173 protein-coding genes and 1 pseudogene (2 of these 174 running past the window's edge) are annotated in these 230,686 nt (G+C 73.3%); 88 read left to right on the top strand and 86 right to left on the bottom strand.

What is annotated here, in order from left to right; genetic code table 11:
• Positions 1-861 carry the 5' portion of an oxidoreductase gene (locus tag CP982_RS32595; RefSeq protein WP_150513731.1) on the bottom strand. 48 nt of this gene lie to the left of the window's left edge, so 861 of the gene's 909 nt are visible here — the first part of the coding sequence; it begins with the start codon at positions 859-861; its stop codon lies off the left edge, out of view.
• Positions 862-936: 75 nt separating this feature from the next.
• Here CP982_RS32595 and CP982_RS32590 point away from each other — a divergent pair, with 75 nt between their 5' ends.
• On the top strand, positions 937-1,647 hold the full coding sequence (locus tag CP982_RS32590; RefSeq protein ID WP_150513730.1) for a helix-turn-helix domain-containing protein: 711 nt from the start codon (positions 937-939) through the stop codon (positions 1,645-1,647).
• Positions 1,648-2,063: 416 nt separating this feature from the next.
• Positions 2,064-2,486, top strand: a complete 423-nt coding sequence (locus CP982_RS32585; protein ID WP_150513729.1) for a hypothetical protein — start codon at positions 2,064-2,066, stop codon at positions 2,484-2,486.
• Between the two features lie 56 nt (positions 2,487-2,542).
• Here the strand turns inward: CP982_RS32585 and CP982_RS32580 are convergent, their stop codons facing one another.
• Positions 2,543-2,971, bottom strand: a complete 429-nt coding sequence (locus tag CP982_RS32580) for an ATP-binding protein (RefSeq protein ID WP_150513728.1) — start codon at positions 2,969-2,971, stop codon at positions 2,543-2,545.
• 156 nt (positions 2,972-3,127) lie between these two features.
• Here CP982_RS32580 and CP982_RS32575 point away from each other — a divergent pair, with 156 nt between their 5' ends.
• Both CP982_RS32575 and CP982_RS32570 read left to right on the top strand, forming a co-directional pair.
• Positions 3,128-3,958 (top strand): helix-turn-helix domain-containing protein, encoded by an 831-nt coding sequence (locus CP982_RS32575; protein WP_184925322.1) that lies wholly within the window; start codon positions 3,128-3,130, stop codon positions 3,956-3,958.
• Positions 3,958-4,212 (top strand): DUF397 domain-containing protein, encoded by a 255-nt coding sequence (locus CP982_RS32570; protein WP_184925340.1) that lies wholly within the window; start codon positions 3,958-3,960, stop codon positions 4,210-4,212. Before CP982_RS32575 ends, CP982_RS32570 begins: the two co-directional genes overlap by 1 nt.
• Here the strand turns inward: CP982_RS32570 and CP982_RS32565 are convergent.
• The gene (locus CP982_RS32565; RefSeq protein ID WP_150513725.1) at positions 4,181-4,855 is read right to left on the bottom strand and encodes a S1 family peptidase; all 675 of its coding nucleotides are present in this window, start codon (positions 4,853-4,855) and stop codon (positions 4,181-4,183) included. The genes CP982_RS32570 and CP982_RS32565 overlap by 32 nt on opposite strands.
• A gap of 252 nt (positions 4,856-5,107) precedes the next feature.
• Between CP982_RS32565 and CP982_RS32560 the strand changes: the two genes are divergently transcribed.
• The 4 genes from CP982_RS32560 (at position 5,108) to CP982_RS32545 (ending at position 8,684) form a co-directional block, all read left to right on the top strand.
• Positions 5,108-5,935, top strand: coding sequence for an MOSC domain-containing protein (locus tag CP982_RS32560; protein ID WP_150513724.1), 828 nt, complete (start codon positions 5,108-5,110; stop codon positions 5,933-5,935).
• A gap of 133 nt (positions 5,936-6,068) precedes the next feature.
• Complete coding sequence (locus tag CP982_RS32555) at positions 6,069-7,274, top strand: Cmx/CmrA family chloramphenicol efflux MFS transporter (RefSeq protein WP_150513723.1); 1,206 nt, start codon at positions 6,069-6,071, stop codon at positions 7,272-7,274.
• A gap of 10 nt (positions 7,275-7,284) precedes the next feature.
• Positions 7,285-7,863: a TetR/AcrR family transcriptional regulator gene (locus tag CP982_RS32550; RefSeq protein ID WP_150513722.1), complete on the top strand. Its 579-nt coding sequence runs from the start codon at positions 7,285-7,287 to the stop codon at positions 7,861-7,863.
• Positions 7,860-8,684: a GNAT family N-acetyltransferase gene (locus CP982_RS32545; protein WP_150513721.1), complete on the top strand. Its 825-nt coding sequence runs from the start codon at positions 7,860-7,862 to the stop codon at positions 8,682-8,684. The genes CP982_RS32550 and CP982_RS32545 overlap by 4 nt, the downstream gene beginning before the upstream one ends.
• Here the strand turns inward: CP982_RS32545 and CP982_RS32540 are convergent.
• The gene (locus CP982_RS32540; protein WP_150513720.1) at positions 8,653-10,470 is read right to left on the bottom strand and encodes an alpha-L-fucosidase; all 1,818 of its coding nucleotides are present in this window, start codon (positions 10,468-10,470) and stop codon (positions 8,653-8,655) included. The genes CP982_RS32545 and CP982_RS32540 overlap by 32 nt on opposite strands.
• 262 nt (positions 10,471-10,732) lie before the next feature.
• Here CP982_RS32540 and CP982_RS32535 point away from each other — a divergent pair, with 262 nt between their 5' ends.
• A complete protein-coding gene (locus tag CP982_RS32535) occupies positions 10,733-12,931 on the top strand; it encodes an alpha-N-acetylglucosaminidase (RefSeq protein ID WP_150513719.1) in 2,199 nt (732 codons plus the stop codon).
• 99 nt (positions 12,932-13,030) lie between these two features.
• Here CP982_RS32535 and CP982_RS32530 read toward each other — a convergent pair whose 3' ends face one another.
• Positions 13,031-13,675 (bottom strand): DUF4360 domain-containing protein, encoded by a 645-nt coding sequence (locus tag CP982_RS32530; RefSeq protein WP_150513718.1) that lies wholly within the window; start codon positions 13,673-13,675, stop codon positions 13,031-13,033.
• 375 nt (positions 13,676-14,050) lie between these two features.
• Here CP982_RS32530 and CP982_RS32525 point away from each other — a divergent pair, with 375 nt between their 5' ends.
• Positions 14,051-14,899, top strand: a complete 849-nt coding sequence (locus CP982_RS32525; RefSeq protein WP_150513717.1) for a chitosanase — start codon at positions 14,051-14,053, stop codon at positions 14,897-14,899.
• A gap of 94 nt (positions 14,900-14,993) precedes the next feature.
• Here the strand turns inward: CP982_RS32525 and CP982_RS32520 are convergent, their stop codons facing one another.
• From CP982_RS32520 to CP982_RS32485, 8 genes are all read right to left on the bottom strand, one after another.
• Positions 14,994-16,343, bottom strand: a complete 1,350-nt coding sequence (locus tag CP982_RS32520) for a nucleobase:cation symporter-2 family protein (RefSeq protein WP_221515348.1) — start codon at positions 16,341-16,343, stop codon at positions 14,994-14,996.
• Between the two features lie 283 nt (positions 16,344-16,626).
• The gene (locus CP982_RS32515) at positions 16,627-18,015 is read right to left on the bottom strand and encodes an 8-oxoguanine deaminase (RefSeq protein ID WP_150513715.1); all 1,389 of its coding nucleotides are present in this window, start codon (positions 18,013-18,015) and stop codon (positions 16,627-16,629) included.
• 48 nt (positions 18,016-18,063) lie between these two features.
• Entirely contained in the window at positions 18,064-19,461 is a 1,398-nt protein-coding gene (locus CP982_RS32510) for a nucleobase:cation symporter-2 family protein (protein ID WP_150513714.1), read from the bottom strand.
• 64 nt (positions 19,462-19,525) lie between these two features.
• Entirely contained in the window at positions 19,526-20,458 is a 933-nt protein-coding gene (gene pucL, locus CP982_RS32505) for a factor-independent urate hydroxylase (RefSeq protein ID WP_150513713.1), read from the bottom strand.
• A gap of 2 nt (positions 20,459-20,460) precedes the next feature.
• Positions 20,461-20,868: a hydroxyisourate hydrolase gene (gene uraH / locus CP982_RS32500; protein WP_150513712.1), complete on the bottom strand. Its 408-nt coding sequence runs from the start codon at positions 20,866-20,868 to the stop codon at positions 20,461-20,463.
• A gap of 6 nt (positions 20,869-20,874) precedes the next feature.
• A complete protein-coding gene (gene uraD / locus CP982_RS32495) occupies positions 20,875-21,432 on the bottom strand; it encodes a 2-oxo-4-hydroxy-4-carboxy-5-ureidoimidazoline decarboxylase (RefSeq protein ID WP_150513711.1) in 558 nt (185 codons plus the stop codon).
• Positions 21,433-21,556: 124 nt separating this feature from the next.
• Entirely contained in the window at positions 21,557-21,919 is a 363-nt protein-coding gene (locus tag CP982_RS32490) for a helix-turn-helix domain-containing protein (protein ID WP_150513710.1), read from the bottom strand.
• Positions 21,919-22,176, bottom strand: a complete 258-nt coding sequence (locus CP982_RS32485; RefSeq protein WP_150513709.1) for a thiamine-binding protein — start codon at positions 22,174-22,176, stop codon at positions 21,919-21,921. Before CP982_RS32485 ends, CP982_RS32490 begins: the two co-directional genes overlap by 1 nt.
• Before the next feature lie 124 nt (positions 22,177-22,300).
• Here CP982_RS32485 and CP982_RS32480 point away from each other — a divergent pair, with 124 nt between their 5' ends.
• The 4 genes from CP982_RS32480 (at position 22,301) to CP982_RS32465 (ending at position 26,621) form a co-directional block, all read left to right on the top strand.
• Positions 22,301-23,134, top strand: a complete 834-nt coding sequence (locus CP982_RS32480; protein ID WP_150513708.1) for a TIM barrel protein — start codon at positions 22,301-22,303, stop codon at positions 23,132-23,134.
• A gap of 49 nt (positions 23,135-23,183) precedes the next feature.
• A complete protein-coding gene (locus CP982_RS32475; protein WP_150513707.1) occupies positions 23,184-24,077 on the top strand; it encodes a 2-hydroxy-3-oxopropionate reductase in 894 nt (297 codons plus the stop codon).
• 185 nt (positions 24,078-24,262) lie between these two features.
• On the top strand, positions 24,263-25,729 hold the full coding sequence (locus tag CP982_RS32470; protein ID WP_150513706.1) for a catalase: 1,467 nt from the start codon (positions 24,263-24,265) through the stop codon (positions 25,727-25,729).
• A 328-nt stretch (positions 25,730-26,057) separates the two neighbouring features.
• The gene (locus tag CP982_RS32465) at positions 26,058-26,621 is read left to right on the top strand and encodes a hypothetical protein (RefSeq protein WP_150513705.1); all 564 of its coding nucleotides are present in this window, start codon (positions 26,058-26,060) and stop codon (positions 26,619-26,621) included.
• Here CP982_RS32465 and gcl read toward each other — a convergent pair.
• Complete coding sequence (gcl, locus tag CP982_RS32460; protein WP_170316528.1) at positions 26,611-28,389, bottom strand: glyoxylate carboligase; 1,779 nt, start codon at positions 28,387-28,389, stop codon at positions 26,611-26,613. The genes CP982_RS32465 and gcl overlap by 11 nt on opposite strands.
• Positions 28,390-28,698: 309 nt before the next feature.
• Between gcl and CP982_RS32455 the strand changes: the two genes are divergently transcribed.
• Positions 28,699-29,430 carry a hypothetical protein gene (locus tag CP982_RS32455; protein ID WP_308294318.1) on the top strand — a complete coding sequence of 244 codons (732 nt, stop codon included), beginning with the start codon at positions 28,699-28,701 and terminating at the stop codon, positions 29,428-29,430.
• A 90-nt stretch (positions 29,431-29,520) separates the two neighbouring features.
• Here CP982_RS32455 and CP982_RS32450 read toward each other — a convergent pair whose 3' ends face one another.
• The gene (locus tag CP982_RS32450; protein WP_150513703.1) at positions 29,521-31,149 is read right to left on the bottom strand and encodes an AMP-binding protein; all 1,629 of its coding nucleotides are present in this window, start codon (positions 31,147-31,149) and stop codon (positions 29,521-29,523) included.
• Entirely contained in the window at positions 31,146-32,909 is a 1,764-nt protein-coding gene (locus CP982_RS32445; RefSeq protein ID WP_150515828.1) for an AMP-binding protein, read from the bottom strand. The genes CP982_RS32450 and CP982_RS32445 overlap by 4 nt, the downstream gene beginning before the upstream one ends.
• 151 nt (positions 32,910-33,060) lie before the next feature.
• Between CP982_RS32445 and CP982_RS32440 the strand changes: the two genes are divergently transcribed.
• The gene (locus tag CP982_RS32440; protein WP_150513702.1) at positions 33,061-33,909 is read left to right on the top strand and encodes a helix-turn-helix transcriptional regulator; all 849 of its coding nucleotides are present in this window, start codon (positions 33,061-33,063) and stop codon (positions 33,907-33,909) included.
• A 302-nt stretch (positions 33,910-34,211) separates the two neighbouring features.
• On the opposite strand, the gene dmpI is transcribed toward CP982_RS32440, so the two are convergent.
• The 3 genes from dmpI to CP982_RS32425 form a co-directional block, all read right to left on the bottom strand.
• Positions 34,212-34,394, bottom strand: coding sequence for a 4-oxalocrotonate tautomerase DmpI (gene dmpI / locus CP982_RS32435; protein ID WP_150513701.1), 183 nt, complete (start codon positions 34,392-34,394; stop codon positions 34,212-34,214).
• 150 nt (positions 34,395-34,544) lie between these two features.
• A complete protein-coding gene (locus CP982_RS32430) occupies positions 34,545-35,435 on the bottom strand; it encodes a LysR family transcriptional regulator (RefSeq protein WP_150513700.1) in 891 nt (296 codons plus the stop codon).
• 44 nt (positions 35,436-35,479) lie between these two features.
• On the bottom strand, positions 35,480-36,610 hold the full coding sequence (locus tag CP982_RS32425) for a winged helix DNA-binding domain-containing protein (protein ID WP_150513699.1): 1,131 nt from the start codon (positions 36,608-36,610) through the stop codon (positions 35,480-35,482).
• Positions 36,611-37,029: 419 nt separating this feature from the next.
• Here CP982_RS32425 and CP982_RS32420 point away from each other — a divergent pair, with 419 nt between their 5' ends.
• The 6 genes and pseudogenes from CP982_RS32420 (at position 37,030) to CP982_RS32395 (ending at position 45,926) form a co-directional block, all read left to right on the top strand.
• On the top strand, positions 37,030-38,205 hold the full coding sequence (locus CP982_RS32420; RefSeq protein WP_150513698.1) for a magnesium and cobalt transport protein CorA: 1,176 nt from the start codon (positions 37,030-37,032) through the stop codon (positions 38,203-38,205).
• Positions 38,206-38,661: 456 nt separating this feature from the next.
• Entirely contained in the window at positions 38,662-39,297 is a 636-nt protein-coding gene (locus tag CP982_RS32415) for an HAD-IA family hydrolase (RefSeq protein WP_150513697.1), read from the top strand.
• A gap of 282 nt (positions 39,298-39,579) precedes the next feature.
• The gene (locus CP982_RS43275) at positions 39,580-39,798 is read left to right on the top strand and encodes a hypothetical protein (protein WP_229878624.1); all 219 of its coding nucleotides are present in this window, start codon (positions 39,580-39,582) and stop codon (positions 39,796-39,798) included.
• 533 nt (positions 39,799-40,331) lie between these two features.
• On the top strand, positions 40,332-43,217 hold the full coding sequence (locus CP982_RS32405; RefSeq protein WP_150513696.1) for a tetratricopeptide repeat protein: 2,886 nt from the start codon (positions 40,332-40,334) through the stop codon (positions 43,215-43,217).
• A 510-nt stretch (positions 43,218-43,727) separates the two neighbouring features.
• Positions 43,728-43,919, top strand: a pseudogene (locus CP982_RS32400) (CorA family divalent cation transporter); the annotation flags it as partial.
• A gap of 288 nt (positions 43,920-44,207) precedes the next feature.
• Positions 44,208-45,926: a TerD family protein gene (locus CP982_RS32395; protein ID WP_229878626.1), complete on the top strand. Its 1,719-nt coding sequence runs from the start codon at positions 44,208-44,210 to the stop codon at positions 45,924-45,926.
• Between the two features lie 74 nt (positions 45,927-46,000).
• Here CP982_RS32395 and CP982_RS32390 read toward each other — a convergent pair whose 3' ends face one another.
• The 9 genes from CP982_RS32390 to CP982_RS32355 all read right to left on the bottom strand — a co-directional run bounded on the left by CP982_RS32390 (position 46,001) and on the right by CP982_RS32355 (position 82,257).
• The gene (locus CP982_RS32390) at positions 46,001-46,645 is read right to left on the bottom strand and encodes a class I SAM-dependent methyltransferase (protein WP_150513694.1); all 645 of its coding nucleotides are present in this window, start codon (positions 46,643-46,645) and stop codon (positions 46,001-46,003) included.
• 6 nt (positions 46,646-46,651) lie between these two features.
• Positions 46,652-49,198, bottom strand: a complete 2,547-nt coding sequence (locus tag CP982_RS32385; RefSeq protein ID WP_150513693.1) for a RiPP maturation radical SAM C-methyltransferase — start codon at positions 49,196-49,198, stop codon at positions 46,652-46,654.
• Between the two features lie 12 nt (positions 49,199-49,210).
• Positions 49,211-51,157, bottom strand: coding sequence for a B12-binding domain-containing radical SAM protein (locus CP982_RS32380; protein ID WP_170316527.1), 1,947 nt, complete (start codon positions 51,155-51,157; stop codon positions 49,211-49,213).
• Positions 51,158-51,285: 128 nt separating this feature from the next.
• Complete coding sequence (locus CP982_RS41915) at positions 51,286-51,435, bottom strand: hypothetical protein (protein ID WP_170316526.1); 150 nt, start codon at positions 51,433-51,435, stop codon at positions 51,286-51,288.
• An 837-nt stretch (positions 51,436-52,272) separates the two neighbouring features.
• A complete protein-coding gene (locus CP982_RS32375; protein WP_150513691.1) occupies positions 52,273-53,502 on the bottom strand; it encodes a cytochrome P450 in 1,230 nt (409 codons plus the stop codon).
• A gap of 161 nt (positions 53,503-53,663) precedes the next feature.
• On the bottom strand, positions 53,664-71,165 hold the full coding sequence (locus tag CP982_RS32370) for a non-ribosomal peptide synthetase (protein WP_150513690.1): 17,502 nt from the start codon (positions 71,163-71,165) through the stop codon (positions 53,664-53,666).
• A gap of 367 nt (positions 71,166-71,532) precedes the next feature.
• Entirely contained in the window at positions 71,533-75,345 is a 3,813-nt protein-coding gene (locus tag CP982_RS32365; protein WP_150513689.1) for an SDR family NAD(P)-dependent oxidoreductase, read from the bottom strand.
• Positions 75,342-76,121 (bottom strand): thioesterase II family protein, encoded by a 780-nt coding sequence (locus CP982_RS32360; protein ID WP_150513688.1) that lies wholly within the window; start codon positions 76,119-76,121, stop codon positions 75,342-75,344. Before CP982_RS32360 ends, CP982_RS32365 begins: the two co-directional genes overlap by 4 nt.
• A 13-nt stretch (positions 76,122-76,134) precedes the next feature.
• Complete coding sequence (locus CP982_RS32355; RefSeq protein WP_150513687.1) at positions 76,135-82,257, bottom strand: non-ribosomal peptide synthetase; 6,123 nt, start codon at positions 82,255-82,257, stop codon at positions 76,135-76,137.
• Positions 82,258-83,138: 881 nt separating this feature from the next.
• On the opposite strand from CP982_RS32355, the gene CP982_RS32350 reads away from it, so the two are divergent.
• The 3 genes from CP982_RS32350 to CP982_RS32340 all read left to right on the top strand — a co-directional run bounded on the left by CP982_RS32350 (position 83,139) and on the right by CP982_RS32340 (position 85,856).
• On the top strand, positions 83,139-83,873 hold the full coding sequence (locus CP982_RS32350; RefSeq protein ID WP_150513686.1) for an SDR family NAD(P)-dependent oxidoreductase: 735 nt from the start codon (positions 83,139-83,141) through the stop codon (positions 83,871-83,873).
• A gap of 67 nt (positions 83,874-83,940) precedes the next feature.
• On the top strand, positions 83,941-84,753 hold the full coding sequence (locus tag CP982_RS32345; RefSeq protein WP_150513685.1) for a phytanoyl-CoA dioxygenase family protein: 813 nt from the start codon (positions 83,941-83,943) through the stop codon (positions 84,751-84,753).
• On the top strand, positions 84,750-85,856 hold the full coding sequence (locus tag CP982_RS32340) for a zinc-binding dehydrogenase (RefSeq protein WP_150513684.1): 1,107 nt from the start codon (positions 84,750-84,752) through the stop codon (positions 85,854-85,856). Before CP982_RS32345 ends, CP982_RS32340 begins: the two co-directional genes overlap by 4 nt.
• 203 nt (positions 85,857-86,059) lie before the next feature.
• Here CP982_RS32340 and CP982_RS32335 read toward each other — a convergent pair whose 3' ends face one another.
• Complete coding sequence (locus tag CP982_RS32335; protein WP_150513683.1) at positions 86,060-86,257, bottom strand: ferredoxin; 198 nt, start codon at positions 86,255-86,257, stop codon at positions 86,060-86,062.
• A 263-nt stretch (positions 86,258-86,520) separates the two neighbouring features.
• Here CP982_RS32335 and CP982_RS32330 point away from each other — a divergent pair, with 263 nt between their 5' ends.
• On the top strand, positions 86,521-89,670 hold the full coding sequence (locus CP982_RS32330) for a non-ribosomal peptide synthetase (RefSeq protein WP_150513682.1): 3,150 nt from the start codon (positions 86,521-86,523) through the stop codon (positions 89,668-89,670).
• A gap of 90 nt (positions 89,671-89,760) precedes the next feature.
• Here CP982_RS32330 and CP982_RS32325 read toward each other — a convergent pair whose 3' ends face one another.
• The 5 genes from CP982_RS32325 to CP982_RS32305 all read right to left on the bottom strand — a co-directional run bounded on the left by CP982_RS32325 (position 89,761) and on the right by CP982_RS32305 (position 94,596).
• The gene (locus CP982_RS32325; protein WP_212669200.1) at positions 89,761-91,074 is read right to left on the bottom strand and encodes a cation:proton antiporter; all 1,314 of its coding nucleotides are present in this window, start codon (positions 91,072-91,074) and stop codon (positions 89,761-89,763) included.
• Positions 91,075-91,234: 160 nt separating this feature from the next.
• Positions 91,235-91,933, bottom strand: coding sequence for a thioesterase II family protein (locus CP982_RS32320; RefSeq protein ID WP_170316525.1), 699 nt, complete (start codon positions 91,931-91,933; stop codon positions 91,235-91,237).
• A gap of 262 nt (positions 91,934-92,195) precedes the next feature.
• Entirely contained in the window at positions 92,196-93,152 is a 957-nt protein-coding gene (locus CP982_RS32315; protein WP_150513680.1) for a chlorinating enzyme, read from the bottom strand.
• Between the two features lie 14 nt (positions 93,153-93,166).
• Positions 93,167-93,415 carry an acyl carrier protein gene (locus tag CP982_RS32310; RefSeq protein ID WP_150513679.1) on the bottom strand — a complete coding sequence of 83 codons (249 nt, stop codon included), beginning with the start codon at positions 93,413-93,415 and terminating at the stop codon, positions 93,167-93,169.
• Positions 93,416-94,002: 587 nt separating this feature from the next.
• On the bottom strand, positions 94,003-94,596 hold the full coding sequence (locus tag CP982_RS32305; protein WP_150513678.1) for an MBL fold metallo-hydrolase: 594 nt from the start codon (positions 94,594-94,596) through the stop codon (positions 94,003-94,005).
• A gap of 138 nt (positions 94,597-94,734) precedes the next feature.
• Here CP982_RS32305 and CP982_RS32300 point away from each other — a divergent pair, with 138 nt between their 5' ends.
• Positions 94,735-95,643, top strand: coding sequence for a GlxA family transcriptional regulator (locus CP982_RS32300; protein ID WP_150515826.1), 909 nt, complete (start codon positions 94,735-94,737; stop codon positions 95,641-95,643).
• A 12-nt stretch (positions 95,644-95,655) separates the two neighbouring features.
• Here the strand turns inward: CP982_RS32300 and CP982_RS32295 are convergent, their stop codons facing one another.
• Together CP982_RS32295 and CP982_RS32290 are read right to left on the bottom strand one after the other, a co-directional pair.
• Entirely contained in the window at positions 95,656-96,879 is a 1,224-nt protein-coding gene (locus CP982_RS32295) for a serine hydrolase domain-containing protein (RefSeq protein ID WP_229878628.1), read from the bottom strand.
• A 365-nt stretch (positions 96,880-97,244) separates the two neighbouring features.
• Entirely contained in the window at positions 97,245-97,895 is a 651-nt protein-coding gene (locus CP982_RS32290) for a helix-turn-helix domain-containing protein (protein WP_229878630.1), read from the bottom strand.
• A gap of 488 nt (positions 97,896-98,383) precedes the next feature.
• Here CP982_RS32290 and CP982_RS32285 point away from each other — a divergent pair, with 488 nt between their 5' ends.
• Entirely contained in the window at positions 98,384-99,172 is a 789-nt protein-coding gene (locus tag CP982_RS32285) for a polysaccharide deacetylase family protein (protein ID WP_150515825.1), read from the top strand.
• 9 nt (positions 99,173-99,181) lie between these two features.
• On the opposite strand, the gene CP982_RS32280 is transcribed toward CP982_RS32285, so the two are convergent.
• The 6 genes from CP982_RS32280 to CP982_RS32255 all read right to left on the bottom strand — a co-directional run bounded on the left by CP982_RS32280 (position 99,182) and on the right by CP982_RS32255 (position 107,271).
• A complete protein-coding gene (locus CP982_RS32280; protein WP_150513675.1) occupies positions 99,182-100,438 on the bottom strand; it encodes a cytochrome P450 in 1,257 nt (418 codons plus the stop codon).
• An 82-nt stretch (positions 100,439-100,520) separates the two neighbouring features.
• Complete coding sequence (locus CP982_RS32275) at positions 100,521-101,675, bottom strand: XdhC family protein (RefSeq protein ID WP_150513674.1); 1,155 nt, start codon at positions 101,673-101,675, stop codon at positions 100,521-100,523.
• A 40-nt stretch (positions 101,676-101,715) separates the two neighbouring features.
• On the bottom strand, positions 101,716-103,173 hold the full coding sequence (locus CP982_RS32270; protein ID WP_150513673.1) for an NCS2 family permease: 1,458 nt from the start codon (positions 103,171-103,173) through the stop codon (positions 101,716-101,718).
• Between the two features lie 219 nt (positions 103,174-103,392).
• Positions 103,393-105,783: a xanthine dehydrogenase family protein molybdopterin-binding subunit gene (locus CP982_RS32265; protein ID WP_150513672.1), complete on the bottom strand. Its 2,391-nt coding sequence runs from the start codon at positions 105,781-105,783 to the stop codon at positions 103,393-103,395.
• 4 nt (positions 105,784-105,787) lie between these two features.
• Entirely contained in the window at positions 105,788-106,381 is a 594-nt protein-coding gene (locus CP982_RS32260) for a (2Fe-2S)-binding protein (protein WP_150513671.1), read from the bottom strand.
• Complete coding sequence (locus CP982_RS32255) at positions 106,381-107,271, bottom strand: FAD binding domain-containing protein (RefSeq protein WP_150513670.1); 891 nt, start codon at positions 107,269-107,271, stop codon at positions 106,381-106,383. Before CP982_RS32255 ends, CP982_RS32260 begins: the two co-directional genes overlap by 1 nt.
• Before the next feature lie 455 nt (positions 107,272-107,726).
• Between CP982_RS32255 and CP982_RS32245 the strand changes: the two genes are divergently transcribed.
• Positions 107,727-109,445, top strand: a complete 1,719-nt coding sequence (locus tag CP982_RS32245; protein WP_150513669.1) for a PucR family transcriptional regulator — start codon at positions 107,727-107,729, stop codon at positions 109,443-109,445.
• A 163-nt stretch (positions 109,446-109,608) separates the two neighbouring features.
• Positions 109,609-110,385 carry a hypothetical protein gene (locus CP982_RS32240; protein WP_144321604.1) on the top strand — a complete coding sequence of 259 codons (777 nt, stop codon included), beginning with the start codon at positions 109,609-109,611 and terminating at the stop codon, positions 110,383-110,385.
• A gap of 141 nt (positions 110,386-110,526) precedes the next feature.
• Here the strand turns inward: CP982_RS32240 and CP982_RS32235 are convergent, their stop codons facing one another.
• Positions 110,527-113,589 (bottom strand): alpha-mannosidase, encoded by a 3,063-nt coding sequence (locus CP982_RS32235; RefSeq protein ID WP_150513668.1) that lies wholly within the window; start codon positions 113,587-113,589, stop codon positions 110,527-110,529.
• Positions 113,590-113,753: 164 nt separating this feature from the next.
• Here CP982_RS32235 and CP982_RS32230 point away from each other — a divergent pair, with 164 nt between their 5' ends.
• On the top strand, positions 113,754-114,233 hold the full coding sequence (locus CP982_RS32230) for an ATP-binding protein (protein WP_150515823.1): 480 nt from the start codon (positions 113,754-113,756) through the stop codon (positions 114,231-114,233).
• A gap of 86 nt (positions 114,234-114,319) precedes the next feature.
• Here CP982_RS32230 and CP982_RS32225 read toward each other — a convergent pair whose 3' ends face one another.
• Together CP982_RS32225 and CP982_RS32220 are read right to left on the bottom strand one after the other, a co-directional pair.
• Positions 114,320-115,372, bottom strand: a complete 1,053-nt coding sequence (locus CP982_RS32225) for a DUF2637 domain-containing protein (protein WP_150513667.1) — start codon at positions 115,370-115,372, stop codon at positions 114,320-114,322.
• 226 nt (positions 115,373-115,598) lie between these two features.
• Entirely contained in the window at positions 115,599-116,468 is an 870-nt protein-coding gene (locus CP982_RS32220) for a (2Fe-2S)-binding protein (RefSeq protein ID WP_150513666.1), read from the bottom strand.
• Between the two features lie 203 nt (positions 116,469-116,671).
• On the opposite strand from CP982_RS32220, the gene CP982_RS32215 reads away from it, so the two are divergent.
• A complete protein-coding gene (locus CP982_RS32215; RefSeq protein ID WP_372503450.1) occupies positions 116,672-117,358 on the top strand; it encodes a GntR family transcriptional regulator in 687 nt (228 codons plus the stop codon).
• Between the two features lie 159 nt (positions 117,359-117,517).
• Here CP982_RS32215 and CP982_RS32210 read toward each other — a convergent pair whose 3' ends face one another.
• On the bottom strand, positions 117,518-119,260 hold the full coding sequence (locus CP982_RS32210) for a pyruvate dehydrogenase (RefSeq protein WP_150513664.1): 1,743 nt from the start codon (positions 119,258-119,260) through the stop codon (positions 117,518-117,520).
• 54 nt (positions 119,261-119,314) lie between these two features.
• On the bottom strand, positions 119,315-120,301 hold the full coding sequence (locus CP982_RS43270) for a protein phosphatase 2C domain-containing protein (protein WP_425329811.1): 987 nt from the start codon (positions 120,299-120,301) through the stop codon (positions 119,315-119,317).
• A 577-nt stretch (positions 120,302-120,878) separates the two neighbouring features.
• Between CP982_RS43270 and CP982_RS43265 the strand changes: the two genes are divergently transcribed.
• The 6 genes from CP982_RS43265 to CP982_RS41905 all read left to right on the top strand — a co-directional run bounded on the left by CP982_RS43265 (position 120,879) and on the right by CP982_RS41905 (position 126,253).
• A complete protein-coding gene (locus tag CP982_RS43265) occupies positions 120,879-121,130 on the top strand; it encodes a hypothetical protein (protein ID WP_150513663.1) in 252 nt (83 codons plus the stop codon).
• Positions 121,131-121,403: 273 nt separating this feature from the next.
• Entirely contained in the window at positions 121,404-122,411 is a 1,008-nt protein-coding gene (locus tag CP982_RS32195) for a helix-turn-helix transcriptional regulator (protein WP_150513662.1), read from the top strand.
• A gap of 75 nt (positions 122,412-122,486) precedes the next feature.
• Positions 122,487-122,972 (top strand): DUF456 domain-containing protein, encoded by a 486-nt coding sequence (locus CP982_RS32190; RefSeq protein WP_150513661.1) that lies wholly within the window; start codon positions 122,487-122,489, stop codon positions 122,970-122,972.
• 106 nt (positions 122,973-123,078) lie between these two features.
• Positions 123,079-123,456 carry a PPOX class F420-dependent oxidoreductase gene (locus CP982_RS32185; RefSeq protein ID WP_150513660.1) on the top strand — a complete coding sequence of 126 codons (378 nt, stop codon included), beginning with the start codon at positions 123,079-123,081 and terminating at the stop codon, positions 123,454-123,456.
• A gap of 152 nt (positions 123,457-123,608) precedes the next feature.
• Entirely contained in the window at positions 123,609-124,142 is a 534-nt protein-coding gene (locus tag CP982_RS32180) for a hypothetical protein (RefSeq protein ID WP_150513659.1), read from the top strand.
• A 17-nt stretch (positions 124,143-124,159) separates the two neighbouring features.
• On the top strand, positions 124,160-126,253 hold the full coding sequence (locus CP982_RS41905) for an immunoglobulin domain-containing protein (RefSeq protein ID WP_170316298.1): 2,094 nt from the start codon (positions 124,160-124,162) through the stop codon (positions 126,251-126,253).
• Here the strand turns inward: CP982_RS41905 and CP982_RS32175 are convergent.
• Together CP982_RS32175 and rsgA are read right to left on the bottom strand one after the other, a co-directional pair.
• A complete protein-coding gene (locus CP982_RS32175) occupies positions 126,243-127,634 on the bottom strand; it encodes a bifunctional transcriptional activator/DNA repair enzyme AdaA (protein ID WP_150513658.1) in 1,392 nt (463 codons plus the stop codon). The genes CP982_RS41905 and CP982_RS32175 overlap by 11 nt on opposite strands.
• A 179-nt stretch (positions 127,635-127,813) precedes the next feature.
• A complete protein-coding gene (gene rsgA / locus CP982_RS32170; protein WP_150513657.1) occupies positions 127,814-128,953 on the bottom strand; it encodes a ribosome small subunit-dependent GTPase A in 1,140 nt (379 codons plus the stop codon).
• Between the two features lie 469 nt (positions 128,954-129,422).
• Here rsgA and CP982_RS32165 point away from each other — a divergent pair, with 469 nt between their 5' ends.
• Positions 129,423-132,320, top strand: a complete 2,898-nt coding sequence (locus tag CP982_RS32165; RefSeq protein WP_150513656.1) for a glycoside hydrolase family 2 TIM barrel-domain containing protein — start codon at positions 129,423-129,425, stop codon at positions 132,318-132,320.
• Positions 132,321-132,396: 76 nt separating this feature from the next.
• On the top strand, positions 132,397-132,807 hold the full coding sequence (locus tag CP982_RS32160; protein WP_150513655.1) for a VOC family protein: 411 nt from the start codon (positions 132,397-132,399) through the stop codon (positions 132,805-132,807).
• 42 nt (positions 132,808-132,849) lie between these two features.
• On the opposite strand, the gene CP982_RS32155 is transcribed toward CP982_RS32160, so the two are convergent.
• Both CP982_RS32155 and CP982_RS32150 read right to left on the bottom strand, forming a co-directional pair.
• Positions 132,850-133,584 carry a helix-turn-helix domain-containing protein gene (locus CP982_RS32155; RefSeq protein WP_150513654.1) on the bottom strand — a complete coding sequence of 245 codons (735 nt, stop codon included), beginning with the start codon at positions 133,582-133,584 and terminating at the stop codon, positions 132,850-132,852.
• A 10-nt stretch (positions 133,585-133,594) separates the two neighbouring features.
• Entirely contained in the window at positions 133,595-134,536 is a 942-nt protein-coding gene (locus CP982_RS32150) for an AraC family transcriptional regulator (protein ID WP_150513653.1), read from the bottom strand.
• A gap of 81 nt (positions 134,537-134,617) precedes the next feature.
• Between CP982_RS32150 and CP982_RS32145 the strand changes: the two genes are divergently transcribed.
• The gene (locus CP982_RS32145) at positions 134,618-135,490 is read left to right on the top strand and encodes an NmrA family NAD(P)-binding protein (RefSeq protein WP_150513652.1); all 873 of its coding nucleotides are present in this window, start codon (positions 134,618-134,620) and stop codon (positions 135,488-135,490) included.
• Positions 135,491-135,528: 38 nt separating this feature from the next.
• On the opposite strand, the gene CP982_RS32140 is transcribed toward CP982_RS32145, so the two are convergent.
• Positions 135,529-136,659 (bottom strand): YihY/virulence factor BrkB family protein, encoded by a 1,131-nt coding sequence (locus tag CP982_RS32140; RefSeq protein ID WP_150513651.1) that lies wholly within the window; start codon positions 136,657-136,659, stop codon positions 135,529-135,531.
• 17 nt (positions 136,660-136,676) lie between these two features.
• Between CP982_RS32140 and CP982_RS32135 the strand changes: the two genes are divergently transcribed.
• The 15 genes from CP982_RS32135 (at position 136,677) to CP982_RS32070 (ending at position 151,383) form a co-directional block, all read left to right on the top strand.
• Positions 136,677-138,311, top strand: coding sequence for an acyl-CoA dehydrogenase family protein (locus CP982_RS32135; RefSeq protein WP_150513650.1), 1,635 nt, complete (start codon positions 136,677-136,679; stop codon positions 138,309-138,311).
• A gap of 302 nt (positions 138,312-138,613) precedes the next feature.
• Positions 138,614-139,915 carry a GAF domain-containing protein gene (locus CP982_RS32130; protein WP_150513649.1) on the top strand — a complete coding sequence of 434 codons (1,302 nt, stop codon included), beginning with the start codon at positions 138,614-138,616 and terminating at the stop codon, positions 139,913-139,915.
• Between the two features lie 115 nt (positions 139,916-140,030).
• Complete coding sequence (locus CP982_RS32125; RefSeq protein WP_150513648.1) at positions 140,031-140,591, top strand: GNAT family N-acetyltransferase; 561 nt, start codon at positions 140,031-140,033, stop codon at positions 140,589-140,591.
• Positions 140,592-140,779: 188 nt separating this feature from the next.
• Complete coding sequence (locus CP982_RS43145; RefSeq protein ID WP_311775233.1) at positions 140,780-140,863, top strand: putative leader peptide; 84 nt, start codon at positions 140,780-140,782, stop codon at positions 140,861-140,863.
• 112 nt (positions 140,864-140,975) lie between these two features.
• Positions 140,976-142,673 (top strand): nitrite/sulfite reductase, encoded by a 1,698-nt coding sequence (locus CP982_RS32120; RefSeq protein WP_150513647.1) that lies wholly within the window; start codon positions 140,976-140,978, stop codon positions 142,671-142,673.
• 28 nt (positions 142,674-142,701) lie between these two features.
• The gene (locus tag CP982_RS32115; protein ID WP_150513646.1) at positions 142,702-142,881 is read left to right on the top strand and encodes a hypothetical protein; all 180 of its coding nucleotides are present in this window, start codon (positions 142,702-142,704) and stop codon (positions 142,879-142,881) included.
• Complete coding sequence (locus CP982_RS32110; protein WP_150513645.1) at positions 142,878-143,597, top strand: phosphoadenylyl-sulfate reductase; 720 nt, start codon at positions 142,878-142,880, stop codon at positions 143,595-143,597. The genes CP982_RS32115 and CP982_RS32110 overlap by 4 nt, the downstream gene beginning before the upstream one ends.
• Entirely contained in the window at positions 143,594-144,160 is a 567-nt protein-coding gene (cysC, locus tag CP982_RS32105; protein ID WP_150513644.1) for an adenylyl-sulfate kinase, read from the top strand. Before CP982_RS32110 ends, cysC begins: the two co-directional genes overlap by 4 nt.
• Complete coding sequence (gene cysD, locus CP982_RS32100) at positions 144,157-145,125, top strand: sulfate adenylyltransferase subunit CysD (RefSeq protein ID WP_221515279.1); 969 nt, start codon at positions 144,157-144,159, stop codon at positions 145,123-145,125. The genes cysC and cysD overlap by 4 nt, the downstream gene beginning before the upstream one ends.
• 2 nt (positions 145,126-145,127) lie before the next feature.
• Positions 145,128-146,477: a sulfate adenylyltransferase subunit 1 gene (locus tag CP982_RS32095; RefSeq protein ID WP_150513643.1), complete on the top strand. Its 1,350-nt coding sequence runs from the start codon at positions 145,128-145,130 to the stop codon at positions 146,475-146,477.
• A gap of 308 nt (positions 146,478-146,785) precedes the next feature.
• On the top strand, positions 146,786-147,871 hold the full coding sequence (locus tag CP982_RS32090; protein WP_221515340.1) for an aliphatic sulfonate ABC transporter substrate-binding protein: 1,086 nt from the start codon (positions 146,786-146,788) through the stop codon (positions 147,869-147,871).
• 42 nt (positions 147,872-147,913) lie between these two features.
• Positions 147,914-148,723, top strand: a complete 810-nt coding sequence (locus CP982_RS32085; protein WP_221515278.1) for an ABC transporter ATP-binding protein — start codon at positions 147,914-147,916, stop codon at positions 148,721-148,723.
• The gene (locus CP982_RS32080; protein WP_150513642.1) at positions 148,710-149,618 is read left to right on the top strand and encodes an ABC transporter permease; all 909 of its coding nucleotides are present in this window, start codon (positions 148,710-148,712) and stop codon (positions 149,616-149,618) included. The genes CP982_RS32085 and CP982_RS32080 overlap by 14 nt, the downstream gene beginning before the upstream one ends.
• Positions 149,618-150,430 (top strand): sirohydrochlorin chelatase, encoded by an 813-nt coding sequence (locus tag CP982_RS32075; protein WP_150513641.1) that lies wholly within the window; start codon positions 149,618-149,620, stop codon positions 150,428-150,430. The genes CP982_RS32080 and CP982_RS32075 overlap by 1 nt, the downstream gene beginning before the upstream one ends.
• Before the next feature lie 44 nt (positions 150,431-150,474).
• Entirely contained in the window at positions 150,475-151,383 is a 909-nt protein-coding gene (locus CP982_RS32070) for a transglutaminase-like domain-containing protein (RefSeq protein ID WP_150513640.1), read from the top strand.
• Between the two features lie 4 nt (positions 151,384-151,387).
• Here the strand turns inward: CP982_RS32070 and CP982_RS32065 are convergent, their stop codons facing one another.
• The 6 genes from CP982_RS32065 to CP982_RS32040 form a co-directional block, all read right to left on the bottom strand.
• Complete coding sequence (locus CP982_RS32065; RefSeq protein ID WP_150513639.1) at positions 151,388-151,774, bottom strand: nuclear transport factor 2 family protein; 387 nt, start codon at positions 151,772-151,774, stop codon at positions 151,388-151,390.
• Entirely contained in the window at positions 151,771-152,337 is a 567-nt protein-coding gene (locus CP982_RS32060) for a DUF1697 domain-containing protein (protein ID WP_150513638.1), read from the bottom strand. Before CP982_RS32060 ends, CP982_RS32065 begins: the two co-directional genes overlap by 4 nt.
• Before the next feature lie 109 nt (positions 152,338-152,446).
• Positions 152,447-153,655 (bottom strand): S8 family peptidase, encoded by a 1,209-nt coding sequence (locus tag CP982_RS32055; RefSeq protein ID WP_150513637.1) that lies wholly within the window; start codon positions 153,653-153,655, stop codon positions 152,447-152,449.
• A gap of 286 nt (positions 153,656-153,941) precedes the next feature.
• Complete coding sequence (locus CP982_RS32050) at positions 153,942-155,006, bottom strand: CDP-alcohol phosphatidyltransferase family protein (RefSeq protein ID WP_150513636.1); 1,065 nt, start codon at positions 155,004-155,006, stop codon at positions 153,942-153,944.
• 277 nt (positions 155,007-155,283) lie between these two features.
• The gene (gene mgt, locus CP982_RS32045; protein ID WP_150513635.1) at positions 155,284-156,525 is read right to left on the bottom strand and encodes a macrolide-inactivating glycosyltransferase; all 1,242 of its coding nucleotides are present in this window, start codon (positions 156,523-156,525) and stop codon (positions 155,284-155,286) included.
• A gap of 93 nt (positions 156,526-156,618) precedes the next feature.
• Positions 156,619-157,029 (bottom strand): MarR family winged helix-turn-helix transcriptional regulator, encoded by a 411-nt coding sequence (locus tag CP982_RS32040; protein ID WP_229878766.1) that lies wholly within the window; start codon positions 157,027-157,029, stop codon positions 156,619-156,621.
• A gap of 182 nt (positions 157,030-157,211) precedes the next feature.
• Between CP982_RS32040 and CP982_RS32035 the strand changes: the two genes are divergently transcribed.
• Entirely contained in the window at positions 157,212-158,276 is a 1,065-nt protein-coding gene (locus tag CP982_RS32035; protein ID WP_150513633.1) for a hypothetical protein, read from the top strand.
• 6 nt (positions 158,277-158,282) lie between these two features.
• Here the strand turns inward: CP982_RS32035 and CP982_RS32030 are convergent, their stop codons facing one another.
• The 3 genes from CP982_RS32030 to CP982_RS32020 are packed head-to-tail and all read right to left on the bottom strand — an operon-like array spanning position 158,283 to position 161,313.
• Positions 158,283-159,572: an ABC transporter substrate-binding protein gene (locus CP982_RS32030; protein WP_150513632.1), complete on the bottom strand. Its 1,290-nt coding sequence runs from the start codon at positions 159,570-159,572 to the stop codon at positions 158,283-158,285.
• Positions 159,572-160,411 (bottom strand): carbohydrate ABC transporter permease, encoded by an 840-nt coding sequence (locus CP982_RS32025; protein WP_150513631.1) that lies wholly within the window; start codon positions 160,409-160,411, stop codon positions 159,572-159,574. The genes CP982_RS32030 and CP982_RS32025 overlap by 1 nt, the downstream gene beginning before the upstream one ends.
• Positions 160,408-161,313 (bottom strand): carbohydrate ABC transporter permease, encoded by a 906-nt coding sequence (locus CP982_RS32020; protein WP_229878634.1) that lies wholly within the window; start codon positions 161,311-161,313, stop codon positions 160,408-160,410. Before CP982_RS32020 ends, CP982_RS32025 begins: the two co-directional genes overlap by 4 nt.
• Before the next feature lie 202 nt (positions 161,314-161,515).
• On the opposite strand from CP982_RS32020, the gene CP982_RS32015 reads away from it, so the two are divergent.
• A complete protein-coding gene (locus CP982_RS32015; RefSeq protein WP_150513630.1) occupies positions 161,516-162,382 on the top strand; it encodes a phosphotransferase in 867 nt (288 codons plus the stop codon).
• Between the two features lie 258 nt (positions 162,383-162,640).
• On the opposite strand, the gene CP982_RS32010 is transcribed toward CP982_RS32015, so the two are convergent.
• From CP982_RS32010 to CP982_RS31995, 4 genes are all read right to left on the bottom strand, one after another.
• Positions 162,641-163,357 (bottom strand): 3'-5' exonuclease, encoded by a 717-nt coding sequence (locus CP982_RS32010; protein ID WP_150513629.1) that lies wholly within the window; start codon positions 163,355-163,357, stop codon positions 162,641-162,643.
• A gap of 103 nt (positions 163,358-163,460) precedes the next feature.
• Positions 163,461-164,702: an SAV2148 family HEPN domain-containing protein gene (locus CP982_RS32005; RefSeq protein ID WP_150513628.1), complete on the bottom strand. Its 1,242-nt coding sequence runs from the start codon at positions 164,700-164,702 to the stop codon at positions 163,461-163,463.
• A 109-nt stretch (positions 164,703-164,811) separates the two neighbouring features.
• Complete coding sequence (locus CP982_RS32000; RefSeq protein WP_150513627.1) at positions 164,812-166,128, bottom strand: copper amine oxidase; 1,317 nt, start codon at positions 166,126-166,128, stop codon at positions 164,812-164,814.
• A 55-nt stretch (positions 166,129-166,183) separates the two neighbouring features.
• A complete protein-coding gene (locus CP982_RS31995) occupies positions 166,184-166,942 on the bottom strand; it encodes a Tat pathway signal sequence domain protein (RefSeq protein ID WP_150513626.1) in 759 nt (252 codons plus the stop codon).
• A gap of 196 nt (positions 166,943-167,138) precedes the next feature.
• Here CP982_RS31995 and glgX point away from each other — a divergent pair, with 196 nt between their 5' ends.
• A complete protein-coding gene (gene glgX / locus CP982_RS31990) occupies positions 167,139-169,250 on the top strand; it encodes a glycogen debranching protein GlgX (RefSeq protein ID WP_150513625.1) in 2,112 nt (703 codons plus the stop codon).
• Here the strand turns inward: glgX and CP982_RS31985 are convergent.
• The gene (locus CP982_RS31985) at positions 169,225-170,499 is read right to left on the bottom strand and encodes an MFS transporter (RefSeq protein ID WP_150513624.1); all 1,275 of its coding nucleotides are present in this window, start codon (positions 170,497-170,499) and stop codon (positions 169,225-169,227) included. The two genes, glgX and CP982_RS31985, sit on opposite strands and share 26 nt — an antisense overlap.
• Positions 170,500-170,580: 81 nt before the next feature.
• Between CP982_RS31985 and treY the strand changes: the two genes are divergently transcribed.
• A complete protein-coding gene (treY, locus tag CP982_RS31980) occupies positions 170,581-173,010 on the top strand; it encodes a malto-oligosyltrehalose synthase (RefSeq protein ID WP_150513623.1) in 2,430 nt (809 codons plus the stop codon).
• A gap of 179 nt (positions 173,011-173,189) precedes the next feature.
• Positions 173,190-174,440, top strand: coding sequence for a M14 family zinc carboxypeptidase (locus CP982_RS31975; protein WP_372503448.1), 1,251 nt, complete (start codon positions 173,190-173,192; stop codon positions 174,438-174,440).
• 30 nt (positions 174,441-174,470) lie between these two features.
• Here CP982_RS31975 and CP982_RS31970 read toward each other — a convergent pair whose 3' ends face one another.
• Positions 174,471-175,031 carry an FHA domain-containing protein gene (locus tag CP982_RS31970; protein WP_150513622.1) on the bottom strand — a complete coding sequence of 187 codons (561 nt, stop codon included), beginning with the start codon at positions 175,029-175,031 and terminating at the stop codon, positions 174,471-174,473.
• A gap of 120 nt (positions 175,032-175,151) precedes the next feature.
• Here CP982_RS31970 and treZ point away from each other — a divergent pair, with 120 nt between their 5' ends.
• Together treZ and CP982_RS31960 are read left to right on the top strand one after the other, a co-directional pair.
• Positions 175,152-176,942 carry a malto-oligosyltrehalose trehalohydrolase gene (treZ, locus tag CP982_RS31965; protein WP_150513621.1) on the top strand — a complete coding sequence of 597 codons (1,791 nt, stop codon included), beginning with the start codon at positions 175,152-175,154 and terminating at the stop codon, positions 176,940-176,942.
• 55 nt (positions 176,943-176,997) lie between these two features.
• On the top strand, positions 176,998-177,978 hold the full coding sequence (locus CP982_RS31960; protein ID WP_150513620.1) for an aldo/keto reductase: 981 nt from the start codon (positions 176,998-177,000) through the stop codon (positions 177,976-177,978).
• An 18-nt stretch (positions 177,979-177,996) separates the two neighbouring features.
• Here the strand turns inward: CP982_RS31960 and CP982_RS31955 are convergent, their stop codons facing one another.
• Positions 177,997-179,124, bottom strand: a complete 1,128-nt coding sequence (locus tag CP982_RS31955; RefSeq protein WP_150513619.1) for an aminopeptidase P family protein — start codon at positions 179,122-179,124, stop codon at positions 177,997-177,999.
• Between the two features lie 299 nt (positions 179,125-179,423).
• Here CP982_RS31955 and CP982_RS31950 point away from each other — a divergent pair, with 299 nt between their 5' ends.
• On the top strand, positions 179,424-180,179 hold the full coding sequence (locus CP982_RS31950) for a metallophosphoesterase (RefSeq protein ID WP_150513618.1): 756 nt from the start codon (positions 179,424-179,426) through the stop codon (positions 180,177-180,179).
• A 47-nt stretch (positions 180,180-180,226) separates the two neighbouring features.
• Here the strand turns inward: CP982_RS31950 and CP982_RS31945 are convergent, their stop codons facing one another.
• Positions 180,227-180,880, bottom strand: coding sequence for a PDZ domain-containing protein (locus tag CP982_RS31945; RefSeq protein ID WP_150513617.1), 654 nt, complete (start codon positions 180,878-180,880; stop codon positions 180,227-180,229).
• Between the two features lie 48 nt (positions 180,881-180,928).
• Positions 180,929-181,876 carry a LysR family transcriptional regulator gene (locus CP982_RS31940; RefSeq protein ID WP_150513616.1) on the bottom strand — a complete coding sequence of 316 codons (948 nt, stop codon included), beginning with the start codon at positions 181,874-181,876 and terminating at the stop codon, positions 180,929-180,931.
• A 137-nt stretch (positions 181,877-182,013) separates the two neighbouring features.
• Between CP982_RS31940 and CP982_RS31935 the strand changes: the two genes are divergently transcribed.
• Positions 182,014-182,736 (top strand): CTP synthase C-terminal region-related (seleno)protein, encoded by a 723-nt coding sequence (locus tag CP982_RS31935; RefSeq protein WP_425329816.1) that lies wholly within the window; start codon positions 182,014-182,016, stop codon positions 182,734-182,736.
• A 43-nt stretch (positions 182,737-182,779) separates the two neighbouring features.
• On the opposite strand, the gene phsA is transcribed toward CP982_RS31935, so the two are convergent.
• On the bottom strand, positions 182,780-184,729 hold the full coding sequence (phsA, locus tag CP982_RS31930; protein WP_221515275.1) for an O-aminophenol oxidase PhsA: 1,950 nt from the start codon (positions 184,727-184,729) through the stop codon (positions 182,780-182,782).
• Positions 184,730-184,963: 234 nt separating this feature from the next.
• Here phsA and CP982_RS31925 point away from each other — a divergent pair, with 234 nt between their 5' ends.
• The 10 genes from CP982_RS31925 to CP982_RS41900 all read left to right on the top strand — a co-directional run bounded on the left by CP982_RS31925 (position 184,964) and on the right by CP982_RS41900 (position 202,061).
• Positions 184,964-185,482, top strand: coding sequence for a hypothetical protein (locus CP982_RS31925; protein WP_150513614.1), 519 nt, complete (start codon positions 184,964-184,966; stop codon positions 185,480-185,482).
• A 35-nt stretch (positions 185,483-185,517) separates the two neighbouring features.
• Positions 185,518-187,515 carry a tetratricopeptide repeat protein gene (locus tag CP982_RS31920; RefSeq protein ID WP_150513613.1) on the top strand — a complete coding sequence of 666 codons (1,998 nt, stop codon included), beginning with the start codon at positions 185,518-185,520 and terminating at the stop codon, positions 187,513-187,515.
• A gap of 9 nt (positions 187,516-187,524) precedes the next feature.
• On the top strand, positions 187,525-193,026 hold the full coding sequence (locus CP982_RS31915; RefSeq protein ID WP_150513612.1) for a CHAT domain-containing protein: 5,502 nt from the start codon (positions 187,525-187,527) through the stop codon (positions 193,024-193,026).
• Entirely contained in the window at positions 193,023-193,370 is a 348-nt protein-coding gene (locus CP982_RS31910) for a hypothetical protein (RefSeq protein WP_150513611.1), read from the top strand. The genes CP982_RS31915 and CP982_RS31910 overlap by 4 nt, the downstream gene beginning before the upstream one ends.
• Positions 193,371-193,412: 42 nt before the next feature.
• Positions 193,413-193,868 carry a nucleotide exchange factor GrpE gene (locus CP982_RS31905; RefSeq protein ID WP_150513610.1) on the top strand — a complete coding sequence of 152 codons (456 nt, stop codon included), beginning with the start codon at positions 193,413-193,415 and terminating at the stop codon, positions 193,866-193,868.
• Positions 193,865-196,006, top strand: a complete 2,142-nt coding sequence (locus CP982_RS31900) for an Hsp70 family protein (protein WP_150513609.1) — start codon at positions 193,865-193,867, stop codon at positions 196,004-196,006. The genes CP982_RS31905 and CP982_RS31900 overlap by 4 nt, the downstream gene beginning before the upstream one ends.
• The gene (locus tag CP982_RS43005; RefSeq protein WP_150513608.1) at positions 196,003-197,907 is read left to right on the top strand and encodes an Hsp70 family protein; all 1,905 of its coding nucleotides are present in this window, start codon (positions 196,003-196,005) and stop codon (positions 197,905-197,907) included. The genes CP982_RS31900 and CP982_RS43005 overlap by 4 nt, the downstream gene beginning before the upstream one ends.
• A gap of 63 nt (positions 197,908-197,970) precedes the next feature.
• Complete coding sequence (locus CP982_RS31890; RefSeq protein WP_150513607.1) at positions 197,971-199,491, top strand: hypothetical protein; 1,521 nt, start codon at positions 197,971-197,973, stop codon at positions 199,489-199,491.
• Entirely contained in the window at positions 199,488-199,970 is a 483-nt protein-coding gene (locus CP982_RS31885) for a hypothetical protein (protein WP_229878637.1), read from the top strand. Before CP982_RS31890 ends, CP982_RS31885 begins: the two co-directional genes overlap by 4 nt.
• Positions 199,971-199,973: 3 nt before the next feature.
• Positions 199,974-202,061, top strand: coding sequence for a hypothetical protein (locus tag CP982_RS41900; RefSeq protein ID WP_170316522.1), 2,088 nt, complete (start codon positions 199,974-199,976; stop codon positions 202,059-202,061).
• Here CP982_RS41900 and CP982_RS31875 read toward each other — a convergent pair.
• From CP982_RS31875 to CP982_RS31860, 4 genes are all read right to left on the bottom strand, one after another.
• The gene (locus CP982_RS31875; protein WP_150513606.1) at positions 202,051-203,403 is read right to left on the bottom strand and encodes a protein kinase domain-containing protein; all 1,353 of its coding nucleotides are present in this window, start codon (positions 203,401-203,403) and stop codon (positions 202,051-202,053) included. The genes CP982_RS41900 and CP982_RS31875 overlap by 11 nt on opposite strands.
• An 18-nt stretch (positions 203,404-203,421) precedes the next feature.
• Positions 203,422-204,330, bottom strand: a complete 909-nt coding sequence (locus tag CP982_RS31870; RefSeq protein ID WP_170316521.1) for a protein phosphatase 2C domain-containing protein — start codon at positions 204,328-204,330, stop codon at positions 203,422-203,424.
• Positions 204,327-204,986, bottom strand: a complete 660-nt coding sequence (locus CP982_RS31865; protein WP_150515814.1) for a vWA domain-containing protein — start codon at positions 204,984-204,986, stop codon at positions 204,327-204,329. Before CP982_RS31865 ends, CP982_RS31870 begins: the two co-directional genes overlap by 4 nt.
• 145 nt (positions 204,987-205,131) lie before the next feature.
• The gene (locus tag CP982_RS31860) at positions 205,132-207,531 is read right to left on the bottom strand and encodes a GTPase-associated protein 1-related protein (RefSeq protein ID WP_150513604.1); all 2,400 of its coding nucleotides are present in this window, start codon (positions 207,529-207,531) and stop codon (positions 205,132-205,134) included.
• A gap of 157 nt (positions 207,532-207,688) precedes the next feature.
• Between CP982_RS31860 and CP982_RS31855 the strand changes: the two genes are divergently transcribed.
• Positions 207,689-208,498 (top strand): alpha/beta fold hydrolase, encoded by an 810-nt coding sequence (locus tag CP982_RS31855; RefSeq protein ID WP_150513603.1) that lies wholly within the window; start codon positions 207,689-207,691, stop codon positions 208,496-208,498.
• A gap of 71 nt (positions 208,499-208,569) precedes the next feature.
• Complete coding sequence (locus tag CP982_RS31850) at positions 208,570-209,823, top strand: cytochrome P450 (RefSeq protein ID WP_150515813.1); 1,254 nt, start codon at positions 208,570-208,572, stop codon at positions 209,821-209,823.
• 59 nt (positions 209,824-209,882) lie between these two features.
• Here the strand turns inward: CP982_RS31850 and CP982_RS31845 are convergent, their stop codons facing one another.
• The 5 genes from CP982_RS31845 to CP982_RS31825 all read right to left on the bottom strand — a co-directional run bounded on the left by CP982_RS31845 (position 209,883) and on the right by CP982_RS31825 (position 213,805).
• Positions 209,883-210,425, bottom strand: a complete 543-nt coding sequence (locus CP982_RS31845) for a hypothetical protein (RefSeq protein WP_229878639.1) — start codon at positions 210,423-210,425, stop codon at positions 209,883-209,885.
• Between the two features lie 24 nt (positions 210,426-210,449).
• A complete protein-coding gene (msrB, locus tag CP982_RS31840) occupies positions 210,450-210,857 on the bottom strand; it encodes a peptide-methionine (R)-S-oxide reductase MsrB (RefSeq protein WP_150513602.1) in 408 nt (135 codons plus the stop codon).
• A gap of 50 nt (positions 210,858-210,907) precedes the next feature.
• Positions 210,908-212,305 (bottom strand): UDP-N-acetylmuramate--L-alanine ligase, encoded by a 1,398-nt coding sequence (gene murC / locus CP982_RS31835; protein ID WP_150513601.1) that lies wholly within the window; start codon positions 212,303-212,305, stop codon positions 210,908-210,910.
• A 107-nt stretch (positions 212,306-212,412) separates the two neighbouring features.
• Complete coding sequence (locus tag CP982_RS31830) at positions 212,413-212,886, bottom strand: indole-3-glycerol phosphate synthase (protein WP_150513600.1); 474 nt, start codon at positions 212,884-212,886, stop codon at positions 212,413-212,415.
• A 133-nt stretch (positions 212,887-213,019) separates the two neighbouring features.
• Positions 213,020-213,805: a pyrimidine reductase family protein gene (locus tag CP982_RS31825; RefSeq protein WP_372503445.1), complete on the bottom strand. Its 786-nt coding sequence runs from the start codon at positions 213,803-213,805 to the stop codon at positions 213,020-213,022.
• Between the two features lie 46 nt (positions 213,806-213,851).
• Here CP982_RS31825 and zapE point away from each other — a divergent pair, with 46 nt between their 5' ends.
• Positions 213,852-214,946, top strand: a complete 1,095-nt coding sequence (zapE, locus tag CP982_RS31820; RefSeq protein WP_184925316.1) for a cell division protein ZapE — start codon at positions 213,852-213,854, stop codon at positions 214,944-214,946.
• Between the two features lie 56 nt (positions 214,947-215,002).
• Entirely contained in the window at positions 215,003-216,385 is a 1,383-nt protein-coding gene (locus tag CP982_RS31815; protein WP_150513597.1) for an alkaline phosphatase PhoX, read from the top strand.
• Between the two features lie 28 nt (positions 216,386-216,413).
• On the opposite strand, the gene CP982_RS31810 is transcribed toward CP982_RS31815, so the two are convergent.
• Entirely contained in the window at positions 216,414-217,556 is a 1,143-nt protein-coding gene (locus CP982_RS31810) for a methyltransferase (protein ID WP_372503528.1), read from the bottom strand.
• A 165-nt stretch (positions 217,557-217,721) separates the two neighbouring features.
• Between CP982_RS31810 and CP982_RS31805 the strand changes: the two genes are divergently transcribed.
• Entirely contained in the window at positions 217,722-218,582 is an 861-nt protein-coding gene (locus CP982_RS31805; protein ID WP_229878648.1) for a polysaccharide deacetylase family protein, read from the top strand.
• Between the two features lie 10 nt (positions 218,583-218,592).
• Positions 218,593-218,805 (top strand): hypothetical protein, encoded by a 213-nt coding sequence (locus CP982_RS31800; protein WP_150513596.1) that lies wholly within the window; start codon positions 218,593-218,595, stop codon positions 218,803-218,805.
• An 11-nt stretch (positions 218,806-218,816) separates the two neighbouring features.
• On the opposite strand, the gene CP982_RS42710 is transcribed toward CP982_RS31800, so the two are convergent.
• Together CP982_RS42710 and CP982_RS42705 are read right to left on the bottom strand one after the other, a co-directional pair.
• Positions 218,817-219,488, bottom strand: coding sequence for an ABC transporter (locus CP982_RS42710; protein WP_229878650.1), 672 nt, complete (start codon positions 219,486-219,488; stop codon positions 218,817-218,819).
• On the bottom strand, positions 219,485-220,375 hold the full coding sequence (locus CP982_RS42705; protein ID WP_229878658.1) for an ABC transporter ATP-binding protein: 891 nt from the start codon (positions 220,373-220,375) through the stop codon (positions 219,485-219,487). The genes CP982_RS42710 and CP982_RS42705 overlap by 4 nt, the downstream gene beginning before the upstream one ends.
• Before the next feature lie 60 nt (positions 220,376-220,435).
• On the opposite strand from CP982_RS42705, the gene CP982_RS31790 reads away from it, so the two are divergent.
• On the top strand, positions 220,436-221,155 hold the full coding sequence (locus CP982_RS31790; RefSeq protein WP_150513595.1) for a peptidyl-tRNA hydrolase: 720 nt from the start codon (positions 220,436-220,438) through the stop codon (positions 221,153-221,155).
• 279 nt (positions 221,156-221,434) lie between these two features.
• On the opposite strand, the gene CP982_RS31785 is transcribed toward CP982_RS31790, so the two are convergent.
• Entirely contained in the window at positions 221,435-221,905 is a 471-nt protein-coding gene (locus CP982_RS31785; protein ID WP_229878659.1) for a hypothetical protein, read from the bottom strand.
• A 254-nt stretch (positions 221,906-222,159) separates the two neighbouring features.
• On the opposite strand from CP982_RS31785, the gene CP982_RS31780 reads away from it, so the two are divergent.
• From CP982_RS31780 to CP982_RS31755, 6 genes are all read left to right on the top strand, one after another.
• A complete protein-coding gene (locus CP982_RS31780; protein WP_184925328.1) occupies positions 222,160-222,924 on the top strand; it encodes a DUF4142 domain-containing protein in 765 nt (254 codons plus the stop codon).
• Between the two features lie 115 nt (positions 222,925-223,039).
• Positions 223,040-224,374 carry an MbnB/TglH/ChrH family RiPP precursor modification enzyme gene (locus tag CP982_RS31775; RefSeq protein WP_184925298.1) on the top strand — a complete coding sequence of 445 codons (1,335 nt, stop codon included), beginning with the start codon at positions 223,040-223,042 and terminating at the stop codon, positions 224,372-224,374.
• A 49-nt stretch (positions 224,375-224,423) separates the two neighbouring features.
• Positions 224,424-225,479: a TIGR04222 domain-containing membrane protein gene (locus CP982_RS31770; protein ID WP_150513593.1), complete on the top strand. Its 1,056-nt coding sequence runs from the start codon at positions 224,424-224,426 to the stop codon at positions 225,477-225,479.
• A 182-nt stretch (positions 225,480-225,661) separates the two neighbouring features.
• Complete coding sequence (locus CP982_RS31765; RefSeq protein ID WP_150513592.1) at positions 225,662-226,486, top strand: DUF4142 domain-containing protein; 825 nt, start codon at positions 225,662-225,664, stop codon at positions 226,484-226,486.
• Between the two features lie 72 nt (positions 226,487-226,558).
• On the top strand, positions 226,559-227,356 hold the full coding sequence (locus CP982_RS31760; RefSeq protein ID WP_150513591.1) for a TIGR04222 domain-containing membrane protein: 798 nt from the start codon (positions 226,559-226,561) through the stop codon (positions 227,354-227,356).
• 102 nt (positions 227,357-227,458) lie between these two features.
• Positions 227,459-229,072, top strand: a complete 1,614-nt coding sequence (locus CP982_RS31755) for an alpha/beta hydrolase (protein ID WP_150513590.1) — start codon at positions 227,459-227,461, stop codon at positions 229,070-229,072.
• 9 nt (positions 229,073-229,081) lie between these two features.
• Here the strand turns inward: CP982_RS31755 and hemQ are convergent, their stop codons facing one another.
• Together hemQ and hemG are read right to left on the bottom strand one after the other, a co-directional pair.
• A complete protein-coding gene (gene hemQ, locus CP982_RS31750; RefSeq protein ID WP_138962332.1) occupies positions 229,082-229,801 on the bottom strand; it encodes a hydrogen peroxide-dependent heme synthase in 720 nt (239 codons plus the stop codon).
• A 4-nt stretch (positions 229,802-229,805) separates the two neighbouring features.
• Positions 229,806-230,686, bottom strand: partial view of a protoporphyrinogen oxidase gene (hemG, locus tag CP982_RS31745; RefSeq protein WP_150513589.1) — the 3' portion only. Its footprint extends 610 nt past the window's final position; only the last 881 of its 1,491 coding nucleotides appear in the window; its start codon lies beyond the right edge, outside the window; the stop codon is at positions 229,806-229,808.

Here is a 230,686-nt window from a genome sequence, read left to right as displayed (position 1 = left end):
GGCCGCCGCCACGTTCTCCTCCAGGTGCGCGAGCGAGGACGTGCCGGGGATGGCGAGGACGGCGGGCGACACGGACAGCGACCAGGCGAGCCCGACCTGCGCGGCGCTCGCCCCGTGCCGTGCGGCGACCTCGCGCAGCGCCGCGATGTGCGGGGCGCCCGCGCCGCCGAGCGGGAAGAAGGGCACGAAGGCGATGCCCTGGCGTGCGCACAGCTCGACCAGGGCGTCGGCCTCGGCGTCGCGGGACACCGGGCTGTAGCGGTTCTGCACGGCGGCGACGGGGGCGATCCGCTGGGCCTCGGCGAGTTGCGCGGCGGTGGCGTTGCTGACGCCCAGGTGTCGGATGAGGCCTTCCTCGCGCAGCTCGGCGAGGGCCTCGAAGCGGCCGTCGCCGGGGCCGTCCTTGCTGAGGAAGCGCAGGTAGACGAGGTCGAGGCGGTCGACGCCGAGCTGGCGCAGGTTCCGGTGCACGTCGGCCTTGAGCTTGGCCGGTCCTGCGGCGTCGAGCCAGTCGTGGTCCGGGGAGCGGTCCGGCCCGACCTTCGTGGCGATCACCAGGTCGTCGGGGTACGGGTGCAGGGCCCGGCGGATGAACGCGTTGGCGGACAGGTCCTTGTAGAAGTAGAACGCGGCCGTGTCGATGTGGTCGACGCCGAGTTCGACGGCGCGGCGCAGCACGGCGACGGCCGCCTCGGGGTCGCCCGCCGGGCCCTCCCAGGTGCGGCCCGGCAGCCGCATCGCGCCGAAGCCCATGCGGCGCACGGGCAGGTCGCCCCCCAGCGGCCACCGCCCGGCCGCGGCGGCGGGCAGGCTGTTCGCGTCGTGGGGCTGGTGGGGTGCGGTCGTGTTCTCATGCGGCATGCGGACATCCTGGCCCGGCACGGGGCCGGGCCGACGAAGGTGGCAAGTTGTTGCCATCTCCAGGGAGGTGGGCGGGTGAGTGGAGCAAGTGGGGCGGACCGCACCGGGAGCCGGGGGCGGGTGGAGCGGGAGGGTGTCGTCACGTTGCGTGGGGAGCGGGAGCTCGTGCTGCGGGCCGGGGACCTGTTCGCCGCCGCCCGCGAGGAGTTCCTGTGCGGCGCCGCCGACCTGGTCACCTGGTCCGGCGGCGTGAACGCCGTCTTCGCCGACGGCAAGCGGCCGCCCCTGCGGAAACCCGCGCCCCGCGACGGCCTCGCCATGCGCAAGGTGTACACGCGCCAGGCGCTCGGCGACCCCTACTCGGAGCGGCGGCTCGCGGCCATCGCCGCGTCCGGCGCGGACGTGCGCATCTCGTCGACCCCCCTCGCCCGCGAGGCCGTCGTCATCGACCGGCGGATCGCCGTCCTCGCCGGTGCCGAGTCCCGGGGCCCGCGTACGTACACGGTGGTGCGGGTCCCCGAGGTCGTCGACGGCGTGCGGTCGCTGCTGTACGCCACGTGGGAGGCGGCCCAGCCGCTCGCCGACGCCCTGCGGGCCTCGGTGCCCGCCCTCGACGACGAGGCGCGGCTCGTACTGCGGGCGCTCAGTGACGGGCTCACCGACGAGGCCGGGGCCCGGCGGCTCGGCATGTCGCTGCGGACGTACCGGCGGCGGGTCGCGGAGCTGATGGCGGAGGTGGGCGCCACGTCTCGCTTCCAGGCGGGGGTGCGGGTGCGGGGGGCTTAGCCCTCGCGGGGCGCCCCGCTGTGCCCATCAGCGCGCTCCGCGCGCGGGCGCCCCTTCCCGCTCCGGGGGCTCCGCCCCCGCGCCCCCGTTCTATCGGCGCTTCGCGCCTCGTCCTCAAACGCCGGACGGGCTGGATGGGGTTGGTCGGGGCGGCTGTTCCGGTCGTTGTCGGGGCGGGGGGCGTGGTCGGCGCGGTCGGGTGGCGCGCCGGTGTCGGGCCCCGCGCGCCCCCTCGTCCTCCCCTTGCACGGCAGAAGTTGGCGATATCCGCCCCTCTAGCGGGCATTTAGGGCCACTGACCCTCATGGCCGCATTTCGCCTGCCTCCCGGGGCCGGTGCGCCGTGAGAGTGAGCCGGTGTACAGGCCGGTGGCCTCCGTCACCTGCCGGGCCCCGACGACGACCGAAGGGACAGACATGTCCGATCTCCAGCTGGCGAGCGGGATCTACATCATCGGCGCTCACATCGGATTCCGTACGGTCCTCACCGCCACGCCCCACGCCGTCCAGCACGGCCGCCCCGTCATCGCGGCGCCCGAGCTGATACCCCCGATCACCCAGGAGTGGCTCATCGAGCGGGCCACCGAGGACCTGCCGGGCCAGTACCATCTCCGCCCGGCCTACGGCCCGGCCAACCAGTACCTGAACTACACCGACGAGAACGCCTACGTCAGGGAGGGCAACCAGGTCGCCTGGCGGATCCAGCCCACCCCGTTCGGCATCCAGATCGTGTCGGACAAGGACCTCGTCCTGCGCGCCGAGCACGTGGGCGGTCACATCCTGCTCGCCCCCGAGGACGACACGCCCAACGAGGCCTGGACGCTGCACCGCATCCGGTAGACAGCCCTCGACGGCCCCGGTCGCGCCCCCTGTGCGTGGCCGGGGCCCGCCCGTGCTCAGCCGAGCGACAGCCGCGCCCACACCGTCTTGCCGATCTCCCGGCTCTCCACGCCCCACTCCTCCGCCAACGCCGCTACGAGGACGAGGCCTCGGCCCGACTCCGCCTCGTCCGGCGGCAACCGGGCCTCCCGGGGCGGCGCGCACTCCGCGCGCGTGTCCGCCAGTTCGATCCGCAGCGTCCCCGCGAGCAGCAGCAGCCTCAGCTCGAAGCTGCGCCCGGGGACGCGCCCGTGCGTCGCCGCGTTCGCCGCCAGCTCCGCGACGATCTGGGCCGCCGCGTCGGAGAGTTCGCTGTCGTAAGGGATGCCCCAGCCGTTCAGCTGGTCGCGCGCGAGCGTTCTGGCCTGACGGGCCCCGCGCGGGCTGGCGTTGATACGCCGCGTGAACACATGTGCTGGTGTGGGGGTTTGCACCTGGGGTGGCATGCGACCCACGGTGACCGTGTGAACGAGCGGTTCGGGAGGCACCAAACTCGTACGCTCCGTAAGTGTACGAGTGCGAAACGTAGACAGTAGGGGTAACTGCCCGTAAGCATGGGCGCGTTGGCGGGGACGGTAAGCGAGCGTCAGGGGATACCCGTGATGTCGTCAAGCACGCAGGGCTCTCAGGAGCCCGAACCGACCGATGGGCTCAAGGCGTTCGGCGCCGCGCTCAAGAGCTTCCGCAAGCGGGCCGGGTACACACAGGAGTCCCTGGCCCCCGAGATCGGCTACTCGACCCATTTCATCGCCTCCATCGAGCAGGGCAGGCGCTTTCCGCCACCGCGCTTCGTGGACCAGGCGGAGGCCACGCTGGACGCCTTCGGGACGCTGCGGCTCGTGGTGAATCAGCTTTCTCGTCAGAGGGGTTTGGCCGCGTGGTTCCGCCAATGGGCGCGCCTTGAGCAGGAGGCCGTCACCCTCTACACGTACGAGTGCCGCCTGATTCCGGGCCTGTTGCAGACACCCGCGTACGCGGAGAGGCTGTTCGCCAACCAGCTCCCACCGCTGGGCGACGAGCAGATCCAGGCCCAGCTCGTGGCGCGCGGCGAGCGCCAGAAGCTCCTCACGGACCGACCGAACACCGCGTACAGCTTCATCCTCGAAGAGCACCTGTTCCTGCGGAACATGGGTGGGGACGAAGTCACCCAGGGGCTCATCGAGCACATCCTCCAGCTCGCCGAGCGCCGCAACATCGAGGTTCAGATCATGCCGCTGGTGAGGGAGAGCCATTCCGGGCTGGATGGGCCAATCCGACTCCTTGAAAGCCCCGAGAACCGCTGGTTCGCCTACTGCGAGGGCCAGCGAGGCGGCATGTTCATCTCTGACCCGAGAGAGATCAGCGTGCTCCAGATGCGGTATGCCAGGATGCGCTCACAGGCTCTCTCCTTCGAAGACTCGGTGAGCCTGCTGGAGCGGATGCGAGGAGCATGATGAGCACCCCCAAACTGGCCTGGTTCAAAAGCAGTTACAGCGGCGGTGACGGTGATGACTGCGTCGAAGTCGCCCTCTCCTGGCACAAGTCCAGCTACAGCAGCGGGTCTGGCGACGACTGCGTAGAGGTAGCCACCTGCCCCACCACCATCCACATCCGCGACTCCAAGCACCCGGCCGGGCCCCGGCTGACGGTTGCCCCGGGGGCGTGGGCCGACTTCGTCAGTAGCCCACCCGCAGCCCGTGCGCGCTGAGCACCGGCGCCAGGGGCTGGTAGTACGTCGTCCCGCCGGTGGTGCAGTTGCCGCTGCCGCCGACGAGGAAGCCGAGCGCGCCGTCACCGGCGAAGGCGGGGCCGCTTGAGTCGCCGGGCTCGGCACAGATGTTGGTGCGGAAGAGGCCGTTGACCGTGCCCTGCGGGTAGGTGATGGACACGTTCACGCCCTGGACCGTGCCGCAGCGCGCTCCTGTCGTGGGTCCGACGCGGCACGCGGACTGGCCCACGACGGGGTTCGCGGCGCGGTTGATGCGGATGGCCCGCGCACCGATGGCCACCTCGCTCGGATAGGAGTAGTCGGGGTTGGTGAAGTGCACCAGGGCGTAGTCCTTGCCGGGGAAGACGGCCGTCTCGGTGACGCCCACCTCGGTGGTGAGGCCCGGGTCGGCGTACCACTTGGTGCCGACGGCGCCGCACTGGCCCGCCATGATCCCGTAGTAGCGGGTGCCAGTGGTGGCGTTGAAGGAGACGACGCACCGCCCGGAAGGGCTGAAGAGCAGGGTGCCGCCGCGCAGCGGCGTCTGCGCCGGGGCGGCGGTGGCGGCGGGGGCCGCGATCAGGGCGAGGGCGCCCAGAAGTGCGGCGCATAAGAGCTGGGCGACGGCGGTACGGAGCCTCATGGCGCCTCCAGTGAGGAGATAGGGTGAGGGCGGCGCCGCCATTGTGGCGGGAGCGGGCGCACGCGGGCGATCGGGCGGACGCCGACCGTTACAGAGACGGGCCGCCCGGCACGCACGGTGATCCTTTTCGTTGGGCAAAAGGCATTGATGCCGCGCCGGTCGGCGAACGATGCTGAGGCGGACGGGGAAGATCGACCTCCAGACCGACCGAAGGGCAGCTCCCATGGACGACGTCGCCGCGATCGGAGCGGCATGGCAGCGGTAGTCACGGACCTCATCACGTATCCGGTCAAGGGGTGCGCCGGGGTGGCGCTCACGGAGAGCGCCCTGACACCGGCGGGCCTCGCGCACGACCGCGCGTTCATGGTGGTCGACGACGCGGGCGTGTACCGCACGCAGCGCAAGGACACCCGGCTCGCCGTGATCCGTCCCGAGGTGAGCTGGGACGGCGGACGGCTCACCCTGCGCGCCCCGGACGCGGAGCCGCTGGAGATCGAGGTCGACGTCGAGTCGCCGCGCTGCGACGTGGACCTGTTCGGGGCGCCGTTCAAGGCCGTCGACCAGGGCGCGGAGGCGGCGCGGTGGCTCTCGGACGTGCTCGGCACGGACTGCCGTCTGGTGCGGGTGCCGCCGGAGCACGAGCGGGTCACCGACGGGCTCCACCCGGGTACGTCCGGCTTCGCCGACAGCGGCGCGCTGCATCTGCTGTCGCGGTCGTCGTACGACGACCTCAACGCCCGCATCACGGCGGCCGGTCGAAGCCCCATCGCCCTCAGCCGGCTGCGGCCCAACATCGTCGTGGACGGGTGGGACGCGCCGCACACGGAGGACGCGGTCAGGACCGTGGGCGTCGGCAACGCCGAGCTGGGCTTCGCCAAGCCGGCGATTCGCTGTGCGGTCACGCTTGTCGACCAGGCCTCGGGCCAGCGGGCCGGGCCCGAGCCTCTGCGTACGTTGGCCGGGTATCGGCGGCAGGCGGGCGGGGGTGTCGCGCTGGGGGTCAAGTTCTCCGTGCTGCGCAGCGGGAAGCTGGCCGTCGGCGACGAGCTGGCCGTGACGGCCTGGGAGACCACCGACTAATTCCGTCTGCGGCGGCGTGGGGGCTGGTCGCGCAGTTCCCCGCGCCCCTTTGGGGCGCCCCCGTGCTAACGTCCACCCTGGTTTTGGAGCGAGTGCTTCAAAACTACGTACGCGCATCTAGGGAGGGACACCCATGCCGCTCGCGGTCTATGTGTTGGCGCTCGGGATCTTCACGCAAGGGACGTCGGAGTTCATGCTGTCCGGGCTGCTGCCGGGCATGGCGGCGGACTTGGGGGTGTCCGTGCCCGACGCGGGGCTGCTGATCTCGGCGTTCGCGATCGGCATGGTCGTCGGGGCGCCGCTGCTCGCGGTGGCGACGCTGCGGTGGCCGCGCCGGACGGCCCTGGTGATCCTGCAAGCCGTGTTCGTGGCGGGCCATGTGGTGGGCGCGGTGGCGCCGGGCTACGGGCTCCTCTTCGCGACGCGGATCGTCAGCGCGCTCGCGTACGCGGGCTTCTGGGGCGTGGCCGTGGCGACGGCGGTCGCGCTCGTGCCGAGCGAGGCGAAGAGCAAGGCGGTGGCCCTGGTCGCGGGCGGTCTGACCCTGGCGACGATCGTCGGCGTACCGGCGGGCACCGTGCTGGGCCAGTCGGCGGGGTGGCGGGCCGCGTTCTGGGCGGTCGCGGCGGCGACGGTGGTGAGCCTGGTGTGCACGGTGGCGGCGGTGCCGGGCGGCGAGCGGGGCGCGGCGCCCTCCGTGCGGACGGAGCTGCGCGGCATGGCGCGGCCCCAGCTGTGGCTGTCGTACGCCGTCACGGCCTTCGCCTTCGGCGCGGTGATCGTGACCTTCAGCTATCTGGCCGCGCTGCTCACGGACGAGACGGGCCTGAGCGAGGGGTGGGTGCCCGCGGTGCTCGCGCTGTTCGGCGCGGGCGGCATGCTCGGCCTGGTCGTCGGCGGCCGGACGGCGCGGGCGCACGCGGTGGCCACGCTCGCGTGGGGGCTCGGCGGGCTCGCGGCGGTCTCGGCGGTGCTCGCGCTGACCGCGGGCTCGGCGGCGGCCGTCGTGGTGGCGCTCGTCTTCCTGCTCGGCGCGGCGGGGTACGTCACCAACCCCGCCCTCCAGTCACGGGTGTTCACGCTCGCGCCGGACGCGCCCACGCTCGTCGGCGCGACCAACACGGCCGCGTTCAACGTCGGCAACACGGTCGCGCCGATGCTCGGCGGCCTGGTCATCGACGCGGGCCACGGGTACGCGGCCGTCGCGTGGGTCGGCGCCGGGCTCGCGGCGCTCGGCTGCGCGGCGGCGGTGGGCGCCGGGATCCTGGAACGGCGGACGCCCGCGGCACCCCCCGCTTCGGCGTCCCCAAGTTTTGAAAAGGTGTTCCAAAACGGGTAGGGTCCGGCGCATGGCCAGGCCACGACAGTTCGACGAGGACCGCGTCATCACCGCGGCCATGGAGACCTTCTGGCGCCACGGGTACGAGGGCACGTCGACGCGCGACCTGTGCGACTCGACGGGCCTCGGCCCGTCGAGCCTCTACAACACCTTCGGCGGCAAGCGCGAGCTGTATCTGCGCGCCCTCGACCGCTACTACGACACGGTCACCGCCGCGCAGATCGAGCGCCTCCAGGGCCCCGGCACCGCCAAGGAGCGGCTGCGGGCGATGATCCTGCACTCGGTCGAGAGCGACCTGGACGCGGACGACGGCCGCGGCTGCTTCGCCATCAACGCGGCCATCGAGCTGGCCGGTCTCGACGGCGACGTACGCCGGGCCGTGCGGCGCGGCTTCGACCGCGTCGAGGACGAGGTGTGCGCGGTGACCAGGGCCGGGCAGGCCAGTGGCGAGATCCCGGCCGACCGCGACCCGCGCGAGGTGGCGCGCCTGGTGCAGAGCACGTACTACGGGCTGCGGGTCCTGGCCCGCGTGCGGGACGACCGGAAGGCCCTGGTGACCACCGTCGACACCGTCCTGGAGGGGCTGTGACAGGGCCGGACGGGCCGGACGCGCTCGCCGCCGCCGAGCGGAACCTCGCCGCCCACGCCGGGCACCTGCACCGGCACCTGCCGGGAGCGCGCGTCACCGACCACGGGGACCTGGTCGTCGCGGACAGCGGCATCGACGACGACACCTTCAACATCGTCGCCGCGGCGCGGTTCACCGAGGAGAGCGCGGACGCCCGGATCGCGGCCACCGTGAAGGAGCTGACCGGCACCGGGCGCACCTTCTCCTGGTGGGTGGGTGACACCTCCACACCGGGTGACCTCGGCGCGCGGCTCGCCGCCGCCGGGCTCCCCGCGTCCGAGGCCGAGACGGGCATGTGGCTCGACCTGGGCGCGGCGCCGCCGCCCGCGCACGCGGACGGCCTGGAGATCCGGCCGGTGACCACGGCCGCCGAACTCGACGCGTACGCCACGGTCCTGGCCGCCAACTGGGATCCCCCGGCGGCGACGGTCCGGCAGTTCTACGCGGCGGTCGCCGAGGGGGCGCTCGCCGCCGACTCCCCCGCCCGCTACCTGATCGGGTACGCCGACGGGCAGCCGGTGTGCACCGCCGAGGCCTTCCTGCACGCGGGTGTCGCCGGGATCTACAACATCTCGACGCTCGCCGCCCACCGGCGCCGCGGCTACGGCGGCGCCCTCACGCTCGCCGCGCTGCACGCGGGGCGCGACGCGGGGCTGCGGACGGCGGTCCTCCAGGCGTCACCGGACGGCGAGCCCGTCTACCGCGCGCTCGGCTTCGCGGCCTGCGGCACGTTCACCGAGTACGCCCTGGTCAGCGTGTCCGCAGCTGCGTCGAGGGAATGACCTCCTGCGGCTGGTTCGGGCTGGACCACAGGAGCTTCATATGGGCCTCCCCCGTCTGCTCCGCGTAGTCGACGCGGATCGCGTGCCGCCTGCCCGCCTCCAGCCGCACCCGTGCCTTGTCGACCCTGGGCTCGTGCGGGTTCCAGGAGTCGATGACCAACTCGCCGTCGATCCAGACGCGCACGGTGTCGTCGGAGACCGTGGTGAGCGTGTACGTCTCCGAGCGGCGCGGCTCGACCGAGCCCGTCCAGCGCACGCCGAACCGGTCCGCGGCTACGGACGGGTGCGGTGAACCCGTGTACTTCCAGGAGTGGTTGACCGCGGGGTCGGTGCGGGTGACCTTCGGGGCGCCGGACAGCTCCGCGTTGTCGAAGACCTCCTGCTTCAGGCCCTTGCCGTCGCCGGGGCGGGCCGCGCGGCCGGGGTCGACCTTCAGGGCGATCACGGTGGCCGTGGGGTTGGTCGCGGCGCCGGACGGTGTGAGGTCGTAGCCGTCGCCGGACGCGGTGACGGTGACCCGCTGCGAACTGCCGAGCACCCGGGCCGACTTGACCGCGAAGTCCGTACGCGCCCTCAGGTGCAGGGGCTGCCCCGCGCCCGGCCAGCGCGTGACCGCCGCGTACAGGGTGTCGCCCTTGCGGCTGACCGTGCCCCAGTCCGGCTCCTCGACGAGACCGCCGTAGCGGGCGCCGAAGACCGCGTCGCCCTGGCCCGCCGTGCGCAGCCAGGTGCCCATCTCCTTCAGCCGGTCCACGGACGGCTGCGGGACCCGGCCGCGCGCGTCGGGGCCGACGTTCAGGAGGTAGTTGCCGCTGCGCGAGGTGGTGGCGAGGAGGTTGCGCACCAGGGCCTGGCCCGACTTCCAGTTCCGGTCGTACCGGGCGAAGCCCCAGTGGTCGTTCAGGGTCATGCAGGACTCCCAGAGCTGGCCGTCGACCGGGGCGTCGGGGATCTCCTGCTCGGGCGTGCCGTAGTCGCCGTCGACCACGCGGCGCTTGCCGACGCGGTTGTTGATGACGAGGTCGGGGTTCAGGCCGCGCAGATACGCCTCCAGGCGCTCGCCGTCGCGGGCGGTCCACGGGTTGTGCGGGTCCTCGGTGTCCCACTCGCCGTCGAACCAGAGCAGCGCCGGGTCATAGGTGTCGACCAGCTCCTTGAGCTGCGCGTACATCCGCTTCTCGTACTTCGGGAAGGTCGCCGGGTCCGGGAAGTCCGGGTCGTGCCAGTCCCAGATGGAGTAGTAGAAGCCGAGCTTGACGCCCGCCGCGTCGGCGGCCCGCTTCAGCTCGGCGAGGATGTCGCGGTTCTTGTCGAAGGACGAATGGTCGCGCAGGTTCCAGGAGTTGACCTTCGTCGGCCACATGGCGTAGCCCTCGTGGTGCTTGGACGTGATCACGATGTACTTCATCCCGGCGTCCTTCGCCGCCTTCACGACGGCCCCGGCGTCGAAGTCGGCGGGGTCGAACGACCGCGCGCGGCGCTCGTACTCGGCCGTCGGGATCTTGCACTGGCGCTTGATCCACTCGGCGTTGCGGCAGACGGTGCCGTCCGGGCGCGGATACTCGCCCTCCAGGTTCGAGTAGGCGCCGAAGTGGATGAACATGCCGAAGCGGTCCTGGCGGAACCAGTTGGTGCGGTCGGCGGTGAAGGGGTCGTCGGCGGCGTGGTCCGTGCCGGGGCCCGCGGCCCGCTGGGGGCCGGGCGCCGACTGCGCGGGCCCGACGGCGGAGAGCGGCAGGGCGGTGGCGGTGAGGAGCAGGGCGAGTGCGGTCACTCTTCGTCGCATGAGCGGCTCCTGTTCGTCTACGGGACGCTCGGGAACGTAGGAGCGGATACATCGGATGTCAATGGGCCAAACACGGCCCCGGTGGCAGCAATCGCGCCACGAACCGCGCTTCGCTCCGATGATTGGCCCGCTCCGCACCTCCCGTCGCAGCGGCACAGTTCCTGCGGTCCGGCCAGTGGCTGACGATGGGTTAGGGAGCGGGGGTGGGCGGGGCAGGAGTCATCTCGGTGTGCGAAACGCCCGTCCGACCTCGGGAGCCCCGATGTCCCAGCTGCCCCGTCGCGCTCTGCTCACCGCCCTCGCCGGTACGGCCGGGACGGCAGTGGCCTGCTCCGGGGGGCGTGCGGCCGACGGCGCCGCGGTGCCGCCCGGGGAGCCAGGGAGCGCCGCGGCGGCGGCCCGGCGGCTGCTGCCCCGGCACGCGGAGCAGCTCGCGTTCGAGACGTCCGGGGCCCCGGACTCCTACCGCGTGACCGGGGCGCGCGGCCGCGTCACCGTGGCGGGGCCGACCCCGGCCGTCCACCTCAGGGGCCTGTACCACTACCTGAAGCAGGTCTGCCGCGCGAACATCACCTGGGCGGGCCACCAGCTCGACCTGCCGAAGCTGCTGCCCGCGCCCGGTGCGCCGCTCACCGGGCGGGCCAACACCCCGCACCGGTTCGCCCTCAACGACACCAACGACGGCTACACGAACGCGTACCACGACTGGTCGTACTGGGAGCGCGAGATCGACGTGCTCGCCCTGCACGGCTACAACGAGGTCCTGGTGTACGCGGGCGCCGACGCCGTCCACCACCGGGTGTTCCAGGAGTTCGGGTACGGGGACGAGGAGCTGCGGGCCTGGGTGCCGGGGCCGGCGCACCAGCCGTGGTGGCTGCTCCAGAACATGGCGGCCTTCCCGCACCCGGTGTCGGGGCAGCTCCTCCAGCGGCGTGCCCGGCTCGGGCGGCGCATCGCGGACCGGCTGCGCGCGCTCGGCATGACACCCGTGTTCCCGGGGTACTTCGGCACCGTCCCGCCGGACTTCGCCGAGCGGAACCCGGGCGCGCGGACCGTGCCGCAGGGCGACTGGGTGGGTTTCGCGCGCCCCGACTGGCTGGATCCGCGCACCGACGCCTTCGCGCACGTCGCCGCCGCCTACTACCGCGTCCAAGACGAGCTGCTCGGACCGTCCACGATGTACAAGATGGACCTGCTCCACGAGGGCGGGAAGCCGGGTGACGTGCCGGTGGGCGAGGCCGCCCGCGCCGTCGAGCGGGCGCTGCGGGCCGCGCACCCGGACGCCCTGTGGGTGATCCTCGGCTGGCAGCACAACCCGCCCAAGGCCCTCGTGGACGCCGTCGACAAGGACCGCATGCTCGTCGTCGACGGCCTGTCCGACCGCTTCCCGCACGTCACCGACCGCGAGGCCGACTGGGGCGGCACGCCGTACGCCTTCGGCTCGATCTGGAACTTCGGCGGACACACCGCGCTCGGCGCGAACACGCCCGACTGGGCGGACCTCTACGAGCGGTGGCGCACCAGGGACGGCAGCGCCCTGCGCGGCATCGCGCTGCTGCCGGAGGCCGCCGACAACAACCCGGCCGCCTTCGAGCTGTTCTCCGAACTCGCCTGGCGGAAAGGCGACTTGGACCTGAAGGAGTGGTTCGCGCAGTGGGCCGTCAGCCGGTACGGCGGCGCCGACCCGCATGCCGCGCGCGCCTGGGACGTGCTGCGGCGCACCTGCTACGGCACCACCCGCGCCGACTCGTGGGCCGAGGGCGCCGACGGCCTCTTCGGCGCGCGCCCCGGTCTCACGGTGCGCTCCGCCGCCTCGTGGTCACCGAAGGAGCTCCGCTACCCGGCCGCCGACTTCGAGCCCGCGCTCGACGAACTCCTGCGGGTGCGGCGGGACTTGCGCGGCTCGGCCGCGTACCGGCGCGACCTGCTCGACGTGGCGCGGCAGGCCCTGTCGAACCGGAGCCGGGTGCTGCTGCCCCGCGTCAAGGCGGCGTACGACGCGCGGGACACCGCCCGCTTCGAGCGGCTCACCCGCACCTGGCTGCGCCTGCTCGACCTGCTCGACCGGCTTGCCGCGACCGACGGCCGCCAGCTGCTCGGGCGGTGGGTTGCGGACGCCCGCGCCTGGGGCGCCGACGACCGCGAGCGCGAGCAACTCGCCTACGACCAGCTGTCGTTGGTGACCGTGTGGGGCCCGCGCGCCGGGGCCGACGCGGGCCTGAAGGACTATGCCAACCGCGAGTGGGCGGGCCTCGTCGGCGGCCTGTACCGGTTGCGCTGGACGACGTACTTCGACGAGCTGCGCGACGCGCTCGACGAGGGCCGCGAGCCGCGGTCCGTCGACTGGTTCGCCCTGGAGGACCAGTGGCTCCGCGAGCCGGGGCGCCTCGCCGTGACCCCCGCGGGAGACACGTACGCGATCGCGAAGAAGGTGCGCGACGTACTCGACGGGACCCGCTGACGCGGGACCCGTCGCCGTGCCTCCGGACGGCGGTCGTCCCCGCCGGAGGCACGGCCCCCTCACCAGCTGTCAGCTGGTCAGCACCTCAGCCGGGCTCGGTCAGCGCGGGCACTCCTTCCACTTCACGCGGTAGATCGTGCTGATGGCCCCGTCGGTGGAGTCCATCGTCATGAAGCTGGTCTTGGTGCGGTCCGAGGTGCCGATGTCCACGCGCAGCTCGGTGTTGATGTTGAAGTTGCGCTTCTTGCCGCAGGGCGCCCAGACCAGCTGGGTGACCTCGGTCTCGTCGGTGGCCTGCCAGTTGTCGGCGACCGGGCCGGAGAAGGAGTGGGACTTGGCGCCGGTGTCCGGCGAGCCCTGGAAGTAGTACGACGCCTTCTCGGTGCCCTTGGCGCCGCGCTCCAGGGAGGCGAAGCCGCGGTAGTCGGCGCTCGCTATCGCGTAGGTGAAGCCCTGCGGGACGTGCACGATCAGGCTGAGCTGGCAGTTCTTGCGGAACGCCGTGGGGGCGGAGCTGCCGCCCGCCTGGGCGAGGTAGTCGCTGTAGGTGACGGTGAAGGCGGTGTTGTCCTCGGACACGGCGACGGCGGCCGTGCCTCTGGGGCAACCGGAGCCGTTCACGGTCGCGACCTCGATCACGATCTTGTCGGGCGGCGGTTCGCTGAAGTCGGTCGGGTCGTGAGCGGGCAGACCGGCGGCGAGCAGGGTGGCGAGGGCGCCACCCGCGAGGAGTGCAGCGGACATGTTCGTGGTTCTCCCATCGAGTGCTTCGGCCCGTGGCGGCACGCACGCAGGGCGTGCCGCCGCGAGGTGGGGGATGGAGCGTGTGCTGGGAGGAACTGACTCAGCCATCGCACGGGTCCGCTCACGGGTCGGCGACCGGTCGGCGTGCGATGAGCGGAGGCTGAGGGTGCTGGGATCGTACGGACCAGCGTGAGCAGCGACTAGGGCGATGACCGGCCATGTACGAGCGCGCTCCTGGGCCCTCTGAGGCGCGCACCCCGTCCCGCACCCGGTCGTGCTTGACGGGTATACGTCATCTCCGATTTCTGGTAGGAAACCTTCCTAACAAAACGCGACCCGCACACGGCACCAAGAACTCCCCCTCTGGAGGTTCCGTTGCACTCCCACCCCACCCCCCACCGCACCAGCACCAGCACCCGCCGGGCCGTCGTCGGTCTGATAGGCGCGGCCCTGATAGCGGGGCCCCTGACAGCCACCGAGGCCGCGGGCGCGGCCCCCGCGCCGCGCGCCGCCGTGGGCCTGGACGACCCGGCGAAGAAGGAGATCGCCATGAAGCTGGTGGCGAGCGCGGAGAACTCCTCGCTCGACTGGAAGGCGCAGTACAAGTACATCGAGGACATCGGTGACAAGCGCGGCTACACCGCCGGGATCATCGGCTTCTGTTCCGGCACCGGCGACATGCTCGACCTCGTCGAGCTGTACGCCGCGCGCAAGCCCGGCAACGTCCTGGAGAAGTACCTGCCCGCGCTGCGCCGTGTGAACGGCTCCGACTCGCACGCGGGCCTCGACCCCCACTACACCAAGGACTGGGAGAAGGCCGCCAAGGACCCGGCCTTCCAGCAGGCCCAGAACGACGAGCGCGACCGCGTCTACTTCAACCCGGCCGTCAAGCGGGGCAAGGCCGACGGCATCGGCGCGCTGGGGCAGTTCGCGTACTACGACGCGATCGTCATGCACGGCGACGGCGGCGACAGCACCAGCTTCAGCAACATCCGCAAGCGCGCCCTGCGCACCGCGAAGCCCCCGGCGCAGGGCGGCGACGAGGTGAAGTACCTGCACGCCTTCCTCGACGCCCGGGTCTGGGCCATGAAGCAGGAGGAGGCCCACGAGGACACCAGCCGGGTGGACACCGCCCAGCGCGTCTTCCTCACCAAGAAGAACCTGAACCTGGACCCGCCGCTGGCCTGGAAGGTGTACGGCGAGTCGTACCGCATCGACCGCTGAGCACCGCCCCACCGCCGGGGCGCGGGGTGCGCAGGGCCCGTGGGGGGCCGTGCGCGCCCCGCGCCGTGCCCGCGCTCCTCGCGGCGCCTCGTCCTCAGGCGCCGGACGGGCTGGAGACGGCCCGCGTCTCCGCGATGTCACCGCCGGATTCCATCGGTGCCGTCACCTCGTCCGCGTCCCTGCCTCCACCGATGTGGTTGAAGAGCAGGTTCAGGACCACGGCCGCGACGCAGCCGGTGGAGATGCCGGAGTCCAGGACGATCCTCGCGGTCTCCGGGAACGCGTGGTAGAACTCCGGCGCCGAGATCGGTATCAGGCCGACGGCGAGGGACACCGCGACGATCAGGACGTTGTTGTCCTTGTCGAGGCCCGCCTTGACGAGGGTCTGGATGCCGCTGGCGGCGACGGAGCCGAAGAGGACGACGCCCGCGCCGCCGAGCACGGGCCGGGGCACGACCGCGATCAGCGAGGCCGCCATCGGACACAGGCCCATCAGGACGAGGAAGCCGCCGCCGGTCGCCACGACGTAGCGGCTGCGGATCTTCGTCATCGCCACGAGGCCGATGTTCTGCGCGAAGGCGCTGCACATGAAGCCGTTGAACAGCGGGCTGACCGCCGAGCCGAGGGTGTCGGCGCGCAGGCCGGCCGCGATGGTCTTCTCGTCGGCGGGGCGGTCGACGATCTCCCCCAGCGCGAGCATGTCGGCCGTGGACTCCGTCATGGAGACGACCATGACGACGCACAGGGAGAGGATCGCGGCCGCCGTGAACTGCGGGGCGCCGAAGTGGAACGGCGTCGGGAAGCCGACCACGTCCGCCTGCTTGACCGGGTCGAAGTCCGTCACGCCGAACGGGATCGCCACAAGGGTGCCGAGGACCAGGCCGAGCAGGACCGCGATCTGCTTCACGAAGCCGCGGGTGAACCGGCGCAGGAGCAGCACGATGACCAGCGTGATGCCCGCGAGGGCCAGGAACTTCTGCGAGCCGTAGTCGTCGGCCGCCGGATTCGGGCCCTGGGCCCAGCCGAAGGCCACCGGCATCAGGGAGATGCCGATGAGGGTGATGACCGTGCCCGTGACCACGGGCGGGAAGAAGCGGACCGCCTTGGAGAAGAACGGGGCCGCGACGAAGCCGAGTATCCCGGCGACGATCACCGCGCCGAAGATGACGGGCAGCGCGTCGTCCTTGTCCTTGGTGGAGTCCACGACCGCGAGCATCGGCGCGACGCCCGCGAAGGTGACGCCGTTGACGAACGGAAGGCGGGCGCCGATGTTCCAGACCCCGAGGGTCTGCAGGAACGTGGCCAGGCCCGCGGTGAACAGACAGGCCCCGGTGAGGAAGGTCAGTTCGGTGGCGGACAGGCCCACCGCCGCGCCGACGATCAGGGGCGGCGCCACGACGCCCGCGTACATGGCGGCGACGTGCTGGAGGCCGGTGGTGGCCATCTTGAGCGCCGGGAGGCGCTCGTCGACTGGGTGCTGCGCAGCGACGGGCGCTGCGTCCTTGCGAAGGCTTGGCTTGGCCACGGCGGACCCTCCGGTCGGTTACGCGTCACCGCGTGACGCGGGTGTCAGGGAGGTGGTGCAGTGGAGCAGGTGGGAGGTGAGGGTCCGGGGGCGCGCACCGTGTGCGCGCCCCCGGCCACTGTGACCGCGGACCCCGCTCGGGTCCACGGGCGCCGGCTGAGGGCCGTCCCCCTCAGCCGGACATCTGCGCTCGCCCGCGCGGTCAGTGCTCCGCGGCGATGCGCGCGAGTCGCCGGGCCTCGTCCCGCGCGGCGCGGGCGACGGCGTCCTCGTCGACCTTCAGCAGGCGGCCGTGCTCGACCACCGGCTCGCCGTCGACGAGGGAGAGGGTCACCGGCGCGGCGGCGCCGAAGACGATCGCGGTGACCGGGTCGGCGATCGAGGAGTGTCCGATGCCGTCGATCTTCCACAGGACCAGGTCGGCGAGCTTGCCGGCCTCCAGGGAGCCGATCTGGCTCGCGCGGCCGAGGACCTGGGCGCCTCCGTAGGTGCCGAGACGCAGTGCCTGACGGGCATTCAGGGCGGCTTCCTTGTGGGCGCCCAGACGGTTGATGAGCAGCGCGTTGCGCAGCTCGGTGTGGAGTTCGCCGGACTCGTTGGACGCGGTGCCGTCCACGCCGAGCCCGACGGGCACCCCGGCGGCGAGCATGTCGGGGACGCGGGCGATGCCCGCCGCGAGCCGGGCGTTGGACGACGGGCAGTGGGCGACGCCCGTGCCGGTCCTGGCGAAGGCGGCGATGTCGGAGTCGTTCATGTGGACGCAGTGCGCCATCCACACGTCGTCGCCCAGCCAGCCCGTGGACTCGAAGTAGTCGGTCGGACCCTTGCCGAACAGCTCGTGGCAGAACTTCTCCTCCTCGACCGTCTCGCTGCCGTGCGTGTGCAGTCGCACACCGAGACGGCGGGCCAGCTCGGCACCCCGCGTCATGAGTTCGGTGGAGACGGAGAACGGCGAGCAGGGCGCGACGGCGACCTGCGTCATGGCGTCGAAGGACGCGTCGTGGTGCTCCTCGACCGTCTCCTCGGTGGCCGCGAGCGCGCCCTCCAGGCTCTCCACGGCGAAGTCCGGCGGAAGCCCGCCGTCCTTCTCGCTGCGGTCCATCGAGCCGCGGGCGAGGGTGAAGCGCACGCCCATGTCGCGGGCCGCCCCGATGATGGCGCCGGACAGGTCGCCGGAGCCCTTCGGGTACACGTAGTGGTGGTCCATGGCGGTGGTGACGCCGCCGCGGGCCATCATCCCGAGGGAGCCGCGCGCGGCGGCGCGCACCATGTCCTCGTCGATGCGCGCCCACGTCGGGTACAGCGCGACCAGCCAGTCGAACAGGTTGTGGTCGGTGGCGAGGCCGCGGGTGATCCACTGGTAGAAGTGGTGGTGCGTGTTGACGAGGCCGGGCGTGGCGAGGTGGCCGGTGCCGTCGACACGGCGTACGACGTGCTCCAGGCCCTGGGGGGCCGGTCCCGCGCCGATGGACTCGATGCGGTTCCCGGCGACGACGATGTGACCGGAGGCGTACTCGGTGTCCTCCGCGTCGACGGTTGCGATCGCGACGTTCTCGATGACGGTGCGCTGCGGGGCTGCCGAAGGTGCCATGGTGCGTCCTTCTCGGGTGGATGGCGGTGAATCGGGCACGGCAGGACCCTAGGGAGATTTGAGTGCCGCGACCTCGCTGCGCGCGCTGTCACGGGTGCCGAGATGGTGGAAGAACAGGTTCAGCGAGACGGCGACCAGCGCGCCCGCGCTGATGCCGGAGCCGAGCACGGTCTGCGCCCAGGCGGGGAAGTCGGCGTAGAAGGTGGGCGCGGCGAGCGGGATGATGCCCGCGCCGAGCGCCACGGCGACCAGGACGATGTTGGAGCTGTCGTCGAGGCCCGCCTCGGACAGCGTGCGGATGCCGCTGACCGCGATGGAGCCGAAGAGCACGATGCCCGCGCCGCCGAGCACCGGCATCGGTACGAGGCTGACGACCGCGCCGAGCACGGGGAAGGCGCCGAGCACGATCAGGGCGCCACCCGCGACGGCGACGACGTACCGGCTGCGCACCCGGGTCAGGGAGACCACGCCGACGTTCTGCGCGAAGGCCGAGGTCGGGAAGCCACCGAAGACGGGACCCACCAGGGTGGCGATGCCGTCGGTGCGCAGGCCGCGGGTGATGGTGGCGCCGTCGGTCCTGCGCTCGCAGATCTCGCCGAGCGCGAGCATGCCCGCGCTGGACTCGGTCATCAGGACGAGCATCACGATGCACAGCGAGAGGATCGCGGCCGCGTCGAACTCGGGCGCCCCGGCGGCGAAGGGCGTGGGCAGGGCCGCGACCGGCGCCGACCTCAGCGACGAGAAGTCGGCGAGCCCGAACGGGACGGCCGCGAGCGTGCCGATCAACAGGCCCATCAGCAGGGCGACTTGCTTGAAGAAGCCCCGTGCGAACCGCTGGAAGAGCAGGATCACGACGAGCGTGAACGCGGCGAGCGCGAGGAAGCGCATGTCGCCGAAGTCGGCGGCCTCCTTGTCCCCGCCCTGCGCCCAGCTCACGGGCACGGGCATCAGCGTGACGCCGATGAGCGTGATGACGACGCCGGTGACCAGCGGCGGGAAGAACCGCAGGAGCCGCCCGAAGAACGGCCCGACGACGAGGCAGAAGAGCCCGGCAACCATCACCGCGCCGTAGATCGCGGGGAGTTGGTGGCCCGTGGAGCTGTTCTCGGCGATGGCGAGCATCGGCGCGATGCCCGCGGAGGAGGCGGCGTTGACGAACGGCAGCCGGTTGCCGACGACGTTCTTGACGCCGAGCGTCTGCAGGAGCGTGGCGAGTCCGGCGATGAGCAGGCTCGCCGCGATCAGCCGGGTCTGGGCGGCGGCGTCGAGCCCGACGGCCTGGCCGATGATGAGCGGAGGGGTGACGACACCCGCGTACATGGCGGCGATGTGCTGGAGCGCGGCGGGGACGAGCCGCGAGGCGTGGAGCTTCTCATCCACCGGGTGGCATGCGTCCGGCGGGGTGGAACACGGGCCGTCGGTCGGCCCTTCGGCAGGCTGTGCCATAGCTGTCGTTCCCTCCGGTGTGGCGCGCCCCGCCCCTGCGGGCGGGCGGGGCGCGCGTCCCGCGTCAGAGGTTGGTCATGTCGACCGGGATCTTGGCCTCGGCACCGTCGCGCAGGATGGTGGCCTCGATGAGGCCGTAGGGACGGTCCGCGGCGTAGTAGACCGCGCCGTCCTTGGCCGCGTTGTCGAGGCCGCAGAAGGAGAGGTCCTGACGGAAGTGGTGCTTGTTGGGCGCGGAGAAGCGGATCTCGTCGATCTCGCTGCGGTTGTTGATGACCCGCGAGCCCATTTGGTACAGCGTCTGCTGGAGCGAGAGGGAGTACGTCTCCACGAAGGCGTGCAGGATGTGCTTCTTCGCCTGCTCGTAGGACTTGTTCCAGCTCGGCGCGCGCTGCTCGTCACCGGTCCAGTTGTGCCGCCACCACGTCGAGAGGGACGTGGCGAGGATGCGGTCGTAGTCCTCCTGGAGCGTCGTGTACTTGTCCTTGATGTAGCCCCAGAACTCCGAGTTCGTGGTGTTCATGACGGTCAGGTCCTTCAGACCGCTGAGCACCTCGAACTGCGCGCCGTCGTAGGTGATCTGAGCGAGCCGGGTCTCCCGGCCGTTGCGCACGAAGGAGTGCTTGACCTCGTCGGCTCCGATGAACTGCGAGTTGCTGTCGGAGGCGGCGATGCGCTCCCAGGAGTACTCCTCGATGCGGATGCGCGCCCGGTGGATGGAGGGCTGGCTGTCCACGAAGTGCCGGGCGAGGTGGATGCCGTACTGCTCGGCGGACTCGATGCCGTGTTCCTTGGCGAAGGCGAAGCAGGTGTTCTTCGTGGTGTCCGTCGGCAGGCAGTTGGCGTTCGAGCCGTTGTAGTGGACGTCGTCCAGGTCGCCGGAGAGGGCGACGGAGACGTTCAGGTCCTTGATGTGGTGGGTGTCGCCGTCCCGCGTGATCTTTACGACCCGGTTCTCGGCCTTGCCGTACTGGTTCTGTCCCAGGATCGTCGGCATCGCTAGCTCCCTCTGTATACGGAGTAGCCGAACGGGTTGAGCAGCAGCGGTACGTGGTAGTGCTCGCCGGGGTTGACGGCGAACGTAATCAGTACTTCTGGAAAGAACGTTCTATCCGCACCGCTGTCCCGATTCGCGGGGGCGTCCTGCTGCGCCTCGGCTTGCTTGGCTTGCTTGCTCAGGAAGTACGGCTCGACGGCGAAGTCGAGGCGCACGTGGGTGGTGCCTTCCGGCAGGGCCGGGAGGTCCTTGCAGCGCCCGTCCGCGTCGGTGCGCGAACCGCCGAGCTCCTGCCAGTCCGCGGCTCCCCCGCCGCGGGCGGAGAGCCGCACGGCGACGGCCGCGGCGGGGCGGCCGACCGAGGTGTCCAGGATGTGGGTGGACACCGAGGCCGTGGTGCTTGTGCTCATGCTGCGTCAGTCCTCTTCAACGACGTCGACGAGTCGGGCAAGGCGGATCCGGTTGATCTTGCCCAGTTCGGCGCGGACGATCTCGCGTTCGCGCTCGGGCGTGTTGTCGATCCGGTCCTTGACCGCGTCCCGCATCTGCTCCCCGGTCCTGCCGGTGGCGCAGATCAAGAAGACATGGCCGAACTTGTCCTGGTAGGCCAGGTTGAGTTCGAGCATCTCGGCCTTGAGCTCCGCGGAGGCTCCGGCCATGCCCCGCTGCTCGCGGGACGAGGTCGGATCGCCCGGCTTCGGGCGGCCGATCGGGGGGTGCCCCGCCATCGCCTCGGCCAGGTCGGCCGCGGTCAGCTCGGCCGTGGCGGCGTCGCTCGCGGCGTACAGGGCGTCGGCGGTGGTGAAGGGGCGCCCGGCGAGGAGCGCGTCGCCCCAGGCGGTCGAGGCGCAGGCCTCGTGGAGTGCGGTGCGGGCCGCGGCCTCGTCGAGGGCGTTGAACCGGGCCAGGCCCGGCGTCTTGGTGCTCGAAGTCACGGGGGCCTCCGGGGCCTTTGTGCTGGACGGGCTGCGCATAGCTAACGCCGTCCGAAACTAGACGTCAACACTTTGTTGAAAACTTCGATGAACAAAGGCCGCCGCCCGGTGAACGGACGGCGGCCTGCTGTTACTGCCGAGGATTCGCTGGTGACCTGGGGCTTCAGGTGGAGCGGTTCAAGTAGTTGTAGACGGTGAAACGAGAGACCCCGAGCGCGGTGGCCACGGTCTCGACGCCATGGCGGACGGAGAACGCGCCACGCGCCTCGAGTATCCGCACGACCTCCTGCTTGGCCTTGCGGTCCAGCTCCGCGAGGGGCTTGCCGTGCTTGCGCTCCAGGGCGAGCAGGATGTGGTCGAGCGACTCCGCGAGCTGCGGCAGGCGCACGGCGACCACGTCGACGCCCTCCCACGCGAGCACCACGTCGTCGGGGCCCGCGTCACCCGGCGGCAGCATCCGCCCGCCCATGGCGTCGACCAGCGGCTTGACGGCCGTGACGAAGGGATCGTCGCCCGCTCCGGGCATCAGCCCTCCCCCTCTCCGGCACCCAGGACGTTCACCTGGAGCGAGACACGGGTGGCGCCCGCCTTCAGGGACCGGCGCAGCATCGCGTCGACCGCCGCGAGCACGGCGTCCGCGTCACCCTCGGCGGTGTTGCCGAACGGGCCGACGTCCACGGCGTCGAGGTCGGCCCCCTGCACCACCTCGCGGGCGACCACCGCGTGCGGGGGTGCCTCGTCCAGGTCGAAGGGCTCGGTCGTGAACTCCACTCTCAATCGCACGGCCTCAACCTACTTCGGACTCCGGAATCTGCGGCAGCCCCTCTTGACAGCTTCCGCGGACCGGAGGCAGTCTTCCATCAAGCAGAAACAAACTTCCGCTATACGGAAGGAGCGCGGAAGCCCCATGGGATACTCCGACCAGCGCTTCGATGTGAACCTGTCGATCCTCTTCACCGAGCTCCCGCTCCTGGAGCGCCCCGCGGCCGCCGCCGCGGCGGGGTTCAAGGCCGTCGAGCTGTGGTGGCCCTGGGTCGAGACCCCCACTCCCGAGCGGTCCGAGCTCGACGCCCTGAAGCAGGCGATCGAGGACGCGGGCGTTCAGCTGGTGGGCCTGAACTTCTACGCCGGGCAGCTCCCGGGACCCGACCGGGGCGCCCTGTCGATCCCCGGCGAGGAGAGCGAGAGGTTCCGCGCGAACGTGGACGTCGCCGCGGACTTCGCCCGGTCCCTGGGCTGCACGGCGCTCAACGCCCTGTACGGCAACCGCGTCGACGGCGTGGACCCGGCGGCCCAGGACGAACTCGCCCTGGAGAACCTGGTGCTGGCCGCCCGCGCCGCCCACCGCGTGGGCGCGGTGCTGCTCGTCGAGGCGCTGAACGCCCCGGAGTCGCCGCACTGCCCGATCGTCAGCGCCCCCAAGGCCGTCGAGATCGTGGACAAGGTCAACGAGGCGACCGGACTCGGCAACGCGAAGTTCCTCATGGACCTGTACCACCTCTCCATGAACGGGGAGGACCTGCCGCGGGCGATCGCCGCGTACGCCGACAAGACGGGGCACGTGCAGATCGCCGACAACCCGGGGCGCGGCGCCCCCGGCTCCGGGTCCCTGCCCCTGGAAGACCTGCTCGACCAGGTGCGGAAGGCCGGGTACGAGGGCTGGATCGGCCTGGAGTACAAGCCCGGCGACCGCCCGAGCCACGAGTCCTTCGACTGGCTGCCCGCCGGGGCCCGCGGCTGACGCCGGGCCCGCCCCACCGCCGTACCGACGCAAGCAGAGAGGTTCCCTCATGAGCACGCTCCCCAAGGTCGCGTGGATCGGACTCGGGATCATGGGCTCGCCCATGTCCGAGAACCTGATCAAGGCCGGCTACTCCGTCACCGGCTACACCCTGGAGCAGGACAAGCTGGACCGGCTCGCCGCCGCGGGCGGCACCGCGGCCGCCTCGATCGCCGAAGCGGTCCGCGACGCCGACGTCGTCGTGACGATGGTGCCCGCCTCGCCGCACGTCGAGGCCATCGCCTACGGCCCCGACGGCATCCTGGAGAACGCCAGGTCCGGCGCGCTGCTCATCGACATGTCGTCGATCACCCCGCAGACCTCCGTCGACCTCGCGAAGGCCGCCGCGGCCAAGGGGATCCGGGTGCTCGACGCCCCGGTCTCCGGCGGCGAGGCCGGTGCCGTCGAGGCCGTCCTGTCCATCATGGTCGGCGGCGAGCGGGCGGACTTCGACGCGGCCAAGCCGCTGTTCGACGCCCTCGGCAAGACCATCGTGCTGTGCGGCCCGCACGGCTCGGGCCAGACCGTGAAGGCCGCCAACCAGCTCATCGTCGCGGTCAACATCCAGGCCTGCGCCGAGGCCGTGGTCTTCCTGGAGAAGTCCGGCGTGGACCTGGCCGCGGCCCTCGACGTCCTGAACGGCGGGCTCGCCGGCTCCACCGTCCTGACCCGCAAGAAGGACAACTTCCTGAACCGGGACTTCAAGCCGGGCTTCCGCATCGACCTGCACCACAAGGACATGGGCATCGTCACGGACGCCGCCCGCAACGTCGGTGCCGCGCTGCCCGTCGGCGCCGTGGTGGCCCAGCTGGTCGCCAGCCTGCGCGCCCAGGGCGACGGCGGGCTCGACCACTCCGCGCTGCTCCGCTCCGTCGAGCGCCTCTCCGGCGGCCGGGCCGCGTAGCACCCCAGACTTCCGGGCCGCGGCGGCGCTGACACCTGTCCTGTCGCGCCCAAGCTCCGCCGCGGCCCGGAACCCAGCCCCACCTCCGACTTCAACAAACTGTTGACGTGACGGATCCGGCGTCCTTACGCTCGCGTCACCTCAAGCAGCTCCAGCATTTCTGCACGGAAGGCCGACCTACCACCATGCCGAAGCGCGTGCTCACGACCGAGTCCGGCGCCCCTGTCGCCGACAACCAGAATTCCGCCACCGCAGGTGTCGGCGGCCCGCTCCTCCTCCAGGACCAGCACCTCCTGGAGAAGCTCGCCCGCTTCAACCGCGAGCGCATCCCGGAGCGCGTGGTGCACGCCCGCGGCTCGGGCGCGTACGGCTACTTCGAGGTGACCGACGACGTCACCGGCTTCACCCACGCGGACTTCCTCGCCGAGGTCGGCAAGCGCACCGAGGTCTTCCTGCGCTTCTCGACCGTGGCCGACAACCTCGGCGGCGCCGACGCCGTCCGCGACCCGCGCGGCTTCGCGCTGAAGTTCTACACCGAGGAGGGCAACTACGACCTCGTCGGCAACAACACGCCGGTGTTCTTCATCAAGGACCCGCTGAAATTCCCCGACTTCATCCACTCGCAGAAGCGCGACCCGTTCACGGGCAAGCAGGAGCCGGACAACGTCTGGGACTTCTGGGCGCACGCCCCCGAGGCCACGCACCAGGTGACCTGGCTGATGGGCGATCGCGGCATACCGGCCTCATACCGGCACATGAACGGCTACGGCTCGCACACCTACCAGTGGACCAACGCGCAGGGCGAGGCCTTCTTCGTCAAGTACCACTTCAAGACGAACCAGGGCATCCGCTCGCTCTCCACCGAGCAGGCCCAGGAGCTCGCGGGCAAGGACCCCAACTCCCACCAGACGGACCTGCTCCAGGCCATCGAGCGCGGCGTGAACCCGTCCTGGACGCTGCACGTGCAGCTCATGCCGGCGGCGGACGCGGCGGACTACCGCTTCAACCCGTTCGACCTGACCAAGGTGTGGCCGCACAGCGACTACCCGCTGCGCCGGGTGGGCCGCCTGGTCCTGGACCGCAACCCCGACAATGTCTTCGCCGAGGTCGAGCAGGCCGCGTTCTCGCCGAACAACTTCGTGCCGGGCATCGGCCCTTCGCCCGACAAGATGCTCCAGGGCCGGCTGTTCGCGTACGCCGACGCGCACCGCTACCGCCTGGGCGTGAACCACACCCAGCTCGCGGTGAACGCGCCGAGGGCTGTTCCCGGTGGCACCGCGGACAACTACGGCCGCGACGGCTTCATGGCCGCCAACGCCTACGGCCGCGAGCGCAAGAACTACGAGCCCAACTCGTACGACGGCCCCGCCGAGACCGGCAGGCCGCTGTCCGCGCCGCTGGCCGTGACCGGCCACACCGGCACGCACGAGGCGCCCGCCCACACCAAGGACGACGACTTCTTCCAGGCCGGTGAGCTGTACCGGCTGATGTCGGACGAGGAGAAGTCCCGCCTGGTCGCGAACATCGCGGGCGGCTTGTCCCAGGTGTCCCGCGAGGACGTCGTCGAGAAGAACCTGGCCCACTTCCACGCCGCCGACGCCGACTACGGCAAGCGCGTGGAGGACGCGGTGCGCGCCCTGCGCGAGGACTGAGACACCATCACTTCACAGACTGCGCCGGGGACTTGACGGGAGGTCGGTCCCCCAGCGCGGATCCCGCGGCGCCGTGGGCCCGGATGAGGGGTGGCACACGGCACGCGGGGGGACGAGGACCGCGGCGGCTCGAGGCGAGCCAGTGCGGTGGTGAAGGTCCCGCTCGCCCCTTCGACCAGAGGAGGAGCGACCGGGAACCGTCGCCCGGCCGCCGCGGTCCCAGCCGTTCGGGTACACCCTGGTCCCAGCACCGCCTCCGCCGTACGGCGGAGGCGGTTCGTCGTGTGTGGTGACGATCTCCGTGCGGCCGCGCGGAAGGCTCGACGGCATGACGACGACCGCCTTCCCCGTACCCCGCTGGGCCGAGCGCGTGGCCCACCTCATCCCGCTCGTGCTGCTCCCCCAGTGCCTCTGGCGGCTGCCGTTCGCCTTCGGCTTCGACATGGGCAGCGGAACCGGCTCCATCGGGAGCCTGTGGATCTCCGTCCCCTACGTCTTCGGCCTGAGCCTGCTCACCGAGGCGTTCGCGCTGCTGTCCTTCGGCCTGATCCGCGGCTGGGGCGAAGTGGCGCCGAACTGGGTGCCGCTGGTCGGCGGACGGCGGCTGCACCCCGCGGTGGCCCTGGTCCCGGCGACGCTCGGCGGCCTCGGCGCGACCCTGCTCTTCGGGCCCTTCACCCTGGGCGCCCTCGGCATCGGCTTCGCCTTCGACCCGGCCGACAACGCGGCCTGGGACCTGCTGTTCCGGATCTGCGTCCTGCCGGTCGGCCTGTGGGGTCCGCTGGTCCTGGCGCTCACCGTCCACTACTGCGTACGCCGCCGCGCGTCGGGGAACGCCGAAGGGGCGGCCCCGGAGGGCCGCCCCACGGTGCGCGGAGCCGTCAGGCCTTGAACGCCTTGATCGCGCTCGGGGCGTGCCACGGTTCGGTGGCGATGTCCTCGAACTCGGTCACGTCGCTGATGTCGGCCGTGCGGCTCATCGAGATGTTCGTGACGCGCTCCAGGATCGCCTCGACGACCACCGGGACGCGGAACTCCTGGGCCAGCTTCTTGGCCTGCTCGAAGGCCGCGCCCAGCTCGTTCGGGTCGGTCACGCGGATCGCCTTGCAGCCGAGGCCCTCGGCGACCTTGACGTGGTCGACGCCGTAGACGCCGAGCTCCGGGGAGTTGACGTTCTCGAACTCCAGGTTGACCTGGAAGTTGATGTCCAGACCCAGCTGGGCCTGGCGGATCAGGCCCAGATAGGAGTTGTTCACGAGGACGTGGACGTACGGGATGCGGTGCTGGGCGCCGACCGCCAGCTCCTCGATGAGGAACTGGAAGTCGTAGTCGCCGGAGAGCGCGACGACCTGGCCCTCCGGGTCCGCCTTCGCGACGCCGAGCGCGGCCGGGATGGTCCAGCCGAGCGGGCCCGCCTGACCGCAGTTGATCCAGTGCCGCGGCTTGTAGACGTGCAGCATCTGGGCGCCCGCGATCTGCGAGAGGCCGATCGTGGAGACGTACCGCGTCTCGGGGCCGAAGGCCTTGTTCATCTCCTCGTACACGCGCTGCGGCTTGATCGGGATGTCGTCGAAGTGGGTGCGGCGCAGGAGCGTGGCCTTGCGCTCCTGCCCGGCGGCGATCCACGCGGTGCGGTCGGGCAGCTTCCCGGCCGCCTTCAGCTCGCGCGCGACCTCGACGAAGAGCGCGAGGGCGGCCTTGGCGTCGGACGCGATGCCGTAGTCGGGGGCGAAGATCTTGCCGATCTGAGTGGGCTCGATGTCGACGTGCACGAACGTGCGGCCCTCGCGGTACACGTCCAGCTTGTAGCCGGTGTGGCGGTTGGCCCAGCGGTTGCCGATGCCGAGGACGAAGTCCGACTCCAGGAACGTCGCGTTGCCGTAGCGGTGGGAGGTCTGCAGGCCCACCATGCCCGCGTTCAGCTCGTGGTCGTCCGGGATGGTGCCCCAGCCCATGAGGGTGGGGATCACCGGAGTGCCCGTCAGCTCGGCGAACTCCACGAGCAGCGCGGAGGCGTCGGCGTTGATGACGCCGCCGCCCGCGACGATCAGCGGCCGCTCCGAGGCGAGGAGGAAGCCGATGGCCTTCTCGATCTGCGCACGGGACGCGGCGGGCTTGTAGACCGGCAGCGGCTCGTACGTCTCCGGGTCGAACTCGATCTCGGTGAGCTGGACGTCGATGGGCAGGTCGATCAGGACGGGCCCCGGCCGGCCGGAGCGCATCAGGTGGAACGCCTGCTGGAAGACGCCGGGGACCTGGGCGGCCTCCAGGACCGTCACGGCCATCTTCGTCACCGGCTTGGCGATCGAGGCGATGTCGACGGCCTGGAAGTCCTCTTTGTGGATCACGTGCGTGGGCGCCTGGCCCGTGATGCACAGGATCGGGATCGAGTCACCGATGGCCGAGTACAGGCCGGTGATCATGTCGGTGCCCGCCGGGCCCGACGTACCGATGCAGACGCCGATGTTGCCCGGCTTCGTGCGGGTGTAGCCCTCAGCCATGTGCGAGGCGCCCTCCACGTGGCGGGCGAGCGTGTGGTCGATGCCACCGCCCTCCTTCAGCGCCCTGTAGAAGGGGTTGATCGCGGCACCCGGCACACCGAACGCGGCGGTGACGCCCTCGCGCTTGAGGATCTCGACTGCCGCGCGGGCAGCGGTCATACGAGCCATTGGGTTCTCCTGCTCCAGCTGGCGAATTCGGGCTCCCGTCGCGCCCCGCGGTGAGCTGTGAATTCCGGTCCTGCGGTGGGCTGGCCTCGCGGCCGTGAGCTGTACTTTCACATTGCGGAATTAAGTTTCTGTTATGTGGAAGCAATGTAGGACGGGGCGGCGGGGTCGTCAAGGGAGTGCCGGTCCTGGAGCGGGCCGAAGCTCAAAATCGCGTATCGGGGTAGTTGCGTTCCGTAAGACCATGGGCCCAGGCTTGTCCGGCCATGCGTCACGGGTGACGAGCACGGGTGACGGCCACGGGTGACGGGCACGGGTGACCAGCGGGAGGCGGTGCGGGAGATGACGACGGACGGGGTTCCGGTGCGCTGCCCGGTGTGCCGTCACGAGCAGGCCTACGCTCCCCCCGCGTTCCCCTGTTCCTGCGGCGCGCCCGTCGTCCCGCCGGTCGCGTACGACGCCGCCGCGACGCCCGTGACCGAGCGGAGCTGGGCGGACGACTGGGTGACCGTGCGGTGCGGGGCCTGCGGGCGCGAGGCGGACTGGCCCCGGCCGGAGGTCGGCTGTACGTGCGGGACGGTGCTGCGGATCCCGGTCCGCACGGAGGCCGCCTCGCCGCCGGGGCCCGGCCCCGCCCCGCCGCGGCCCGCTTTCCGGCCCGTCCCGGTGCGCAGCGCGCGCGACGCCGTGACCACGGCCGCGCGGTATCTGCGCTGGCTGGGCTACGCGGACGTGCGGGACGCCGTGGCCGGGCCCGAGGGTCGCGCGCCGTCGGGCGCGCGGCTCACCGCCCGGGGCGTCCTCGCCCATGTCGAGCCGTCGGCGCGGCCCGCGTCCCTGCGCGACCTGGAGTGCGCGTGGCTCACCGCGCTCACCCACGAGGTCACGTGCGTGTGCTTCGCCCTGTCCGACTTCACGCCCGAGGCGTGCGAGCGCGCCGCGGAGCTGGGGGTGCCGCTGTTCCGCATCGAGCTGGACGGGGTGCCTGCGGCGCTGAACGGGGCTGCGGAGGCGTTGGCCGCCCGCGGAACGTAGGCCTCTCCCGGGCAGGGGGTGCGGGGTTATCGCCCTGCGGGCTCGTCCTCAAACGCCGGACGGGCTGAGAGCTTCGCCGGCGTCCGTTCGTCAGTTTCCGAAGCGCTCCCTGAGCTCCACCTTTCTTACCTTTCCGGAGACCGTCATCGGGAAGGTGTCCAGGACCTGGAGGGCCGCGGGGACCTTGTAGTGGGCCAGGCGGCCCGCGCAGAAGGTGTGGAGCTCGTCGAGGGTCAGGCCTTCCACTCCCTCGTGGAGGATCACGCAGGCCAGCGGCACCTCGCCGTACCGCTCGTCGGGCACGCCCACCACCTGGACGTCCGCGATCTTCGGGTGGGCGTACAGGAACTCCTCGATCTCGCGCGGGTAGATGTTCTCGCCACCGCGGATGATCATGTCCTTGATGCGGCCCACGATCCGGACGTACCCGTCGTCCCGCATGACCGCGAGGTCGCCCGTGTGCATCCAGCGCCCGGAGTCGATGACGTCGGCGGTGCGCTCGGGCTCGCGCCAGTAGCCGAGCATCACGCTGTAGCCGCGGGTGCACAGCTCGCCCGAGCTTCCGCGCGGCAGCGTGACGCCGGTGGCGGGGTCGACGACCTTGACCTCGATGTGCGGCAGGACGCGGCCGACGGTGGCGGTGCGGCGCTCCAGGTCGTCGTCCCTGCGGGTCTGCGTGGACACCGGCGAGGTCTCGGTCATGCCGTAGCAGATGGAGACCTGCTCCATGTGCATCTCGGCGACGACCCGCTTCATGACCTCGACGGGGCACGGCGACCCGGCCATGATCCCGGTCCTGAGCGAGGACAGGTCGTACGTGGCGAAGTCGGCGAGGTTCAGCTCCGCGATGAACATCGTCGGCACGCCGTACAGGGACGTGCACCGCTCGCGCTCGACGGCGTGCAGGGTGGCGACGGGGTCGAAGGACGGCGCGGGGATGACGACGCACGCCCCGTGCGAGGTGGCCGCGAGGTTGCCCATGACCATGCCGAAGCAGTGGTAGAAGGGCACCGGCACGCAGATGCGGTCCTGCTCGCTGTAGCCGATGGTGCGGCCCACCCAGTAGCCGTTGTTGAGGATGTTGTGGTGGGAGAGGGTGGCTCCCTTGGGGAAGCCGGTGGTGCCCGACGTGTACTGGATGTTCACCGGGTCGTCGCAGGTCAACCCGGCTTCCCGGGCGGCCAGTTGGGCAGGGGTGACGGAGTCGGCCGCGGCGAGCAGCTCGTCCCACGAGCCGTCCGCGACGTAGACGACCCGGCGCAGGTCGGGGCAGTCCTGGCGGACCTGCTCGACCATCGCGCGGTAGTCGCTGCTCTTGTGCGTCTGCGTGGCGACCAGCAGACCGATGCCCGCCTGCTTCAGGACGTACGACAGCTCGTGCGAGCGGTAGGCCGGGTTGATGTTCACCATGATGGCGCCGACGCGCGCGCTGGCGTACTGGACGAGGACCCACTCGGCACAGTTCACGGCCCAGATCCCGACCCGGTCGCCCCGCTCGACACCGGCTCCCATCAGGGCGCGCGCGAGCCGCTCGACGGCCGCGCCGAACTCGGCGTACGTCCAGCGCGCCCCGGACGGCACGTCGACGAGGGCCTCCCGGTCGGGCCAGGCGGCGACCGCCCGGTCGAGGTTCTGCCCGATGGTGTCGCCGAGCAGCGGGACGGAGCCGGTGCCGTGCGCGTACGACGGCTCGGCGCCGCGCGAAGGGGCCGTGCTCATCGGAAGTCCTCCTCGCGGTACTCGGCGTCGGACCCCTGTGCCGTGGCCTCGCGCAGCTCGATGCGGCGGATCTTGCCGGACACCGTCTTCGGCAGCGCGCCGAACTCCAGGCGGCGCAGCCGCTTGTAGGGCGCGAGGACCGCGCGCGAGTGCTCGAAGAGCGCCTTGGCGGTGGCGGGGCCCGGCTCGTGGCCCTCGGCGAGCACCACGTACGCCTTCGGCACGGCGAGGCGCACCGGGTCGGGCGCGGGCACGACCGCCGCCTCCGCGACCGCCTCGTGTTCGAGCAGCGCGCTCTCCAGCTCGAAGGGCGAGATCTTGTAGTCCGACGCCTTGAACACGTCGTCGGAGCGGCCCACGTACGTCAGATAGCCGTCGGCGTCGCGCGCGCCGATGTCGCCCGTGCGGTAGAAGCCGCCCGCCATCGCCTCTGCGGTGCGCTCCGGATCGCCGTGGTAGCCCGTCATCAGGCCCACAGGGGCGGTGGACAGGTCGAGCGCGACCTCGCCCTCGTCGGCCCCCGGCTCGCCGGTCACCGCGTCGAGCAGCACGACGCGGAAGCCGGGCGTGGGCCGCCCCATGGAGCCGGGCTTGAGCCGCTGGCCGGGCGTGTTGGCGACCTGCACGGCGGTCTCCGTCTGGCCGAAGCCGTCGCGGATGATCACCCCCCAGTCGCTGCGCACCCGCTCGATGACCTCGGGGTTCAGCGGCTCGCCCGCGGCGACCACCTCGCGCGGCGGGGTCTTCAGCTGGGTCAGGTCGGCCTGGATGAGCATCCGCCACACGGTGGGCGGGGCGCAGAAGCTGGTGACGCCCGCGCGGTCCATCTCGCGCATCAGACGACCGGCGTCGAAGCGCGTGTAGTTGTGGATGAAGACGGTCGCCTCCGCGTTCCACGGCGCGAACAGGTTCGACCAGGCGTGCTTGGCCCAGCCGGGCGACGAGATGTTCAGATGGACGTCGCCGGGCTTGAGCCCGATCCAGTACATCGTCGCCAAGTGCCCCACGGGGTACGACACATGGGTGTGCTCGACCAGCTTGGGCCGGGCGGTGGTGCCGGAGGTGAAGTAGAGCATCAGCGGATCGGTGGCGAGGGTGGGGCCGTCGGGCACGTAGGCATCCGGGGCGGTGTCGACGCCGTCGTACGAGATCCAGCCGGGCGCGGTGGGCGCGGTGGGTCCGGCTGCCTCGGCGGACGCGGTGGCTCCGGCTCCGGCTCCGGCTCCGACTCCGACTCCGACTCCGACTCCGACCACGATCCGGGTGTAGTCCCCGGGCACGTCCGCGAACTTGGCGGTGTCCTCGGCGCGCACCACCACGTGCCGGGCCCGGCCGCGCTCGATCCGGTCGCGCAGGTCCGCCGCGCCGAGCAACGGCGTCGCCGGGATGACCACGGCGCGCAGCTTCATCGCGGCGAGCGCGACCTCCCACAGCTCGACCTGGTTGCCGAGCATGACGACGAGGCGGTCCCCGGCCGTGACGCCGAGCCCGCGCAGCCAGTTGGCGGCCCGCGCGGAGCGCCGCGCGAGCTCGGCGAAGGTCAGCCGGGCCTCGGAGCCGTCCTCCTCGACGATGTGCAGGGCCGTGCGGTCGTTGCCCTCGGCGATGACGTCGAACCAGTCGAGGGCCCAGTTGAACCGCTCCGGGCGCGGCCACGCGAAGCCCTCGTAGGCGGCCGCGTAGTCCTCGCGGTGGCGCAGCAGAAAGTCCCGGGCGGCCCGGAACGCCTCCGTCCCGCCTCCCGTCTCCGTCACCGTCATCGGCATGCCCCGCTCTCCCTAGGTTCCGCTGTCCACACGGCCGGCTGCGCGGCCGTTCCCCGGCCGACTCCGCATCCGTACCATCGTGGAGTTCGTGATGTGGGTCTCACTACCCCCGGACGGGGGTGCTGTGCGGTGAAAGGGCGGGCGCGTGACGGCTGCGGGCGCGGGTGAGGCGGGGGACGTACGGGCCGCGCTGGTGCGGCTGCGGCGCACCACGGGTCTTCCGGTGGCGTTCGGCGGGCTCACCGACGCGCAGCCCCACGCCGCCCCGCAGCTGCGGATCGCCGAGCTCACCGGCACCGGCACGCACGTCCTGCGCGGCCTCGGCATCCGCCTGGGCAACGGCCTCGGCGGCAAGGCCCTGGCCCTGGCCCGGCCGTGCGCCGTCACCGACTACAGCTCCTCGCGGCACATCAGCCACGAGTACGACGCCGCCGTGGAGGCGGAGGGCCTGCGTTCGGTGCTCGCGGTGCCGGTCGTGGTGCGCCGCCGGGTGCGCGGACTGCTGTACGGCGCCCTGCGCACCGCGCAGCCGCTGGGGGACCGCACGCTCGCTGCGGCCGTCGCCGCCGCGCGCGACGTCGAGCAGGCCCTCGTGGTGCGCGAGGAGGCCCGCGCCCTGGTGGCGGCGGCGCGGGACACGGCGCCTGCCGGGCCCTGGCCCGGGCCCGCCGCTTGGGAGCGCGTACGGGAGGCGCACGGCGCCCTGCGCGCGCTCGCGGCGCGCACGTCCGATGCCGCCCTGCGCCGCGAACTCCTCGCCGTCTGCACCACGCTGACCGCCGTGGGCGACTCCCCCGCCGTCGCCCTGACCCCGCGCGAACTCGACGTCCTGACCTGCGTCGCCCTGGGCACCACGAACGCCGCGGCCGGGGAGCGCCTCGGCCTGCGCCCCGAGACGGTGAAGGCCTATCTGCGCTCGGCGATGCGCAAGCTGGGCGTCCACACGCGGTGGGAGGCGGTGGTGGCGGCGCGGCGAGCGGGGTTGCTGCCGTAGCCACCGGTCGGGCGTACTGGCAACGCCACGGCGAAGGGTACTCAGCCCGTCCGGCGTTTGAGGACGAGCGCGCAGCGCGACAACCACCCACGGCACGCCACCGGACGCACGGCACCGCGCCACACGGGGGCGAAGGGGCGAAGCCCCGGGCCTACTTGTCGGGCGTACTGGCAACGCCACGGCGAAGGGTACTCAGCCCGTCCGGCGTTTGAGGACGAGCGCGCAGCGCGACAACCACCCACGGCGCGGCACCGGACGCACAGCGCCGCGCCACACGGGGGCGAAGGGGCGAAGCCCCGGGCCTACTTGTCGGCGGTCAACGAGCCCGCGGCACCCCAGCTTTCGGCCGCGTACTCCTCGATCCACACCGTGACGGTCTCCGCCGGAATCGCGTACGCGTCCACGAACGCGTCCGTGATCCGCCGCACCAGCTCCCGCTTGAGGGCGACGTCCCGGGGACCCTGCTGAACGGTGACGGTGGGCATGCTGAACTCCCTTGGCTACGGCCGGAATTACCGACGCGGGCGATGGTCCGAAGCACCGGCTGGAGCCGGCTCCTCGGTGTCCCCTGCGGGACGACACCAGTTCAGCCCACCCGCGTACCGCGACCAAGAAGCAGACCGCGATCGCGGCGATCACGAACCGAGATCGTCAGCGGCGGCCGCGCACGCCGCGAGGAACGCGTCGAGCGGAGCGGCGGCGTCCGGCGCGCCGTCCCGGACCGCGAGCCCCGTCTCCAGGGCGAGCTCCGCCGCGAAGGGCACGAACGCCACCCGAGGGCTGCGCAGCAGCCGCGCGTGCGACGCGTACACGACGGTCCACAGCGGCGCGGCCCCCGCGCCGATCGTCGCGAGGGTGTCCTGGAGCGAGCCGCCGACCGGCCCGCGCACCGGCGTGAACCCGGCCGCGTGGCAGGCGCCGACGACGAGGTCGACCAGGGCGGGGTTGGTGCGGCGCGCGGTGAGGGCCAGGGGCGCCTCCGCGAGGTCGGCCAGGGACGCCTCCGCGCGGGTGGCTACCGGGTGCCCCGCCGGTACGACCGCCACCAGGGGGTCCCGCCACAACGGCACGACCCGCACCCGGGACACGGGCTCGGCGGCCCGGACGAAGGCCGCGTCGAGGCGCCCGTCCGCGACCCGCGCGAACCGCTCCCCAGCGTGCACCGACACGAGCTCGACCGGCACCCCCGGCGCCTGCTCGGCGAAGCGGGCGAGGACGCGGTCGAGGTGCTCCCCGAGCCCCGTACAGGTTCCGAGCCGCAGGCCGCGCGGGCGGGCGCCGACCGCGGAGCGGGCCCGCTCCGCGGCGGCGAGGACGGCCCGCGCCTCGGGCAGCAGCCGCTCCCCCGCGGGCGTGAGCCGCACCTGGCGCGGCGAGCGGTCGAAGAGCTCGGCGCCGAGCTCCCGCTCCAGGCGCCGCACTTGCTGGCTCACCGCCGACTGCACGATGTGCAGCCGCTCCGCGGCCCGCCCGAAGTGGAGTTCCTCGGCGACCGTCACGAAATAGCCGAGCTGCCGCAGTTCCATGCCGGAAACCCTACGCAGCGGGTGCGCCCGCCCGGAGCGCGGGATCAGCCGTCGATGACGGCCCCGAACCGCACGTCGTACGAGGACGCGCCCGCGGCCAGCACGCGCGCCGTGCGGACAGCCTCGTCCTCGACGTCCGCGCGCTGCGCCTTGGTCAGGGTCCCGAACGCCTCGACGACGACCGTGGCCGCTCCGCCGCCCCCGCCGCCTGTCTCGTCGAGGCGCCACACCCCCGCGAGGAGGCCGTCCACCAGAAAGGTGCAGAAGGACTGGTTGGACTTCCAGTTGCGGGCCTTGTACGCGGCCGGGACGACGCGGGTGCGGTCGGCGTGGGACAGCAGGAGGTTGTCGAACTCGGGCAGGAAGCGCGGGGGCGCCGGTGTCTCCGGGTCGGGCCGGGGCGCGTCCGGCAGGTCGAAGAGCTCGACGCCGTCCTCGTCGCGGAACGTACGCAGCCGGGGCCGCAGCCGCTCGAAGGCGTCCCGGAGCCCCGTCAGACCGGCCCAGGCCTGCATGTCCCGCACGGAGGCGGGCCCGAAGGCGGCGAGGTAGCGCTCCACGACGGCGTCGGGCTCGGGCCGGTCCACGAGCGGGCGCCCCAGCCAGTGCTCGGCCGTGGTGAGCGCGACCCGGCCGCTGCGCCGCCACAGGCCGCGCGGGGTGACCTGGACCAGCGGGAGGCGGGCGCGGGCGGCGATGCCGAGCGAGGCCGGGTCGGCGTCCGGCCAGTGGCCCGCCAGCTCGTCGCGGAGCTGGGCGGGGGTGCGGGGCTCCTCCTCGACGTACGCGCGGGCGACGGCGGCGAGCCGGTCCAGGTCCACGCCGCCCAGGCCCTTGCGGAACGCCCGCAGCTCGCGGTCGACGGCGGCCTGGGTCAGCGGGCGCAGCGTGAGCAGGTCGTCGGCGGTGAGGGTGTGCACGGTGGAGCGCATGGTGACGGCCCGCACGGCCGCGCGGGCGCCCATCAGGTCCGAGAGCTCCTCGGGGGCGAAGCCGTCGAGGCGGGCGGCGAGCGCGTAGTACGGCGGCTTCACGTTCTGCGCCTGGAGGCCCACGAGGTGGGTGAGGGCGTCCGCGGCGGACATCCGCGCCCGGCGCAGCAGGAGCTGCCGGTCGAGGGTGGCACGGTTCAGCGCGCGGCGGCTCAGCACCGGGACCGACGGGTTCTTCGTCATGCCCGCACGCTAACGCGCCTTGCGGACAGCTACCGTCCGCAAGCCCGCCCGGGGTGGCGGCACACCGGGGTCACGCCCGCGTCATCTGCCGCATATATCCTGCTCAGGGCCGTCAGGCCCTGAGCAGGCAGTCGGCCCCGGCAACCGAAAGCCCGCCACCCCGACAAACGACGGGACCGACCGCCAACGAGACGACCGACCCGACAAGCGACGGAACCAACCAGCAAACGACAGACAACCGGCCCGGCGACCGAACAGACCGACCGGCGAGCGAGCAGGCAGACGGACCGGCGACCGAACGGTCCGCACGGACCGCAACGGACCGCACGGACCGCACGGACCGCACGGACCGACCGGACCGAACGAACCGACCGGACCGAACGAACCGACCGGACCGACGGCGACAGGAAGGGCCCCCGGTGACCCCGGAGCGACGAGCACACAGCCCCCGCCCACAGTCGGCGCGCAAGCACTCCTGGCGGCGCGCGGCGGAGCGCCGCACGCCCGAGGGGCCCAAGACCCCGCCGGCCGCCGAACCACCCCGCCGCCGCCCCGAGCGCACCGCGCCGCAGGCGCCGAGTGTGGTGCAGGCGGCCCTCTACCGGGACGGCATCCGCGTGTCCTCCCCCACGACGCTCGCCGAGACGTACCGCGAGCTGCGCGCCCGCCCCGACGGCATGGCGTGGATCGGCCTCGCCCGCCCCACGGAGGCGGAACTCCTCTCCCTGGCCGCCGAGTTCGACCTGCACGAACTGGCCGTCGAGGACGCGATGGAGGCCCATCAGCGCCCCAAGCTGGAACGGTACGGCGACACGCTCTTCGTCGTCCTGCGCGCCGCCCGCTACCTCGACGCGCCCGAGGAGGTCGACTTCGGCGAGCTGCACGTCTTCGTCGGCCCCGACTTCGTGATCACCGTCCGGCACGGCGCGGCCCCCGACCTGTCGGCGGTGCGCCACCGCATGGAGGACGACCCCGAACTCCTGCGCCTGGGCCCGGAGGCCGTCCTGTACGCCATCCTGGACGCGGTGGTGGACGGCTACGCACCGGTCGTGTCGGGCGTCCAGAACGACATCGACGAAATCGAGACCGAGGTGTTCAGCGGCGCCCCCGAGGTCTCCCGCCGCATCTACGAACTCGCCCGCGAAATGGTCGAGTTCCAACGCGCGACCCGCCCCCTGGTCGGCATGCTGCACGCCCTCATGGCAGGTTTCGCGAAGTACGGCACCGACGAGGAACTCCAGCGCTACCTCCGCGACGTAGCCGACCACGTCACCCACACCAGCGAACGAGTCGACGGCTTCCGCCAGGCCCTGGCAGACATCCTCACGGTCAACGCGACCCTGGTCACCCAACAACAGAACGCAGAGATGCGGGCCTTGGCCGAGGCAGGCTTCGAACAGAACGAGGAGATCAAGAAGATCTCCTCCTGGGCCGCCATCCTCTTCGCCCCCACCCTGGTCGGCACCATCTACGGCATGAACTTCGACACCATGCCGGAGCTGAGCTGGACCTTCGGGTACCCGTTCGCGATCGGGCTGATGGGTGTGGTGTGCGTGAGCCTGTACTTCATCTTCAAGCGGCGGGATTGGCTGTAGCGGGGCGCCGACGATCCTTCATCGACTTCGCGTGGGCGAAGGACCCGGCGGGTCCTGCTGCCCCCCTGGGGAGAATCTGGGGAGAATGAGCCGCGCTGAGGAACGGGGCACCATCCGCATCGCCAGCCATTCCGCAAGTTTCGGCCAACCAACTGCCGCCGGATCCCCGCGTACGCCGTCACGGTGAGTGTTGACTGAACGGCCACACGCGACCTGGACGAGTACGCGAAGGCGCACGGCATCAAGCACCACGAGGAGCGAGCCGGGCCTCAGGGAGCACGTCCACGACGCCCGGTGGGAGCCAGCCTCCCGCGCAAACGACAGCTCTCGCAGTCTCCAGTACAACGGTGTTGCTCACATCCCCGCGAAGGCGCGAGGCCAGGGTCTTCACACCATCCTGCTCCCCAGGCACGCGGTAACGTCCCTCATGAGGCCAACGGAGAGGGAGTACGCAGCATGCCGCAGGCCACGGCCACCACCGATCGCAACGCCCCACGCGGACTCATCCTGGACTTCGCCGGGGTACTGACCGCCGACCCGCGCCCCGTGCACCGCGCGTGGTGCGAAGCGGAAGGGCTCCACCCCGAGGCATGGCGTTCCGCTCTCAATGACAACCCCGAAGGCCGAAGGCTGTACACGGCGTTGGAGGTCGGGCAGATCGGCCAGGCCAAGTGGAACGAGGGCACCGCCAGCTTGCTCGGTGCGCATGTCGAACCGTCGAACCTGATGGGGCGCGCCTGGACCGGAGTGCCCGCAGCACGGCAGATGGCCGCTCTCGCACGGGCCGCCAAGGAAGCGGGCTACCGGCTCGCGCTCTTGTCGAACAGCTTCGGCCTGGACCCCTTCAACCCGTACGAACACGTGGGCATCTGGAGCCTGTTCGACGTACACGTCATCTCGGAGGCGGTCGGCATGGCGAAGCCGGACCCGGCGATCTATCGGCTGACGCTGGAGCGTCTGGGTCTGCCCGGCTCGGCCTGTGTGTTCGTCGACGACCATCCGGTGAACCTCCCGCCCGCCGAGGCCCTGGGCATCACCACCGTGCTCGCGACGCACGAAGCGGACACGGTCGCCGAACTGCAGGCACTCTAGGAGTGCGCGCCGACCTGGCCGCGTAGGAGCTGGATTCGGCCTTCGCACCAACTTCTCTCCAGCCGCAGAGTGTCGGCGAATACGCGCCACGGGTGCGTTTCACGACCAACCGGTCAGGATGGGAAGTGGCTGTCGTGCAATGGTCGGAGTACACCACCGCTGAGCGGCTCAAGGCCCTCCGCAGCGGCATGACGCAGGAACAACTGGCCGAATCCGCCGCTATGTCGGTCGGCGTCGTCCGAAAGCTGGAACGCGGCGGCACCGCCTCCCTCCCCTCCCTTGTTGTCCATCGCCTCCGCCCTCAGCACCGACATCGCCGTGCTCCTCGGCCAGCAGGCTCCCCGCCGGTCCATGGACCGCGACGAGCGGGCCGCCTTGCGCACCGTCTCCGCCGCCACCCACGACGCCGCCATCGGCATCCCAACCGACACCGAACCGGGCACCATCGATGAATTGCGAGCCGTCGTCGAGCGTGCCGACGCCGCCGACCGCAACCGCTGACCGATCCTGCTGCTTGCTCGGGGCGAGCAAAGCTGAGGCGGGGCGGCCTGGTGACGTCGTGGGCCCAACGGTAGAAGCCCGGCACATCGATCAACCTGGCCAATTTCAGGACCAGTTGAGACCGCGGAGTCGCCCAGTGTCGCTGGACATGCCGGGCAGACGAGCGGGGAAGCCGGCTGCCGCCCTCGCCCGCTCGCTTAGCGATCTCGCCGTCGGGCATCGTGAAGGACTCGGCTCATGACCCCCACCACGAGGACAGACCACGGCTGACGAGTTCGCGGACAAGACCCGAGACCACCCATCCTCCCGCTGTCTTCAGCGCTTCGAACCGCCAAGCCCGGTGCCGCCACTTCGCTGCGAATTCCTTCACCGCACGTCCTCTCTCCAGGTCCTGCCTCTCCGGCCGGTCGTCGGCCATTAGCCCGGATCTGTGCGGGGTTCAACGGGTCGGTTTCCCGCTGAACCCCGCATCGCCGCAAGCCAGACCTGATGGAATAGGCGTTCAACGGAAGTTCGGATTGAACAGGTGACGGATGGACGACCAGTCCGCGGCCGAGCGGCTCGCGACGGAGCTGAGGCAGCTGCGCACGAACGCCGGCTCCCCTACGTACGCCCAGATCGCGCAGTGGGGAAGCAGACAACGTCCCCCGGTCAGTCTCGGCAAGGGCAAGCTCAGCCTGTGGTTCAGTGGGAAGAGTGTTCCCGAGGACGACCGCCCCTTTGCCATCCTCGTGGAACTGCTCGAAGCCAGGGCCCAGCAGCAGTCCAGCACACCCCGGCGCGGCCTGGCCGCGTGGCAGACGAGACGAACGGCGGCGGACCAGGAACGACGCCGTCAGACCGGGGGGATTCCCCGGCGGACGGCGAGGGACGACCCGGCCGATTCCGGACCGAATCCGGGCACCTACTCGGTGCGTCCTCCGTACGGAGAGCTGCCCACCCGTCTCCATGGCCGGGACAGCCTGTTGGCCGATCTGAGAAGGGCACTGGCCGAGGGGTGCGAGCAAGTGCAGGTCCTGCACGGGCTCGGCGGATGCGGAAAGACAACAGCGGCGCTGCGGCTTGCCCGGCACGCCCGGGACCTTGGACACCAAGTGTTCTGGGTGTCTGGGACGACGAACGAGCGGTTGCTGACGGGTATGTCTCAGGTGGCCCGTGAACTGGGCGTGGCCGAAGAGGACCTCAGTCGCGCCTGGGCAGGGCAGTCAAGCGCGCTGGATCTCGTCTGGCGTTGCCTGGACCGTGCGGGCGAGCGTTGGCTGCTCGTCGTCGACGCCGTGGACGACCTATCGGTCGTTGCTTCGGAGCACGGCTTGCCAGGGGACGGCACGGGGTGGATCCGACCGAGTCGCTCCGGCCTCACCGTGGTGACGAGTCGCGTCGGAAACCCCCTGCTGTGGGGAACGGAAGCAGTGTGCCGAGCGGTGGACATGCTGTCCGCCGAGGACGGGGCGAAGGTCCTCACTGATCTGGCGGGAGACGCCGGGCCGACGGAGGACGCTCGTGCGCTCGCTACGAGGCTGGGTGGACTGCCCCTGGGACTGCACTTGGCAGGCTCATTTCTGGCAAAGGCACGAAGGAGCCTGGGCCTAGCGCGCGGCGTCGTGGACATCCGGCCCGTGGGGGACTTCGCGGGGTACAAGGCGGAACTCGACCGGCTGGGCGCCCCGCTGCTCGACGCGGGTGAATCACTCAGGTCGCCCATGAACGAGCAGCGGCTGCGCCGTTTGGTGAGCCACACCTGGGAGATCAGCCTCGACTTGCTCACCCGACAAGGGCTGCCGGAAGCCAGATTGCTCATGCGGGTCCTGTCGTGCTTCGCCACCACCCCGTTCCCCACCGCGCTGCTCGCCTACGGTCTCGTCACTCTGGAGGGCGGGTTCCCGGAAGGATTCGAAGAGGGCGAGGCAGCCGTCGACGCACTCGTCGACGTGGGCTTGCTGAACCTGGTCGACGTGGACGTCTCGATCGGCGGAAGCGGAAGCGGCACGGCGAACGCGGCAAACTTGTGTCTCACAGCTCACCCACTGGTACTGGAGACCAACGCGGCACAGGTGCGCGACGGAGATGAAACCGCTGAAGTGTGGCAGGCCAGCGCCCGCCTGGCGCGATGGATGGGAGGGGGCACGGATACGCCTGATCAATGGCGAAGGCGGCAGGTCCTGGTCCCCCATGTTCTGGCTGCCTTGCGCTCCGCTCCCGCGAACGACGTGGAGTCGCTGGCCTGGTTCGTCGAAGCCGGATGGGTCTCTTACGGCTACTGCCTGGCCTCCAACCATCGGGATCAGGCCGATGAACTACTCAGGTTGATGATGGAACGAGCCGCCGTTCTACCGGAAACCCGTCCCGTGGTCGGCGCGATTCGTGGCCAGTACTACGAGGCCATCGGCGATGTGGACGAGGCACGCCTGCTCTTCGAAGAGAGCCGTGCCGACCGGGGGCCACAAGACTTGGAGACACTGCAATTCCAGTTCCGATGGGCACGTGCCTTGCAGTCGACCCGCCGGCTACCTGCCGCGGAAGAACAGCTGCGCGCGGTTCTGGACGGGCTGCGCTCGAACGGCTCCTTGCACAACAGTTTGCTGGCGCACTCGGCCCTTGTACTGGTGCTCGCGGAACAGGGCAAGGAGGAGAGGGCGACCGCGGAGGCGCAGGCGCTGATGTCCGCCATCGAGACGGAACCGTCCGAACTGGACATCAGTCTGCTTCACCACGTGGGTCACGCACTCATGCAAACGCGTTATACGGAACAAGCAGAGAGCATGTACGGCGCGCTCCTTTCCCGACTCGACGAATCGGACGCACAGCTCTCCCCTCTCTATTACCACATTTCCCAGATCCTGCTCGGTCTGCTTCTGCACGGGGAAGGTGAACGCCCGGCCATCGCGTTGATCAGCCGTCTCCTCGGTCTCTACATGCCGGCCGGGAGCGACTCTCCGGTAGACCCCGCGAGCCTCGCCGACCTCATCCAAACCCGGCTCGACCTTCAGTTGGAACTGACGGAGTCCAGCGGCGCCGAGGACGAGCTGCAGAGGTTGCTGCGCGATCAGCTGAGCGTGAGCGGGAACATCGGCTTGCTCATCGTCGAGTTGCGCATCGCGCTCGCCCGCCTGTTCATCGCGCAGGAGGACTTCACACAGGCCGAGGAGCAGCTAGAGCTGGCCGAGAAAGCCGCAACCGCAGCCGACGGCGGCACGGTGCCCCTGTGGACGGTCTCCCTCTGGAATGCCCGGTGCCTGTGCGCTCAAGGCCGCTGCGTAGAGGCCCTGGGCTGCTACGAACAGGCGGTCGCGCTGCTCGCCGATGACCCCGACGGTACGGCGTGCATCATGGAGGAAGCCGCTCACTGCCTCGCCATGGCCTCGGGTGGCAATGCCCCACCCAGACAGCGGGAGCCCAGTGGAGGGGCAATGAATTAAGCACCACGAGCGACACGCCTACCACGCACCTGCACACCCTCTGCGGCCCCGAACACCACAGGCATCGGACACCGCCCAGCGTCATGAAACGGCACAACCGAGAGGCGAATGGGCAGAGAAGCCAACAGTGGGGTCAGTGCCCCAGCACCACTTCAAGGCGCCCACCGACGTACAGCCAAGGGCTCCGCACAACGGTCACCAATCACACCTGCCGACCCCATGTCGTTCGGACCAGGTTGAGGCGCTTCCGCCCTGGGAAGCTGGCCGGACACGAACATCGGCGCTCAGCAGATGCGGAAAGTGACAAAGCAATCGGGCCCCGAACTCTCTTGAGCCGCCTCCATCGAGCAAGCTCCATGGGGAGCATCTGGGGAGAATTGAGCCGCATGGGGAGCGTCTGGAGAGAACCGGCAACACAAGGCTGAACGAGCGTGAAAGAGTCTGAAAGAAGCATTCCCCCAGGTCAGGCCACCTCAGCAGCTCAAATGACCTGGTCAACGGGGTGAGGTAGAGGATTCCAAGAAGATCTCCTCCTGGGCCGCCATCCTCTTCGCCCCCACCCTGGTCGGCACCATCTACGGCATGAACTTCGACACCATGCCGGAGCTGAGCTGGACCTTCGGGTATCCGTTCGCGATCGGGCTGATGGGTGTGGTGTGCGTGAGCCTGTACTTCATCTTCAAGCGGCGGGACTGGCTGTAGCGGCGAGCACGACGAGGAGCTCACCGGTCTCAAGGAGCAGGTCCACGACGTGCGACGGGAGCCGAGGCCCTACGGGAAGAGCAGCCCTCCAACGCATCGGGTGCGCGTCGGGCCCCCGGTGGTGAAAGACTTTCCGTAGCGGCTAGGGGAGGCTCCATGGGTTTCGGTTTCCGTGTTGGTGTGCCCGGACTGAGTGTGCGTGTTTCGACCAGGGGCGTGCGGACGTCCGTCGGGCCGCGTATGGCACGGGTGAACGTGGGCGGCGGACGAACGACGCTGTCGTCCGGGATGGGGCCCTTCTACGCCTCCACCGCACTGGGCGGTGGGCGCCGCCGGACCAGTACGAGTCGCTCGCGGCCACGGGCCGCCCCCGCGCCCTCGGGCGCACAGCTGGAACGGGCCCGTCGGCAGGCCGAGCGGGCGCAGCAGGAGGCGGAACGGGACGCGGCCATCGCGCACTTGCGCGCACTGCGGCAGCAGATGACCAGCGTGCACCTGCAGTCGTTCGCCCCCGCACACCCGCCGGCCGTACCCGGGCCGCCGCAGTTGGGGCTGCCCTGGGCCCTGGCCGAGGCCAAGGCGTTCCACCTGGCGGGGCTCGGCGTGTTCGCCCGCTCCGGGCGTGCGGAGGCGAAGCTGCGGGCCGAGCAGGACGCGCCGGGGTACCTGGCCGCTGAGCAGGCGCGGTTGCAGGGCGTCCACGGGGAGCTGGCCGCCGAGGCGCACCAGTGGTGGCAGGCCCTCGTCGCGAACGACGAGGCGACCGTGTGCGAGACGGTCAACTACGCCTTCTCCGACAACCCCGCCGCAGGCTGCGCCGTCGGGGTCGACGGCTCCGTGATGTCCGTGGTGATGCGCCAGCAGGACATCGACACGCTGCCGGACCAGACCCCCGGAGTCACCTCCGCCGGGCGCCCCACTCTGAAGACGCTGACCAAGCGGGACCGGGTCCTGTGGTGGCTCACGGCCATGGGGTCCAACGTCATCGCCACCCTCAAGGAGGGCTTCGCCGTCGCGCCGGGGATCACCGCGATCGACCTCGCGGTGATCACGCGCATGCCGGACACCCAGCGGCTGGGATTCGCGGCGTACGGCCGGTGGTCCCGCCAGGCCGTCGAGGCGGGCCCCTGGAGGGAGCCGGAGGACGCGCTGCGGTTCCTCGACGTCGGCGATGACGTGGCCTGCGCCGTCACCACGACCGCCTCCGGGAACCTGTCGAGCGCCATCAAGCCCCTGGACACCAGTCGGCTGCCCGGTCTGCAGAGCCTGCTCGACCACGCCCAGGACGACGCCGCCTCGGTCGACGCCACGCTGGCCGACCTGGATGGCGATCTCCGTGCCACCGTCCCGGCCACCCCCGACGCACCGGCCCCGGACCACTATCGGATCCGCACCTTCGCCGAGTGGAGGACGCAGACCCCGTCCGTGGCCCCGCCGCCCGCCATCGGCGAGCCCGCTCCCGCCGCCCCGACGGCGCTCGTGCCGGGGCAGAACCTCACGTTGCCCGACGAGGCGTGGGACGGGCTGCACATCGCGTTCAGCTTCGGCGGCGCGGACGCCGACCTCACGCTCTTCCTCACCGACGCGCAGAGCCGGGTCGCCTCCGACGAGGACTTCGTCTTCTACAACCAGCCGTCCGCCGCCGAGGGAGCCGTGCGTCTCCTGGGGAAGCTGAACGACGGCACGCACACCGTGGAGCGCGCCGCCGTCCACCTCGCGGCCCTGCCCGAGCACGTCCAGCGCATGACGATCGCGATCAACATGGACGTCGACACCGGACTGACGTGCGGCTCCCTCACCCACGCGGAACTGTCCGTGGGGTGCGCCACCGCCGTCTGGGCCTTCCAGCCACCCGCCGACCCGGCCATCCGCGCGATGGTCGTAGCGGAGCTGTACCGGCACAGGTCCGCCGACGGCCGGCCGGTGTGGAAGCTCCGAGCAGTCGGACAGGGCTGGGCCGACGGACTCGACGACTTGGCCAGAGCGCACGGTGTCGACGTGGGGTAGCCCGTCGTGTCGGCGCCCACCGCAGTCGAAGCCATCCCCGACCTCGGCCCGTAGCAGCAAGCGGGCACCTGCGTTCAGGTCGCCCTGCGCCGGAGCACCGCGTACCGGGCCGGCCAGTCCGTCACCCCCGGTCGGCGGCCGAAGTCGGCGGTGTGGAGGGCGAGCACCGTGAACCACGGCGACACCGCGTCGAGGAAGGTCTTCTCCGTGGTCCAGGACGGTCCGCGTGACTGGTTCAGGGCATCCTCCTCGCTGAGCGCGGCGGCGCCGACGTGGAACCACAGTCCGCCGGGCCCGCACATCCGGGACATCGCCGCGGCGAACGTCCGGCGCTCGCCGTCGGTGGGGCAGGTGTGCAGGACGCCGCGGTCGAGGACCACCGGGAACGCGTGCAGGGGTGACGCGGGGTCGGTGGCGTCCAGGAGCTCGTAGCGCACCGCCGCGGTGGCCGGTGTGCGGCGTCGGGCCTCTTCGATCGCCCGGGTCGAGAAGTCGCAGGCCGTCACGGTGTAGCCGCGGTCGGCGAGCCAGCGCGCGGTGGTGCCGAGGCCGCAGCCGACGTCCATGATGCGGGCCGGGGGCGGAGCGTACGCGGCGAGGAGTACGCCGAGCACGGGTGGCGGCTCCTCGTCCCATCCGGCGACCGTGCGGTCGTACGTGTGGTCCCATTCGGCCGCGTTGAGGGAGCGCGGCGGCGCGGCGGATTCGTCGTGAAGCACCTTCCGTCACCCCACGACCGGCCAGCGGGTGATGCGCGAGGGCAACCACCACAGGAGGGAGCCGACCCGGTGCACGAGACCCGACTTCAGGAACGCCTCTATTTCTTGGGGCCGGAAGTCCGTGGCAGGGGCGCCGTCCAGGAGTGACGCCAGCTTCTCCTTGTTCACCTTGCGCATGATGACGCGCCGTTGCGTCCCGTGGCGCAGGTCGGTGACCTCCAGGAAGCCCCTGCCGCGCCGGTAGCCGCACTTGTTCAGGTGGAACGAGGTGCGCCACTGGTCGAGCACGGCGTCGCCGTCGGGGCCCGCCACCGAACGCGGGGGGTACAGGTGGCTGAACAGCCGCCATCGTCCGATCTCGGCTCCGAGGTCCAGATCCCAGTCGACGGAGAGGCCTCGTCCTGTCAACTCCCGTACGTGGGTGAGTCGTCGGACCGCCCCCCGGTCGCTTGCGTGAGGTCCAAGGGTCACGGGCTCGGGGAGGGCGACGTGCTGAGTGCCCCGGGCTGCCAGTTCCGCGACCGTTCGTACCGCGGTCTTCGCGGTGTCCTCGTACTGCTCCTCCCCCAGGTACATGCCGGGCCTCTCGCGCGCCTCTTCGTCGCGTTCCCGCCAGCATTGGAGTGTCGTCGCGGCGCTCGCTCGCCGGGTGCGGCTCCCCGCGTCGTGGAGCAGTGCGGGCACCAGCGCCGGACTGGCGTCCTGGGTGGTCCAGCGCAAGAGGTCCTGGTTGGCGGCGTGCGGTACGACGTGCACGCTCTGGCCGCCGTCTTCGAAGAGCAGTCCCAGCGTGCGCCAGCGGGCGAGCAGGGCCGACACGTCCGCCGCGGCGATGTCGTGCCGGTCCGCCCGGAGCTTGGTCAGCAGGACGTCGCTCGTGCTGGGCTGTTCGAGGAGGCGGAACGCGGCCGTCTCCCAGGGTTCCTCGATGGTCAGCGTCCGCCACGCGAAGCCGGGGCGGGTGTTGGTGAGCACGATCGAGTCCGCCAGGTCGCACTGGGTCAGCCGGCCCCGGGGGAACTCGTGGCGCCAGGTCTCGACGGCCTTGTCAAGGCGCTCCGCCTGCGTGCTGGAGATGCCTCGGTGCGCCGCGTCGAAGACATAGGCCATGTCGCGGAGTTCGGATTCCGGGAGGTCGTAGATGACCGCGTAGTGAGCGGCGGGGCTCAGGTCGCCGAAGCCGAGTTCCGGGCGGTTGAAGTAGGGGCTGAAGCGTTCGATGGCGATGCGGGTGACCCCGTTCGGCGGGGCGAGGTGGTGGATGGCCGGGAACTGGTCGATGACCGGTTCGTAGTCCTCCTCGGTCTCGCCCGGGAAGCCGTAGAGGTAGTTCCACACGACGCCGAGGCTCACCGACTCCGCGTCCCGCAGCATGCGGACGTTCTGGCAGCCGGTCACGCCCTTGTCCATCAGCTTCAGCACCCTGCCGTTGAGGCTTTCGATGCCGGGCTGCACATAGTGGATGCCCGCGGCGACGAGGGAGGCGAGCTGCTCGCGGCGCATGTTGGACTTGATCTCGTAGCTGATGCGCAGGTCGCACTCCGATTCCGCGAGCCTCGGGACCACGGAGCGCAGATAGGCCATATCAAGGATGTTGTCGGCGACGGCGACGTTGAGCACCCGGTGGCGCTCCGTCATCGCGAGCAGCTCGTCCACGAAGCGGTCCGGGCTCTTGCTGCGGAACTCCATGAACGAGCCGTTGAGCCCGCAGAAGGTGCAGTGGTGCTTCTGGCCCCACCAGCAGCCGCGAGAGCTCTCCACCACGAGGTGGGGCTCGGCCATGGCCCCGGCACGGGAGGCCGCGTGCTGCTCGAAGTAGTCCGTGTAGTCCGGTGTGACCAGGGCCGAAGCCGGCAGCGGGGCCGCGCTCATGGCATTGGCGTGCGAGGTGCCGTCCGCGTCGCGCCAGCAGAGTCCGGGAACGTCCGCGGGGCTCGACCCGTCGCGGAGGCAGGCGAGGAGCCGCGTGAACGACATCTCGCCCTCACCGCGATTGACGTAGTCGACGAACGGGAAGCCGCGGTGGAGCGCGGCGCCCATGGGGCCGTCGCAGTTACCGCCACCGAGGACCACAGGCACCTCGGGCGCCAGCTTCTTGATGAGTCTGGCCGCGGCGAGCACCGCGCTGTTCTGGGCGAAGGTCGTCGAGAAGCCGACGACGTCGGGCCGGTCGGCGAGGATACGGCGGACGAGGGACGCGATGTACTCGGGGGCGAGCGCGTGGAGTTGACGCCCCTTGTTGAGCATGTCCCCCGGCACGGCGTCCGCGACGAGATCCGCGAACTCGGAGTCGCGCCAGTGCGGATCGTCGTACAGCGCCGAGGAGAAGATCCACTCGCTGTAGCCGGTGAAGTAGGAGTCCCAGCAGAAGGTGTACTCCTCGCGCGTCAGGCCCGTTCGTTCGGTGATCCAGTCGAGGTAGTCCAGATTGGCGTTGACGACGTCGACGCGGCTGTCCGGGAACTCGTCCGCGACGCGACGCTTGAGGATCCCGAGGGCCAGGGAAGGGAAGTCGATCGAGGCCCAGGGCATGTTGACCAGGGTGATGTGCACCGTGTGACTCCTTCAGCGTGACGGACGGACGGCCGGTGGCGGTGCGTCGCACATGAGACCGGCATCCGCGGCGGCGAGCCTGCCGAGCAGGGACCGGCCCCGCTCACTGGTCGCGGTCAAGGGCCCGTCGGGCGCGGCGCTTCGGGTCACGTGGTTCTTCGGCAGTGCATACACCTGTTCCCGTACCGGATCGGCCAGCAGGAAGGAGCCGCCGTCCGGGCCGGGCGGGGAGAGCCTCTCCGGAGCGCACCGGATCCACGGGTGCGGGCGCAGCGCGCTGTGCCGCGCCGGGGGCCGCGCCACGGTCGCGACGGGTCCGGCCGCGGCCGCCGAGATCCGGCGCATGCCGTGCTTCAGCCGCTTCAGCGTGTCGGGGCGCCCGGGTCCGCCGACGACGGTGTGCCGCCTGCCCACCCTGCCGCCCAGGTAGTTGAGTTCGCGGTTGTCGGCGAACGCGTCCGAGCGGTCGAGGACCACGCCGAAGCGCTGCGGATCGGCCACCAGGAGGGTTCCCGGCTCCGCCACCATGAGTTCGAACGCGTCGACGGCGAATTTGTCGCGGTTGCGTTCGAGGAAGCGGAGCGACTCCTCGGCCTCCTCATCGGTCTCGTCCAGGAGGCCGCCCATGACCGAGAGGTTGACCTGGATGCCCGCTGCCGCGAGGTTGTCGAGGACGGTCTGGAAGTCCTCGGCACGGACGCCCTTGTCCAGCTTGTCGAGCAGCCGCTGTGAGACGCCTTCGTAGCCGACGGCCATTCCCTCGCAGCCGAGTGCGGCCAGTTCCTCGCAGAAGGCCGGGTCGAGCAGGATCGGTTCCAGTCGGTTGCGCGTGTTGAAACGGACACGGAGGCCGCTCTCGCGCACCAGGCGCATAGCCCGGGCGAGCAGGCGCAGGTTGGTGTTCTCGTCGACGACGGTGACGAAGTCGATTCCGGTGCTCTCCACGATCCGGCCTACGGTGTCCGCGAGTTGCGCCGGTGAGGCCTGCTGATAGGCCCCGCGTTCGAGCGACCGGTTGCCGTAGGAACAGAAGACGCAGCGCCCCCAGTAGCAGCCCACACAGGACACCATGGAGAGGACGACGGTGTCATTGAGATAGGAGTGCACCTTCAATCCGTCGTAATCAGGTGCGCCTACGTCCTTGAAGCGCAGCGTGGGCAGCCGGCCGGGGCCTTTCACGCCTTCGGGGCTCAGCCATCTCATCCCCGGCACGTCGGAGAGCGGCGCGTTTCCGGCGAGGTGGGCCAGCCAGCGCTCCAGGGGCTCTTCGCCCGCCGTGACGCAGAGCGCGTCCACCGCCGTACGTACGGAGGTCAGCGCGGCCAATTCGTCGTGCCGCAGCATGACTTGCTGTCCGCCGAGGCAGACGGGAATGCCGGGGTGGCGCCGCCGGATCCACTGGGCGATGAGCAGAGCCGGTGCCAACTGACTGAAGAAGGCGACGGATATGCCGACCGCCCGCGGCGCGGACGCGTCGAGAGCCTCCGTCAGCAGGCCGTGCAGATTCCGGGTCGCGACGTCGAGGGAACCGATCGGCGACCGGGACAGCCGGAGCACCGCCTTGTCGAGCGAGTCGTAGTCGTCCCACACGCGGGACAGCGGCGATGCGCGCAGCGTCAGTCGGGCGGCCTGGCGGGCCAGTCGCACCGCTCGTACGGGACCGAGGCGGGGCGCCGGGTTCTTCGTCAGGACGAAGTCGCGCATCTCGCCCAGGTGCCGCAGGGAGGCGTCGGCCACCGCCGCCCGGTACCAGGTGGGCAGATCCTGCGCGTCGTCCAGGGCCCGGGCCTCGTGGGCGAGCGTCGGGCCGTCCAGAAGCCGATGGACCAATTCGATGCTCAGATCGACCTGGTGGGCGCTGTAGCCGGACCGGCGGACGTGACCGGCGAGATAGGGAAGGCTCAGATACGGAAAGAGAGTCGCCTCCGTCAGCGGCGGAAAGAGCAGCAGCAGATCCATGCCATCCGTCCTGGTCCGGACGGTGGAGCCGGCCGGGTGCGCGAAGTCCTGGAATTCACCGAAGGGGCCCACAAGCGGCGGAAGATCTTGTGAGCCCCTCATTCGGCGATGCGTCGTCAGCCCGCGGGTCAGCCCGCCGGTGCGTCCGAGGAACGGTCCGCATTCCTGGCGATGTAGTTGTAGGCCGTGGACGAACCGCTGACTTGCAGTTCGTCCATCTCGAGTACCTCTAGCTCGCCCAGGTCGCTGCTGGCCTCGGTGCTCAACTGGATGTCCATGGAACCTCCATACGCAAGTGGCACATGAAACTGGAGTGCGTTTCTGGGGATTCGGCCCTCGAACAGGCTCGCTGTGACGTTTCATCATGGTCAAGGTCACTATCGAGACACGGTCATTCGACTGGCGACCATGGTTGATAACGGACGCCGGAACCGGATCCGGTCCCGCCTTCGGCCTGCCGGGACACGCCCGTCGCTGGGCCAGCGGTCGGCCCGGCGGAGCGGAGACGAGTGGCTGTTCAGGTGAATGTGGCCCTTGGCCTCTCGGTGGAGAAGAGCGAACTCCACGCCGATCCGTCGATCCCCTGTCCGGATACCGTCCGTGGCGGCCCTCGCAGCTGTCCAGCTGCCGTGACGCCGACGATCCCTTGCGTCCGGCTCCTGACGTTGCACACCCTGCACGAGGTCGAACAGTTTCGGCCTAAATCCCTTCGATGTGTACGAACGCGCCGACAGCCGAGGTCAGTTCGGGACGCTCCTGGCCCCCGCCACGACGTGGCCGGTGGGGCGGGCGCGGGCGCCTTGTCACGGGTGGCGCTCGGGCCTGGTTCCGTCCAGGCCGGATAGGGGTCTGTTTCAGCCGTTCAACATACCACCCCACAGTTCGTGGTGTCGGCATCTACCGCCAACGTGTACGGTTTCCATACGGCCCTTCGGGATGAGGGAGAGGCATTTCATGCAATAACCGGCACCGTTGCGGTAGTTGGAGGCCTTCCCTCCGCGGCATCCCCTCGGCCCTTGACATCGCGCGGTGAAAAGGGTGAGGCCGCCCGGGCCCCTCGGGGGTTGGGCCGGACGGCCTCTGTACGGGTGGTGCTGGGGGACGTAAGTAGGGATTCAGAAGCGGACCGGCAGGGCGCCGAGCGCAGTGCCCTTGCCAGGGACGTCGAAGTACTGGAGTTCCTCGGGCTTGACCGCGAGTTCCATGGTCTGGTTCTGGATCAGGAACGTGTTGATGACGATCTCCGTCTCCAGCTGCGCGAGCGCCGCACCGGTGCAGTAGTGCGAGCCGCTGCCGAAGGAGAGGTGGCCGACGCCGGGGCCCATGTCACGGGCGACGTCCAGCTTGAGCGCGTCGGAGAACTGCCGCGGGTCGTGGTTGACGCCCAGCAGAGACGGGATGACGGCGTCCCCAGTCTTCACCGGGCAGCCGCGGAACTCGAAGTCCTCGGCCGCGTACAGCGGTCCACCGGTCGGCACGGACGTGGCGAAGCGGATCAGCTCCGGCACGGTCCTGCGGGCGAGCAGCTTCGGCTCGGCGCGCAGCTTCGCCAGCTCCTCGGGGTGCTGGAGCAGGGCGAGTATCGCCTGGCCGAGGAAGTGCGCGGGCGGCGCGATGCCCGTGCTGGTGAGCAGCAGGAAGATCGCGATGATGACGTCGTCGGTCAGCAGGTCCTGGTCGGGACCGCCCGGCTTCGTCAGCTCGGAGATGAGGTCGTCGGTGGGCTCGGCGCGGCGGCGCGCGATGAGGTCCTTGTAGTAGTCGATGATGTTGCCGATGGCCGCGACGAGACGCTCGGTGTCGTACGAGACGTACTCCATGATCCAGCCCATGAGCTTCGGCCGGTCGGCCTCGTCCACACCCATGAGCTCACAGATGGCGGCGGCCGTGAACGGGTAGCCGAGCTCCCCGATCAGGTCGCCCTCCCCCTTCGCGGCCAGGGCCGCGTAGGTGTCCGCGGCGCTCTTCTCCAGGCCCGCGCGCAGCGCGTTGACGCGGCGGGCCGTGAAGGCGCGCGCGACCACGTTGCGCATCCGGGTGTGCTCCTCGCCGTCGGACAGACCGAGGAGACCGAAGTACTTGAAGTACTCCCGCGGCATGCCGACCTGCTCGAGCATCTCGTCCGTCAGGCTCGGGCCCTCCGCCCCGGGCAGCTTCGACTGGTCACGGATGAAACGGGAGTCGTGCAGGATCTCCTTGCAGTCGTCGAAGCCGGCGACGAACCAGACCGGGGACTCAAGGCCCTCGATGGCCGCCCGGAAGAGGGGACCGTGGTCACGCAGCGGCCCGTACTCCGCTGGGTCGCTCACGGTCTTGTTGCTCAGGGTGATGATCTGCTCCGACACGCTGGTGTCTCTCTTCTCTTGATGGCCGCATGGGCCCCTCACCTGGCCGGCGAGGGGGGACAGAGGTGATGCCGGTCCCCCTCACCCGGCTGGTGAGGGGGACACAGGGGTGGTGCCGGGCCCGGCCGCGTAGGCCGGGCCCGGCACCACGTGCTGCTCCGTCAGCCCGCGAGGTGGCGGTTGATGACGGTGCAGATCTCGGCCGCGACCTTGGGTGCGGTCAGGCCGAAGTGCGTGGCGTGGATGTCGCTGACGCGCACATCCCCTTCGACGTACGGGTCCCAGAACGAGGCCTGGGCCTCCGGGCTCAGCGTCGCGTTGAAGTACAGCGCCGTGCCGCGGTACACGGGCTGGGTGAACTCCCGTGCGATCCGTACGTGTTCGGACATGATCAGGGCGCCGTTCTCGATGAGCGTCTGGCGCTCGGCGTCCTCCTCCTCGCCCGGGAGGTAACCGGCGAGGAACTCCCGGCCCACGGACCGGTCGAGCACCACGTCACCCGAGACGAAGGCACTCGTCGGCGCGGCGTCGAGGAGCGCGATGAAGGGCACCTCGTGGCCACGGCGCTGGAGTTCGGCGGCGACGGCGTGGGACAGGGTACCGCCCATCGAGTGGCCGACGAAGTGGTACGGCCCCTCTTCCTGGACGGCCAGGATCTGCTCCACGTAGTCCAGGACCATCGCCTCGAAGCTCTCCGGGATCGGCGAGCCGTCGAAGCCGCGGGCCTGGATGCCATACACCGGCCGGTCACCGAGCTGCATGGCCATGCCCAGGTACGACCAGGAGAGGCCCATACCGGGGTGGATGAACCACACGGGGGTGCCGGTGCCGCCGCTCTTCAGCGGCAGGACGACCCCGTAAGGGTCGGTGCTCTCGGCCTCGGCGCCCTCGCCGCCCGCCGTGAGGCGCGCGGCCAGCTGGGCGACCGTGGGCGCCTGGAACACCGTCCGCATCGGCACCTCGATCATGAGGACGGCCGCGATCCGGCTCACCAGGCGCGTGGCGCGCAGGGAGTGCCCGCCGAGGTCGAAGAAGTTGTCGTCGATGCCGACCTTCTCCACCCCGAGGACCTGCGCGAACAGGCCGGCCAGGACCTCCTCTTGGGGCGTGCGCGGCGACCGGTAGGCCGCCGTCCCCGTGAGGTCGGGCGCCGGGAGCGCCCGGTGGTCGAGCTTGCCGTTCGGCGACAGCGGCAGGCGCTCCAGGGCGACGAACGCCGCGGGCACCATGTACTCGGGCAGCCGCTCGGCCACGAAGGAGCGCAGTTCCGCGCCTTCGAGCTCCGCGCCGGCCTCGGGCACCGCGTAGGCGACCAGCTGCTTGCTGCCCCCGGTGGCGCGAGCGACCACCGCGGCCTGGGCGACCCGCGGGTGCGCCGCCACCGCCGCCTCGACCTCGCCGGGCTCGATGCGGAAGCCGCGGATCTTCACCTGGGAGTCGGCACGGCCGAGGTACTCCAAGTGCCCGTCCGCACTCCAGCGGGCGAGGTCACCGGTGCGGTACATGCGCCCGCCCGCCGGGCCGAACGGGTCGGCCAGGTAGCGCTCGGCGGTCTGTGCCGTGCGCTCGTGGTAGCCGCGGCCGACACCGGCGCCCGCGAGGTAGAGCTCGCCGACGGCACCCTGGGCGACCGGGGTCAGGGACGGCGTCAGGACGTAGCCGCGCAGGTTGTTCAGCGGGCGCCCGATGGGCACCCCCGCGGCGTACGAGGCGTCCTTGTCCAGGACGTGCGAGGTGACGTAGAACGCCTCGCTCGGCCCGTAGCAGTTGACGATCCGCACGTCCGGCCACTGGGCGCGGATGCGGTCCACCAGGGCCGGGGTGAGCGCCTCGCCGCCGAAGAGCAGCGCCTTGGGCGTGACGCGCTCGCCGAGCTGGTCGACGAGTTCCGCGAAGGCCGAGGGCACCGAGCTGACGACGTCCAGGTCCCAGCTGTCGCGCTCGGCGAGCGCCAGGACGTCCCGGACCAGTTCGACGCTGCCACCGTTGGTGAGGGTGAACAGCAGCTCGAAGCTGGCCACGTCGAAGCCGATCGAGGTGCTCGCCAGCATCCGCAGACCCGACCCGAGACCGACCTCGTCCACCATGCCGTGCAGGGCGTTGACCATGTTGGCGTGGGTCAGGCCCACGCCCTTGGGCAGGCCCGTCGAGCCGGAGGTGTAGATCTGGTACAGCAGGTGGTCGGGGAGCAGCGCACCGGTCCGCTCGCCGTCGGACACATCGGTGTCGGCGTACGCCGACACGTCCGTCTCGTCGAGCAGCAGCAGCTCGGTGTCCACCCCCTCGGGCAGGACGTCGGCCACCGTGGTGTCGGTGACGATCAGTCGCGGCCCGGCCGTGTCGAGGATGTGCCGCAGGCGGGTGCCCGGGTAGCCGGGGTCGATCGGGACGTAGGCGGCGCCGGACTTGAGGACCGCCAGGATCGCCACCACGAGCTCCGGGGTGCGCGGCAGGACCACGGCCACCTGGGTGTCCGGGCCGATGCCCCGCCCGGTGAGGTGCCGCGCGAGCCGGTTGGCCCGCGTGTTCAGCTCCTCGTAGGTGAGCCGCTGGTCCTCGTGCACGACCGCGGTGGCCTGCGGGGTGCGGGCGACCTGCTCCTCGATCAGACGGATGGCCGTCTTCTCGGGGACCTCCGCGGCGGTGTCGTTGAACTGGCGCAGGACCACGTCCTGTTCGGCCTCGTCCACGAGGTCGAGCTGCGCCAGCGGGGCGTGCGGGTCCGCGGCGAGCCGGTCGAGGACCTTGCCGAGGCGGGCGGCGATCCGCTCGATCTCGGCGCGCTCGAACAGGTCCTTGCGGTACTCGATGACCGCCATGCTCAGGTTCGGGTCGGAGCCGAGGGTGATCGGGTAGTGGGTGCTGCTGTGGATGCGCATGCCCGTGATCGCGACGCCGGCCTCGCCGTGCGCCTCGGACATCCCGTCCCGGTCGATCGGGAACGACTCGAAGATGATCATGCTGTCGAACAGCGTGCCCACGGCCGCGGCCTTGTGGATCTCGGTGAGGCCGAGGTTCTGGTGGTCCATGAGGACCGCCTGGCGCTCACGGAGCCCGGTCAGCAGGTCCGCGAGGCTGTCCCGGGGCGTGAACTCCACGCGCACCGGAAGGGCGTTGATGAACAGACCCACCATCTCGTCCACGCCCGGCACCTGCGGCGGACGGCCGGAGACCGTCGTACCGAAGACGACGTCCTGACGCCCGGTCAGGTGGCCGAGGACCACGCCCCACGCGCCCTGGAGCAGCATGTTGAGCGTGATGCCCAACTCACCGGCGCGGCGCTGGAGTTCCTGGCCGAGCCCGGCGGACAGCGGCAGGTCCACGTGTTCCGTGGCGTCCTGGCCGTCGGGGACGGCCGTGGTGGCCGCGGCGGGGGCGAGCAGCGTCGGCTCCTCGACTCCGTCCAGCTCCCGCGCCCAGGCCTCGTAGGCCGCCTCCTGGTCCTGCTTGCCGAGCCAGGCCAGGAAGTCGCGGTAGGGCCGCACCCGCGGAAGCGCTGAGATGTCCCCGTGCGCCGCGTAGGCGCGGATGAGGTCCTGGAGCATCAGCGGGAAGGACCAGCCGTCGAACAGCACGTGGTTGACGGTGAACACCAGCTCCGAGAGCTCGTCGCTCCGCAGCACCAGGGTCATGCGCATCATCGGCGGGACCGCCGGGTCGAAGTGCGCCGTCTGGTCCTCGGCGAGGAGCTTCTCGAAGGCCTCCTCCTGCGCCTGCTCACCGAGGTCCCGCAGGTCCACGACCTGCCAGGGCAGGTCGACGTGGTCGAGGACCAGCTGGACCTGCTGCCCGGAGGCGCTGGAGACGAAGGCGGTGCGGAAGTTGGCGTACCGGTCGAGCAGGGTCTGACCGGCGGCGCGCATCCGCTCCGGGTCCACCGCGCCGGACAGGTGCATCGCGAACTGCACGTGGTAGGCGTCGAAGGAGGTGTCGGCGAGCTGGCTCTGGAAGAGCAGACCGGACTGCGCGTCCGTCATCGGCCACACGTCCTGGACGCCCGGGTACTGCTCCTCCCACTGCTCGAGGTCGCGCTGGCGCACCCGCACCAGGGAGACGTCCGAGGGCGTCAGACCGCCCGCGTCCGGCGTGCGGGCGTGCCGGGCGACGCCTTCGAGGGCGTTCTGCCACAGGTCGGCGATCTCCTGCGCCTCCTCGCGGGCGAGCAGCCCGGCGGGGTAGCTGACGGAGGCGCTGAACTGCGGGCCCTGCGCGGTGTCCACCACGTAGGAGTTGATCTCCGCCGTCGACAGGGCGGGCATGTCCGCGTCCAGCTCGGCCGCGATGCCCTCCATGTCGGAGGCGATGGCCCAGCCACCGCCGCCGCCCGGCTGGTCGCCGTCGGCGAACCGGCCCAGGTAGTTGAAGGTGACCTGACCCGCCTGGCGCGCTTCGAGGACCTCGGCGGTCTCCGGGTTGAGATAGCGCAGCAGGCCGTAGCCGATGCCCTTGTCCGGGATCGCGTTGAGCTGCTCCTTGACGGCCTTGATGGCGTGGCCCGCGGAGCGTCCGCCCGCGACGGCCTCGTCGATGTCGAAGCCCTCGACGTTCAGGCGGACGGGGAACATGGTGGTGAACCAGCCGACCGTGCGCGACAGGTCCACACCCGGCGCCGCCGCCTCCTCGCGGCCGTGCCCCTCCAGGCGCAGGAGCAGCGAGGACTCGTCCACGCCGCGCTTCTTGCGCCACTGCGTCAGGGCCAGGGCGAGGGCGGTGAGCAGACCGTCGTTGGGCCCGCCGTGGAAGGCCGCGGGCAGCGCCGTCAGGAGCGCCTCGGTGGCCTCGGTGCCCAGCCGCAGCTCCACGGACTCCATGGTGCCGCGCGTGTCCACCGCCGGGTCGATCGGCCGGGAGCCGAGCAGCGGGTCCGGGCCCTCCACGATGTTCTGCCACAGCGCGAGTTCGGCCGTCCGCCCGGGCGAGGCGGCCTCCTCGGTGAGGGCGTGGGCCCAGTGGCGCATCGAGGTGGGCACCGGGGCGAGCTCGGGGGTGCGGCCCTCGCGGACCTGCTCCCACGCCTCGGCGAAGTCCGGGACGAGGATCCGCCAGGACACGCCGTCGACCACCAGGTGGTGCAGTACGACGATCAGGCGGCCCGCGGTCTCGGGACCGGCGTCGAACCACACGAAGCGGGCCATGTCGCCGGCCGCGGGGTTGAGCTCCCGTACGGCGGCGTCGAGCGCGGCCTTCGCCTCGTCCCGCCAGGCCTCGTCCTGCCAGTCGCCCGTGCTGGGCGTGCGGCGGATCAGCGAGGCCACGTCGACGGTGCCGGGCTCGGCCACCTCAAGGGCGGTCTCGTCCGTGGTGACGAGGCGGGCGCGGAGCATGTCGTGGTGGTCGACGACCGCGGACAGGGTGGCGATCAGACCGCTCTCGTCGATGCCGCGCGGCAGGTTCAGCGCCATGGACATCACGAACCGGTCGTAGCCGCCGCCCAGTTCGGTGATGTAGCGGGCGATCGGCAGGAGCGGCATGTGGCCGATGCCACCGCCCTCCAGCTCCTCGCGGACCGGTACGGCCGGTCCGCCGGTCGCGGCTGCCACGGCGAGGGCGGCCACCGTACGGCACTCGAAGACCTGCCGCGGCGTGATCTCGATGCCGTGGACCCGGGCCTTGGAGACGACCTGGATGGAGCGGATGGAGTCACCGCCGACGGCGAAGAAGTCGTCGTCGATGCCGACCCGCTCCAGGCCGAGGACCTCCGCGTAGGCGGCGGCAAGGGCCTGCTCCTCGGGCGTGCGCGGCGCCTGGTAGGCACCGCCGGGCACCTCGGGCTCGGGCAGCGCGGCCTTGTCGAGCTTGCCGTTGGGGGTCAGCGGCAGCTCGTCGAGCAGGACGAAGGACGACGGCACCATGAACTCCGGCAGGCGGCCCGCCGCGAAGCGGCGCAGCTCCTTGGCGGAGACACCCGCGGTGATGTCGAAGTCGTCCGAGGACTCGCGGGCGCCGACCGGTACGACGTAGCCGACCAGCTGCTTGCTGCCGCGTACCTCGCGGACGAGGACGACGACCTGGGCCACGTTGTGGTGCTCGGCCAGGGCCGCCTCGATCTCACCGGGCTCGATGCGCAGGCCGCGGAGCTTGACCTGGTCGTCGCTGCGGCCCAGGTACTCCAGCTGGCCGTCGGCGCCCCGGCGCACCACGTCGCCCGTGCGGTACATCCGCGAACCCGCGGGACCGTAGGGGTCGGTGACGAAGCGCTCGGCGGTCAGCGCCGGGCGGCCCAGGTAGCCGCGGGCCAGGCTGGGACCGGCCACGTACAGCTCGCCGGGGGTGCCCGTGGGCACCGGCGCCAGCTGCTCGTCGAGCACGCGCACCCGGTTGTCGGCCACGGCGGTGCCGATGGGGGTGTGGTCGCTGGTCAGCGGGGTGGAGATGGAACCGCAGACCGTGGTCTCGGTGGGGCCGTAGGCGTTGACGAAGCGACGCCCCTGCGACCAGGCCGAGGCCAGACCGGGCGGGCAGGCCTCGCCGCCGACGGTCACCGTCCGCAGCTCGGTCAGGGTCCGCGGGGTGTCCGCGGGCAGCGCGGCGAGCACGCTCGGCGGCAGCATCACGTGCGTGACGCGGCGCTGGGTGAGGGTGCGCACCAGGTCGTCGCCGACCAGGCGCCGCTCGGTCGGCACGATCAGCGCCGCGCCGGTGGTCAGGGACTGCACCAGCTCCCAGAACGCGGCGTCGAAGCTGGGCGCGGCGACCTGCAGGATGCGGGCGTCCGCGGTGATGGCGAGCCGCTCCTGGGTGGAGTGGCTGAGCGCGGCGATGCCCCTGTGCGGCACGGTGACGCCCTTGGGGCGGCCCGTGGAGCCCGAGGTGTAGATGACGTACGCCGGGTGGTCCAGGGTCAGACCGGTGGCGGGCGTGCTGTCCGGGGCCGTCTGCCAGGCCGCCTGGACCTCCTCGGCGTCCACGGCCACGACCTCGGTGGCCAGGCCCTCGGGCAGGTCCTCAACCGCGGCCCGCGTCACCAGGAGGGCGGCCGGGGCGGCGTCGTCGACCATGTACGTGATGCGGTCGGCCGGGTAGTCCAGGTCGACGGGCATGTAGGCGGCGCCCGCCTTCAGGATGCCCAGGGCCACCGCGACCTGCTCCGCCGAGCGCGGCATGGCCACGGCCACCTGCTGCTCCAGACCGATGCCGCGGGCGATCAGCCAGTGCGCGATGCGGTTCGCCCGCGCGTCCAGCTCCGCGTACGACCACGTCACGTCGGCCGACTCCACCGCCAGGGCGTCCGGCGCGGCCTGCAGCCGGGCCGCGAACAGCTCCGGGAAGGTCGCCGGGGCGGCCACCCGCTCGCCCTGCTCCTGCTCCGCCGCGAGCAGCTGACGCCGCTCCTCGGGGGTGAGCAGGTCCGCGTAGCTGATGCGGTGCGAGGGGTTGGTGACCGCGGTGGTCAGCAGCCGCTGCCAGCGCGTGAGCAGCGTCTCGATCGTCGAGGCGTCGAACAGCTCGTCGGAGTACTCGGCGGCGACCGAGATGCCCGCGGGCCTGGTCCGGTCCTCGAAGGTCTCGTCCAGGCTGAGCAGCAGGTCGTAGCGGGCGGTTCCGGTGCCGGAACCGTCGGCCTGCACGCGCAGTCCGGGCAGCTCGAACTGGGCCGCCTCGTTGTTCTGGAGCGCCAGGGCGATCTGGAACAGCGGGTGGACGGACGGCTGGCGCTCGGGGTTGAGCTTCTCCACCAGGGACTCGAAGGGGATGTCCTGGTGCGAGTACGCGGACAGGCTGGTCTTGCGCACCTGGGCCAGAAGTTCGGCGAAGGTGGGGTCGCCGGAGGTGTCCGTGCGCAGCACGAGCAGGTTCACGAAGAGACCGACCAGGTCCTTCAGGTTCTCGTCGGTGCGCCCGGCGATGCCACTGCCGACGGAGATGTCGGTGCCCGCGCCGAGGCGGGTCAGCAGGGCCGCCATGGTGCTCTGCAGCACCATGAAGGGCGTCGTGCCGGTGGCCTTGGCGAGGTCCGCGATGCCCTGGTGCAGCTCGGCGTCCAGGGTGAAGCGCAGCAGGTCACCGGTGCCCTTGAGCACGGCGGGACGCGGCCGGTCGGTCGGGATGGTGACCTTCTCCGGCAGCCCGGCGAGCTGCTCCGCCCAGTAGGCGTACTGCTTGTTGAACAGGCTGTCCGGGTCGCTCTCGTCGCCGAGCAGCTCGTGCTGCCACAGGGTGTAGTCGGCGTACTGGACCGGAAGCTCGGTCCACTCGGGGGCGGCGCCGCCGACGCGCGCGGTGTAGGCGGCGGCCAGGTCCTGGGCCAGCGGGGCGTAGGACCAGCCGTCGGCCGCGATGTGGTGGACCACCAGGGACAGGACGGACTCCTGCGGGCCACTGCGGAACAGCTGGGCGCGCAGGGGCAGTTCGCTCTCCAGGGCGAAGGCGTACCGGGCGGCCTCGGTGAGGGCCGCGGCCACCTCGTCCTCGCTGTCGAAGTCGCGCACGGCCAGGGTGACCCGCGCGTCCTCGACGGAGTGGATCTGCTGCTCGGGCTTGCCGTTGACCGCGGGGAAGACCGTGCGCAGGGTCTCGTGGCGGGCCACGACATCGTTGAGCGCCGTCTCCAGGGACGGGATGTCGAGCTCACCGCTGAGACGGAGCACGATCGGCATGTTGTACGTCGCCGACGGACCCTCGAACTGGTCGACGAACCACAGGCGCTGCTGGGCGAAGGAGAGCGGCAGGTGCTCGGGCCGCTCGGCCACGCGGACCAGGGGCGCCTGGGTGCGGACGCTGCCGTCCAGGTGCGGCACGATCCCCGCCACCGTGGGGTGGGAGAAGAAGGTGCGCAGCTCGACCTCGGCGCCGAGGGTGGCGCGGATGCGGCTGATGAGCTTGGTGGCGAGCAGCGAGTGGCCGCCCAGGTCGAAGAAGTTGTCGTCGACGCTGACCCGCTCCAGGTCGAGGACCTCGGCGAACAGGTCGCAGAGCAGCTCTTCCTGGAGGGTGCGCGGGGGCCTGCCGCCGGCCTGCCCCGACAGCTCGGGGGCGGGCAGCGCCCTGCGGTCCAGCTTGCCGTTGGCGGCCAGCGGCACCGAGGCGATGGCCACCACCGACGCGGGCACCAGGTGGGCGGGCAGCCGCTCCTGGAGGTAGCCGCGCAGCGAACCGACCAGGACACCGATCTGAGTGGCCGCGGCCGGGTCGCTGGACAGGTACAGGTCGGCGCGGCGCGACGGGACGAAGCCGCCCCGCACCGGCCGCGAGGTGGCGTCGGCGTCGGTCAGGACGATCGCGTCGAAGCTCTCGCCGGCCGCCGACGACCAGGTCATCAGGACGCTCCAGCCGTGCGCGGCGGCCCACTCGTGCAGGGCCTCCGGGTCCACGGCGGACTCGGCCGCGGGGGGCGCATCGACGATCTTGACCTCGGCGGCCCAGTCGGCCTCCTCGATCATCCGGGCGTTGAGGATGCCGGTGACGCGAAGCGCCGGACCGTCCTGGGCGCGGACCAGCTCCTCCAGGGCGGCGAGGTCGCCGACCTGACGGCCCCAGTCCACGGCGGGCGCGTCGCTGACGTCGACCGCGTCCACCGGGTCCTTGTGCACGAAGATCTCGTAGCGGTGCCGCGTCAGCTCGTTGTGGGCCTGGCCCGGCTTGAGGCGGATGTCCACCGCGGCCGCGCCGTGCTTCTCGCCGAACTGGTGGAACCACTCGGGGTCCAGGACCAGTTCGGGCTCGGTGAGGATGGAGCGGGCGATGGCCGCGTGGGCCGCCGCCGGTGCCTCGTTCGGGTACTGGGTGCGCTGCACGCCGGTGCGCATCAGGTGCAGCGTGCCCGCGTTGCGGACGTCACCGACCACGATGCGGCCGCCGGGCGCGAGCAGGTCGAGCGCCTTGGCGAGGACGTCGTCCAGGTAGGCGGCGTGCGGGAAGTACTGGATCACCGAGTTCAGGACGACGGTGTCGAAGTGCCCCCGGGGCAGATCGGTGGTGTCGTCGGCGGTCTGGTGGCGCAGGGTGACCTTGTCGGCGAACCCGGCCTGCTCGACCTCCTGGGTGAGTCGGCCGATGACCTGCGAGGACAGGTCGGTCGCCCAGTACTCCTCGATGCTCTCGTCGTTCAGCAGATGGCCCATCAGAAGGCCGGAGCCGACGCCCAGTTCGAGGATGCGGCGCGGGCCCGTGCGCAGGATCTGCGCCACCGCCGCGTCGCGCCAGTCGCGCATCTCGTCGAGCGGGATCTCCTCACCGGTGTAGCTGGAGTTCCAGCCGGTGAAGTCCTCGCCCCACTCGGTGCCGGTGGCGGAGTAGACCTCGTCGTAGATCTGCTCCCACTCGTCGACCTGCTTGGCGGACTCCTCGATGTACTCGGTGCCGTCCAGGTCCGGGACCACGTAGGCGACGAGCTGCTTGTCGCCCGCGCCCTCGTGCGGGACCACGACGGCCTGGCCGACGGCCGGGTGCGTGGCCAGGGCGGCCTCGATCTCGGCGGGCTCGACGCGCACGCCGCGGATCTTGATCTGGTCGTCCTCGCGGCCGACGTACTCGATCTGCCCGTCGGCGTTCCAGCGGGCCAGGTCACCGGTGCGGTACATGCGCGCGCCGGCCGGGCCGTACGGGTCGGCGACGAACCGCTCGGCGGTCAGCTCGGCCTGTCCGAAGTAGCCGCGGGCGATGTTGCCCGCGACGTACAGCTCGCCCACGACGCCCGGCGGCAGGGGCGCGAGGCCCGCACCGAGGATGTAGGTGCGCATGTTGCCCAGCGGCGTGCCGATGGGGGTGTTGTCGGCGGCCTGCCATTCGGCGCCCGCCGGGATGGCGAACGCGGAGGCGTAGAAGGACTCGGTCTGGCCGTAGGCGTTGACGACCCGGACGTCGGGCAGGGACTCGCGGATGCGGTGCACGAGCGTCGCGGGCAGCGCCTCACCGGCGAAGACGACCGTCTCCAGGCCGGTCATGGCGGGCAGGCGCTCGCCCAGCTCGGCGAAGACGGACGGCACGGTGTGGATCACGCTCGCCGTCACTTCCTGGCGCTCGGCCAGGACCAGGGCGTCGCGGACCACCTCGATGGTGCCGCCCTGGGCGAGCGTGGTGACGACCTCGAAGACCGAGACGTCGAAGTTGACCGACGTGTTGGCGAGCATCCGGGTGTCCGCGGTGACGCCGACCCGGTCGGCGAGCCGCAGGACGCCGTTGACCACGTTCGCGTGGCTGACCACGACGCCCTTGGGGGTGCCGGTGGAGCCGGAGGTGTACATCACGTACGCGGCGTTGTGCGGACGCACCTCGGCCCGCTCGCCGTCCGCGGTGCCTTCGAGGTCGAGGTCGCCGAGGAACAGGGACGGGACGTCCGTCTCCGGCAGCACCCCGACGGTGTCGGCGTCGGTGAGGACGAGCTGCGGGCGCGCGGTGGACAGGATGTGGTCCAGGCGCGTGCTCGGGTACTTCGGGTCGATCGGCAGATACGCGCCGCCCGCCTTGAGGATGCCGAGCATGCCGGTGACCAGGTCGGCGGAGCGCGGCAGGGCGAGGCCCACCACGGTCTCCGGGCCGACGCCGCGGCCGGCCAGCTCCTGGGCGAGGCGGTTCGCGCGGGCGTCGAGCTCGGCGTAGGTGTACGCCACGTCGCCGTAGGTCACCGCGACCTTCTCCGGCACCGCGGCGACCTGCCGCTCGAACAGGCCGGGGATGGTCAGCTCGGGCGTCTCGGCGGCCGTGTCGTTGACCGCGACGACCAGCTGCTCGCGCTCGGCGGGCTCAAGGAGGTCGATGGAGCCGAACGGGGCCCGCGGGTCCTCCGCGAGCTGGGCGAGGACCCGGCCCAGGCGCACGGAGATGTCCCGCGCGCGCTCGGTGTCGAGGAGGTGGTGCTGGTGCTGGAGGGTCACCTTCAGGTGCGGCTCGGCGACGGCGATGACCGTCAGCGGGTAGTGGGTGCCGCTGAGCGGGCTGATCCCGGTCACGGAGATCCCGGCGGCGGAGTACGCCTCGCTGAGCGCGGCACTGTCGATCGGGTACGACTCGAAGACCACCATCGTGTCGAACAGCGCCCGCAGACCGGTGCTCTGGTGCAGGTCGAGGAGGCTGTGGTGGTGGTGGTCGAGGAGCGCGCCCTGGCGGTCCTGCAGCGTGCTCAGGACGCTGCCGAGCGTCGCGCCGGGGGCGCAGTCCACCCGCACCGGAAGGGTGTTGATGAACAGGCCCACCATCTCGTCGACGCCCGCGACCTGCGGCGGACGGCCGGAGACCGTGGCGCCGAACACCACGTCCTGACGGCCCGTCAGTCCCGCGAGGAGCATCGCCCAGGCGCCCTGGACCACGGTGTTGAGGGTCACGCCCAGCTCGCTGGCGCGGCGCGAGAGCGCACGGGACTGCTCCGCCGTGAGCGGCACGTCGATCTGGCCGGCGCCCGAGGACTCGCCCGGCTCGTCGGAGCCGACGGGCAGCAGCAGCGTGGGCTCGTCGACCCCGTCCAGCTCCTTCGCCCAGGCCTGGGCGGTGGCCTCCTTGTCCTGGCGGGAGAGCCACGTGAGGAAGTCCCGGTAGTTGCCGGGCCTGCCCAGCTCGGAGGCGTCGCCCGCCGAGCCGTACAGCCGCATCAGGTCCTGCATGAGCAGCGGGATGGACCAGCCGTCGAACAGGGCGTGGTGGGCGGTGAAGACCAGCTCCCACGCGTCGGCGGACAGCTTGACGAGGGACATCCGCAGCAGCGGCGCCGTGGCCACGGCGAAGCGGGTGCCGTGCTCGGCGGCCAGGAACTGCTTGAGCCGCTCCGCGCGCTCCTCGCCCTCGAAGGCGCTCAGGTCCTCCTCGTGCCAGGGCAGTTCCACGTGGCTCTGGATGATCTGGACGCGGTCACCGGCGCTGTCGGTGGTGAACGCGGCGCGCAGGTTGGGGAAGCGGTCCAGGAGAGCCTGTCCGGCCGCCCGCATCCGCTCCGGCTCGACCGCGCCGGACAGGTGGAAGTCGAACTGCATCTGGTAGGTGTCGAAGGACGCGCCGGCCAGCTCGGTGTGGAACAGCAGACCGCTCTGCATCGCGGTCAGCGGCAGCACGTCGGCCAGGCCCGCGTACGTCTCCTGCCAGGTGTCCAGGTCGCCCTGGCCCACCTCGACCAGCGGCACGTCGGACGGGGTGAGGCCGCCGGCGGTCGGCTGCGCGGCGTGGCGCGCGAGGCCTTCGAGCGCGGTGCGCCACAGCGCGGCGAGGTCGGCGACCTCGGCCTGCGTGAAGAGGCCGGAGGGGTAGTCGAGCCGGGCGGTCAGACGCGGCCCCTGCTCGCTGTCGGCGACGTACGCGGTGACGTTGAGCGCGGCGAGGGCGGGCATGGCGGCGTCGAGCTCCGCCACCAGCTCGGTGGTGCCCTCGACCTGGGTGAAGCCCAGGCCCCGCAGGTTCTCCGGCATGTTCGCCGAACCCGCGTAGTGGCCGAGGTAGTTGAAGGAGATCTGGCCGGTGGCGTACCGCTTGAGGACCTCGGCGGTCTCCGGGTTGAGGTAGCGCAGCAGGCCGTAGCCGATGCCCTTGTCCGGGACGGCGAGGAGCTGCTCCTTGACCGCCTTGACGGCGGTGCCCGCGGCGGTGCCGCCGGCGAGCGCCTCGTCCACGTCGACGCCCGCGACGTCCAGGCGTACGGGGTACATGCTGGTGAACCAGCCCACCGTGCGGGAGAGGTCGGCGCCGGGCGCGGCGGCCTCCTCGCGGCCGTGGCCCTCCATGCGCACGAGCAGGGACGACGCGGCGGAGTCGTCGATGCCGCGCTGCTTGCGCCACTTGGCCACCGCGAGCGCGAGCGCCGCGAGCAGACCGTCGTTGACGCCGCCGCGGTAGGCCGCGGGGAGGCTCGTGAGGAGCGCGTCCGTGGCCTCGGCGGACAGGTCCTGGTGGACGTACTCGATGGTCGCGATGGTGTCGACGGCCGGGTCGAGCGGACGGCTGCCGAGGACCGGGTCGGGCCCGGAGACGATGGAGCGCCAGAGCGCCAGCTCGGCGCCGCGCTCGGTGGACGCGGCCTCGTCGGCCAGGGCGTGCGCCCAGCGCCGGGCGGAGGTGCCCACCGGGGCGAGGTCCGGGGTGCGGCCCTCGCGGACGTCCTGCCAGGCGGCCGCCAGGTCGGGCAGCAGGATGCTCCAGGACACGCCGTCGACGACGAGGTGGTGCAGGACGAGGATGAGGCGGCCGGGCTGCTCGGTGCCCGCGTCGAACCACACGAAGCGCGCCATGACCCCGGCCTCGGCGGCCAGCAGGTTCGCGGCGGCGTCGAGTTCGGCGGCGGCCTGCTCGTGCCAGCCCTTCGCCCAGGTGCCGTCGCAGGCGACCCGGTGCACGAGGGATGCGACGTCGACGGTGCCGGGTGCGGACACCTCGAGGCCGGGCGTCGCGCCCGTGACCAGGCGCGAGCGCAGGGCGTCGTGGTGGTCGAGGACCGCGGAGAGCGTTGCGACGAGGGCGGTCTCGTCCATGCCGACGGGCAGGTCGACGGTCATCGACATGGTGAACCGGTCGACGCCGGTGCCGAGTTCGTCCAGCCAGTGGCCGACCGGCAGGTGCGGCACGAAGCCGGTGCCACCGCCGTCCAGCTCCTCCAGGACCGGACCGGCCTCGACGCCGCTGGCGGCCGTCTCGGCCAGCTCGGCGACGGTGCGCGACTCGAAGATCTGCCGCGGCGTGACCTCCACGCCCCGGGTGCGGGCCCGCGCCACCACCTGGATGGAGCGGATGCTGTCACCGCCGACGGCGAAGAAGTCGTCGTCGATGCCGACCCGCTCCAGGCCGAGCACGTCGGCGTAGACCCCGGCGAGGACCTCCTCCACCGCGTTGCGCGGCGCCCGGTAGTCGCTGCCGGTGAACTCCGGCTCCGGCAGGGCCCTGCGGTCCAGCTTGCCGTTGGGGTCCAGGGGCAGCCGGTCGAGCATCACGAACACCGACGGCACCATGAACTCCGGCAGCCGGTCGGAGACGAACCTGCGCAGCTCGCGCGAGGAGACGGCGGCCGTCAGGTCGACGTCGACGTCGCCCACGTTCGCCACGTCGCCGGACTCCCAGAGCTGGGTGGCGACCACGTAGCCGACGAGCTGGGTGCTGCCCTGGTGCTGGCGCGTCACCACGGCGGCCTTCGCCACGCCGGGGTGGGCGGTGAGGGCCGCCTCCACCTCGCCGGGCTCGATGCGGAAGCCGCGCACCTTGACCTGGGCGTCGTCACGGCCCGCGTACTCCAGCTGGCCGCTCGCGTTCCAGCGCGCGAGGTCGCCGGTGCGGTACATGCGGTGGCCGACCGGACCGTAGGGGTCGGCGACGAAGCGCTCGGCGGTGAGCCCGGCCTGGCCGAAGTAGCCGCGCGCCACCTCGCCCGCCACGTACAGCTCGCCCACGACGCCCGGCGGCACCGGCTTCAGGCCCGCGCCCAGGACGTAGGTGCGCATGTTGCCAAGGGGGACGCCGATGGGCGCGCCCGCCGTGCCGGTCCAGCCCTCCTCGGCCTGGAAGGCGGTCGCGTAGAACGACTCGGTCTGGCCGTAGGGGTTGATGACGCGCACGCCCGGGATCGCTTCCCTGGCCCGCTCCACGAGGGAGGCGGACAGGGCCTCGCCGCCGAAGACGACCGCGTCGGCCTGGATCTTCCCGCCCACCTGGTCCAGGAGTTCGGCGAAGACCGACGGGACCGAGCTGATGACGCTGCCGTTCCAGCCGCCGCGCTCGGCGACGACCAGGGCGTCGCGGACCACCTCGACGGTGCCGCCGACGGACAGGGTGGTGATGATCTCGAAGACCGAGACGTCGAAGTTCACGGAGGTGCCGGCGAGGGTCCGCGAGCCGGGCTCGATGCCGACCACGGCGGCGAGACGCGTGACGCCGTTGACCACGCCGATGTGGGTGACCGCCACGCCCTTGGGCCTGCCGGTGGAACCGGAGGTGTACATCACGAAGGCGGTGTTGTGCGGGCGCAGACCGGCCGCGGGGGTGTCCGCCGCGCCGCTCTCCAGGTCGAGCTCGTCGAGCCGGAGCCGGGGGGCCTCGTGGTCGGGCAGCACCGACTCGGTGTCGGAGTCGGTCAGGATGAACTGCGGGCGGGCCTCGGAGAGGATGTGGCCGAGACGGGCGCTGGGGTAGCGCGGGTCGATCGGCACATAGGCCGCGCCGGACTTGAGGATGCCGAGCAGGGAGGTCACCAGGTCCGCGGTGCGCGGCACCGCGAGGCCGATGAGCGTCTCCGGGCCCGCGCCGCGGCGGATCAGCTCGTGCGCCAGGCGGTTGGCCCGCTCGTCGAGCTCCCGGTACGTCAGGTCCTGGGTGTCGGTGGTGACCGCGATCGCGTCCGGGGTCAGCGCGGCGCGCCGCTCGAAGAGCTGGGCGACGGTCCCCTCGGGGGTCGGCTCTGCGGTCTCGTTGCGCCCGGCGAGGACGTGCTGCTCGGTGGCGGACAGCACGTCCACCGAGCCGACGCGGGTGGTGGGGTCGGCCGCGAGCGCGCGCAGGATGCGCAGGAAGCGGTCGCCCATCGCCTCGACGGTGGCCCGGTCGAAGAGGTCGGTGGCGTACTCCAGGGTGCAGTGCACGCGGCCCTGCTCGTCGGAGGCGAAGTTGAACTCCAGGTCGAACTTCGACGTCTCGTTGGCGACGGCCTTGAGCGCGACGGTCAGACCGGGCAGCTCCAGCTCGACCAGAGCGGTGCTCTGCCAGCTGAACATCACCTGGAAGAAGGGGTGGTAGGCGGTGGAGCGCTCCGGGTTCAGCGCCTCGACGAGCCGCTCGAAGGGCACGTCCTGGTTCTCGTAGGCGCCGAGCGCCTTGTCCTGGACGCGGTCGAGCACCTGCTCGAAGGTGGGGTTGCCCGACAGGTCGGTGCGCAGCACCCAGGTGTTGACGAAGAAGCCGACCAGGTCGTTGAGCGCACTGTCGGTGCGGCCCGCGACGGTCGAGCCGATGGAGACGTCCTCACCGGCGCCGAGGTGGTGCAGCAGCATGGCGAGGGTCGACTGCATCATCATCGCGCGCGTCAGACCGCGCTGGTTGCCCACCGCGTCGACGGCGGCCGCGAGGTCGGCGTCGACCGTGAAGACGACGACGTCGCCCTCGTGGCTGGCCTTCGAGGGCCGCGGGCGGTCCGTGGGCAGGCGCAGCTGCTGCGGCGCGCCGTCGAGCTCGCGGCGCCAGTAGTCGAGCTGGGTGTGCAGCACGGTGCCGGGGGTGTCGCCGTCACCGAGGTACTCACGCTGCCACAGCGTGTAGTCCTTGTACTGGACCGGCAGTTCCTCCCACTGGGGCGCCTCGGACCGCACCCGGGCGGTGTAGGCGGTGGCCAGGTCGCGGCTCAGCGGCGCGATCGACTCGCCGTCGGCGGCGGCGTGGTGCACGACGAGGACCAGGACGTGCGCGTCGGGGGCGGTGCGCAGCAGCCGTGCCCGCACCGGTATCTCGTGGGAGAGGTCGAAACGGTAGGACGCGGCCTCGGCCGTCGCGGCGTCGAGGCCTTCGGGCGTCACGTCGAGGACGGGCAGGTCCGTCAGGAGGTCGTCGGCAGGCTCGATCTGCTGCACGGGCCTGCCCTCGTCGTCCTCGACGAACAGCGTGCGCAGGCTCTCGTGCCGGGTCACGACGTCGCGCAGCGCCAGGCGCAGGGCGTCCACGTCCAGCGCTCCGTCCAGCTGCAGCACGAACGGAACGTTGTATGTGGCCGACGGGCCCTCGAGCCGGTCGATGAACCACAGCCGGCGCTGCGCAAAGGACAGAGGGATCATTTCGCGTTTACTCCTCGGTGGGTCTTCCTGCACAGACGAGCCAATTGCATACGCAAATACGGGCGCCGATGGCGCGCGAACTCGACGTCCGTGGATGTCATCAATCTCGAATGGGCGAGCCGGTCCTACGAGCCCTTTCGTGCCTGCCGCGCAATACGCATCGGGCGGGCGGCGGGCGGGCACTTCGGGCTGACGGCGGAGCGACACTAACTTTTCCCGCAGCGCCCCCTGGGGTCAAGCGAATTCAAGGCGGAGCAGCACTCGGCCGGTGCCCCTTTTATCCTGGCGACAGGACAACGGGGCACCGGCCGGGGCCGTGGCGGCCGGACGCGCCGGCGGCGCGCCGCCGGCGGCGGCGCGCGACCGCTCAGTCCGTCGTGCGGCGCCTGACGAACTCCGCCATCGCCTCGACGGTGGGGCGCTCGTAGAGCTCCTGCGTCGGCACCCGGACCGCGAACGTCTCGTCGACGAGGGCGAGCAGGCGCGTGGCCCGGATCGAGTTGCCGCCGAGGTCGAAGAACGAGTCGTCCCGGCCGATCTCCGGCTGGTTGAGGGCGTCCGACCAGAGCCCCGCGATCTGCCGCTCCAGCTCGTTCGCGGGCGCGGTGAAGGTGCGCTTGGGCCGGTCGGCGGCCGTGTCGGCGAGCAGTTGGGCGACGTCGACACCGCCCGCCGCGTCCCTCGGGACGCGGTCCACGCGCACCAGGCGCACCGGGACCGGGCAGTCCCGCACGCTGGGCGCCACGGCCGCGTGCACGGCCTCCGGCTCGACGCCGTCGGCGGTGTAGGCGACGAGCAGTTCACCGATCCGCAGCTGCTCGGGCACCAGCTCGTCCACGATGGCCGGATTCCCGAGGTCGAGGCCGACGATCAGGTAGTGGTGCGGCGTCACGATGCCTTCGGTGAACAGCCGCAGACCGTCGGAAGCGTTAATGGAACGGAAACCTCGGCTGCGCGCGGGCGCGTCCGACTGATTCTCGTTCATGCCGATGCCCGACCACATGCTCCAGGCCAGGCAATGCACCGTACGGCGCCGCTCATGATGCCAGTGATCTGCAAATCCGGCCAGGAATCCATTGGCCGCGGAATACGCGCCGAAGGAATGTCCGCCGAATTCGCCGTTGACGGAGCCGAAGAGCACGAGCGAGGCGTCGGGGCGCGAGTTGAGGACCTGTGCCACCGCGAGCGTGCCCGCGACCTTCGCCCCGTACTGGGCGGCGAACGTCTCCGCGGACTCGGCGGCCACGGTGTGCCGTTCGAGGTCGGCCCACTGCCCCGTGGGGTTGGCCCCCGCCAGGTGCAGGGCGCCGTCCAGGGGGCGTCCCCAGCGTGCCTCGGCCGCGGCCACCGCCGCTTCCAGGGCGGCCGCGTCGGTGATGTCGAGCTGCTCGTACACGACGCTGCCGAGCGCGGACAGCTCGGCGAGCCGGGCCGCCTTCTCGCCCTCGGCGGGCGACCTGCCGACGAGCAGCAGGCGCGCTCCGTAGGCCGCGGCGAGATAGCCGGTGATCTCGTGCGCGATGCCGCCGAGGCCGCCGGTGACCAGGTAGAGCCCGCCCGGGACCAGCGGCGCGGGGGCCGGTGCTACGTCGTCGGCGACCGGGGCCACCTGCGGCTTGAAGCGCCGGTCCGCGCGCACGGCGACGATGCCCGTGCCCGTGGAGTCGGCGAGTTCGGTGCGCACGGCCGCGGGCCAGGCGCCGGGGTCGGCCGGCAGGTCGAGCTGGCGGATCACGGCGCCGGGGTTCTCGGCGACGGCGGTCCGCACCAGGGCGGGCAGCGCGCAGGTGCCGAGGTCGACGGCGTCCCCGTCCCGTACGTACACCGCGCCGGAGGTGACGAGGAGCAGCGCCGGGCGGCCGGACGTACCGTCGGCGAGCGCCCCGACGAGGGCGGACAGCTCCGCCGTCGCCGCGGTGAGGCGGGCGTGCGGATCGCCGCCGCCGGACAGCGGCGGGGCAAGGACGACGGCGGCGACCGGGCCGTGGGCCTCGGTCACGGCCGCGAGCAGTCGCCGCAGGTCCTCACGGTCGTCGGTGCGCGCCTCGAACCGCAGGGGCGCGTGCTCGGTGAGCCGCTCCCCCCTGCGGACGGTGACGACCGGGCCCTCGACGCCCAGGCGCGCCGTGTCGGCGTCGTCGCCGATGACGATCCGGACGCCGGTCCCGGCCCCGTCCGCCGCCGCGGCGGGGGCGGGCAGCTCGCTCCACTGCCGCCGGAACAGCCAGGTGTCCGGCGGCTCCTCGGCGGTGTCGCCGCCGATGACGCGGTCGGCGAACGTACCGGCGCGGAACGCGCTCGCGATCGCGGCGCGTTGGACCTTGCCGCTGCCGGTCTTCGGGAACTCCGCCTCGGTGACGGGAACGAGGAGGTCGGGCGCGATGCCGACCTCGCGGGGCAGCAGGGCGCGCAGCTCCTCGCTGACCCCGGCCAGCGTGTCGGCGTCCCAGCGCACCGGCACGAAGAAGACCACGAGCTGGTCGGAGTCGGCGCCGGGCTCCCGCACCCCGACGGCGGCCGAGAAGGTGACCTTCACGCCCGCGGCCCGCTCCACGACGCTCTCGATCTCGTGCGCCATGTAGTTGATGCCGCGGACGATGATCTGGTCCTTCTTGCGTCCGGCGATCACGATCTCGCCGTCGTGGACGAACGCGAGGTCGCCGGTGCGGAACCAGCCGTCCTCGTCGAACGCCTCGCGGTTGGCCTCCTCGTTGGCGAAGTAGCCGTTCATGATCGTCACGCCGCGGATGCGCAGCTCGCCGAGGCGGTCCTCGGGCAGCTCGCGGCCGGAGTCGTCCACGATGCGCAGCTGCACGCCCGGGATGGGGCTGCCGACCGTCGAGAGCACGACCGCTTCCTTGTCGCCGGGGGCGACGTGGCGGACGGTCCCGGTCAGCGACGCGGGGTCGATGGCGACGGTGCCCGCGGCGCGGTCGTCGCGGTGCTGCTGGGTGTACGTCACTCCGGAGCAGGTCTCGGACATGCCCCACGCCGGGCGCATGGCGTCGGCGGCGAGGCCGTGCGGCGCGAGCAGGTCCAGGAACTGGTGGCTGGTCGAGGCGATCACCGGCTCGCCGCCGTTGACGATCTCGCGCAGGCACGACAGGTCCCAGGAGCGGTTGTTCCTGACCTCCTCGGCGTGCTCGTTGACCAGCGCGTAGACGAAGTTCGGCGCCCAGGTGTTGGTCACCCGGTAGCGGTCGACCCAGCCGAGCCAGAGCAGCGGGTCGCCGAGCGCGTGCTCGGTCGTGGCGTTGATGTGCAGGCACCGCGCGAAGACGTCACGGACGTTGTAGAAGGCGACCGTGACGTGGTCGAACGGCATGTAGATGAGGCTGATGTCGTCGCCGGAGAGCCCGGAGTGCTGGATCACGGCGTGGGACCGGGCCACCAGGCTCGCGTGGGTGTGGTGCACGCACTTGGGCATTCCGGTGCTGCCCGAGGTGAGGAGGTTGAGCGCCGGTGACCCGGGGGTGGCGGGGAACCAGTCGCTGTCGGGCGCGAAGGCCACGAGCTCGGTGACGGTCCGGATGCGCACCTCGGGCTCGCCCCACAGCTCGCGCACCCCGGCGAGCGCCTCAGCGGTGGCGTCGTCGGTGAGCAGCACGGGCCGGTCGAGCAGCTTCCAGGCGTTGTGGAGCTTGCGGTTGGTCTCGTTCTCCGCCCGGTACGTCGTGGCCACGCCGACCGGGGTCGGTACGAAGCCACCGAGGACACAGGCCCAGAACGCGGTCAGGAAGGCCTTGTTGTCGTCGAACTGGAACAGCGCCGCGTCCCCGGGGCGCAGCCCCGCGGCGCGGAGTCCGGCGAGGACCCGCTCGGCGTCGGCGAGGAGTTCCGCGTAGCTCTGGAACACGTCGTCGTGTCCCTTGGTGAGGTAGATCGTGCCCTTGTCCGGCGCGAGGAGGGCCGCCTGCCGCAGGGCCTCCTGGAGCGTGGTCGGCGCGCCGTCCGGGACGTGCACGGGGCCGCCGTCCAGGACGGCGGGCACGGCGTCCTGGAGGTCCTGCTCGTCCGGCGCGGGCGGCGCGGCCGCGGGGAGCGGGGCGGCGGCGGCCGCCGTCCGCACCCCCTTGCGGGCCACGGCGACGGCGTCGCCGACCCCGGGCACCGTCCGGGCGGCCGCGGTGATCCGGCCGGTGATCTCGTCGAGTGCGCCGATGGCGTCCGGGCTCGTCATGCGGTCCTCCCCGCCACCGCGCCGAGCACCTTCTCGGCGATGGCCGAGACGACGATGCCGGGCGAGTCGAGGAAGTAGAAGTGCCCGCCGGAGTAGAAGCGCAGGGTGAACTCGGCGTTGGTCTGGTCGCGCCAGCCGTCAAGGGAGTCCTTCGGCGCCTGCGGGTCCTCCTCCCCCGCCAGGACGGTGATGGGGCAGTCGAGCGGCGCCTCGGGAGCCGTGCGGTGGCGCTCCCAGAGGCTGAAGTCCGCGCGCAGGACGGGCACCAGGGAGTCCATGACGAACTCGTCGTTCGCGATCTCCTCGTCGATGCCGCCGAGGGTCAGCATCGCGTCGCGGAACTCGTCGTCGGACAGGTCGTGCAGCTGGCGGATCCCGGTCGCGCCGGGGGCCGCCTGGGCGGAGAGGAACAGGTGCTCGGGGCCTGTCTGCCCCTTCGCGCGCAGGGCCTTGGCGAGCTCGAAGGCGAGCGCGGCGCCGCAGGAGTGGCCGAAGAAGGAGTACGAACCGCCGAGCACGGGCCGCAGCGCGTGCGTCAACACGCTGACCAGCGGGCCGACCTCGCTGAACGGCTCCTCCGCGATGCGGTCCTGGCGTCCGGGCAGCTGCACGGCGACCAGCTCGATCTCCGGCGGCAGGAGGGCGGCCCACTCGGCGTAGGCCGTGGCGCCCGCACCCGCGTGCGGGAAGCAGATAAGCCGGTGCCTGCTCTGCGGCTGCCGGGCGCGCCAGATGTAGGGGGTCTCACCGGCAAGTTCGGGGCTCACTATGGACATGCTGGGTTTCTCCCTAGCTCATCTTGCGCAGTCGGGGGCCGCTCGCTGTGACGATCTCGTCCCAGTGGGCCGCAAGTTCGGCGATGGTCTTGTACTGGAATATCGAGCGAATGGTGAGCTCCACGCCCAGCTCGTTGCGCACCCGGCCGATCAGGCGGGTGGCAAGCAGTGAATTGCCGCCCATGGCGAAGAAGTTGTCGTCGACGCCGACGCTCTCCCGCCCCAGTACGTCGCTGAAGATCCGGGTCAGGAACTCCTCGCGCTCGCTGCCCGCGGTCCTGGCCTGCCGCGGCGCTTCGGCGGCTTCGGGCAGCCGCTTGGCGTCGAGCCGTCCGGTGGCGGTCCTGGGCAGCTCGTCCAGGACCACGACGGCCCGGGGGACGAGCCGGTGCGGCAGGCGCTGGGCGGCGGCTTCCCGCAGCTCGTCGGGGACGATCCGGGCGCCGTCCGCGGCGACGACGTAGGCGACCGGTCCGGTGCCCGAGGTGACCACGGTGACGCCCGCCACCTCGGCGCGGCCCGACAGGACGCCTTCCAGCGCCCGGTGGCCCACGGCCTGGTCGGCGGTGATGCCGAGCGGCTCGACTCCCCCGTCGGCGGTGACGCGGGCCCGCAGTCCGGTGCGGTGGAGGCGGGCTCCGGCCGGGCCGTAGGGGTCGGCGACGAAGCGCTCGGCCGTGCGGGCGCCGCTCCTCGGGTAACCGCGTCCGTACTCGCCCGTGACGTACAGCTCGCCGGTGCCGCCCGGCGGGGTGGGGGCGAGCGAGGGGCTGAGGACACGGGCCCTGGCGGGGTCGGTGTCGAGCGGGCGGACCTCCGGCGCGCCGTCGCGGATCTCGACGGTGCGGCCCGCGCAGAGGGCGAGCAGGAGGTCGGCGGCGGGCGCGGCGGGCCCCGCCTCCAGCGGTGCCGGGGCCTCGGCGGCGAAGCCGCCGACGCCGCGTGCCAGTGCGGCGTGGGTGACGGCGAGCGCCTGCGGCCTGGCCGTCGCGTCCGGGGCGTAGGCCAGCACGGCGAGGCGGCCGGGCAGCGGACGGACCTGCGGGGCGGCGGGAGCCGCGTCGAGGGCGCTGAGGGGGACCGTGATCCGGGGCAGGGCGCCCCAGCCGCGGTCGTCGGTCGCCTTGTCGACGATGACGGCGCTCACGGCGGCGTCGCGGACGACGGAGCCGCTCCACTCCGGGGAGTCCTCGGCGTCCAGGGGCAGGGCGCAGGCGCCCGCCTTCAGGACGGCGAGCAGCGCGGCCGTCCGGTCCACCGGGTCCGTGCAGCTGATGGCCACGACGGAGTCCGGCTCCACGGCGTGCCGCAGGAGCTCGCCGGCGAGGCGGTCGGCCCGCTCGTCCAGTTCGCGCCTGGTCGTCGCCCCGTCGGCGACGAGGGCCACGGTGTCCGGGCCCTCGGCCACCAGGCGGGCGAACAGCTGCGGCACCAGGTCGTCAAAGACGGCCGGGGCCGCCGCCGGGCGCGCCGCGGACGCGAGCGCGTCGGCCTCGGTGGTGCCCACCGCGCCGACCCGGCTGTGCGGGTCGCTGAGGAACGCCCGCAGCACGCGCAGCAGCCGCTCCCCGACGCCGGACGCGCCGGCCCGGTCGAAGGCGCCGAGCTGGTACTGGAGCTTCAGGCGGAGCAACGGGTCCAGCTCGGCCATCACCATGAGCGGGTAGTTGCCGCCCGCGATGTTGCGGAAGGTGGGCACGGGCAGCCCGGCGGCCTCGCTGGCCTCGGAGATGGCAGCGTTGTCGAACGGGTGGGACTGGACCAGGACGAGCGTGTCGAAGAGCGCGTCCAGGCCCGCGGCCTCGTGGATGTCGGCCAGGCCGCAGTCGTCGTGGTCGAGCAGGGCGGCCTGCGAGGCCTGGAGCTCGGTCGCCACCTGGGCGAGGGTCTTGCCCGGCGCGCAGCGCGCGCGGACCGGCACGGTGTTGATGAACAGGCCGACCGTGTCGGCCACGCCCGCGAGCGTGGGCGGGCGGCCCGAGACCGTGGCTCCGAACAGCACGTCGGTGCGCCCGGTGAGTTCCCCGAGGACCACGGCCCAGGCGGCCTGGACGACGTTGCTGGGCGTGCTGCCCGTCTCCGCGGCCCGCCGGACCAGCGCGCGGGCCTCGTCGGGCGTGAGCGCGAGGTCGAGCTCGCCGAAGCCGCTCCCGCCGTCCTCCGCCTGCTCCGGCACGAGCAGCGTCGGCTCGTCGACGCCCGCGAGGGCCTCGGTGTGGGCGCGTACCGACAGCTCCCGCTGCTTGTCGTCGCGGCGCTGGAGGTGGCCGAGGAACTCCTTGAAGGACGGCGCCTTGCCCAGGGCGGAGGCGTCGGCGTACAGCCACAGCAGCTCGCGCAGCAGGATCGGCTCGGACCAGCCGTCGAAGAGCACGTGCTGGGCGGTGAGGACCAGCTCGGTGCGCCCGTCGTCGACGTGCGCCAGGGTCATGCGCAGCAGCGGCGGCTCGGTGGTGTCGAAGGTGGTGGTGCGCTCCTCGGTGAGGAAGGACTCGAACGCGTCCTTCGTCACGTCCACCTCGCGCCACGGCAGCGTCACGCCCGAGACGACGAGCTGGACCATGTCCCCGGAGACGTCGGGCACATAGGCGGTGCGCAGGCTCGCGTGCCGGTCGAGCAGGGCCTGCCCGGCCGCCCGCATCCGCGCGGCGTCCACCGGCCCGTCGAAGCCGAAGAGGAGCTGCACCTGGTACATGTCCACGCCGGTGCCCGCCAGCTTGGAGTGGTGCAGCAGACCGGCCTGGAGATCGGTCAGCGGCCAGACGTCGGCCAGGCCCGGGTACTGCTTCTCCCAGGTCTCCAGCTCTCCCTGGGAGACGTTGACCAGCGGTACGTCCGACGGCGTCAGGCCGCCCGCGCCGGGGGCGGAGGCGTGCCGCACCAGCGCTTCCAGGGCGGACTGCCACAGCTCGGCCAGTTCGCCGACCTCGGCCGCGGTGAGGACCCCGGCCGGGGCGCCGAAGACCGCGCCCAGGCGCGGGCCCGCCGCGGTGTCGGTGACCATCGCGTTGATGTCGACCTCGCACAGCGCGGGCATGGCCGGGTCGTGCCCGGCGTCCAGCTCGGCCAGCTCGGTGAAGTCCGCGGCGTCCGAGGTCTGGGTGAAGCCGAGGGCGCGCACGTCCTCGGGCACGTCACCGGTGGCGAAGCGGCCCAGGTAGTTGAAGCCGATCTGGCCGAGGCCGCGCGGGCGCAGCGCCTTCGCGGTCTCCGGGTTGAGGTAGCGCAGGAGGCCGTAGCCCAGGCCCTTGTCGGGCAGGGCGAGCAGCTGCTCCTTGACCGCCTTGATGACGGCGCCCGCGGCGGGACCCGAGGCGAAGGCGTCCTCTACGTCGATCCCGGAGAGGTTGAGGCGGACCGGGAAGAAGCTGGTGAACCAGCCCACGGTGCGCGAGAGGTCGGCGCCGGGCACCGACTCCTCCTCGCGCCCGTGGCCTTCGAGGCGCAGCAGCGTCGAGGGCTCCTCGACGCCGCGCGTGCGGCGCCAGCGGGCCACGGCCATCGCCAGGGCGGCGAGCAGCACGTCGTTGACGCCGCCGCGGAAGGCCGCGGGGACGGAGGTGAGGACGGCCTCGGAGGCCGCGCCCGGCAGCACCACGCGCACCTTCTCGACGGTGGACTGCACGTCCACCGCCGGGTCGAGGCGCCGGGTGCCGAGGACCGGGTCGGGGCCGTCGAGGATCGAGGTCCACCGGGCGAGCTCGGCCACCCGCTCGGGCCTGCTCGCCTCGTCCACCAGGGCGTGGGCCCACCGTCGTACGGATGTGGCGGGCGCGGTGAGCTGCGGGGTCGCGCCGTCGCGCACCTGTGCCCAGGCGGCGGCGAGGTCGGGCATGAGGATCCGCCAGGACACGCCGTCGACGACCATGTGGTGCAGGCCGACCAGGAGGCGGCTCGGTCCGGTGGGCGGCTTGAACCAGACGAACTGCGCGAGGGTCCCGGACACCGGGTCGAGGCGTCCCGCCAGGTCCTGGAGCTCGGTGACGAGCAGGGTCCGCCAGGACTCGCCCGCGAACCGCCCGTCGCAGGACACCGTGCGGATCAGCGGGTCCACGTCCACGGATCCGGGCGGGGTGACGAGCAGCCCGTCGGGGAGCAGCCGCGCGCGCAGCAGGTCGTGCCGGTCGAGGACCGCCGTCAGGGTCGCGGCAAGGCCGTCCCGGTCGATGTCCCGCGGCAGCTCCAGGACGACGGCCTGGAGCAGGGAGTCGAAGCCGGGGCCGTTCTCCAGGATCCAGTGCGCCACCGGCATGAGCGGCATGTGGCCCACGCCGCCGCCGTCGAGCTCGGCCAGGACGGGGCCGCTGTCCCCGGTGTCGGCGGCGGCGACGGCGGCCAGTTCGGCCACGGTCCGGTGCTCGAACACCTGCCGCGAGGTGACGAGGACGCCCTGGGCCTTGGCGCGCGACACGACCTGGATGGACTGGATGCTGTCGCCGCCGAGGGCGAAGAAGTCGTCGTCGACGCCGACGCGGGGCTGGCCGAGCACCTCGGCGAAGACGCCCGCGAGGACCTCCTCGGCCTCGGTGCGCGGCGCCCGGTAGGCGGTGCTGGTGAAGCGCGGCTCCGGCAGGGCGGCCCGGTCCAGCTTCTCGTTCGGGGTCAGCGGGAACCGGTCGAGCACCATCAGTGCGACCGGAACCATGAACTCCGGAAGTCGCTGCCCGATGAACTCCCGCAGTTCGGCCGGGAAGTCCGCCGCGTCCGGCGCGGGCGCGCCGTCCTGGGTGAGGACCACGTAGCCGAAGAGCTGCTTGGCCGCGTCGCTCGTACCGACCTGACGGGCGATCACGGCGGCGTGGGCGACCGCCGGGTGGGCGAGGAGGGCCGCCTCGATCTCGCCGAGCTCGATGCGGTAGCCGCGCACCTTGACCTGGTGGTCGGCGCGGCCCTGGTACACGAGCAGGCCGTCGTCGTTGCGGATCACCAAGTCGCCGGTGCGGTACATCCGTTCACCGGCGGGGCCGAAGGGGCTGGCCACGAACCGCTCGGAGGTCAGCGGGCCGCGGCGCAGATAGCCGCGGGCGATGCCGGCGCCCGCGACGTACATCTCGCCGATGACGCCCGGCTCCACGGGCCGCAGGCGCTCGTCGAGGACGTAGCCGTCGAGGGTGTCGAAGAGCTGCCCGATGGGCACCTCCTCGTCCGGCCTGCTCGCCGGGTCGACCTGGTGGGCGGTGGTGAAGACCGTGGTCTCGGTCGGCCCGTAGCCGTTCACGACGACCGTGTCGGGGCAGGCCGCCTGGGCCCGCGCGACGGACTGCGGGGAGACCCGGTCGCCGCCCACCCACACCTCGTGCAGGCCCCGCAGACAGGTCGCGTCCTCCTCCACCAGGAGGTTGAAGAGCGCGCTGGTGAGCCAGACGATCGTGACGCCGTGCCGGGCTATCTGGTCGGCGAGGACGGCGGGGGTGAGGTCGGGGGACGGCTCGACGACGACGGTGCCGCCGTTGAGCAGGGGCACCCAGATCTCCAGGACGGAGGCGTCGAAGGCCATCGGCGAGTGCAGCAGCATCCGCATGCCGTGGTGCCAGCGGTGGTCCTGGACCAGGGCCGCCACATCGCGGTGGGTGACGCCGATGCCCTTGGGCCTGCCGGTCGACCCGGAGGTGTAGATGACGTACGAGAGCGTCAGCGGGTGCACGACGACGTCGGCGACGGCCTCGGCCCCTGCCCCGGCGCCTTCGGCCAGCTCCGCCACGTCCACGGTGGGGTAGGAGCTGCTCAGGCGCCGGACGTCGGCCCCGGTGCTCAGCAGGAGGACGGGCTGCGCGTCGCCCAGCATCAACTCGACGCGCTCGACCGGGTAGTCGGGGTCGAGCGGCAGATAGGCGGCGCCCGCCTTCAGCACCGCGAGGACGGCCGCGACCGCCTCCGTGGACCGCGGCAGCGCGACCGCGACGAGCGACTCCGGCGCCACGCCGCGCGCCGCGAGGCCAGCGGCCAACACGTCGGACCTGGCGTCGAGTTGCCCGAAGGTCAAGGTCTCGGTTCCGCAGACTACGGCGATCGCGTCGGGAGTCCGCCGGGCCTGCTGGGCGAACAGCTCGAGCACCGTCGTGTCGAGGATCCGTCCGGCCGCACCATCCTCAGTCGTCAGCGGACGGTTTCGCTCCAGCGGAGCATGCACATCCATCACCCCACACAGACAAATGGATCGAAGAAGTGGTTCAGATCAAGCCGCCGCCCGCGGTGACCGGGGCGGGGAATATCCCCGGGCGCATCGACGCCGGTGAATTCCTGACGCGTCGCCCAAGCCTCCCGGCCTGCGCACACACCCTCACGCCTGCGCCCTGCCGGGGTCAAGCAAAGAAGAGTCCCTGGCAGGGCGTTGCGCGGCGGCCCCGGTGTCCCGTCTACAGGACATCCGAATGACCTCCGGCGACACGGCGAGGGAGCAGGGCGGACACGGACTCGAACAGGGTTCACGGAAAGCCGCGGAAGAGCAATCGCGGGGCATGTACCGGGCGTTTGCGCCGCGTTGCGCGGCGGCGTCGTGCGGGCATCGTCGAAGTGCCGCCGGGGGCCCGCGGATCGATGACCTGCGGCCCCGCGTCGGGGTGTTCCGCACCACACGGCGGAGGCCCGACTTTCCCGTTGCGTGGCGTACGAAACCTGTACCGTACGCGCACCGTCAATTCCCCGCGCCCACCCGCACGTCATTCACCGGCGCGGCACCCGTGTGACGTCCCCGTGTCCTGTGGACAGGACATCCGAGATGCCGCGAAGCGGTCTTGTCAGGCACTCTTTGTCTGCTTGACCACGACAGGCCGCAGGCATGAGGGTGTGTTCGCAGGCCGGGAGGCTTGGGCGACGCGTCTGGAAATTCACCGGCGGCGGTACGCCCGGGGATATTCCCCGCCCAACTCACCGCGGGCGGCGGCCTGATCCGAACCACTTCTTCCGATCCATTCGTCTGTACGGGGTGATGGACGTGCGCGATCTGCCCGGCCTTCCCGGCGCCGGGGCCTCGCGCCCTGCCGACCGCCCCGCAGCACGCACCTCTGTGGAGTTCTCATGGCGACGGCAGTGATCAGCGGCGGCACCCGGGGCATCGGACTGACGCTGAGCCTGCGCCTTTGCGCCCTGGGCCACCGGGTGCTCGCCCTCTACCGGAGCGACGAGACCGCGGCCAAGGAGGCGGCGGAGGCGGGCGAAGGACAGATCGTGCCAGTCCGCGTCGACGTCGGCAGGCCCGCCGAGATCCGCGACGCCTGCGCGCGGATCCTCGACGAGCACGGCGCCCCCCGGATCCTGGTGAACAACGCCGGGGTCAACCGCGACCGGTCCTTCCTCTCCCTGACCGAGGAGGACTGGGACCAGGTCGTCGCGACCAATCTGTCCGGTCCTTTCCATCTCAGCCAGGCACTGGCGCCCGCCATGATCGAGGCCGGCGGCGGCTCCATCGTCAATATCGGTGCCACCACGGCGATCCGCCCGCGGGCGAACGGCGCCAACTACTGCGCCAGCAAGGCGGGGCTGCTCCAGCTCACCAAGTGCATGGCCCTTGAACTGGCTCCGCATATCCAGGTCAACGCCCTGCTCCCCGGTTTTACCGACACCCCAGAAGTCACCGAGCGCTACCGGCTCGACGTGCCGGAACGGCGCGCGGCCATCCTCGACTCCATTCCCCAGAAGCGCATCGGCACCCCGCAGGACATCGCCGACGCGCTCGAATTCCTGGTGACGTCGCGGTCGGCCTACATCACGGGGCAGCAGCTCATCGTGGACGGCGGACATTTCATGGGGTGAACCCCCGGCGCGAACCCAGGTGCGCGCCCCCTACGTGAACTCCCTCGCATAAGGAGCGAAAAGAACCATGCGTCTGACCCAGGAGCAGTTGGAGCAGTACCGGGACAACGGTTTCCTACTCCTCGATTCCCTGCTGGACGAGAACGAGGTGGACCGGCTGCGCACGGCGTTCCAGCGCGACTGCAACACGCCGGGTCCGCACCGGATCATCGAGGACGGCGGCGAGGAAGTGCGCGCCGTGTACTCCTCGCACCAGCGGCAGGCCGAATACGCCCGCCTCATGCGTGACCCGCGCATCCTGGTCCCCGCCCAGCAGCTGCTCACCGACGACGTGTACGTCTACCAGTTCAAGATCAACGCCAAGCCCGCCTTCGGCGGCGACAAGTGGGCGTGGCACCAGGACTTCCTCGCCTGGCAGATCTCCGACAACCTGCCCGCCCCGGTCCAGGTCAACGTGGGCGTCTTCCTCGACGACGTCACCGAGTTCAACGGCCCGGTCATCTTCCTGCCCGGCTCGCACCGCGACGGGCTCGTGCACGAGGGCCGCAAGGAGGAGCGCAAGTCCAGCCAGCACCTGGACCCGGACGACATCTCGCTCTCCCCCGAGCAGCTGGCCGACCTCGTCGACCGGCACGGCATGGTCAGCCCGAAGGGCCCGGCCGGTTCCGTGGTGCTCTTCTCCTCGGAGATCGTGCACGGTTCGGCCCCGAACATGTCGCCCTTCGCCCGTCGCCTGCTCATCGCGACGTACAACGAGGTCAGCAATCTGCCGAGCTGGCCCGGCGAGGCCCGTCCCGACTACGTGGTGTGCCGCGACTCCGCGCCGCTCGCCCCGCTCGACGGCACCTTCCTCGACGACCTCGAGGAGGCGACCGTATGACCGCCCGCACCGGCCGCGCCGTCGTCCTGGAGGAGTTCGGCAAGCCCCTCGCGCTGCGCGAGTACCCGCTTCCCGCCGCACCGGAGCGCGGCATGATCGTCGCCTGCGGCTACGGCGGCATCTGCGGCACCGACCTGCATCTGCACCAGGGCCACCTGCCGATCCCCACCCCGCTCGTCCTGGGCCACGAAGGCCTGGGCGTGATACGGGAGTTGGGCGAGGGCCTCACGCACGACGCCCTCGGCACCGAGCTCAAGCCCGGCGACTCCGTCATGTGGGCCTCGTCCATCGCCTGCGGGACCTGTCCCCCGTGCCGGATCCACCGCGAGCCGACGCTCTGCGAGAACCGCCGTACGTACGGGGTCAACCGCTCGACCGTGGACGGTCCCGAGCTGTCCGGCTCGTGGGCCGACCACATCGTCCTGCAGGAGGGCACCACCGTCGTCAAGGCGGCCGACGGCGTCGACCCGCTCGCCGCGATGTCACTGGCCTGCGCGGGCCCCACCGTCGTGCACGCCCTGTACGAGCGCCGCCCGGTGCGGCTCGGTGAGGTCGTCGTCGTCCAGGGCAGCGGCCCGGTCGGCCTCGCGGCCGCGGCCTTCGCCCAGCTCTCCGGGGCCGCCAAGGTCATCGTCATCGGCGGCCCGGCCGAGCGTCTGGAGGCCGCGGCGCGCGCGGGCATCGGCGACGTCCACCTGAACATCGCCGACGCCACCGACCCGGACCACATCCTGAACGAGGTGCACGCGGCCACCGGCGGCCAGGGCGCCGACCTCGTCATCGAGTGCGCCGGTGTCCCCCAGGCCGTCGCCCAGGGCCTCTACCTGGCCCGCAGGGGCGGCACGTACCTGGTCATCGGCCAGTACACGGACGCCGGTGACACGCTGGTCAACCCGCACCAGATCGTCTACCGCCAGCTCGACGTCATCGGCTCCTGGGCCTTCACCGGGGCGCACCTCGTCGAGTACGTGCGGCTGCTGCCGACGCTCGCCGCCCGGTTCGACCTGGCGAGTCTGGTGACGGCGTTCCCGCTGGACCGGCACGCGGACGCCCTGGCCGCGGTCGCCGACGGATCGGTCATGAAGGCGGTCCTCACGAGCTGACCCGCCCGCACGAGGGCAGCGCCGCCCCCGCTCGCCCCGTGTGCGCAAGGCGCCGGACCCCCGCTCCACCGCGGCCGGTCCGGCGCCCCTTCCCCCCACAGAGCCGTATCCCCCGGCCGCCCGCAGGCGACCGGGGGATACGGCTCGTACGGCCCGGAGAATCAGGCTCGGAGAATCGAGCCCGGAGAATCGAGCCCGGAGAATCAGTCGTCCGTCACGGTGATCGCCTGGGCCGGGCAGGCCCGGGTGGCCTCGACCACGTCGTCCTCCAGGTCCGCGGGCGGACGCCCCTGGAGGAGGACGACACGGCCGGTCATCTCGTCCTGGTCGAAGACGTCGGGGACGGACAGGACACACTGGCCCGCCCCGACGCAGGACTGTTCATCGACGGTGATGTGCACGATTTCTCCGTTCGGCTCCGGTCGGTTCCGGCTCGTCCGTGAGTGGGGTCCCGATCGCCATGTCATTCGTCTCCCCCGGTCCCGTTGACGGGACAGGGGGAACGCGACCGGGTTTTGTCGAAATGACGCGTCGAGAATCGCGCATCGAGGTCGGCCACGGCAATGCGCACGCACTGTTCCGGGCGAACACCTCGGAACTATGGCACGGCGCGGACGGTCCCGACAGACTCGGACCACGCCGGACGAATAAGGAGTAGGCACGCATGAATCCGTTGTCACTTGCGCAGCGCCGACTGTGGCTCATCCACCGAATTCAGGGCCCGTCGGCCATGCACAACATTCCGTTGGTGCTGCGGATGACCGGGGCCCTCGAAACGACCGCGCTGATGGGCGCCGTCAGGGACGTCGTGGCCCGCCACGAAGGTTTGCGCACGATATGCGCCGAGGACGCGGAGGGAGTTCCCGCCCGGCGCGTACTGCCCGAGTCCGAAATCGACCTCGCCGTATCCCTGGTCGAGGTGGCGCCCGAGCGGCTTTCCGACGCCGTCTCCGCGCGGGTGTCCCACCGTTTCGATCTCACCACCGACATTCCGGTACGCGCCACGGTCCTGCGGTGCGCTCCCGAGGAACACGTGCTCGTCCTGGTGACGCACCGCATCGCCGCGGACGAGGCATCGCTGCGGCCGCTGGCCGACGACCTGGCGGCCGCCTACGCCGCGCGCCGGGACGGGGTCGCGCCCGTCTGGCCGGACACGCTGGTTCCCCATGCGGATTTCGCCCTGTGGGAGCAGAAGTTCCTGGAGGAGGAGAGCGGACCGCACGGCGCCTTCGCGCGCGACACCGCCTTCTGGCGCACCGAACTGGCGGGCGTGCCGGCGCCGCTGCCGCTGCCCGCCGACCGGCCCCGGCCGCCGGAGGCGAGCCACCGCGCGGGCCGGGTCCCCCTGGTCGTGGACGAGGACCTCACCGCGGCGGTGACCGGCCTCGCCGCACAGCGCGGGGTGCCCGCCGGCACGGTGCTGCGCGCCGCCCTCGCGGTGGTGCTCCACCAGCTGGGCAGCGGCGCGGACATCCCCATCGGCTCGTCGGACGCGCGGCGCCCCGACGCGTCCTGGGCCCGCTGCGTGGGCCCCTTCGACGACACCTGGGTGCTCAGGGCGGACCTGAGCGGCAACCCGGCCTTCACGGACCTCCTGGACCAGGTGCGCCGCAGGACGGCGGCGGCCGAAGCCCACCGGGACCTGCCGTTCGCCCTCCTCGTGGACGCGCTCGACCCGCAGCGCTCCCTGGCCCACCACCCGCTGTTCCAGGTGGAGTTCGACCTGAGCGAGGGCCCGGAGCCCACCCCCGCGCTGCCCGGCCTGACGGTCACCGCGTGGCCGGCGCCGCTGGACAGCACCCCCTACGACCTGTCGCTGCGCCTTCGCGCCGCGGCGGGCGGCGCGGAGCTGCGCGGCACGGTCGAGTACGCCGCCGACCTGTTCGACGCCGCGGGCGCGGAGTACCTGGCGGCCTGCTATCTGCGCGCGCTGCGGCACGTGACCGCCGATCCCGCGGTGCGGGTGGGCGCGGTCGACGTCCTCGACGACGCCGAACGGCAGCGGCTGCTCGTGGACTTCGTGAACACCGCGGCCCCCACCCCGCCGGTGACGATCCCGGAGCTGGTGGCGCCGCAGTTCGCCGCGGCCCCGGACGCCGTGGCGGTGGTCTGCGGCGACGTGTCGCTGACGTACCGCGAACTGGACGAGCGCACCGACCGGCTCGCCCGCACGCTCCTTGCCGCCGGGGTCGGCCCGGAGTCGGTGGTGGGCCTCGCCCTGCCGCGCTCCGCCGACCTGGTGGTGGCGCTCCTCGGCATCCTGAAGTCCGGCGCCGGCTATCTGCCGATCGACCCCCGCTACCCCAGCCGCCGCCTCGGCCATCTCCTCCAGGACGCCGCGCCCGGCCTGATCCTCACGGACGCCGACACCGCGGGGACGCTGCCGGAGCACGACATCACGTGCTGCCTGATCGAAGAGCTCGGCCTCGACGATGACGATCCCGCCGGGGACGGCTCCGGAGTCACCCCCGCACAGCCGCCGCGGCCCGACAACCTCGCCTACTTGATGTACACCTCCGGCTCGACGGGCACGCCGAAGGGCGTGGCCCTCTCGCACGCCAACATCGTCAACGGCGTGATCCGCCTGGCCTCCATCGTGCGCATGCGGCCCGGCGCGCGGATGCTGGCGAGCAGCTCCATCAACTTCGACGTGTCGGTGTTCGAGGTGTTCACCGCGCTGAGCACCGGCGCCACCGTCGAGGTCGTCCGCGACGTGCTTGAGCTCGGTGAGCGCGGGCAGTGGTCGGGCACCGTCCTGCACACGGTCCCGTCGGTGTTCGCCGAGGTACTGGAGCGGATCCAGGGGCGTTTGACCGTGGACACAGCGGTGTTCGCCGGGGAGAAGCTCACGGCGGCCCTGGCCGACCAGGTGCGGGCGGCCCTCCCGGACACGACCCTGATCAACGCCTATGGCCAGACGGAGAGTTTCTACGCCACCACGTTCACCGTCCCCGACGGCTGGCACGGCGAGGGCGGCGTGCCCATCGGGACGCCGCTGGGCAACATGCGCACGTACGTGCTCGGCCCCGGTCTGGTGCCGGTCCCGCAGGGCGTGGCGGGCGAGCTGTTCGTGGCGGGCGCGGTGGGCCGCGGCTACCACGCGCGGCCGGGCCAGACCGCGGAGCGCTTCCTGGCCGACCCGTTCGGTCCCGCGGGCGAGCGGATGTACCGCACCGGCGACCTGGCCCGGTGGAACGCCGACGGGCAGCTGGAGCTCCTCGGGCGCGACGACGGCCAGATGAAGCTGCGCGGCATCCGCATCGAGCCGGCCGAGATCGAGGCGGCCCTGGTCGCCCACCCCGACATCGTCCAGGCCGTGGTCGCGCTCCGCCCCGCGGCGGGCTCGGGCAGCGGTGCCCTCGTCGCCTACGTCGTACCGGCCGAGCCGGGCGGCACGGCGGCGGCCGGTCTTACCCCGCGGGTGCTGCGGCGCTATGTGGTGGACCGGCTGCCCACCTTCATGATCCCGTCCGCGTTCGTGGTCCTCGACCGGCTGCCGCTGGCCCCGAACGGGAAGCTGGACCGGGCCGCGCTGCCCGCCCCGCGCCGTGGCGCGGGCAGTGCGGCCGACCCGGGCGCGGGCCGGACGCCGCGCACCGGGCGGGAGGGCGCCCTGGCCGCCCTGTTCGCGGAGCTGCTCCAGCGCGATGAGGTCGGCGTCGACGACGACTTCTTCGACCTCGGCGGGACGTCGCAGCTCGCGGTCCGGCTGAGCGGCCGTGCGGGCGCGGAGCTCGGCCTGCGGGTGCCGGTGCGGGCGGTCTTCCAGGCGCCGACCCCGGCGCTGCTCGCCGAGCACCTCGGCTCCGTGTAGGGCGCGGATCCGGTAACGCCAGGGCCCCGCCCCCGAATCTCGGGGGCGGGGCCCTGGCGTTACCGGATCCCGCGGGGTCTGGGGCCGCGGTCAGGAGGCCTGTCCGGCCAGCTCCCGCTGCCGTTCGTGCTCGGCGGTGGTGGTCGGCATGGACCGGGTGGCGTGGCGCAGGAACGGCGGCGCCATCATCGAGGTGATCACGGCGATAAGGACCACGATCGTGTACGTGGCGGTGGTCAGGACGCCGAGGTTGAGCCCGACGGTGGCGATGACGATCTCCACCACGCCGCGGGCGTTGAGACCGGCGCCGATGGCGAGGCCCTCGCCGTGCTGGAGTCCGCCCATCCGGGCGCCGAGGTAGCCGCCCGCGAACTTGGCCAGGGTGGCGATGAGCAGCGTGACCACCGCCGCCAGGAGCACCGTGGGCCGGGTCAGCGCGGACAGGTCGACCTGGAGCCCGGCGGTGGCGAAGTACAGCGGGGCGAGCGTCGACATCACGAAGGTGCGCATGGAGTCCAGGGACCGGCGGGCGGAGGTGCCGAGGGAGCAGATCACCATGCCGCACAGGAAGGCGCCCAGGATCGGCTCCATGTCCAGGGCGAGCGTGCCGGCCGAGAAGAGCAGGATCATCGCGGCGATCGTGGCGGCGCTGACGTCCTTCTGCGGCGAGCGGTCGGTGAACTCCAGGACCTTGCGGGCCACCGGCCGGGCCACCAGGACCGTGGCGACGAGGACCGCGATCAGATAGCCGACGGACTCCAGGACCAGGCCCGTGGTCAGCCCGCGCGTGGCCATCGCGGCGACGACGGACAGGAGCATCCAGCCGACGATGTCGCTGATCGCGGCCGCACCGATGATGAGCTGACCGACGTTGCGGTGCAGCAGGTTCATGTCGAGCAGGGTCTTGGCGATCACCGGGAGCGCGCTGACGGCGATCGCGACGCCGACGAACAGGGCGAAGGTGCCGCGCTCGGCGCCGGGGGCCATCAGCGACTGCGGCATGAGGAAGCCGAGGCCCACCCCCAGGGCCAGCGGCAGGAGCACGCTGGCCGCGCTGACGTAGCCGATCACCTTGCGCTTGCTGCGGATCAGGCCGAAGTCGATGTGCGCGCCCGTGATGCCGACGAGGAGCAGCACGCCGAGCTGCGCCACCGCGGCCAGCAGGTGCATCTGCGCGGTGTCGTGCGGGAGCAGCCAGTCGCGCAGGTCGGGCAGCAGGTTGCCGAACACCGAAGGGCCGAGGAGCACGCCCGCGGACAGCTCGCCGACCACGCGGGGCAGCCGGAACCAGGTGGCCAGCCTGCCGAGCAGCACCGCGACCACGAGGAGCAGGCCGACCTGGAGCAGGAAGACCAGCATCTGATGGTGGCCGATCGCGGGAAGAGGCGCTTGGGACAGCACCATCGTGATTCCTTCCGGGTAAAGGACCGAACGGTCGCCGCCGCGCGGTCCGCGCGGCGGGAGGGGAGGAACGAAGGGAGCGGGCGCCAGGGGGAGGAACAGGGGACGGGCGCCCGGGAAGTGAGGGGACGGCGCCCGGCGGAGGCGGGCGGCCCGGCCGGTCTCAGCCGCGGGCCAGCGCTTCCAGGACGCGCTCGGCGACGCCCGCGGGGTTCGTGGCGGAGAGCAGGTGACCGCCGGGCAGCGGCGTCACGTCGCAGCGGCCCCGGGTGTGCGCGGCCCACGACTCCAGGCGGGTCAGGGCGGTGTCGTCGGCCCCGGCGAACACGGTCAGGTTCCCGGCCGCGGCGCTCCCGCGGACGAGGTCGATGCACGACTGGCCCAGGTGCAGGTCCGCGCGCATCAACGGGTAGGCGCCCGCGGCGAGTTCGGGGTCGCTGAGCACCTCCGGGGGGATCTCGCCCCCCATCGCGCGCAGCGCGGCGACCGCGGACTCGATGGAGTCGAGGCCCTCCAGGTCGATCCGGTCGCGCACCGAGGGCGGGGAGTTGGACGCGGCGAGCAGCAGCGGCGGCCGCTCCTGCTTCAGGACGTCCGCCACGCCCAGCGCGAGATAGGCGCCCAGGCTCTCGCCGTACAGGGCGTCGAGCGGGGTGTCGATGCGCGCGGCGAGGTCCGCGACGGCAGCGGTGGCGTCGGTGAGCGGGGTCTCCTGGTAGCGGCGGCCGTGGCCGGGAAGCTCCAGGGCGTGGAAGGTGACCCGGTCGCCGAGCTCCCGGCGCAGCCGGCGGAAGTAGCCCGCTCCGCAGCAGGACGGCGGGATGAAGGCGACCGCGGGTCTGGGTGTGCTCGGTGTGGTCACGGTGTCGCTGTCCCCCGGGTGGCGTCGCACGGGCCGTTCGCGGGCACGAAGCTCCTGCGGACGGCCCGGCTGTGATCGGTAGATGGTGGTGCTGTGCCCCGAAGCTGTGCCTTTGACTGTGCCTGTTGCCGCGCCCGTTGCCGTGCCCTTCGCCCATACCTGACACGGCGTCAAGTGACGACCCGCGGCCGGGGCGGGGCCGCGGGTCGTCACCTCTCCGTCACGCCGCCGGGCTGCGGCGTGGGGCTTGTCGCCGTACGGGTTACGCGGGCAGGTACTTCGTGCCGCGCAGCGTCTCCGTGGCGATCTTGTTGTGGCCGAACTCGTCACGGCCACGGGCCAGTACGGCCGACCACTTGTCCAGCGAGATGTTCCCGCCGTACTCCTCGATGTGGTCGGTGCCGGGGTAGATCTGCACCGCGGTGGGCACGTAGCGGGTGGCGAAGCCCATGCGGTAGTTCTTGCCGGTGGAGATGTTCGGCAGCGAGGCGTGCATCAGCGTGGACCAGAAGATGATGCACTGGCCCTTCTCCATCTCGAAGGCGACCGCGTCCTCCTCGTTGGGCTTCCAGTTCGGGTCCTTCTGGAGCTGGCGGTAGTCGTAGCCGAAGAAGCCGCGCGGGACGCCGTCCTTGACCTCGGAGTTGATGCGCCCCTCGTTGTAGTCCATCTGCTTGGTCTCGTCGTAGTTCATCTGGTGCTGCGTGCCGGGGATGACCTGCAGACACCCGTTCTCGCGGGTGGACTCGGTGAACGCGGTCCACACGGTGAGCGTGCCGGCGCCGAACGACTCCTCGGACTCACCGGGCCACAGCAGCTGCGGCTTGCCGCTGGCGTTGGCGAAGGTGTCCGCCTGGTGCCAGTCGGTGCCCTCGTCACCGGGGTACTTCGGGAAGAACTCCGAACGCCAGCACAGCAGGTCCGGGCCGAGGATCGAGGCCACGCGGTCGGTGATCCGCTGGTTCATGACGTGCCGGGCCAGCAGGTCGACGTCCAGGTGCCGGTCGTAGTTGAAGATGTTCGGGGCACCGACGCCCTTGTCCACCTCCGGGTACGCGGCGTGCGACCGGTCCAGCGTCTCGCGCTGGATGGTCTTCCACATCTGGTCCATCTCTTCGGGCGTGTAGATGGTGATCGGACCGATGTAGCCGTTCTTGCGGAAGAACGCGAGCTCGTCCTCCGACAGCGAGAACTCCGTACGCACGGGGCTGCTGGTCATGTCTGGTGACTCCCTTACTTACTGGTCGGCGCGGTGTTGTCGATCGGCTGCGCGGCAGTGAGCGCCGCGGCCAGGGTCCCGTCGTACGTCGTCTTCATGTCGAGGACGATGCCGAACGAGTCCCCGAGGAAGGCGTTCAGCTTCGAGAAGGTCAGCGAGTGGCCGCCGATGTCGAGGAAGTTGTCGGAGCCGCTGATCTCCGGGTCGTCCAACTCGGTGCGCAGCCACGTCACAGCCGCCTGCTCCACATCCGCTGCACTCACTGCGCGAGCTTCCTTTTCGTTTGTTGCCGAACCCTGCATGGGAGTGCCCTTCTCTTGGTCTCTCTGTGCGGTGTGAGCGGTCCTGTCGGAATGACAGCCGAACGGCGTGCGTCAGGAACCAGCGGGTACCCGTGTTTGCGAAATGAGAAGTTCCGCAAACGGACCCACGGATTCAAGGAAAGCGTGTACCATAAAACCTTCTGGTTCCTTTGCCGGGCCGAGCGTAATGCCATCCCCCCATGGGCCTCCAGGGTCCGGAACTCGGCAGGCGCAGACGGCGCTCCACAAGAGCGCATTGCTGCCTCCGGCCGGACGTTGCCCGAAAGGGAAAATGATGTTCATCGACCACGGTTGCCCGTCACGTTAGACCGGTGGCCGGAATCCCTTCAAGACTTTTTGAGCGATATCGCGCCACTGCCGAGTCGTCGTTTTTCGCCGTCGATAAATGTCCCGCCGACGGGACGGACGGGATGTGCGGCCCTGGCCCGCTTCCACTACCGCGCCATTCAAACCCCGTACCGCGCGGCCCTCGAAACATTGACGGTTCCTTATCGCCCCGGCGGCGTTTACGGGTGAGGTTCCACCGGTTAAAGCGGAGTTGTTGCGTCCGGCACGAAAGGGGCGCCGTGTCCGGGCACGATCAGGTCCGCCACGGCCATGACCCGGCGCCGGGAGGCACGCAGGACGTCGCGGTCGGGGGCGACGGGGTCGTCCGCCGGGCCCGCCGCGTGCCACCACAGGTCACCGGCGAAGGCCACCACGCCGTCGGCCGTGCCCGCGAGGAGCGTGATGTCCTCGCGGCTGTGCCCGGGGGTGCGGATCAGCCGCAGTGACGGGGTGAGTTCGTAGCCCTCGGCGTCGCGATTGCGCCACTGGTCGCCGAGGTACTCCACCTGGTGGTCGTGGACCCGGGCCCGGCGGAACAGGCCCGCGTTCAGGACGTTGTCCGGGTGGTGGTGGCTGAGCACCACGTCGGTGATGTCGTCGGGGCCGAGCCCCCGTTCGGCGAGCGGGCCGAGGATGTCGTCGGTGCTCGCGACCATGCCGGGGTCGAAGACGAAGTGGCGGCCCGCGTCGGCGACGTAGGAGACGGTCGCGGCGACACCGGGGCCGGTGGAGCCCACGTAGCCGGTGGTCAGGATCGTGTAGTCGGCGCTGCGGCCGAGCGGTGCGGCTGTCATGCCCTTCATCCTTCCGAGCAGGTCAGCGCCCCACGAGTGGCATCAATGCCTACGATCGCGGGATTCGTGCCACATGGCACACTGCCCCCCGTGCCGCCCTTCACCAACGTCGCCGCCTACGCTCCGCCCGGGGTCGGCATGCTCGCCGTCGGCGTCGTCGCCGAGGTGTTCGCCCCGCACGGCGAGGGCCTGCCCGCCTTCGACTTCGCGCTCTGCGCCGACCGTCCAGGCCCGGTCACCACCGACGTCGGAGTACCGGTCACCGTCGCGCACGGCCTGGACCGGCTCGCCCGCGCCGACCTCCTCATCGCCCTGCCCTCGGCGGGATTCCGGACACCGCCCGGCCCGGCCGTGCTCGACGCGCTGACGGCCGCCCACGAGCGCGGCGCCCTTGTCGCGGCCCACTGCGTCGGCGCGTTCGCGCTCGCGGCGGCCGGTCTGCTCGACGGGCGGCGGGCCACCACGCACTGGCGGTTCGCCGAACTCCTCGCCCGCCGCCACCCGGACGTCAGCGTCGAGTCCGACTCCCTCTACGTCGACGAGGGGCACATCGTCACGGGCGCGGGAGCGGCCGCGGGCTTCGACATGTGCCTCCACCTGCTGCGCCGCGAGCACGGCGCGGCGACGGCCAACGCCGTCGCCCGTGACATGGTGCTGCCCTCGCACCGCGACGGCGGGCAGGCCCAGTACCTCGCCGCGCCCGTCCCCGAGGACGCCCGGGACGAGCGGCTCGCCGACGTCCTCGCCTGGGCCCGCGCCCATCTCCACGAGCCGCTCCCCGTCGCGGAGTTGGCCCGGCGCGCCACGATGAGCAAGCGCTCCTTCGCCCGGCGCTTCACCGCCGCCACCGGCACGACGCCGCACGCCTGGCTGCGGAACCTGCGTCTGAGCGCCGCCGAGGAGCTCCTGGAGACCACGGACCTGCCCATCGAGGAGATCGCCCGCCGCGTCGGGTACGGCAGCGCCGCCGTGCTGCGCGAGCAGTTCGTACGCCGCCGGGGCGTGCCGCCCCGCTCCTACCGCCGCTCGTTCACCGGCGCGCCGTAGGAGCGGCCGCGCTCACTTCCGGCACAGCGCGGCGTCCACGACCGCGTCGGCCTTGGCGAAGGCGTCCAGGGTGGGTTCCCTGTTGGCGGTGACGGCGATCGTGGCGGCGCGGCCGCCCTCGGTGACACCGGGGTAGGTGTAGGAGCCGGGGATGCTCCCTCCGTGCCCCCACATCGCGCCGCCGCAGCTCAGCGGGGTGCGGATCAGGCCGAGGCCGTAGCGCGCGCCCTTCGCGTAGCCCAAGTCGTCGGGCACCTTGACGGTGGTGCGCATCTGGGCGAGCTGCGCGGGCTCGAGCAGCTTGCCGCCCAGCAGTGCGGAGAAGAAGCGGTTCAGGTCGCCGGGCGTGGAGATCAGCTGCCCGGCGGCCCAGCCCCAGGAGGGGTCGAGCTTCGTGACGTCCTTGAGCGGCGCCCCGGGCTCGGCGGCGTCGTAGCCGCGGGGGTGCGGCCCCTTGATGCCCTCGTCGCCGACGCCGGGGAAGTAGGTGCGGCGCAGGCCGACGCGGTCGATGACCCGCTCGGTGAGCTGCTCGGCCAGCGGCCGCCCGGTGACCTTCTCGATGAGGAGCCCGGCGACGACGTAGTTGGTGTTGCTGTACGCCCAGCCCTTGCCGGGGGCGAAGTCCGCCTTGTGCTTCAGCGCGATGTCGAGCAGGTCGCGGGGCTGGTAGTAGGTGTGGCGGTTCTTGCCGAAGACGTCCTTGAGTATGTGAGCGGTGTACTCGGGCAGCCCGCTGGTGTGCTGGAGCAGTTGGCGGACCTTGATGGCGCGGCCGTCGACGCCGTCGCCGCGCAGCAGGTTCGGCAGGTACTTCTCGACGGGGGCGTCCAGGTCGACCTTGCCCTCGCCGACCAGCTGGAGGACCACCGTGGCGGTGAACGTCTTGGTGTTGCTGCCCGCCCGCACCCGCCCGTCGACCGGCACCTTCCCCTTCGTCCGCAGGTCCGCGACACCGGCCGTGTAGTGGCGCGCCCGCCCGGCGCCGTCGGCCGTGGCGACCAGGGCCGCGGGGAACCCGGCGTCGGTCACCAGGCGCTCGATGTCCTTGCGTACGGCGTCACGCGGGCCGTGGGACGGCGCCGCGGAGGCGGGCAGCGTGCCCGCCGCACCGAGGGCGGCGGCGAGGACCGCCACCGCCGCGACGGCCCGCCGCCGGGGCGAAGAGCCGGTGCGCGCACGCACGGCGGAGCGGTCGGAGCGGTCGGAGCGTACGGACGCGGAACGGTCGATCACGGTGAACTCCCCTGGTGGGACAGGATGGTTGGGCCGAAGCCCCAGCCCCTTCATCCTGTGCGCCCGAGATCGGCACCACCATCCGGACAGCCCCCGCCCCCCTTGTGGGACCCCGCTCCCGGCCTCTGGGAGGCCGCTCCCCCGCCGTGGGATCCCGCTCCCGCCCGCGGCCCGCGCGGAGCCGGAGTCGAGCGGCCGCGGCCAGGGCGTCACCGCCGGCCGCTCGACCCGTTCCTCCCGATTCCGGCCGGCATCTCCCCGGCCCCCGGGTGACCTCACCCTGGCGAACGCGGCGGGGGCCGCGCTACGGGAGTTCCGTTCACCGGAACGGACACCCGCGCGGCCCCCGCCACGGAAGCGGACGTTCAGTAACGGAGCACCGCCGAGCGCACCGCCACCTCGCGCGGCGGCATCCGGGTCAGCCGGCTCTCGATGGCCGCGGACGCGGCGGCCGTCGCGTCCGCGACCTGGGGAAGCCGCTGCCGCGCGGGCACCACGGCGGCGAGGGCCGCGACGGTGAGCCCGTCCGGCGCCCGCACGGGCATGGCGACGCAGGCCACGCCCTCCTGGATCTCCTCCCGGTCCAGGACCGGGCCGCGCGGCCCCTCGGTGAGCACCCGCCCGGCGGCCGTGACCAGCGGGAAGCTCATGCCGTTGCGCACCGGCACCACGCCCTCGACCCGGCCGGGCACCGAGGCCACGGTCAGGGCGAGCTCGTCGCGCAGCACGGTGAGCACGACACTGGCGCCGGTCGAGGCGCGCAGGCGGTGCAGCGGAACGCGGGCGGCGGCGCGCAGCCCCGGATAGGGCTGCCAGGCCTGGCCGAGCCGGAAGAGCTGCGAGCCGACGGCGTAGCGGTTGCCTCTGCGCTCCACGGCGCCGAGCAGGCCGAGCTGGTCGAGGAGGCGGTGCGCGCTGCCCTTGGGCAGCGCGCAGGCGAGGGCGAGTTCGGTGAGTCCCGCCTCGCCGCCGCGGCGGCGCAAGGCCTCCAGCAGGGCAAAGGCTCCGACGAGCACCCCCCTGCCCTGCGTCAGGGATGCTCCCTGATCTTCCGGTGGTGTCTCCCCGTCGGGCCGCGGCTCCTTGCCGGTGTCCCGACGGAGTTCCTGGCGGGGCACCCCCCGTTTCGACGTGCCACGGCCGCGTGCGGGCATGGCTGATGACAGTCCTGTCCCTGGCATGGTCGTTCCCCCGTTTCGCACACCCGTGACCCCCTGGCGAAGTCGCGGGCAACTGGCCATGGTGCGGTGCGACGCGGCCGGCCCGCCAGATCAGATTGCGCCGACTACCGGCCACTCACACCAGGCGCCTGCGACTCTGTCGTCCCACACGTCACAGGAGCGACCGCGCAAAGGGTGGTGGCGTGTCCGCGCGGCGCTCGGCGCCTACGGAGGGCATGCCGTGCGAACGTCCCGCTCATCGGGCTCCCGAGGCGCTATGAACGGGACGTATACACGGCATGTATAGTGCGCGCATGCGTCCGATAGCCACTCCGCACAGCAAGATGACGAACATGGGCAAGCGGTTGCTCCCGCGTACCGGATTCACCGGTGCCGCGCTCGCCGCGAGCGTGGCCGCAGCCCTCGCCCTCACCGGCTGCACCAAGCTCGACACCGTCTCCCCGAGCTCCGTCCGCAAGGACGCTGCGGACGCGAAGGGCAAGGACCGGGCCGCCTTCGGCACCGTCGACTGCCGCAAGGCCAAGTGCATCGCGCTGACCTTCGACGCGGGCCCCAGCGAGAACACCCCGCGCCTGCTGAAGATCCTCAAGAAGGAGAAGGTGCCCGCGACCTTCTTCACCCTCGGCAAGAACCACATCGAGAAGTACCCCGAGCTGGTCAAGCAGATGGACCGCGAGGGGCACGAGGTCGCGAGCCACACCTGGTCCCACAAGATCCTCACCAAGATCAAGCCCGCGGAGGCGCGCGCGGAGCTGGAGCGCCCGAACAAGGCGATCGAGAAGCTCATCGGCAAGAAGCCGACGCTGATGCGGCCCCCGCAGGGCCGCACGAACGACACCGTCAACAAGATCTCCCGCGACCTCGGACTGGCCGAGATCCTCTGGACGGTGACGGCGAAGGACTACACCACCGAGGACTCCGCGCTGATCGAGAAGCGGGTGCTCGAACAGGCGGGCCGTGACGGCATCATCCTGCTGCACGACATCTACAAGGGCACCGTGCCCGCCGTGCCCGGCGTCATCGCCGAGCTGAAGAAGCGCGGCTACGTCTTCGTCACCGTGCCCCAGCTCCTCGCGCCGGGCAAGGCGGAGCCGGGCAAGGTCTACCGCTGACCGGCCGCCTCACCAGGTGAGGTGCAGGGCCTCCGGGGCGCGGTGGATGAGTGTGGGCCGCATCGCGACCGGAGGCCCGTCCTCGGCGATCCGCAGGCCGGGGAACCGGCGTATGAACAGCTCAAGGGTCAACCGCACCTGCTCCCTGGCCAGTTGGGCCCCGGGGCAGGCGTGCGCGCCGAGGCCGAAGGCGAGGTGCCGGGCGGCCGCGGGACGGGTGATGTCGAAGACGTCGGGCCGCGGATAGCGCGCGCCGTCGCGCCCGGCCGCGCCGAACGCGACCAGGAGCTCGGCACCCGCGGGCAGTTCGGTGCCCGCGAGCGTCGCGGGCCGCGTGGTGACGCGCCGGAACGCCTGCAGGGCGGTGTCGAAACGGGCCGTCTCCTCGATGGCGGCCGGGATCATCCGCTCCGGGTCCGCGCACACCATCCGCCACTGGTCGGGATGGCTCAGCAGATGCAGGAACGCCGTGCCGATCAGGGCGGTCGTGGTCAGATGCCCGGCCAGCAGGAAGTTGTTCAGATGGGCGACCAGCTCGGTGCGCTGGGCGAGCGTGAGCAGACCCGCCTCGCCCTCCTCCGCGTCGTCCGGCTGCACGAGTGAGGTGACCAGCTCGCTGCACAGGTCGTCGCGCGGCGCGGCGTACCGGTCGCGGACGTAGCCGTCCAGGAGCCGCTTCAGGGCGACCATGTCGTGCGCCGCCGCCACCTGCTCCTCCTCGCTGAGGTGCCGGGAGAGCAGCGCCTCGGTGCGGTGCCCGGCGCGCACGACGAGCGGCACGTCCGCCGGGTCGAAGCCGAGGACGTGCCCGACGACCTGGCCCGGCAGGCGCATGGCGTACGCCTCCATCAGCTCCACGCGGCCGTCGTCGGCGAACGCCTCGACGAGCGCCTCGGCGCGCTCGGCCGCGTACGGCAGCGCGGCGGCCACCCGGGCGGGGCCGAGGCCGCGCACGAGCGGCGCGCGCAGCCGCTGGTGGGCGAGGCCGTCCGAGGTGACCACCACGCGGCCGCGGGGGCTGCCGCCGTCGCCGTCGGCGAGGACCGCGAGCGCCGCGGCGGACGGCCGGACGCCGCCGCGGACCGCGTTCGCCGACGAGAACACGTCGGGCCGCCGCAGCACTTCGCGCACGTCGGCGTCCCTGGCCACCAGCCAGGCGCCGAACTCGGGCACGTAGGTGAGCCCCTTCGCACGCCGGGCACGCGCGTACAGCGGATACGGATCGCGCGTCAACTCATCCACTCTGGCGTGCTGTTGGGGATCCATACCTCCATGGTGACGCTCCGCACCGGCTCCCGAAACCCGCCGGAGCGGCACGGGCGCGCCGAAGGGCGCGCGAAGGCGTGGCTCACGCCACCGAGGTGATGCCGCGGGGCGCGGGGGCGTCGTGGTGGATGGGCGTGTGGGCGCCGGTCAGGGAGCGGCCGCCGCCGCCCCTGCGGTGCGCGACGACCTCCGCCGCGATGGAGAGCGCGGTCTCCTCGGGCGTACGCGCCCCGAGGTCGAGGCCGATCGGGGAGCGCAGCCGGGCCAGCTCCAGGTCCGTGACGCCGACCTCGCGCAGCCGCGCCGCGCGGTCCAGATGGGTGCGGCGCGAGCCCATCGCGCCGACGTACGCGACCGGCAGGCGCAGCGCGAGGCGCAGCAGGGGCACGTCGAACTTGGCGTCGTGGGTGAGGACGCACAGCACGGTGCGGCCGTCGACCTCGGTGTCCGCGAGGTACTCGTGCGGCCAGCGCACCACGACCTCGTCGGCGTCGGGGAAGCGGACGCGGGTCGCGAAGACGGGCCGCGCGTCGCACACGGTCACGTGGTAGCCGAGGAACTTGCCGACCCTGACGAGCGCCGAGGCGAAGTCGATCGCGCCGAAGACGATCATCCGGGGCGGCGGTACGGAGGATTCGACGAGGACGGTGAGCGGGCGGCCGCAGCGGGAGCCGTCGGCGCCGATCTCCACGGCGCCCGTGCGGCCCGCGTCGAGCAGGGCGCGGGCCTCGGCCGCCACCGTCCGGTCGAGCTCGGGGTGTCCCCCGAGCCCGCCCTCGTGGTCCCCGGCCTGCGCGTCGCCGCGCACCAGGAGCGCGCGGCCGAGCAGCTCGCCGGGTCCCGCGGTGATCCGCGCGACCGCCGCCGCCTCGCCCCGGGCGGCGGCGGCGAGCGCGGCGCTGAACACCGGCCGCGCGGGACCGTCCGCGCGGACCGGTGTGATCAGGATGTCGAGGACGCCTCCGCAGGTCAGGCCCACGGCGAAGGCGTCCTCGTCGCTGTAGCCGAAGCGCTCGACGACGGTCTCGCCGTCCTCCAGGGCCTGCCGGCACAGCTCGTAGACGGCGCCCTCGACACAGCCGCCGGAGACCGAGCCGATCGCCGTGCCGTCACGGTCGACGGCGAGCGCGGCGCCGGGCTGCCGGGGCGCGCTGCCGCTGACGGTCACCACGGTGGCGACCGCGAAGTCACGCCCCTGCTCGACCCACCGGTGCAGCTCTTCGGCGATGTCCAGCATGTCGGCCTCCTTGGGGGTACGGAACGTCGGGCGGGCGCGCCTAGTGGACGCCCAGCCAGCTCTCTATGGGGTTGAGGGCGAAGTACACGAGGAAGATCACGGTCAGGCCCCACATGAAGGCCCCGATCTCCCGCGCCTTGCCCTGGGCGATCTTGATGGCGACCCAGCTGATCACACCCGCGGCCACACCGGTGGTGATGGTGTAGGTGAAGGGCATCAGGACCACGGTCAGGAAGACCGGGATCGCGGTGGCTCGGTCGGCCCAGTCGACGTGCCGGGCGTTCATCATCATCATCGCTCCGATGACGACCAGCGCGGCGGACGCGACCTCCTGCGGGACGATCGCGGTCACCGGGGTGAAGAACAGGCACGCGGCGAAGAACAGACCGGTGACGACCGAGGCCAGCCCCGTACGGGCACCCTCTCCCACGCCCGTCGCGGACTCCACGAAGACGGTCTGGCCCGAGCCGCCGGCGACGCCGCCGATCGCGCCGCCCGCGCCGTCGATGAACAGGGCCTTCGACAGACCGGGCATGCGGCCCTTGTCGTCGGCGAGGTTGGCCTCGGTGCCGACGCCGATGATCGTGGCCATCGCGTCGAAGAAGCCCGCGAGGACCAGGGTGAAGACGATCATGCCGACCGTCATCGCGCCGACCTCGCCCCAGCCGCCGAACTCCACGTCGCCGAAGAGCGAGAAATCGGGCGACGACACCGCGCTGCCGTGCAGCTCGGGGGCGCCGTTGGCCCACTGCTTGGGGTCGATGACGTCCATCGCGTTCAGGGCGACCGCGACGACCGTGCCGGTCACGATGCCGATGAGGATCGCTCCGGGCGTCTCGCGGGCCTGGAGCATGAAGATCAGCAGCAGGGTGCCCGCGAACAGCAGGACGGGCCACCCGGCCAGCTCACCGGCGGGGCCCAGGGTGAGCGGGGTCGCCTTGCCCTGGTGCACGAAGCCGCTCTTGACCAGGCCGATGATGGCGATGAACAGGCCGATGCCCATGGTGATGCCGTGCTTGAGGGCGAGCGGGATCGCGTTCATGATCAGCTCGCGGAGGCCGGTGACCACCAGGAGCATGATCACGGCGCCGTACATCACGCACATGCCCATGGCCTGCGGCCACGTCATCTCGGGCGCCACCTGGGACGCGATCACGCCGGACACCGAGAGCCCGGCCGCCAGGGCCAGCGGCACCTTGCCGACGAAGCCCATGAGCAGCGTGGTGACCGCCGCGGCGAAGGCCGTCGCGGTGATCAGGGCCTTCTGCCCCATCGTGTCGCCCGCGGCGTCCTTGCCGGACAGGATCAGCGGGTTGAGCAGGACGATGTACGCCATCGCCATGAAGGTCGTGATGCCGCCGCGCACCTCACGCGCGAGAGTCGATCCCCGGTGGGATATGTGGAAGTACCGGTCGAGCCAAGACCGCCCGGCGGGGACGCGCGAGCCGCGGCCCGCGTCCTCCGCGGTGGTCTTGGGCTCCAGGGACTGCTGGGTCATGGTGCCTACTCCCAAGGTTCACAGGGGCACCCGCGTCAGCCGCGGGATTTGGGATGGTGACTGGCTGCACGACCCGGGGGACGGCCCGAGACGAACGGGGGCTCACGAGGAGCGTGACGACCGCGAGCGGCGCGGTGCTCGGCGGCTCCGGGCGGTGTGGGCTGGCGGAAGTGTGACGTTCCTGGGAGGCACACACCGCCCGGAGGGCGGGGGGGGCGGTCAGGTTCCGGTGAGGTGCTCCGGGCGGACCGGCGTCCTGTTCAGTTCGAGGCCCGTCGCGTTCCTGATGGCGGCGAGCACCGCCGGGGTCGACGACAGGGTCGGGGCCTCGCCGATGCCGCGAAGCCCGTACGGGGCGTGCTCGTCGGCGAGTTCGAGGACGTCGACCGGGATGGTCGGCGTGTCGAGGATGGTCGGGAGCAGATAGTCCGTGAAGGACGGGTTCCTGACCTTCGCGGTCTTGGGGTCGACGACGATCTCCTCCATCACCGCGATGCCCATGCCCTGGATGGTGCCGCCCTGGATCTGGCCGAGCACGGAGAGCGGGTTGAGCGCCTTGCCGACGTCCTGCGCGCAGGCCAGCTCGATCACCTTGACCAGGCCGAGCCCGGTGTCGACCTCGACGACGGCACGGTGCGCGGCGAAGGAGTACTGGACGTGGCCGTTGCCCTGCCCGGTGCGCAGGTCGAAGGGCTCGGTGGGCCGGTGGCGCCACTCCAGCTCGATGTCGACGGCCTCGCCCTCCAGGACGTCCACGAGGTCGGCCAGGACCTCGCCGCCGTCGGTGACGACCTTGCCGCCCTCCAGGAGGAGTTCGGCGGTGGCCCACGCCGGGTGGTACGTGCCGAACTTCGCCCGGCCGATCTCCAGGACCTTCTCGCGGACGGCCTCGCAGGAGTTCTTGACCGCGCCGCCGGTGACGTACGTCTGGCGCGACGCGGACGTCGACCCCGCGCTGCCGACCTGGGTGTCGGCCGGGTGGATGGTCACCCGCGTGACGCCGAGTTCCGTACGGGCGATCTGCGCGTGCACGGTGACGCCGCCCTGGCCGACCTCGGCCATCGCGGTGTGCACGGTGACGACCGGCTCGCCCGCGACGACCTCCATGCGGACCCGGGCGGTCGAGTAGTCGTCGAAGCCCTCGGAGAAGCCGACGTTCTTGATGCCGACCGCGTAGCCGACGCCCCGGACGACGTCCTCGCCGTGCGTGGTGTTGGACAGGCCGCCGGGAAGCTGGCGCACGTCCGAGCCCTCGGTGGTCTCCCACTGGCGCTCGGGCGGCAGCGGCATCGCCTTGACCCGGCGCAGGAGTTCGGCGACCGGGGCCGGGGAGTCGACCGGCTGCCCCGTCGGCATGATCGTGCCCTGCTCCATGGCGTTGAGCTGCCGGAACTCGACGGGGTCCATTCCGAGCTTCGCGGCCAGTTTGTCCATCTGCGCCTCGTACGCGAAGCACGCCTGGACCGCGCCGAAGCCGCGCATGGCGCCGCAGGGCGGGTTGTTGGTGTACAGCGCGACGGCCTCGATCTCCACGTCGTCGACGACGTACGGGCCGACGCTCAGCGAGGAGGCGTTGCCGACCACGGCCGGGGACGCGGAGGCGTACGCGCCGCCGTCCAGGACGATCCGGCACTTCATGTGCGTGAGCTTGCCGTCCTTGGTGGCCCCGTGCTCGTAGTGGAGCTTGGCGGGGTGGCGGTGGACGTGCCCGAAGAAGGACTCGAAGCGGTTGTAGACGATCTTGACGGGCTTGCCGGTGCGCAGCGCCAGGAGGCAGGCGTGGATCTGCATCGACAGGTCCTCGCGGCCGCCGAACGCGCCGCCGACCCCGGCGAGCGTCATCCGGACCTTGTCCTCGGGCAGGCCGAGCACCGGGGCGATCTGCTTGAGGTCCGAGTGCAGCCACTGGGTGGCCACGTACAGGTCGACGCCGCCGTCCTCGCCCGGTACGGCGAGGCCGGACTCGGGGCCGAGGAAGGCCTGGTCCTGCATGCCGAAGGTGTAGTCGCCCGTGACGATCACATCGGCCCGCTCGGCGGCCGCGGCCGCGTCGCCGCGGACGATCGGCTGGCGGTGCACGATGTTCGGGTGCGGGACGTGGCCCGCGTGGTGGTCGTCGCGGCCCTCGTGGACGAGGACCGCGCCCGGCGCCGTCGCGCTGGCCTCGTCGGTGATGACGGGCAGCTCGCGGTACTCGACCTTGATCTTGGCGGCGGCGCGGCGCGCGGTCTCCGGGTGGTCGGCGGCCACCAGGGCCACCGGCTCGCCGTGGTGGCGGACCTTGCCGTGCGCGAGGACCGGGGTGTCCTGGATCTCCAGGCCGTAGTTCTTCACGTCGGTCGGCAGGTCGTCGTACGTGAGGACCGCGTAGACCCCGGAGGTCGCCAGGGCCTCGCCGGTGTCGATGGAGACGATCTCGGCGTGCGCGACCGGGGAGCGCAGGATCTGGCCCCACAGCATGTCCTCGTGCCACATGTCGGACGAGTACGCGAACTCGCCGGTGACCTTGAGGGTGCCGTCCGGGCGCAGCGTGGACTCGCCGATGCCGCCCTTGGTCTGCGACCCCTGGGTGACGTTGGCGGGAATGCCCGTGGTGCGGGTGTCGGCCATGTCCTCAGACCTCCTCGGTCTGGCGCGCGGCGGCGAGGCGGACCGCGTCCAGGATCTTCTCGTAGCCCGTGCAGCGGCACAGGTTGCCGGAGAGGGCCTCGCGGATGTCGGCGTCCGAGGGGTCCGGGTTGCGCTCCAGCATCTCGTCGGCGGCGACGAGCAGGCCCGGCGTGCAGAAGCCGCACTGGACGGCGCCCGCGTCGATGAACGCCTGCTGGACGGGCGAGAGTTCGGTGCCCTCGCCGGTGTGGGAGTCGGCGGGCCCCGCCTGCCAGCGCTTGGCCTGATCCAGGGACACCCCACAGGCGCCCGAGGCCTCAGGGGCGCACCCGGCGTGCTCCGCCCGCTGCTTGGCGAAGTCGGCGAGGCCCTCGACGGTGACGACCTCGCGGCCCTCGACCTGCCCGGCCGCGACCAGACAGGCGCACACCGGCACGCCGTCGAGGCGGACCGTGCAGGAGCCGCACTCGCCCTGCTCGCAGGCGTTCTTCGAGCCCGGCAGGCCCATGCGCTCGCGCAGCACGTACAGCAGGGACTCGCCCTCCCACACGTCGTCGGCTTCCTGCGGCCGGCCGTTGACCGTGAAGTTGACACGCATTACGCGACTCCCTCCGTGCTGCGGCCGTCGCCGCGGTAGGACTCCCAGGCCCAGCCGAGCGTGCGGCGGGCCATGATGCCGACGGCGTGGCGGCGGTAGCTCGCGGTGCCGCGGACGTCGTCGATGGGGTTGGCGGCACCGGCGGCGAGCTCCGCGAACTGCTTGGCGACCGACGGGGTGATGATCTTCTTGCTGTCCCAGAAGCCGCCCTCTTCCAGGGCCGCGTCCAGGAACTCCTCGGCGGCCTTCGCGCGGATCGGGGTGGGGGCCGCGGAGCCGATGCCGGTGCGCACGGTGCGGGTGCCGGGGTGCAGCGCGATGCCGAATGCGCACACGGCGATGACCATGGCGTTGCGCGTACCCACCTTGGAGTACTGCTGCGGTCCTTCGGCCTTCTTGATGTGCACGGCCCTGATCAGCTCGTCCGGGGCGAGCGCGTTGCGCTTCACCCCGGTGTAGAAGTCGTCGATCGGGATCCGCCGGGTGCCGCGCACGGACTCCGCCTCGACCTCGGCGCCCGCGGCGAGGAGCGCCGGATGGGCGTCACCGGCCGGGGACGCGGTGCCCAGGTTGCCGCCGACGCCGCCGCGGTTGCGGATCTGCGGCGATGCCACGGTGTGCGAGGCGAGCGCGAGGCCGGGCAGCTCGGCGCGCAGGTTCTCCATGATGTCGGTGTACGGAACGGAGGCGCCGAGCCGGACGGTGTCCTCGCCGACCTCCCACTCCCGCAGCTCACCGATGCGGTTGAGGTCCAGGAGGTACTCCGGACGCCGGTGGTCGAAGTTGATCTCGACCATGACGTCGGTGCCACCCGCGATCGGCACAGCCGTGGGGTGCTCGGCCTTCGCGGCGAGCGCCTCCTCCCAGCTGGCGGGGCGAAGGAAGTCCATGAGTGGCTCTCTCTTCGTAATCGTGCGTCGTCATCGTGCTCGGTGTTCGTACGCGGTGCGCGCGACCGGGGGCGATGTTGCTGATCGTGAACGCCTGTCGCGGTCTTCCGGGGGAAGCGGCTGTCCGCCTTCCGGGTGGCGGCGGGGGCGCGGCTTCCGAGTGGAGGCGATCGATCCGGCCATGTGGGCCGTACGCCTCTCGACTGCTCGTTCATGTCCTGTTAACGCGGAGTGGGGCAAGTACACCGCCCGCTCCTCCGATGGGGTCAGTCACCGAAACCATGAAGGAGTTGGCAGGCCAAGCCGCGAGTCTTGTAGATTCATATGAAGAACAGGCCCCAGTAACCTCTTCGGATTCCCCCGGAAACCGCCAGGACGCCGGGGCCCACGGCCCCCGGACCCCCCGGCGCGGCCGGGCGCACACGAAATCGAGACAGATCGGCGGCGACGACACCATGCGGCTGCGCGCACTCCTTGACACCGACGCGCTGGGCCTCAGGCTGCTCGGCGGCGAGGACGAGCTCGACCGCACCGTGCGGGGCGTGATGACCACGGACCTGCGCGACCCCAGCCGCTATCTGGGCGGCGGCGAGCTGGTGCTCACCGGCCTCGCCTGGCGCCGGGACGCCGCCGACACGGAGCCCTTCGTCCGCATCCTCGCGACCGCCGGGGTCGCGGCGCTCGCCGCGGGCGAGGCCGAGCTGGGCGACATCCCCGAGGACCTGGTCGAGGCCTGTGCCCGGCACCGGCTCCCGCTCTTCGCCGTCAACGAGTCGGTGGCCTTCGCGACGATCACCGAGCACGTGGTGCGCCAGGTCTCCGGCGAGCGCGCGGGCGACCTCGCGGCCGTCGTGGACCGGCACCGCCGCCTGATGACGTCGGGCCCCGCGGGCGGCGGCCCGGACGTGGTCCTCGACCTGCTCGGCTCGGACCTGGACCTGCGCGCCTGGGTGCTCTCCCCCGCCGGGCGCGCCATCGCCGGGGCGGCCGCGGGCGCGCCCGGCCTCTCGGCCCCGATCCGCGCGCGGCTCGCCGGGGAGCACCTGGCCGCCGCCCGCACCGGGCGGCGCGGCCCGCACCGGGTGGCCGTGGACGGCCTCACCTACTCACTGTTCCCCATCCGCTCCAGCGGCCGGGGCAGCGCGGGCGCCTCCCGGGACGTGCGCGAGACCGTGCTCTCCGACTGGCTGCTCGCCGTCGAGGCCGACGCGGGCGACTGGCCCGAGGAGCGGCTCGACCTGCTCCAGGGCGTGACCCAGCTGATCGCCGTCGAGCGGGACCGCAGGGACGCGGCGCGCACGGTGCGCCGCCGCCTGGCCCAGGAGGTCCTCGAACTGGTCCAGACGGGTGCCGCCCCCGCCGAGATCGCCGCGCGGCTGCGGGTCGCGGCCCCTGTGCTGCTTCCCGGGCTCGGCGCGGCCCCGCACTGGCAGGTCGTGGTGGCCCGCGTGGAGTGGGACGACGTACAGGGCGGGCCGTCGGCCGACGCCGCCGGCGGGCGCCGCGCGGGGATCGAGAGCGGTCCCGTCGCCCAGGCGCTCCTGGAGGAGATCCTCGTCGACCCGGCGACCGCGGGCCCCGACCCGTCCGACCGGATCGCCGTCGCGCACACCGGCGACGAGGCCATCGCCCTGGTGCCGCTCCCGGCGATGTCCCCGGAGGCCGAGGGCGGCGACGCGGGCCTGCTCGCCGACGCGCTCCTGGCCGCCGTGCGCGAACCCCTCGCGGCGGGCCTCGCCGACGACGGCCGCCTCACCCTCGGCGTCAGCGCGGCCGTGCACTCGGCGGAGGGCCTGCGCGGCGCCCTGGAGGAGGCCCGGCACGCCCGCCGGGTCGCGGCCGCACGCCCCGGCCGGGTCTGTGCCGCGGGCCACCAGGAGCTGGCCTCCCACGTGCTGCTGCTGCCGTTCGTGCCCGACGACGTGCGCCGCGCCTTCACGGCCCGGCTCCTGGACCCGCTGCGCGAGTACGACCGGCGCCACCGGGCGGAGCTCATCCCCACCCTGGAGGCGTTCCTCGACTGCGACGGCTCGTGGACGCGCTGCGCGACCCGGCTGCACCTCCACGTCAACACACTGCGCTACCGCGTGGGCCGAATCGAGCAGTTGACGGGCCGTGACCTCGCGCGCCTGGAGGACAAGCTGGATTTCTTCTTGGCATTGCGCATGAGCTGAGCCACGCGCGCGGGCGTGAACCGGTCGGCGTAGCCCAAAACGACACCATCCGCCTCCCCCAACTTTGTGAAATCCTTCACCCACCCCCTTGGCCAGGCGCGCCGATCCGTGCTGAGATTCGCCCACGACTCAACAGCTCAATGGTGCGCTAGGGGAGGGCAACGTGGCGCATACCGCCATGTCTGGTACGGGAAATGGCTCAGGGCACGATCCACTCCAGACCGCGGTATGGCGGCTGCGCTCGCGCGGCTGCTGGACCGACGCCGCAGCACTGCTCGCGCCCCGGGAGGGCGCGGCCGCCGCGCTCCAGAGAACCTCCCTGCTCGTCGAGCGCTGTCTGTTCACCGGGGAGGGGTGGGGCGAGGCCGAGGACAGCCTGCGGACGGCGGAGGCCGTCGCCGACGATGACGACGCGCGCGGGGCCGCGGCCTGCGAGCGCGGTCAACTCGCCTACGCCGCCACCGTGTTGGGGGTACGCGACCGGGCCGACGAGGCCCGTACCGCGCTCGGCCGGGCGGCCGCGCTGCTCGCCCCCGGGGCGATCGGGCGGGCCCTGCTCGACTTCCGCCGCGGCCTGGTCGCGGAGCACCTCGCCGACTCGCCGCAGGCCGCGCGCGCCGCGTACCGGCGCGCCCACGCCGGGGCCACCGCGCACGAGGACTCCCTCCTGCTCTCCTTCACCTGGCGGCACCTCGCCGGACTCGCCCTGCGCGAGGGGGAGTTGGCGGAGGCCCGGCACGGCTTCGCCGAATCCCTGCGGCTGCGGGAGGAGTTGGGCTTCCTCGTCGGCACGGCCCCCGCGCTCGCCGCCCTCGCCGACGCCGAGCCCGAACCCGAGTCCTCCCGCCTGCGCGCCGAGGCCACCCGCCTCTTCCGCCTCCTCGGCGGCGTCCCCTCCTGGCTGGCCCCCCAACTGACCCCACCGGCCCCGGCCGCGTAGCCCTCGCGGAGTGCCCCAGACCCGCCCCTCGTCCTCAAACGCCGGACGGGCTGAAACTGTCCGCTGGGCCGCAGTCGAGATCATTTAGCCCGTCCGGCGTTTGAGGACGAGGCCGAAGGCCGACGCGCCGCGAGGGGACCCCTACGCCGGCCGGAGCCTCAGTGTCAGGATCTGGAAGGGCCGCAAGGAGAGGGTGAGGCCCGCGCCGGTGGTGGTGGCGGGGTGGAGGGGGCGTTCGAGCAGATCCGTGACCTCGGCGTGGGCGACGGCGAACGCCGAGGTCAGCACAGCCCGAGCCCGCCCGCCCCGGGACTCGTAGAGGCGCACCACCACATCCCCGCTCCGGTCCTCCGCCAGCTTCACCGACTCCACCGTCACCCCGGGATGGTCGACCCGCACGAGCGGCGCGACGTCGCCCGCCTCCGCCACCCGCACCGGCAGGTTCAGCGCGAGCCCCTCGGCCACGGCGTCCCCCACCTCGGCCCCGGGAAGCAGCGCGTACGTGAACCGGTGCGGCCCCAGGTCCGTCTCCGGGTCCGGGCTGTGCGGCGCCCGGAGGAGCGTGAGGCGCACGGTGGTGCCGAGCCCGTCGGTGTGCTCGGCGCGCGTCACGTCGTGCCCGTACGTCGAGTCGTTGAGGACCGCGACCCCGTACCCGTCCTCGCCCACCCGCAGCCATCGGTGCGCGCAGATCTCGAACCGGGCAGCGTCCCAGCCGGTGTTGGCGTGCGTCGGCCGGTGGACGTGCCCGAACTGGATCTCCGCCGCGGACCGTTCGGCGTGCACGTCCAGCGGGAAGGCGGCCTTGAGCACCTTCTCCGACTCGCGCCAGTCCACGTCCGTGACCACGTCGATGCGGCGGGCGCCCGCCGCGAGCCGCAGCTCCTGCGTGATCCGCGAACCGATCCCGAAGGCGCGTACGACCCGTACGGAGGCGCGCAGCGGCCCGTCCTCGACCAGCTCCACGGACTCCGCGGCCGTCAGGTCGGTGTGCCGGTGGCGGTAGTGCTTGTCCAGGTCCCAGGCGTCGTAGCGGGTGGGGTGGTCCGGATGGAGCTGGAGGAGGTTGCCGCGGGTCCCGGGCGCGAGGACCTCGCGGTCGTGGTCCAGGTCCCGCACGGAGGCGAGCAGCCCGTCGGCGTCGACGGTCACGCGCAGGTGCTCGTTCGTCAGGATGATCTCGGTGCCGGTCCGCGTCGCCGACGTCACCGCCTCCGGTGCCCGCTCGTGATCTGCGGCGACGGCGAGAGCGCGGGTGCCGAAGGGGCCCACGTGCACATGCGTGAGCGCGCCGTCGTGCTCGACGACCTCGCTGCGCGCGTACGGCGACGCGTTCAGGACACTGACCTCGCCCGCGCCGAGGTGACGTACCGCGTCCGCGGTGATGCCGTCCAGCTCGGCGAGCACGCGTGCGTAGGTGTCCCGCGCCTCCCGGTGCACCCACGCGATGGACGAGCCCGGCAGGATGTCGTGGAACTGATGCAGCAGGACCGTCTTCCACAGCCGGTCGAGGGCATCGTACGGATAGGCGTACCCGGGGTCCTTGAGCGCGGCCGTGGCGCACCACAACTCGGCTTCCCTGAGGGCGTGTTCGCTGCGCCGGTTGCCGCGCTTGGTGGCCGCCTGGGTGGTGTACGTCGCCCGGTGCAGCTCCAGATAGAGCTCGCCGGACCACACCGGCGCCCGCTCGCCGTACTCCTCCTCGGCCGCGGCGAAGAACGCCGACGGCTTCTCGATCTCGACCCGCGGCGAGCCCTCCAGGGACCGCAGTCTGCGGGCCCGCTCCAGCATCTCGCGGGTCGGCCCGCCCCCGCCGTCACCCCAGCCGAACGGCACCAGGGAGCGGGTCGCGCGCCCCTTCTCCGCGAAGTTCCGCTCGGCGTGGGCCAGTTCGGAGCCGAGGAACTGGGAGTTGTAGGTGTCCACGGGCGGGAAGTGCGTGAAGACGCGCGTGCCGTCGATGCCCTCCCACCAGAAGGTGTGGTGCGGCATCTTGTTGGACTGGTTCCAGCTCAGTTTCTGGGTGAGGAACCAGCGCACGCCCGCGAGCCGCGCGAGCTGCGGGAAGGCGGCCGTGTACCCGAAGGAGTCGGGCAGCCAGATCTCCTCGGTCTCGACCCCGAACTCCTCCTGGAAGAAGCGCTTGCCGTGCACGATCTGCCGGGCCAGGGCCTCCCCGCCCGGCATGTTCGCGTCCGACTCCACCCACATCGAGCCGACGGGCGCCCAGTTCCCCTCGGTCACCGCCTTCTTGATCCGCTCCCAGATGTGCGGCTGGTGCTCCTTGACCCACGCGTACTGCTGCGCCTGCGAGCAGGCGAAGACCAGCTCCGGATAGTCACGCGCGAGCGCGGTCACGTTCGCGAACGTCCTGGACGCCTTGCGCACCGTCTCGCGCAGCGGCCACAGCCACGCCGAGTCGATGTGCGCGTGCCCGGCGGCCGACACGCGGTGGGAGCTGGCGTGCGCGGGCCGCGCGAGCACCTCGGCCAGCTCCGCGCGGGCCGCGGCGGCGGTGCCCCGCACATCGTGCAGATCGAGCGCGTCGAGCATGTCCTCCAGGGCCCGGAGGATCTCGTGGCGCCGCGGACGCGCCGCGTCCAACTCGCCCATCAGCTCCGACAGGACCTCGATGTCCAGGAGCAGATGCCAGACGGCCTCGTCGAGTACGGCCACGTCGGCAGCGGCGAATCGGTACATCGGCCGATCGCCCGCGGTCAGGACGTCGCCGAGCGGGGTCGGTACGAAGTCGTGCAGGACCGCCGGGTTGGCCGCCGCCTCAAGCAACAGGCGCACCGGCTCGCCGCCCTGGGCGCGGGCCACGACGGGGACGTGCCGGTTGCGCGGGTGAATGCCCTTCAGCGGGACCCCCGCGGCGTCGTGGACGAGGCCCTCGACCTGGAACCCGGGCCCCTCGCCGGTGAACCCCGGGTCGAGGACCACCTCAACGCGCCGCCCGCGCCACGCCTGCGGCACCTGCCCCTCGATGCGGAACCAGCTCGTCGACCAGGGCCTTCCCCAGGCGGTGCCGGTGCCGAAGGGTTCGTACGCCGCCGCGAGCGCCTCGGTGACGGGCACCGGTTCGCCCGGCGCGTGCCACACCGACAGCGTGAGCGGCACGCGGTCGGCGTACTGGGCGGGCCGGAGGAACTGCCGCACCGCGCGTTCCAGGCGCTCCTCCACCAGCAGTCGGTCGTCGTGCACGGCGGCTCCTCCACATGGTCGATCCCGAGTGGTACTCGGCTTCACTTCCCCTCAACCCATCGGCGCATCCGCTTCGTTGGTTGACGAATGGACATGAGTGGCGCCAAGTGGGGCGGGCATGCATCCCGTGAGCATGTTCGATGACGGACTTGTGGGCGGGGGTCATGGCCAGGTACGCGCAAGGAGGTGCCGCCATCGGTTGGGGGGCGGCCTCAGTGAGACGAGAGGACCATCAAGTCGACGGTGTGACGGGTGAGAGCGGGCTCCAGCTGCGGCGCAGACTGGGGCGCTCCGACCTCAGGGCGGTGTCCGAGGCCCGGGCGGCGCTGCGGGACCTGCTGCGGCGCTGGGGGCGCGCCGACTCGTCCGACGTGGCCGAGCTGCTCACCAGCGAGCTGGTGACGAACGCCCTGGTGCACACGGACCGGGACGCCGTCCTGACGGCGACGGTGGGGCCGCGGCGGCTGCGGGTCGAGGTCCGGGATTTCGTGGGCCGGCGGCCACGGGTGCGGACGCCCGCGGCGGGCGACGCCACGCACGGCCGCGGCCTCATGCTCGTCCAGTCCCTGGCGGACGCGTGGGGCGTACGGGCGCACGGCGTGGGCAAGGCGGTCTGGTTCGAGCTGGACGCGGACCGCCTCTAGCCCGCCGCTCCTTGAACGCCGGACCGGCTGAATGCCCACGGCCCGAGCCGGAGACTTCCAGCCCGTCCGGCGTTGCCCCATGAGGGTCAGCCGAACTGCTGCTCCAGGTCCTTCAGCTTGCGCTCCAGGGAGTCGAGGCGGGGGATCGTCTGCGTGTCGTCCTCGGCCGTGAGATCGACCGTCACGGTCTCAGGGCCGCCCTTGACGGCCTGGAGGGAGGGACGGGACCGCACGGGCAACTGCTCCTGCTGCGGCGGCGCCGCTATGGCAGGGTCCGCGCCGACCTGCGCGGACCCCATCGACTGCGGCACGGCCGGGACGTCGGCCTGCCGACCCCCGCGCCCGTGGTAGCCACGGCCCCTGCTGATGGCCTTCAGCTGTGCCCGCGACAGCTTCTCCTGGTCGCGGCGGCGCGTCCTGGCCTGCTCCTTCTCGCGCCGGTCCTCGCGGACCTCCTCGACGGCCTCGTCGAGCGTGCGCACGCCCTCCAGGAGCATCAGCGACCACGCGCCGAAGGTCTCCCGGGGCGCCCGCAGCCACCGTACGATCCGGATCTGCGGCAGCGGCCGCGGTACGAGGCCCTGCTCGCGCAGGGCGGCGCGGCGGGTCTGCTTGAGCGCCCGGTCGAAGAGGACGGCGGCGGACAGGGACATCCCGGCGAAGAACTGGGGCGCGCCCGCGTGGCCGAGCCCGCGCGGCGCGTGCACCCAGTTGAACCAGGCGGCGGCCCCCGCGAACGTCCACACCAGGAGCCGCGAGCCGAGCGCCGCGTCCCCGTGGCTGGCCTCGCGCACCGCGAGCACGGAGCAGAACATGGCGGCCCCGTCGAGCCCGAACGGCACCAGGTACTCCCAGCCGCCCGACAGGTTCAGGTTCTGCCGGCCGAAGCCGACCAGGCCGTGGAAGGAGAGGGCCGCGGCGACGGCCGCGCAGCAGAAGAGGAGGACGTAGGAGGCGGTGCCGTAGACGACTTCCTTGCGCCTGCGGCGCTCCTCGTTGCGTTCCCACGAGTCGTCAGCGGCGGCCGCCTTCGTCTGGGCTTTCTTGCCCCGTGCGAGCACCGCCACCGCCACTGCCATGCCCAAGAGCAGGACGCCGCCGGGCAGCAGCCAGTCCAGCGATATGTCGGTCAGTCTCATCTGGGGTCCCTTGCGTCGCGGTAGGGCGTTTCGGGCGCCATAGTGACCCACGCCCGACGGCGCTCAAGGGGTTTTCCGGCAAGAGGACGCCAAGTGGGTGGCAAGGACCGCGCCACGCCGGGAATCGTTCGAACTACTGCCAGGAATATGCGAGTTGAGTTCGATTAGACGGGCGCGCGGGGACGACGGGACGGGCCGGGGCCCGGGCGGAGCGGACCTGAGCGGGTCAGGCGGCGGCCTCGGCGGCCAGCTTGGCGACGCGGTCCGCGTCGCACATCCGCGGGCAGGTGACGCAGGTCTCCTCGGGCCGCAGCGTGTAGAACATGCAGCAGCTCGCGCGGTCGCGGGTGGGCAGCTTCTCGCCGTTCGGCCCGGTCAGCTCGCGGAAGGCGGCCGTGCCGACGTACGGCTTGGTGGCGCCGGGAAGCAGCCGCTCCAGCTCGGCGGTGGCGCGCTCCTCCTCGCCGAGGAGGTGGGCGACGTACCAGATGCCCTCGACGATCTCGTCCGTCGCCATGGCCCACAGCGCGCGCCCGCGGCGCCGCATGCGCGGCCCGAAGCCGTCGAGCAGCGGACCCAGGTGCTCGGCCACGGCGGCCCGCACCTCGGCGCGCAGCGCCTCCTCGTCCGGTACGACGGTGGCGCCGGGCAGCGCGGCCGCCGGGTCGCCCGGCAGACAGGCGAAGGCGGTGGGGCGCACGGCCAGCTTGCCGAGCGCGCGCTGGAAGGAGACGTGCTCCACGGGGTAGCGCGGGACGCGGCGGTGCAGGAACCACGGCACGGTGATCAGCAGGACGGCGGGCCAGGCGTAGCGGTGCAGCGCGAAGCTGGCCACGACGTCGGGGCGGGCGCGCCGGCCGTAGTCCTTGAGGACCTGGGCCTCGTCCCAGGCGAGGAACTCCTCGAACTCCGGGCCCGCCTCGGCCAGCCGCGCCACGGAGACCCAGCCGTCGCCCCGGGGCGCCTGTTCGTCCTCGGCCAGCTCCTGGATCCGCAGCCCGGGGTACACCTCGGTGAGGCGGGCGTAGGCGCCCGTGACGGGGCTGTGGCGGGGCGCCGTGTGCCGGGCGCCGGGCTCCAGGGTGGGAACGGACATGCGGGACCGCCGAATCACGATCGATTGCAGGTAAGCCTAACCTTACCCAACATGATCGAGGTTTCAACTGGAGTGCGGTCCGCCTAAGGTGCTTCTCGGGTGATTCGGGTCGTACGTTTCGACCCCGGTGCGATCCCATACGTGACGGGTGGGCCGCGGGGACGCGGGAGCGGGAGGTAACAGTGGAGCGGGCCGGAGCGCGTGTGACGGAGGCCGCCGCCCGCCGCGCCCCCACGAGGGCCCCGGAGCAGGACCCGGGGGCGCGCGGCGGCGTGCGGCGCAGCTCCGTGCGCGGGCAGGTCCTCGACGCGCTGCGGGCCGCGCTCGTCGACGGCGACCTCGCCCCCGGCGAGGTGTACTCGGCCCCCGCCCTCGGGGAGCGCTTCGGCGTCTCCGCGACGCCCGTGCGCGAGGCCATGCAGCAGCTCGCCCTCGAAGGCGCGGTCGAAGTCGTGCCGAACCGGGGGTTCCGGGTCGCGCGGCGCGGTGCGCGGGAACTCGGCGAGCTGGCCGAGGTGCGGGCCCTGATAGAGGTACCGGTGATGCTGCGGCTCGCCCGGAGCGTGCCCGCCGGGCGGTGGGAGGCGCTGCGCCCGCTCGCGGAGGCGACCGTGGCGGCCGCCGCGGCCGGCGACCGGGCCCGCTACGCGGACGCGGACCGGGCCTTTCACCGGGCGCTGCTCGGGCTCTCCGGCAACGGGCAGCTCGTCCAGGTCGCGGACGACCTCCACCGGCGCTCGCAGTGGCCCCTGGTCACCGGCCCCGTGCACGCCCGCCGCGCGGACCTGGTCGCGGACGCGGCCGAACACACGGCCCTCCTCGACGCGTTGGTCGTGGGCGACCTGGGCGTGGTGCAGTCCCTGGTGCGGGAGCACTTCGCGGGCAGCTGAGCCACGCCTTGCCGTCACCGGGGGGCTGCGCCCCCGGGCCCCCGCTCTTTCGGCGCTCCGCGCCTCGTCCTCAAACGCCGGACGGGCTGAAAGTCTCCGGTGCGGGCCGGAGGCCCCCCTGGTTCGGGGAGGGGCGGGTCTGGGGCGCGCCCGCGAGGGCTACGGCCTCGGGATGTTGCGCAGGTTGGAGCGGGCCAGTTGGACCATGCGGCCCACTCCGCCGTCCAGGACGATCTTGCTGGCGGAGAGGGCGAAGCCGGTGACCATGTCGGAGCTGATCTTCGGGGGGATGGACAGGGCGTTGGGGTCGGTGACGATGTCGACGAGGGCGGGGCCCTTGTGGGCGAGGGCGTCCTTGAGGGTGCCCGCGAGCTGCTTGGGCTTCTCCACGCGCACGCCGTAGGCGCCGGCCGCCCGGGCCACGGCCGCGAAGTCGGGGTTGTGGTTGGCGGTGCCGTACGAGGGGAGGCCCGCGACGAGCATCTCCAGCTCCACCATCCCCAGGGACGAGTTGTTGAAGAGGACCACCTTCACCGGCAGGTCGTACTGCACGAGCGTGAGGAAGTCGCCCATCAGCATGGTGAAGCCGCCGTCGCCGGACATGGAGATCACCTGCCGCCCGCGGTCGACGAACTGGGCGCCGATCGCCTGGGGCAGGGCGTTGGCCATGGAGCCGTGGCTGAAGGAGCCGATGATGCGGCGCCTGCCGTTCGGGGTGAGGTAGCGGGCGGCCCAGACGTTGCACATCCCGGTGTCGACGGTGAAGATCGCGGAGTCGTCGGCCAGGTCGTCGAGGACCGACGCCACGTACTCGGGGTGGATCGGGACGTGCTTCTCGACCTTGCGGGTGTAGGCCTTGATCACGCCTTCGAGCGCGTCGGCGTGTTTCTTCAGCATCTTGTCGAGGAACTTGCGGTTCGACTTCGGCGAGACGCGCGGGGTGAGACAGCGCAGGGTCTCGCGCACGTCGCCCCAGACCGCGAGGTCCAGCTTCGAGCGGCGCCCCAGGTTCTCCGGCCGCACGTCGACCTGGGCGATCTTCACGTCGTCGGGCAGGAACGCGTTGTACGGGAAGTCGGTGCCGAGCAGGATCAGCAGGTCGCACTCGTGGGTGGCCTCGTACGCGGCGCCGTAGCCGAGCAGCCCGCTCATGCCCACGTCGTACGGGTTGTCGTACTGGATCCACTCCTTGCCGCGCAGGGCGTGCCCGACGGGGGCCTTGAGCTTCTCGGCGAAGGCCATGACCTCGGCGTGCGCCCCCGCGGTGCCGCTGCCGCAGAAGAGCGTGACCCTGTCCGCCTCGTCGATCATCGCGGCGAGCCTGTCGATCTCGGCGTCGCCGGGGCGCACGGAGGGGCGCGAGGTGACGAGGGCGGTCTCGGCGGCCTTGTCCGGCGCGGGCTCGGAGGCGATGTCGCCGGGCAGCGAGACGACGCTGACGCCGGACCGGCCCACGGCGTGCTGGATGGCGGTCTGGAGCAGGCGCGGCATCTGCTTCGGGTTGGAGATCAGCTCGCTGTAGTGGCTGCACTCGCGGAAGAGCTGGTCGGGGTGGGTCTCCTGGAAGTAGCCGAGGCCGATCTCCGAGGACGGGATGTGGGAGGCCAGGGCGAGCACCGGGGCCATGGAGCGGTGGGCGTCGTAGAGGCCGTTGATGAGGTGGAGGTTGCCGGGGCCGCAGGAGCCCGCACAGGCGGCCAGGGTGCCCGTGATCTGGGCCTCCGCGCCGGCCGCGAAGGCGGCGGTCTCCTCGTGCCGGACCTGGATCCAGTCGATCGCCTCGGTTCTGCGGATGGCGTCCACGACCGGGTTGAGGCTGTCGCCGACGACCCCGTACAGGCGCTTGACCCCGGCGCGGACGAGGATGTCGACGAACTGCTCGGCGACGTTCTGCTTGGCCATGTCTTCATGCACCCCTTCGGTCGCTATGGGTCCATGAATTCACACGGGGCGCGCTCACGCCTCCCAAACGGCGGCGGCCGTCCGGTCGTCGGCGTACCCCTTGACCCGTACTTGGGTGTCGGCGAGGAACGCGGCGAGGCCGGGCGGCCCGCCCTCGGCCCACCGGCGGGTGAGGTGCCGGGACAGCTCGGGCTCGCCGCGCAGCGGTTCGGCGAGGCCGCCCGTGCACAGCAGCAGCGCGTCCCCCGGGCGGGCGACGGAGGCGCGGAAGCGGAAGGGGTCGCGGGGCGGGGCGGGCGCGGGCTCGTACGGGCTCGGGGGCGAGGTGATGCCCAGGTCCATGGTGAGCCGGTCGCCCTCGGGGGTCTCGGTGGGCGGCGAACCGAAGCCGACGACGGCGGCGCCCGACGTGGTGGCGACGCGCGGCTCGATGTCCTGCCACTCGCCGCCGCGCAGCCGGAACAGGCCGCCGGAGCCGACGCCGAAGAACACCCGGGTGCGGCAGCGCGGGTCGGCGGGCAGCAGCAGGCAGCGCAGCGATGCCGTGTACTCGTCCGGCTGGAGGCCGAGGTCCGCGGCGCGGGCGCGCAGCTTGCCGAGGCTGCGGTCGGTGAGCCGGTGAAGCCCTGACTTCAGGTCGCCGCGCCGCGCGGCCCTGATGTCCTGCGCGAGCCGGGCGTGGCTGCGGCCCACGGCGCGGCCGATCCACGCGCAGGCGTCGGCCGCCGCGCGGTGGGCGCCCGCCGTGGCCCGGGCGCCGGTGGCCATGGCGACCAGGACGAGGGCATCGTCGCCCGCGCCGAAGCGGGCCGTGAGCAGCGCGTCCCGGCGCGGCTCGGCGCGGTACCGGGCCGAGTCCCCGCGTACGGAGACCGCGCGCAGCGTGCTGGAGCCGTACCGGGCGCCGTCGAGCACGGTGTCGGCGACGAGGCTGCCGAGGTCGTCCGGGTCGGCCGCGGGCAGGCCCGTCGGTTCGGCCTCGTACGTCGGGGGTCCGTCGCCCACGTACGCCCTCGCGGGAAGTTCCAGGGCCTCGACCACGGGCCCCTGGGCATCCGGCTCCGCCGAGCTCTCCGGGGTGCGCGAGGCCGGAACGGTGGCATCGCTGCTCTCCGTGGAGGAACGGACGGGAGGCGCGGCGGGCCGCTCGGGCGCGGAGGGGAAGGTGACGGGGCCGGCGGGGGTGGCGGGCGTCCAGGGAGCGGGGGCGCGGTAGGTGGGGGGATCCGTGCGCGGGGGTACGGCCGGGGCCGGGCCGGGTGGTGCGGGGGGTGCCGCCGGGGGTGCCGCGGGGCTGCGGGGCGGTTCGACGCCGGGGGGCCGTGCGGGGGCCGGGGGCTGGGCCTTCTCCGACCAGGGCCTGCCGCTCGGGGGCGGGGGCCCGGCACTTGGAGGTTCCGCACCGCCTGCGGAAGGCGAGGGCCTGGCACCCGGCGCCGGGGGTTCGTCCGCCTCTGGCCAAGGCCCGGCGCTCGGGGGTCCCGCGCTGCCTGCCGAAGGCGAAGCCTTGGCGTCCGGCGTACGGGCCGGGGGCTCGGGGGGCCAGGGCCTGCGGGGTGGAGGCGGGGGCTCGGCTCGCCCCGCCGGGGGTTTCGGGCGGAACTCGTCGGGCGGCCTCGTGGGGGCGGGCGGACCGTCGTCGGCGGGCCCGACCCGCGCGCTGCCCGCGGCGTACGTGGTGGCGTCCCGCGGGGCGGACCGGCCGCCCCGGGAATCAGCGGTGGAGGCGGGACCCGGCGGGGCGCCCGCCTCCGGGCCCACCGTGCCCGCGGCCGACGCGAACCGGTCGTCCAGGGAATCGCCCGCGGCCGCGGGCCCCGTGTCGTCCCTCGCCTCGTCGTACAACTGCGCCCACCAGTCGGCCTCCTGACCGGTGGGCCTCTCCCCCTGCTGGCTCATGCCCCTATTGTCCACCGCACAGGCCGTACGAAAACGGTGCATCCGGAAATTCCAGCCGGGGGTGGCGCGAGGTGCCGGGCGGGCCCACCCCCCACGGGAGGACCGCCCGGCGAGGAGGCCACCCTGGCAGACCGGCAGGTGGTGCGGTGATGATGTTCGCGGCGGGTTTACGCCGTGGCCGGTTTCCGCCAGCCAGGGCGGAACAGCAGGAACGCGCCGGAGTGATCGGGGAGGGAGCCGCCGCATGCTGGCCGCTATTGGTCTGGACGAGACGCACGAGGCGGCGTACCGCGCCCTGGTGTCGGTCGGGGCAGCCGACGTGCCGGACCTGGCGCGCCGCCTCACGCTCGCCGAGCCGGACACGGAGCGGGCGCTGCGCCGGCTCGAACGGCACGGCCTCGCCGCGCAGGCGTCGGGCCGGGCCGGGCGCTGGGTGGCGGCGCCGCCCGGCGTGGCCCTGGGCGCGCTGCTCACCCAGCGGCGGCACGAGCTGGAGCAGGCGGAGCTGGCGGCGACGCTGCTCGCCGAGGAGTTCCGGGGCGGGGCGGCCGAGCCCACCGTGCACGACCTGGTCGAGGTGGTGACGGGCGCGGCCGCCGTATCCCAGCGCTTCCTCCAGCTCCAGCTCGGCGCGAGCCGCGAGGTGTGCGCCCTGGTGACGGGCAGGCCGGTCGCGGTGACCGGCATGGAGAACGACGCGGAGGAGCAGGCGGCGAGCCGGGGCGTCGCCTACCGCGTGGTGGTGGAGCGCTCGGTGCTGGCCGCGCCGACGGGCCTGACCGAGATAGCGGAGGCGATGGGCCGGGCGGAGCGGGTGCGGGTCGTGGACCGCGTACCGACGAAGCTGGTGATCGCGGACGGCTCGCTCGCGATGGTGCCGCTGACCTCGCGGACGGCGGAGCCCGCGGCGCTCGTGGTGCACGCGAGCGGGCTCCTGGAGTCCCTCACGGGCCTGTTCGAGGCGGTGTGGCGGGGCGCGCTGCCGCTGCGGCTCGGCGAGGGCGGCGCGGTGCGCGAGGCCGCGGACGGGCCCGACGGCACGGACCTGGAGGTCCTGTCGCTGCTGCTCGCCGGGATGACGGACGCGAGCGTGGCGAAACAGCTCGACCTCGGCCTGCGCACGGTGCAGCGCCGGGTCAAGCGGCTGATGGAGCTGACAGGCGTGACGACCCGGCTCCAGCTGGGCTGGCACGCGTACGAACGGGGCTGGGTGGCCCGCGAGGCGGGCGCCCCGCGACCGGCCCGCGGCTAGCCGACCGGCCCGGGCGCGGAGGCGCGGGGACTAACGCGACCTGCGGTTTCGCACCCGCTCCTGCACCCTGGGCAGATGGGAGCGTGGGAACTCGCACTGGTCGGGGTGGTGATGCTGCTCGGCCTCTGCGGAGTCCTTGTGCCCGGCGTACCCGGCTCGTGGCTGGTGTGGGCCGGGGTGCTGTGGTGGGCGCTCCAGGACCCGCACGGCCTGGCCTGGGGGGTCCTGGTGGGCGCGACCCTGGTGCTCCTGCTGTCCCGGGCGGTGCGCTGGCAGCTGCCGCCCCGGCGCCTTCGGGAGTCGGGGGCGAGCCACCGCCTGGCCGCGTACGCGGGGGCCGGGGCGCTGCTCGGGTTCTGCCTCCTCCCGGTGCTCGGCGCGGCGCCCGGGTTCGTGGGCGGGATGTATCTGGCGGAGCGGCTGCGGCTCGGTGGGCGCGGCGAGGCCGTGACGGCGGTGCGGTCGGCCCTGCGGGCGGGCGGCTGGAGCGTGTTCGTGGAGCTGTACGCGTGTCTGCTGATCGTGGGCGCGTGGGTGGGCGCGGTGCTCGCCAGGGGATGAGCGCCCGGCCGCCTCCGGAGGGCCCCGGGCCCATGACGCCTATGCCGCCCGTGACGTGGGACCGCGCACCGGTGCGCGCACGAGGTCCGCGTGCCAGCCTCACCCCATGACCGAATTCAGCGCGGCCGAGCGCGCGTATCTGAAGTCCCGGCGTCTGGGCAGGCTCGCCACCGTCGACCCGAACGGGCAGCCGCAGGCCAACCCCGTCGGCTTCTTCCCACAGGACGACGGCACGATCCTCATCGGCGGCTACGCGATGGGCACGACCAAGAAGTGGCGCAACCTCCAGGCGAATCCGAAAGTGGCGCTGGTCGTGGACGACATCGTGAGCGAGCGGCCGTGGAAGGTGCGGGGCGTGGACGTCCGCGGCGACGCGGAGCTGCTCACCGGGCCGCACGAGCTGGGCCCGCACCTGAGCGAGGAGCTGATCCGCATCCATCCGCGGCGCATCCACAGCTGGGGCCTGGAGGAGGACGCGGGGTGACGGCGGGCCAGCGGGCGTAAGGCGCGGCGCAGTTGGGGCACGAGGGAGCGCGGGGGCGGCGTTGACACCGGAGAGCGAGCAAGCTTAGGTATGCCTTACCTAACTAGCGAGCCCTCCGGGGTGTCGCTCGGCCCAGAAAGGTGCCCGCACCCATGCGTACGCGTACCCGTGCCCTCCTGCCCGCCGCCCCGCTCATGGCGGCCGCGCTCACCGTCGCCCTCGCGAGTTCGGCGTCCGCCGCCGACGTCACCGCGAAAAGAACGATCACCGACGGCGGCAAGACATACCAGCTCGCCCTGACGGGACCGAACTCGGCGGCGGCCGGGGGCGCCAACGTCACCGTGTCCGGCACCGGTTACAACACCGGGCAGGGCGTCTACGTCGGCCTGTGCGCCGTCGACGGCGCGCCCGGCGCCAACAAGCCGACCCCGTGCCTCGGCGGCCAGGACCAGTCCGGCACCACCGGCGCCTCGCACTGGGTGTCCAACACCGGCGGCGGCACCGTGCCCAACAGCTCCCGCTTCGGCGCGAACGGCAGCTTCTCGGTGAAGATCCACGTGAAGGCCGACCTCGGCGGCGGCAAAGTCTGCGGCGAGACGGTGGAGTGCGCCATCGTGACGCGCGCCGACCACTTCGACTCCGGCGACCGCAAGTACGACGTACACATCCCGGTCACCTTCCAGTAGGCGGGACCGCCGCCGCCATGAGACGCCACCTTCCCCTGACCGCGGCGGCGGCGACCCTCGCCGCGCTCGCGGTGCCCTTCGCGGGGTTCGCGCCGGCCGCCGACGGAGCGAACTCCCCGGCGGGCGGGCTCGGTTACCACCGCGCCGCCGACTTCGCCACGGCGGGCAGACCCCTCGACGTCCTGGTCCACCCCGAGTCCGGCAAGCTCTACGTCGGCTCCGACGACGACGCGGGCACAGCGGACGTCAACGAGATGGGCCTGTACGTCCTGGACCGCGCCGACGGCACCGTACGCGGCCACACCGCCAAGGCGCCCGGCTCCACGGGCGCGCCCCGCGAGGCGGCCGTGCGCCGCATCGCGGGGCCGCTGCCCGGCGACGGCGTCGTCTTCCACTACCCGCTCAAGGGCCTCGGCACGGCCAGGGGCGGCGACCCGGAGGCGAAGGGCGTCTGGCTGCCGGGCGCCAAGGTGACGGACGTCGGACCGGGCGTCGCCGCCGGTACGACGCTGGTCGCCCAGGGCACGGACCTCGCGGAGGTCGACACGGCCACCGGCGCGGCCGCGCGGACGGTGACCCTCGCGGGCGGCGGGCAGTTCGCCGTCGACGCGCGCCGCGAGGCGGTGTGGTCGGCCGACCTCGCGAACAACCGCCTGTACCGCGTCGACACCGACTCCTTCACGGTGACCAGGACCGTCGAACTCCCCGTCGCCGAGGGGGCGGAGGGCTTCACCGCTGTCGATCCGGACACGGGCGCGGTGTGGGTGGGCCGCCAGGACAAGATCATGGTGTTCGGCGCGGACGGCACCGCGCGCACCACCCTCACCGGCACCGACCTCGCCCGGGACGTGGCCTTCGACGGCGGCCGCGCGTACGTCGCCTGGCAGGACGTCGGCGACCCGGACGCGCCCGGGTACGACGGGCAAGGCGCCCTGACGGTCCTCGACACCGGCACCCTGAAGCCCGCCGCGAAGCCGGTGCCGCTGCACGGCAACGTCGCCCAACTGGGCGCCGCAGCCGTCGCGGTGGCGCCGGGCGGCGCCGAGGTCTTCGTCACCAGCCCCGCCCAGGGCCGCGTCACCCGGATCGTCCGCGCGACGCCACCGCGCGTCACCGAGTCGCCCGAGGACGTCACGGCGAAGGACGGCGCCGAGGTCACGCTAGAGGCCCGCGCCGAGGGCTCCCCCGAGCCGGTCGCGCGCTGGCAGCGCAGCACGGACGGCGGCCGCTCCTGGCGCGCCGTCGAGGGCGCGACCACCGCCTCGTACACCTTCACGGCCCGCACCGCCCAGGACGGTCACCTCTTCCGCGCCGAGTTCGGCAACGACGCGGGCACCGCGCACACCGAGCCCGCGACCCTGACGGTCGAGGGCGCGCGACCGGGCGACGAGGGCTCCGCCACCGGCCCCGACGGCCAGAGGCTCACGGTCACCCCGGTGCGCGGCCTCGCGCCGCACGACCAGAAGGTGACGGTCACCGGCACCGGCTACGACCGCAAGAAGGGCATCTACGTCGCCCTCTGCGTCGACAACGGCCCCGGCAGGACGCCGACGCCCTGCGTGGGCGGGGCGGCCACCACCGGCGGCGCCAAGTCCTCGGCGTGGATCTCCGACGACCCGCCGCCGCACGGCGGCGACCTCGCCACGCCCTACGGCGAGAACGGCTCCTTCGAGGTCGGCCTGACCCTCGACGCGAAGGACGCGTACACCGACTGCCTCACGACGCGGTGCGTGCTCGCCACCCGCGCCGACCACACGCGTCCGGGCGACCGGTCGCAGGACGTACGGGTACCGGTGACGTTCGCGGACGACGGAGGCGACGGGGACGACGGAGGCGAAGGAGGCGACACCGGCGGCGGGGGCGACGACCCCGGCGACGGCTCGGCGGGCGGATCCGGCTCCGGGACCACCGGCGGGTCCGGGGGCGGCAGTGGCGGCGGGCCCGGCGGCGGCTCGGTGGGCGGCGGGTCCGACACCACCTCCCCCACCGGCGGCAGCCTCGCCTCCACCGGCGTGACGGTGGCATCGGCCGCGGCCCTCGCGGCGGCCCTCGTCGCGTCGGGCTGGTACGCGCTGCGCCGCGCCCGGCGTCCCGCGGGACTCAGCCGGTGACCGACGGCCCTGACGGCTCCGTACGCGCCTGCGCGCGCAAGTGCCGCACCGCGTACGACCGCCAGGGCCGCCACGCGTCGTCCACCCGCTCCCCCGGCAGGGCCACGTCCGGGTCACCCAGCGCCCGCATGCGGATGACGGCGGCCGCCGTCGCGTCCACGCCGTCCACGGCGAGCAGCCGCCGCTCGGCGTCGTCGCGGTCCACGCCCGCGTCCAGGCGTACGACGCCCTCGGCGAGCGCGGCCGCGAGCGGAAGGCGGTCGGCCAGGGCCGCGGGCTCGGGGAAGACGTGCGTGAGCGCGCCGCACGGGGACGCCAGCGGCGTGCCGTGCTCCGCGACGATCCGCGCGGCGGCCTCCGGGCCCACGGCCGCGCGGATCGCGAACTCCTCGGGGTCCGCTGCGCCCGGCGACCGCAGCCCCGGCCGGGCCCGCACCAACGGCGCGAGGCGGGCGTGCGCGCCGAGCCGGTCGTCGACGGCGTACGGGTCGGCGTCCAGGTCGAACAGACCGCGCAGCCGCTGCACGGCCGTGGTCAGGTCCCGCAGGTCCGTCAGGTGCAGCCGGGCTTCGAGCCAGCCGCCCTGCCCGGCGTCGCCGCGCCTGCGCGGGTCGCGCTCCTCGACGGCCACGATGCCCGAGGCGTGCGGGAGGCGCAGCGTGCGCCGGTAGGTGCGGGTGCCGCGCTCGCCGCGCATGTCCTCCACGCCGGGCAGCGCCTCGTCGGCCAGCAGGTCGAAGGCGGCGACGGTCTGGTAGGGCCCGCGGTAGGCGAGCCGCAGCGGGATGCCCGCGGCGGGCGTGGCCCGGCCGCCGCCCCGCTTGGGCGCGGCGGCGCGCAGGGCGGTCGGCGTCAGCGCGTACACGGCGCGGATGGTGTCGTTGAACTGCCGCACGCTCGCGAAGCCCGCCGCGAACGCGATCTCCGTGACCGGCAGGTCGGTGGTCTGGAGCAGCACGCGCGCGGTGTGCGCGCGCTGTGCCCGGGCGAGCGCGACGGGGCCCGCGCCCACCTCGGCGGTGAGCTGGCGCTGCACCTGCCGGGCGCTGTACCCGAGCCGCACCGCGAGCCCGCCCACGCCCTCGCGGTCCACGACCCCGTCGCCGATCATCCGCATGGCGCGGCCCACGACGTCCGCGCGTACGTTCCACTCCGCGGACCCCGGCACGGCGTCCGGGCGGCACCGCCGACAGGCCCGGAAACCCTGGCTCTGCGCGGCGGCGGCCGTCGGATAGAACTTCACGTTCTGCCGCTTGGGCGTCACGGCGGGACAGCTCGGCCGACAGTAGATCCCGGTCGTGGACACGGCGAAGAAGAACTCCCCGTCGAACCGGGCATCGCGACTGCGGACGGCTTCGTACCTGGTGTCGAGATCGTTCACACGTCCAGTGTGAGCGGCGCCCCGGACACCGGCTAGCGGAAATCGGACACGTAGTCCGCTGTGGGCAATCGTCCCGCAGGGCGGAACGGGTGGGCACAGCCCCGGGCGCCGAGCCACCGCACGACCGGGGCCGGTCCCGGGGCAGCCGGGGGGGTACCCCCGAGCCCGAAACGGAGGCGCTACCGGAGCCGCCCCCGCTTGGCCTCCATCGCGGCCTTGCCCTCGGCCCCCCGCCGCCGCCACTCGCGCCGCATCTCCGCCCGCACCCGCGCGTCCGTCTTCGCGACGATCCGCTGGTTCTCGCGCAGCAGCTTCCGGTAGCTGTCGAGGCGCCGCTCGTGCAGCGTGCCGTCCTCCAGGGCGGCGAGCACCGCGCAACCGGGCTCCGCGACGTGTGCGCAGTCCTGGAAGCGGCAGCCCCCGGCCAGTTCCTCGATCTCGGCGAAGACCTGCCCGACGCCGCTCCCGGCGTCCCACAGGCCGACGCCGCGCAGCCCCGGCGTGTCGATGAGGACACCGCCGCCGGGCAGCGGGATGAGGTTGCGGGTGGTGGTGGTGTGCCGTCCCTTGCCGTCGACATCGCGGACGGCCCGCACGTCCATGACGTCGGCGCCCGCGAGCGCGTTGGCGAGGGTGGACTTGCCCGCGCCCGACTGCCCGAGCAGGACGGAGGTGCCGCCGGAGACCACGGCGGCGAGCACGTCGACGCCGTCCCCCCGCGCCGCGCTGACGGGCAGCACCGGCACGCCGGGCGCGGCGGTCTCCACGTCCTGCACGAGGTGGCCGAGCGACGCGGCGTCGGGCACGAGGTCGGCCTTGGTGAGCACGACGACGGGCTGCGCCCCTGACTCCCAGCCGAGCGCGAGGAACCGCTCGACGCGCCCGAGGTCGAGCTCGGCCGCCAGGGACACGGCGATGACCGCGTGGTCGACGTTGGCGGCGAGGATCTGCCCCTCGGACCGCTTGGAGGAGGTGGACCGCACGAACGAGGTGCGCCGCGGCAGATAGTCGCGCACGTACCGCGGGTCGCCGCCGGGCGCGTCCACGGCCGCCCAGTCCCCGGTGCAGATGACCCGCAGCGGGTCGTGCGGCGTGACGTAGGTGGTGTCGGCCCGGATGACACCTTCCTCGGTGACGACCAGGTCGCAGCTGCCCCGGTCGACCCGGATCACCCGGCCGGGCAGCAGCCCGCGCTCCGCGTACGGGGCGAAGGCGGCCTCCCAGTCCTCGTCCCAGCCGTACGCGGCGAGCGCGTGGGCGCCGACGGCCGACGGGGCGGAAGAGGACGAGGAGGAGAAGTCGGAAGAAGACGAAGACAAGGGGAGAACCCTTCACAAGGGTGGCCCCGGCCCGCGCACGACGGCGCGGCGAAAGACGCGGAGAGAGGTCAGCCGGAGACCACGGAGGTGGATGTGATGACGAACGTCCGAACGCGGGCAACACCCATCGCAACGACAGCCATTGATCACACCTCCACTCACGACTCGACCTGCGGCGGCGACACACGCCACCGGGGAACGGACAGGACTCTAGACCCGCCCGCCGACGCCACGCCACTCCTTTTCCGACGGCTTCCAATGGCTTCCGACGGCTTCCGACGGCTTCTGTCGACTTCCGACGGCACGGCCGCACACCGCCCCCGCGCCGCCCGCCGGTCACCCGCCCGCCGTCGGCCCGCCACCCGGCCGCCACCCCGGCGGCACCCCGTCCAAGCCCCCCGGCAGAAATCCAACAACGCCCGCCCCGAAATGATTGAGCGGCGGTGCCCCCGCACGTTCTGATGGAGGCATGGAGCTCTCCTACCACGAGGACGTGTCCCCCGGTACCGGCGGTCTGCCGCCGCGTGCGTGGTACGCGGGGTCGGACGCCGCCGTGCTCTCGCTGAACGGCAGCTGGCGGTTCCGGCTCTCGCCCGGGGCCGCGGTCGAGGACGAGTCGTTCGCCGCCGACGGGTTCGACGCGACGGCCTGGCACGAGGTCGTGGTGCCCGGGCACTGGGTGCTGCAGGGCCACGGCGCGCCGGTCTACACGAACCAGATGTATCCGTTTCCCGTGGATCCGCCGCGGGTGCCGACCGAGAATCCGACGGGTGACCACCTGCGCGGCTTCGACCTGCCCGACGACTGGCCCGCGGGCGGCGACGCCACGCTGCGGTTCGACGGCGTCGAGTCGTGTGCGCGGGTGTGGCTCAACGGCTCGCTCCTGGGCGAGTTCAAGGGGTCGCGCCTGCCCCACGAGTTCGCGGTGGGCGCGCTGCTCAGGCCCCGCGACAACGTGCTCGCGGTGCGGGTGCACCAGTGGTCGTCGGGGTCGTACCTGGAGGACCAGGACCAGTGGTGGCTGCCGGGCGTCTTCCGCGACGTCACGCTGACGCACCGGCCCGAGGGCGCCGTGCGCGACCACTTCACGCACGCGTCGTACGACCACCGCGACGGCACCGGCACGCTCCGCGTGGAGTCGGACGTCGCGGGGCGCGTGACCGTGCCGGAGCTGGGCATCGACATCGCCACCGGCGAGAGCGCGACGGTGGCGGTGGAGCCGTGGTCGGCGGAGCGGCCGCGCCTGTACGACGGGGTCCTCGCCACGCCGGGCGAGCGGGTGCCGCTGCGCATCGGGTTCCGTACGGTCGCCCTGAAGGACGGCCTGATCACCGTGAACGGGCGGCCGATCCTGTTCCGCGGCGTGAACCGGCACGAGTTCCACCCGGAGACCGGACGCGCGGTCGACATCGACACCATGCGCACCGACGTCCGGCTGATGAAGATGCACAACATCAACGCCGTCCGCACCGCCCACTACCCGCCGCACCCCGCCTTCCTCGACCTGTGCGACGAGCTCGGCCTGTGGGTCATCGACGAGTGCGACCTGGAGACGCACGGCTTCACGATGCGGCAGTGGCGCGGCAATCCGGTCGACGACGAGCGCTGGACCCCGGCGCTCCTCGACCGCGCGGCCCGCACCGTCGAGCGCGACAAGAACCACCCGTCGGTCGTCATCTGGTCGCTCGGCAACGAGTGCGGCACCGGGCGCGGCCTGACCGCCATGGCCGAGTGGATCCGCGCCCGCGACCCGGGGCGGCTGCTGCACTACGAGGGCGACCCGTCGTGCGCGGACACCGACATGTACTCGCGCATGTACGCCGACCACGCCGAGGTCGAGCGGATCGGCCGCCGCGAGGACGGCGGCCCGCAGGCGCGCGGCGCGCTGCCCTTCATCCTGTGCGAGTACGCGCACGCGATGGGCAACGGCCCCGGCGGACTGAGCGACTACCAGCGCCTGTTCGAGACGTACGAGCGCCTGCAGGGCGGGTTCGTGTGGGAGTGGACCGACCACGGCCTCACCCACCCCACGCTCGGCTACGCCTACGGCGGTGACTTCGGCGAGGAGCTGCACGACGGGAACTTCGTCTGCGACGGCCTGTGCTTCCCCGACCGCAGACCCTCGCCGGGCCTGACCGAGTACAAGCGGGTGATCCAGCCGGTGCGGTTCGCCTACGACGCGGACACCGGCACGGTCCGGGTGACCAACCTGTACGACTTCGCCGACCTGTCGGACCTCTCCTTCGAGTGGACGTACCACTCCGACGCGGCGGCCGGCACCGGCGGCGACGTCCCTTCGGTCTCCGGGCCCCTGGACGTGCCGCCGGACCTCGGGCCCGGGCAGAGCGTCGAGCTGAAGCTGCCGGAGCCGCCCGCCACCGCGCGGGACGCCGAGACCTGGCTGCACCTGGCGGCGCTCGTCTGCGAGGAGACCAACTGGGCGGCCCTCGACCACTCGGTGGCGTTCGCCGACTTCCCCGTCACCGCGCGCCCGCCCGTGCCGGTCGCCACGGGTGCGCGGCCGCGCCGCCGCGGCTACGACCTGACGCTCGGGCCCGGCCGCTTCGACGTCCGCACCGGCGAGCTGCGCGCCCTCGGCGACATCACGCTGCGCTCCGCGCCGCGCCTGGACGTGTGGCGGGCGCCCACCGACAACGACGACGGCGCGCCGTGGCAGCCCGACACCCGCTACGGCCCGCTGTGGCGCGCGCTCGGCCTGCACCGGATGCACCACCGGATCGACGGCCTGGAGGTGGAGGAGGACGCGCTGACGGTGCGCACCCGCGTGGCGCCCGCCGCCCGCGACCTCGCGCTTCGCACCGTCTACCGCTGGACGTCCGACGGCACGGCGCTGCGCCTGGCCGTGTCGGTGACGCCGGAGGGCGACTGGGAGGCACCGCTGCCCCGGCTCGGCGTGCGGCTCGGCCTGCCCGCGGTCCACCGGCTCGCGCACTGGTTCGGCAGCGCGGGCGAGGCGTACCCGGACACCCGGGCGGCCGCCCGGATGGGGTGGTGGTCGTCGTGGGTGGAGCAGTTGCAGACGCCCTACCTGCGGCCGCAGGAGAACGGGGCCCGCGCGGACGTGCGCTGGGCGGAGCTGCGCACGGGCTTCGACGGGCCGGGGGTGCGGATCGTGGGCGATCCCGCGTTCTGGTTCACGGCGCGCCCGTGGTCCACCGAGGAACTGGACGCCGCCACGCACCGCACCGACCTCGTGCCGGGCGACACGCTGTGGGTGCACCTGGACCACGGGCAGCGCGGCATCGGCTCCCAGTCGTGCGGGCCCGGCGTCCTTCCGCAGTACGAACTGCGCGCCTCCTTCGCGGAGTTCGCCCTCACCTTCTCGGTGGCCGAACCGGGCCGGTGAGGGAGCCAGGTGCGCCTGCCCGGTGGTGTCCGTTTCCTTCAAGACCACGGGTGGGCGCCCCGCCTACGCTCCCGGCATGAACAGCGAAAGCAGCACACCCCACGTCACGCCCCGGCTCGATCTGATCGGCATCGTCACCTCCGACATGGCGGCATCGCTGGCCTTCTACCGCCGGCTCGGCCTCGTGTTCGAGGCCGGCTCCGAGGAGGCTCCGCATGTGGAGACCACCCTGCCGGGCGGTCTGCGGGTGGCCTTCGACACCGAGGACACCCTCCGGTCCTTCATGCCCGGCTGGCAGCCCCCCGCCGACTCCGGGCGGCTCGGGCTCGCCTTCCACTGCGGCACGTCCGCGGGCGTGGACGCGGTGTACGAGGAGCTGGTGGCGGCCGGATACCGCTCGGAGCTGAAGCCGTTCGACGCGCCGTGGGGGCAGCGGTACGCGGTGGTGCTCGACCCGGACGGCAACGGGGCCGATCTGTTCGCTTGATCTGCGGGTTCGTCGTGGCTGGTCGCGCATTTCCCCGCGCTCCTACGGGGCGCCGCCCAACAGCAGCCCCAGCGGCATGCCCGTCAACTCCTTGACGTCCCGGGCCAGATGGGCCTGGTCGGCGAAGCCCGCGGCGGCTGCCGTCTCGGCCTGGCCAAGGCCGTCGCGGGCCAGTGCGAGCGCCCGCTGGAGGCGCAGCACGCGGGCCAGCGTCTTGGGGCCGTAGCCGAAGGCGGGCAGCGCGCGGCGGTGCAGTTGGCGCGCGCCGAGCCCCACGGCGGCGGCCGTCTCGGCGACGCCGCGGCCCGCGTTCAGATGCGCCACGACGCGGGCGAGCAGCGGGTCGGGGGCCGGGGCGCGGTCCGTGCGCTCGTACGCGAGGCGCTCCAGGGCGGCCAAGGGGTCGGCGGCCGCGTCCACGCGCGCGGTCAGACGGCGGACCTCGGCGGCGCTCCACAGGTCCGCGAGGTCGACGCGCCGGTCCCGCAGTTCGTGCGCGGGGACGCCGAGGACGGCCGGGGCCGTGCCGGGGGCGAAGCGGATGCCGGCGTAGCGGCCCGGGGGCGCCGCGGTGCCGGGCGCGTGGGCGCGGGTGTCCGGGCCCGCGACGAACAGCCTGCCCTCGGTCCACAGCAGGTCCATGCACCCGTCGGGCAGGACGGCGGAGCCGCCGCCCGAGGGGTGCGCGGTCTTGGTCCACACGACGGCGCCGGGCAGCAGCGGCGAGGGCCGCTCGGCGTACCCGGCGGTCTTCTCGCCCCGCTCCCCCGCGGCCATGGTCCCCAGGCTACGCCGCGCCCGTGCGGTGCTCCTGCGGGCTGACGCCGTACACCCGTTTGAAGGCGCTGGACAGCGCGAACGCGCTGCCGTAGCCGACCTTGCGGGCGATCGCGGCGATCGTCTGCTCGCTGTCGCGCAGCAGGTCCGCGGCGAGCGCGAGCCGCCAGCCCGTCAGATACGTCATCGGGGGCTCGCCCACGAGCTCGGTGAAGCGGCGGGCGAGCGAGGCCCGCGACACGCCCGCCTTCGCGGCGAGCGAGGCCACCGTCCAGGCGTGCGCGGGGTCGTCCTGGAGGAGCCGCAGGACCGGGCCGACCACCGGGTCGCCGAGCGCCCGGTACCAGGCGGGGGCGGCCGCCTCCGGGCGGGAGAACCACGCGCGCAGGGCCGCGATGAGCAGCAGGTCGAGCAGCCGGTCGAGGACCACCTCCTGGCCCGGCTCGTCCTTGCCGATCTCCTCGGCGAGGAACGGCGTCAGGGGGCAGTCCCACACCTCGGTGGGCAGCACGAGCAGCGGCGGTAGCGCGTCCAGGAGCCGCGCGGTGATCTCGCCCCGCATCTGGTACGTCCCGATCAGCATCTGGACCGGGCCGCCGGGCTGGCCCCACGCGCGCATCCCGAAGCGCGCGTAGTGGTCGTCCGCGGCGCCGTTCAGGGGCACGCAGGCCTGGCCGGGCCGGATCTCCGCGAAGGGCCGGGTGTCCCGCTCGCCCGCGACGAGGTAGTGGTCGGGGCCGCGGGCGATGGCCACGTCGCCGGGGCGGACGAGCTGGGGCACCGGCCCTGCGGGGCCTTCGGGGACGATCCAGGCGTCGCCCCGCACCATGATCATGACCGAGACCGGAGCCTCGTCCGCGATGCGCACGGCCCACGGCGGCTCGAAGCACGCCTTGATCATGAAGGCCCCCCGTGCGCGCGGGCCCTCCAACAAGCCGGCGAGTACGTCCATGGGGGCAGCGTAGACGCACGCGTATGGGGGCGAGTTCCTGACGGATGGCCGCGGGGCCCTGGCGGCAGTTGACTTCAGGGCATGACGACGAACGCGCAGCACACGACGGACGACCCGGCCACCGGCACCGCTCTCACGGTCCTCGTGACCGGGGCCACCGGGCGCACCGGCAGCCGGGTCGCGCAGGCCGCCCGCGCGGCGGGGCACACCGTGCGGGCCGCCTCCCGCTCCGGCGAGGTCCGCTTCGACTGGAACGAACGCTCTACCTGGGACCACGCGCTGCACGGCGCCGACGCGGCCTCCCTCGCCTACCTCCCCGACGTCGGCGCGCCCGGCGCGGCGGACGCCGTGGGCGCACTCGCCCGGCGGGCCGCGGAGCTGGGCGTGCGGCACCTCGTGCTGCTCTCCGCGCGCGGCGAGGACCAGGCGCACGCCACGGAGCGTGCCCTCGCGGACTCCGGGGTCGCCCGGTGGACGGTCGTCCGCGCCAGTTGGTTCATGCAGAACTTCAGTGAGGGCCCGCTCGTCGAAGGACTGCGGGCCGGGGAGCTCGTCTTCCCCGCCGGCGAGGTCCTCGAACCGTTCGTCGACGTACGGGACATCGCGGACGTGGTGGTCGCGGTGCTGGCCGCCGGGGAGCGGTACGCCGGGCGGATCATCGAGGTGAGCGGGGCGCGGCCGCTCTCCTTCCGGGACGCGGTGGCGGAGCTGGCGGCGGCGAGCGGGCGCCCTCTCGCATACGTACCCGTGGGGGCGCGGGAATACGGTGCCTCACTCACCGAATTCGGCGTTCCGGAAAGCGAAGTGGAATTTCTGATCGAGCTTTTCGAGACGAATCTGGACGGGCGCAACGCACATGTCTCGGACGGCGTTCGGGAGGTGCTCGGACGGGAGCCCCGGGAATTCTCCGATTTCGTGCGCGAGGCGGTGGAGGCGGGCGCCTGGAAGGACTGAACCCCGCCTCGGCCCGCCCGTAAAGGGAGGGCGGGCCGCTACAGGTCCGGGGAGTCGTCCCGTTTGGCGTGGTGGGCGCGGAGGCGGCCCGAGACGTCGTCCGGGGGCAGGAAGCGGGACCAGCGCTCGGGGAACTCCGCGGGCATGTCGGGGTCGTCGGGATCGTCGTCGGCCCGCGCCGCCGCGGCCCTGGCGATGAGCTCGGCCGCCCTGGCCTCCTTGACCCGGTCCTGCGCGGCCCGCGCCGCGGCCGTCTGGAGAGACGGCCAGACCCGGTCGATCGCCGCGTTGACGGCGGCGCCGACGAGGACGGCGAAAGCGGACACACCGATCCACAACAGGACGGCGACGGGCGCCGCGAGGGAGCCGTAGATGGTGGGCCCCTCCACCGTGCTCGTCAGATAGATGCGCAGCAGGAAGCTGCCGAGGACCCACATGCCGAGGGCGATGAGCGCGCCCGGCATGTCCTCCACCCACGGCGACCGCACCGGAACCGACACGTGGTAGAGCGTGGTCAGGAAGACGACGGAGAGCAGGATCACCACGGGCCAGTACAGGATCTGCACGACCGTCGTCGAGCCCGGGACCAGCTTCACCACCGCGTCCGGGCCCGCCACCATCAGCGGCAGCGCCACCGAGCCGATGACCAGGGCAACGAGGAAGAGCCCGAAGGCGAGCAGCCGGGTCTTGACGATGCCGCGGGCCCCGTCGAGTCCGTACATGACGGTGATGGTGTCGATGAAGACGTTGACGGCGCGGGAGCCGGACCACAGGGCGAACAGGAACCCTATGGAGACGACGTCCGGACGGCCGACCTTCATGACGTCTTCGAGGATCGGCTGAGCGATCTCGCGCACGCCTTTTTCGGACAGGATCGTGCGGGCCGCTTCCAGGATGTTGTTCTCCACGCTCTCGATCGTGCGGGCGCCGGTCCACCGGTCCACGTAGGCGAGGAGTCCGATGAGGCTGAGGAGCAGCGGCGGCACGGAAAGGAGCGTGAAGAACGCCGCTTCCGCAGCGAGTCCCAGGATGCGGTACTCGATGCAGGAGTTGACGGTGTCCTTCAGCAGCAGCCAGGCGGTCCTGCGCTTGGAGACGTTGCGGTAAAGAGCGCGGGCCCGGTTCCAGCGGCCCGGTGGGCGCCCGGGTGTTTCTTTTGCCTGGTGCACCTCCTTACCGTAGCGGCATGGCAGCCACCACCCACACAGTGACCAACCAGGCTCCGCCCCTGGTGGGATACGACGTCTTCACGTGCGACCGGGCTCTCGTCGAGGGCGTCGAACGTCATCTCGACGGGTCGCTCCTCGACGACGCGCGCGCGGAACTCTCCTTGCTCGGCCGCACCGCGGGCTCCGCGCAGGCGCAGGAGTGGGGGGCGCTCGCCAACGAGAATCCACCCGTTCTGCACACACACGACCGTTATGGGAACCGTGTCGACGAAGTCGCCTTCCACCCGGCGTGGCACCGGCTACTCGGCAAGGCCGTCGCGGCGGGCCTGACCTCCGCCTGGAACAGGCCGGGCGGGCACGTGCGGCGCGCGGCCGGGTTCCTGGTGTGGACGCAGGCCGAGGCGGGACACGGGTGCCCGGTGTCGATGACGCACGCGGCGGTTCCGGCGCTGCGCACCGACCCGGCCCTTGCCGCCGAGTGGGAGCCGCTCCTGACGTCGACCGTGTACGACGACGGGCTGCGGCCCGCCGCGCAGAAGGCGGGCGCGCTCTTCGGCATGGGAATGACGGAGAAGCAGGGCGGAAGCGACGTACGCGCGAATACGACGCGTGCCACCGCGCTTTCCGAGGAGGGCACGTATGAACTCGTCGGGCACAAGTGGTTCTGTTCCGCTCCCATGTCCGACGGATTCCTGGTGCTCGCGCAAGCGGAGGCCGGACTCACCTGTTTTCTGGTGCCCCGGGTCCTGGCCGACGGGACGCGGAACGCGTTCGCGATCCAGCGGTTGAAGAACAAACTCGGAAACCGCTCCAACGCCTCCAGCGAGGTCGAGTTCGACGGGACGTGGGCGCGGCGGGTCGGGGACGAGGGGCGCGGGGTGCGCACCATCATCGAGATGGTGGCGGCGACCCGGCTCGACTGTGTGATCGGCTCGGCGGCGCTGATGCGGCAGGCCGTCGCGCAGGCCGTGCACCACGCCACGTACCGGGAGGCGTTCGGCGGCAAGCTCGTCGACAAGCCGCTGATGCGCAACGTCCTCGCGGACCTGGCCCTGGAGTCGGAGGCGGCGACGACGCTCGCGCTGCGCCTCGCCGCCGCGTACGACGACGGGAGCGAGCGCGAGCGGGCGTTCCTGCGGCTCGCGGTGCCCGCGGCCAAGTACTGGGTGACCAAGCGGAGCACGCCCCTCGCCGCGGAGGCCCTGGAGTGCCTGGGCGGCAACGGCTACGTGGAGGACTCGGGCATGCCGCGGCTGCTGCGCGAGTCGCCGCTGAACTCGATCTGGGAGGGCTCAGGGAACGTCCAGGCCCTCGACGTGCTGCGCGCGCTCCAGCGGGAGCCGCTGGCCCTGAACGCGTTCCTGGAGGAGGTGGGCGCGGCGCGCGGCGCCGACCACCGCCTCGACGCGGCGATCAAGGACCTGCTCACGGAGCTCGCCGATCTCCAGGGCGTGGAGGCGCGGGCGCGGCGGCTGGTCGAGCGGATGGCCCTGGTGCTCCAGGGCTCGCTCCTCGTGCGCCACGCGCCGCCCGCCGTCGCGGACGCGTTCTGTGCCTCGCGGCTCGGCGGGGACTGGGGCGCGGCGTTCGGCACGCTGCCGCACAGCCTGGATCTGCGGGCGGTCGTGGACCGGGCGGCCGTGCACCTCTGACGGGCGGCCGGACCCCGCCGTCCGGGGCGCTCGGCACGGGCTGCCGAGCGGCCCTGTCACGGGGGTGGTGCTGCGCCGACACGGCACCACCCCCGGTCTTCAGGTCCCCGTCGGGACGGGCGCCGCGCGGGGCGGCGTGCTGCCAAGTTTTGGACACCGCACGACTGTTCGCCAGAGTTGCAGGGGGTTGCAACTCCGGCCTTCAACAACACGGCCGAAGCATGTCCTTCGACCTGCCCCAGCGGGCACGATGAGTAGGTGTCCGCGCTGTGGGCCTGCTCGGAGAGCGGGAGGAAACCGGTATGAACACGCATGCCACGTTCGACCTGGAGCGGCTCGCCGCCGCGAACGCCGGCCAGGCCACACGGGTGCTCATGGAGATGCGGGACGCCCGGATCGCGGGGCAGCGCGCCAGGTTCGGGCCGCGGCCCGTCATCGGCGCGTCGTGGGACCGGATGCTGGCGAACGGCGTCGACCCCGAGCGGGACCACCGCACGGGCGTGCTGAGCACGGACGAGGTGGAGCGGCGGCGGCAGACCTCGCCCCTGAAGACCATCCTGCCGGTGCTGCGCGAAGGGCTGCTGTCCGTCGCGGACGTGGCCCAGCACATCATGGTGATCGCGGACGCCGACGGGCGGCTGCTGTGGCGCGAGGGCAACAAGTCCGTGCTCAAGATGGCCGACGGGCACGGCTTCGACGTCGGCGCCGACTGGCGCGAGACCGTCGTGGGCACGAACGGCGTGGGCACGTCGATCGTCACCCGGCGGCCCGTCCAGGTCTTCGCCGCCGAGCACTTCGTGCGCTCGCACCACCCGTGGACGTGCACGGGCGCGCCCATCACCGACCCGCGCGACGGGCGGCTGATCGGCGTCGTCGACATCAGCGGCCCGCTCGACACCATGCATCCGGCGACCCTCGCCCTGGTCTGCTCGGTCGCCAAGCTCGCCGAGGCCCGGCTGCGCGAGGGGCATCTGACGGCCCTGGACCGGCTGCGCTCGGTGGCGGCGCCACTCCTCGCCCGCCTCGACGGGCGCGCCGTGGCGGTGGACGCGCACGGCTGGACCGCGGCGGTCACCGGCATGCCGCCGGTGGACCGGATCACGCTGCCCAAGTCCCTGACCGACGGCCGGGCGTGGCTGCCGTCGCTCGGCCGGTGCGCGGTGGCGCCGCTGCCCGGCGGCTGGCTGCTGCGCGTGGAGGACGACGAGGCCGCCGTGGCCGCCACCTCGGCCATGACCCGGGTGGTGGTGGACGTCAGCGGGGAGCGCCGCTGGTCGGTGACCGTCAGCGGCAGCGCGGGCTGCTGGACGCACGAACTCTCCCCGCGCCACGCCGAGTTGCTCTACCTCCTCGGCACGCAGCGCGCGGGGCGCAGCGCGGCGGGGCTCGCCGCCGACCTGTTCGGCGACCCCGGCCGCACGGTGACGGTCCGCGCCGAGCTGTCGCGCGTCCGGCGCTATCTGGGCGGCCTGGTCGCGCACCGCCCGTACCGCTTCCACGAGGAGGCCGACGTCGATCTGGTGCTGCCGGACGACGCGGCGCGACTCCTTCCGCACTCCATGGCCCCGGCGGTGATACGGGCCCGGGCGGGCGCGGGGCCCTGAGGCCGGGGGCGCGCCCGCAGCCGCACCCCCGCCGCGGTGACACGAGTCAGGCCCGTGCCGGGCGGGCCCCGCCCCTCGTGGCGGCCCCGGTCCGCCCCGTGATTCCCTGGCCGCCATGAGCATCACTGTCACCACCTGGTCCCTGGAGCAGACCGCTCCCACCGATCTGCGGCCCGCCGCCGAGCCGGAAGGCGACGTGCGGATCGTGCGGGCCGAGGTGCCCTCGCCCGAGTTCAGCCGGTTCCTCTACTCCGCCGTCGGCGGCGACATCCAGTGGATCGACCGTCTCTCGCTCAGCTACGAGCAGTGGCGGGAGCAGCTGACGCGGCCGGGCGTGGAGACGTGGGTCGCGTACGAGAAGGGCACGCCCGCCGGGTACGTGGAGCTGGACGCGCAGGACGACGGGGTCGTGGAGATCGTCTACTTCGGCCTGATCCCCGCCTTCCGGGGGCGCCGCATCGGCGGCCACCTCCTGTCCTACGGCACCGCCCGGGCCTGGGACCTGGCCGACCGCTGGCCGGAGCGGACGCCCACCGAGCGGGTGTGGCTCCACACGTGCAGCCTGGACGGCGAGCACGCCATGGACAACTACACGCGGCGCGGCTTCAAGCTCTTCAAGACGGAGACGTCCGAGCAGCCCGAGCAGCCGACGCCGGGCCCGTGGCCGGGGGCCTGAGCCACGAAATCCGGCGCTCCGCGCCTCGTCCGTGAACGCCGGACGGGCTGGAGGATCCAGCCCGTCCGGCGTTTGAGGACGAGGCGCGGAGCGCCCATACAACTACCCGAGTCCACTATCCGAGACAACTTCGTCCACAGGATGGACAGTGGTGGACGGTGCCGAAAGGCGCATGCCACGCTTTCGCCATGTCCCGCACTGGAATCGCCTTGGTGAGTCGACGTCACGTCGACCTCGTTCGCGTGTCCAGCGCCATGTGTCCGGCGAGCTGAGAGACCCAGCACCGCCGCTTTCCCTGAACTGACCCCTCCCCGCGCACCGCCGCGCCTTCTGCGCGAGTGCGCAGGTCAGAGCCGCTCTCAGTCTGCCGTGAAGGACACACCCATGGCCACCGTCCCGGATCGATCCACGCCTGCCGCACCCCGCCGCAAGACGGGCCGCCACCGTGGCGAGGGCCAGTGGGCCGCCGGTCACTTCACTCCGCTGAACGGCAACGAGCAGTTCAAGAAGGACGACGACGGTCTCAATGTGCGGACACGCATTGAGACGATCTACTCCAAGCGCGGCTTCGACTCCATCGACCCCAACGACCTGCGCGGCCGGATGCGCTGGTGGGGCCTCTACACCCAGCGCAAGCCCGGGATCGACGGCGGCAAGACCGCGATCCTGGAGCCCGAGGAGCTGGACGACGAGTACTTCATGCTGCGGGTGCGGATCGACGGCGGGCGGCTGACCACCGAGCAGCTGCGCGTCATCGGCGAGATCTCGCAGGAGTTCGCGCGCGGCACCGCCGACATCACCGACCGGCAGAACATCCAGTACCACTGGATCCGCATCGAGGACATGCCGGAGATCTGGCGCCGCCTGGAGGGCGTGGGCCTGTCCACGACCGAGGCCTGCGGCGACACCCCGCGCGTCATCCTGGGCTCGCCCGTCGCCGGGATCGCCGAGGACGAGATCATCGACGGCACGCCCGCGATCGACGAGATCCACCGCCGCATCGTCGGCAACCCGGCGTTCTCGAACCTGCCGCGCAAGTTCAAGTCCGCGATCTCCGGCTCGCCGCTGCTCGACGTGGCGCACGAGATCAACGACATCGCGTTCGTCGGCGTGCGCCACCCCGAGCACGGGCCCGGCTTCGACCTGTGGGTCGGCGGCGGTCTCTCCACCAACCCCAAGATCGGCCAGCGGCTCGGCGCCTGGGTGCCCCTCGACGAGGTGGCGGACGTCTACGAGGGCGTCATCTCGATCTTCCGCGACTACGGCTACCGCCGCCTTCGCACCCGCGCCCGGCTGAAGTTCCTGCTCGCCGACTGGGGAGCCGAGAAGTTCCGCCGGGTCCTGGAGGACGAGTACCTGCTGCGCAAGCTCGTCGACGGGCCCGCGCCCGAGCAGCCCCTCCAGCGCTGGCGCGACCACGTGGGCGTGCACCGGCAGCAGGACGGCAACTACTACGTCGGCTTCGCCCCGCGCGTCGGCCGCGTCGACGGCACCACGCTCACGAAGATCGCCGACCTCGCCGCCGGGCACGGCTCGGGCCGTCTGCGGACCACCGCCGAGCAGAAGATGCTGGTCCTCGACGTGGCCGAGGACCAGGTCGCCTCCCTGGTGGCGGGCCTGGAGTCGCTCGACCTTGCGGTGCGCCCCTCCCCCTTCCGGCGCGGCACCATGGCCTGCACCGGCATCGAGTTCTGCAAGCTCGCCATCGTCGAGACGAAGGCGCGCGGCGCCTCGCTCATCGACGAACTGGAGCGCCGCGTCCCGGACTTCGACGAGCCGATCACCATCAACATCAACGGCTGCCCGAACGCCTGCGCGCGCATCCAGGTCGCCGACATCGGCCTCAAGGGCCAGCTCGTCCTGGACGAGAACGGCGACCAGGTCGAGGGCTTCCAGGTGCACCTGGGCGGCGCCCTCGGCCTGGAGGCCGGGTTCGGCCGCAAGGTGCGCGGCCTGAAGGTGACGTCCGCCGAGCTGCCGGACTACGTGGAGCGGGTCCTTGGACGCTTCCAGGCCGAGCGCGCGGACGGCGAGCGGTTCGCCGCCTGGGTCGCGCGGGCCGACGAGAGCGCCCTTTCGTGAGCGCCGCGAGCGAGACGAGGACCACATCATGAGCGAGCGGGCCGCCCCCTTCTACTGCCCCTACTGCGGCGACGAGGACCTGCGTCCGGGCGAGCAGGGCCACGGCGCGTGGGAATGCGCGGCGTGCAACCGTGCCTTCCAGTTGAAGTTCCTCGGGTTGCTCACCCGTGGACTTCAGCGCAACGACGGTGGAGAGGCAGCGATATGACGACCATTCAGCAGGTGTCGGCCGACACCCCGGCCGACGAGTTGAAGACGCTCGCCGAGCGGGCCGGGCGCGACCTGGAGGACGCCTCCGCCCTGGAGATCCTCACCTGGGCGGCCGGCACCTTCGGCGCGCGCTTCTGCGTCACCTCCTCGATGGAGGACGCGGTGGTCGCCCACCTCGCGTCCCGCGCGCGCCCCGGCGTGGACGTGGTGTTCCTCGACACCGGCTACCACTTCCCGGAGACCATCGGCACCCGTGACGCCGTCGAGGCCGTGATGGACGTCAACGTCCTCACCCTGACGCCGGTGCAGTCCGTGGCCGAGCAGGACGCCGAGCACGGCCCGCGCCTGCACGACCGCGACCCCGACCTGTGCTGCGCCCTGCGCAAGGTCAAGCCACTGGAGGACGGTCTGACGCCGTACCTCGCGTGGGCCACGGGGCTGCGCCGCGACGAGTCGCCGACGCGCGCGCACACGCCCGTCGTCGGCTGGGACGACCGGCGCCGCAAGGTGAAGGTCTCCCCCATCGCCCGCTGGACGCAGGACGACGTGGACGCCTACGTCGCCGAGCACGGCGTGCTCACCAATCCGCTGCTCATGGACGGCTACGGTTCCGTGGGCTGCGCCCCGTGCACCCGACGCCTCCTCGACGGCGAGGACGCGCGCGCCGGCCGCTGGGCCGGACGCGCCAAGACCGAATGCGGGCTGCACGGATGAGCGCCCCCCGACCCGTCCAGGAGACCGACGTGACCGGAGCCACCGTCTGGCTCACCGGCCTGCCGAGCGCGGGCAAGACCACCATCGCGTACGAGCTCGCGCGCACCCTGCGCGAGCGGGGCCGCGCGGTCGAGGTGCTCGACGGCGACGAGATCCGCGAGTTCCTCTCGGCGGGCCTCGGCTTCGGCCGCGCGGACCGGGACACCAACGTGCAGCGCGTCGGCTTCGTCGCCGAGCTGCTCGCCCGCAACGGCGTGCTCGCGCTCGTCCCCGTGATCGCCCCGTTCGCGGACAGCCGCGAGGCGGTGCGCAAGCGCCACCAGGCGGGCGGCACGCCGTACTTGGAGGTGCACGTCGCCACGCCCGTGGAGGTGTGCTCGGTGCGCGATGTGAAGGGCCTGTACGCCAAGCAGGCCGCGGGCGAGCTGTCCGGGCTCACCGGCGTCGACGACCCGTACGAGGAGCCCGAGTCGCCGGACCTGCGGATCGAGTCGCAGGACCAGACCGTGCAGGAGTCCGCCGCAGCCGTGCACGCGCTGCTCACCGAGAGGGGTCTGGCATGACGACCGCCGCAAGCGTGGAGGCCGCCGGGGAGGCCGGGGACGCCGCGGGGAACCGCGCGGGGAGCAGCCCGTACGCGCTCAGCCACCTGGACGCCCTGGAGTCCGAGGCCGTCCACATCTTCCGCGAGGTGGCGGGCGAGTTCGAGCGGCCGGTGATCCTGTTCTCCGGCGGCAAGGACTCCATCGTCATGCTGCACCTGGCGCTGAAGGCCTTCGCCCCGGCCGCGGTCCCCTTCTCGCTCCTGCACGTCGACACCGGGCACAACTTCCCCGAGGTCATCGAGTACCGCGACCGCGTGGTCGCGGAGCACCGGCTCCGGCTGCACGTGGCCTCCGTGCAGGACTACATCGACCGCGGCGCGCTCAAGGAGCGCCCCGACGGCACCCGCAACCCGCTCCAGACGCTGCCGCTGACGGAGAAGATCGCCGCCGAGCGCTTCGACGCGGTCTTCGGCGGCGGGCGCCGCGACGAGGAGAAGGCGCGCGCCAAGGAGCGGGTGTTCTCGCTGCGGGACGAGTTCTCGCAGTGGGACCCGCGCCGCCAGCGGCCCGAGCTGTGGCAGCTGTACAACGGCCGGCACGCCCCGGGCGAGCACGTGCGCGTGTTCCCGCTGTCCAACTGGACCGAGCTGGACGTGTGGCAGTACATCGCCCGGGAGCGGATCGCGCTGCCCGACATCTACTTCGCCCACGAGCGCCCCGTCTTCCGGCGCAGCGGCATGTGGCTGACCGCCGGGGACTGGGGCGGCCCCAAGGACGGCGAGGACGTCGAGACGCGCCTGGTGCGCTACCGCACCGTCGGCGACATGTCCTGCACCGGAGCCGTCGACTCCGACGCGACCACGCTTGAGGCCGTCATCGCCGAGATCGCCGCCTCCCGGCTCACCGAGCGCGGCGCGACCCGGGCCGACGACAAGCTCTCCGAGGCCGCGATGGAAGACCGCAAGCGCGAGGGGTACTTCTAACCATGACCAGCACCACCGCCGCCGCACAGCTGGCCGGGCTCTCGGCCACCACCCTGCTGCGCTTCGCCACCGCGGGCTCCGTCGACGACGGCAAGTCCACCCTCGTGGGCCGCCTCCTGCACGACTCCAAGTCGGTCCTCACCGACCAGCTGGAGGCCGTCGAGCACGCCTCGCGCGCACGCGGCGCCGAGGGACCCGACCTCGCGCTGCTCACCGACGGCCTGCGCGCCGAGCGCGAGCAGGGCATCACCATCGACGTCGCCTACCGCTACTTCGCGACCCCGCGCCGCCGCTTCATCCTCGCCGACACCCCCGGCCATGTGCAGTACACCCGCAACATGGTCACCGGCGCCTCCACCGCCGACCTCGCCGTGGTCCTGGTCGACGCCCGCAACGGCGTGATCGAGCAGACCCGCAGGCACGCCGCGGTGGCCGCGCTCCTGCGCGTGCCGCACGTGGTGCTCGCGGTGAACAAGATGGACCTGGTCGCCTACGCGGAGCCGGTCTTCGCGAAGATCGCCGAGGAGTTCACCGCGTACGCCACCGAGCTGGGCGTCCCGGAGGTCACCGCCATCCCGATCTCCGCGCTCGCCGGGGACAACGTGGTGGAGCCGTCGTCGAACATGGACTGGTACGGCGGCCCGACCGTCCTGGAGCACCTGGAGACCGTGCCGGTCAGCCACGACCTGACCAGCTGCCACGCGCGCCTGCCCGTGCAGTACGTGATCCGGCCGCAGACCCCCGAGCACCCCGACTACCGCGGCTACGCGGGGCAGATCGCCGCGGGCACGTTCCGCGTCGGCGACGAGGTGACGGTGCTGCCGTCGGGGCGCACCACCAAGGTCGCGGGCATCGACCTGCTCGGCAGGCCCGTGGACGTGGCGTGGACGCCGCAGTCGGTGACCGTGCTCCTGGAGGACGACCTCGACATCTCGCGGGGTGACATGCTCGTCCCGAGCAGTGATACGCCGACGAGCACCCAGGACATCGCCGCCACCGTCTGCCACGTCGCCGACACGCCCTTGCGCGTGGGCCAGCGGGTGCTGCTCAAGCACACCACCCGCACGGTCAAGGCCATCGTCAAGCAGATCCCGTCCCGGCTCACCCTGGACGACCTGTCGCAGCACCCGAACCCGGGGATCCTCGCCGCCAACGACATCGGCCGGGTCCTGGTGCGCACCGCGGAGCCGCTCGCGCTCGACGCGTACGCGGACTCGCGCCGCACCGGGTCCTTCCTCCTGATCGACCCGGCGGACGGCACGACCCTCGCCGCCGGGATGGCGGGCGAGGCCTTCGCCAGGGCCGAGGCGCCCGCGTCGGCGGCGGACGACGAGGACGGGTGGGACTTCTGACCATGTCCTCCCCCGATGTCTACTCGACCTTCGCCAAGGAGGGCGGCCGCGTCGGCAGCGGCGCCCTCGGCGCGGGCTCCGGCGGCGTGACGCGATGTGTGCGGTGACGTACGCGCACCGCTCGCGCGCCCTCACCCCCCGCCGTCCCTTCGTACGCAGACGAAGATCCGCCGACATCCACCCGGCCGCACCCTGACCGTGCTCCCGCCGGGCGAACGAGAGGAACCCCTCCCGTGCCAGCCATCCGCACCCCTGGCTCCCCTTCTCCCCGCGCTCCCCGCTCCGCCCGCGCGCGCCGCACCGGCCGTCTGACCGCCGTCGCCGCGCTCCCCCTGCTCGCGCTCACCCTCTCCGCCTGCGGATACGGCTCGGACTCGGACAAGGACGACAACGGCAAGGCGAAGATCGCCGCCGATGCGAAGAAGATCGACGGTCTGGACGAGGTGAAGATCGGCTACTTTCCGAACCTCACCCACGGCACGGCGCTCGTCGGCGACCACGAGGGCCTGTTCCAGAAGGAGCTGGGCGCCACCAAGGCGTCGTACGCGCAGTTCAACGCGGGCCCCTCGGAGATCGAGGCGCTGAACTCGAAGTCCATCGACATCGGCTGGATCGGCCCGTCGCCCGCCATCAACGGCTACACCAAGTCCGACGGCGAGAACCTGCGCATCATCGGCGGCTCGGCCTCCGGCGGCGTGAAGCTCGTGGTGAACCCCAAGAAGATCAAGTCCCTCGACGACGTCAAGGGCAAGAAGATCGCCACACCGCAGCTCGGCAACACCCAGGACGTGGCCTTCCTCAACTGGATCAAGGAGAAGGGCTGGAAGGTCGACGCCCAGAGCGGCAAGGGCGACGTCTCCGTGGTCCGCACCGACAACAAGATCACCCCGGACGCCTACAAGTCCGGCTCGATCGACGGCGCCTGGGTGCCGGAGCCCACCGCGTCCAAGCTGGTCGCCGAGGGCGCGAAGGTGCTGCTCGACGAGGCGGACCTGTGGCCCGGCAAGAAGTTCGTGATCACGAACATCATCGTGCGGCAGCAGTTCCTGAAGGACCACCCCAAGGTCGTCGAGGCCGTGCTGCGGGGCGCGGTGAAGGCGAACCAGTTCATCCAGGACAACCCGGAGAAGGCCAAGGCCGCCGCCAACGCCAAGCTGAAGCAGCACTCCGGCAAGGCGCTGCCCGCCGAGGTCATCGACCCGGCCTGGAAGTCGATCCAGTTCACCAACGACCCGCTGGCGGCGACGCTCGACACCGAGGCCGAGCACGCCGTGAAGGCGGGCCTCCTGGAGCAGCCCGACCTCAAGGGCATCTACGACCTGGGGCCGCTCAACCAGGTCCTGAAGGCGGCAGGCGAGCCCGCGGTCGACGACGCCGGTCTCGGCGTCAAGTAACCAGCCCACGCCAACAGTTCAGGTTCTCAGGAGGTGACGACCATGGGCACGACGCTCACCAAGGCACCGCGGGGCGCCGCAGCGGCCGCGCACACCACGGACGCGGGCGGGGTCGCCGCGCGCATCGAGCACGTCTCGAAGTCCTTCGCCACACCGGCGGGGCAGCAGCTCGTCCTGGACGACATCACCCTGGACGTCGGCCAGGGTGAGTTCGTCACCCTCCTGGGGGCCTCGGGCTGCGGCAAGTCGACCCTGCTCAACCTCGTGGCCGGGCTCGACCGGCCGAGCGCGGGCAGCATCGCCACCGACGGCCGCCCGGCCCTGATGTTCCAGGAGCACGCGCTCTTCCCGTGGCTGACCGCGGGCAAGAACATCGAGCTGGCCCTGAAGCTGCGCGGCCTCGCCAAGGCCGAACGCCGTCCCAGGGCCGAGGAGTTGCTTGCGCTCGTCCGGCTCGACGGCGCGTACGGCAAGCGCGTGCACGAGCTGTCCGGCGGCATGCGCCAGCGGGTCGCGCTCGCCCGCGCCCTCGCCCAGGACAGCAAGCTGCTGCTCATGGACGAGCCGTTCGCGGCGCTCGACGCGATCACGCGGGACGTGCTGCACGACGAGCTGACCCGGATCTGGCGCGAGACCGGCGTGTCGGTCCTGTTCGTCACGCACAACGTCCGCGAGGCGGTACGGCTCGCCCAGCGCGTGGTCCTGCTGTCCTCGCGGCCCGGCCGGGTGGCGCGCGAGTGGACCGTCGGCATCGAGCAGCCGCGCCGCATCGAGGACGCGGCCGTGGCGGAGCTCTCCGTCGAGATCACCGAAGAACTGCGTGGGGAGATCCGCCGCCATGGGCAGCACTGAGACGACGACCCCCGCTCCACGCGAGGGCGCCGAGCGGGACACCCACGACCTGGCCGGTCTGGAGGCCGGCCTGGACGCCCTGGACACCGTGCAGACACGGCGCACCCCGCTGCGCGAGACGCTTCTCCAGAAGGTCCTGCCGCCGCTGACGGCGGTCCTGCTCGTCCTCCTCGTCTGGCAGATCCTCGTCTGGGCGAAGGTGACCGACAGCTACAAGCTGCCCGCCCCCGACGCGGTCTGGCACGAGATCGAGATCGCCTGGCGGCAGGGCACGCTGCTCGACTACATCTGGACGTCCGTCTCGCGCGGCATGCTCGGCTTCCTGATGGCCCTGGCCATCGGCACGCCGCTCGGTCTGCTCGTGGCCCGCGTCCGCTTCGTGCGGGCGGCCATCGGCCCGGTCCTCTCGGGCCTGCAGTCCCTGCCGTCGGTGGCGTGGGTGCCCCCGGCGGTGATCTGGCTCGGCCTCAACGACAAGATGATGTACGCGGTGATCCTGCTCGGCGCGGTGCCGTCGATCGCCAACGGCCTGGTCGCGGGCGTGGACCAGGTGCCGCCGCTGTTCCTGCGGGCGGGCCGCACGCTCGGCGCCACCGGGCTCCGCGGCACCTGGCACATCGTCATGCCCGCCGCCCTGCCCGGGTATCTGGCGGGACTGAAGCAGGGCTGGGCGTTCTCCTGGCGGTCGCTGATGGCCGCCGAGATCATCGCGCAGTCGCCGGACCTCGGGATGGGACTCGGCCAGCTCCTGGAGGCGGGCCGCACCAACAGCAGCATGTCGCAGGTCTTCCTCGCCATCCTGCTGATCCTGATCGTCGGCATCGCCATCGACCTGCTGATCTTCAGCCCCCTCGAGCGCTGGGTGCTGCGCAGCCGCGGCCTGTTGGTGAAGTGATGACGACGCGCCCGCCCGCCTCCCCCGCCCTGCTGGTCATCGCCCACGGCAGCCGCGACCCGCGGCACGCCGCGACGGTGCGCGCCCTGGTGCGCCGCGTGCGGACGCTGCGCCCCGGACTGCGGGTGGAGGTCGGCTTCCTGGACTTCGACGCCCCGGCCGCGGGGGACGCGCTGCGGTCCCTGGCCGCCGACGGCGTACGGGACGTGGTCGCGCTGCCCCTCCTGCTGACCCGCGCCTTCCACGCGAAGGCCGACGTCCCCGCCGTGCTCCGCGAGGCCCCGGCCGGGATGCGGGTGCGGCAGGCAGGGGTGCTCGGCCCCTCGCCGCTGCTGCTCACCGCGCTCGAACAGCGGCTGTACGAGGCGGGGCTCGACCCCGCCGACAAGGCCACGACCGGGGTGGTCCTCGCCTCGGCCGGCTCCACAGACCCGGAGGCGATCGCAGTGATCGCTGACATCGCGCGGGAGTGGCGGCGTACCGGTTGGTGCGCCGTGCGGCCTGCGTTCGCCTCCGCGGGACTGCCCCCTACCGAGGGGGCAGTCCACTCGTTGCGGGGTGTGCCCGGGGTGCGGCGGGTGGCCGTCGCTCCCTACGTACTGGCTCCCGGGTTCCTGCCCGACCGGATCGCTCGGGGGGCCGCCGACGCCGATGTGCTCGGCGGCGTGCTGGGGGATTCGCCGCTGGTGGCCCGGGTGCTGCTCGAACGGTTCGATTCGTGCCGCCGCTTCGCGGCGGATTTCACCTACCCGCCCGCCCGTGCGGGGCACTTCCCGGCAGGGGTCGGGGGTGCCCTGCCCGCCGCCGGGTAGCACCGCTGGACCTTGCCCCTGGGGCAGACCCCAGGCTTGCGGCCATGGACAGCGACTACCTGACCCACAGCCCGTACAGCACGCCCGGCCCCCTCCTGGACGCCCTGCTCGGCCCGGACCCGCTGCCCCGCGCGCCCGAGGCGCTCGCCGCCCTCGTGCGCGGGGTCCTGCTGCACCGCGAGGAGCGGGAGACCTTCGCCTACGCGGTGCCCGTGGAGCGGCTGCGCGAGGACGCCGAGTCCCGGTACGTCACGGAGATCCTGCGCATCCTCGCCGAGCGCGGGGACACGCCGCTCACCGAGGAGCGCGCGCCCGCGGAGCGGTTCGTGGCCACCTGCCGGGACTTCGCCCTGCTGCTGTGCTCGCTCCTGCGCGAGACCGGCACCCCGGCACGGCTCAGGGGCGGCTACGGGACGTACTTCCAGGCGGGGTTCCACGACAACCACTGGGTGACGGAGTACTGGAGCGAGGGGCGCGGCTGGGTCCTCGCCGACGCGCAGGTGTACGGCGACCTGCACGACACCCCGTTCGACCCGCTGGACGTGCCGCGCGACGCGTTCCTGGTCGCCGGGGACGCCTGGCGGGCGTGCCGCGAGGGGCGCGCGGACCCGGAGACCTTCGGCGTGTTCACCGTGCCCGAGATCAAGGGCCTCGGGCTCGTCCGCGCCGACGTGGTGGCCGACCTCGCCGCGCTCGGCGGCGTGGAGCCGCTGCCGTGGGACGGCTGGGGCCTGATGGAGAAGGACGAGGCGGAGGTCACCGAGGAGGACCTCGCCCTGCTCGACTCCGTCGCCGCCGTCACCTCCGCGGCCGGGCACGCGCCGGACGCCGCCCGGCCCGAAGGCGCCCGGCGGCTCCTCGCCGATCCGCGGCTCGCGGTGCCCGCCGAGGTCGTCTCGCACACGACCTACTGCGGCGTCCGCACCGTCACGCTGCCGCGGGTGGCGGCGTGAGGCGTCACACCCCGGTTCCGTCGTCGGGGGGCGTGAACGGCGTGCCCTGATGGAACCAGAGGCGCCAGCCGTGCCCCGTGCGCCGCCACAGCGAACTGCGGTGCACCAGGCGGCCGTTGCTGTCGGTGTCGAACGTCAGGTGCACCAGGTCGGCGGCCAGCTCCACGCCCCGCATGCGCGACGTCGTGACGGGGCGGCCGCCGGGCTCGGGGCTCGCGGTGAGGACCCGTACGATCGACGCCCGGTCCCAGCGCGCGCCCGAGGCGCCGAACTCGGTGAACTCGGGGTGGAGCAGCTCGCCGAACAGCTCGGGCGAGGCCCGCACCTCGGGGTCGAGGAGCCGCAGCTCGTTCTCGATGGCCGCCTCCACGGCGGGCGAGCGGTCGGTCATCGGCCGGCTCCGGGGGTCTCGGTCAGCTCCACGAGCTTGCTGACGGTGTTCCAGTTGCGGCTGGTGGCGATGAGGCCCTTGGTGAGGGCGGGGCGCCCCAGGGCCTCCCCGAGCCTGGAGCGGCCGAGCCCGTCGGGCGCGTACAGATACAGGACGCGGTCGCCGAGCCGGAACTCCTCCGGCAGGAAGCCCGCTTGGTCGAGCGCGGCGAAGCGGGCGGCGTCCACGGGGCCCGAGAAGTACGTGACGTGCAGCTGCCTGCCTTCGAGTGCGGCGGCCGGGAAGGGGCAGGCCTCGGCCACCGCCCGCAGATACGCGTGGTCGCGCACGAGGAGGTCCACGCCGAAGCCGAACTCCTGCTCCAGGGCCGTCGCGAGCTCGGCCGCGAGGGAGTCCTCGTCGCCGCGGTCCGCTCCGAACACGACGTTCCCGCTCTGCAGGTACGTCGTCACGCCGGTGAGCCCGAGCCCTTCGAGGAGCGCGCGCAGCCGGGCCATCGGCACTTTCCTGCTGCCGCCCACGTTCACGCCGCGAAGGAGCGCCGCGTAGATCTTCGTCGCCATGCGCACACGATAAGGCGGCCGTCGCGCCCCGTGGGGGTGGGCACGACGGCCGCCGGTCCGAAGAGGGCCGCCGCGCCGCCCCCGCGGGCGGCGCGGCGGCCTCGGGGAACTACTCGACGATCTTCAGGAGCTTGTTGGGCGTGCCCTCGCTCGGGTTGGAGATCTTGTCCGGGGTCGCGCCGTCGGTCAGCGCCTTGGCGACGTCCGCGGGCTCGGCGTCCGGGTGCGCGGCCACGTACAGGGCGGCGGCGCCGACCACGTGCGGGGTCGCCATGGACGTACCGGAGATCGTCTTGGTGGCGTCGTCACCGGTGTTCCAGGCGGACGTGATGTCCGAGCCCGGGGCGTAGATGTCCACGACGGAGCCGAAGTTGGAGAAGTCCGACTGCTGGTCGTCCTTCGTGGAGGAGGCGACCGTGATGGCCTCCTTGACGCGGGACGGGGAGCCCTGGCCCGCGTCGCTCGACTCGTTGCCCGCGGCCACCGCGAAGGTGACGCCGGAGGCGATGGACTTGCGGACGGCCTCGTCCAGGGCCTCGTCGGCGCCGCCGCCGAGGCTCATGTTGGCGACCGAGGGGCCCTTGTGGTTCTTGGTGACCCAGTCGATGCCCGCGACGACCTGCTCGGTGGTGCCGGAGCCCTGGTCGTCCAGGACGCGCACCGCGACGATCTTCGCCTTCTTGGCGATGCCGTGCGCCTCGCCCGCGATGGTGCCCGCGACGTGGGTGCCGTGGCCGTTGCCGTCGTCCGCGTTGTCGTCGTTGTCGACCGCGTCGAAGCCGGAGACGGCGCGGCCGCCGAAGTCCTTGTGGCTGACGCGGACGCCGGTGTCGATGACGTAGGCGGTCGCGCCCTCACCGGCCTTGTCCGGGTACGTGTACTTCTTGTCGCCCGCCGTGTCGGCCTGGTCGACCCGGTCCAGGCCCCACGACGGCGGGTTGTCCTGGGTGCCCTTGATGGAGAACTTCTTGTTCTGGACGACCTTGCCGACGGCCGGGTCGGCCGCGAGGCGCTTGGCCTCGGTCTCGGTCAGGCCCTTGGCGGAGAAACCGTTGACGGCCGAGGAGTAGGTGCGGCTGAGGTCGCCGCCGTACTCCTCGGCGAGGTCGGCCTTGGCGTCGTTGCTGGCCTTCTCGTCGAGCAGCACGATGTAGCTGCCGGCCACGGCGCCCTTGGCGTCGGTGCCGTAGACCTTGCCCTCGGTGGGGGTCGAGGCGCCGGCGAACGTACCGGCGAAGACGGTCACGCCCACCGCGGTGGCGGCGGTGGCTATCCCTGCGGTGAGCTTCATCGTGCGAGCGCGCTTGTGAGCTGCCATGAAGAGGCGTCTCCTCGTGGGGTGTTGTGGGGGGATGTGGGGTTGTCAAACATTCACTGCGGCGCCCGGGGCGCTCCGAAAGAACTGAAGATCTCCGGGCGTTGGGACGAAACCCTGTCTGAATGACGCGCGCAGATCAATAGCTTCATACAGCTGTGACTTGTTCAACAAGGTTCTGTAATAACAAAACGCCCCGCCCATGACACTTCGGGCACCGCTGCCCCTATCCCCCTCCGTCTCCCCTCCTCCACCCCCCGTTCCGAGTGGAGGAGGGGAGGCGGAGACGCTAGGCCGCCGCGGTGGTGGTGACCGGCTGCTCGAAGGAGTCGATCGTGCGCGTGAAGTCCCGCGTCGAGAGGAGCAGCTTGTAGATGATGGCGAGTTCGAAGACGAGCAGCAGCGCGCCGGAGACGATGGTCGCCGGGATCACGGCGTCGAAGAGCGGGCCGAGGATGAAGACGCCCATCTGGAACTCGACGCCGCTCACGAGGTGCGTACGGATGCGGTGCCGCAGCAGGAAGGACCGCGCCCGCAGATAGGCGGGGAACCGGCCCCGGAACTCCTGGTGGAGGTCGATGACCTGCCGGGAGCGCGGAACGCCCGCGGGCGCGCCGGGGCCCGCGGACGCGTCCGGCTCCACCGCCGCGGCCGCCCGGCCCACCGGCGCGTCCGGCTCCCCGGGCGCCGCGGAGGCGGCGGCCTGGTCCCGCTCGATGTCCGCCTCGGGGTTCTCCCGCAGCAGGTCCTCCATGAACGCGAGCTCGGCCTGGTTCTCGGCCCGCCGCGCGGCCCGCACCCGCGCCTTGATCTGCTTGCGCATGGTGTAGCGGACCTTGAAGATCTCAAGGGAGTTGATGTACCGCAGCGTGTCGAGCCCGACCACCGCGAGCGCGAGCCACACATAGGTGACGTCCCCGGTGCGCTCGTACTGGCCGCCCATCAGGGCGACCCCGCACACCATCACGCGGATCCGGTCGAAGACGAAGTCGAGCCACGCGCCGAAGACCGAGCCCTGGCCGGTCAGCCGCGCGACCTTGCCGTCCATGCAGTCCATGATGAAGCTCAGGTGGTAGATCACGGCGCCGAGACACAGCCACCGCCAGTCGCCGAAGGCGAAACACACCGCGGAGCCGAGCCCGAGCAGGAACGCGCCCCAGGTGATCTGGTTCGGCGTGATCCGGGTGCGCAGCGCGGTCTGGCGGACGAGCGGCGTGGCGACGGGGTCGACGAGCAGCACGGTCCACCAGGCGTCGCGCTTCTTCTCGGTGATGCGGCGCACCTCGGCGAGGGGCGGTATCTCCCGTGGCTCCCGTCGCGCGGCCGTGTCTCGTCGCAGGGACTGTTGTGACATGGGTCAACTTCCTGGCGTTCGAATGAAGTTCACCTCACGCTAGGAAGCCGTTGCCCCAAGGAACAAGAAGTGGCCCATGCAACCTTTGGCCGGGGGTATGGGTCGAACCAGTGGGTCGGGTCCATGGACTTCTCAGGACGCACGCACGTTATCCGAGCGTTACCGAATGACCCGACCGTTACCCAATGGCCTGACAGAGCGTTATGTCACGCCGTGTCGGACCATCCCGCACCAAGTCCCAATCCCGGCCAACCGGCCCTGAAGCACCACCAAACGGTCACGCGCCCGTACCTCGCCTCTTCACGCCGCCGTCACGCCGACCGCGCACGATCTCCTCCTCGATGAGGTCGGCCGCCCTCTTCGTGCCGCCCTCCCCCGCCATCCCGGCGCGCACCTCGCTCAGCCTGCGCGCCACCTCCGGGTCGTCGACGAGCGCGAGCACCGCCTCGCGCAGCGTCCGCGCGTCGGCCTCCTCCCTCGGCACGTGGCGGGCGACGCCGAGGGCCTGGAGCATGTCGGCGTTGCCGAACTGGTCGACGGCCTGCGGCACGGCGACCATCGGCGTGCCGGTCGCGAGGCCCTCCTGGCTGCCGCCCGCACCCGCGTGCGTGATGAACGCGTCGGCCTTCCGCAGGACCGCGAGCTGCGGCACCCAGGAGCGCACCTCGATGTTCCCCGGTAGGTCACCGAGTTCGCCCGCCTCGACGTGCCGGCCCACCTGGAGCACCACGTGCCACCCCGGCAGGTCGCCGAAGGCCTTGACGCACTCGCGGTAGAAGTCCGGCTGCTTGGTGAAGGACGAGCCGAGCGAGACGAGGAGCACCTTCTCCGCGTACGCCGGGCGCTCCCAGTCGCCCTGCGCCGCCCGGTCGCCCTGACAGGCGCCGACGAAGGTGTGCACGCCCTCGTCGACCCGGTCGGCGTGCGGCTGGAGCGCCTTGGGGATCAGGACGAGCGAGCGGGGCGGGCGGCCGACGAAGGGGTCGGGGTGCTCGGTGACCCCGTTCTCCGTCAGCCAGTTCTCGAACCGCTCGTAGTACGCACGGCCGCGCTCGGTCCGCCTGGGCTCCGCCCACATGGGCTCGGCGACCTCCTCCTCGTACCCCTCCCAGGCCACCAGGTTCGGCGAGAGCGAGACCTCGGGCACGCCCCAGCGGCGGGCGAGGACCCGGGCCGGGTACGAGGTGATGTCGTGCAGGACCAGGTCCGGCTCGTCGCCCTCGTACGCCGCCGCGAGCTGCGGCAGGGCGTGGACGGCGTCGGCCAGGAACGGCTCCACGTTGTCGAGCAGGGTGTCGCCCCAGGCCGACGGGTCGTCGTCGGGGCCGGGCAGCGTGGTGCGGTAGAGCACGGGCTCGGCGCCGGTCTCGGCGACCTTCTCCTCGAAGGCGTGCGGGATCGCGTACGTGACGCGGTGGCCGCGGGCGACGAGCTCCCGGATCACTTCGAGACTCGGGTTCACGTGCCCATGGGCGGCGATGGAGAACATGGCGATGTGGGCACGCTTGCGTGTGGTCATGCGCCGACCATAAGCGAGACGAGACGTCTCGTGCAAGAGTTTCCGGCCCCGCCCTTCCGCGCGGGCACCGACGGCGGACCGTCCCGCCCGGGGCTACCCGGCGCCCCCTTCGCCGGGACCGCCCTCCGCGCCCGCGTTGTACCGCAGCAGATACTCCGCGAAGCGCTCCAGGTCCGGACCGCTCCAGCCCGCGAGCCGCTCATGGAAGGCGATCCGGCGACTGTCCGTGACCTGCGCGAGCACCCCCACCCCCCGCTCGGTCAGATGCAGGACCTGTACGCGGTGGTCGGCCGGATCCTGGCGGCGCTCCACCAGGCCCGCCTTCTCCAGGGCCGCCACCTGTCTGCTGATCGTCGACTTGTCCAGGGTGTAGTGCGCGGCGAGATCCGTGGCGCGACAGCCCCCCTGGTCCTCAAGATGACTGAGGAGCGTGAAGGAGACGAGCGAGAGCTCGGGATGCATCCGGGCGGCGGTGGCGCGCGCACGCCGCGCGAACACCGTCATCTCCCGCTGGATGATCTCGATCGCGTCACCCCGGTCGGCCACGGCCTCCGCCTCCTCGCGTCCACGCCGCCCGGCCCGGGTCGCACCCCTCGGCACGTCCCGCGTTTCCCTCCCGGCAGCAATGGTTGTACAGTACAACATGACGTAAGAGTTGTATATGCCAACTATCTGGAGAGGTCGGTATGCCGGTGTCCGCCCGTGGCCCCCTGCGCCACGTCCTGGTCCATCTCTTGACCCCGCTGCTGATGTGCCTGGGCATGGGCCTGGCCTATATGAGCGCGTTCGTCACGCCCGAGCCGCACGAGATGCCCGTCGCCGTCGTCGGCACGGACGCCCGCGCCCACGCCTTCGCCGCCTCCGTAGCGGACGAGGCGGGCGACGCCCTCGACGTACGGACGCTTGCCTCCCGCGCCCAGGCCGTCGACGCGCTGAAGTCGCTCGACATATCCGGCGCCTACGTCCCGGACGCCAGGGCTCCTGAGCTGCTCGTCGCCTCCGCCGGGTCCGACATGAGCGCGCTGGCCGCCGAGAAGGTCTTCACTCCGGTCGCCGCCGCCCAGGGCAGCCCCCTGAAGGTCACCAACGTGGCGCCCCCGGTCTCCGACGACCCGACGGGCCAGGGCCTGTTCTTCCTGCTCGTCGCGGTGAGCATCGGCTCGTACGCCTCCGTGGCCGCGCTCGGCGCCGCCGGCGGAGCCTTGCGGATGCGGGTGCGCGCGGGGCTCGCCGTCGGCGTCGCGTTCGCCGTGAGCCTGATCGGCACCGCGCTCGCCGGGCCGGTCTTCCACCTCGCGCACCACGGCCTGTGGGGCGTGTGGGCCATGTCCTGGCTGTACTCGGCGGGCATCCTGCTCATCGGCGTCGGCCTGCACACGTTCCTCAGGCGCTGGACGACGCTCGCGATGATGGTCCTCTTCGTGATGCTCAACTTCACCAGCTCCGGCGGGCTCTTCCGGCCCGAGCTGCAGAACGGCTTCTTCGGCTCCCTGCACGCCTTCTGGAACGGCGCGGGCTTCGTCGAGGGCGTCCGGGCCCAGCAGTACTTCGGCGGGCACGGGCTCGGCGGACACGTGGGCACGCTGGTGGCCTGGCTCGTGGTGGGCGCGCTGCTCACGGCGGTGGCGGGGCTCGTCGAGCGGCGGCGGGGCGCGGTGGCCGCCGCCCCGGTGGAGCCGACGGCCGCCGAGGCAGCCAAGGCCTCCGCGACCTCCGAGGAGGAGGAGTTGGAGGAGTCGGTCGGCGTGTGACGGGGCTCAGCGCTGATAGCGGCGCAGGACCAGGTTCCCGTCCTCGACCAGGCGCTTCCTCAGCTCGTCCAGACCGATCGCGCCGCTGTAGTACTCCTGGAGCGCGGGGGTGGCGACCTTGTCCGACCACTCGGGGTAGCCGCGCACCGACTGCGCGGGGGCGGGGCGGAGGTGGCGGGCGAGCGCCGTGCCCGTGGCCCAGTCGTGCTTGTCCGTGTGCAGCGCCGGGTCCTTGAGGGCCTCCTTTCCGGTGGGCAGCATCCAGTCGCCGCGCGCGAGCCGCACCATGTTGGCGGGGCGCAGGAAGAAGTCGATGAACGCCGCCGCCTCCTTCTTGTGCGGGCTGTCCTCGGCGACCGACAGGGTCTGCGGACTCACGCCCTGCGCGAGCCCGTCCGCCCCCGCGGGCGCGGGCAGGACCTGCCAGTCGAAGCCCTTCGGCGCCTGCTGGACGATCTGCTGGCGGTACGAGAAGCCGAGCGGGACCATCGCGTACTTGCCGCCGAAGAAGCCGGGCAGCGTGTCCGAGCCGCCCATGCCGAGGGTCGCCCCGGACGCGCTCCCGTCCACGTTGACCTGGTCGTGGACGGTGCGCGGCACCACCGCGTCGGCGTCCTCGAAGCGGATCTCGGCCTTGCCGTCCGGGCGCCGGTGGAACAGCTCGCCGCCCGCGGAGAGCGACAGGTTGAGCGTGGCCGACACCGGCTCCTTCAGCGGCCAGGCCACCCCGAACCTGCCCTTCCCGCTGCCGAGCCGCCGCGTGACCGAGCGGAACTCCTGCCAGCTCCACGGCTCGTCGAGGGTCGGGATCCGGACGCCGGACTCCTTCAGCCGGGCGGCGTTGGCGATGAGCACGCGCGGCTCCTGGAGGAACGGCACGCCGTAGACCTTCCCGCCGAAGGTCGTGGTGTCCCAGCTCGCCCGCGGGATGTCGTCCCGCAGCCGGCGCGGCAGCAGCTTCCCGAGGTCCGCGAGGTAGCCGCCGTACGCGAAGTCCGCGAGGTCGTCGGACGCGTCGTGGATGACGTCCGGGGCCTCGCCGCCCTCGAAGGAGGTGAGGAGCTGGTCGTGGACGCTCGTCCAACTGCCCTGGACGTACTCGACCTGGACGTCGGGGTGGCGCGCGTTCCACTCCGCCACCAGCTGCTTGTTCGCCTCGACGGACTCCTGCTGCCAGGCGAGGGACTGGAAGCGCAGGGTGATCCGGCCTCCGGAGTCCCCGCCGTCGCCGGAGCAGCCCGCCAGCAGCAGGACGAGCGCGGCGGCCGCGGCGCCCAGGGCGCGTGCGCGCCGCATCAGCTCTTCACCGCCCCGGCCAGCATGCCGCCCGTGATCCGCTTCTGGATGAGCGCGAAGACGACGAGCGAGGGCAGCGTCGCGAGGAACGCGGCGGCGGCGAGCGGGCCGAGGTCGGCCACGCCCTCCGCGCCGATGAAGTGCGTGAGGACGACCGGCAACGTCTGTTTCTCCGGGGTCTTGAGCAGGACGAGCGCGAAGAAGAACTCGTTCCACGCCGTGATGAAGGCGAAGAGCGCCGTCGCCCCGATGCCCGGCGCGAGCAGCGGCGCGGTGACCGAGACGAGCGTGCGCAGGCGCCCCGCCCCGTCGACCGCCGCGGCTTCCTCCAGCTCCACCGGCACGGCGCGGACGTACCCGACGAGCATCCACAGCGCGAACGGCAGCGCCCACACCACATAGACCATGATCAGGCCGGGCAGCGAGTTGATCAGGCGCAGGTTCTTCAGGACGAGGAACAGCGGGATGATCACCAGGACGAAGGGAAAGGCCTGGCTGACCACGACCCAGCCGGTCGCCGCGCGGGCGAGCAGCGTGCGGTGGCGCGCCATCACGTACGCCATCGGGGTGGCGATGACGACGGCGATCACGGCGGCGCTGAGGGCGGCGACCAGCGAGTTGCCCGCGGCGCGCAGGAGCGGCTGCTCGTCGAAGGCCTGGCGGTAGTTGGCGAGGGTCGGGTCCTCGGGGATCCAGGTGGGGTGCAGACTGCCCAGCTCCGTGGCCGGTTTGAAGGACGTGGAGAGCAGCCAGAGGAACGGGAACACCAGGAAGACGAGGTAGGCGAGGAGCGCGAGGTACTGTCCGGCCCGCGCGGCCCCCTTCGTGCGCGAGGTCATCGCTCGTCGGCTCCTCTCAGCCGGGCCACGAGGTACACGGCGAGCAGCACCGAGATCACCGCGACCATCACACAGCCCATCGCCGCCGCGTAGCCGAACTGGCCGTAGCGGAAGGCCTCCTCGTACGCGAACAGCATCGGGAGCCGGGTGCGGCCGCCGGGGCCGCCGTTGGTGAGCACGTAGACCAGGGCGAAGGAGTTGAAGTTCCAGATGAAATTGAGCGCGGTGATGGCGAGCGCGATCGGTCTGAGGGCGGGCCAGGTGACGGTGGTGAAGCGGCGCCAGGCGCCCGCGCCGTCCATCGCGGCGGCCTCGTGCAGCTCGCGGGGCACGTTCTGGAGCCCGGCGAGCAGGGCCACCGTGGTCTGCGGCATGCCCGCCCAGACGCCGACGACGATGACGGCGGGCAGCGCGGTGCCGAGGCCCGTCAGCCAGTCCCGGCCTTCGCCGAACCCGAGGTCGCGCAGCGTCTCGTTGAGGATGCCCGCGTCCGGGTGGTAGACGAGCCGCCACATGATGCCGACGACGACCTCGGGCATCGCCCAGGGGACGATCGCGAGCGAGCGGGCCAGCCAGCGGAAGCGCAGGTTCTGGCTGAGCAGGAGCGCGAGGCCGAGCGCGAGCAGGAACTGCGGCACCGTCACCCCGACCGCCCAGAGGAGGCCGATGCGGAACGAGTCCCAGAACAGGGTGTCGTGCCGCAGGTCCTGGAAGTTGAGGAGCCCGATCCACTCGGTGGGCTCGGTGCGGCCCGACTGGGAGTCGGTGAAGGCGAGCGCGATGCCGTAGAGCAGCGGGCCGACGCTCAGCACCAGGATCGGGAGCAGCGCGGGCAGGACCAGGAACCAGGCGCCGTGGTCCACGGCCTTGCCGGACCGCGCCCGCGCGGTCGCCAATGTCACGGAATCGGCTCCTTTGAGCGGATGATGACGGTTTGGCCGACCTGACGGCCTCCGTCATCGTGCTGACGCGGCCGGGATACGTCAAGCGACCGCGCACGCGGGAAATCCGGCTGGCCTGTACGAATGCGACACTTGCGCGGCGGTGGGTCCGGTTGCGGCCCGCCGGAGCACGGTGAGGCACAGGGCTGCGGGAGGCAGACGGATGGACGAGGCACGGGCACGGCAGATCCTGGGCGCCGCGGGGCTCGCGGCGCGGCCCGACGCGGGCGCCGAGCTCCTCGCCCTCGGCGAGAACGCGGTGTTCGCCGTGGGCGACCTGGTGGTCAAGGTCGGCCGGGACGCGCCGGAGCTGCTCGACCGGGCGCGGCGCGAACTCGCCGTCGCCGCGTGGCTGCGGGACGCCGGGGTGCCCGCCGTGCGGGCCGCCGAGGACGAGCCGCGGCTCGTCGGGGGCCACCCGGTGACGGTCTGGCACCGCCTTCCCGCGGCGGCGCGGCCCGCGCGCCCCGGTGACCTGGCCGGACTCCTGCGGCTCGTGCACGCCCTGCCCGCGCCCCCGTTCGAGCTGCCGCGCCGTGAGCTGCTCGGGGGTGTGGAGCGGTGGCTGCGGCTCGCCGGGGACGCGATCGACCCCGCCGACGCGGACTACCTCCGCGAGCGCCGGGACGGCTTCGCTGCGGCCGCCGCCGCGCTCGTGCCCCGGCTCGCGCCGGGGCCGATCCACGGGGACGCGCTGCCGCGCAACGTCCTGGCGGGCCCGGACGGGCCCGTCCTGGTGGACCTGGAGACCTTCGCCGCGGACTTCCGTGAGCACGACCTGGTCGTCATGGCGCTGTCCCGTGACCGGTACGGGCTCGGGGACGACGCCTACGACGAGTTCACCCGGGAGTACGGGTGGGACGTGCGGGAGTGGGAGGGGTGCGGGGTGCTGCGCGGGGCGCGGGAGACCGCGAGCTGCGCCTGGGTCGCCCAGCACGCGCCCGCCAACGAGCGGGCCTTGGCCGAATTCCGCCGCCGCGTGGCTTCCCTCCGCGAGGGCGACACCGAGGTCCGCTGGCACCCGTTCTAGACCCTCGCGCGCAGCGCCCCAGACCCGCCCCTTCCCGAACCAGGGGCTGCCGCCCCTGGGACCCCGCTTTTTGTCGCGCTGGCGCGCTCGTCCTCAAGCGCCGGACGGGCTGGATGGCTCCCGGTGCGGATCGGATCCCGTCTGCGACTCGGCACGGGTCCGCGGTCCGCAGACAGGACCCGGCCCGCACCGGAGACTTTCAGCCCGTCCGGCGTTTGAGGACGAGGCGCGGAGCGCCGATGACGACGGTACTGCCCGCTAGGGCACGCGCACCGGTTCCCGGAGGGGCCACGTGCCGTCGACCACCGCCGTGGGGTCGCCCTTGCGCCGCAGGAAGGACTGGAAGTCCGCGGCCCACTCCGCGTACCACTCCACCTGGCGCCGGTGCAGCTCCGCCGGGCCGAGGTCGGCGACCTTGGCGTGGCGGTCGGCTATCGCGCGGGCGAGCCGCGCCGCGGCGAGGGCGTCGGAGGAGGCGTCGTGGGCGGACTCCAGGACCACGCCGTACTCCCGGCAGACCGCTTCGAGATTGCGCTTGCCGCGGCGGTAGCGGTCCACCGAGCGGTCGATGGTGTACGGGTCGATCACGGGCGCGGGCTCGGCCCCGAGCCGGTCCCGCAGCGGGGCGAGCCCGTGCCGGCGCAGCTCGGCGGCGAGCAGCGTCAGGTCGAACGCCGCGTTGTACGCCACGACCGGGACGCCCGAGCGCCAGGCGGAGACGAGGACCTCGGCGATCGCGTCGGCGACCTCCGCGCCGGGCCGCCCCTCGGCGGCCGCCCGCTCGTCGGTGATGCCGTGCACGGCCACCGCGTCCGGCGGGATCGGCACGCCGGGATCGGCGAGCCACTCGCGGCGGCCCAGCTCCTGCCCGGCCCTGACCTCGACCACCGCCCCCGTGACGATCCGCGCCTCCTGCGGATCCGTGCCCGTCGTCTCCAGGTCGAAGCCGATCAGCAGCTCCCGGTGCCAGCCCATGGCCGCCCCCTTCGTCGTGGTGCCTTCCCCCAATGGCCTCCACGATCCCATGCGCCACTGACAACCAGATGGCTGGATTCCGCTACCTCGCCGGGAGGCCGCCCTACGACACCGGGCGCGAGTCCGCCCAGGCCGTCTCGAACTCCTCCCGGTATGTCGGGAAAAGACCGTACTCGCCGAGGTCGTCCGCCTTGACCACCCGGCCGCCGCCGCGCAGCACCAGGACGGGTGCCTCCATGCCGCGCGTGCGCCGCAGATAGGACTGGACGACGGCGATGCCGTCCGAGCCGTCGCCGTCGACCAGGTAGGCCGTGAAGCGCGGGGTCTCGTCGAAGACCTGGATCTCGAAGGCGCCGGGGTCCTTCAAGCGCGACCGCACGCGCCGCATGTGGAGGATGTTGGACTCGACGGACCGGCCCAGCTCGCCGCGCTTCAGGCCCAGTTCTCGCTCCCGGCGCTTGACCGCGCTGCTCGCGGGGTTCAGGAAGAGCAGCCGGACCCGGCAGCCGGACTCGGCGAGCCGCACCAGGCGGCGCCCTGAGAAGTTCTGCACGAGCAGGTTGAGGCCTATGCCGATCGCGTCGACGCGCCGGGCGCCGCCGAAGAGGTCCTCCGCGGGGAACTGCCGGAGCAGCCGCACCCGGTCCGCGTGCACGCCCACGACGTCCGCGTACCGGTCGCCGACGAGCTGCTCCACGGCGTCGACCGGAAGCCGCCGCGCCGAGGGCACGTCCGAGCCCGCGCCGAGTATCTCGAGCAGCCGCGCGGAGGCGCGCTCGGCCTGGGCGAGGACCGTCGGGGACAGGGCGCGGTTGCGCGAGACCACGTTGCGGGTGACCTCCAGCTCGTCCAGGGCCAGTTCGACCTCGCGCCGGTCGTCGAGGTAGGGCTCGAAGCACGGCCAGTGCTGGACGACCAGCTCGCGCAGCTGCGGCAGCGTCAGGAAGCTCAGGACGTTGTCGTCCGCCGGGTCCAGGAGGTAGCCCTTGCGGCGGCTCACCTCGCGCACGGCGACGGCCCGCTGCACCCACTCCTGTCCGGCCGGGCCCGCCGCGGCGACCACCCAGTCGTCCGCGTGGACGGGTTCGTAGACGGGACGCAGAACAGCGGCCACGACCGCGCGCAGCCGCTGTTCCACGAGGTTCAGCCAGATGTAGGCCCGCCCGGCCCGCTGAGCGCGCGTACGCACCTCGCGCCAGGCGTCGGCGTCCCAGTCCAGTTCGGGTCCGATCTGGGACACCGGTTCCATCGGCCGTGCCAGCGACACCGCCGACGACGGGACGTCCGCGGAGCTCCCCTCGTGACCCTCGTCACCAGGGGGCAGCTCGCGCCCCTCCGAGCTCACCCGCGCACCGCCTTCCGCTCCCCCGGGCTCTCCCCCAGTCAACGATCAAGGAAGGGTACTCCGGGACCGGCGGACGGTGCAGCCGGATGGGCAGGGTCGTGGCGCAACTTCAGGTTCGCGGCCGTCCGTTCACACCGGAGAGGTCCTGCGGGGTGAGCGGGTTCATGGCCGTCACGTCGCGCGGGGCCAGCGAGAAGCCCTGCCAGTGGACCGGCATGGGCTGCTGGTCCTCGTCCCGGGCGATGTGGTGGAAGCCGATGTTGACCCAGCTGATGGGGTGCTTCAGGGTCTCGCCGTTCGACCACTTGTCGACGCTGGACGGGTAGCCGTTGGGGCAGCCGATGTTGTTGCTCGCGTACTGCTCGCACTTCTTGTAGTCGGTGAAGAACACGTCGTGCCGGGTGAACGGCCGTCCCGCGTGCTTCTGGCTGGCCCCGGGCACGAACTCGTAGCTGCGCGGGTGGCCGTCCTTGTTCTTGCCCGCCGTGCTGACCACGCGCCACCAGCGCATGTCCTGGCGGTCGCCCGCGAGCTCCTTGGTGACGGGCGTGCGGGTCGTCTTCGTGGTGGGGCTGCCCCGCCCGGCCGGCGGGGTGACCTTGGAGTCGTACTGCTCGACCTTGGACTTGGGCGAGCCGTCCAGGCCGAAGTTGAGCCGCCAGAAGACGTTGTGCGAGTGGCTCTCGGCCTTGGCCTGGTCGCCCTTGCCGATGGGCCAGCCGCGGTCGTCGCCGCCGTCGAAGTCGTACGGCGACAGGCTGCCGGTGGCGCCCACGTTGGACGTGATGGTGCCGTCCGACGAGAACCGCCACTCGGTGATGTACTCGTACCAGGAGGCCTTGTTGACGGTGTAGACGAGCAGGTCCTTGCCCTGGGCCGCGTAGACCTTGCCGCTGCCGCCGGTGCTCGCGTCGTTGTTGAGACGGTAGGCGTGCCCCCGCGCGCGGGTGGTGGTGCACAGGCCCGGGACGTTCCCCCCGTCCGGGACCTTCACCGTCTTGATGGTGCCGCCGGGGCATTCGCTCGTCTTGAGCTTCTGCAGCTTCCGGCCGAAGTCCGTGCCCGTGACGTCGTCGAACTCGGCGTCGCCGTCGTCGTAGGGCACGTGGATCTGGGCGAGGCGGGCGCTGGTGAGCACCGGGATGGGCTTGGGCTCGCTCTTGGGCTGGTAGCTGATCTTGTCGAGGATGAGCCCGGAGTACGTGTTGTAGTGCCAGCACATGCGCCAGGTCGTGCCGCCGTCGAGGGTCTGCTCGATGCGGTACGCGGCGCTGCAGTCGGCGGCGGGCGCCTGCGGTGCGGCCTTGGGCGACGCGGTGGCGGGGCCCGCGGTGGTTATCGCGGCCCCCAGGAGCGCGGAGACCGCAAGGGCCGTACCGGCCGCCTTGCGGGCGCGCGGAAGTCTGTTGCCGTGCGAGACGTGCATGCGGAAGAGGCTCCTTCAGTGAGGAGGGAGACGTGTGGATGCCCTGCGCGGGCGGTCAGCGGAGCCGGCCCACGTGGCGGTCGCTGAGGTCGACGATGAAGGCCCGGGTGTCGATCCACGGCCCGTTCTTGACCTTGGCCACGACCTGGATGCAGCGGTGCTTGCCGCAGTCCTGGAGGTCGGAGGGGACGCCGGCGAGGGTCTCCTTGCGGAAGACGAAGCCGCTCAGGTCCAGGTCCCCGGGGCCGTCGAGCTTCTTGCCCGTGGCCTTCTTGTAGTCGTCCCGCAGGCCCTTGCCGTGGTCGTCGGCGATCAGCAGCTGCGCGGCCTCGGTCAGCTCCTCCTCGCTGGGCGGCGGCTGGACGTTCTGGGCCGTGTTGGTCGACTCGACCTTGCCGGTCTTCAGGTTCACCGTCTTCGCGACGACGGCGTCCTTCTTGTAGTCGTAGTAGACGATCTCGGCGCGGCGCTCGGCGTCGTCCCCGGTCGCCCCCGGCTCGTTCTCCGCGAGGTTCGTGGACAGGCGCTGCGGCCCCCGGTCGCCCTCCACGTCCCGTGCGCTGGAGCGCAGGCCGTTGCTGTCCAGGGCTATCTTCTGGGCCCGCTCGGTCTCCGCGTCGGTCAGCGGGTCGCTGCCGACCCCCTCGGAGCCCTCGTCGGGCGCGGCCTGCACCCGGCCGTCGGGTGCTACGGCGTCCTGGCGCGAGGAGCCCGCCGCCGTGCTGCGGTCGGACTCCCCCGCCCCCGCCTGGTCGGGCAGTGTGACGGCCACCAGCGCCGCGCTGGCCGCCACGGCGAGGGCACCCCCCGCCACGACCTTCCCGAGATGGCGTCTGACTAGCTTGCGCACATCCTCCCCCAATCTCCCCTGATGGGCCCAATTCATGGGCATGTCGAGTATGTGGTCAGTCGGTTAGACGGACTCAACTCCTTTGTGGTTGCCCCACTTTCGAGCACACTCTGGCCAAGGCAGCCCCCACGGGAGTGACGAGCGTGGAAGAGTCGACGACATGCAGGTCTGGCCTGGGCAGGCGTATCCCCTCGGCGCCGCGTACGACGGTGCCGGTACGAACTTCGCGGTCTTCTCGGAGGCCGCAGATCGCGTCGAACTGTGCTTGCTGCACGACGACGGATCGGAAACGGCGGTGGAGCTCCGCGAGTCCGACGGCTTCGTGCGGCACGCGTACCTGCCCGGCGTCATGCCGGGCCAGCGGTACGGCTTCCGCGTGCACGGCCCCTACGAGCCCGCGCGCGGGCAGCGCTGCAATTCGGCGAAGCTCCTCCTTGACCCGTACGCGCTCGCGGTGGGCGGCGCGGTGGACTGGGGCGAGGAGGTGTACGGCTACCGCTTCGGCGCCCCGGACAAGCGCAACGACCTGGACTCCGCGCCGCACATGATGGCCTCGGTGGTGGTCAACCCGTACTTCGACTGGGGCGACGACCGCCCGCCGCGCACGCCGTACAACGAGACCGTGATCTACGAGGCCCATGTGAAGGGCCTGACGATGCTGCACCCGGAGCTGCCGGACGAGCTGCGCGGCACCTACGCGGCCCTCGCGCACCCGGCGGTCATCGAGCACCTGACGCGGCTCGGCGTGACCACCCTGGAGCTGATGCCGGTCCACCAGTTCGTGAACGACCACCGCCTCGTCGACATGGACCTGAACAACTACTGGGGCTACAACACGATCGGCTTCTTCGCCCCGCACAACGCGTACGCCTCCTGGGGCGACCGGGGCGAGCAGGTCCTGGAGTTCAAGTCGGCGGTCCGCGCGCTGCACGAGGCGGGCATCGAGGTCATCCTGGACGTGGTCTACAACCACACGGCGGAAGGCAACCACCTGGGCCCGACGCTGTCCTTCCGGGGCCTCGACAACGCCTCGTACTACCGCCTCGTGGAGGACGACCCGGGGTACTACATGGACACCACGGGCACCGGCAACTCACTGCTGATGCGCAATCCGCACGTGCTCCAGCTGATCATGGACTCGCTGCGGTACTGGGTCACCGAGATGCACGTGGACGGCTTCCGCTTCGACCTCGCGGCGACGCTCGCGCGCCAGTTCCACGAGGTGGACCGGCTCTCCTCGTTCTTCGACCTGGTCCAGCAGGACCCGGTGGTCAGCCAGGTGAAGCTGATCGCCGAGCCCTGGGACGTCGGCGAGGGCGGCTATCAGGTGGGCAACTTCCCGCCGCTGTGGACGGAGTGGAACGGCAAGTACCGCGACACCGTGCGGGACCTGTGGCGCGGCGAGCCGCGCACCCTCGCGGAGTTCGCCTCGCGGCTCACCGGCTCGTCGGACCTGTACCAGGGCGACGGCCGCCGCCCGCTCGCCTCGATCAACTTCGTGACCTGCCACGACGGCTTCACCCTGCACGACCTGGTGGCGTACAACGAGAAGCACAACGACGCCAACGGCGAGGACAACCAGGACGGGGAGAGCCACAACCGCTCCTGGAACTGCGGTGTCGAGGGCGACACGGACGACCCGGACGTCCTCGCGCTGCGCGCCCGGCAGCTGCGGAACTTCCTCGCCACCCTGATGCTGTCCCAGGGCGTGCCGATGCTCAGCCACGGCGACGAGTTCGCCCGCACCCAGGGCGGCAACAACAACGCGTACTGCCAGGACAACGAGGTCGCCTGGGTGCGCTGGCCGGACGGCGAGAGCACCCTCCTGGAGTTCACGCGCGCGATGGCGTGGCTCCGGCGCGACCATCCGGTGTTCCGCAGGCGCCGGTTTTTCCACGGCCGTCCGGTCGAGGGGACCCACGACGAGCTGTCGGACATCTCCTGGTTCACGCCGGAGGGCGAGGAGATGATCCAGGAGGACTGGGACGCGGCCCAGGCCCGTGCCCTGACGGTGTTCCTCAACGGCAACGCGATCTCCGAGCCGGGGCCGCGCGGCGAGCGGATCACCGACGACTCGTTCCTGCTGATGTTCAACGCGTCCCCAGACCCGCTGGAGTTCGTGGTGCCGGTGAATCAGGGCCAGCAGTGGCAGGTGGTGGTCGACACGGCGCGTGAGGACGGCGTGCCGCCGGGGACCGGGGCCAAGGTGCGGGCGGGTGAGCGCGTGACGCTGACCGACCGGAGCCTCACGGTGCTGCAGCGTCCGGCGTAGGCGCCCCCGGGCGCGCCGCCACGGCGATGGCGAAGGCCACCGCGGCGGCCGCGCTGCCGAGCGCGAACGCGGCGCCCGCGCCGTGGGATTCGGCGAGCCGTCCGGCCACGGCGAGCGTGACCGCCTGGCCGCCGACGAAGGCGCTCGCCGCCCACGTCATGCCCTCGGCGAGCCGCGGCCGGGGCACGGCTCGCTCGGTCAGCGCGAAGCCGGTGACGAGGTTCGGCGCGTAGACGGCGCCGAAGACCGTCACGACGGCGTACAGGGCCGGGTGGCTGTGCGTCCACACCAGCGGCAGCGACAGGAGCGCGGCGGCCGCCGTGGCGGCGCGCCAGCGGCCGCGCAGCCCGAAGCGGTCCGGCAGCGCGGCCATGGACAGGCCCGCGACGGCGCTCATGACGCCCATCGCGGCATAGACGAGGCCCGCGTGGCCCGGTGCGCCCAACTCCTCGGTGAGCGCCGCGATCCCGGCCCCGCAGGCGCCGAGCAGCACGCCGAGGAAGACGAGCCCGACGCGGACGACGTACACCGTGCGCGGGAGCGCGAAGGCCGCCTCCCGCCGGTGGGGGACGGCGGCCGGGGCGACCGCCCGCGCCGTCGGGTGCAGCGCGAAGCCGGTGCCGCAGACGGCCACCAGGAGGGCCGCGACGGCGAACGCGTACGCCGGGTGGCCCGCGACCGCGGCGAGGCCGACCAGGGCGGGCCCGAGCACGAAGGACAGCTCGTCCATCGTGGACTCCAGGGACAGCGCGGCGTCGACGAGCCCCGGCGGGGCGTCCCCGCGGCGCAGCAGCGCCACCACGCGGGCGCGGGCCAGCGGGCCGATCCCGGGCACGCTCGCGCCCGCCAGGACCGCGAGGACCAGCAGGACGGGCGTGGGCGGCCGCAGCAGGGCGCCGACCGCGCAGGCGGCGACGGCGACGGCGTTGAGCGCGGCGAAGGCGAGGACGACCGGCCGCTGCCCGCGCCGGTCGGCGAGCCGCCCGACGAACGGCCCCGCGGTCACCTGCCCGAGCGCGAGGGCGCAGGCGACGGCTCCCCCGGTGGCGAGCGACCCGCTGGTCCCGGCCACCAGGAGCACGCTGCCGAACTGGATCACGGCGACGGGCAGCCGCCCCAGGAACGAGAGCACCGGAAGGGCCGCCCCCGTGATCGCGAGCACGTCCCGGTAGGTGTCGGCCGTGCGCGGGACCCAGCCGCGCCGCGCGTCCCGCCCGTACCGCCGCTCGCACCGCCCCTTCTCAGTCACCGTCGGACGCTATCGACGCTCCTGCGAACCCGCGCATGCGCCGAAGGCACGAAAGCCGCCCATGCGGGTACGTAGGTTCGCATGACGTCTCCGCGCCCCGCGCCCGATGTCCCGCAGCCGCCCACCGCCACGTACCGGCTGCAGCTGTGTCCGGAGTTCCCGTTCGCGGCGGCCGAGGCGGCGGTGCCCTATCTGGCCGCCCTCGGGGTCTCGCACCTGCATCTGTCGCCGGTCCTGGAGGCGGTGCCCGGCTCCGCGCACGGCTACGACGTCGTGGACCACGCGCGCGTGCGGGGCGAGCTGGGCGGCGAGGCGGGCCTTCGGGCGCTCGCGCGGGCGGCGCGGGCGTCCGGGCTCGGCCTGGTCGTGGACATCGTGCCGAACCACATGGCGGCCGACCCGCTGCACAACCGCGCGCTGTGGGAGGTCCTTCGCGACGGGCCCGCCTCGCCGTACGCGCGCTGGTTCGACGTCGACTGGGCGGCGGGCGGCGGCAAGCTGCTGCTGCCCGTCCTCGCCCGCCGGCTCGGCGGGGACCTCGCGCACCTGCGCGTCGACGGCGGGGTGCTGCGCTACCACGACCGGGTGTTCCCGTTGCGCACGGGCACCGAGAGGCTGCCGCTGCCGCGGCTGCTCGACGCGCAGTGGTACCGGCTCGGCTGGTGGCGGCTCGCCCGTACCGAGCTCAACTACCGGCGCTTCTTCACCATCTCGGACCTGATCGCCGTACGGGTCGAGGACCCGGAGGTGTTCGACGCGACGCACGCCACGGTCCTCGGGCTGCTCGGCGAGGGCGTCGTCGACGGCCTGCGCGTCGACCATCCGGACGGGCTCGCGGACCCGGGGGCGTACCTCCAGCGGCTGCACGAGGCGACGGGCGGGCGCTGGACGGTCGTGGAGAAGATCCTGGCCGACGGCGAGCGCCTGCCCGCGGCCTGGCCGGTGGCGGGCACCACCGGATACGACGCGCTGCGGCACGTCGACGGGGTGCTCACGGACGCGGCGGGCGCGCGCGAACTGGGCAGCGGCTACCGGCGGTTCGCCGCGCCGCCCGCCGACCGCGGCGGCGACTGGGCCGCGACCGTGCGGCGGGCCGCGTACAAGGTCGTCACGCGGGAGCTGGCCGCCGAGGTGGAGCGGCTCACGCGGGAGGCGGACGCGCTGTGCGCGGCGGAGCCCGGGCTGCGGGACCACGCCCCGTGGGCGCTGCGGACGGCGCTGCGGGAACTCCTCGTGCGCCTTGAGGTCTACCGTCCGTACGCGGCCGGTGGCGCAGAGCCCGCGACGGTCCTGACGGCGGGCGCGGCCGCCGAGGCCCGGCGGGCGTTCGCGGTGGCGGAGGAGGCCGAGGCCGTCGACGCGGTGCGGGACCTGGCGCTCGGCAGGCGCGGGGACAGCGAGCGGTGCGCGGCGTTCCGGGCGCGGTTCGCGCAGACGGCGGCGGCGCTGCGGGCCAAGTCCGTGGAGGACACGGCGTTCTACCGGCACGTGCCGCTCCTGTCGGCGACCGAGGTGGGCGGCGAGCCGGGACGGCCCGCGCTCGACGTGGCGGAGTTCCACGCGTACTGCGCGCGCATGCGGCGCGACTGGCCGTACTCGGGCACGGTCCTGACGACCCACGACACCAAGCGCAGCGCCGAGGTGCGGGCGGGCATCAGCGTCCTCACGCAGGCCCCCGGGCGGTGGGACGCGCTGCTCGCCGAGGTGACGCGGCAGACCGCGCGCGCGGAGGGCACCCGGGCGCCCGACCCGCAGCTGGCCTGGGCGGCCTGGCAGACGGCGGTGGGCTTCGCCCCGGCCGCGCGCGGCGGCCGGGACGGCTACGGAAGGCGGCTTCAGGAGGCCCTCCTGAAGCACGTGCGGGAGGCGGGCCTGCACACGAGCTGGACGGAGCGCGACGAGGGCTACGAAGGGGCCGTGACGGCGTTCCTGACGGCGGGCCCGTGCGGGCCGCCGCTGGACACGGTCGCCGCCTTCGCGGCCGAACTCGCCCCGCACGCGCGCGTGAACGTCCTCAGCGCCACGCTGCTGCATCTGACGATGCCGGGGGTGCCCGATCTCTACCAGGGCACCGAGCGCGCCTTCCACGCCCTGGTGGACCCCGACAACCGCCGCCCCGCCGCCTTCGAGACGGGCCTGCTCGAGGGGCTCGACGCGCGCCGGGACTCCTGGGACCTGTCGGACGAGAAGCTCGCCCTCACCGCGGCGGCGCTGCGGCTGCGCGCGCGGCGGCCCGGCCTGTTCGGCGGCGGGGGCACGTACGAGCCGCTGACGGCGACCGGGCCCGGCGCGGCGCACTGCGTGGCCTACTGCCGCTCCGGCGGCGTGGTGGTGGCCGTGACGCGGCTCTCGCTGCGCCTCGCGGACGCGGGCGGCTGGCGGGACACCGCGCTCGCGCTGCCGCGGGGGGCGTGGGCCGATCTGCTCACCCCGGGGCGTGAGTTCGCCGGGTGCACGCGCGTGAGTGATCTGCTCACGCCGCTTCCGGTGGCTCTTTTGGAGCGCGTCTGACAGCGGGCGCCCGGGGCGTGCGCCGAGCGGAAGGGGGCATACCGCCTAGTGGGTGGGACAGATGGAGCGGGCGGAGCCGTGTGTACCGGGCGTGGGCTCCGTGGAGCCCGGCTTCGGGGTTCTTGACACGCGTACCGCCGCGTGGCGTACTGCGGATTGCGTCAGCGGACCAGGCGGGGGTGAGTCAACTGGCGGCGAACCGCTATCCCAGTGTTCCCGAACTCGTCGTGTGCGCCCGGGAGCTGGCGGGTCACCGTCCTGACCTGTGCACGCTGCGCCAGGTCGGCGCCTCCCGCGCGGGCCGCCCCCTGCATCTGCTGTCCGTCGGCCACGGGCCGCGCACGGTGCTCGTGGTGGCGGGCGCGCACGCCAACGAACCCACGGGCGGCTCGACCCTCCTCGCCCTCGCCGAGTGGACGGTGCGCGACGCCGCGCTGCGGGCCGACACCTCATGGCACTTCCTGCTGTGCGCCGACCCGGACGGCGCGAGCCTGCACCGCACCCCGGCGCCGCGCACCCTCCTGGACTACCACCGGCACTTCTTCCGCCCGGCGGGACCCGAGCAGCCCGAGTGGTCGCCGTCCGTGCTTCCGCCGGACCGCCTGCCGCCCGAGACCCTCGCCCTCAAGGGCGTCATCGACGAACTGCGGCCCTATTTGCAGGTGTCGCTGCACTGCACCGACCTCGGCGGCAGCTGGGTGCAGCTGACCCGGGACATCCCCGGGCTCGCCGCGCCGTTCGCCGCGTCGGCGGCGCGCCTCGGCATTCCGGTGGAGACGGGCGCGTCGGACGCGGCGGGCTGGCCCGTGTCGGGGCCCGGCGTACACGTGTTGCCGGGGCCCGGCTCGGCGGCCGCCTATCCGAGCCTGCCGGAGGACGCCCGGCACACCACCTGGCACCACGCGCACCGCTACGGCGGCGTGACGGCCATCGTGGAGGTGCCGATGTGGGCGAGCGACATGGTGGACGACATGGCGGCGCACCCGGCGCCCCGGGCGGCCCTGCGCGGCTTCGCGCGGCGGCTCCGGCACGACGCGGGCCTGGTGGAGGCCGTACTCGGCGACGCGCTGCCCCGGCTCCCGGGCGCCGACGGGCCGCTGTTGCGGGCGGCCCGGTGGGCGCTCGGCCTGGTGCCGGGGCTCGCCGACGACTGGGGCCGGCTGCCGCCCGCCGGGACGTCGATGGCGTACATCGGCAGTGTGGACGCCTTCGGGCGGCGGCTTCCGCTGCGGGCCGCCGCGATGCTCCTGCGGGTCCTCCGGGAGGCCGACGACCGGGCGGCGCCCCGTCTCGACCATCTGGTGACGCAGTGGAGCGAGGCGTTCGCCGACCGGTTCAAGGCCCGCTGGGTGCCGCTGGAGCGCCAGGTCGAGCACCAGGCGCGGACGACGGTGGAGGCGGCCCTGCACGCGCGCGCACGGGACGCGTGACGCGGCGGGTCCCGGTGCCCGCCGCGGTCCTCAGGCCGCCGCGAGGCAGAACGCCATGTGGCCGAAGGAGACCTGGTCCCCGGCCTGGACGACCGCGGCGCCGGTCACCCGGCGGCCGTTGACGGTCGTGCCGTTCGTGGAGCCGAGGTCGCGCAGGACCCACAGGCCGCCCTGGTGGATCAGCTCGGCGTGGACGCGCGAGACCGTGTCGTGGCTCAGCCGCAGGCCGTTCGCCGGGTCCCGGCCGATGCGCAGCGGGTACGCGCCCGGCGCCGGGAGCAGCAGCTTGGGCAGCTTCTCCGCCTGCCAGGCCCGGCGCAGCTTCACGCCGAAGCCGGAGACCGCGCCGACGGTGGAGAGCACGAGCCGCGTCCAGCGGTGCTCCGTGCGCAGATCGGCGGTGAGGGCGGCCAGTTCCTGCCGCTTGCGGGCGGTGAGCGCCAGCTCCATGCGGCGGACGAACGTGTCGTGCGAGAGGCGGCCGAGCGCCGCGCCCTCCCTGAGCACCTCGAGGGCCCGCTCCCGCTCGGCGTCGGACACCCGTCCCGCTTGCGTGTCGTACTCGGGGGAGGCCGCGGAAGGAAGGGTCACGCTGACGATTGTCGGCCAGCTCAGGCCGGGTGTCCAGAATCGGCCGAACTCCTCCGCCGCGATCACTTCTGGCGCACCATGGAGGCACGGCGACACAGGGGCCAACGAGGAGGGCTGCCGGTGAGGTTCGAGGTGTGGGCACCGCGCGCGGAGCGGGTCGGTCTCGTCCTGGAGGGGGCCGCGGCGGACGGAGGCACGCAGGGTGCCGTGCGCGCGCAGGGCTCCCCGCGCGCGGCGGCGCCCGATCCGGAGCGCCCGGGGTGGTGGGCCGTGGAGGCACCGGCCGAGGACGGCACCCGGTACGGCTTCGCGCTCGACGGCGGCCCCGCGCTGCCCGACCCCCGTTCGCCCCGGCAGCCGGACGGGCCCGACGGCCTGAGCGCCGTCGTCGACCACGAGCGGTTCGTGTGGCGTACGCCGTGGACCGGGCGGGGCCTGCGGGACGCGGTCCTGTACGAGCTGCACGTGGGCACGTACACGCGCGAGGGCACCCTGGACGCGGCGGCCGAGCGCCTGGGCCACCTCGTGGACCTGGGCGTCACGCACGTCGAGTTGATGCCGGTGTGCCCCTTCCCGGGACGGCACGGGTGGGGCTACGAGGGCGTGTCGCTGTGGGCCGTGCACGAGCCCTACGGCGGGCCCGAGGCGCTGAAGCGGTTCGTCGACGCGGCGCACGCCGCGGGCCTCGGCGTGGTCCTGGACGTGGTGCACAACCACCTGGGCCCGTCGGGGAACCATCTGCCCGCCTTCGGGCCGTACTTCACGGACACGCACCACACCCCGTGGGGCGCCGCCGTGAATCTGGACGCGCCGGGCTCGGACGAGGTGCGCGCGTACCTCGTCGGCAGCGCGCTCGCCTGGCTGCGCGACTACCGCGTGGACGCGCTGCGCCTGGACGCCGTGCACGCGCTGTGCGACACCCGGGCGCGACCGTTCCTGGAGGAGCTGGCCGCGGCCGTCGACGCGCTCGCCGACGAGATCGGCAGACCGCTCGGGCTGATCGCGGAGTCGGATCTGAACGACCCGCGGATCGTCATCCCGCGCGCGGGCGGCGGCCTGGGCCTCGCCGCCCAGTGGAGCGACGACTTCCACCACGCGCTGCACACCGTGCTCACCGGTGAGTCGCAGGGCTACTACGCGGACTTCGCCGAGGCCCCGTTCGCGGCCCTGGAGAAGACGCTGACGCGCGGCTACTTCCACGACGGCACGTACTCCAGCTTCCGGGGGCGGGCCCACGGTCGCCCGCTGGACCGCGTGCGCGTGCCCGCGTACCGGCTTCTCGGCTACGCGCAGACGCACGACCAGGTCGGCAACCGCGCGCAGGGCGACCGGCTCTCCGCGACGCTCTCCCCGGGACGCCTCGCGTGCGCGGCCGCGCTGACCCTCACCGGTCCCTTCACGCCGATGCTGTTCATGGGCGAGGAGTGGGCGGCCTCGACGCCGTGGCAGTTCTTCACCGACCACACCGACCCCGACCTCGCTCGGGCCGTACGGCAGGGCAGGCGGCGGGAGTTCGCGGCCCACGGGTGGGCGGAGGAGGACGTTCCCGATCCGCAGGACCCGGCGACGCGCGAGCGCTCCTGCCTCGACTGGACCGAGCGCGAGAAGGGCCACCACGCGCGCGTGCTCAACTGGTACCGCGAGCTGATCGCGCTGCGCCGGGAGCGGGGCGACCTCACCGATCCCGATCTGGCCGCGGTGCGCGTCGCCCATGACGCGGGGGCGGGCTGGTTCGCCGTGCGCCGCGGGGACCTGCGGATCGTCGTGAACCTCGCGGAGCACGCCGTCGAGGTCCCGTTGGGCGTGCGCCACGCGCGCGTGCTCGCCGCGTGGGAGCCCGTCGAGGGCCCGGGCGCCGACGGGTCCGTGCGCCTGCCCGGCGAGTCCTGCGCGGTGCTCGCCGTGGACTAGGGCCGGTGTCGGTGGCACGGCCTAGCCTGGGGGGCGACTTCGAGGAGGCACGACCATGGAACAGCGGCGGCTGGGGAGTACCGGACTCCGGGTGAGTGAACTGTGCTTCGGCGCCATGATGTTCGGCGGCGGGGCGGACGAGCGGGTCGCGCACGCGATGCTGGACGCGTTCACGGAGGCGGGCGGCACGTTCATCGACACCGCGGACGTGTACGGGCAGGGCGTGTCGGAGGAGGTGCTCGGCCGCTGGCTGAAGGGCCGCGTACGGGACGACCTGGTGATCGCCACCAAGGTGTTCCTGCCGATGGGCGAGGCCCCGAACGCGCGCGGTCTGAGCCGCAAGCACGTCCTGGCGGCTGTGGAGGCGAGCCTGCGCCGCCTGGGCACGGACCATGTGGATCTGTACCAGACGCACGTGTGGGACGCGCACACGCCAATCGAGGAGACCCTGGCCACGCTCGACACCCTGGTGCGGTCGGGCAAGGTCCGCTATCTCGGCGCGAGCAACCACGGGCCCGGGCAGCTCCAGAAGGTCCGGGACGTGGCCCACGCGCGCGGCTGGGAGCCGTATGTGTGCCTCCAGCCGATCTACAACCTGCTGGCGCGCGAGGCCGAGTGGGAGCTGCTCCCGCTGTGCCGCGCGGAGGGCGTCGGCGTCATTCCGTACAGCCCGCTGCACGCCGGGTGGCTCTCCGGCAAGTACCGGCGCGGCATGGAGGCGCCGCCCGAGGGCGCGCGCGGCGGCGGGGCGTGGGACGAGCGGGCCACGGAGGCGACCTGGCGGGTCGTGGACGCGGTGCTCGGCGTCGCCGAGGAGACCGGGCGCACGCCCGCCCAGGTGTCGTTGCGGTGGCTGCTCCAGCGGCCGGGCGTCACCGCGCCGATCGTCGGCGCGCGGTCCGTGGAGCAGCTGACCGACAATCTGGGCGCGGTGGGGTGGGCGCTCGACGAGGACCAGCTGCGGCGCCTGGACGCGGCGAGCGCGCGGCCGCTGCCGCCGCCGTACGACGTGCTCGCGCACTTCGCCCAGGGCTGAGCGGGCCCCGCCCGGGGATCAGTTCACGACGGCCATCTCGCGCGGGGTGTTGTTCAGGCGGCGGCCGCCGTCCTCGGTCACCGTGACGATGTCCTCGATGCGTACGCCGAAGCGGCCCGGCAGATAGATGCCGGGCTCCACCGAGAAGCACATGCCGGGCACGAGCCGCTGCTCCTCGCCCTCGATCATGTACGGCGGTTCGTGGGTGGTGACGCCGATGCCGTGCCCGGTGCGGTGGATGAAGTACTCGCCGTACCCGGCGTCGGTGATGACGGCGCGGGCCGCGCGGTCGACCTCCTGGCAGGCGATGCCGGGGCGCACCGCGCGGCACGCGGCGTCCTGGGCCTCGCGCACCACGTCGTGCACCCGCCGCTCCTCGGCGGTCGGCTCGCCGACGTGCACGGTGCGGGAGGTGTCCGAGCCGTAGCCGTGCTTCAGACCGCCGAAGTCGAGGACGACCATGTCGCCGTCCTCGATGACGCGGTCGCCCGCCTCGTGGTGCGGGCTCGCGCCGTTGGGCCCGGAGCCGACGACGGTGAAGTCCACCTGCTCGTGCCCGAACCGCCGCAGCAGCTCTGCGAGGTCACCGGCGACGTCGGTCTCCTTGCGGCCCGCGAACGCGACCTTCTGGATCTCCTCGTACGTGGCGTCGGCGGCGGCCCCGGCCGCGGCGAGGCGCTCCAGCTCCGCCGCGTCCTTGACGGCCCGCAGCATCGGCAGGGCCTCGGTGAGCGCGGTGTACGAGGTGTCGGGCAACTGCCGCTGCATGCCGAGCAGATGCATGGCCCAGGCGTTGTCGCTCACGCCGAAGCGGCCGTCCTCGGCGAGCAGCGGCGCGGCCACGCCGTACGGGTCGACGCCGTCGGTCCAGTCGCGCAGGGTCAGCGCGGGCGCGCCCGCGGCGCGCGCGGCGTCCGGGGCCTCCAGGGTGGGCACCACGAGCACGGGGTCCTGGCCTGCGGCGAGCACGAGCAGGGTGAGCCGCTCGGTGTCGGCGGGCACGCGGTAGCCGGTCAGCCACACCAGGTCGGGTCCTGGCGCGACGAGGACGCCCGCGAGGCCCGCTTCGGCGGCGGCGTGCGCGGCGCGGTCCATGCGGGCGCGGTAGTCGTCGGCGGTGAACGGCGCGGGCGTGGCCGGGGTCATCGGGCCTCCTGAATCGTGTGCGGCGGTGGGGTGTGCGGCGGTCGCCCGCGGTCGTTGGGCCGCGGGCCGGGATCTTCCCCAGCATCCTGCCCCCGCGCCCCGCACGGCGCGAGCGGGTATTCCGGTCCGGCGGCCCCGTTCGCGGCGGGCCGCGTCCCGGTGCAGGCCACCTGTTCCCGCGTGGCTGTTCCCCGCACCCGCGACTAATGGTTAGATGCGCTGCATCCATTAGTTCGAGGCCGGGCCCGGGTACGTACGGGGACACGTGGACGGTGCCGGGCGCGGGAGGGGCGTACGACATGCTGGTACTTGCGCAGATCAGTGACCTTCACCTGGACGGCGACGCCCGGGCGACCGAGCGCGCCGAGCGCGTCATGGAGCGGCTGCGGGCGCTGCCCCGGCCCGTGGACGCGCTGCTCGTGACCGGTGACATCGCCGACCACGGCGAGGAGGCCGAGTACAAGGAGGCCGCGCGCGTGCTGTTCACCGACGCGCCCTGGCCGGTGCTCACCTGCCCCGGCAACCACGACCGGCGCACGCCCTTCCGCACGGCCCTGCTCGGCGAGCCGGCGGCGAGCGCGTCGGAGGAGCCCGTGAACAGCGCCCACCGCGTCGGCGGCGTCGAGGTCCTCCTGCTCGACTCCAGCGTGCCGGGCCACGACCACGGACTGCTCGACGAGACGACGTACGCCTGGCTGGAGGACCGGCTCGACGGCCTCGACGGGGAGACGCCGGTGCTCCTGGCCTTCCACCACCACCCCGTGCCCGTGCACCACCCGCGGCTCGACACCGCGTGGCCGCTGCGCGAACCGCACCGGCTGCGGGCGCTCGTGGAGCGGCGTCCGGAGATCGCGGGCCTGATCATCGGGCACGCGCACACGCCCGCCGCGACCACCTTCGCGGGGCGGCCGCTGATCGTCGGTCCCGGCGTGGTCTCGACGCTGCGGCTGCCGTGGGAGGGCGAGGGCCTGGTCGACCTGGACGCCCCGGCGGGGTTCACCCTCCATGTCCTGGACGACGAGCGGCGGTTGACGTCGCACTTCCGGGTCGTCTGACGGCCCGCCGCGGGCGCCCTCAGGCGGCCGTCCCCCGTCGGGCGCCCTCAGGTGGTGAAGCCCGGTGTGACCGTCAGGGTCCTGCGGGCGCCGGTGGGGTGACGTACCGTCAGAGTGACGTTCCTGCCGGGCCGGGCCGCGGCCACCGCGCGGACGAGGTCCGCCGCCGTGCGCACCCGGGTGGAGCCGAACGCCACGACGACGTCGCGCCGCAGGAGCCCCGCCGCGTGGCCCGGGCCCGGCACGTGCACCCCGACGAGCAGCGCGCCGCCGCGGGCGGGGGCGTCGGCCGCCTCCACGCCGAGGACCAGGCGCGGGCCCGGAGCCCTGAGCGCCTGCGGCTTCGGGCCCGACGGCGTGGTCGCCGCCGCCGTCCTGCCGGTGGGCCGCTCGCCGGGAGCGGCCTTGCCGGTGAGCCGCGCGTCGGGGGGTGTCCGCCCCGGCTCGCCGGGGGACGCGCCCGCGCCTGCCTGCCGCCGCATCTCCGCGAGGCTGCTCATGCCGATGACGGTGGCGCCCACGGTGCCGAGGCCCACACCCGTGAGCACCAGGACCGTCGCGCACAGCAGACCGAGCAGGAGCGTGGTGAGCCGCTTGCCGCGGCGGCGCGCGGCGTGCGGGCGGTGGCCCTTGGCGGGTGGGGCGCCGCTGTCGGGCTCCCGTCCGGGCATGGGCTTGGGACGCAACGCGGTCTGTTTCATGGCTCGCCTCCGGCCACAGCCCTACCCGGCGTGCGACGGCGTGACGATTCACGAACGGGTGATGTCCAGGCGCGCGGCGAAGGCGGCCGCGGCGCCGCGCAGGGCACCGGTGTGCAGCAGCTCGGTGCGGTGCACGACGCGGGGCGCGGTGAGGGGCACGGCGACGGCCCCGCCCGAGTCACCCGTGTCACCCGAGTCACCCAAGTCACCCGGGCCGCTCGCTCCGTCGGTGCCGCGCGCGCCCGTGGCCGGTCCTGCGGGCGCCGCCGAGCGGGGCAGCAGAGCAAGCCCGTGTCCGGCCGCCACGAGCGCGATGAGCGTCCGTACGTCCGTGCCGTCGTAGCGCAGGGCGGGGCGGAAGCCCGTGCGGCCCGTCGCGGCGCGCAGCTGGTCCAGGGGCAGGCCCGTGCCCGGCGCGTCCAGCCAGCGGGCGTCCGCGAGGTCGCCCAGGCGCAGGCCTGCGCGGCGGGCCAGCGGGTGCCCGGCGGGCAGCAGGACGCACACCGGTTCCTCGCCCGCGCCCCGGGTGGTGAGCGGCGCGACGTCGGCGACGCGCAGCGGGTCGGTGGGCGCGGCCAGGCCGTCGACGAGCCCCAGGTGCGCGGCGCCGGCCGCGACGGCCTCGGGGACCGCGGCCCGGTCGACGACCCGCAGCGTGACGCCCGTCGACGGCAGGGCCCGCAGCGTGCGCGGCGTCAGGGCGGTGGGGGCGGCGGCCAGCGTCAGGCCCTCGTCCGGCTCGCCCGCGAGGGCGAGGACCTCCGCGCGCGCCGCGTCGAGCCGCAGCAGGAGCGGCCCCGCGTGTTCGAGGAGCCGCTCGCCCGCGCGCGTGGGCGCGACGGGGCGGCGGGTCAGGAGCGGCGTGTCGAGATCCTGCTCCAGGGCGGCGACCTGCTGCGAGACGGCGGACTGGGTGTAGCCGAGGGCGCGGGCCGCAGCGGAGAAGGAGGCGAGACGGGCGACGGTGACGTAGGTGCGGAGGAGGTGCGGGTCCATGGGGTCCAGGATCGCGGGCCCCATTAGCGACGCTGATCGCGGGTGCAGATTTCGTCGTTGGACGTGAACGGGGGCCGGTGTTGAGGATGGCCGTCATGAACGCGAACACCACGCTCCCCGCCGGGAACGCTGCCGCCGTGCCGCCCGCCCGGCTCGCCCTCGTCGGCGACCGCTCCCCCACCGTCGTCTCGCACACCCGCGTCCCGGTCCTCCTGGACGCGCTCGCCGCCCGGGACGGGCTCGTCCTCGACGCGTACTGGATCCCCACCGAGGACGCCGCCGAGCCGGACGCCGTGCGGGGGTTCGACGCGGTGTGGATGCTGCCCGGGAGTCCGTACCGCAGCGAGGCGGGGGCCCTTGCCGCGATCCGCACCGCGCGCGAGGAGGGCATTCCCTTCCTCGGCACCTGCGGCGGCTTCCAGCACGCGCTCCTGGAGTACGCCCGCCATGTGTGCGGCCTCGCCCGCGCCGCGCACGCCGAGAACGACCCCGACGCCGAGGACCCGCTCATCGCGCCGCTCGCCTGCTCGCTCGTCGGGCACGAGGGCGCCGTGGCCCTCGCACCCGGGTCGCTCGCCGAGTCCGTGCTCGGGGCGGACCGGACGGTGGAGCGGTACCACTGCTCGTACGGGCCGAGCGATGTCCGGCTGCTCGACGTGCTGCGGGCCCATGGGCTGCGGTTCTCCGGGACGGACGAGGCGGGGCAGGTGCGGGTGGCCGAGCTGCCGGGGCACCCCTTCTTCCTCGCGACGCTGTTCCAGCCGGAGTTGAGCGGGGACGGGGCCCGGCCGCATCCGATGGTCCGGGCCCTGGGGCGGGCCGCGGCGACCCGGGCGGCGGGGCGGGTCGGGGCGCCCTGACGAGGGCTCCCGGACCGCCCCCCAGCGGTCCGGGAGCCGGGGCTCAGTGGTCGCCGTGGCCGCCGCCGTGGCCTCCGTGGTCGAACTTCAGGGCCTCCTTCGGCAGTACGACGAAGGGCCGCATCATGCCCATGTCCTCGTGCTCAAGGAGGTGGCAGTGGTACATGAAGCGGCCGTACGCCCCGTCGAACCTGCCGATGACGCGCAGCAGCTGACCGCCGGGGACCAGGAACACGTCCTTCCAGCCGCGTTCGTTCGGAGCGATCGGGATCGGTGTGGCCGGGTCGTGCGCGACCGGTGCGCGCGTGCCGCCGACGGCCGGGTCGAAACCCGAGGCGTCGTACGCGTCCCGGCCCAGGAGCTGGAAGTCGGCCAGGTGGATGTGCATGGGGTGGGTCACGTTCGGCCGGACGGCGAGGTTCAGGAAGCTCCACTGCTCGTACGCGCCCTCGGCGATGGTGAAACCGAGGCCGTCGTTGAACGTGCGGGCCGTCCTGCGGTAGGTCTTCAGGGCGCCGTCGGGCCCGCGGACCTGGATGACGCCGTCGGCGGGGATCGGGATGCTCCCGGGGTCCTTCACCTCCGTCATCTCCCACATCTCCGGGTGTCCGCCGGCGCCCTTGGTGGCGGGCGGCGTGAGCACGATGAGGCGGTGGCCGTGCGGCACGCCGTGGCCGATCGGGCGGAAGGAGCCGGAGAGGACCTCGGGCAGCCGGAAGGTCTCCTGGGCGCCGCCGCCGCGGCCCACACGGAACTCCATGACGTGCGGATAGCGCACGTTCCCCGCCACGTCCGGGACTCCCGGTGCCGCGTTCGGCCCCTTGTTGACCAGGCGGAGGCGCTTGCCCGCGAGCGCGCGGAAGTCGACGAGGAGGTCGAAGCGCTCGGCGGGCGCGACGGTCAGCGTGGGCGAAGAGCCCTCCGTGGCGCCGAAGTCGAGGGGCACCGGGCGCGGCAGCAGCCCGCCGTCGCTGCCGATCTGGTGGACCGCGCCCGGCACGGGACGGCCGTCCTCGTCGATGAGGACGAGGTCGTAGACCCGGGCGTTCGACGCGTTGACCAGGCGGAAGCGGTACCAGCCGGGGGCCACGTCCGCGTACGGCCAGATGCGGCCGTTGACGGTGGTGTACGGGCCGGTGAAGGGGAGCGTGACCGGCTTGCCCGTCTCGGGGTTCTTGGGGTCGATGATCGTGGTCTTGTGCAGGAGGCGGCCCGTCAGGCGGCCGTCCTCGTCCGTGTCCAGATTCCGGTCGGCGAGGAGCAGGGGGATCTCCCGCTTGCCGGAGGGGAGTTGGAGCGCGTCCTCCTCGTCGTCGCGGACCAGATAGGTGCCGTACAGGCCCGCGAACACGTTCCACCTGGTGATGTTCATGGCGTGGTCGTGGTACCACCACTGGACCGCCTGGTGGTCGTTCGGATACTCGGAGAGCTGGGCGTCGCCGTGACCCACGGCGTTGTCCGCCCAGCCGTCGTTGCCCCCGCCCGTCTGGGCGCCGTGCACGTGGGTGACGGTCCAGGCGGGGAGGGCGGCCACGTCCTTGTTCGGCTCGACGCCCTCGCGGCCCGGGAGGGTGCTGGGCGGCGGGCCCGTGCGCTGCACCTCCACCGCGGTGACCGGGAACTCGCTCTCCTTGGGCACGCGGTTGGTCCACGCGATGCGGACGCGCTCGCCGCGCCGCACCTCGATGGTGGGGCCCGGCACGGAGCCCTCGTACCCCCACATGAGGGTGGGCGGGAGCTGCGGGTGCAGACGCACCCAGGCGGGACGGACCGCGATCTCCGTCTCTTCGCGGACGTCGCCCCCGGCGGGGCGCAGGACGGGCGGGACGGTCAGCGGTGCCGCGTACGGGACGAGCTCGCGGCCGCCCGCGGCCTCCGCGGGCGTGCCGCTCCCGCCGGTCTCGTCGGTTTCATGAGCTTCGTGGGTCTCGTGGGGCTCGCCGGTCCCGTCGGTCTCGAACCGGACGTCTAAGCCGAGGTCGATGTCGGTCAAGGTGGAACACCCCCGTGTTCAGCTGAGCTTCAGCGTTCACCTCAGAAGACTCCCGGCGCACCACGAAAGTTCCATGAATCCCCTATTCCGGATAAATCTGGCAAGAGTGCCTGTTCAGGGCTTCGGGGAGGGGCGGCGGGAAGGAGAGATCCGGATTCGCCCGCAGCGGGGGGCGCCCCGCGCCTAGGCTGCGGGGCGCATGCCCCGTGCCCCCGGCGGAAGGAAGACCGCCCCATGCCCGACGCGCCGCCGCTGCCCGACGCGCCCCGTACGCCCGGCACTTCCGGCGTGCCGCCGCTGCGCGCCGAACTGCTCCTGGACCAGGACGTCACCGACGCCCTCGGCGACGACCTGGTCACCGCGCTCGCCGGCCTCGGCGTCCGCACCGCGCGCGTGCGCCGCGCCGTCGGGCACCGCGGCGCGGGCGACGTGCCGTGGCTGGTCCTCGCCGCGCTGCCGTTGCAGGCCTTCCTCAGCGGCCTGGGCGCGGAGGCGGTGCGGGACGCGTACGCGGCGTTCAAGGCGGCGGTGGGCCGCCTTGCGCGCCGCGACGGGGCCGCGGCCGCGCCGCGGCGCCCCCTCGTCCTGCGGGACGAGGGCAGCGGTCTGAGCGTCGTCCTGGAACCGGACCTTCCCGCCGAGGCGTATGAGCGGTTGCTGGGGCTCGACTTGACGGCGTTCCGGGTGGGGCCCCTGCACTACGACCGACAGCAGTCCCGCTGGCGCTCCGAGTTGGACGAGGCCGCGGGCTGACCCGGCACCGGCCGCTGATCGGGGGCTTGTGAGACGTGGGGGCGCGAGCGGAGACGGCGAGCGGCGCGGCGGAGACGGCCTGCGCCGAGGGCGAGACCCGGTGGGCGCGCGGGGACGGGCAGGGCGCGGAGGCCGCCTTCCTGCGGGCCTTGGACCTCGCGCGTTCGACGTACGGGGACGGGTACGGCGAAGGGCCGGCCGGCGCCCTGTTGGCCCGTGCGCACATCGGCCTCGGGCGCGTGCGCCTCGCCGCGGGGGACGCCGAACAGGCCCTCGCGGCGTTCCGGCGGGCGCGGGAGACGGACCCCGGCGGGGCCGCGGCCCCCTTCTGGACGGGGTGCGCGCTCGCGCGGCGAGGCGATCTCGCCGCCGCGGAGGCCTGTTTCACCGAAGCCCTCGACCGGGAGGATCCGCACCCGCGGGCCGCCGTCCAACGCGCCTGCGTGCGCGCCAAGTCGGGCCGCCGTGCCGCGGCGCTCGACGACCTGCGGGCGGCCGCGCGGGCCGGGGCGCTCGACGACGAGGCGCGCTGGCTCCTGGCGGCGCTCGGCGGCGGCGCCCGGGAGGCCGCGCTGCGGCTGCGGCGGGCCGCGCTCACCGCCCTCGGCGGGGACGCGCCCGACCGGGAGCGGGCCGCCGCGCTCACGGCCGCGTCCTGGGCGCTCCACCGCGAGCGCGGCGCGTTCGTCCCGCTGTACGCGGCGACGCTCGTCACGGGCGGCCGCCGCGACACGGCGGCCGACCTCCTCGACGACGCCGCCCGGCACGACCCGGCCGACCACCGCGTCACCCACGCACTCGGGCTCACCCTCCTCAACTCCCCGCAGGGGAGCCACGAACGGTGCGTGGGCGCCTGGGGCGCGCTGCTGCACGACGGCGCCTTCTGGGAGCGGATCCGGCACGGCGCCGCGCGCCGGTACGGCGTCGACGTGCCGGACGCCCTCGTGCCGGACCTGCGCACCGCGCTGCGCGAGCACCTCGCGCGACGGCTCGCCGACGGCGCCGCCGACACCGATGCCAGGGTGCCGCCCGACCTGCTGCTCCAGCGCGAGGCCGAGGCCGCGCGGCTGCTCGACGCCGCGGGCGGCCTCCCGGAGGTGCCGGTGCGCGGCGGACCGCTGCGGGTCGCGGCGCTCGGCGCGGCGCGGGCGCTCGGCGCGTTCGCCGCCGCCGCGGCGGACGACACGCTCGTCCACGCCTTCTCCGCACTCGGCTTCGCCCGGCTCCAGTTGCGCCAGGGTCTGCCCGGTGACGCCCTCGCCTCGCTCGGAGAGCTGCGCTGCCGCGCCTGCCGCGCGCGGCCCTGTGCGGCGGACCCCGGCGCCGCGCCCGTGTGCGAGCCGGACTGCGCGCGCTTCGACGAGCTGAACCCGGGCTACGCGGGCCTGGCCGACGGCCGCGAACGGCTCGCCCGCGACGCCAGGGACCTCGCGCTGCACGCCCGCGTCACGCTCGGCCACGACCAACTCAGGGCCGATCCACCGGACTTCGACGCCGCGGCCACGTCCCTGCGGCGTGCCCTCGTGCACGCCCGGCGGCTCGGCCGCTACCGCCAGACCCAGGCGAAGATCGTCGGCCTCGCCCTCGCCACCGCGAAGGACGCCCACCGCGCCGGGCTCCTCAGCCGGGCCGTCGCCACCCTGGAGGCCGCCCGCACCGTCATCGGCGCGAACGAACGGCCGCGCGTCGACGGCCAGTTGGCGCGCACCCTCGCCGACCGCGGCATCGCCGAGGCCAACCGCGAGGGCTCCGCGCTCGACGCGCCCGCCGCGGACTTGCGCCGCTCGGTGGACTTGAGCCCGCACGGGCGCAGGGCGCAGCTCAGCCTCGGTATCGTGCTGCGCGGCCTGGCCCTCCAGCGGTGGGGGTCGGGCAGCCTGTCCGGCGCGCGCACCGTCCTGGAGGATGCCGTCGAGGCCCTGACGGCGGCGCTCGTCCACTTCCCCGACGACCCCGAGATCGCCGAGGAGCGGCGCCGGGCCCAGGACGAACTCGACTTCGTACGCGAGCAGTTCGACGAGAGCGGGAGGTGACCTGCGGCGGTGCACGAGTACGAGGAACTGCGCGTCCGCGTCCGCCCGTTCGGGCCTTCCCACTTCCTCGTGGCGATGAGCGGGCCGTCCTGCGCCGCGGACGTCATCGCCGTGGACGGCGAGCCCGCGGCGCTCCGCGCCCGCTGGGACCGGCTCGTCGAGGCCGACCTCGGCCACGCGCCCATGGGCGAGCGGCACACGGCCGAGCAGCTGCGGGAGCTGGGGCGCGAGGTGTACGGGCTGCTGTTCGGGGCGGCGGCGGGGAACCTCGGCACACCGGTGGCGAACCTCGGCACACCCGTGACGAACCTCGGCGGTCCGCCGGGCGGAGGGTTCGCCGTGCCCGGTTTCGGCCCACCGCCCGCGGGGTTCGCCGCCCCGGGTTTCGGCTCCGCGTACGGGGGTTTCGGCCCCGCGTACGGCCCGCCGCCGCACGCACCGACCGTGCCGCCCGCGCCCGGCGGCCCCCGCTCCTCCCCCGCCGCCGCCTGCCTGGCCGCCGCCCTGGACCTGGCGCAGGGCACGGCCCCCGGCCGCCGTCTCCGGCTCCGCTTCGACCTGCCGCCGCGCCTGCGGGAGCTGCCCCTCGAGGCGCTGTGCGCCCCGGCCGACCTGCCGCACCAGTCGCTCGCCCTCAACCCCGCCTACTCGCTGGTGCGTTCCCTGCCCGGCGGTCCGCTGGGCCGGCGCCTTCCGGCACCCGCGGACGAGCCGAGCCTGATCCGGCTGATCGTGGCCTGCGCGTCGCCGCCCGGCGCGGGCCCGGCCCTGCGCCTGGACGCGGAGGTCGCCGCGCTGCGCCAGGAGCTGCCCGAGGTGGCCGTGCGCACGACCGTCGTGGAAGCGGCCACCCGCGAGCGCCTGGAGGCGGCCCTCGGCGCGCACCCCGACCTGCCCACGGCCGTCCTGCTCATCGCGCACGGCCGCTACGACGAGGACCTGGGCAAGGGCGTCGTCCAGCTGGAGACGGGGTCCGGCGGTGTCGACAGCGTCCCCTCCGACCTGCTCAGCGGCATCCTGCTGAAGGCGCCGCGACTGCGTCTCGCGGTGCTCAACCTCTGCTCTGGGGCCGACAGTTCGGGCCCTGACGGGGCGCACACCGAGCCGTTCTCCGGGCTCGCGCAGGCGCTGATCGCCGGTGGCCTGCCCGCCGTGGTGGCGATGCGCGGGCGCGTGAGCGACGAGTCGGCGGGCCGCTTCAGCCCCGAGCTGTTCAAGGAGCTCGCGGCCAACCGCACCGTCGACGAGGCGGTGTCCACGGCGCGCCGCCGCATCTCGCACCTGCCGCGGCACACCGCCGTCGAGTGGGCGACGCCCGCGCTGTTCCTGCACGCGGACCACCGCCACGGGTGGCTGTTCAAGGCGCGCGAGGTGCGCGACGACGGCGGCGCCGTGGCCGACCCGCTGCGCGAGGGCGCGGACGCGCTCGGCGCCTTCAGGAACCCGGTCGGACACGTGGACGCCACCACGCTGATCAGCGCGGCCCGCTTCGAGCGCGACCGGGGGCGGTGGCCGCAGGTGCAGCGCATCCTGCGCACGCCCACGCGCCAGTACGAGGACGAGCAGCGGCGCCTGCGCGCCGAGGCCGCGTGCGAACTGGCCTGGCCCGACCTGGAGAAGCTGTGCGAGCTGCTGGCCCACGAGGGCGACGGGGCCGCCGCGGCCGCGCGGCTCGCCGTGGTCCACCAGGCGCTGCCGCACCCGCTGCCGGGGCCGCTGACCGCCCGCGCGGAGCGGCTGCGCCTGACCGCCGAACTGCTCGACCGCGCGCGGGCCGCGGAGGCCGCCGCCGACTGGGACACGGCGATCTCCCTGTACGAGGAGGTGGCCGCCGCCGGGCTCGGCCTCCCGGAGCTGCCGGAGCGGCTCGCCGCCGCGCGCACGGCCCGGCGCGCCGCCACGGCCCGCGCCACCGCGGAGCGGGCCCACCGCGAGGGCGACTGGGACGCCGCCGCGCGTGCCTGCGCCGAGGCGCTGGCCCTGCGTCCCGGCGACACGGCCACGGCGGCCCGCGCGGCGTACGTCCGGGGCCGGGCGGCGGAGTCGGCGGGGCGGTGGCCGGAGGCCGCGGCGGCGTACGCGGAGTGCGCGAGCGCCCCGGCCCCGGACGCCCCGCCCGACCCGGACACGCCGCCCGACCCGAGCGCCCCACCCGGCGCGGGCGCCCCGCTCGTCCTCGACGCCGCCCTCCGCCGGTCCTACGCGTACGGCCGCGCGGCCGCCGACGGCGGAGACTGGGCGGCGGCCGTCGCGGCCTTCGAGGAGTGCCGCGAGCGCCGCGCCCCCGGCGCGGGCCCCCAGGCCTCCGGCCACCTCGACGCCGACGGCCGCTGCGCCTACGCCCGGGCGCGGCTGTGCCGCGAGCGGGCGGACTGGGACGGGGCGCTCGCCTGGCTCGGCGGGCTCTCGGAGTCCTTCGCCGACGTGGCGGACCAGGTCCTGTACGCGCACGGCCGGGCCGCCGACGCCCGGGGCGCGTGGGCCGACGTCATCGACGGCTTCGGACGCCTTCCGGACGCGTACGCGGACGGCGACGTGGGGGTGCGCCGCCGCTACGCCCGCGCGCGCCTGGCCGCCGACGTCCACCGCGACTGGGCGGCGGCCTGCGCGCTGCTCGCGGGCGTGCCCGACACCGCGCGCGAGGGCACGGTCGCCCCGCTGCGCCGCAAGGCGGAGGGGCGCCGCGCGGAGGCGCGCCCGGACTGGGCCGCGGCCCGCGCGATCTACGGACGCGCCTTCGACAACGGCTCCGCCGCCGCGCAGGACCCGGCGGCCCCCGAGCCCCTGCACCTCTACCTCTACGCCCTGGCCCGCACCCACGAGGGCGCCGCCCGCTGGCTCGACGCGCTGCGGGTCTACCGCGTCCTGCCGGACGCCTGGGCGGACGTGCCCGCGCGGCGGCGCCACGCCGGTGCGCGCGTCGGCGAGGAGCGGGCCGAGGGGGCGGCGGACTGGCTGGCGGTCGCGGCGGCGTACGAGGAGATCGGCGGCGCGCTCGACGGCGCGGACTGCGCGGCGCGCTGCCGCTACGCGCGGCTCCGGGCCGCCGAGGCCGAGGGCGAGTGGGCCGCCGTCGTGGCGGCGGCCCCGGCGCTGCGGGGCCTGCAGGACCCGGCAGCCGCGGCTGCCGTGGCCGCCGTCGACGCGTACGCGCGCGGCCGCATCGCCGATGCCCACCAGGAGTGGGAGAAGGCCGCGGAGGCGTTCGGCGCGTGCCTGGGGCACCGGGACGCCGACGCCCAGCTCGCCTACGCCCAGGGGCGGTCGCTGGAGGGCGAAGGGCGCTGGAGCGACGCGGTGGCGGCGTACGAGCGGGCCGCGGGGCGGCTCGACCGGGCCGAGGTGCGCCGACGGCGGCTGCGGCGCCTGCTCGACCTGCTGCCCTGGGCCGAAGGCCTGACCCGCGCGCCGCTGACCGCCGACCCGTTCGCGCTGCGCGACGCCACGTACCCGTATCTGGCGCTGCGCGACGCGGGTGTGCACCCCGGCGTGTCGATGGCCGCCGTCAGCGACGCGCCGTACACGCTCCTGGAGCGCGGCGGCATGTCCTGGTCCGAGCGGGTCGCCCTGGACCGGCTCCAACTGCCGGGCCGCAGGCTTCAGTTGGACGCGCTGCTGTACCGCTGGCAGGCGCCCGACGCCGTGCGGGACGCGCTCGCCGCGCTCTCGCCCGACGACGAGCACGCCGGTCCCGGGCTCGTGGACGTGCTGTGCGAGCGCTTCCCCGAGGACGCGCCGCTGCTGCTCCTCCTCGCGCGCGGCCGGGACGCGGCCGCCGCCGAGTGGGAGCGGCGCCTGGCCGCGGCCCCCGGCGACATGGCCGTGGCGCACGGCCTGGCCGTGGCCCGCCTTTGGCAGGCGCAGGAACTGGAGCAGAGCGGCGCCTGGGAACACGCCACGCGCACCTGGGAGCAGGCGCTCGCGTACTGGTCGACGCTGCTGAGCGACGACGCGTACTGGGACGGCTGGCGGGCCGAGCGCGCCGCCTGCTACGGCCGCGAGCTGACCGCGGAGGACATGAACCGGCTTCGCTGGGAGCTGAGCCGCCACCTGTCCGCGCAGCTGTCCGCGTACGAGCAGCGGCACACCGAGGAGGGGCGGCCCCACCAGGCCGAGGAGTACGGCGAGTTGGCGGCCTTCCTGGAAGCCGAGCTGGGGGGTGCGCGGGTTCTGAAGGAGGTGGGCGGGCTTCCGGGGGTGCCCGGGGCGCGCGGCGCCCTCGCCTGCGGGCCGCACTATCTGCGCCTGCTCGACCTGCAACTGCCGCTCGCCGCGCTCGCCGCGCAGCTGGACGCCGCCGCCAAGGACGGCAAGGACCCGGGCGAGTACGCGGCCCGCGAGCTGCGCTGGGCGTTCTCCGGCCTCGCCCGGTCGTTCGCGCTGTGCGCGGTCCACAAGTTCCCGGCGGCCCTCGGCGCGCTGCCCGCCTTCCCGACGCTGACCACGCTGCCCGACGACTGCGCGGGCCCCGCCGCCGCGGCGGACCCGCGCCGCCACGTCGAGGAGTGCGCGCACTGCCGGGACTTCCTGCGCCGTGACCCCGCCTACGTCCACCTCGCGCACCGGCACGCGCGGCTGCTCCAGGACGGCGTCGAACTCGCCGTGCGCGCCCGCCTCGAACTGTCCCGCACCGCCCTCGCCGACGGCGAGGACGGCCTGAGCCGCGCCCTCGAACAGTGGGAGCGCCTGGTGCGGGTCGCGCGCCGGGCCGGGATGTCCGCGCGGGCGAAGAAGGCGGTCGTGCGCACCGCGCTCGGCCGGGTGGAGGCCCTCGTCAACGAACCGGCCGGGCCCCGGGCGCGCCGCGGCGACGGGCTCGACGAGGCCATCGCGCTCGTCGAGGCTGTGCCGCCGCTGCTGCACCCCCTCGACCGCGAGGAGCGCGACCAGCTGGACGGCAGGCTCTCCTCGCTGTACTCCATGCGCGGCGTGTGGCGCGGCTACACCCGCACCAAGCACGGCATGCGCTCGGACGTGTACGGCGCCGAGGCCGACCTGCGCCGCGCCCTGGGCCTCAACCCGGCGTCCAACCACGCCCGCGACAACCTCGCCCGCGCCCTGGTCTTCACCCTCGACGAGCGCGGCGACGCGCTGCCCGGCCGCCTCCGGCTGCTCCACGAGGCGCTCGGCCTGCTCGACGTCGGCCTCGGCCAGGCCCTCACGCACAACTACCGCGAGACCCTCGGCGAGGCCCTGGAGGAGCTGGACCGGCTGCTCGCCACCGATCTGGGCGTGGCGGGCATGGGCGAGCTGATCCGCAGCGACGGCGCGGAGGCGCCGCCCGACGAGGACGACCCGGCCGCGTGGGCCGCCGAGCTGACCGACCGCGCGGAGACCGAGCTGGCCCGGGGCGACGTGCGCAAGGCCCTGCACCACCTGATCCGCGCGACCCGCGCGGACGCGATGGACCCGCGGGTGCGCCGCGCCCTCCTGGACGCGGTGCGCCGCTGGCGCGCCGCCCTGACCGCCGACGCGCCCGGCCCGCACCCCGAGGAAGGCACCCCGCCGTGATCCAGGACCCCGACGGGCCCCCGAGCCCGTACGACGCGCTCGCCGAGGCCTCGGTCACCCCGTGGACCTCGCGCGCCGAGCTGCGGGACGCGCCGTTCGAGCTGCTCGCCCGGCGCCTGATGACCCCGGCCGCGCAGGCGGCGCTCGACGAGCTGCGCACGGTGCCGGGCCGGCTGCTCGTCGACCTCTTCCTGTACGACGTGGACGTCGCGGCCGAACTGCCGGGCGCCGTCCGGGAGATCGACCGGCTGCTCGCCGGGGCGACGGGGCCCGCCGCCGGGGAGCCGCTGTCCGACGAGGCGGTCGCCCGGCTCCTCGACGAGCTGATCCGGTTCGACGTATGAGAACGGCCGCAGTGCGGCCGGAGGGCCTATGAGGAGGGCACCGTGACCGAGCAGGAGTCCACCGCGGCGGCCGCGCGCGTCGCGTACGAGGGGGCGCGGGCGCTCGCCGAGCGCGACGCCGCGCACCGCGCGCACACCGAGCGACTGCTCCTGGCGTGCGCCGACGCGCTCGACGCGTGCGACCGGCTGCTCGCGGCGGGACCGCAACTGGATCCGGCGGCCTGCCGGCACAGCGTCGGCCTGATCGCGCGGCAGTTGGAGGCGGCCGCGACCGGCGCGGGCCTGGAGCTCATCGGCGCGGTCGGCGAGCGCGCGGACCCGGCCACGCACCACGTCGTGGCCGTGCGCCCGGCGCCTCCCGGAACGGGCGACGACGAGGTCCTTGAGGTGGCGCGGCGCGGGTATCGATACCGGGGGCACGTGCTGCGCGCCGCCCGGGTCGTGGTCGCCGCCGAGGACCGGACCCAGGCAGCGAGGAAAGGAACGGCACAGGGATGAAGGCCATCGGGATCGACCTCGGCACGACGAACAGCGCCGTCGCCGCCCACGATCCGCACCGCGACGACATCGCGGTCCTCACCAACAGCAAGGGCGACCGGCTCACCCCCTCGGTGGTCGGCCTCGCGCGGCGCGACGGCAAGGACCAGACCCTCGTCGGCGAGGACGCCCTCAGATGGGCGGTGCGGCAGCCGGAGGAGACCATCGTGTCCGTGAAGCGGCTGATGGGCCGCGACTTCGCGGACCGCTCGGTGGCCCAGGCCCGCGAGCGCCTGTCGTACGAGATCGTGTCGGGCCCCGACGACGACCCGCGCGCCCACGTGCTGCTCGGCGGCCGCAGCCGCACCCCCTCCGAGATCTCCAGCGTGATCCTCGACAAGCTGGTGCGGGACGCGGCCCGCACCCTCGGCGAGCAGGTGACGCACGCGGTGATCACCGTGCCCGCGTACTTCCGCGACGCGCAGCGCGCCGCGACCCGGGAGGCGGCGGAGCGCGCGGGCCTGGTGGTGAAGAAGATCATCGACGAGCCGACCGCGGCGGCGGTCGCGTTCGGCCTGCACCGGCCGGACGGGGCGCGCAGCCGCGTGCTGGTCTACGACCTGGGCGGCGGCACCTTCGACATCTCCGTCCTGAACACCGTCAAGGACCGCGAGGGCCACAGCCAGTTCCAGGTGCTGCGCTCCGCCGGGGACATCTGGCTCGGCGGCGACGACTTCGACCTGGCGATCGTGGAGCGGATCATCACCTGGATGCGGGACGAGCGGGGCGTCGACCCGTCCGGCGACAAGGAGTTCCTGTTCCAGGCGAAGAAGGCCGCCGAGGCCGCCAAGCGCGAGCTGAACGAGCTGTCGGAGACGTACCTCGTGATCCCGGCGGCGTACCACGGCCCGGAGGGCATCGTCGACGTCGAAATGGCCCTCACGCGCGAGGAGTTCCAGGAGATGATCGCGCCCCTGGTGACCCGCACCATGGACCTGGTCAAGGAGACCCTGACGGGCTACGAGCTGACGCCCGACGACATCTCGGACGTCCTGCTCGTCGGCGGCGGCACCCTGACCCGGCCGGTGTACGAGGCGGTCGAGGCGTACTTCGGCGGCGACAAGGTGCGCCGGAACATCAACCCCATGGAGTGCGTGGCCTACGGCGCGGGCGTGCTCGCGCAGACCCTGAACGGCGTGGAGTGCCCGGCGCCGCAGTGCCTGAAGACCAACGAGTACGCCGCGCAGGTGTGCGCGGAGTGCGGCCAGAGCCTGGTCAACGCGCGCCCCGTGGGCTCCACGGGCCTGTTCGAGTCGACGCCCATGGCGATGGGCATCGCCGCGGTGAAGGGCGCGCGGCGCGACGTGTTCGTGCCGATCATCCCGGCGGGCTCGCCGTTCCCGCTGCCCGAGCCGCGCACCCGCACCTTCCACGCGACGGACAGCAGGCTGATCCGGGTGCCGGTGTACGAGGGCGACAGCCATGTGGCGAGCGAGAACCACGAGCAGGGCGTGGTCGAGTTCGAGCTGCCGCAGGAGATCGAGATCAACCGGCACGTCGACGTGTCGTTCAACTACTCGGCGGACCGCATCATCACGGTCCGCGTCAGCGTGCGCGGCACGGACATGGTCCTGGAGGCGACGCCCCGGCGCGACAAGCCGCGCACACCGCCGCCCGAGACCGAGCGGGAGGTCGACAGCGCGGTGCTCCGCGAGGAGCTGGGGCTCGCCGAGCGGGAGGCCCGGCACTTCCTCAAGCGGTACGGCCCCTACATCGAGCACACCCAGGAGCTGAAGGTGCGCCGCGACATCACCCAGGCGCAGCGGGCCGTGGAGATGGGCGACAGCGGCGAGTACCAGCGCCTCACCGAGCTGCTGCTCGACGACATGTACCACCAGTGCGGGCTCGCCAGCCAGTTCCGCCAGGCAGAGCTGGCGTCGGACGGGGCGCCGCTTGAGACCGTCAAGGCGATCAGCGAGGCCGTGGAGCAGGTCAAGGCGGCCCATCGCAACGGCAACCGCATCCAGACCGCCGAGCAGGCCAAGAACCTGCGCAGCATGATCGCGGTGGCCTACTCCGAGCGCGCGGTGCCGTCGCTGCCGAGCAAGCGGGACTACGACGGCATCCTCCAAGTCCCCGACGATATGGCGGGCGGATGACGGCAGCGGGGGGTACGGGGGTGACGGCGGGGGGCGCCGGAGGCCGGGTCAGCCTCGGCGTGGACTTCGGCGCGACGGGGGTGCGGGCGCTCTTCGCGGTGGCCGGGCAGCCGGTGCGCCGCCTCGACCTGCCGACGGCCGACTGGCCGTGGCTGGTGTGCGCCCCTGCCGCCGCGGGGGTCCTGCCGGTGGTGTTCCCGAGCGTGAAGTCCCTGCTCGGCAGCGGGAGTCCGGTGCCGTGGCGGGAGGGCACGGAGGACGCCGACGCGGTGGCCGCGCACATGCTGCGGGCGCTGCGCGAGCGCGTCGAGGAACGCGCGGGGACGGTCGCGCAGACGGTGATCAGCGTGCCCGCCGCCTTCCAGTCGCGGCAGCGCCAGGCGCTGCGCGACGCCGCCGCGGCGGCCGGACTCGCCCCGGTGCGGCTCATCAGCGACTCGCTCGCCGCGGTCATGGGGCACACCACGGACCGGGACAGCGGCACCTTCCTGGTGTACGGCATGGGCTACGACGGCTTCGAACTGGGCCTGGTGCGCGGCGTGCGCGGCCACTACCGCGCGCTCGGCTACGACGGCGCGGCCACCTCCGGCGGCCGGGCCTTCGACGAGGCCGCGCTCGCCTCCGCGGTGCGGCTGCTGCGGGCCCACCGGGGGCCCGCGTCCGTGACCGGCGGCGGCGCGCGGCTGTGGCTCGGCCACCGGGAGCGGGCCCAGGAGGCGCGCGAGGAGCTGGGCACCGCCGACGGCTCGGCCACGGACTCCGCCGCGCTCACGCTCGACCTCGGCACCGGACCGCCGCTGCGCATGCGGATCACCCGGCCGCACCTCGACGCCTTCCTCCAGCCGCACGTGCGCCGCACCGTGCGGCGCGCCCACGACCTGCTGGGCGAGGCGGCGCTCACCCGCCCCGACGTGGACACGCTGCTGCTCGTCGGGGGCGCCACCCGGCTCGCGCAGGTCCGCGCGGGCGTGGCGGACCTGGGGCGGAGCACGGCGTACGGGCCGCGGGAGCTGCTCGCGCTCGGCGCCCTCAAGCACGCGGTGCGCCTCGCGGGCGGCGGCGCCTCCGCGTCCGGCGCGGCCTCCCTGGAGGAGGGCCCGCTGGACCCCCCGGACCCCGGTCGCGACACCCTCGCGGAAGCGCCCTCGCTCACCGCGACGCTGCTCGCCGCCGACGACGCCCCCGGCCCGGTACGCCGCGACGTGGCGCAGGCCCGCGAACTGGCCGGGCAGGGGCGCCGCCGGGAGGCGGTGGCCCTGCTCCGGGACATCGTGGCGGAGGCCCGGGAACTCCTCGAAGGGCTGACGGGAGCGGCACAGCCGGTGGAGCGGGAACCGCGGGAGGAGCCGGAGGCCTGGGAGGCCGAGGAGACCGGGGAGGCCCGGGAAGCCGAAGGGACCAGGGAGACCCGGGAGACCAGAGAGGCCGCAGAGGCCAGGGAGGCCGCAGAGACCCTCAGTCACGCCGCCCGGCGGCAGCTCGCCCGGGCCCGGGTGCTGCTCGACCTCGGCCGGTACGAACACGCCGTGCAGGCCTCGCACCTGGCCTGGCAGGAGGCCACCGCGCACCCCGCGCGTGCCGACGTGCTCGACGCGATGATCGACGTGCACTGCGCGGCCGCCATGGCCGACGTGGCGCCCGACCACTTCCCGGACGCCGAGCGCTGGCTGCGCTGCGCCTACGGCCACGACCCGACGAACGAGCGGGTGCGGGCCCTGCTCGCCCGCCGCACCTACCGGCACGCGCGGGAGCTGCACCGGCGGGGCGCGCGCGATGAGGCGATTGAGGCCCTGGGCAAGTGCCTCACGTGGGACCCTGAACACCCCGACGCCGAGGCCCTGTTGGCCCGGCTGACCCGCGACGGCAGGAACCGTCGCGGCAGGGGTGACGTCCTCGACTGACGAGGGTCTCCTGGGCGAGGCGCTCGATGGTCACGCACCGGTCCCGAGACAGGGAGTACGCGCTTGACGCCCGCACAGCTGCTGAACAAGCAGGAGCTCATCAAGCAACTTCAGGACCTGGCGGGAAACCCGGCGCTCGGCCCGCGCGCCGCCGAACTCGGCGCCCTGGCCCACGACGTGCAGCACGACAAGCGCCTGGACCGCTGGTCCGAGCTGGACCTGGTGCACGCCTACGTCCGCCCGGAGAGCGTCACCGCGCGCGGCGGCGGCAGACCCTCGGCGCGGCGCGACGGGCTCCTGGAGGCCGCGCTCGGCGCGCTGGTGTTCGTGCCGCTCCTGGTGACCTGGTTCGGCCTGCGCGAGGCGGTGCACGCGTACGGGGAACTGAGCAAGGTGGACCGCAAGGAGGCCACGCGGCCGTTCCTCCAGCTGTGGCAGTCGGGCTTCGGCGGCCATCTGTCGCCCCTTGGCCGGTTCGAGAACGTGGCCCTGATGGCGGTCGTCCTGATCGCCCTGCTCGTCCTGCTGTCCGTGGTGCACGCACGCGTGCGCGCGCGGGCCGAGCGGGAGGAGGACGCCCAGGAGGCGGAGCGCGAGCGGCTCCTGGCGGACCTCGCGGCCGTCCTGACCCGCCTCCAGATGCTGCTCGTCCCCTACCGCAGCGCCTCGCCGAAGCAGTTCACCTCCCAGCTCACGCAGGCCGCACAGGAGATGCGCTCGCTCGCCGCCGAGGCCGACAAGAACCACAAGGCGCTCGTCGCCGCCACCGGCTCGGTGACCGACGCGACGACGTCCCTCCAGGAGGCGGCGGGCAAGCTCACCGCCGAGGTGCCGAAGCTCGGCGCGGCCGCCGACCGCATCGAGACGGCGGTGCGCGAGGGGCAGCAGGCCGCCGCCCGGACGAGCAGTGCCGGTGCCGCCGCGGCACGGCAGCTCGGTGACCAGGTCAAGACGGTGGGCGCGCACATCGAGACCTCGCTGCGCTCGCTCGTCACCGCCCAGCAGGACCTCGTCACCAAGACGGAGTCGGTGGCCCAGGCCACCGAGCAGGCCTGCGCGGCCCTGGTGACCAGCACGGGCCGCACGAACGACGCGGTCGACGGCATGCGCGAGGCCACCGAGCGCTGGGACGCCGCCGCCGCGCACTGGCAGGACGCGGCCGCCCGGGTGGACTCGGGCGTGCGCTCCTTCGCGACGGCGGGGGCATCTTCGCGGAACGGGGCGGAAGCACACCCCCGCGCCGCGGCCGATGCCTACAGGACCGTGTCCACTCCGTACGCGGCGACGGTGCCGTCGCCGCCGCCCTGGGCCGGCGCGAACGGCTCCCCGGCGTCCGTGCCGTACGCGCCCGCGCCTCCTCCGGCGGGTGGGGACCCGGGCCCCGCCGCGCCGCCGCCGGGGCGGGCCCCGGACCCCGCCCCGTACCCGACGAGCGAGCCGGACGTCCAGGACGACCCCGCCCTGAGCGGCGGCGCCCACCGCGATCCCGCCGGGCCCGCCGAGGACGACGTGCGCTCCGACCGCACCACGGCCCTGCGTCCGCCGCCGCGGCGCCCGTCGGCGCGCCCCGGGGACGAGACGTGACCCCGCGGCGACGGCAGCGCGGGACCCGGGTCGCCGGGGTCGTGCTAGCGGGCTGGCTCTTCGCCGACCTGCTGCTCGTCCTCGCCCTGGTGTCGATGGCCGACCGGCCCGACCCGCTCGCCGCGCGCCCCGAGCCGTCCGGCAGCGCGGACGCCCCGGCGGAGCGGAAGCCCGCGGGACCGCCGTCGGTGGCGCGCGAGCCGGAGGAGTTCACGGTCAAGGGCGCCGACAAGGGCTCGCTCGTGCGGCAGATCGGCCGCGAGACCCGCCGGTGGGAGGGGCGCAGGGCCGCGCTGGTGCTGACCTTCGGCGGCGGCCCCGGCGGCACGGAGTACGCCCACCTCGTCAACTCGCAGCTCGGCAGGGGCCGTCCGGGGATGTTCAGCGGCAAGACCGCCACCGACGACTTCCACGACCTGAGCGCCGCCCCGTCGACGGCTGTGGTCCGCGTGTACTTCTTCACGGCGTCCGGAGGCTGACGGGTGGCGCAGAGCTGGCGGCCCGGCGTCCGGGCCACGGACACCGGCACGCTGCCGCCGCTGCCCGCCCTGCCCCAGTTCCCCGGCATGCGCGGCTACGCCGAACTCCGCGCCGCCATCCGCGACCTGGGGTTCCCGCACGCCGCGGGCCTGCTGCGCGAACCGGCCCGGCGACAGGCGGCGTCCGGTGTCTTCGGCACCCTGCCGCAGGCCGAGACGGACGACGGCTTCCGGGTCCTGGACGGCCTGTGGTTCCCCGGCCGCGGCGGTCTGTGGCAGCGCGTGGACGTGCCGTACGTGCGCCGGGCACAGGACGCCTGGCGGACGTCCGCCGACCCGCGCGCGCTCACCGCCGCGGCCGTCGTGGACACCCTGGAGACCCTGGTCCGCGACGACCCGATGGGCCTGCGCCGGGTGGTCCTGTGGGAGCTGTGCTGCCTGCTCAAGGACCGCGGACCGGAGCCGGGGCCCGCGGCGGGCGCCGCGACCACCGCCGACGACGTGGCCGCGCTCGGCGTGCACCGCAGCGAGGCCCGGCTGCTCGCCGCCGCCGTCGACGCCGGATTCCCCGCCGACGGGCCGGTGCGCCGGGCCGCCGAGGCCGTCAACGACATCTGGCCGGGGCGCCGCCTCCGCGCCGCCGAGCGCGTCGCCGAACCGCTGCCGCGGGCGCCGCACGACCACGTCCTCGCCCGCCTGCTGGGCTCGCTGCGGGCCCGCTCCACCGCCGTGGCCCGGCTCGCCGCGCGGGCGGGCGCCCTGGAGGCGCGCGGCGACTGGCGCGGCGCCGCCACCGCCTGGCTCGGCGCGCTGCGGCAGGCCGAGGACGCCCCGGAGACCCGCACGGGCCTGCTGCGCGCCGCCACCGGCCTGGCCGACGCCACCGCCGTGCCCGGCCGGGCACCGACCACGGTGGCCGTCGACGACCAGCGCGTGCGCCTGACCTGGCGGCCGCCGCGGGCCGCCGCCTCCGTGACGTACCAGGTGCTGCGCTTCCCGGACGGCGCGCCGGAGCGGGCCACCGAACTCGGCGGCGTCACCGGGGGTTTGACCACCGCGGACGCCCGGGCTCCGCTGGGGCGGTCCCTGCGCTACGCGGTCGTGCCGCTGCGCGGCGGCCGCGTCGCCGGGGTACCGCTCGTCACCGCCCCGGTCCTGATCGCGCCGGACGCCACCGGCCTGACGGCCGTGCCCGTGCCCGACGGAGTACGGCTCCGCTGGCGCCCCCACCCGGCCGCGACCGCCGTCCGCGTGCGGCGCTCGACGGACGGCGGCGCCCCGCGCACGGTCCGGACGAGCGAGCCCGATCGCCTTCTGGACGTGCCGCTGCCGGTGGGGACGCACGTGTACGAGGTCACCTGCGGCTATCCCGGCGGCGGCCCCGACGGCGGCACCGCCTGGTCGCCGGGGACGCGCGTCACCGCCCGGGTCGAGGAGTGGCCCGCGCCGGTCACGGAGCTGACGGCACACCGCGCCGGGGACCGGGTGCGGCTCGCCTGGAGCGCCCCGGAGCGGGGCGAGAGCACCCTGGTGGCGTGGACCGCGGGCCCGGTCGCGCCGGGCGCCGACGTGTCGGCGCGGTTCGCGGCCCTCGGCCAAGGGCCGCTCCCCGCGCGGGAGCTGGAGGTGACGGCGGAGCCCGGGCGGCGCCTCCGCCTCACCGCGGTGAGCGCGCTCGGCGAGCGCGCGGTGGCCGGACCGAGCGTGGTCGTCGAACATGCGCGGCCCGTCGGCGAGGTGACGGTACGCCGGACCGGCGCGGGGCGGGCCGAGGTCCGCTTCCGCTGGCCCGAGCCCGCCGTGCTCGCGCGCGTGGCGTGGGACGACGGGGTGCGCGGCGAGGAGCGGAGCGTGGCCCGCAGCACGCACCGGGCCGCGGGCGGATCGGTCACGGTCGACGTGCCGGACGCGGCGTGCGCCGTGACGGTCACGCCGCTGCCGCGCCCGGACGCCGTGGCCGTCCCCGCCGCGCCCGGCCGGGCCGCCCTGTCCGCCGCGCCACCGCCACCGCCGCCCGCGCCGCCCGCCCCCGTGCCGTGGTGGCGCCGCTGGCTGCGACGCCGCCCGGCCGGGGCGGGGGCTAGTCCTTGACCTCGGCCTCGGCGCCGCCCCCGAACTCCAGGAGCAGCCCCGGCTGGAGGCCGATCGTGCGGCCCGGTTCCACGTCCAGGACCGTGCCGTCCTGCTTGCGGGCCGTCCATGTGGCGCGGGTGCGGTTGGTGAGGCCGAACCGGCCGCGCTGCTGGGGGTGTTCGGTGACCTCGCCGACGACGGCCCTGAAGTCGTGGCGCTCCGGGTCGCCGTCCAGGTGGTGGGCGTAGAGGCGGGCGCTCGGGTCGAGGCGGATGCCGCGCCGGGTGCGCAGCGTGGTGCCCGTGGCGGTGACCAGTTCGAGGCGCGGCGGCAGTTGAAGCGGCTTGCCGCACTTCCAGCAGTCCGGCGGCGCGCCGTCCGGCTGGGTGAGGTTCTGCTTGCCGCACACGCGGCACTGCGTGATGGCGTCGAGGACCTGGCTGAGGGCGTCCCGCCACTGGCTCTCGCGCACCCGCCGCGCCGGGCTGCGAAGGCCGGCCGTGAACGTCTGCACGAACAGGTCCCGCAGGATCTGCGGCAGGGCCGCCCAGGTGGCGATGACGGTCGGCTGCTCCCCCACCACGGGGCGGTTGCGGGTGTCCTTGGGGTCGTACACGAACACCGCGTCGGTGCCGTACAGCTTGCGCTTGGCGGACTCGCCCATGCAGTGGATGCGCATGGCGAGCGCGCCGTTGAAGGGGTGGTCGTTCATCAGGAGCAGGAACAGGAGCACCGCGAGCGAGTGCAGGTCGGTCTGGGTGCCGGGCTGCGCGCCCTTGTCGCCGCGGACCAGCTCCGGCGCCATGAAGTCCATGGTCCCCGCGACCCCGGCGAGGGCGCCCTCCACGACGGCGTTGTCGTTGTCGCACACCAGGACGTCGCCGGTGCGCGGGTCGAAGAAGATGTTGCCCCAGTTGATGTCCCGGTAGGCGATGCCCTTGGAGTGCAGCGCGCGGTAGGCCTCGACGGTGTGCAGGGCGACCGTCACCAGGGTGCGCATGGTGGCGTCCTTGACGGACGGGTCGCGGCGGAACAGGGCGGGCAGGTCCTGGAAGCGGGCCGGGCGCACGTCCATGAGGTAGCCGAAGCCGGGTTCCCGGCCGTCCGGGTCCATCACGATGGACTGCGGCCACAGGAAGCGATCGTCGTCCCACCCCTTCTCGATGAGCCCTTCCAGGATGTGTCTCTGGCGGGCGTCGGCGAGCTGCGGGTAGTACCACTTCACGGCGCGGTCGCCGGTGGCCGTCGTGACGCGGTACACCTCGCCCTGGCCGCCGGAGCCGAAGAGCTCCGCGACCGTGACGCGCTCCCCCGACTCGGCCACCAGCTTCTTCCCGCGGGCGAGCATGCCGTTGCTCATGCTGGGGTCCCCGTTCCTTCACTCATGCGGTTCGTGTCCTCCTGTGGCGTCACTCGTGTCGTACCGGGCGCCGAACGCCCCGACGAGGGTCGTGTCGTCGCCCGAGTACTTCGCGGCCCGCGCCAGCCAGTCACCGAGCTGCCCCTGCACCGCCGCCACGCCCTGCCCCGCGGCCCGCTCGCGCACGCCGGTGGCGAAGTCCAGGAAGCCCTGGTGGTCGGCGAAGCTCTTCGACAGGCCGTCGGTGGAGAGCAGCACGGCGGGCGGCGGGCCGCCGGTGATGGGCTGCCAGTGCGTACGGGTCTTGCGCCAGGGCTCCGGTTCGCACAGCGAGTCGGTCTCGTCGCCCATGTCCGGGCCGCTGGACAGCGGGGTGTGCGGCACGCCGCCGTCGTCCACGAGGACGATGTCACCGTCACCCAACTGCCAGCACATCAGCGTGTGTTCGGTCAGTACGGCGCCGAGCAGCGTACTGCCGTACGCGGCCAGGTCCGGGGTGCCCCGGCCGCGCGCCCGCCGGTGGGCGGCGGCGCGCTGGGCGGGGGACGCCCCCCGCGCGGGAGCGCTGCTGTCGTGGAACCGCGCGCGCCGGTGCCAGCGGTGCCCGACCGCCTGCGGCAGGAGCCGGGCCTCGGCCCGCAGCTCCGGCCAGCCCGCGGCGTCCGCGCCGACCCGCACCGCCTCGTGCGCGAAGGCCTCCGCGCACGCCGTGAACTCCTCCACGGCCCAGCGGGCGCCCAGGTCGCTGCGGAAGTGCGCGGCGGAGCCGTGTCCGTCGGCGACGGTGAGGACGACGGCGCGCCCGTCCGCGGTCGCCCGGGCGGCCCAGCGGTCCTGGCTGTACTTCTTGCCGACGCCCTTGACCCCGCCGGTGAGCAGCGCCCAGCGGACGTCCGCGCCGCGGTCTGTCCCCTGCTCTGCGGTCACCAGATGTCGGCTTCGCCCTCGACCTTGGTCAGCGGCGGGCCAAGGGGCGTCGCGGGCTTGGCGTCCTCGACCTTGGGCGTCGAGGCGTCCTTGACGACCGCCGTGGACATCCAGCGGATGGCGGCGGCGAGCTGGCGCGGGTTCTTGGCCTGCAGCGGCTCCAGCTCGGGGTTGGCGAGGAACTCCTTGAGCATGCTCTTGTCCGCGTCGTCGCCGATCGCCACGGCGACGCGCACGGCCCGCTTGCCCCAGGGCGTGCCGTCGATGGCGCGCAGGCCCGCCCGCCAGTCGTCGGTGGGCTGCCCGTCGGAGGCGAGCGCGAGCACCGGCGGCAGCGCGCGCTGCGGCATGGGCGGCGTCTGCAGCGCGCCCGCGGCGAGCTTGAAGGCGGCGCCCATGTCCGTGCCGCCGTACGTGTGCACGTCCTCCCAGGAGAAGCTGGAGACCGGGGTCGGCTCGCTGACGTGCCAGCTCGCGCCGCTGGCGAAGGAGATGGCGCGGACGAGCAGCGACGCGGCGGGGTTGGAGTCGGCGGCCTGCTGCATCTCCGGGATGGCCTCGCGGATGGCGAAGTTCAGCTGGCCGATCTTGCCGTTGACGCTCATGGAGCCCGAGCAGTCGAGCAACCAGATGAAGTGGACGGGGCGGCTGGCCATGGAGCCGCCGGGGAAGTTGTCGACGATCTCGGTGGTGTCACTGCTGTGGTCGGCTTGGTTCACGCTGGCCCTCTCCAGGGGGATCCGTCGGTACGTAGGGACGCCGGGGCGCGGGTCGCCGGTTTCGCCCCGGCGTGCGCGGCCGTCAGCGGGCGCGGAAGCTGTTGCGCCAGGCGTTCCACTCCCGGACGCGGTCGAGGCCGCCCTGGCGCTTGGCCATGACGTCGGCCACGTCGGAGAGCTGCCGGTCGTCCAGGCGGGCCGCGACGGGCCCCAGGATCTCGTCGAGCAGCTCGGCGGCGACGCGCTGCCAGTCGTGGCTGATGCCGCGGCGCTCGCGCCTGCGCCACACGTAGTAGTAGGCGGCGACCTCGGCGGGCCGCAGCGGGAGTTCGCGCTCCAGTTGGCTCCTGCGGCCCTCGTCGAGCATGAACGCCCGGTAGGGGTCGAGGAGTTCGGGCCCGGCGGCGACCAGCTGGTCGAACGCGGGCGGGCGGGCCAGCTGGTCCGCGTCCGCGTGCGCCAGGGCGCGGGCGACGAGCCGGAACACGCCGCGCCGCACGGTGACGTCGAGGGGGCTCGCGTCGACGCGGAGGGCCTCGAAGCGCCTGAGGCCCTGGGGCAGGGCCTTGCGGCCGTCGGCAAGGTCCTGGGCGAGGACGAGCAGTTCGGCGGTGGCGCGGTGCCCCCGGGAGAGCTGCTTCTCGTGCAGCAGTCCGGCGGCGAAGCCGACGAGTTCCCTGTCCACCCCGTCCGGCGCGGCGAGCAGGCCCGTCATCCGCAGGCCGTACCCGGCGCCGACGAGCAGCCGCACCGTGCAGGTGTGGGCCACCCACGACAGCTCGCCCGGGGCGGGGCAGGAGCTGCCCCAGACCAGCCACCACATCTGCTTCAGCGTCTCGGCGTCGGTGACCCGGCGGCGCGGCAGGACCTCGGTGAGCTTCGCGAACAGCTCCATGCCGCGCAGGCCCCCGCCGCCCGCCCGCCAGCGGGCGGCGGCCTCGGCCAGGCGCAGGGGCAGCGGCGCGTCCTCGTGGAGGTTGCGGCGCAGCCAGTCGCCGTACGGCGAGTCGGCGAGCTCCACGAGCAGGTCGAGGCGGCGGCTGTGGGTGGCGTCGGCGAGCCGACGAAGGACGCGGCGGGTCAGCGCTTCGCTGCCGACGTCGTCCAGGACCCGTACGGCCGGTGCGCGGTCGATCCCGGTGGGGTCGCGCAGGGCGCGGGCGAGCCGGTCGACGGCGTCGCCGAGGCCGCGCCCGTCGTCGGCGCCGACGGCCAGGGCCAGGCGCAGCGGCTCGGCCCAGGTGTCGACGGGGTCGCGCAGGGCGCGCCGCAGCGCCTCGTCGGCGTCGCCTCCGTACTCGCCGCGCAGGGCCCGCCCGGCCGCGGCGCTGAGGGGCAACTCGGCGCAGACGGCGCTCAGTTCGCCGGGCAGGTCCGCGGGGCGTACGGCGCCGAGCCGGTGCCGGGCGAGCGCGAGTACGAGGGGGGCCGCGGCGGCGGGGTCGTGGGCGTGCAGGTCGTGGCAGACGGCGAGCAGTTCGCCGGGGGCGGCGGCGCCGTCGGTCACGGCCGCGACGAGGGTGTCGACGGCCGCCCGCAGCGAGTCGCCGTCGAGGCCGGTCAGCTCGCGCCCGGTGAGGAGTCCGGCGCGCAGCAGGTGCGGGACGAGGGGCCCGGCAGCGAAGGGGTCGCCGTCGGCGGCGCCGGTCGTGGGCAGCGGCTCCCCGGCGAGCCAGAGGCGGGCCGTCCAGGTGGCCCAGGTGTCGGCGCGGGGCGGGCTGCCGGGCCCGCCGAGGCCGTCGTGGACGCGGTAGAGGTGGTCCAGGACGGTGGGGTCGTCGCGGTCGAAGTCGGCGTCGGGCCCGATGCCGACGATGTGCTGCGGGGCGCGCCCCGGCTCCGCGGCGCCGGTGGTGAAGGTCAGGGCCGGCACGTACGCGGCGGGCAGCGAGGCGCAGGCGAGCGCGATCCAGCGGGCGACGGCGTCGGGTCTCTCCTCGGCGACGACGAGCTGCCGCCCCGCCGGGTCGTCGAAGAGGCGGCGCACGTCGGCGAGGAAGGGGGCGACGCGAGGTTCGTGGGCGCGGGCGAAGGCGACGAGACCGGCGTGGCGGACGGCGGCCTCGCCGGGGCCGACGGCGACGGGCGCGTCCCGCGGCGACAGCGCGGGTAAGCGGTCCGCCCCCGCTTCCCACCAGGTGATCGGCCACTCCTCGGCGAACCGGGCCGTCGTGTCGGCCTCGGTCAGGTGGTAGGCCGCCACGCCGCCGTCGGCGGCCGTGGTGCACAGCAGGCTGCCGCCGTCCGGCAGCCTGCTGTAACTGAGGCCGGGTCCGTCGCCCGAGTGGCCGCGGCTGCGGGTGTGCCCGGCGCCGATGGCCAGTTCGGCCCACTCCCGGAGCTGTCCCTGGTCCTCGCGTCCGCTCCCGTCGGCGGGCACCGACAGGGCCGACGAGGGCGCGGACGCGGGGACGGGGATCAGTCGGAGGGCCCCGGTGACCGGCTCCTCGTCGAACCGGTAGCTGAGGCGGCGGATGGCCATGCCACATTCTGACCACCCGGGGGCGCCCCTCGCAGGCGGACGGCCAACTTCCCGCCACCGGGGGGAAATCCGGCCGCGCCGGGGCCGCGGGGAACGGCCCGCGCGGGGCCGGGCCGCGCTCTTGCGCGGCCCGGGATTCGCGGCCATCGTGACGGGCGTGACCTCCTTCACGCTGCCTCATGACCTGGTGGGCGAAGGCCCGCACAAAGTGATCGCCGTGCACGGCTGGTTCGCCGACCGGTCGGCGTACGCGCCGGTCCTCGCCGACCTGGACACGGGCGCCTTCGCGTGCGCCGTGGTGGACCTGCGCGGCTACGGCGAGGCGCTGGACGTGCCCGGGGCGTTCACGACGGCCGAGGCCGCCGCCGACGTCGTGGCGCTCGCGGACCACCTCGGCTGGGAGCGGTTCTCGGTGGTCGGGCACTCGATGGGCGGCGGCGTGGCGCAGCACGTCCTGGCCGACGCGCCGGAGCGGGTGCGCAGGATCGTGGGGATCACGCCGGTGCCCGCGTCGGGCGTCGCGATGCCGCCGGAGCAGCGGGAGCTGTTCGAGTCGGCCGGGCACGCGGCGGACAGCCGCCGGGCGATCATCGACGTCACGACGGGCGGCAGGCGCCCCGCCGCGTGGCTGCGCCGCATGGTGGACCGGTCCTTCGCGTGCAGCGACGCCAAGGCGTTCCGCGCCTGGCTCGACTCGTGGGCGGGCAACGACTTCGAGGACCGCGTGGCGGGTTCACCGGTGCCCGCGCTCGCCGTGGCCGGGGCCCTGGACCCGGCCCTGTCTGCGGACCTCATGCGGCGGACCTGGCTGTCCGCCTTCCCCAACGGCGAGCTGGTGGAGCTGCCGGGCGCGGGCCACTACCCCATGGACGAGACGCCGCTCGACCTGATCCGCGTGGTGGAGGACTTCCTGCGGGCGGACGACGGCACGGCGGAGACGGGCGGCGCCGGGACCGGCGGCGCGTGACCCCCGATCCGCCCGCCGCACGCGAGCGGCCCCGCGTCGGGGCCGCGAACGAGGCCGAGGCCGAGAACGAAATCGAGGCCGAGGTCCCGGACGTCTTCGACCCGCGTCTGTACGCGCGCGCCGTGCCGTACGACCGCTACCGCGTCCTGCGCGACCACCACCCGGTGGCCTGGCAGGACGAGCCGGCCGTGCTCGGCTGGCCCGCGGGCCCCGGCTTCTGGGCGGTGTCGCGGCACGCGGACGTGACGGCGGTGCTCAAGGACGCGAGCGCGTACTCCTCGCACCTGGGCGCCACCCAGATCCGCGACCCGGACCCCGACGACCTGCCGTTCATCCGCCGCATGATGCTCAACCAGGACCCTCCCGGCCACGGCGGGCTCCGCCGTGTGGTCAGCCGGGCGTTCACACCGCGCCGGGTGGCGCGGTTCGAGGACCTCGCCCGGCGGCGGGCGCGCTCGCTGCTCGCCGACGCCGTGGCCGGGGCCCGTACGGGGGACGGCGACTGCGACGTCGTCGCGACCGTCACCGACGACTACGCGCTCCTCAACCTCGCGGACCTGCTCGGCGTGCCCGCGTCCGACCGGGGCCTGCTCCTGGACTGGACGCGGCGCGTCATCGGCTACCAGGACCCGGACGAGGCGGGCGCCCCGGTCGTCGGCGCGGACGGGCGGCCGGTGAACCCGCGCTCCCCGGCCCTGCTGCGCGACATGTTCGCGTACGCCGGCGAACTCGCGGCGCACAAGCGGCGGCACCCGGGCGACGACGTCCTCACCACGCTCGCCACCACGCCCGAAGTGACCGCGCCCGAGCTGGAGATGTGCTTCTTCCTGCTCACGGTCGCGGGCAACGACACCGTGCGCGGCGCGGCGCCCGGCGGGCTCCTCGCGCTCGCCGAGCACCCGGACGAGCAGCGCCGGCTGCGCTCGGGCGGGGCCCCGATGGCCACGGCGGTGGAGGAACTGCTGCGCTGGCACCCGCCGGTGCTGAGCTTCCGCCGCACCGCCGCGCGCGACACCGAGCTGGCCGGACGGCGGATCCGGCGCGGCGACAAGGTGGTCGTCCTGCACGCCGCCGCCAACCGCGACGAGCGCGCCTTCGCCGACCCCGACCGGCTCGACCTGACGCGGGCGCCGAACCCGCACGTGTCGTTCGGCGACGGCCCGCACGTCTGCCTGGGCGCGCACTTCGCCCGGCTGCAACTGACCGTCCTGTACGAGGAGTCGCTCGCCGCCACGTCCGGAATCGGCCTGGCCGCGCCGCCCGCCCGCCTTGTCTCGCACTTCATCAACGGCCTCAAGTCGCTGCGCCTGACGCTCGTCGGCTGACGGCTCGCCGTCGCGGGCGTCCACCGCCCCGTGCCGCGCGGTGGCGTTCTCCTGAGGTCTCAGCCCCGCCCGGCCACGGTCCCGGGCGGCACCTCGGCGGCGCGCGCCCCGTCGCCGGGGGCGAGCCGGTCGGCGTAGCCCCCTTGCGTCCACACCAGCTTCTTGAACTGCTCGGGGGTCAGGGCGCCCCGCCAGGGGGTGCCCCGGGGGCAGAACACCGTGTCGCAGCCGGGGCAGTGGCGCGCCGCCTTCCAGTACGGGTCGGCCCGCGCCGCCCCCACCCGTACGGCGAGCCGTCCGCGCAGGTCGCCGCGGACGACGGCGGACGTGACGACGGCGACCACCGCCGTGAGGGCGAGGGCGCCGATCACGTAGAGCGGTTTGCCCTGGTCCCGGCCCATGGCGGCCCAGCCGAGCGTGAGGGCGACCAGGAGCGCGCCCTCGGCGGCGTGCAGCAGCGCCTCGCGGGCGGGCAGCGGCGCCCTCGCCAGGCGCCGGCGCAGGCCCCTGCCGACGGCGGCGTCGTCCACCGCGACGGTCCGGGGCGCGCCGCACCCGGGGCAGGTCACGTCGGCAGACCGCGAGGCTCCGGCAGGCGACATGCCCGCCACGCTACCGGCGGCCGGTCAGCCCTCGTCGGGAGTCAGCCGCAGTGAGATGGAGTTGATGCAGTAGCGCTGGTCCGTCGGGGTCGGGTAGCCCTCGCCCTCGAAGACGTGGCCGAGGTGGGAGCCGCAGCGGGCGCAGCGGACCTCCGTGCGGACCATTCCGTGCGAGGTGTCCGAGAGCAGCTCCACGGCGTCGCTGTCCTTGGGGTCGAAGAAGCTCGGCCAGCCGCAGTGGGACTCGAACTTCTCGCCGGAGGTGAACAGCTCCGCGCCGCACGCCCGGCAGGAGTAGACACCCTTGGTCCTGGTGTCCGTGTACTCGCCCCGGAAGGCGGGCTCGGTGCCCGCCTGGCGCAGGACGGCGTACTCCGCGGGGGTCAGCTCCGCACGCCACTGCTCGTCGGGCTTCTCGACGTCGTACGACATGGAACGCATCCCCTTACGTGTTGCGTGAGTACGCGATGTACGCGGTGGCCCTACCGGGCCAGCTGGTCCAGGATCCGCGGGCCGAGGTCCGTGACGTCGCCCGCTCCCATGGTGAGAACGAGATCACCGGGGCGCGCCATTCCCGCGATCAGCTCCGGCGCGCTCTCCTTGTCCTGCGCGGCCCGTACGTCGGCGCCCGCAGCACGGGCGGCTTCGATGATGAGCGTGCTGGTCACGCCGGGGATCGGGTCCTCGCGCGCGGGGTAGATGTCGAGGACGACGGAGGCGTCGGCGAGCGCCAGGGCCTCGCCCATCTCGCGGCCCAGCTCCTGGGTGCGGGAGAACAGGTGCGGCTGGAAGAGGACGAGCAGGCGGGCGTCCGCCGCCGCGCCGCGCATCGCCTCCAGGTCGGCGGTCATCTCCGTCGGGTGGTGCGCGTAGCTGTCGATGACCTGGACGCCGCGCGCCTCGCCCTTGAGCTGGAGGCGGCGCTTGACGCCGGTGTAGGCGGCCAGGGCCGGGGCCAGCTCCGCGGCGGGGATGCCGAGGGCGACGCCCGCGGCGAGCGCGGCGACCGCGTTGTGCGCGTAGTGGCGCCCCGGCACGGACACGGCGAAGCGCAGCTCGGTGCCGTCGAGGAGGACGGTGACCTCGCTCTTGAGGCCCTGGGGGGTCACGTCGGTGATCCGCACGTCGGCGTCGGCGGACTCGCCGTAGGTGACGATCCGCAGGTCCGTGCCGCGCTTGGCGAGGCGCCGGGTCAGCTCCCGCGCACCGTCGTGGTCGGCGGCGACGACCAGCGTGCCACCGGGGACGATCTTGTCAGCGAACGTCTCGAAGGACTCGTAGATCTCGTCCATGGAGGCGTAGTTGGCGTGGTGGTCCAACTCCACGTTCAGGACGATGGCGACCTCGGGCGCGTACTTGTGGAAGCTGCGGTCGCTTTCATCCGCCTCGGCGACGAAGATCTCGCCGGTGCCGTGGTCCGCGTTGGAGCCCGGGGCGTCCAGGTCGCCGCCGATGGCGTACGAGGGGTGCAGGCCGAGCGCGGACAGGCTCACGGCCAGCATGGACGTGGTGGTGGTCTTGCCGTGCGTGCCCGCGACGGCGAGCGGGCGCAGGCCCTCCATCAGCGCGGCGAGCGCGTCCGAGCGGTGCACGACCGGGATGCCGAGCTCCGCGGCGCGGGCCAGCTCCGGGTTGTCGGCGCGGATCGCCGAGGAGACGACGACGCAGCTGGCATCGTCCGCCAGGTGCTCCGCCGCGTGCCCGATGTGCACCGTCGCGCCGAGTTCGCGCAGGGCCGCCGCGGTCGCGGAGTCCCGGGCGTCACTGCCCGCGACGCGGGCGCCGCGCTGGGCGAGGATCTTCGCGATGCCCGACATTCCGGCGCCGCCGATGCCGATGAAGTGCGGTCGGGGCATGGCGGAGGGGAGGCCGGGTGCCATCTTCTCTCCCGAGAGGTGTGACGGTGACATGAGCGTCTCCACCCTATCCGTCCCACCGGGGACGCACCGGTCGCGCCCGCGCCCGCCCCCGCTCGCCCGCTCCTCGCCTACTTCTCGCTGTGCGAGAAGAGCTTCAGGACCGGTACGCCGACCTTGTGCCGGGCCCGGGACGCCCAGTCGCGGTGGAAGAACTCCTCCACGTAGTGGGGGTCGGTGAGGACGATGACCTCGTCGGCCCCGGACGCGTCGACGAGCTCGCGCAGGGCGTCGAGGGGGTGGTCCTCGATGAGCTTGCCCTCGGCCGCGCTGCCCGCCGCCCGCAGGGCGGTGAGGGACACCTGGAGGGCCTGCTCGCCGGGGCCGACGGCCTCGTCGCCCTCCGGCACGCTCCCCTCGCGCACGGCCTCGTCGAGCTCGCCGAGCGCCACGTCGTCGATCGCCCGCAGCAGCCGGTCCGCCTGGTCCCCGCGCGGCTGCAGGAGCACGTGGAAGGTGACCGGCTCGTCGCCGTGCAAGGTCGTGACGAACTCCACGTCGGCGGACGTCAGGGCCTTCTCGATCATCAATACGCTTGTGAACACGACAGGCGCCCTTCTCCTCCGTGGGCCGTGGACAAGGCCCCTGCGGAAACCATCCTGCCCCGCCCCGAGGCGGGGGCTGCGCACTTTAGTGTGCCCCGCCGAAGCGAAACGGAACGGGGGATTCCGCTGATTCTCAGGACCGACGGTATCGGGTGAAGAGGAACCCGGCCTCTTCCAGTACGGACGCCAGCGCGAACCGCTCGGGCACCGCCGCGCCGGGCCCCACCGCGATCCGCTGCGCCTCGCCCGCGGTGAGCATCGGGGACACCGTCAGACACAGCTCGTCGAGCACGCCCGCCGCCACGAACTGGCCGAGGAGGCGCGGCCCGCCCTCGGTGAGCAGCCGCGCGAACCCCCGCTCGGCGAGCTCCGCGACCACCCGGGCGGGCTCCGCCCCCGCCCCCTCGCCGGCGAGCACGACCTCCGCCCCCGCCTTGCGCGCGGCCTCCACCCGGTCCGCGGGCGCCGCGGCCCCGGTCACCAGGAGCGTCGGCGTCAGCGGCGCGGTGAACAGCGGCAGGGTGAAATCCAGCTCCAGGCTCGCGCTGAGCACGACGACGGCGGGCGCGGGCGGCTGCCCCGCGGCGGCGCGCCGGGCGGCGAAGGCCTCGCGCGCGCGGGCCGGGCGGTAACCCTCCTGGCGTACCGTCTCGGCCCCGACCACGACGGCGTCCGCGAGGCCCCGGAGGGCGCCGAAGATCCGCATGTCGGCGGCGCCGGAGATGGCCTGGGAGCGGCCGTCGTGCTGGGCCGCGCCGTCGAGCGTGGAGACCATGTTGGCGCGCAGCCAGGGGCCCTCCCGGTCCGGATAGGCGTAGGCCTCGGCCAGCTCGTCGAGGGTCCACTCGCGATCGACGGAAGAACCCGGCATTCCGGCGGTTTCGGATGTCTGATCGGTCACAGGGAACAGGCGTCGCATGCCCGGCAGTCTTACACGGCTCCTACGCGGCCTAGAGTGGATAGACGTGTCAGCCTCCACCGCCGCCTCCGGGCAGAGCCCCATACCCGAAGCGGGCCCCCTCTCCCTGTGCGCCCGCGAGCCGCACGTGCCCGCGGACCGCCTCGTCGCCGAGATGGTGCCGCCGCCGCGCTTCGACTCGGTCCGCTTCGATACGTACATTCCGGACCCGAAGCAGCCGAGCCAGACCGAGGCCGTCGGGGTCCTGAGTGCCTTCGCGGGCGGGCTCGGCGGGGCCCACGCGAGCGGCTCGGGCAAGCGGAGGTGGTTCGGGCGGGCCAAGCAGGCCGCGCCCTCCGGTCCGCGCGGGGTCTATCTGGACGGCGGCTACGGCGTCGGCAAGACCCATCTGCTCGCGTCCCTGTGGCACGCCACCCCCGCGGAGCCGTCGCTGAAGGCGTTCGGCACGTTCGTGGAGCTGACGAACCTGGTCGGCGCGCTCGGCTTCCAGCAGACGGTCAAGACCCTCAGCGGGCACCGGCTGCTGTGCATCGACGAGTTCGAGCTGGACGACCCGGGCGACACGGTCCTGGTGTCCTCGCTGCTCCGCAAGCTCGTCGAGGCGGGCGTCGCGCTCGCCGCGACCTCCAACACCCTTCCGGGCAAGCTGGGCGAGGGCCGCTTCGCCGCGGTCGACTTCCTGCGCGAGATCCAGGGCCTGTCCGCGCACTTCAGGACGTTGCGCATCGACGGCGACGACTACCGCCACCGCGGTCTGCCCGAGGCCCCGGCCCCGTACACCGACGAGGAGGTCACCAAGGCCGCGTACGCGACGGCGGGCGCGAGCCTGGACGACTTCCCGCAGCTGCTCGACCACCTGGCACGCGTCCACCCGAGCCGGTACGGCGCCCTCACCGACGACCTCACGGCGGTCTGCCTCACCGACGTCACGCCGGTGCCCGACCAGTCGACGGCGCTGCGCCTGGTGGTGCTCGCCGACCGGCTCTACGACCGCGAGGTGCCGGTGCTCGCCTCCGGCGTCCCCTTCGACCAGCTGTTCGGCGAGGACATGCTCAACGGCGGGTACCGAAAGAAGTACTTCCGGGCGATTTCGCGGCTGACGGCGCTCGCGCGCGACGCCAAGGGGCTCGTTAACGGCTGAGACGCGTGGTACACACAAACGGGTCATGTCCTGTCCGCCAGCAGGAGGTTGCCCGCATGTCCGAAACACGACCCAGCGCGACCAGACGTCAAGTGCTCGCCCGCACCGGAGCGTTGGGGGCCTCGATCGCCTTCACCGGCGCCCTCTCGGAGCTCTTCGCGGGCACGGCCACCGCGGCCGCCCAGGGCAGGGCGGGCTACGGCCCGCTCGTGCCCGACCCGAACGGACTCCTCGACCTGCCCGAGGGCTTCCGCTACAAGGTCCTCTCCCGCGAGGGCGACCCGCTGCGCTCCGGCGAGGGCAAGGTGCCCAGCAACCACGACGGCATGGCCGCCTTCCGCGGCCGCCGCGGCGGCGTCCACCTGGTGCGCAACCACGAGAACCGCGTCACCGCGAAGATCGGCGTGCCGACCGTCGACGGGCTGACGTACGACCCGGCCGCGAAGGGCGGCTGTACGGCGCTCGCGCTCGACCGCGACGACGACGTGCTCGGCGAGCGCGTCGCCATCGCGGGCACCGCCGTCAACTGCGCGGGCGGCCCGACCCCCTGGGGCACCTGGCTGACCTGCGAGGAGACCGAGGACAAGGCCGGGACGAACGGCTACACCAAGGACCACGGCTTCATCTTCGAGGTCGACCCGGTCGACCCGCGCCGCACCGGGGCGATCCCGCTGACGGCCATGGGCCGCTTCCAGCACGAGGCGATCGCGGTCGACCCGTGGCGCGGTGTGGTGTACGAGACCGAGGACGCCTTCCAGAAGCCGTTCGGCCTGTTCTACCGCTTCCTGCCGGACCGGCCGGGGGGCGGCAGGGGCTCGCTGCGCGCGGGCGGCCGCCTCCAGGCGATGCGCGTGCCCGGCCTGCCCGACCTGTCGGCCGTCCAGGAGACCGGCGCGTCCTTCCGCGGGGTCGAGTGGGTCGACGTGCCCGACCCGCTCGCGGTGTCCACGCCCATCCGCAACCAGGACTTCGGCCCGAAGGGCATCACGCACGCGCAGAAGCTCGAAGGCTGCTACTGGGGCGGCCGCTGCGTGTACTTCGTGTCCAGCTACGCGCGCAGAACGGAGGGTTCGGCGGGCGACCACTACGGCCAGGTGTGGCGCTACGACCCGGCGCGCCGCTGCCTCACGCTCGTGATCGTCTTCGGCCCGGACACCGACGTCCAGCTCCCCGGCGAGTCCCCCGACAACATCTGTCTGACGCCGAGCGGCGGCCTCATGGTGTGCGAGGACGGCGGCGGCACCCAGCACGTGTACGGCGTGACGCGCGGCGGCCGGGTGTACGCGATGGCCCGCAACGCGAAGAACATCGGCACCCCGCAGGACCCCGAGTGGGGCGAGTTCGCGGGCGTCACCTTCTCGCCCGACCACCGCACGATGTACGTGAACTGCTACACGCCCGGGACGACGTTCGCCGTGACGGGTCCCTGGCACGGCTAGCGCTTCGCTGGAGCCGCCGGGGTGGGCTCTAGGCCGGGGCGAGCCGCCACAGGGAGGTGACCTCGGCGGCGCGGGCCGTGTGCAGCGGGTCGCCCGGGTCCGACGCGCGCGGGTGCCGGGGCCTCGCGTCGTGCCGGTCCACGACGCGGAGCCCGGCCGTGCCGAAGGCGTCCAGGAGCTCCTGGCGGGTCCTCAGGCCCAGGTGCTCGGCCAGGTCGGAGATGATCAGCCAGCCCTCGCCGGCCGGCTCCAGGTGGTCGGCGAGCCCGGCCAGGAACGCCTTCAGCATCGCGCTGTCCGGGTCGTACACGCCCTGCTCCACGGCGGAGGTGGGGCGGGCCGGGAGCCAGGGCGGATTGCACACGACGAGCGCGGCGCGGCCCGGCGGGTACAGGGCGCCGTCGTCGACGACCTCGACCCGGCCGGTGAGGCCGAGCCGCGCCACGTTGTCCCGGGCGCAGGCGAGGGCGCGCGGGCTGCTGTCGGTGGCGACGACCCGGCCGAGGCCGCGGTGGGCGAGGACGGCGGCGAGCACGCCGGTGCCGGTGCCGAGGTCGAAGGCGGTACCGGTCGTGAGCCGTGCGGGCGCGGGCAGCGGGGCCTCGGCCACCAGGTCCACGTACTCGCCCCGGATCGGTGAGAACACCCCGTAGTGCGGGTGGATCCGGCCGCCGGCGGCGGGCATCTCCACGCCCTTCTTGCGCCACTCGTGGGCGCCGATCACGCCGAGCAGCTCGCGCAGCGAGACGACCGTGCGCCCCTGGGCCGGGCCGTACGCCTGCGCGCACGCCTCGCGCACGTCCGGGGCGCGGCGCAGGTCAAGGGCGTGGTCCTCCTCCAGGACCACGAGGAGCATGCCGAGGACCCGGGCGCGGTGGCCACGGGCCTGGCGGTGCCGGTGGAACGTCTCCGCGGGGGTCGACCCCGGCTTCGGGGCGAGCCGGTCGAGACGCCGCCCCAGGGCCTTCAGGAGCTGGCGCGCGCCCTGGTAGTCACCGCGCCACAGCAGCGCGGTGCCCTCGCAGGCCAGGCGGTAGGCCTTGTCGGCCTTCATCCGGTCGTCCGCGACGATCACCCGCTTGGGGGCGGGCAGGCCGCTCTCGGAGTGCCAGCGGGCGGCCCCGGCCTCCCCCGTGGGCTCGGTCCAGCCGATGCCGGGCAGGTCAGGCACCTCAGACAGCAAGGCTTCGTCAACTCCTCGGGATCCCCTGGGCGCCGATGGGCGCCCCCAGGACGATGACACACCGTGCCCACCAGGCCAAACGGCCCCACGACGACACCGCTGCACCGATGCCGCCTGCCCGATTTACCGCTTGTATGCGGATACCGTCCCCGTGTGATCACTCGTACTTCGACGTGGACCTCCCTCCTCACGCTCCTCGCCCTCGGCGCCGCCCTCACGGCTTGCGGCACCGCGCCCGAAGCCCCCGCGTCCGCCCCCAGGCCCGACCGGCCCGCCGCCCCCGCCGGGCGGAACGCCCCGCCCACCCTCGCGCCGGGCCCGCAGGGTCTGACCCCGGTGTTCAGCAAGGCGCCCGCCCGGCGGGAGCGGCCCGCCGTGGCCCTCACCTTCGACGCCGACATGACCGCCGACCAGGGCCCCCGGGCCACCTCGGGCGAGCGGTTCGACAACCCCGCCCTGGTGGCGACGCTGCGCCGCCTCAAGGTCCCCGCGACGTTCTTCATGACGGGCCGCTGGGCCGAGGAGTACCCGGCCCAGGCCCGGGACATCGGCCGTGACCCGCTCTTCGAGGTGGCCAACCACTCCTACAGCCACTACGCCTTCACGGCGGACTGCTACGGCCTGCCCACGCTGCCGCGCGAGCGCATGCGCGCCGACGTGGAGCGCGCGTTCGCCGCCTTCCGGCGGGCGGGCGTCACCCGGACCGTGCCGTACTTCCGCTTCCCCGGCGGCTGCTACGACCGGGCCGCGCTGCGCGCCCTGGCCCCGGGCGGCGTCACGGCGGTGCAGTGGGACGTGGTGAGCGGCGACGCCTTCGCGACGGACCCGGACGCGGTGGCGCGCCAGGTCCTGCGGGAGGTGCGCCCCGGCTCGGTCGTCGTCATGCACTGCACGCGCAGCGCGGCCCCGGCCACCGAGCGCGCGCTGCGCCGCATCGTGCCCGAGCTCCGCGAGCGCGGCTTCCGCCTGGTCAAGGTGTCGGAGCAGATCGATGCCGCCCGCGCCCGGAACTAGGCTGGTGGGCATGGCGGACGACAACGGCACCGACACCGGCGGCGGGTACTGCGCCCCCGGCACCGCACCCGCGGGGGACGGCCCGGCGACGGCCGACGGCCCCCCGTTCGCCGAGTGCGTGCTGTGCCGGGAGCCCACGGAGTACCCGGAGTCGTACAAGGGCATCACGCTGTGCCCGGTCTGCGCGTGGCAGGAGGCGCAGCGCACGGCCTGCTCCGGCTGACGGCCCCGGGCTCACTCCCGGCGGGCGCAGAGGCCGCACGCGAGGGCCACCGCCGCCGCGGCGAGGGCGAGGGCCGCCGCGACCGCGCCCACCGGCACCGGCACCACGCCCTCGCGCGAACCGCGCGTGAGGTCGGTGAGCACCGACTTGGCGGGCGAGCCCGTGGTCACCAGGGCCAGCAGGCCGACGAGCAGCAGGGCCGGGACCGCCCGGCCCGGCGCGCGCAGCAGCGGCCTGCTGGTGAGGGCGCCGACGGCCGTGCCGAGCAGGGCGCTGACCAGCATCGCGAGCAGCCCCGCAGCGGCGGCGGGGCCGCGCGCCACGGCGGTCTGGTGGTCGGTGCTCGCCGCGTCGCTGATGACGGCGACGGCCGCGGCGGCCGCCGCCCCGAGGGCGCTCGCCGCCAGGAAGGCGGTGAGCAGCGCGGCGAGGTGCGCGCGCCCGGGCCCCGCGGCCGCCGCGGTGCAACCGCGCGCCGCCGGTGGTTCGTTGGTGACGCAGATCCGTACGAGCCAGGCCGTCACGGGCAGCAGGGCCGCCGCCGCGTAGGCGAGCGAGTCGAGCACGGGCTGGCCGCCCTGGACGCCGACGGCGAGGAACACCGCGTAGAGGATGACCGGCGCGAGCCAGCGCTGGGAGCGCAGCAGCAGGGCGGTCTGGTACCGCAGCAGGGCCGTCGTCATCGCCGCTCCTCCGCCGCGCGTACGCCGACGACGTGCCAGGGCGGGCTCGCCGTCAGGAGTTCCCGCAGCACCAGGTCCGACTGCGGCGCCGCGACGAGGAGGCGCCGGGTGTCCGCATCCGGGCCCGGCTCGGCCGTCCCCGGCAGGCCGGGGGGAAGGCGTGCGCCGAGCGGGCCGCGCACCTCGATGACCACGGTGGGGCCCGCGGCCGCCGGGGCCGGAGCGGTCTGCTCCGTACGGCGGCGCACGCCCGTGCCGGAGATCTCGTACGTCTCGTCGGCGAGCCCCGCGAGCCGTCGCGGGTCGTGGTCGACGAAGACGACGGCGCCGCCGGTGGCGGTGTGTTCGGCGACGGCGCGGTCGAGGACGTCGCGGGCGGCGGCGTCCAGGCCCGTCCACGCCTCGTCGAGGACGAGCAGGCCCGGTTCGGCGAGCAGGGCCTGGGCGACGGCGACCTTCTGGCTGCTGCCCTTGGACAGTTCGGGCAGGGGCGTGCGCGCGTGGGCACCGGCGCCGAAGCGGTCGAGCCACTCGTGGGCGCGCCGGGCCGCGGCCGCGCCGGTCAGGCCGTGCACGCGGCCCATGTGCGTGAGGTAGTCGGCCGCGGTGAACGGCAGGGCGGCCGGGAAGCGTTCGGGGACGTAGGCGGTGCGCGGGCGGCCGTGGACGCGGCCCTCGGTCGGGGCGTCGATGCGGGCGAGGAGCCGCAGGAGCGTCGACTTGCCGGTGCCGTTCGCGCCCTGGACGCGGGTCAGGGCCCCGGCGCGCACGCCGAGGCCGACCTCGCGCAGCACCCAGGGGCCGCGCAGGCCGTAGCGGCGTCCGGCGTCGTGCAGTCGTATCGCGGCGTCGGCGGGGTCGCTGCCGCTGTCTCCCGTGCGTCCCATGCGGCTCATCCTCGCGCACCGGCCCCGGGGGGTGTCCGGCGTCCCTGGCAGACTGGTTCGGTGAGCGCTTACGAACCCCAGATCGACAGCCCCTTCCGTGCCGAGCCGACCGCGCGCGACGAGGCGCCGCAGTACGTGCTGCCCCTGGTGGCCCGCATCGAGAAGGCGGCTCCCCCGGCGCGTACGGACGCCCTGGAGACGGCGGCGCGCGCGGTCCTGACGATCCTCAGCGACGAGCGCTCCCTCGGCGACGGCGCGTGGGCGACGGCCGTGCGGGACTGGCAGGACGCCCGCATCCGCAAGGTGGTGCGCAGGGCGCGGGGCGCGGAGTGGCGCCGCGCGGAAGCCCTCGACGGCATCACGGTGGCGGGCGGGGCGGCCGAGGTCCGCGTCTATCCGCCGGTCCCCCTCGACGGCTGGCCCAAGGACCTGGCCCGTCTCCAGGTGTCGGGCACGGACCTGGAGGACCCGGAGCCGCCGGTGGCCCCGGAGCCGGGCACGCCGGTGCTCTGGCTGAGCCCCGAGGTGACGATGTCGGCGGGCAAGGCGATGGCGCAGGCGGGCCACGGCGCGCAGCTCGCCTGGTGGGACCTGACGGCGGCGGACCGGACGGCGTGGCGGGACGCCGGTTTCCCCCTGGCGGTACGGACCGCGCCCGCGTCCCGCTGGCGGGAGTTGACCCTCAGCGGCCTGCCGGTGGTACGGGACGCGGGCTACACGGAGATCGCCCCCGGCTCCTGCACGGTGGTCGCCGACCACCCCGCCCTACGGACCCCCTGACCGACGCGACGAACTCGCCCCGGCCCACGCCCCGACTGCCCGGTGCCGCGGCGCTCACGCGCGACACCACGACCCGCCGCTTCCCGGAGAGGGACACGGGCCTGGCCCGGCCGCCGAGGCCCGGGAGGTACGGGTGGGCGGGCGGGAAACCACCGCCGCGGCAGCGGCGGCACCACCCACCCAGCCGCACCACTCCACGCCGGGCCCGGCCGGGTGTGCGCCGCGGCGTCGGCCACCCCGCGCGGCGGGGCACCTCGCCGGGCGGCGGGCCCCGCCGGGCTACCTCGGGCCGTCGTCGCCCTCGTACGCCGACAGCGCCGCCTGGCGCTTCTCGCAGAGGACGCGCATCGCGTCGTCGTCCACGCGGTCGTGCGCGAGGGCGATGGCCGCCTCGTCCTGCACGGCCGCCCAGGCCTTGCGGGCACGCTTGTTGGCGACGCGACGGGTGTCGCTGCGCAGGAAGCCCGCCCCGGCGGCGAGGCCCGCGGAGAACAGCGCGAGGAAGGCCGCGGGCACCCGGGCGTCCGCCGTGGCGAGGCCCGCAGCACCGGAGACCCCGGCGAGCAGGGCGGCGGGGAAGCCGAGGACGACGTCGACCACCGCCCACCACAGCGCCCTGCGGTCCGCGAGCCGCACCCGCAGCGTCGCCTCGTCGCGCAGCCGCACGGCCTCGGCGCGCAGGGGGCACTCCGGCCCCCGCGGGCCCCTGGCACGGAGTGTGGCACTGGGTTCGCCGGGCGTGTCGGCCATGCGTCAAATTCCAGCCGCCCGGCCCGGATCCGTACGAGTGCGGCCAGGTACGAAAGACCCGGGCCGCGCTTGTGGAGTTCCCACATGCGCCGGGGCCCGCGCCGGTGACACTCCAGGGCGGCGGGTGACTCCCGTCACAGCCGGGCACTGTCGTGAACGGCTGCCCCGCCCCTCCCGTACCTTCCCGTACCACCAAGCGGCTTGGTCAGCAGTCATGTTGCGGCCCGGGAGGCACCTTGCGGCGCACTATGCCCATCAGGCACATCAACGGTACGGCCCTGATCATCGCGGCTCTCGTCGTCACCGTGGGGGCGCTCGCCTTCCCCGTGTGGTCGTACGCCGACCGCTCCGGCACGGGCCAGGCGAACCTCAACGCCGGGAGCGTGTCGACGCGTTGGGGCCCGCTGTCGGCCACCGACCGGGAGTTCCTCGTGAAGGTGCGGCTCGCCGGGCTCTGGGAGCTGCCGGCCGGGCAGCAGGCCGTGGAGCGCGCGCCCACCAAAGCCATCAAAGAGGCCGGTGACCACCTGATCGTCGGGCACACCGACCTCGACGAGCGGGTGCGCGGCATCGCGGCGCAGCTGAACGTGGAGCTGCCCAACCAGCCGAGCGAGCAGCAGCAGGGCTGGCTCAAGGAGCTGACCGAGGCGAGCGGCGAGACGTACCAGCGCAAGTTCGCGAACCTGCTGCGCGTCGCGCACGGCAAGGTCTTCAGCCTGATCGCGCAGGTGCGGGACAGCACCCGCAACTCCCTCGTGCGCCAGCTCGCGTCGGACGCCAACCAGACGGTCCTCGACCACATCACCATGCTGGAGGGCACCGGCTTCGTGGACTTCGACGCGATCGCGAACGGCAACGCCGCGACCGCCACGGCCAGCCCCACCGGACCGCCGCCGCCGAGCGGCCGCCCCCCGGAGCCCGCCCCCGCCGGTCCGACCGGCGACACCTCCGGCACCTCACGGCCCTCGCCCGGGGCCCCGGGCACCGTCAACACCGACCGGCCCGAACCTCAAATGTAGCTCTGAACCCGCTGATCAGAAGGTTCGCGCGACCCTGACGGGGCCATGACTCCGACGTCGAAGGAGGATGCGAAGGCGCGTCACGAGGACGAGGTAACGGGACACGGGGGGAATCATGGTGCGGTTGGGTACGGGGATCGGCTGGCGGCCGGAGATCGCGGACGCCGTGGAGCGCATGCCCGGCGTCGACTGGGTCGAGGTCGTGGCGGAGAACGTCTGCCCGGGGCATCTGCCCGCGTCCCTGACGCGGCTGCGCGAGCGCGGCGTCACGGTCGTGCCGCACGGCGTCTCGCTGGGGCTCGGCGGCGCCGACCGGCCGGACGAGGGGCGCCTCGCCGCGCTCGCGGAGCGCGCCGAGGCTCTGGGCGCGCCGCTGGTCACCGAGCACATCGCGTTCGTACGGGCCGGGGGGCCGCTCACCGTCTCGCAGCCGCTCGAAGCGGGGCACCTGCTGCCGGTGCCGCGCACCCGGGACGCGCTCGCCGTGCTGTGCGAGAACGTCCGGATCGCGCAGGACGCCCTGCCCGTGCCGCTCGCCGTGGAGAACATCGCGGCCCTGATCTCCTGGCCGGGCGAGGAGATGACGGAGGGGCAGTTCCTCTACGAGCTGGTCGAGCGGACCGGCGTACGGCTGCTCATCGACGTCGCGAACCTGCACACCAACCACGTCAACCGCGGCGAGGACCCGGCCGAGGCGCTGGCCGAACTGCCCGTGGAGGCCCTCGCGTACGTGCACGTGGCGGGCGGCTTCGAGCGCGACGGCGTCTGGCACGACAGCCACGCGCACCCGGTGCCGCAGCCGGTCCTCGACGTCCTCGCGGACCTGGCCGCGCGCACGGATCCGCCGGGCGTGCTCCTGGAGCGGGACGAGAACTTCCCCGAGCCGGGCGAGCTGGAACGCGAACTGGACGCGATCCGCGCCACGGTGGTGAAGGGCGCCGCGGACCGCGCCGCCCGGACCGCCCCCGGGGACCGCGCCGCCCCCGCCGGGTCCCCGGAGTCCGCGGACGTCGGGGACCTCGCCACCGCCCGCGAGAGCGTGGCGCTCGCGCAGGCGTCGCTCCTGTCCGCGCTCGTCGCGGGGACGCCCGCGCCGGAGGGCTTCGACCGGGCGCGGCTCGCCGTGCAGAGCCGGGCGCTCGCCGCCAAGCGGGCGGACGTCGTGGCGAAGGTCGCGCCGGAGCTGCCGGAGATCCTCGGGAAGGCGTACCGCGGCGAGTTCCGCGCGTACGCCGCGGGGCGTCCGATGACGGCGGGCTACCGCCGGGACGCGCTGACCTTCGCCGAACACCTGCTGCTCGCGGGCCGGCCCGAGGACGCCGCGGCACGCGGCCGCCTCACCCACTGGTGGCTGGACCGCTCCGGTCCGCGCCCCCTCCAGGGGCGTCCGGTGACGCGCTGGCTGCGTACGGCGCGGCTCGCGCTGCGCCGCGGCCAGGCACTCCGCTGACGCGGCGCCCCGCACCGACGACGCACCACCGCACATCGGGGGACCAGCCATGCACCGCACCCACCTGACACAGACCGCCCTGTCCGACGCGGCCGCCGAGGCCCTCGCCGGCTGCTACGTCCTGCTCGTCGCCGCCTCGTGCGCCGCCGTCGTCGCCGGGGTCCTCCTGACCCGGCGGCGCCCGGGGCACGGCCGCGCGAAACCGCCCCACGGCTCCTTGGACGACGCGTACGAGGCCGCCTTCCTGGCGGGCGGGCCCGGCCGGGTCGCCGACGCCGCGCTCGCCGCCCTGCACGAGGACGGCCGCCTCCTGGTCACGCACCCCGGCCTCACCGGTGTCGCCCCGGGCGCCGCGGCCCGGCACCCGGTGGAGGCCGCGGTGCTCGCCACGTACGCCGCCGCGCCCAGCGGCGCCCTGCACGGGCTGCGCGCCGCGGTGATGCGCGCCCCGGCCGTGCAGGGCCTCGGGGACGGGCTCGCCGCCCGCGGCCTGATGGTGCCGCCGGGGCCGCTGCGGCCCTGGCGGCGCCGGATCACCGCGTATCTGTTCCTGTGCGTCGCGGGCGTTCCGCTCAGCCTGGTGCTCGCCGCGACGTCCTCGATCGGCCGGTCCAACTCCACCTATTCGGACCTCCAGGTGGTCATCGTGGTCCTGCTCGGTGGCGCCGTCGGTGTCCTCTGCTCCCGGGTGGCCAGGGACCGGGCGACCGCGCGGGGCCGCTTCGCGCTGCGCCTGCACCGCGTCCGTACCCGCAAGGAGGAGGGCGGCGCCGCGCACGCGGTCGCCGTGCGCGGCCTGCGCGGCGTCGAGGACACCGAGCTGCGCAAGCAGCTCGCGCAGGCACGGCGGCTGCGCGTCGGCCATCCGCCCGCCGTGCCCGTCGCTGCCTCCCCCGCGCCCTCCGGAGTCACCGGCCTGTGGACCGGCGCCCCCGTCGCCTGGTGCGCGGGCGGCACCGGCTGCGGCGGTCCGAGCTGCGGCACCGCGAACCGCGACGGCGAGGGCGACAGCCGCGGCGGATCCGGCTGCGGCAGCGGCGGGAGCGGCTGCGGCGGAGGCGGCTGCGGGGGCGGCTGCGGCGGTGGAGGCGGCGGAGGCGACTGACCGCCGGGGCACGGCCGACGCGCCACCGCCGAGGTGCCCCCGCGACCGCCCCTGCCGCATCCCACGGGGCGTACGACCGCACCAAGTGCACGCCCCCGTACGGACGTTGACGTACCTCGCGCGGTATCGCGGCCCCCGGCCTCCGGCACGCACTAGCGTGCACAGGCGCTACTGGAGGCTTCATGCGATCCCGATTCATCCGCGGCAGCGGACTCACCCGCGGCGGCGGACTCACCCGCGGCGGCGGACTCACCCGCGGCGGCGGGCTCATCAGCGGCAGCGGGCTCGTCCTCGTGGGGCTCGTCGTCACCCTGGCCGCGCTTGTCTTCCCCGTGTGGTCCTACGAGGACCGGTCGGGCACCGGCCTGGACACTCTCAACGCCCAGACCGAGTCGACCGAGTTCGGGCCGCTGTCCGCGCTCGACCGGGACTTCATCACCAAGGTGCGGCTCGCGGGCCTGTGGGAGCTGCCCGCGGGCCAGCAGGCCGGGGAGCGCGGCACCACCGGGGCCGTGCACACCGCGGGCGAGCACCTCGTGGAGGGGCACACCTTCCTCGACGCGCGCGTCCGCGAGGTCGCGTCCCAGCTGCGGCTCGAACTGCCCAGCCAGCCCACGGGCCAGCAGCGGCGCTGGCTGGCCGAGCTGAGCGCGGCGCGCGGCGCGGCGTACGACGAGAGGTTCGCGAACGTCCTGCGGCTCGCGCACGGCAAGGTCTTCGCCGTCGTCGCCCAGGTCCGCGCCACCACCCGCAACTCCCTCGTGCGGGCCCTCGCCGACGACGCGAACACCACGGTCCTCGACCACATCAAGGTCCTGGAGGCCACCGGGCTCGTGGACTTCGACCGGCTCGCCCGCGACGCCGCGACCTCGGGCCCGCAGCCCGCGACCCGCTCCCCCGCGCCGCCGGGCCCGGTGGACGGCTCGCCGCCCGCCGCGGCGCCGGTGACGCCGACGCCGAGCTTCACCCTGCCGCCCGCCGTGTCCCGGCCGAGGCCCCGGCCCTGAGGGCTGTGATCCTCGTCCACATCCTGGAAATCCCCTGGCGTGGTCACCGGAGCTTCACATAGAAACACCGGCATGTTCTGGGTTCCGCTGCTGCTCCTCGCCTGCACCGTCGCCGCCCTGTCCTGCGGGCGGCTGTGCCTGGCCGCCGTCCACGCCGCGGCCGCCGAGGCCAGGAGCCCCGGCCCCGCGCGCCGCCTCACGCTCTACGAGGCCGCGTTCCTGTCCGGCGGCCCCGGGCGCGTGGCGGACGTGGCGCTGGTGTCGATGGCGCGACGGCGGCGGCTGCTGCTCGCCCACACGGGCTGGGCCACGGTCGTCGACCCGGTCGGCGGCGACGGCCCGGACGCCCCGGACGACATGGAGCGGTCGGTCCTCGGCGCGATCGGCCCCGGCGGACAGTCGCGGATCCCGCCGGTGCGCCGGGCGACGGCCACCGCGGACGCGGTGCGGGCCCTCGCCGACCGGCTTGTCGCGGCGGGCCTCGCGGTGCCGGACGGCTCGTGGTCGGGCATCGCGGGCGCGCTCCGGCAGGTGCGCGCGGCGGCGGCCGCGATCGGCGTGCTCGGCGCGTGCGCGACGCTCCTTCCCGGCCAGGGCCGGGGCGACGACCTGCCGGTCGCGGTGTGGTTCGCGCTGCCGCTGCTCCTCACCCTGAGCTGTCTGGCCATCGCCCGCTTCGAGGTGCCCGCGTCGCGCTGGGCGTCGCCCGCCGGGCAGCGGCTGCTCGGCGCGCTGCCGTCGCGCGACGACCTCACGGCGCTGGCCGTGCGCGGCGTCCGCGCCCTGAACGACCCGGGCCTGCGCGCCGCGCTCTCGCACCGGGACCCGAACCTCGACGGCTACCGGTCCACGCGCCAACAGGGTCATTGAGCCGACACCGGCGGACCGGTGCTTTACTTCACCAACCGCCGAGCTGAACATCCCTTTTGCACCAGTTCACCGCTTTCCTGTGCGAAAGGGTCCCGAACCGCGATGAGAGCAGCCGCAGCAGCCCTGTACGGAACCGTCGGATCCTTGGTCCTCACCGCCCTCGTCGCCGTGCCCGCGCAGCCCTTCCCGCAGCCCGCGCGGGAGGAGCGGGGCACCGCCGTCGCCGCCGAGCGCGCCCGCGCCGCGGGCGTCCGCTTCGGGGCCTGTCCCGCGGCGGAGGGCCTGCCGCCGTCCGTGCGCTGCGGCACCGTCACGGTCCCGCTCGACTACGCGGACCCCGACGGCAAGCAGATCAAGCTGACCGTCAGCCGCGCGGAGGCCACCGGCAGGGCAGGCGGCCACCGGGTTCCGCGGCAGGGCGCGCTGGTCTTCAACCCGGGCGGCCCCGGCGCGTCCGGCATGTACTTCCCGCTGGTCCGCGCGCTGCCGGAGTTCCGGCGCCTGGCGGCGGCCTACGACCTCGTCGGCTACGCCCCGCGCGGCGTCGGCCGCTCCGCGCCGCTGTCCTGCCAGGACCCGGAGGAGTTCACGAAGGCGCCCACCTCCTCGCCGGTCCACCCGGACGCGGCGGCCAAGGCGGAGCGGATCGAGCGGGCCCGGGCGTACGCGCGCGGCTGCGCGGAGCGGGCCGGTGCCGCGCTTCCGCACTACACCACGCTCAACAACGCCCGGGACCTGGACGTGCTGCGCGCCGCCCTCGGCGAGGAGAAGCTGACCTTCATGGGCGCGTCGTACGGCACGTACTTCGGCGCCGTGTACGCCACGCTGTTCCCCACGCACGTGCGCCGCATGGTGTTCGACTCGGCGGTGAACCCGGACCCGGAGCAGATCTGGTACGCCAACAACCTCGACCAGTCCGCCGCGTTCGAGCGGCGCTGGGCCGACTTCCTGGCCTGGGTGGCCAAGCACGACAGGACGTACGGCCTGGGCACGACGGCACAGGACGTGCGGCGCGCGTACGAGAAGGTGCGGGCGGCGGTGACCCGCGAGCCCGCGGGCGGCACGGTCGGCTCCGACCAGCTGCACTCGGCGTTCCTCCAGGCCGGGTACTACGACGACTACTGGCCGATGCGGGCGACGGCCCTGTCCCGCTACCTCAAGGGCGATCCGCGGCCGCTGGTCGCGCAGGCCGGGCCGAAGCCGGGAGCGGCCGCCGAGGAGGAGAACGGCAACGCCGTGTACACCGCGGTGCTGTGCAACGACGCCTCCTGGCCCACCGACTTCGCGGTGTGGGACCGCGACAACACGGACCTCGCGCGCAGCGCGCCGTTCGAGACGTGGGACAACGCCTGGATGAACCTGCCGTGCGCCTACTGGCCCGCGCCCCGGCAGCGCCCTGTGGACGTGTGGGCCCCGGCGGGCACCCTGCCGCCGACGCTGGTCCTGGCCGCCGAGCGGGACGCGGCGACGCCCTACGCGGGCGCCCGGGAGCTGCACGAGCGGCTCTTCGGCTCGGTCCTGGTGACCGAGCGCGGCGCGGGCACGCACGGCATCGCGGGCGGCCCGAACGCCTGCGTCAACGGCTACATGGACGCCTACTTGCTGGAGGGCCGCCTGCCGGAACGGCACGCGGAGTGCGCGCCGCACCCGGAGCCGCGGCCGCTGTCCGTGGCGCGCGCGAAGGCGCCCGGGACGCGGGCCGCGGCCCCGCGCTGAGCCAAACGCCTACGCGAGCCCCTCCACCAGGTCCGCCACGGACTTGCGGCGGCCGGTGTAGAACGGCACTTCCTCGCGGACGTGCATCCGGGCCTCGGAGGCCCGCAGGTGGCGCATGAGGTCGACGATGCGGTACAGCTCGTCGGCCTCGAAGGCCAGGAGCCACTCGTAGTCGCCGAGGGAGAACGAGGCGACCGTGTTGGCGCGCACGTCGGGGTAGCCGCGGGCCATCTTGCCGTGGTCGGCGAGCATGCGGCGGCGGTCCTCGTCGGGCAGCAGGTACCAGTCGTAGGAGCGCACGAAGGGGTAGACGCTCACGTAGTTCCGCGGCGTCTCGTCGGCGAGGAACGCCGGGATGTGCGACTTGTTGAACTCGGCCGGGCGGTGCAGCGCCATGTTCGACCAGACCGGCTCCAGGGCGCGGCCGAGCTTGGTGCGGCGGAAGAGGTTGTACGCGGTCTGGAGCTCGTCGCTCGTCTCCGCGTGCCACCAGATCATGATGTCGGCATCGGCGCGGAGCCCCGACACGTCGTAGACGCCGCGGACGGTGACGTCCTGGGCGGCCAGCTTGTCGAACAGCTCCTGGACCTCGTCCGCGTACCCGAGGCGGCTCTCGGGCAGGACGTCGCGCAGCTTGAAGACGGACCACAGGGTGTAGCGGATGACCTCGTTGAGGTCCTTGGCCTTCTTGCCGGCGTTCGGGATCTTGGCGGGGGCGTCGTCACTCATGCGGCTATTCTCCCGCGCCGCCGTGGAGGCTCTGCACCGGGTGGGCGGTCAGCTCCTCGGCCCCTGAGGAATCGCCGCGGAGCTGGTCCACCGCGGCGTACGCACTGGCGATGCACGCCGGGATGCCGACGCCGTCGTACGCGGCCCCGCACACGGCGAGCCCGGGCAGCAGGCCCACGTGCTCGCGGATGCGGGCCACGCGCGCGTGGTGGCCGACGGGGTACTGGGGCAGGCCGTCGTGCCAGCGCGTGACGCGGGCGGCGACGGGCCGCGCGGTCAGGCCGACCGCGTCGCGCAGGTCGCCGCGGGAGACGTCGATCAGCTCGCTGTCGTCGCGCTCCAGGTCCTTCTCCTCGCCGTGGCGGCCCACCGAGGTGCGCAGGACCAGCAGGTCCGGGTTCTCCTCGGCGATCCAGCCCCACTTCTGGGAGGCGAACGTGGACGCCTTGATGGTGCGTCCGTCGACCGGCGGCACGAGGAAGCCGCTGCCCTCGGGCAGCGAGACGTCGGCGCGCCGGTAGGCGAGCGTCATCAGGGCCATGGAGGCGTACTCGACGCTCCGCAGCTCGGCGGCGGCGCCCGGCGAGACGGGGTCGAGGAGGCGGGCGGCGTGCGGGGCGGGGACGGCGAGGACCACGGCGTCCGCCGCGATCAGCCGGTCCGCCGTGCGCACCTCCCAGCCGTCGGGCGTCCTGCGCACGGCCGCCACGGGGGTGTCGAGCAGGACCTCGCCGCCCCGCGCGCGGACCGCGTCCGCGACGGCGAGCGGCAGCCGGCCCACGCCGCCCGCGATGCCCATGAACACCGGTCCTGTCTGCTGCCGGGCGGCCGCGCGGTCCTGGATCTCGCGGACCCCGTCGAGCAGGGAGGCGTGGGTGCGCGCGG

Source organism: Streptomyces spectabilis (genome assembly GCF_008704795.1).
Taxonomy (GTDB): domain Bacteria; phylum Actinomycetota; class Actinomycetes; order Streptomycetales; family Streptomycetaceae; genus Streptomyces; species Streptomyces spectabilis.
Note: the sequence above shows the minus strand (reverse complement) of the source record. Positions and strands in the feature narration are given on the sequence as shown.

What these genes read in the sequence shown, in the direction of transcription:
- CP982_RS32190 (WP_150513661.1), top strand. Translation starts at nt 122,487, where the DNA reads ATGGGAGCGTGGGAACTCGCACTGGTCGGGGTGGTGATGCTGCTCGGC.
- CP982_RS32070 (WP_150513640.1), top strand. Translation starts at nt 150,475, where the DNA reads ATGGACAGCGACTACCTGACCCACAGCCCGTACAGCACGCCCGGCCCC.
- CP982_RS32395 (WP_229878626.1), top strand. Translation starts at nt 44,208, where the DNA reads ATGGGGCCCTTCTACGCCTCCACCGCACTGGGCGGTGGGCGCCGCCGG.
- CP982_RS32540 (WP_150513720.1), bottom strand. Translation starts at nt 10,470, where the DNA reads ATGCGACGAAGAGTGACCGCACTCGCCCTGCTCCTCACCGCCACCGCC.
- CP982_RS43005 (WP_150513608.1), top strand. Translation starts at nt 196,003, where the DNA reads ATGACGGCAGCGGGGGGTACGGGGGTGACGGCGGGGGGCGCCGGAGGC.
- CP982_RS32285 (WP_150515825.1), top strand. Translation starts at nt 98,384, where the DNA reads ATGACGAACATGGGCAAGCGGTTGCTCCCGCGTACCGGATTCACCGGT.
- CP982_RS32465 (WP_150513705.1), top strand. Translation starts at nt 26,058, where the DNA reads ATGACGACGACCGCCTTCCCCGTACCCCGCTGGGCCGAGCGCGTGGCC.
- CP982_RS42705 (WP_229878658.1), bottom strand. Translation starts at nt 220,375, where the DNA reads ATGGGACGCACGGGAGACAGCGGCAGCGACCCCGCCGACGCCGCGATA.
- CP982_RS31945 (WP_150513617.1), bottom strand. Translation starts at nt 180,880, where the DNA reads ATGAAACAGACCGCGTTGCGTCCCAAGCCCATGCCCGGACGGGAGCCC.
- CP982_RS31785 (WP_229878659.1), bottom strand. Translation starts at nt 221,905, where the DNA reads ATGGCCGACACGCCCGGCGAACCCAGTGCCACACTCCGTGCCAGGGGC.
- CP982_RS32160 (WP_150513655.1), top strand. Translation starts at nt 132,397, where the DNA reads ATGAACAGCGAAAGCAGCACACCCCACGTCACGCCCCGGCTCGATCTG.
- CP982_RS31955 (WP_150513619.1), bottom strand. Translation starts at nt 179,124, where the DNA reads ATGACCCCGGCCACGCCCGCGCCGTTCACCGCCGACGACTACCGCGCC.
- CP982_RS32325 (WP_212669200.1), bottom strand. Translation starts at nt 91,074, where the DNA reads ATGGTGCTGTCCCAAGCGCCTCTTCCCGCGATCGGCCACCATCAGATG.
- CP982_RS32450 (WP_150513703.1), bottom strand. Translation starts at nt 31,149, where the DNA reads ATGAGCACGGCCCCTTCGCGCGGCGCCGAGCCGTCGTACGCGCACGGC.
- CP982_RS32125 (WP_150513648.1), top strand. Translation starts at nt 140,031, where the DNA reads ATGAGCATCACTGTCACCACCTGGTCCCTGGAGCAGACCGCTCCCACC.
- CP982_RS32315 (WP_150513680.1), bottom strand. Translation starts at nt 93,152, where the DNA reads ATGACCAGCAGCCCCGTGCGTACGGAGTTCTCGCTGTCGGAGGACGAG.
- CP982_RS31775 (WP_184925298.1), top strand. Translation starts at nt 223,040, where the DNA reads ATGGTGCGGTTGGGTACGGGGATCGGCTGGCGGCCGGAGATCGCGGAC.
- CP982_RS32150 (WP_150513653.1), bottom strand. Translation starts at nt 134,536, where the DNA reads ATGGACGTACTCGCCGGCTTGTTGGAGGGCCCGCGCGCACGGGGGGCC.
- CP982_RS32065 (WP_150513639.1), bottom strand. Translation starts at nt 151,774, where the DNA reads ATGACCGACCGCTCGCCCGCCGTGGAGGCGGCCATCGAGAACGAGCTG.
- CP982_RS41905 (WP_170316298.1), top strand. Translation starts at nt 124,160, where the DNA reads ATGAGACGCCACCTTCCCCTGACCGCGGCGGCGGCGACCCTCGCCGCG.
- hemQ (WP_138962332.1), bottom strand. Translation starts at nt 229,801, where the DNA reads ATGAGTGACGACGCCCCCGCCAAGATCCCGAACGCCGGCAAGAAGGCC.
- CP982_RS32475 (WP_150513707.1), top strand. Translation starts at nt 23,184, where the DNA reads ATGAGCACGCTCCCCAAGGTCGCGTGGATCGGACTCGGGATCATGGGC.
- CP982_RS32555 (WP_150513723.1), top strand. Translation starts at nt 6,069, where the DNA reads ATGCCGCTCGCGGTCTATGTGTTGGCGCTCGGGATCTTCACGCAAGGG.
- CP982_RS32230 (WP_150515823.1), top strand. Translation starts at nt 113,754, where the DNA reads ATGGCCAGGTACGCGCAAGGAGGTGCCGCCATCGGTTGGGGGGCGGCC.
- CP982_RS31875 (WP_150513606.1), bottom strand. Translation starts at nt 203,403, where the DNA reads ATGAGCAACGGCATGCTCGCCCGCGGGAAGAAGCTGGTGGCCGAGTCG.
- CP982_RS31925 (WP_150513614.1), top strand. Translation starts at nt 184,964, where the DNA reads ATGCCCGACGCGCCGCCGCTGCCCGACGCGCCCCGTACGCCCGGCACT.
- CP982_RS31960 (WP_150513620.1), top strand. Translation starts at nt 176,998, where the DNA reads ATGGAACAGCGGCGGCTGGGGAGTACCGGACTCCGGGTGAGTGAACTG.
- treY (WP_150513623.1), top strand. Translation starts at nt 170,581, where the DNA reads ATGACGTCTCCGCGCCCCGCGCCCGATGTCCCGCAGCCGCCCACCGCC.
- CP982_RS32260 (WP_150513671.1), bottom strand. Translation starts at nt 106,381, where the DNA reads ATGCGTGTCAACTTCACGGTCAACGGCCGGCCGCAGGAAGCCGACGAC.
- CP982_RS32265 (WP_150513672.1), bottom strand. Translation starts at nt 105,783, where the DNA reads ATGGCCGACACCCGCACCACGGGCATTCCCGCCAACGTCACCCAGGGG.
- CP982_RS32225 (WP_150513667.1), bottom strand. Translation starts at nt 115,372, where the DNA reads ATGAGACTGACCGACATATCGCTGGACTGGCTGCTGCCCGGCGGCGTC.
- CP982_RS31845 (WP_229878639.1), bottom strand. Translation starts at nt 210,425, where the DNA reads ATGTCGCCTGCCGGAGCCTCGCGGTCTGCCGACGTGACCTGCCCCGGG.
- msrB (WP_150513602.1), bottom strand. Translation starts at nt 210,857, where the DNA reads ATGTCGTACGACGTCGAGAAGCCCGACGAGCAGTGGCGTGCGGAGCTG.
- CP982_RS32245 (WP_150513669.1), top strand. Translation starts at nt 107,727, where the DNA reads ATGCGGCTGCGCGCACTCCTTGACACCGACGCGCTGGGCCTCAGGCTG.
- CP982_RS32445 (WP_150515828.1), bottom strand. Translation starts at nt 32,909, where the DNA reads ATGACGGTGACGGAGACGGGAGGCGGGACGGAGGCGTTCCGGGCCGCC.
- uraD (WP_150513711.1), bottom strand. Translation starts at nt 21,432, where the DNA reads ATGCGCAGCCCGTCCAGCACAAAGGCCCCGGAGGCCCCCGTGACTTCG.
- cysC (WP_150513644.1), top strand. Translation starts at nt 143,594, where the DNA reads ATGAGCGCCCCCCGACCCGTCCAGGAGACCGACGTGACCGGAGCCACC.
- CP982_RS32220 (WP_150513666.1), bottom strand. Translation starts at nt 116,468, where the DNA reads ATGTCCGTTCCCACCCTGGAGCCCGGCGCCCGGCACACGGCGCCCCGC.
- CP982_RS32130 (WP_150513649.1), top strand. Translation starts at nt 138,614, where the DNA reads ATGAACACGCATGCCACGTTCGACCTGGAGCGGCTCGCCGCCGCGAAC.
- CP982_RS31765 (WP_150513592.1), top strand. Translation starts at nt 225,662, where the DNA reads ATGCGATCCCGATTCATCCGCGGCAGCGGACTCACCCGCGGCGGCGGA.
- CP982_RS32415 (WP_150513697.1), top strand. Translation starts at nt 38,662, where the DNA reads ATGCCGCAGGCCACGGCCACCACCGATCGCAACGCCCCACGCGGACTC.
- CP982_RS32585 (WP_150513729.1), top strand. Translation starts at nt 2,064, where the DNA reads ATGTCCGATCTCCAGCTGGCGAGCGGGATCTACATCATCGGCGCTCAC.
- CP982_RS32210 (WP_150513664.1), bottom strand. Translation starts at nt 119,260, where the DNA reads ATGGCCAAGCAGAACGTCGCCGAGCAGTTCGTCGACATCCTCGTCCGC.
- CP982_RS32275 (WP_150513674.1), bottom strand. Translation starts at nt 101,675, where the DNA reads ATGCTGGACATCGCCGAAGAGCTGCACCGGTGGGTCGAGCAGGGGCGT.
- CP982_RS32345 (WP_150513685.1), top strand. Translation starts at nt 83,941, where the DNA reads ATGCGTCTGACCCAGGAGCAGTTGGAGCAGTACCGGGACAACGGTTTC.
- CP982_RS31860 (WP_150513604.1), bottom strand. Translation starts at nt 207,531, where the DNA reads ATGGCCATCCGCCGCCTCAGCTACCGGTTCGACGAGGAGCCGGTCACC.
- CP982_RS32530 (WP_150513718.1), bottom strand. Translation starts at nt 13,675, where the DNA reads ATGTCCGCTGCACTCCTCGCGGGTGGCGCCCTCGCCACCCTGCTCGCC.
- CP982_RS32535 (WP_150513719.1), top strand. Translation starts at nt 10,733, where the DNA reads ATGTCCCAGCTGCCCCGTCGCGCTCTGCTCACCGCCCTCGCCGGTACG.
- CP982_RS32580 (WP_150513728.1), bottom strand. Translation starts at nt 2,971, where the DNA reads ATGCCACCCCAGGTGCAAACCCCCACACCAGCACATGTGTTCACGCGG.
- CP982_RS32550 (WP_150513722.1), top strand. Translation starts at nt 7,285, where the DNA reads ATGGCCAGGCCACGACAGTTCGACGAGGACCGCGTCATCACCGCGGCC.
- CP982_RS31900 (WP_150513609.1), top strand. Translation starts at nt 193,865, where the DNA reads ATGAAGGCCATCGGGATCGACCTCGGCACGACGAACAGCGCCGTCGCC.
- CP982_RS32000 (WP_150513627.1), bottom strand. Translation starts at nt 166,128, where the DNA reads ATGCACGTCTCGCACGGCAACAGACTTCCGCGCGCCCGCAAGGCGGCC.
- CP982_RS32570 (WP_184925340.1), top strand. Translation starts at nt 3,958, where the DNA reads ATGAGCACCCCCAAACTGGCCTGGTTCAAAAGCAGTTACAGCGGCGGT.
- CP982_RS31770 (WP_150513593.1), top strand. Translation starts at nt 224,424, where the DNA reads ATGCACCGCACCCACCTGACACAGACCGCCCTGTCCGACGCGGCCGCC.
- CP982_RS32030 (WP_150513632.1), bottom strand. Translation starts at nt 159,572, where the DNA reads ATGCGGCGCGCACGCGCCCTGGGCGCCGCGGCCGCCGCGCTCGTCCTG.
- CP982_RS32035 (WP_150513633.1), top strand. Translation starts at nt 157,212, where the DNA reads ATGCCGGTGTCCGCCCGTGGCCCCCTGCGCCACGTCCTGGTCCATCTC.
- CP982_RS32025 (WP_150513631.1), bottom strand. Translation starts at nt 160,411, where the DNA reads ATGACCTCGCGCACGAAGGGGGCCGCGCGGGCCGGACAGTACCTCGCG.
- uraH (WP_150513712.1), bottom strand. Translation starts at nt 20,868, where the DNA reads ATGAGCACAAGCACCACGGCCTCGGTGTCCACCCACATCCTGGACACC.
- CP982_RS32110 (WP_150513645.1), top strand. Translation starts at nt 142,878, where the DNA reads ATGACGACCATTCAGCAGGTGTCGGCCGACACCCCGGCCGACGAGTTG.
- CP982_RS32180 (WP_150513659.1), top strand. Translation starts at nt 123,609, where the DNA reads ATGCGTACGCGTACCCGTGCCCTCCTGCCCGCCGCCCCGCTCATGGCG.
- CP982_RS32305 (WP_150513678.1), bottom strand. Translation starts at nt 94,596, where the DNA reads ATGACAGCCGCACCGCTCGGCCGCAGCGCCGACTACACGATCCTGACC.
- CP982_RS32085 (WP_221515278.1), top strand. Translation starts at nt 147,914, where the DNA reads ATGGGCACGACGCTCACCAAGGCACCGCGGGGCGCCGCAGCGGCCGCG.
- CP982_RS42710 (WP_229878650.1), bottom strand. Translation starts at nt 219,488, where the DNA reads ATGACGACGGCCCTGCTGCGGTACCAGACCGCCCTGCTGCTGCGCTCC.
- CP982_RS32560 (WP_150513724.1), top strand. Translation starts at nt 5,108, where the DNA reads ATGGCAGCGGTAGTCACGGACCTCATCACGTATCCGGTCAAGGGGTGC.
- CP982_RS32280 (WP_150513675.1), bottom strand. Translation starts at nt 100,438, where the DNA reads ATGGATCCCCAACAGCACGCCAGAGTGGATGAGTTGACGCGCGATCCG.
- CP982_RS31865 (WP_150515814.1), bottom strand. Translation starts at nt 204,986, where the DNA reads ATGGCCAGCCGCCCCGTCCACTTCATCTGGTTGCTCGACTGCTCGGGC.
- CP982_RS32490 (WP_150513710.1), bottom strand. Translation starts at nt 21,919, where the DNA reads ATGCCCGGAGCGGGCGACGATCCCTTCGTCACGGCCGTCAAGCCGCTG.
- CP982_RS32095 (WP_150513643.1), top strand. Translation starts at nt 145,128, where the DNA reads ATGACCAGCACCACCGCCGCCGCACAGCTGGCCGGGCTCTCGGCCACC.
- CP982_RS32365 (WP_150513689.1), bottom strand. Translation starts at nt 75,345, where the DNA reads ATGACGAGCCCGGACGCCATCGGCGCACTCGACGAGATCACCGGCCGG.
- CP982_RS32270 (WP_150513673.1), bottom strand. Translation starts at nt 103,173, where the DNA reads ATGACCCAGCAGTCCCTGGAGCCCAAGACCACCGCGGAGGACGCGGGC.
- CP982_RS32360 (WP_150513688.1), bottom strand. Translation starts at nt 76,121, where the DNA reads ATGTCCATAGTGAGCCCCGAACTTGCCGGTGAGACCCCCTACATCTGG.
- CP982_RS31940 (WP_150513616.1), bottom strand. Translation starts at nt 181,876, where the DNA reads ATGGACCCGCACCTCCTCCGCACCTACGTCACCGTCGCCCGTCTCGCC.
- CP982_RS32055 (WP_150513637.1), bottom strand. Translation starts at nt 153,655, where the DNA reads ATGGCAGCTCACAAGCGCGCTCGCACGATGAAGCTCACCGCAGGGATA.
- CP982_RS32010 (WP_150513629.1), bottom strand. Translation starts at nt 163,357, where the DNA reads ATGGGCTGGCACCGGGAGCTGCTGATCGGCTTCGACCTGGAGACGACG.
- CP982_RS32340 (WP_150513684.1), top strand. Translation starts at nt 84,750, where the DNA reads ATGACCGCCCGCACCGGCCGCGCCGTCGTCCTGGAGGAGTTCGGCAAG.
- CP982_RS32300 (WP_150515826.1), top strand. Translation starts at nt 94,735, where the DNA reads ATGCTCGCCGTCGGCGTCGTCGCCGAGGTGTTCGCCCCGCACGGCGAG.
- dmpI (WP_150513701.1), bottom strand. Translation starts at nt 34,394, where the DNA reads ATGCCCACCGTCACCGTTCAGCAGGGTCCCCGGGACGTCGCCCTCAAG.
- CP982_RS32115 (WP_150513646.1), top strand. Translation starts at nt 142,702, where the DNA reads ATGAGCGAGCGGGCCGCCCCCTTCTACTGCCCCTACTGCGGCGACGAG.
- CP982_RS32480 (WP_150513708.1), top strand. Translation starts at nt 22,301, where the DNA reads ATGGGATACTCCGACCAGCGCTTCGATGTGAACCTGTCGATCCTCTTC.
- CP982_RS31755 (WP_150513590.1), top strand. Translation starts at nt 227,459, where the DNA reads ATGAGAGCAGCCGCAGCAGCCCTGTACGGAACCGTCGGATCCTTGGTC.
- CP982_RS32370 (WP_150513690.1), bottom strand. Translation starts at nt 71,165, where the DNA reads ATGATCCCTCTGTCCTTTGCGCAGCGCCGGCTGTGGTTCATCGACCGG.
- CP982_RS31825 (WP_372503445.1), bottom strand. Translation starts at nt 213,805, where the DNA reads ATGCGACGCCTGTTCCCTGTGACCGATCAGACATCCGAAACCGCCGGA.
- pucL (WP_150513713.1), bottom strand. Translation starts at nt 20,458, where the DNA reads ATGCCGACGATCCTGGGACAGAACCAGTACGGCAAGGCCGAGAACCGG.
- glgX (WP_150513625.1), top strand. Translation starts at nt 167,139, where the DNA reads ATGCAGGTCTGGCCTGGGCAGGCGTATCCCCTCGGCGCCGCGTACGAC.
- CP982_RS32380 (WP_170316527.1), bottom strand. Translation starts at nt 51,157, where the DNA reads ATGGATCTGCTGCTGCTCTTTCCGCCGCTGACGGAGGCGACTCTCTTT.
- CP982_RS32565 (WP_150513725.1), bottom strand. Translation starts at nt 4,855, where the DNA reads ATGAGGCTCCGTACCGCCGTCGCCCAGCTCTTATGCGCCGCACTTCTG.
- CP982_RS32120 (WP_150513647.1), top strand. Translation starts at nt 140,976, where the DNA reads ATGGCCACCGTCCCGGATCGATCCACGCCTGCCGCACCCCGCCGCAAG.
- CP982_RS32405 (WP_150513696.1), top strand. Translation starts at nt 40,332, where the DNA reads ATGGACGACCAGTCCGCGGCCGAGCGGCTCGCGACGGAGCTGAGGCAG.
- CP982_RS32255 (WP_150513670.1), bottom strand. Translation starts at nt 107,271, where the DNA reads ATGGACTTCCTTCGCCCCGCCAGCTGGGAGGAGGCGCTCGCCGCGAAG.
- CP982_RS32060 (WP_150513638.1), bottom strand. Translation starts at nt 152,337, where the DNA reads ATGGCGACGAAGATCTACGCGGCGCTCCTTCGCGGCGTGAACGTGGGC.
- CP982_RS31800 (WP_150513596.1), top strand. Translation starts at nt 218,593, where the DNA reads ATGGCGGACGACAACGGCACCGACACCGGCGGCGGGTACTGCGCCCCC.
- CP982_RS32515 (WP_150513715.1), bottom strand. Translation starts at nt 18,015, where the DNA reads ATGGCACCTTCGGCAGCCCCGCAGCGCACCGTCATCGAGAACGTCGCG.
- CP982_RS32470 (WP_150513706.1), top strand. Translation starts at nt 24,263, where the DNA reads ATGCCGAAGCGCGTGCTCACGACCGAGTCCGGCGCCCCTGTCGCCGAC.
- CP982_RS32135 (WP_150513650.1), top strand. Translation starts at nt 136,677, where the DNA reads ATGGCAGCCACCACCCACACAGTGACCAACCAGGCTCCGCCCCTGGTG.
- CP982_RS32430 (WP_150513700.1), bottom strand. Translation starts at nt 35,435, where the DNA reads ATGGAACTGCGGCAGCTCGGCTATTTCGTGACGGTCGCCGAGGAACTC.
- CP982_RS32425 (WP_150513699.1), bottom strand. Translation starts at nt 36,610, where the DNA reads ATGACGAAGAACCCGTCGGTCCCGGTGCTGAGCCGCCGCGCGCTGAAC.
- CP982_RS31815 (WP_150513597.1), top strand. Translation starts at nt 215,003, where the DNA reads ATGTCCGAAACACGACCCAGCGCGACCAGACGTCAAGTGCTCGCCCGC.
- CP982_RS32075 (WP_150513641.1), top strand. Translation starts at nt 149,618, where the DNA reads ATGACGACGCGCCCGCCCGCCTCCCCCGCCCTGCTGGTCATCGCCCAC.
- CP982_RS32330 (WP_150513682.1), top strand. Translation starts at nt 86,521, where the DNA reads ATGAATCCGTTGTCACTTGCGCAGCGCCGACTGTGGCTCATCCACCGA.
- CP982_RS32080 (WP_150513642.1), top strand. Translation starts at nt 148,710, where the DNA reads ATGGGCAGCACTGAGACGACGACCCCCGCTCCACGCGAGGGCGCCGAG.
- CP982_RS32575 (WP_184925322.1), top strand. Translation starts at nt 3,128, where the DNA reads ATGTCGTCAAGCACGCAGGGCTCTCAGGAGCCCGAACCGACCGATGGG.
- CP982_RS32015 (WP_150513630.1), top strand. Translation starts at nt 161,516, where the DNA reads ATGGACGAGGCACGGGCACGGCAGATCCTGGGCGCCGCGGGGCTCGCG.
- CP982_RS31760 (WP_150513591.1), top strand. Translation starts at nt 226,559, where the DNA reads ATGTTCTGGGTTCCGCTGCTGCTCCTCGCCTGCACCGTCGCCGCCCTG.
- mgt (WP_150513635.1), bottom strand. Translation starts at nt 156,525, where the DNA reads ATGACCACACGCAAGCGTGCCCACATCGCCATGTTCTCCATCGCCGCC.
- CP982_RS32040 (WP_229878766.1), bottom strand. Translation starts at nt 157,029, where the DNA reads ATGACGGTGTTCGCGCGGCGTGCGCGCGCCACCGCCGCCCGGATGCAT.
- CP982_RS32185 (WP_150513660.1), top strand. Translation starts at nt 123,079, where the DNA reads ATGACCGAATTCAGCGCGGCCGAGCGCGCGTATCTGAAGTCCCGGCGT.
- CP982_RS31950 (WP_150513618.1), top strand. Translation starts at nt 179,424, where the DNA reads ATGCTGGTACTTGCGCAGATCAGTGACCTTCACCTGGACGGCGACGCC.
- CP982_RS41915 (WP_170316526.1), bottom strand. Translation starts at nt 51,435, where the DNA reads ATGGACATCCAGTTGAGCACCGAGGCCAGCAGCGACCTGGGCGAGCTA.
- CP982_RS32195 (WP_150513662.1), top strand. Translation starts at nt 121,404, where the DNA reads ATGCTGGCCGCTATTGGTCTGGACGAGACGCACGAGGCGGCGTACCGC.
- gcl (WP_170316528.1), bottom strand. Translation starts at nt 28,389, where the DNA reads ATGACCGCTGCCCGCGCGGCAGTCGAGATCCTCAAGCGCGAGGGCGTC.
- CP982_RS32165 (WP_150513656.1), top strand. Translation starts at nt 129,423, where the DNA reads ATGGAGCTCTCCTACCACGAGGACGTGTCCCCCGGTACCGGCGGTCTG.
- cysD (WP_221515279.1), top strand. Translation starts at nt 144,157, where the DNA reads ATGACGACCGCCGCAAGCGTGGAGGCCGCCGGGGAGGCCGGGGACGCC.
- CP982_RS32050 (WP_150513636.1), bottom strand. Translation starts at nt 155,006, where the DNA reads ATGTCACAACAGTCCCTGCGACGAGACACGGCCGCGCGACGGGAGCCA.
- CP982_RS32145 (WP_150513652.1), top strand. Translation starts at nt 134,618, where the DNA reads ATGACGACGAACGCGCAGCACACGACGGACGACCCGGCCACCGGCACC.
- CP982_RS32350 (WP_150513686.1), top strand. Translation starts at nt 83,139, where the DNA reads ATGGCGACGGCAGTGATCAGCGGCGGCACCCGGGGCATCGGACTGACG.
- CP982_RS32520 (WP_221515348.1), bottom strand. Translation starts at nt 16,343, where the DNA reads ATGGCCACCACCGGCCTCCAGCACGTCGCCGCCATGTACGCGGGCGTC.
- CP982_RS32355 (WP_150513687.1), bottom strand. Translation starts at nt 82,257, where the DNA reads ATGGATGTGCATGCTCCGCTGGAGCGAAACCGTCCGCTGACGACTGAG.
- murC (WP_150513601.1), bottom strand. Translation starts at nt 212,305, where the DNA reads ATGGCACCCGGCCTCCCCTCCGCCATGCCCCGACCGCACTTCATCGGC.
- CP982_RS32510 (WP_150513714.1), bottom strand. Translation starts at nt 19,461, where the DNA reads ATGGCACAGCCTGCCGAAGGGCCGACCGACGGCCCGTGTTCCACCCCG.
- CP982_RS43145 (WP_311775233.1), top strand. Translation starts at nt 140,780, where the DNA reads ATGTCCCGCACTGGAATCGCCTTGGTGAGTCGACGTCACGTCGACCTC.
- CP982_RS32155 (WP_150513654.1), bottom strand. Translation starts at nt 133,584, where the DNA reads ATGGCCGCGGGGGAGCGGGGCGAGAAGACCGCCGGGTACGCCGAGCGG.